Annotated in this window: 236 protein-coding genes, 8 tRNA genes and 2 pseudogenes (1 of these 246 only partly in view); 179 read left to right on the top strand and 67 right to left on the bottom strand. The window is 69.6% G+C overall.

The features are described 5' to 3' along the window. Nucleotides 1-261: 261 nt before the first annotated feature. From BLQ91_RS00005 to BLQ91_RS00015, 3 genes are all read right to left on the bottom strand, one after another. The gene (locus tag BLQ91_RS00005; protein ID WP_245732894.1) at nt 262-819 is read right to left on the bottom strand and encodes an NUDIX domain-containing protein; all 558 of its coding nucleotides are present in this window, start codon (nt 817-819) and stop codon (nt 262-264) included. A gap of 7 nt (nt 820-826) precedes the next feature. Further along, entirely contained in the window at nt 827-2,164 is a 1,338-nt protein-coding gene (locus BLQ91_RS00010; RefSeq protein ID WP_143022464.1) for an NsdA family TPR-like regulatory protein, read from the bottom strand. Nucleotides 2,165-2,368: 204 nt separating this feature from the next. After that, nucleotides 2,369-2,731, bottom strand: a complete 363-nt coding sequence (locus BLQ91_RS00015) for a GntR family transcriptional regulator (protein ID WP_090094525.1) — start codon at nt 2,729-2,731, stop codon at nt 2,369-2,371. Nucleotides 2,732-2,856: 125 nt separating this feature from the next. On the opposite strand from BLQ91_RS00015, the gene BLQ91_RS00020 reads away from it, so the two are divergent. The 14 genes from BLQ91_RS00020 (at nt 2,857) to BLQ91_RS00075 (ending at nt 11,147) form a co-directional block, all read left to right on the top strand. Further along, on the top strand, nt 2,857-3,222 hold the full coding sequence (locus BLQ91_RS00020) for a hypothetical protein (protein ID WP_090094526.1): 366 nt from the start codon (nt 2,857-2,859) through the stop codon (nt 3,220-3,222). 261 nt (nt 3,223-3,483) lie between these two features. Further along, nucleotides 3,484-3,801 carry a hypothetical protein gene (locus BLQ91_RS00025; protein ID WP_143022465.1) on the top strand — a complete coding sequence of 106 codons (318 nt, stop codon included), beginning with the start codon at nt 3,484-3,486 and terminating at the stop codon, nt 3,799-3,801. After that, entirely contained in the window at nt 3,791-4,186 is a 396-nt protein-coding gene (locus BLQ91_RS39990; RefSeq protein WP_143022466.1) for a hypothetical protein, read from the top strand. The genes BLQ91_RS00025 and BLQ91_RS39990 overlap by 11 nt, the downstream gene beginning before the upstream one ends. Nucleotides 4,187-4,189: 3 nt before the next feature. Next, nucleotides 4,190-4,456: a hypothetical protein gene (locus tag BLQ91_RS00030; protein WP_090094528.1), complete on the top strand. Its 267-nt coding sequence runs from the start codon at nt 4,190-4,192 to the stop codon at nt 4,454-4,456. Then, on the top strand, nt 4,456-4,671 hold the full coding sequence (locus tag BLQ91_RS00035; RefSeq protein ID WP_090095871.1) for a hypothetical protein: 216 nt from the start codon (nt 4,456-4,458) through the stop codon (nt 4,669-4,671). Before BLQ91_RS00030 ends, BLQ91_RS00035 begins: the two co-directional genes overlap by 1 nt. Before the next feature lie 95 nt (nt 4,672-4,766). Further along, nucleotides 4,767-6,134: a P-loop NTPase family protein gene (locus BLQ91_RS00040; protein ID WP_090094529.1), complete on the top strand. Its 1,368-nt coding sequence runs from the start codon at nt 4,767-4,769 to the stop codon at nt 6,132-6,134. A 50-nt stretch (nt 6,135-6,184) separates the two neighbouring features. Beyond that, nucleotides 6,185-6,670: a hypothetical protein gene (locus BLQ91_RS00045; RefSeq protein WP_090094530.1), complete on the top strand. Its 486-nt coding sequence runs from the start codon at nt 6,185-6,187 to the stop codon at nt 6,668-6,670. Beyond that, complete coding sequence (locus BLQ91_RS00050) at nt 6,667-6,999, top strand: WhiB family transcriptional regulator (RefSeq protein ID WP_218130134.1); 333 nt, start codon at nt 6,667-6,669, stop codon at nt 6,997-6,999. The genes BLQ91_RS00045 and BLQ91_RS00050 overlap by 4 nt, the downstream gene beginning before the upstream one ends. Before the next feature lie 2 nt (nt 7,000-7,001). Beyond that, on the top strand, nt 7,002-7,187 hold the full coding sequence (locus tag BLQ91_RS00055) for a hypothetical protein (RefSeq protein ID WP_090094532.1): 186 nt from the start codon (nt 7,002-7,004) through the stop codon (nt 7,185-7,187). Between the two features lie 38 nt (nt 7,188-7,225). Further along, nucleotides 7,226-8,056 carry a hypothetical protein gene (locus BLQ91_RS00060; RefSeq protein ID WP_245732895.1) on the top strand — a complete coding sequence of 277 codons (831 nt, stop codon included), beginning with the start codon at nt 7,226-7,228 and terminating at the stop codon, nt 8,054-8,056. An 18-nt stretch (nt 8,057-8,074) separates the two neighbouring features. Then, a complete protein-coding gene (locus BLQ91_RS39995; protein WP_143022467.1) occupies nt 8,075-8,347 on the top strand; it encodes a hypothetical protein in 273 nt (90 codons plus the stop codon). An 87-nt stretch (nt 8,348-8,434) separates the two neighbouring features. Beyond that, nucleotides 8,435-9,796, top strand: a complete 1,362-nt coding sequence (locus BLQ91_RS00065) for a replication initiator (RefSeq protein ID WP_090094533.1) — start codon at nt 8,435-8,437, stop codon at nt 9,794-9,796. Further along, nucleotides 9,793-9,969 carry a helix-turn-helix transcriptional regulator gene (locus tag BLQ91_RS00070; protein ID WP_090094534.1) on the top strand — a complete coding sequence of 59 codons (177 nt, stop codon included), beginning with the start codon at nt 9,793-9,795 and terminating at the stop codon, nt 9,967-9,969. Before BLQ91_RS00065 ends, BLQ91_RS00070 begins: the two co-directional genes overlap by 4 nt. Beyond that, nucleotides 9,969-11,147, top strand: a complete 1,179-nt coding sequence (locus tag BLQ91_RS00075; protein WP_090094535.1) for a tyrosine-type recombinase/integrase — start codon at nt 9,969-9,971, stop codon at nt 11,145-11,147. The genes BLQ91_RS00070 and BLQ91_RS00075 overlap by 1 nt, the downstream gene beginning before the upstream one ends. A 60-nt stretch (nt 11,148-11,207) precedes the next feature. On the opposite strand, the gene BLQ91_RS00080 is transcribed toward BLQ91_RS00075, so the two are convergent. Beyond that, nucleotides 11,208-11,283, bottom strand: a tRNA-Lys gene (locus BLQ91_RS00080). A 261-nt stretch (nt 11,284-11,544) separates the two neighbouring features. Here BLQ91_RS00080 and BLQ91_RS00085 point away from each other — a divergent pair. Then, complete coding sequence (locus BLQ91_RS00085) at nt 11,545-12,663, top strand: serine hydrolase domain-containing protein (protein ID WP_090094536.1); 1,119 nt, start codon at nt 11,545-11,547, stop codon at nt 12,661-12,663. After that, entirely contained in the window at nt 12,660-13,685 is a 1,026-nt protein-coding gene (locus BLQ91_RS00090) for a serine hydrolase domain-containing protein (RefSeq protein ID WP_176959507.1), read from the top strand. The genes BLQ91_RS00085 and BLQ91_RS00090 overlap by 4 nt, the downstream gene beginning before the upstream one ends. 5 nt (nt 13,686-13,690) lie before the next feature. Here BLQ91_RS00090 and BLQ91_RS00095 read toward each other — a convergent pair whose 3' ends face one another. Both BLQ91_RS00095 and BLQ91_RS00100 read right to left on the bottom strand, forming a co-directional pair. Next, on the bottom strand, nt 13,691-14,599 hold the full coding sequence (locus BLQ91_RS00095) for a CobW family GTP-binding protein (protein WP_090094538.1): 909 nt from the start codon (nt 14,597-14,599) through the stop codon (nt 13,691-13,693). Nucleotides 14,600-14,610: 11 nt separating this feature from the next. Further along, nucleotides 14,611-15,408 (bottom strand): LLM class F420-dependent oxidoreductase, encoded by a 798-nt coding sequence (locus BLQ91_RS00100; RefSeq protein ID WP_090094539.1) that lies wholly within the window; start codon nt 15,406-15,408, stop codon nt 14,611-14,613. A 91-nt stretch (nt 15,409-15,499) separates the two neighbouring features. On the opposite strand from BLQ91_RS00100, the gene BLQ91_RS00105 reads away from it, so the two are divergent. The 3 genes from BLQ91_RS00105 to BLQ91_RS00115 are packed head-to-tail and all read left to right on the top strand — an operon-like array spanning nt 15,500 to nt 22,387. Then, nucleotides 15,500-16,027 carry a hypothetical protein gene (locus tag BLQ91_RS00105; RefSeq protein ID WP_090095873.1) on the top strand — a complete coding sequence of 176 codons (528 nt, stop codon included), beginning with the start codon at nt 15,500-15,502 and terminating at the stop codon, nt 16,025-16,027. 1 nt (nt 16,028) lies between these two features. Then, nucleotides 16,029-17,954 (top strand): flotillin family protein, encoded by a 1,926-nt coding sequence (locus BLQ91_RS00110; protein WP_143022468.1) that lies wholly within the window; start codon nt 16,029-16,031, stop codon nt 17,952-17,954. Then, nucleotides 17,951-22,387, top strand: coding sequence for a DNA repair ATPase (locus BLQ91_RS00115; protein ID WP_090094540.1), 4,437 nt, complete (start codon nt 17,951-17,953; stop codon nt 22,385-22,387). Before BLQ91_RS00110 ends, BLQ91_RS00115 begins: the two co-directional genes overlap by 4 nt. Here the strand turns inward: BLQ91_RS00115 and BLQ91_RS40955 are convergent. Beyond that, nucleotides 22,384-22,899, bottom strand: coding sequence for a hypothetical protein (locus tag BLQ91_RS40955; protein WP_176959508.1), 516 nt, complete (start codon nt 22,897-22,899; stop codon nt 22,384-22,386). The two genes, BLQ91_RS00115 and BLQ91_RS40955, sit on opposite strands and share 4 nt — an antisense overlap. A gap of 85 nt (nt 22,900-22,984) precedes the next feature. Further along, entirely contained in the window at nt 22,985-23,431 is a 447-nt protein-coding gene (locus tag BLQ91_RS00125) for a PPOX class F420-dependent oxidoreductase (RefSeq protein WP_245732897.1), read from the bottom strand. Between BLQ91_RS00125 and BLQ91_RS00130 the strand changes: the two genes are divergently transcribed. Further along, a complete protein-coding gene (locus tag BLQ91_RS00130; protein ID WP_090095874.1) occupies nt 23,430-24,242 on the top strand; it encodes an oxygenase MpaB family protein in 813 nt (270 codons plus the stop codon). The two genes, BLQ91_RS00125 and BLQ91_RS00130, sit on opposite strands and share 2 nt — an antisense overlap. An 82-nt stretch (nt 24,243-24,324) precedes the next feature. Beyond that, nucleotides 24,325-25,140 carry a glutamate ABC transporter substrate-binding protein gene (locus BLQ91_RS00135; protein ID WP_090095875.1) on the top strand — a complete coding sequence of 272 codons (816 nt, stop codon included), beginning with the start codon at nt 24,325-24,327 and terminating at the stop codon, nt 25,138-25,140. Here the strand turns inward: BLQ91_RS00135 and BLQ91_RS00140 are convergent. Beyond that, a complete protein-coding gene (locus BLQ91_RS00140) occupies nt 25,137-26,309 on the bottom strand; it encodes a L,D-transpeptidase (RefSeq protein ID WP_245732899.1) in 1,173 nt (390 codons plus the stop codon). The genes BLQ91_RS00135 and BLQ91_RS00140 overlap by 4 nt on opposite strands. A gap of 324 nt (nt 26,310-26,633) precedes the next feature. Here BLQ91_RS00140 and BLQ91_RS00145 point away from each other — a divergent pair, with 324 nt between their 5' ends. Further along, nucleotides 26,634-26,837 (top strand): cold-shock protein, encoded by a 204-nt coding sequence (locus tag BLQ91_RS00145; RefSeq protein ID WP_030477903.1) that lies wholly within the window; start codon nt 26,634-26,636, stop codon nt 26,835-26,837. 94 nt (nt 26,838-26,931) lie between these two features. Here the strand turns inward: BLQ91_RS00145 and BLQ91_RS00150 are convergent, their stop codons facing one another. The 4 genes from BLQ91_RS00150 to BLQ91_RS00165 form a co-directional block, all read right to left on the bottom strand. Further along, complete coding sequence (locus BLQ91_RS00150; protein ID WP_090094543.1) at nt 26,932-27,234, bottom strand: hypothetical protein; 303 nt, start codon at nt 27,232-27,234, stop codon at nt 26,932-26,934. Between the two features lie 242 nt (nt 27,235-27,476). Continuing rightward, nucleotides 27,477-29,660 (bottom strand): heavy metal translocating P-type ATPase, encoded by a 2,184-nt coding sequence (locus BLQ91_RS00155; protein ID WP_090094544.1) that lies wholly within the window; start codon nt 29,658-29,660, stop codon nt 27,477-27,479. Continuing rightward, nucleotides 29,657-29,863, bottom strand: coding sequence for a heavy-metal-associated domain-containing protein (locus BLQ91_RS00160; RefSeq protein WP_090094545.1), 207 nt, complete (start codon nt 29,861-29,863; stop codon nt 29,657-29,659). The genes BLQ91_RS00155 and BLQ91_RS00160 overlap by 4 nt, the downstream gene beginning before the upstream one ends. Nucleotides 29,864-29,918: 55 nt before the next feature. Further along, nucleotides 29,919-30,182 (bottom strand): hypothetical protein, encoded by a 264-nt coding sequence (locus BLQ91_RS00165; protein ID WP_090094546.1) that lies wholly within the window; start codon nt 30,180-30,182, stop codon nt 29,919-29,921. Nucleotides 30,183-30,335: 153 nt separating this feature from the next. Here BLQ91_RS00165 and BLQ91_RS00170 point away from each other — a divergent pair, with 153 nt between their 5' ends. The 5 genes from BLQ91_RS00170 to BLQ91_RS00190 all read left to right on the top strand — a co-directional run bounded on the left by BLQ91_RS00170 (nt 30,336) and on the right by BLQ91_RS00190 (nt 31,758). Continuing rightward, nucleotides 30,336-30,581, top strand: coding sequence for a hypothetical protein (locus BLQ91_RS00170; protein ID WP_090095876.1), 246 nt, complete (start codon nt 30,336-30,338; stop codon nt 30,579-30,581). A gap of 125 nt (nt 30,582-30,706) precedes the next feature. Further along, a complete protein-coding gene (locus BLQ91_RS00175; protein WP_090094547.1) occupies nt 30,707-31,336 on the top strand; it encodes a ScbR family autoregulator-binding transcription factor in 630 nt (209 codons plus the stop codon). Between the two features lie 149 nt (nt 31,337-31,485). Next, nucleotides 31,486-31,558: transfer RNA gene (locus BLQ91_RS00180), tRNA-Glu, on the top strand. 38 nt (nt 31,559-31,596) lie between these two features. After that, a tRNA-Asp gene (locus tag BLQ91_RS00185) sits at nt 31,597-31,670 on the top strand. A 14-nt stretch (nt 31,671-31,684) separates the two neighbouring features. Further along, nucleotides 31,685-31,758 (top strand) — tRNA-Phe (locus BLQ91_RS00190). Between the two features lie 46 nt (nt 31,759-31,804). Here the strand turns inward: BLQ91_RS00190 and BLQ91_RS00195 are convergent. After that, nucleotides 31,805-32,515, bottom strand: coding sequence for a protein phosphatase 2C domain-containing protein (locus BLQ91_RS00195; RefSeq protein WP_245732901.1), 711 nt, complete (start codon nt 32,513-32,515; stop codon nt 31,805-31,807). Between the two features lie 61 nt (nt 32,516-32,576). Here BLQ91_RS00195 and BLQ91_RS00200 point away from each other — a divergent pair, with 61 nt between their 5' ends. Together BLQ91_RS00200 and BLQ91_RS00205 are read left to right on the top strand one after the other, a co-directional pair. Further along, nucleotides 32,577-32,786 carry a helix-turn-helix domain-containing protein gene (locus tag BLQ91_RS00200; protein ID WP_090094548.1) on the top strand — a complete coding sequence of 70 codons (210 nt, stop codon included), beginning with the start codon at nt 32,577-32,579 and terminating at the stop codon, nt 32,784-32,786. After that, nucleotides 32,783-33,310 carry a Clp protease N-terminal domain-containing protein gene (locus tag BLQ91_RS00205; RefSeq protein ID WP_245732903.1) on the top strand — a complete coding sequence of 176 codons (528 nt, stop codon included), beginning with the start codon at nt 32,783-32,785 and terminating at the stop codon, nt 33,308-33,310. The genes BLQ91_RS00200 and BLQ91_RS00205 overlap by 4 nt, the downstream gene beginning before the upstream one ends. On the opposite strand, the gene yczE is transcribed toward BLQ91_RS00205, so the two are convergent. Then, nucleotides 33,261-33,914: a membrane protein YczE gene (gene yczE / locus BLQ91_RS00210; RefSeq protein ID WP_090094549.1), complete on the bottom strand. Its 654-nt coding sequence runs from the start codon at nt 33,912-33,914 to the stop codon at nt 33,261-33,263. The genes BLQ91_RS00205 and yczE overlap by 50 nt on opposite strands. A gap of 61 nt (nt 33,915-33,975) precedes the next feature. On the opposite strand from yczE, the gene yczR reads away from it, so the two are divergent. Beyond that, on the top strand, nt 33,976-35,418 hold the full coding sequence (yczR, locus tag BLQ91_RS00215; protein WP_090094550.1) for a MocR-like transcription factor YczR: 1,443 nt from the start codon (nt 33,976-33,978) through the stop codon (nt 35,416-35,418). A gap of 296 nt (nt 35,419-35,714) precedes the next feature. Here the strand turns inward: yczR and BLQ91_RS00220 are convergent, their stop codons facing one another. The 5 genes from BLQ91_RS00220 to BLQ91_RS00240 form a co-directional block, all read right to left on the bottom strand. Continuing rightward, nucleotides 35,715-36,584, bottom strand: coding sequence for a hypothetical protein (locus tag BLQ91_RS00220; protein WP_090094551.1), 870 nt, complete (start codon nt 36,582-36,584; stop codon nt 35,715-35,717). A gap of 809 nt (nt 36,585-37,393) precedes the next feature. After that, nucleotides 37,394-39,643 carry a CHAT domain-containing protein gene (locus BLQ91_RS00225; RefSeq protein WP_090094552.1) on the bottom strand — a complete coding sequence of 750 codons (2,250 nt, stop codon included), beginning with the start codon at nt 39,641-39,643 and terminating at the stop codon, nt 37,394-37,396. Beyond that, nucleotides 39,640-39,999 (bottom strand): hypothetical protein, encoded by a 360-nt coding sequence (locus tag BLQ91_RS00230; protein ID WP_090094553.1) that lies wholly within the window; start codon nt 39,997-39,999, stop codon nt 39,640-39,642. The genes BLQ91_RS00225 and BLQ91_RS00230 overlap by 4 nt, the downstream gene beginning before the upstream one ends. Continuing rightward, a complete protein-coding gene (locus BLQ91_RS00235; protein WP_090094554.1) occupies nt 39,996-40,526 on the bottom strand; it encodes an RNA polymerase sigma factor in 531 nt (176 codons plus the stop codon). Before BLQ91_RS00235 ends, BLQ91_RS00230 begins: the two co-directional genes overlap by 4 nt. A gap of 96 nt (nt 40,527-40,622) precedes the next feature. Beyond that, nucleotides 40,623-41,786, bottom strand: a complete 1,164-nt coding sequence (locus BLQ91_RS00240) for a pyridoxal phosphate-dependent aminotransferase (protein WP_090094555.1) — start codon at nt 41,784-41,786, stop codon at nt 40,623-40,625. 80 nt (nt 41,787-41,866) lie between these two features. Between BLQ91_RS00240 and BLQ91_RS00245 the strand changes: the two genes are divergently transcribed. Beyond that, nucleotides 41,867-43,063: a DUF445 domain-containing protein gene (locus BLQ91_RS00245; RefSeq protein WP_090095879.1), complete on the top strand. Its 1,197-nt coding sequence runs from the start codon at nt 41,867-41,869 to the stop codon at nt 43,061-43,063. Here the strand turns inward: BLQ91_RS00245 and BLQ91_RS00250 are convergent. Beyond that, a complete protein-coding gene (locus BLQ91_RS00250) occupies nt 43,036-43,587 on the bottom strand; it encodes a CGNR zinc finger domain-containing protein (protein ID WP_090094556.1) in 552 nt (183 codons plus the stop codon). The two genes, BLQ91_RS00245 and BLQ91_RS00250, sit on opposite strands and share 28 nt — an antisense overlap. A gap of 19 nt (nt 43,588-43,606) precedes the next feature. On the opposite strand from BLQ91_RS00250, the gene BLQ91_RS00255 reads away from it, so the two are divergent. From BLQ91_RS00255 to BLQ91_RS00265, 3 genes are read left to right on the top strand one after another with little or no spacing between them, the layout of a single operon-like run. After that, a complete protein-coding gene (locus BLQ91_RS00255; RefSeq protein WP_090095880.1) occupies nt 43,607-44,131 on the top strand; it encodes a PadR family transcriptional regulator in 525 nt (174 codons plus the stop codon). Continuing rightward, on the top strand, nt 44,128-44,802 hold the full coding sequence (locus tag BLQ91_RS00260; protein ID WP_090094557.1) for an ABC transporter ATP-binding protein: 675 nt from the start codon (nt 44,128-44,130) through the stop codon (nt 44,800-44,802). Before BLQ91_RS00255 ends, BLQ91_RS00260 begins: the two co-directional genes overlap by 4 nt. Then, on the top strand, nt 44,799-47,036 hold the full coding sequence (locus BLQ91_RS00265; RefSeq protein ID WP_090094558.1) for an ABC transporter permease: 2,238 nt from the start codon (nt 44,799-44,801) through the stop codon (nt 47,034-47,036). Before BLQ91_RS00260 ends, BLQ91_RS00265 begins: the two co-directional genes overlap by 4 nt. Here BLQ91_RS00265 and BLQ91_RS00270 read toward each other — a convergent pair. Together BLQ91_RS00270 and BLQ91_RS00275 are read right to left on the bottom strand one after the other, a co-directional pair. Then, nucleotides 46,972-48,999 (bottom strand): NACHT domain-containing protein, encoded by a 2,028-nt coding sequence (locus tag BLQ91_RS00270; RefSeq protein ID WP_245732905.1) that lies wholly within the window; start codon nt 48,997-48,999, stop codon nt 46,972-46,974. The genes BLQ91_RS00265 and BLQ91_RS00270 overlap by 65 nt on opposite strands. A 72-nt stretch (nt 49,000-49,071) precedes the next feature. Next, nucleotides 49,072-50,139, bottom strand: a complete 1,068-nt coding sequence (locus BLQ91_RS00275) for a methyltransferase domain-containing protein (protein WP_090094559.1) — start codon at nt 50,137-50,139, stop codon at nt 49,072-49,074. A 117-nt stretch (nt 50,140-50,256) separates the two neighbouring features. Here BLQ91_RS00275 and BLQ91_RS00280 point away from each other — a divergent pair, with 117 nt between their 5' ends. The 5 genes from BLQ91_RS00280 to BLQ91_RS00300 all read left to right on the top strand — a co-directional run bounded on the left by BLQ91_RS00280 (nt 50,257) and on the right by BLQ91_RS00300 (nt 52,903). Beyond that, nucleotides 50,257-50,634, top strand: coding sequence for a helix-turn-helix domain-containing protein (locus BLQ91_RS00280; protein ID WP_176959509.1), 378 nt, complete (start codon nt 50,257-50,259; stop codon nt 50,632-50,634). A gap of 5 nt (nt 50,635-50,639) precedes the next feature. Then, nucleotides 50,640-51,293, top strand: a complete 654-nt coding sequence (locus BLQ91_RS00285) for a hypothetical protein (RefSeq protein WP_090094560.1) — start codon at nt 50,640-50,642, stop codon at nt 51,291-51,293. Nucleotides 51,294-51,395: 102 nt separating this feature from the next. Then, complete coding sequence (locus tag BLQ91_RS00290) at nt 51,396-51,689, top strand: DUF2516 family protein (RefSeq protein ID WP_090095882.1); 294 nt, start codon at nt 51,396-51,398, stop codon at nt 51,687-51,689. Continuing rightward, the gene (locus tag BLQ91_RS00295) at nt 51,686-52,342 is read left to right on the top strand and encodes an alpha/beta fold hydrolase (protein WP_176959510.1); all 657 of its coding nucleotides are present in this window, start codon (nt 51,686-51,688) and stop codon (nt 52,340-52,342) included. Before BLQ91_RS00290 ends, BLQ91_RS00295 begins: the two co-directional genes overlap by 4 nt. Before the next feature lie 9 nt (nt 52,343-52,351). Beyond that, nucleotides 52,352-52,903 (top strand): type 1 glutamine amidotransferase domain-containing protein, encoded by a 552-nt coding sequence (locus tag BLQ91_RS00300; RefSeq protein WP_090094561.1) that lies wholly within the window; start codon nt 52,352-52,354, stop codon nt 52,901-52,903. Between the two features lie 28 nt (nt 52,904-52,931). On the opposite strand, the gene BLQ91_RS00305 is transcribed toward BLQ91_RS00300, so the two are convergent. Then, complete coding sequence (locus BLQ91_RS00305) at nt 52,932-53,690, bottom strand: MerR family transcriptional regulator (RefSeq protein WP_090094562.1); 759 nt, start codon at nt 53,688-53,690, stop codon at nt 52,932-52,934. A gap of 93 nt (nt 53,691-53,783) precedes the next feature. Here BLQ91_RS00305 and BLQ91_RS00310 point away from each other — a divergent pair, with 93 nt between their 5' ends. Next, the gene (locus BLQ91_RS00310) at nt 53,784-54,344 is read left to right on the top strand and encodes a YbaK/EbsC family protein (RefSeq protein WP_090094563.1); all 561 of its coding nucleotides are present in this window, start codon (nt 53,784-53,786) and stop codon (nt 54,342-54,344) included. On the opposite strand, the gene BLQ91_RS00315 is transcribed toward BLQ91_RS00310, so the two are convergent. Continuing rightward, a complete protein-coding gene (locus tag BLQ91_RS00315; protein WP_090094564.1) occupies nt 54,321-55,388 on the bottom strand; it encodes an LOG family protein in 1,068 nt (355 codons plus the stop codon). The two genes, BLQ91_RS00310 and BLQ91_RS00315, sit on opposite strands and share 24 nt — an antisense overlap. Before the next feature lie 327 nt (nt 55,389-55,715). Between BLQ91_RS00315 and BLQ91_RS00320 the strand changes: the two genes are divergently transcribed. Beyond that, nucleotides 55,716-56,153 carry a hypothetical protein gene (locus tag BLQ91_RS00320; protein WP_090094565.1) on the top strand — a complete coding sequence of 146 codons (438 nt, stop codon included), beginning with the start codon at nt 55,716-55,718 and terminating at the stop codon, nt 56,151-56,153. After that, nucleotides 56,150-56,554: a hypothetical protein gene (locus BLQ91_RS00325; RefSeq protein WP_090094566.1), complete on the top strand. Its 405-nt coding sequence runs from the start codon at nt 56,150-56,152 to the stop codon at nt 56,552-56,554. Before BLQ91_RS00320 ends, BLQ91_RS00325 begins: the two co-directional genes overlap by 4 nt. Before the next feature lie 5 nt (nt 56,555-56,559). Here the strand turns inward: BLQ91_RS00325 and purU are convergent, their stop codons facing one another. The 4 genes from purU to BLQ91_RS00345 are packed head-to-tail and all read right to left on the bottom strand — an operon-like array spanning nt 56,560 to nt 59,457. Then, nucleotides 56,560-57,411, bottom strand: coding sequence for a formyltetrahydrofolate deformylase (purU, locus tag BLQ91_RS00330; protein WP_329788742.1), 852 nt, complete (start codon nt 57,409-57,411; stop codon nt 56,560-56,562). 37 nt (nt 57,412-57,448) lie between these two features. Continuing rightward, on the bottom strand, nt 57,449-58,174 hold the full coding sequence (locus BLQ91_RS00335; RefSeq protein WP_090094568.1) for a maleylpyruvate isomerase N-terminal domain-containing protein: 726 nt from the start codon (nt 58,172-58,174) through the stop codon (nt 57,449-57,451). Nucleotides 58,175-58,183: 9 nt separating this feature from the next. Next, nucleotides 58,184-58,990, bottom strand: a complete 807-nt coding sequence (locus BLQ91_RS00340) for an SAM-dependent methyltransferase (protein WP_090094569.1) — start codon at nt 58,988-58,990, stop codon at nt 58,184-58,186. Beyond that, entirely contained in the window at nt 58,969-59,457 is a 489-nt protein-coding gene (locus tag BLQ91_RS00345) for a DUF2505 domain-containing protein (RefSeq protein WP_176959511.1), read from the bottom strand. Before BLQ91_RS00345 ends, BLQ91_RS00340 begins: the two co-directional genes overlap by 22 nt. Here BLQ91_RS00345 and BLQ91_RS00350 point away from each other — a divergent pair. Together BLQ91_RS00350 and BLQ91_RS00355 are read left to right on the top strand one after the other, a co-directional pair. Continuing rightward, on the top strand, nt 59,444-60,556 hold the full coding sequence (locus BLQ91_RS00350) for a UDP-N-acetylmuramate dehydrogenase (RefSeq protein WP_090095884.1): 1,113 nt from the start codon (nt 59,444-59,446) through the stop codon (nt 60,554-60,556). The two genes, BLQ91_RS00345 and BLQ91_RS00350, sit on opposite strands and share 14 nt — an antisense overlap. 77 nt (nt 60,557-60,633) lie before the next feature. After that, nucleotides 60,634-61,647, top strand: a complete 1,014-nt coding sequence (locus BLQ91_RS00355; protein WP_090094571.1) for a chymotrypsin family serine protease — start codon at nt 60,634-60,636, stop codon at nt 61,645-61,647. On the opposite strand, the gene BLQ91_RS00360 is transcribed toward BLQ91_RS00355, so the two are convergent. After that, on the bottom strand, nt 61,601-62,332 hold the full coding sequence (locus BLQ91_RS00360; RefSeq protein ID WP_090094572.1) for an SDR family oxidoreductase: 732 nt from the start codon (nt 62,330-62,332) through the stop codon (nt 61,601-61,603). The two genes, BLQ91_RS00355 and BLQ91_RS00360, sit on opposite strands and share 47 nt — an antisense overlap. Nucleotides 62,333-62,424: 92 nt before the next feature. On the opposite strand from BLQ91_RS00360, the gene BLQ91_RS00365 reads away from it, so the two are divergent. The 19 genes from BLQ91_RS00365 to BLQ91_RS00455 all read left to right on the top strand — a co-directional run bounded on the left by BLQ91_RS00365 (nt 62,425) and on the right by BLQ91_RS00455 (nt 80,492). Beyond that, nucleotides 62,425-63,564 carry a L,D-transpeptidase gene (locus tag BLQ91_RS00365; protein ID WP_090095885.1) on the top strand — a complete coding sequence of 380 codons (1,140 nt, stop codon included), beginning with the start codon at nt 62,425-62,427 and terminating at the stop codon, nt 63,562-63,564. A gap of 58 nt (nt 63,565-63,622) precedes the next feature. Next, the gene (locus tag BLQ91_RS00370; protein ID WP_245732909.1) at nt 63,623-64,372 is read left to right on the top strand and encodes an alpha/beta fold hydrolase; all 750 of its coding nucleotides are present in this window, start codon (nt 63,623-63,625) and stop codon (nt 64,370-64,372) included. Beyond that, complete coding sequence (gene mshA, locus BLQ91_RS00375) at nt 64,369-65,616, top strand: D-inositol-3-phosphate glycosyltransferase (protein WP_090094573.1); 1,248 nt, start codon at nt 64,369-64,371, stop codon at nt 65,614-65,616. Before BLQ91_RS00370 ends, mshA begins: the two co-directional genes overlap by 4 nt. Continuing rightward, nucleotides 65,613-66,092 carry a type III secretion system chaperone family protein gene (locus BLQ91_RS00380; protein ID WP_090094574.1) on the top strand — a complete coding sequence of 160 codons (480 nt, stop codon included), beginning with the start codon at nt 65,613-65,615 and terminating at the stop codon, nt 66,090-66,092. Before mshA ends, BLQ91_RS00380 begins: the two co-directional genes overlap by 4 nt. A gap of 60 nt (nt 66,093-66,152) precedes the next feature. After that, nucleotides 66,153-66,998, top strand: coding sequence for a DUF4349 domain-containing protein (locus BLQ91_RS00385; protein WP_090094575.1), 846 nt, complete (start codon nt 66,153-66,155; stop codon nt 66,996-66,998). A gap of 399 nt (nt 66,999-67,397) precedes the next feature. Beyond that, complete coding sequence (locus BLQ91_RS00390) at nt 67,398-68,963, top strand: AMP-binding protein (protein WP_090094576.1); 1,566 nt, start codon at nt 67,398-67,400, stop codon at nt 68,961-68,963. A gap of 107 nt (nt 68,964-69,070) precedes the next feature. Next, nucleotides 69,071-69,817, top strand: a complete 747-nt coding sequence (locus tag BLQ91_RS00395; RefSeq protein WP_090094577.1) for a phosphoglyceromutase — start codon at nt 69,071-69,073, stop codon at nt 69,815-69,817. A 178-nt stretch (nt 69,818-69,995) separates the two neighbouring features. Beyond that, nucleotides 69,996-71,165: a sensor histidine kinase gene (locus BLQ91_RS00400; RefSeq protein WP_176959513.1), complete on the top strand. Its 1,170-nt coding sequence runs from the start codon at nt 69,996-69,998 to the stop codon at nt 71,163-71,165. Further along, nucleotides 71,162-71,842, top strand: coding sequence for a response regulator transcription factor (locus BLQ91_RS00405; protein WP_090094578.1), 681 nt, complete (start codon nt 71,162-71,164; stop codon nt 71,840-71,842). The genes BLQ91_RS00400 and BLQ91_RS00405 overlap by 4 nt, the downstream gene beginning before the upstream one ends. Before the next feature lie 27 nt (nt 71,843-71,869). Next, a complete protein-coding gene (locus tag BLQ91_RS00410; RefSeq protein WP_090094579.1) occupies nt 71,870-72,841 on the top strand; it encodes a Ppx/GppA family phosphatase in 972 nt (323 codons plus the stop codon). Then, entirely contained in the window at nt 72,841-74,097 is a 1,257-nt protein-coding gene (locus tag BLQ91_RS40960; RefSeq protein ID WP_176959514.1) for a hypothetical protein, read from the top strand. Before BLQ91_RS00410 ends, BLQ91_RS40960 begins: the two co-directional genes overlap by 1 nt. Beyond that, nucleotides 74,094-74,939, top strand: coding sequence for a sugar phosphate isomerase/epimerase family protein (locus BLQ91_RS00420; protein WP_090094580.1), 846 nt, complete (start codon nt 74,094-74,096; stop codon nt 74,937-74,939). Before BLQ91_RS40960 ends, BLQ91_RS00420 begins: the two co-directional genes overlap by 4 nt. A gap of 204 nt (nt 74,940-75,143) precedes the next feature. Continuing rightward, a complete protein-coding gene (locus BLQ91_RS00425; RefSeq protein WP_090094581.1) occupies nt 75,144-76,040 on the top strand; it encodes a proline dehydrogenase family protein in 897 nt (298 codons plus the stop codon). Then, nucleotides 76,037-76,819: a thioesterase family protein gene (locus BLQ91_RS00430; RefSeq protein ID WP_090094582.1), complete on the top strand. Its 783-nt coding sequence runs from the start codon at nt 76,037-76,039 to the stop codon at nt 76,817-76,819. Before BLQ91_RS00425 ends, BLQ91_RS00430 begins: the two co-directional genes overlap by 4 nt. A gap of 10 nt (nt 76,820-76,829) precedes the next feature. Further along, nucleotides 76,830-77,639, top strand: a complete 810-nt coding sequence (gene proC / locus BLQ91_RS00435) for a pyrroline-5-carboxylate reductase (protein ID WP_090094583.1) — start codon at nt 76,830-76,832, stop codon at nt 77,637-77,639. Between the two features lie 135 nt (nt 77,640-77,774). Further along, nucleotides 77,775-77,987 (top strand): helix-turn-helix domain-containing protein, encoded by a 213-nt coding sequence (locus BLQ91_RS00440; RefSeq protein WP_030477960.1) that lies wholly within the window; start codon nt 77,775-77,777, stop codon nt 77,985-77,987. A gap of 120 nt (nt 77,988-78,107) precedes the next feature. Continuing rightward, nucleotides 78,108-78,209 carry a 30S ribosomal protein bS22 gene (locus tag BLQ91_RS00445; protein ID WP_015105422.1) on the top strand — a complete coding sequence of 34 codons (102 nt, stop codon included), beginning with the start codon at nt 78,108-78,110 and terminating at the stop codon, nt 78,207-78,209. A 270-nt stretch (nt 78,210-78,479) separates the two neighbouring features. Then, nucleotides 78,480-79,517 carry an NAD-dependent epimerase/dehydratase family protein gene (locus BLQ91_RS00450; protein WP_090094584.1) on the top strand — a complete coding sequence of 346 codons (1,038 nt, stop codon included), beginning with the start codon at nt 78,480-78,482 and terminating at the stop codon, nt 79,515-79,517. A gap of 15 nt (nt 79,518-79,532) precedes the next feature. After that, entirely contained in the window at nt 79,533-80,492 is a 960-nt protein-coding gene (locus BLQ91_RS00455; RefSeq protein ID WP_090094585.1) for a lysophospholipid acyltransferase family protein, read from the top strand. Here BLQ91_RS00455 and BLQ91_RS00460 read toward each other — a convergent pair. Beyond that, complete coding sequence (locus tag BLQ91_RS00460) at nt 80,461-81,735, bottom strand: isocitrate lyase/PEP mutase family protein (RefSeq protein ID WP_090094586.1); 1,275 nt, start codon at nt 81,733-81,735, stop codon at nt 80,461-80,463. The genes BLQ91_RS00455 and BLQ91_RS00460 overlap by 32 nt on opposite strands. Before the next feature lie 65 nt (nt 81,736-81,800). Here BLQ91_RS00460 and BLQ91_RS00465 point away from each other — a divergent pair, with 65 nt between their 5' ends. Continuing rightward, nucleotides 81,801-82,463: an ArsR/SmtB family transcription factor gene (locus BLQ91_RS00465; RefSeq protein ID WP_090094587.1), complete on the top strand. Its 663-nt coding sequence runs from the start codon at nt 81,801-81,803 to the stop codon at nt 82,461-82,463. A gap of 7 nt (nt 82,464-82,470) precedes the next feature. On the opposite strand, the gene BLQ91_RS00470 is transcribed toward BLQ91_RS00465, so the two are convergent. From BLQ91_RS00470 to BLQ91_RS00480, 3 genes are all read right to left on the bottom strand, one after another. Next, on the bottom strand, nt 82,471-83,367 hold the full coding sequence (locus BLQ91_RS00470; RefSeq protein ID WP_090094588.1) for an HAD family hydrolase: 897 nt from the start codon (nt 83,365-83,367) through the stop codon (nt 82,471-82,473). Nucleotides 83,368-83,451: 84 nt separating this feature from the next. Beyond that, on the bottom strand, nt 83,452-84,444 hold the full coding sequence (locus BLQ91_RS00475) for a DUF5667 domain-containing protein (RefSeq protein ID WP_090094589.1): 993 nt from the start codon (nt 84,442-84,444) through the stop codon (nt 83,452-83,454). Between the two features lie 138 nt (nt 84,445-84,582). After that, nucleotides 84,583-85,203, bottom strand: a complete 621-nt coding sequence (locus tag BLQ91_RS00480; protein ID WP_090094590.1) for a sigma-70 family RNA polymerase sigma factor — start codon at nt 85,201-85,203, stop codon at nt 84,583-84,585. Between the two features lie 166 nt (nt 85,204-85,369). Here BLQ91_RS00480 and BLQ91_RS00485 point away from each other — a divergent pair, with 166 nt between their 5' ends. The 17 genes from BLQ91_RS00485 (at nt 85,370) to BLQ91_RS00565 (ending at nt 99,665) form a co-directional block, all read left to right on the top strand. Continuing rightward, nucleotides 85,370-86,845 carry an AMP-binding protein gene (locus tag BLQ91_RS00485; protein ID WP_090094591.1) on the top strand — a complete coding sequence of 492 codons (1,476 nt, stop codon included), beginning with the start codon at nt 85,370-85,372 and terminating at the stop codon, nt 86,843-86,845. A gap of 4 nt (nt 86,846-86,849) precedes the next feature. Continuing rightward, on the top strand, nt 86,850-87,086 hold the full coding sequence (locus BLQ91_RS00490; protein WP_090094592.1) for a glutaredoxin family protein: 237 nt from the start codon (nt 86,850-86,852) through the stop codon (nt 87,084-87,086). Nucleotides 87,087-87,153: 67 nt separating this feature from the next. Next, nucleotides 87,154-88,623 carry a molybdopterin-dependent oxidoreductase gene (locus BLQ91_RS00495; RefSeq protein ID WP_090094593.1) on the top strand — a complete coding sequence of 490 codons (1,470 nt, stop codon included), beginning with the start codon at nt 87,154-87,156 and terminating at the stop codon, nt 88,621-88,623. Between the two features lie 167 nt (nt 88,624-88,790). Beyond that, nucleotides 88,791-89,561: a redox-sensing transcriptional repressor Rex gene (locus BLQ91_RS00500; RefSeq protein ID WP_176959515.1), complete on the top strand. Its 771-nt coding sequence runs from the start codon at nt 88,791-88,793 to the stop codon at nt 89,559-89,561. A 37-nt stretch (nt 89,562-89,598) separates the two neighbouring features. Beyond that, the gene (locus BLQ91_RS00505) at nt 89,599-90,912 is read left to right on the top strand and encodes a glutamyl-tRNA reductase (RefSeq protein ID WP_090094595.1); all 1,314 of its coding nucleotides are present in this window, start codon (nt 89,599-89,601) and stop codon (nt 90,910-90,912) included. After that, nucleotides 90,909-91,844, top strand: coding sequence for a hydroxymethylbilane synthase (gene hemC / locus BLQ91_RS00510; protein ID WP_090094596.1), 936 nt, complete (start codon nt 90,909-90,911; stop codon nt 91,842-91,844). Before BLQ91_RS00505 ends, hemC begins: the two co-directional genes overlap by 4 nt. Nucleotides 91,845-91,862: 18 nt before the next feature. Beyond that, nucleotides 91,863-93,395 carry a bifunctional uroporphyrinogen-III C-methyltransferase/uroporphyrinogen-III synthase gene (locus tag BLQ91_RS00515; protein ID WP_090094597.1) on the top strand — a complete coding sequence of 511 codons (1,533 nt, stop codon included), beginning with the start codon at nt 91,863-91,865 and terminating at the stop codon, nt 93,393-93,395. Nucleotides 93,396-93,473: 78 nt separating this feature from the next. Then, a complete protein-coding gene (gene hemB, locus BLQ91_RS00520; protein WP_090094598.1) occupies nt 93,474-94,448 on the top strand; it encodes a porphobilinogen synthase in 975 nt (324 codons plus the stop codon). Next, the gene (locus BLQ91_RS00525; protein WP_090094599.1) at nt 94,433-94,942 is read left to right on the top strand and encodes a hypothetical protein; all 510 of its coding nucleotides are present in this window, start codon (nt 94,433-94,435) and stop codon (nt 94,940-94,942) included. Before hemB ends, BLQ91_RS00525 begins: the two co-directional genes overlap by 16 nt. 9 nt (nt 94,943-94,951) lie before the next feature. After that, nucleotides 94,952-95,395, top strand: a complete 444-nt coding sequence (locus tag BLQ91_RS00530; protein ID WP_090094600.1) for a hypothetical protein — start codon at nt 94,952-94,954, stop codon at nt 95,393-95,395. After that, entirely contained in the window at nt 95,392-95,793 is a 402-nt protein-coding gene (locus BLQ91_RS00535) for a hypothetical protein (RefSeq protein WP_090094601.1), read from the top strand. The genes BLQ91_RS00530 and BLQ91_RS00535 overlap by 4 nt, the downstream gene beginning before the upstream one ends. Further along, on the top strand, nt 95,790-96,404 hold the full coding sequence (locus tag BLQ91_RS00540; protein ID WP_090094602.1) for a hypothetical protein: 615 nt from the start codon (nt 95,790-95,792) through the stop codon (nt 96,402-96,404). The genes BLQ91_RS00535 and BLQ91_RS00540 overlap by 4 nt, the downstream gene beginning before the upstream one ends. Beyond that, on the top strand, nt 96,404-96,823 hold the full coding sequence (locus BLQ91_RS00545; RefSeq protein WP_090094603.1) for a hypothetical protein: 420 nt from the start codon (nt 96,404-96,406) through the stop codon (nt 96,821-96,823). The genes BLQ91_RS00540 and BLQ91_RS00545 overlap by 1 nt, the downstream gene beginning before the upstream one ends. A gap of 5 nt (nt 96,824-96,828) precedes the next feature. After that, entirely contained in the window at nt 96,829-97,179 is a 351-nt protein-coding gene (locus tag BLQ91_RS00550; RefSeq protein WP_143022471.1) for a hypothetical protein, read from the top strand. A 10-nt stretch (nt 97,180-97,189) separates the two neighbouring features. Then, entirely contained in the window at nt 97,190-98,485 is a 1,296-nt protein-coding gene (gene hemL / locus BLQ91_RS00555; protein ID WP_090094605.1) for a glutamate-1-semialdehyde 2,1-aminomutase, read from the top strand. Continuing rightward, the gene (locus BLQ91_RS00560) at nt 98,482-99,111 is read left to right on the top strand and encodes a histidine phosphatase family protein (protein ID WP_090094606.1); all 630 of its coding nucleotides are present in this window, start codon (nt 98,482-98,484) and stop codon (nt 99,109-99,111) included. The genes hemL and BLQ91_RS00560 overlap by 4 nt, the downstream gene beginning before the upstream one ends. Continuing rightward, nucleotides 99,108-99,665, top strand: coding sequence for a TlpA family protein disulfide reductase (locus BLQ91_RS00565; RefSeq protein ID WP_090094607.1), 558 nt, complete (start codon nt 99,108-99,110; stop codon nt 99,663-99,665). Before BLQ91_RS00560 ends, BLQ91_RS00565 begins: the two co-directional genes overlap by 4 nt. A gap of 237 nt (nt 99,666-99,902) precedes the next feature. On the opposite strand, the gene BLQ91_RS00570 is transcribed toward BLQ91_RS00565, so the two are convergent. Next, complete coding sequence (locus BLQ91_RS00570; RefSeq protein ID WP_090094608.1) at nt 99,903-100,892, bottom strand: M64 family metallopeptidase; 990 nt, start codon at nt 100,890-100,892, stop codon at nt 99,903-99,905. 130 nt (nt 100,893-101,022) lie between these two features. On the opposite strand from BLQ91_RS00570, the gene BLQ91_RS00575 reads away from it, so the two are divergent. From BLQ91_RS00575 to BLQ91_RS00590, 4 genes are all read left to right on the top strand, one after another. Beyond that, nucleotides 101,023-101,799 (top strand): cytochrome c biogenesis CcdA family protein, encoded by a 777-nt coding sequence (locus BLQ91_RS00575; RefSeq protein WP_176959516.1) that lies wholly within the window; start codon nt 101,023-101,025, stop codon nt 101,797-101,799. 41 nt (nt 101,800-101,840) lie between these two features. Continuing rightward, complete coding sequence (resB, locus tag BLQ91_RS00580; RefSeq protein WP_090095889.1) at nt 101,841-103,316, top strand: cytochrome c biogenesis protein ResB; 1,476 nt, start codon at nt 101,841-101,843, stop codon at nt 103,314-103,316. After that, complete coding sequence (gene ccsB, locus BLQ91_RS00585; protein WP_090094609.1) at nt 103,316-104,233, top strand: c-type cytochrome biogenesis protein CcsB; 918 nt, start codon at nt 103,316-103,318, stop codon at nt 104,231-104,233. Before resB ends, ccsB begins: the two co-directional genes overlap by 1 nt. Before the next feature lie 101 nt (nt 104,234-104,334). Further along, the gene (locus BLQ91_RS00590) at nt 104,335-105,645 is read left to right on the top strand and encodes a MinD/ParA family ATP-binding protein (protein ID WP_218130135.1); all 1,311 of its coding nucleotides are present in this window, start codon (nt 104,335-104,337) and stop codon (nt 105,643-105,645) included. Between the two features lie 57 nt (nt 105,646-105,702). Here the strand turns inward: BLQ91_RS00590 and BLQ91_RS40965 are convergent, their stop codons facing one another. Then, the gene (locus BLQ91_RS40965) at nt 105,703-105,870 is read right to left on the bottom strand and encodes a hypothetical protein (protein ID WP_090046371.1); all 168 of its coding nucleotides are present in this window, start codon (nt 105,868-105,870) and stop codon (nt 105,703-105,705) included. A 57-nt stretch (nt 105,871-105,927) separates the two neighbouring features. Next, on the bottom strand, nt 105,928-106,134 hold the full coding sequence (locus BLQ91_RS00600) for a BldC family transcriptional regulator (protein ID WP_089915625.1): 207 nt from the start codon (nt 106,132-106,134) through the stop codon (nt 105,928-105,930). A 162-nt stretch (nt 106,135-106,296) separates the two neighbouring features. On the opposite strand from BLQ91_RS00600, the gene BLQ91_RS00605 reads away from it, so the two are divergent. The 9 genes from BLQ91_RS00605 to BLQ91_RS00645 all read left to right on the top strand — a co-directional run bounded on the left by BLQ91_RS00605 (nt 106,297) and on the right by BLQ91_RS00645 (nt 113,789). Beyond that, nucleotides 106,297-106,779, top strand: coding sequence for an Lrp/AsnC family transcriptional regulator (locus BLQ91_RS00605; protein ID WP_090095890.1), 483 nt, complete (start codon nt 106,297-106,299; stop codon nt 106,777-106,779). Further along, complete coding sequence (locus tag BLQ91_RS00610; RefSeq protein ID WP_245732910.1) at nt 106,766-107,035, top strand: DUF4229 domain-containing protein; 270 nt, start codon at nt 106,766-106,768, stop codon at nt 107,033-107,035. The genes BLQ91_RS00605 and BLQ91_RS00610 overlap by 14 nt, the downstream gene beginning before the upstream one ends. A gap of 27 nt (nt 107,036-107,062) precedes the next feature. Further along, nucleotides 107,063-108,151 (top strand): L-cysteine desulfhydrase Cds1, encoded by a 1,089-nt coding sequence (gene cds1 / locus BLQ91_RS00615; RefSeq protein ID WP_090094612.1) that lies wholly within the window; start codon nt 107,063-107,065, stop codon nt 108,149-108,151. Nucleotides 108,152-108,215: 64 nt separating this feature from the next. Continuing rightward, nucleotides 108,216-108,512: a hypothetical protein gene (locus tag BLQ91_RS00620; RefSeq protein ID WP_143022472.1), complete on the top strand. Its 297-nt coding sequence runs from the start codon at nt 108,216-108,218 to the stop codon at nt 108,510-108,512. Then, complete coding sequence (locus BLQ91_RS00625; protein WP_090094614.1) at nt 108,509-111,535, top strand: hypothetical protein; 3,027 nt, start codon at nt 108,509-108,511, stop codon at nt 111,533-111,535. Before BLQ91_RS00620 ends, BLQ91_RS00625 begins: the two co-directional genes overlap by 4 nt. Next, entirely contained in the window at nt 111,535-111,954 is a 420-nt protein-coding gene (locus BLQ91_RS00630) for a hypothetical protein (protein ID WP_090094615.1), read from the top strand. The genes BLQ91_RS00625 and BLQ91_RS00630 overlap by 1 nt, the downstream gene beginning before the upstream one ends. Beyond that, complete coding sequence (locus BLQ91_RS00635) at nt 111,951-112,934, top strand: hypothetical protein (RefSeq protein ID WP_143022473.1); 984 nt, start codon at nt 111,951-111,953, stop codon at nt 112,932-112,934. Before BLQ91_RS00630 ends, BLQ91_RS00635 begins: the two co-directional genes overlap by 4 nt. A gap of 1 nt (nt 112,935) precedes the next feature. Continuing rightward, nucleotides 112,936-113,388, top strand: a complete 453-nt coding sequence (locus BLQ91_RS00640; RefSeq protein ID WP_090094617.1) for a hypothetical protein — start codon at nt 112,936-112,938, stop codon at nt 113,386-113,388. Then, on the top strand, nt 113,388-113,789 hold the full coding sequence (locus BLQ91_RS00645; RefSeq protein ID WP_090095891.1) for a hypothetical protein: 402 nt from the start codon (nt 113,388-113,390) through the stop codon (nt 113,787-113,789). Before BLQ91_RS00640 ends, BLQ91_RS00645 begins: the two co-directional genes overlap by 1 nt. Here BLQ91_RS00645 and BLQ91_RS00650 read toward each other — a convergent pair whose 3' ends face one another. From BLQ91_RS00650 to BLQ91_RS00665, 4 genes are all read right to left on the bottom strand, one after another. Continuing rightward, nucleotides 113,790-114,662, bottom strand: coding sequence for a 1,4-dihydroxy-2-naphthoate polyprenyltransferase (locus BLQ91_RS00650; RefSeq protein ID WP_090094618.1), 873 nt, complete (start codon nt 114,660-114,662; stop codon nt 113,790-113,792). Nucleotides 114,663-114,708: 46 nt separating this feature from the next. Further along, the gene (locus tag BLQ91_RS00655; protein ID WP_090094619.1) at nt 114,709-115,809 is read right to left on the bottom strand and encodes an SH3 domain-containing protein; all 1,101 of its coding nucleotides are present in this window, start codon (nt 115,807-115,809) and stop codon (nt 114,709-114,711) included. 76 nt (nt 115,810-115,885) lie between these two features. Further along, nucleotides 115,886-116,917 carry an o-succinylbenzoate--CoA ligase gene (gene menE / locus BLQ91_RS00660; RefSeq protein WP_090095892.1) on the bottom strand — a complete coding sequence of 344 codons (1,032 nt, stop codon included), beginning with the start codon at nt 116,915-116,917 and terminating at the stop codon, nt 115,886-115,888. A 27-nt stretch (nt 116,918-116,944) separates the two neighbouring features. Continuing rightward, entirely contained in the window at nt 116,945-117,847 is a 903-nt protein-coding gene (locus BLQ91_RS00665) for a 1,4-dihydroxy-2-naphthoyl-CoA synthase (RefSeq protein ID WP_425412398.1), read from the bottom strand. A 19-nt stretch (nt 117,848-117,866) separates the two neighbouring features. On the opposite strand from BLQ91_RS00665, the gene menD reads away from it, so the two are divergent. The 5 genes from menD to BLQ91_RS00690 all read left to right on the top strand — a co-directional run bounded on the left by menD (nt 117,867) and on the right by BLQ91_RS00690 (nt 122,855). Beyond that, nucleotides 117,867-119,441, top strand: coding sequence for a 2-succinyl-5-enolpyruvyl-6-hydroxy-3-cyclohexene-1-carboxylic-acid synthase (gene menD, locus BLQ91_RS00670; RefSeq protein WP_090094620.1), 1,575 nt, complete (start codon nt 117,867-117,869; stop codon nt 119,439-119,441). Nucleotides 119,442-119,495: 54 nt separating this feature from the next. After that, entirely contained in the window at nt 119,496-120,995 is a 1,500-nt protein-coding gene (locus BLQ91_RS00675) for a M1 family metallopeptidase (RefSeq protein WP_090094621.1), read from the top strand. Between the two features lie 42 nt (nt 120,996-121,037). Next, nucleotides 121,038-121,787 carry an SDR family NAD(P)-dependent oxidoreductase gene (locus BLQ91_RS00680; protein ID WP_090094622.1) on the top strand — a complete coding sequence of 250 codons (750 nt, stop codon included), beginning with the start codon at nt 121,038-121,040 and terminating at the stop codon, nt 121,785-121,787. 71 nt (nt 121,788-121,858) lie between these two features. Then, the gene (locus BLQ91_RS00685) at nt 121,859-122,707 is read left to right on the top strand and encodes a helix-turn-helix domain-containing protein (RefSeq protein WP_090094623.1); all 849 of its coding nucleotides are present in this window, start codon (nt 121,859-121,861) and stop codon (nt 122,705-122,707) included. Then, nucleotides 122,682-122,855, top strand: a complete 174-nt coding sequence (locus tag BLQ91_RS00690; protein WP_090094624.1) for a DUF397 domain-containing protein — start codon at nt 122,682-122,684, stop codon at nt 122,853-122,855. The genes BLQ91_RS00685 and BLQ91_RS00690 overlap by 26 nt, the downstream gene beginning before the upstream one ends. Here the strand turns inward: BLQ91_RS00690 and BLQ91_RS00695 are convergent. Further along, entirely contained in the window at nt 122,852-124,084 is a 1,233-nt protein-coding gene (locus BLQ91_RS00695; protein WP_090094625.1) for an isochorismate synthase, read from the bottom strand. The genes BLQ91_RS00690 and BLQ91_RS00695 overlap by 4 nt on opposite strands. 78 nt (nt 124,085-124,162) lie before the next feature. On the opposite strand from BLQ91_RS00695, the gene BLQ91_RS00700 reads away from it, so the two are divergent. The 8 genes from BLQ91_RS00700 to BLQ91_RS00735 all read left to right on the top strand — a co-directional run bounded on the left by BLQ91_RS00700 (nt 124,163) and on the right by BLQ91_RS00735 (nt 129,673). Then, the gene (locus BLQ91_RS00700) at nt 124,163-124,594 is read left to right on the top strand and encodes a DUF3592 domain-containing protein (protein WP_245732911.1); all 432 of its coding nucleotides are present in this window, start codon (nt 124,163-124,165) and stop codon (nt 124,592-124,594) included. Between the two features lie 9 nt (nt 124,595-124,603). After that, nucleotides 124,604-125,545, top strand: coding sequence for a 1,2-phenylacetyl-CoA epoxidase subunit PaaA (gene paaA, locus BLQ91_RS00705; RefSeq protein WP_090094627.1), 942 nt, complete (start codon nt 124,604-124,606; stop codon nt 125,543-125,545). After that, nucleotides 125,542-125,826 carry a 1,2-phenylacetyl-CoA epoxidase subunit PaaB gene (gene paaB, locus BLQ91_RS00710; protein ID WP_090094628.1) on the top strand — a complete coding sequence of 95 codons (285 nt, stop codon included), beginning with the start codon at nt 125,542-125,544 and terminating at the stop codon, nt 125,824-125,826. The genes paaA and paaB overlap by 4 nt, the downstream gene beginning before the upstream one ends. Nucleotides 125,827-125,890: 64 nt before the next feature. Continuing rightward, nucleotides 125,891-126,775, top strand: a complete 885-nt coding sequence (gene paaC / locus BLQ91_RS00715; RefSeq protein WP_090095893.1) for a 1,2-phenylacetyl-CoA epoxidase subunit PaaC — start codon at nt 125,891-125,893, stop codon at nt 126,773-126,775. Beyond that, nucleotides 126,772-127,263 (top strand): 1,2-phenylacetyl-CoA epoxidase subunit PaaD, encoded by a 492-nt coding sequence (gene paaD, locus BLQ91_RS00720; protein WP_090094629.1) that lies wholly within the window; start codon nt 126,772-126,774, stop codon nt 127,261-127,263. Before paaC ends, paaD begins: the two co-directional genes overlap by 4 nt. Before the next feature lies 1 nt (nt 127,264). Further along, nucleotides 127,265-128,320 carry a 1,2-phenylacetyl-CoA epoxidase subunit PaaE gene (gene paaE / locus BLQ91_RS00725; RefSeq protein ID WP_090094630.1) on the top strand — a complete coding sequence of 352 codons (1,056 nt, stop codon included), beginning with the start codon at nt 127,265-127,267 and terminating at the stop codon, nt 128,318-128,320. A 98-nt stretch (nt 128,321-128,418) separates the two neighbouring features. Continuing rightward, complete coding sequence (locus BLQ91_RS00730) at nt 128,419-128,925, top strand: PI-PLC domain-containing protein (protein WP_090094631.1); 507 nt, start codon at nt 128,419-128,421, stop codon at nt 128,923-128,925. 118 nt (nt 128,926-129,043) lie between these two features. Next, on the top strand, nt 129,044-129,673 hold the full coding sequence (locus tag BLQ91_RS00735; RefSeq protein ID WP_143022474.1) for a hypothetical protein: 630 nt from the start codon (nt 129,044-129,046) through the stop codon (nt 129,671-129,673). Here the strand turns inward: BLQ91_RS00735 and BLQ91_RS00740 are convergent. Beyond that, nucleotides 129,658-130,491 carry an inositol monophosphatase family protein gene (locus BLQ91_RS00740; protein ID WP_090094633.1) on the bottom strand — a complete coding sequence of 278 codons (834 nt, stop codon included), beginning with the start codon at nt 130,489-130,491 and terminating at the stop codon, nt 129,658-129,660. The two genes, BLQ91_RS00735 and BLQ91_RS00740, sit on opposite strands and share 16 nt — an antisense overlap. 159 nt (nt 130,492-130,650) lie before the next feature. Here BLQ91_RS00740 and BLQ91_RS00745 point away from each other — a divergent pair, with 159 nt between their 5' ends. The 20 genes and pseudogenes from BLQ91_RS00745 (at nt 130,651) to BLQ91_RS00840 (ending at nt 153,924) form a co-directional block, all read left to right on the top strand. Beyond that, nucleotides 130,651-131,709 carry a glycosyltransferase family 4 protein gene (locus BLQ91_RS00745; RefSeq protein ID WP_281199203.1) on the top strand — a complete coding sequence of 353 codons (1,059 nt, stop codon included), beginning with the start codon at nt 130,651-130,653 and terminating at the stop codon, nt 131,707-131,709. After that, nucleotides 131,706-132,809 carry a glycosyltransferase gene (locus BLQ91_RS00750; protein WP_090094634.1) on the top strand — a complete coding sequence of 368 codons (1,104 nt, stop codon included), beginning with the start codon at nt 131,706-131,708 and terminating at the stop codon, nt 132,807-132,809. The genes BLQ91_RS00745 and BLQ91_RS00750 overlap by 4 nt, the downstream gene beginning before the upstream one ends. Nucleotides 132,810-132,838: 29 nt before the next feature. Next, nucleotides 132,839-133,546, top strand: a complete 708-nt coding sequence (locus BLQ91_RS00755; protein ID WP_090094635.1) for a demethylmenaquinone methyltransferase — start codon at nt 132,839-132,841, stop codon at nt 133,544-133,546. Nucleotides 133,547-133,824: 278 nt separating this feature from the next. Beyond that, a pseudogene (locus BLQ91_RS44005) lies at nt 133,825-133,995 on the top strand (hypothetical protein); the annotation flags it as partial. Nucleotides 133,996-135,697: 1,702 nt separating this feature from the next. Then, entirely contained in the window at nt 135,698-136,963 is a 1,266-nt protein-coding gene (locus BLQ91_RS00765; protein ID WP_090094636.1) for a geranylgeranyl reductase family protein, read from the top strand. A gap of 267 nt (nt 136,964-137,230) precedes the next feature. After that, a complete protein-coding gene (locus BLQ91_RS00770) occupies nt 137,231-137,596 on the top strand; it encodes an NADH-quinone oxidoreductase subunit A (RefSeq protein ID WP_030478224.1) in 366 nt (121 codons plus the stop codon). A 7-nt stretch (nt 137,597-137,603) separates the two neighbouring features. After that, nucleotides 137,604-138,155: a NuoB/complex I 20 kDa subunit family protein gene (locus BLQ91_RS00775; protein WP_090094637.1), complete on the top strand. Its 552-nt coding sequence runs from the start codon at nt 137,604-137,606 to the stop codon at nt 138,153-138,155. After that, entirely contained in the window at nt 138,152-138,904 is a 753-nt protein-coding gene (locus BLQ91_RS00780; RefSeq protein WP_090094638.1) for an NADH-quinone oxidoreductase subunit C, read from the top strand. The genes BLQ91_RS00775 and BLQ91_RS00780 overlap by 4 nt, the downstream gene beginning before the upstream one ends. After that, nucleotides 138,901-140,343, top strand: coding sequence for an NADH-quinone oxidoreductase subunit D (locus BLQ91_RS00785; protein WP_090094639.1), 1,443 nt, complete (start codon nt 138,901-138,903; stop codon nt 140,341-140,343). The genes BLQ91_RS00780 and BLQ91_RS00785 overlap by 4 nt, the downstream gene beginning before the upstream one ends. Beyond that, nucleotides 140,340-141,059 carry an NADH-quinone oxidoreductase subunit NuoE gene (gene nuoE / locus BLQ91_RS00790; RefSeq protein ID WP_090094640.1) on the top strand — a complete coding sequence of 240 codons (720 nt, stop codon included), beginning with the start codon at nt 140,340-140,342 and terminating at the stop codon, nt 141,057-141,059. Before BLQ91_RS00785 ends, nuoE begins: the two co-directional genes overlap by 4 nt. Nucleotides 141,060-141,069: 10 nt before the next feature. Then, the gene (gene nuoF, locus BLQ91_RS00795) at nt 141,070-142,368 is read left to right on the top strand and encodes an NADH-quinone oxidoreductase subunit NuoF (protein ID WP_090094641.1); all 1,299 of its coding nucleotides are present in this window, start codon (nt 141,070-141,072) and stop codon (nt 142,366-142,368) included. Next, nucleotides 142,365-144,827 (top strand): NADH-quinone oxidoreductase subunit G, encoded by a 2,463-nt coding sequence (locus tag BLQ91_RS00800; protein WP_090094642.1) that lies wholly within the window; start codon nt 142,365-142,367, stop codon nt 144,825-144,827. Before nuoF ends, BLQ91_RS00800 begins: the two co-directional genes overlap by 4 nt. Nucleotides 144,828-144,850: 23 nt before the next feature. Continuing rightward, nucleotides 144,851-146,152: an NADH-quinone oxidoreductase subunit NuoH gene (nuoH, locus tag BLQ91_RS00805; protein WP_090095895.1), complete on the top strand. Its 1,302-nt coding sequence runs from the start codon at nt 144,851-144,853 to the stop codon at nt 146,150-146,152. A 2-nt stretch (nt 146,153-146,154) separates the two neighbouring features. Then, entirely contained in the window at nt 146,155-146,670 is a 516-nt protein-coding gene (gene nuoI / locus BLQ91_RS00810) for an NADH-quinone oxidoreductase subunit NuoI (RefSeq protein ID WP_090094643.1), read from the top strand. Continuing rightward, on the top strand, nt 146,667-147,515 hold the full coding sequence (locus BLQ91_RS00815; protein ID WP_245732913.1) for an NADH-quinone oxidoreductase subunit J: 849 nt from the start codon (nt 146,667-146,669) through the stop codon (nt 147,513-147,515). The genes nuoI and BLQ91_RS00815 overlap by 4 nt, the downstream gene beginning before the upstream one ends. After that, a complete protein-coding gene (gene nuoK, locus BLQ91_RS00820; RefSeq protein WP_030473209.1) occupies nt 147,512-147,811 on the top strand; it encodes an NADH-quinone oxidoreductase subunit NuoK in 300 nt (99 codons plus the stop codon). The genes BLQ91_RS00815 and nuoK overlap by 4 nt, the downstream gene beginning before the upstream one ends. Before the next feature lie 10 nt (nt 147,812-147,821). Then, the gene (gene nuoL, locus BLQ91_RS00825; protein ID WP_090094644.1) at nt 147,822-149,759 is read left to right on the top strand and encodes an NADH-quinone oxidoreductase subunit L; all 1,938 of its coding nucleotides are present in this window, start codon (nt 147,822-147,824) and stop codon (nt 149,757-149,759) included. Next, a complete protein-coding gene (locus BLQ91_RS00830; protein ID WP_090094645.1) occupies nt 149,756-151,324 on the top strand; it encodes an NADH-quinone oxidoreductase subunit M in 1,569 nt (522 codons plus the stop codon). Before nuoL ends, BLQ91_RS00830 begins: the two co-directional genes overlap by 4 nt. Nucleotide 151,325: 1 nt before the next feature. After that, a complete protein-coding gene (gene nuoN, locus BLQ91_RS00835) occupies nt 151,326-152,903 on the top strand; it encodes an NADH-quinone oxidoreductase subunit NuoN (RefSeq protein ID WP_090094646.1) in 1,578 nt (525 codons plus the stop codon). A gap of 55 nt (nt 152,904-152,958) precedes the next feature. Continuing rightward, on the top strand, nt 152,959-153,924 hold the full coding sequence (locus BLQ91_RS00840) for a polyprenyl synthetase family protein (RefSeq protein WP_245733207.1): 966 nt from the start codon (nt 152,959-152,961) through the stop codon (nt 153,922-153,924). Here BLQ91_RS00840 and rarD read toward each other — a convergent pair. Continuing rightward, entirely contained in the window at nt 153,921-154,850 is a 930-nt protein-coding gene (gene rarD / locus BLQ91_RS00845; RefSeq protein ID WP_245732920.1) for an EamA family transporter RarD, read from the bottom strand. The two genes, BLQ91_RS00840 and rarD, sit on opposite strands and share 4 nt — an antisense overlap. A 145-nt stretch (nt 154,851-154,995) precedes the next feature. Between rarD and BLQ91_RS00850 the strand changes: the two genes are divergently transcribed. Next, nucleotides 154,996-156,984, top strand: a complete 1,989-nt coding sequence (locus BLQ91_RS00850) for a sunset domain-containing protein (RefSeq protein ID WP_090094649.1) — start codon at nt 154,996-154,998, stop codon at nt 156,982-156,984. A gap of 64 nt (nt 156,985-157,048) precedes the next feature. Here the strand turns inward: BLQ91_RS00850 and BLQ91_RS00855 are convergent, their stop codons facing one another. The 4 genes from BLQ91_RS00855 to BLQ91_RS00870 all read right to left on the bottom strand — a co-directional run bounded on the left by BLQ91_RS00855 (nt 157,049) and on the right by BLQ91_RS00870 (nt 161,335). Beyond that, on the bottom strand, nt 157,049-158,098 hold the full coding sequence (locus tag BLQ91_RS00855) for a 2-oxoacid:ferredoxin oxidoreductase subunit beta (RefSeq protein ID WP_090094650.1): 1,050 nt from the start codon (nt 158,096-158,098) through the stop codon (nt 157,049-157,051). After that, a complete protein-coding gene (locus BLQ91_RS00860; protein WP_090094651.1) occupies nt 158,095-159,933 on the bottom strand; it encodes a 2-oxoacid:acceptor oxidoreductase subunit alpha in 1,839 nt (612 codons plus the stop codon). The genes BLQ91_RS00855 and BLQ91_RS00860 overlap by 4 nt, the downstream gene beginning before the upstream one ends. Nucleotides 159,934-160,144: 211 nt before the next feature. Beyond that, on the bottom strand, nt 160,145-160,885 hold the full coding sequence (locus BLQ91_RS00865; protein ID WP_090094652.1) for an enoyl-CoA hydratase: 741 nt from the start codon (nt 160,883-160,885) through the stop codon (nt 160,145-160,147). A gap of 9 nt (nt 160,886-160,894) precedes the next feature. Further along, nucleotides 160,895-161,335, bottom strand: coding sequence for an Lrp/AsnC family transcriptional regulator (locus tag BLQ91_RS00870; protein WP_090095897.1), 441 nt, complete (start codon nt 161,333-161,335; stop codon nt 160,895-160,897). A 75-nt stretch (nt 161,336-161,410) separates the two neighbouring features. On the opposite strand from BLQ91_RS00870, the gene ddaH reads away from it, so the two are divergent. Continuing rightward, nucleotides 161,411-162,295 (top strand): dimethylargininase, encoded by an 885-nt coding sequence (gene ddaH / locus BLQ91_RS00875; protein WP_090094653.1) that lies wholly within the window; start codon nt 161,411-161,413, stop codon nt 162,293-162,295. 771 nt (nt 162,296-163,066) lie between these two features. Here ddaH and BLQ91_RS00880 read toward each other — a convergent pair. Together BLQ91_RS00880 and BLQ91_RS00885 are read right to left on the bottom strand one after the other, a co-directional pair. Then, nucleotides 163,067-163,432, bottom strand: a complete 366-nt coding sequence (locus BLQ91_RS00880; protein WP_090094654.1) for a helix-turn-helix domain-containing protein — start codon at nt 163,430-163,432, stop codon at nt 163,067-163,069. Between the two features lie 836 nt (nt 163,433-164,268). Then, the gene (locus tag BLQ91_RS00885; protein WP_245732922.1) at nt 164,269-165,084 is read right to left on the bottom strand and encodes a GNAT family N-acetyltransferase; all 816 of its coding nucleotides are present in this window, start codon (nt 165,082-165,084) and stop codon (nt 164,269-164,271) included. 1,090 nt (nt 165,085-166,174) lie between these two features. Between BLQ91_RS00885 and BLQ91_RS43700 the strand changes: the two are divergent. After that, nucleotides 166,175-166,525: pseudogene (locus tag BLQ91_RS43700) on the top strand (transglycosylase SLT domain-containing protein); the annotation flags it as partial. A 151-nt stretch (nt 166,526-166,676) separates the two neighbouring features. Further along, complete coding sequence (locus BLQ91_RS40970) at nt 166,677-166,826, top strand: hypothetical protein (protein ID WP_176959518.1); 150 nt, start codon at nt 166,677-166,679, stop codon at nt 166,824-166,826. Nucleotides 166,827-167,077: 251 nt separating this feature from the next. On the opposite strand, the gene BLQ91_RS00895 is transcribed toward BLQ91_RS40970, so the two are convergent. Beyond that, complete coding sequence (locus tag BLQ91_RS00895) at nt 167,078-168,109, bottom strand: LysR family transcriptional regulator (RefSeq protein ID WP_090094655.1); 1,032 nt, start codon at nt 168,107-168,109, stop codon at nt 167,078-167,080. 225 nt (nt 168,110-168,334) lie between these two features. On the opposite strand from BLQ91_RS00895, the gene BLQ91_RS00900 reads away from it, so the two are divergent. The 4 genes from BLQ91_RS00900 to htpX are packed head-to-tail and all read left to right on the top strand — an operon-like array spanning nt 168,335 to nt 170,597. Beyond that, complete coding sequence (locus tag BLQ91_RS00900) at nt 168,335-168,745, top strand: NADH-quinone oxidoreductase subunit B (protein ID WP_090094656.1); 411 nt, start codon at nt 168,335-168,337, stop codon at nt 168,743-168,745. Beyond that, nucleotides 168,742-169,269 carry an NADH-quinone oxidoreductase subunit C gene (locus BLQ91_RS00905; RefSeq protein WP_090094657.1) on the top strand — a complete coding sequence of 176 codons (528 nt, stop codon included), beginning with the start codon at nt 168,742-168,744 and terminating at the stop codon, nt 169,267-169,269. Before BLQ91_RS00900 ends, BLQ91_RS00905 begins: the two co-directional genes overlap by 4 nt. Beyond that, nucleotides 169,266-169,718: a 4Fe-4S binding protein gene (locus BLQ91_RS00910; protein ID WP_090094658.1), complete on the top strand. Its 453-nt coding sequence runs from the start codon at nt 169,266-169,268 to the stop codon at nt 169,716-169,718. The genes BLQ91_RS00905 and BLQ91_RS00910 overlap by 4 nt, the downstream gene beginning before the upstream one ends. A gap of 18 nt (nt 169,719-169,736) precedes the next feature. After that, complete coding sequence (gene htpX / locus BLQ91_RS00915) at nt 169,737-170,597, top strand: zinc metalloprotease HtpX (RefSeq protein WP_090094659.1); 861 nt, start codon at nt 169,737-169,739, stop codon at nt 170,595-170,597. Here htpX and rfbA read toward each other — a convergent pair. Together rfbA and BLQ91_RS00925 are read right to left on the bottom strand one after the other, a co-directional pair. Then, the gene (gene rfbA / locus BLQ91_RS00920) at nt 170,594-171,466 is read right to left on the bottom strand and encodes a glucose-1-phosphate thymidylyltransferase RfbA (RefSeq protein ID WP_090094660.1); all 873 of its coding nucleotides are present in this window, start codon (nt 171,464-171,466) and stop codon (nt 170,594-170,596) included. The genes htpX and rfbA overlap by 4 nt on opposite strands. Then, complete coding sequence (locus BLQ91_RS00925) at nt 171,463-171,954, bottom strand: YajQ family cyclic di-GMP-binding protein (RefSeq protein WP_090094661.1); 492 nt, start codon at nt 171,952-171,954, stop codon at nt 171,463-171,465. Before BLQ91_RS00925 ends, rfbA begins: the two co-directional genes overlap by 4 nt. A 119-nt stretch (nt 171,955-172,073) precedes the next feature. Here BLQ91_RS00925 and BLQ91_RS00930 point away from each other — a divergent pair. Beyond that, nucleotides 172,074-172,154 (top strand) — tRNA-Tyr (locus BLQ91_RS00930). 96 nt (nt 172,155-172,250) lie between these two features. Here BLQ91_RS00930 and BLQ91_RS00935 read toward each other — a convergent pair. Continuing rightward, nucleotides 172,251-173,045 carry a MerR family transcriptional regulator gene (locus tag BLQ91_RS00935; protein WP_090094662.1) on the bottom strand — a complete coding sequence of 265 codons (795 nt, stop codon included), beginning with the start codon at nt 173,043-173,045 and terminating at the stop codon, nt 172,251-172,253. 78 nt (nt 173,046-173,123) lie between these two features. Here BLQ91_RS00935 and BLQ91_RS00940 point away from each other — a divergent pair, with 78 nt between their 5' ends. The 4 genes from BLQ91_RS00940 (at nt 173,124) to BLQ91_RS00955 (ending at nt 175,457) form a co-directional block, all read left to right on the top strand. Next, nucleotides 173,124-173,486, top strand: coding sequence for a nuclear transport factor 2 family protein (locus tag BLQ91_RS00940; protein ID WP_090094663.1), 363 nt, complete (start codon nt 173,124-173,126; stop codon nt 173,484-173,486). 37 nt (nt 173,487-173,523) lie between these two features. After that, nucleotides 173,524-174,312: an SDR family oxidoreductase gene (locus tag BLQ91_RS00945; protein WP_090094664.1), complete on the top strand. Its 789-nt coding sequence runs from the start codon at nt 173,524-173,526 to the stop codon at nt 174,310-174,312. A gap of 54 nt (nt 174,313-174,366) precedes the next feature. Further along, entirely contained in the window at nt 174,367-174,624 is a 258-nt protein-coding gene (locus BLQ91_RS41970; RefSeq protein ID WP_090094665.1) for a hypothetical protein, read from the top strand. Nucleotides 174,625-174,779: 155 nt separating this feature from the next. Continuing rightward, nucleotides 174,780-175,457: a protein phosphatase 2C domain-containing protein gene (locus BLQ91_RS00955; RefSeq protein ID WP_090094666.1), complete on the top strand. Its 678-nt coding sequence runs from the start codon at nt 174,780-174,782 to the stop codon at nt 175,455-175,457. Nucleotides 175,458-175,564: 107 nt separating this feature from the next. On the opposite strand, the gene BLQ91_RS00960 is transcribed toward BLQ91_RS00955, so the two are convergent. Then, on the bottom strand, nt 175,565-175,918 hold the full coding sequence (locus BLQ91_RS00960; protein WP_090094667.1) for a winged helix-turn-helix transcriptional regulator: 354 nt from the start codon (nt 175,916-175,918) through the stop codon (nt 175,565-175,567). 82 nt (nt 175,919-176,000) lie between these two features. On the opposite strand from BLQ91_RS00960, the gene BLQ91_RS00965 reads away from it, so the two are divergent. From BLQ91_RS00965 to BLQ91_RS00975, 3 genes are all read left to right on the top strand, one after another. Further along, nucleotides 176,001-176,825 (top strand): NAD(P)-dependent oxidoreductase, encoded by an 825-nt coding sequence (locus BLQ91_RS00965; protein WP_245732926.1) that lies wholly within the window; start codon nt 176,001-176,003, stop codon nt 176,823-176,825. Beyond that, nucleotides 176,822-177,556: an SDR family NAD(P)-dependent oxidoreductase gene (locus BLQ91_RS00970; RefSeq protein ID WP_090094668.1), complete on the top strand. Its 735-nt coding sequence runs from the start codon at nt 176,822-176,824 to the stop codon at nt 177,554-177,556. The genes BLQ91_RS00965 and BLQ91_RS00970 overlap by 4 nt, the downstream gene beginning before the upstream one ends. Before the next feature lie 85 nt (nt 177,557-177,641). Next, nucleotides 177,642-178,067 carry a carboxymuconolactone decarboxylase family protein gene (locus BLQ91_RS00975; RefSeq protein ID WP_090094669.1) on the top strand — a complete coding sequence of 142 codons (426 nt, stop codon included), beginning with the start codon at nt 177,642-177,644 and terminating at the stop codon, nt 178,065-178,067. Nucleotides 178,068-178,177: 110 nt separating this feature from the next. On the opposite strand, the gene BLQ91_RS00980 is transcribed toward BLQ91_RS00975, so the two are convergent. Then, nucleotides 178,178-178,387 carry a hypothetical protein gene (locus tag BLQ91_RS00980; RefSeq protein WP_245732927.1) on the bottom strand — a complete coding sequence of 70 codons (210 nt, stop codon included), beginning with the start codon at nt 178,385-178,387 and terminating at the stop codon, nt 178,178-178,180. 139 nt (nt 178,388-178,526) lie between these two features. Continuing rightward, nucleotides 178,527-179,345, bottom strand: coding sequence for a GNAT family N-acetyltransferase (locus tag BLQ91_RS00985; protein WP_176959519.1), 819 nt, complete (start codon nt 179,343-179,345; stop codon nt 178,527-178,529). 30 nt (nt 179,346-179,375) lie between these two features. Here BLQ91_RS00985 and BLQ91_RS00990 point away from each other — a divergent pair, with 30 nt between their 5' ends. The 12 genes from BLQ91_RS00990 (at nt 179,376) to rplA (ending at nt 187,386) form a co-directional block, all read left to right on the top strand. Then, nucleotides 179,376-180,128: a PhzF family phenazine biosynthesis protein gene (locus BLQ91_RS00990; protein ID WP_090094672.1), complete on the top strand. Its 753-nt coding sequence runs from the start codon at nt 179,376-179,378 to the stop codon at nt 180,126-180,128. Between the two features lie 160 nt (nt 180,129-180,288). Continuing rightward, entirely contained in the window at nt 180,289-182,895 is a 2,607-nt protein-coding gene (locus BLQ91_RS00995) for a putative bifunctional diguanylate cyclase/phosphodiesterase (RefSeq protein ID WP_090094673.1), read from the top strand. A 74-nt stretch (nt 182,896-182,969) separates the two neighbouring features. Then, nucleotides 182,970-183,045, top strand: a tRNA-Thr gene (locus BLQ91_RS01000). Nucleotides 183,046-183,088: 43 nt separating this feature from the next. After that, nucleotides 183,089-183,161: transfer RNA gene (locus BLQ91_RS01005), tRNA-Met, on the top strand. A 200-nt stretch (nt 183,162-183,361) separates the two neighbouring features. Continuing rightward, nucleotides 183,362-183,526 (top strand): 50S ribosomal protein L33, encoded by a 165-nt coding sequence (gene rpmG / locus BLQ91_RS01010; RefSeq protein ID WP_015105301.1) that lies wholly within the window; start codon nt 183,362-183,364, stop codon nt 183,524-183,526. Between the two features lie 92 nt (nt 183,527-183,618). Beyond that, on the top strand, nt 183,619-184,068 hold the full coding sequence (locus tag BLQ91_RS01015) for a MaoC family dehydratase N-terminal domain-containing protein (RefSeq protein ID WP_090094674.1): 450 nt from the start codon (nt 183,619-183,621) through the stop codon (nt 184,066-184,068). After that, nucleotides 184,065-184,472 (top strand): MaoC/PaaZ C-terminal domain-containing protein, encoded by a 408-nt coding sequence (locus BLQ91_RS01020; RefSeq protein WP_090094675.1) that lies wholly within the window; start codon nt 184,065-184,067, stop codon nt 184,470-184,472. The genes BLQ91_RS01015 and BLQ91_RS01020 overlap by 4 nt, the downstream gene beginning before the upstream one ends. A gap of 236 nt (nt 184,473-184,708) precedes the next feature. Beyond that, a tRNA-Trp gene (locus tag BLQ91_RS01025) sits at nt 184,709-184,781 on the top strand. 34 nt (nt 184,782-184,815) lie between these two features. After that, complete coding sequence (gene secE, locus BLQ91_RS01030) at nt 184,816-185,229, top strand: preprotein translocase subunit SecE (protein ID WP_176959520.1); 414 nt, start codon at nt 184,816-184,818, stop codon at nt 185,227-185,229. 40 nt (nt 185,230-185,269) lie between these two features. Beyond that, nucleotides 185,270-186,076: a transcription termination/antitermination protein NusG gene (gene nusG, locus BLQ91_RS01035; RefSeq protein WP_090094677.1), complete on the top strand. Its 807-nt coding sequence runs from the start codon at nt 185,270-185,272 to the stop codon at nt 186,074-186,076. An 85-nt stretch (nt 186,077-186,161) separates the two neighbouring features. Beyond that, nucleotides 186,162-186,596, top strand: coding sequence for a 50S ribosomal protein L11 (gene rplK, locus BLQ91_RS01040; protein WP_065915943.1), 435 nt, complete (start codon nt 186,162-186,164; stop codon nt 186,594-186,596). Between the two features lie 79 nt (nt 186,597-186,675). Continuing rightward, entirely contained in the window at nt 186,676-187,386 is a 711-nt protein-coding gene (gene rplA, locus BLQ91_RS01045; protein ID WP_090094678.1) for a 50S ribosomal protein L1, read from the top strand. Nucleotides 187,387-187,449: 63 nt separating this feature from the next. Here the strand turns inward: rplA and BLQ91_RS01050 are convergent, their stop codons facing one another. Further along, nucleotides 187,450-188,421, bottom strand: a complete 972-nt coding sequence (locus tag BLQ91_RS01050; RefSeq protein ID WP_090094679.1) for a GlxA family transcriptional regulator — start codon at nt 188,419-188,421, stop codon at nt 187,450-187,452. 84 nt (nt 188,422-188,505) lie between these two features. Here BLQ91_RS01050 and BLQ91_RS01055 point away from each other — a divergent pair, with 84 nt between their 5' ends. Then, a complete protein-coding gene (locus tag BLQ91_RS01055) occupies nt 188,506-189,387 on the top strand; it encodes an NAD(P)-dependent oxidoreductase (RefSeq protein ID WP_090094680.1) in 882 nt (293 codons plus the stop codon). Nucleotides 189,388-189,610: 223 nt separating this feature from the next. Here BLQ91_RS01055 and BLQ91_RS01060 read toward each other — a convergent pair whose 3' ends face one another. Then, on the bottom strand, nt 189,611-190,351 hold the full coding sequence (locus BLQ91_RS01060; protein ID WP_090094681.1) for a hypothetical protein: 741 nt from the start codon (nt 190,349-190,351) through the stop codon (nt 189,611-189,613). 245 nt (nt 190,352-190,596) lie between these two features. Here BLQ91_RS01060 and rplJ point away from each other — a divergent pair, with 245 nt between their 5' ends. The 15 genes from rplJ to BLQ91_RS01135 all read left to right on the top strand — a co-directional run bounded on the left by rplJ (nt 190,597) and on the right by BLQ91_RS01135 (nt 211,131). Next, complete coding sequence (rplJ, locus tag BLQ91_RS01065) at nt 190,597-191,151, top strand: 50S ribosomal protein L10 (RefSeq protein ID WP_090094682.1); 555 nt, start codon at nt 190,597-190,599, stop codon at nt 191,149-191,151. Between the two features lie 56 nt (nt 191,152-191,207). After that, entirely contained in the window at nt 191,208-191,597 is a 390-nt protein-coding gene (rplL, locus tag BLQ91_RS01070; RefSeq protein WP_090094683.1) for a 50S ribosomal protein L7/L12, read from the top strand. A 321-nt stretch (nt 191,598-191,918) separates the two neighbouring features. Further along, a complete protein-coding gene (locus BLQ91_RS01075) occupies nt 191,919-192,986 on the top strand; it encodes an ABC transporter ATP-binding protein (protein ID WP_090095900.1) in 1,068 nt (355 codons plus the stop codon). Then, a complete protein-coding gene (locus BLQ91_RS01080) occupies nt 192,983-193,765 on the top strand; it encodes an MlaE family ABC transporter permease (protein ID WP_090094684.1) in 783 nt (260 codons plus the stop codon). The genes BLQ91_RS01075 and BLQ91_RS01080 overlap by 4 nt, the downstream gene beginning before the upstream one ends. Further along, complete coding sequence (locus tag BLQ91_RS01085; RefSeq protein ID WP_090065886.1) at nt 193,765-194,574, top strand: MlaE family ABC transporter permease; 810 nt, start codon at nt 193,765-193,767, stop codon at nt 194,572-194,574. The genes BLQ91_RS01080 and BLQ91_RS01085 overlap by 1 nt, the downstream gene beginning before the upstream one ends. Next, nucleotides 194,571-195,893, top strand: coding sequence for an MCE family protein (locus BLQ91_RS01090; protein WP_342670600.1), 1,323 nt, complete (start codon nt 194,571-194,573; stop codon nt 195,891-195,893). Before BLQ91_RS01085 ends, BLQ91_RS01090 begins: the two co-directional genes overlap by 4 nt. Continuing rightward, entirely contained in the window at nt 195,890-196,921 is a 1,032-nt protein-coding gene (locus BLQ91_RS01095; protein WP_090094685.1) for an MCE family protein, read from the top strand. Before BLQ91_RS01090 ends, BLQ91_RS01095 begins: the two co-directional genes overlap by 4 nt. Beyond that, nucleotides 196,918-197,919 carry an MCE family protein gene (locus BLQ91_RS01100; protein WP_090095902.1) on the top strand — a complete coding sequence of 334 codons (1,002 nt, stop codon included), beginning with the start codon at nt 196,918-196,920 and terminating at the stop codon, nt 197,917-197,919. The genes BLQ91_RS01095 and BLQ91_RS01100 overlap by 4 nt, the downstream gene beginning before the upstream one ends. Continuing rightward, nucleotides 197,916-199,082 carry an MCE family protein gene (locus BLQ91_RS01105; protein WP_090094686.1) on the top strand — a complete coding sequence of 389 codons (1,167 nt, stop codon included), beginning with the start codon at nt 197,916-197,918 and terminating at the stop codon, nt 199,080-199,082. The genes BLQ91_RS01100 and BLQ91_RS01105 overlap by 4 nt, the downstream gene beginning before the upstream one ends. Before the next feature lie 41 nt (nt 199,083-199,123). After that, a complete protein-coding gene (locus BLQ91_RS01110) occupies nt 199,124-200,278 on the top strand; it encodes an MCE family protein (protein WP_245732929.1) in 1,155 nt (384 codons plus the stop codon). After that, nucleotides 200,275-201,504, top strand: coding sequence for an MCE family protein (locus BLQ91_RS01115; protein ID WP_090094688.1), 1,230 nt, complete (start codon nt 200,275-200,277; stop codon nt 201,502-201,504). The genes BLQ91_RS01110 and BLQ91_RS01115 overlap by 4 nt, the downstream gene beginning before the upstream one ends. Beyond that, nucleotides 201,504-202,019 (top strand): nuclear transport factor 2 family protein, encoded by a 516-nt coding sequence (locus BLQ91_RS01120; protein WP_090094689.1) that lies wholly within the window; start codon nt 201,504-201,506, stop codon nt 202,017-202,019. The genes BLQ91_RS01115 and BLQ91_RS01120 overlap by 1 nt, the downstream gene beginning before the upstream one ends. A gap of 86 nt (nt 202,020-202,105) precedes the next feature. After that, entirely contained in the window at nt 202,106-202,927 is an 822-nt protein-coding gene (locus BLQ91_RS01125) for a hypothetical protein (RefSeq protein ID WP_143022475.1), read from the top strand. Nucleotides 202,928-203,629: 702 nt separating this feature from the next. Then, nucleotides 203,630-207,115 carry a DNA-directed RNA polymerase subunit beta gene (gene rpoB / locus BLQ91_RS01130; protein WP_090095903.1) on the top strand — a complete coding sequence of 1,162 codons (3,486 nt, stop codon included), beginning with the start codon at nt 203,630-203,632 and terminating at the stop codon, nt 207,113-207,115. Between the two features lie 119 nt (nt 207,116-207,234). Further along, nucleotides 207,235-211,131, top strand: coding sequence for a DNA-directed RNA polymerase subunit beta' (locus tag BLQ91_RS01135; RefSeq protein WP_090094691.1), 3,897 nt, complete (start codon nt 207,235-207,237; stop codon nt 211,129-211,131). 92 nt (nt 211,132-211,223) lie between these two features. On the opposite strand, the gene BLQ91_RS01140 is transcribed toward BLQ91_RS01135, so the two are convergent. The 8 genes from BLQ91_RS01140 to BLQ91_RS01175 form a co-directional block, all read right to left on the bottom strand. Next, a complete protein-coding gene (locus tag BLQ91_RS01140; RefSeq protein ID WP_090094692.1) occupies nt 211,224-212,354 on the bottom strand; it encodes a DUF418 domain-containing protein in 1,131 nt (376 codons plus the stop codon). A gap of 71 nt (nt 212,355-212,425) precedes the next feature. After that, a complete protein-coding gene (locus BLQ91_RS01145; RefSeq protein ID WP_090094693.1) occupies nt 212,426-212,707 on the bottom strand; it encodes a DUF4287 domain-containing protein in 282 nt (93 codons plus the stop codon). 102 nt (nt 212,708-212,809) lie between these two features. Next, nucleotides 212,810-213,247, bottom strand: coding sequence for a hypothetical protein (locus BLQ91_RS01150; RefSeq protein ID WP_090094694.1), 438 nt, complete (start codon nt 213,245-213,247; stop codon nt 212,810-212,812). Beyond that, complete coding sequence (locus tag BLQ91_RS01155; protein ID WP_090094695.1) at nt 213,244-213,690, bottom strand: hypothetical protein; 447 nt, start codon at nt 213,688-213,690, stop codon at nt 213,244-213,246. Before BLQ91_RS01155 ends, BLQ91_RS01150 begins: the two co-directional genes overlap by 4 nt. Before the next feature lie 90 nt (nt 213,691-213,780). Then, a complete protein-coding gene (locus tag BLQ91_RS01160) occupies nt 213,781-214,086 on the bottom strand; it encodes a TFIIB-type zinc ribbon-containing protein (RefSeq protein WP_090094696.1) in 306 nt (101 codons plus the stop codon). A gap of 39 nt (nt 214,087-214,125) precedes the next feature. Next, a complete protein-coding gene (locus tag BLQ91_RS01165) occupies nt 214,126-214,950 on the bottom strand; it encodes a phosphotransferase family protein (protein WP_245732939.1) in 825 nt (274 codons plus the stop codon). Nucleotides 214,951-214,963: 13 nt separating this feature from the next. Continuing rightward, nucleotides 214,964-215,416, bottom strand: a complete 453-nt coding sequence (locus tag BLQ91_RS01170; RefSeq protein ID WP_090094697.1) for an LppU/SCO3897 family protein — start codon at nt 215,414-215,416, stop codon at nt 214,964-214,966. Continuing rightward, nucleotides 215,413-215,910 carry a hypothetical protein gene (locus tag BLQ91_RS01175; protein WP_090094698.1) on the bottom strand — a complete coding sequence of 166 codons (498 nt, stop codon included), beginning with the start codon at nt 215,908-215,910 and terminating at the stop codon, nt 215,413-215,415. The genes BLQ91_RS01170 and BLQ91_RS01175 overlap by 4 nt, the downstream gene beginning before the upstream one ends. Before the next feature lie 300 nt (nt 215,911-216,210). On the opposite strand from BLQ91_RS01175, the gene rpsL reads away from it, so the two are divergent. The 8 genes from rpsL to rplW all read left to right on the top strand — a co-directional run. Further along, nucleotides 216,211-216,585, top strand: coding sequence for a 30S ribosomal protein S12 (gene rpsL / locus BLQ91_RS01180; RefSeq protein ID WP_030473471.1), 375 nt, complete (start codon nt 216,211-216,213; stop codon nt 216,583-216,585). Between the two features lies 1 nt (nt 216,586). Further along, a complete protein-coding gene (rpsG, locus tag BLQ91_RS01185; RefSeq protein WP_065915967.1) occupies nt 216,587-217,057 on the top strand; it encodes a 30S ribosomal protein S7 in 471 nt (156 codons plus the stop codon). 78 nt (nt 217,058-217,135) lie between these two features. Then, complete coding sequence (fusA, locus tag BLQ91_RS01190; RefSeq protein WP_090094699.1) at nt 217,136-219,238, top strand: elongation factor G; 2,103 nt, start codon at nt 217,136-217,138, stop codon at nt 219,236-219,238. Nucleotides 219,239-219,383: 145 nt separating this feature from the next. After that, nucleotides 219,384-220,577: an elongation factor Tu gene (gene tuf / locus BLQ91_RS01195; protein WP_090094700.1), complete on the top strand. Its 1,194-nt coding sequence runs from the start codon at nt 219,384-219,386 to the stop codon at nt 220,575-220,577. A 589-nt stretch (nt 220,578-221,166) separates the two neighbouring features. Next, nucleotides 221,167-221,472, top strand: a complete 306-nt coding sequence (gene rpsJ, locus BLQ91_RS01200) for a 30S ribosomal protein S10 (RefSeq protein ID WP_003938093.1) — start codon at nt 221,167-221,169, stop codon at nt 221,470-221,472. Between the two features lie 27 nt (nt 221,473-221,499). Further along, nucleotides 221,500-222,150, top strand: coding sequence for a 50S ribosomal protein L3 (gene rplC, locus BLQ91_RS01205; protein ID WP_090094701.1), 651 nt, complete (start codon nt 221,500-221,502; stop codon nt 222,148-222,150). Further along, nucleotides 222,150-222,836, top strand: coding sequence for a 50S ribosomal protein L4 (rplD, locus tag BLQ91_RS01210; RefSeq protein ID WP_090094702.1), 687 nt, complete (start codon nt 222,150-222,152; stop codon nt 222,834-222,836). Before rplC ends, rplD begins: the two co-directional genes overlap by 1 nt. Further along, nucleotides 222,833-222,882, top strand: the 5' portion of a protein-coding gene (rplW, locus tag BLQ91_RS01215) for a 50S ribosomal protein L23 (protein WP_090046572.1). It continues 250 nt past the right edge of the window; the window shows 50 of its 300 coding nt (coding positions 1-50); the start codon lies at nt 222,833-222,835; its stop codon lies beyond the right edge, outside the window. Before rplD ends, rplW begins: the two co-directional genes overlap by 4 nt.

The following is a 222,882-nucleotide window of genomic DNA, read 5'->3' on the forward strand; positions in this document are numbered from 1 at the left end:
CCTCGCACCATTTTGGAGACCTGCCCGTCCGGCGAGGACATGTCTTGAAGTCTCCGCGGTTCCCTCCGGGGGCCGCTGGCCGTTCCGGTCCGACAACGGTCGACCGGCGCGCATGCCTCGCCCGCCGCGCTCGGACGCCGGAGGCGGCCTTGGGCGCGGCGGAGAAAAAGGCGCGTCGGTCTGCCGTTGTCGGATGGGTACCAACGGCCAGCGGCCCCCGGAGGGGGCCGCCTTGATGAAGAAAAGAAACTCTGAACACGCCTACAGTGCGTGGCCGAACTCCGCGTAGATCGTCGTGCCGGACTCTGCTGCGTTGACTGCCAGTTCGAGCCTGCGGTGCAACGATGGATGGATCCGGGGAGCGGCTTCGTCCAGAGATAGGAACCGAACTCCGGTCAGTTCGTCATCATGTGTCCTAGCTGCTGAGGCCTGCTCGTCGGTCAGCACACCACCGTCGAACACGAACTGGTGGCTGTCCCGCCACACGCCGTTGCGGGGAATCCAGTCGACTACGAGCAGACGGCCGACTGCGATGTCGGGGCCGATCTCCTCGACGACTTCCCTTTGGCATGCCGCTTTCGGCGACTCATTGGCGTCCGCGATGCCGCCCGGAATGTCGAGGAACGGCTTGTACATCGGGACTACGAACAGAACTTGGCCGCTCGTGTTCCTCACCAGGGCGCCACCGGCTGATCCCTTGGCTGGGATGCGGCTCGCGATGCCAGGGTTGAACTCAACCTCAGGCGGTCCTTCGAGCTCGACGTCGGCAGCGAAGATCTCTGCGTCAACGCAGGTGCTCGGGTGCGGGTTGGTCTTCAAGCTGGCCTCATTCCGACAGATCATCATTCACACGGGTCAAGAACGCTTGGATGGGCTGCGGGGCCGCTTGCTGCTGGAAGTCGTCTCGCAAGTCGCGAACTACCTTCGTGGAGCGCTTCGATCTGAGTCCTGCTGCGGTGTCTGCTGCGGTCATGGCGTAGGCACTCGCTTGCTCAGCGTCGCCCTCCAACATGGACAGCTTCGCGAGTTGGGCCGCACTGTAGACGATCCGCCTGGCTTGCCCATTGGCGTCCTGCGCAGCCCGCACAAGGTGCGGTCGTGCCTGTTCAGGCTTCCCGAGATCCAACCACGTTGCGCCAGCGAATGCGGCGAAGACCGTTTCGCCCCAATGAGATGCCCACTCAGGTGCTGACTCGGTGCTCTGCTGCGCGAAGAACTTTTCCGCGGCCAGAAGTGCGTGTGTCGTCGCCGGTTCGTCGCCGAGGGCGGCATAGGCGCGTGCTGCATGCATAGCTGCTTCGGTCTGTACTGCGGCGACGTGCGTCCCGGCATAGCTCTGACGGGCTGCTTCCGCCAAGCGTAGAGCTTCGCGTGGCCGGCCGAGGTACATCGCTTGGTGGCTCATTGTGCTGAGCACATACGAGCCGTAGGCGGGCGACTCGGCTTCCTTCGCGAGTCGGAGAGATTGGATGAAGTAGCGCTGCGCAAGGGCATGACGATCGGAGTCGTACGCCATGTACCCGATGACCTCGCACAGAACCGATGCGGCATGGAAGAGATCGCGACCCACGCTGGCGTTGTACGTTCCGCCGAGTCGCGGCACCACGTGGTCTTTGAAGTACTTCACGGCGAGATCTCGACTTTGATCACCGCCGAACGATCGGTCCATTCCGTCGAACATGACTGTCGTAGCAACGATCTCCGCGACGTCGCGAGGCGTGACACGGTCCGCTGTTGCCTCGTGATCTTTGCTGGGTGAGACGAACAGCCAGTCCAGGCACGCTGCGTAGAGTGCCTCTTCGGAGAAGTGTCCCGAGATCACGCCTGGGTGCTTTTGAGCGTCGAATCCAGCAAGGTTGCCGACTGTCACGAGGGTCTCGGCCAGTGAGGACGCGTATACAAGTCCTATGTCCGTCCGCGCCTGAGCAGCGGCCGTCGCGATCCCCAGCTCTTCGGCGGTCCTTGCGTAGAGGTCGCATAGCAAATCTCTGTAGGGAACCTGGGGCGTGTTGCGTCCGTGTTCCCACTCGCGGAAGTAGCGAATGATGCTGTCGCGAGTAGCAGTGACTGGGATGTTGCGCTTGTGTGCCAAGCTTTCTAGCTCGTCGGCGGCGCGTGGCCTGCTCCATCCGCGTCGCTCACGTTCCTCGCGTAGCTGGTTCATCTGGCCCCCTTCGCACCCGCGTCAATGGCGCGATTGTTTAGAGACGCTGCGTTGCTGGCAACGGTCGTATCCCTCCCTTATCCCCCTCCTCCCTCCTGCATCCGTATGCCATCCCCGGATCTCCCTGTCTGCCGGTCGTGACACGCGGTTGCATTGGTGCCGTCGCAAGAACTATCCGGCCGAGGAGGTCCAGTGCCAAGCAGGTCAGGTTCCATCGAAAGTCCTGCTCTCCACCCGCTCCAGCCGCTCAGCGAGTTCTTCAACCGAGCGGCGCAGCGTGAACAGCTCTGCCGCGAGTTGCTCCACGGTTGCTGGCGGAGTCGGCTCAGCGTCAGGGAGGACCTTGCTGACGAACACGCCGACGCCAGGCACGGTCTCTGCATAGCCGCCGTCAGTTAGTGCCCGGATCACTCGCTGCACTGTCGCCGTGGTGATTCCGTACTCGTCAGCCATCTCTCGAATCGTTGGCAGCTTCTGATCAGGTGGAAGTTTTCCCGCGCGGATCTTCTCGATGATCTTCGCGGCTACCTGCTGATACGGGTAGCTCCGCGCTGGTGACTGACTCATGTCAGCACTGTATCCACCGCGTGTGAACCCGTGCTAGCTCACTCAATCGGACGAACCCACTCCGTGCTAACCCGTGCTAGCTTAGTGGTAACACGAGATAGCACAAACTAACCCAGGAGACAGACATGGCACTGCGCAATATCCCCGTCGTTCTGGAGTCCTACCGGCTGATGATCACCGAGGCTCCGGTGATGAAGATGCGCAAGGACGAGAAGTCCGGCGAGATGGTGCCGGCAACCGACTACCAGGGCGTGCAGCAGTTCGTGGTTGCGCTGTTCGCGAAGCCCCGGCCGAACGCTGATGGCTACCAGGGCAAGGGTGAAGAGATCCGGGTGACGCTGTCGGCTGATCCTGGTGACGGGTTCGAGGAGGGCATGTACGTGTCCCTGATCTCGCCCACGGTTTCGTTCTGGTCCAACGATGCTGGTTCGGGTCTGTCGTTCAAGGCTGCGGGTCTTGCTCCGCAGGGTCAGGTCAGCGCGGCTGCCTGATCGTCCACTGTGCCCAGTTGCCCTGCCCGGTTAGGCCGGTCGCCCGTTTCGAGTCGGGCCAGGGTGCGGAAATCCACGTTTCGCCAGGGGATTGGCCTGCTGCCCGTTCGAGTCGGGCATAGGAATGCGTGATTACGTCCTTTGAGAATTCCACAGTGTGTTGAGCCATGCCAAAAACGCGCCGGTTTGTTCGGCGGTGTTAGGCCCGTGCAAAACGTTCCTGGCACCTGCCGTGCAGTCCGTGGGCGAAAGGATTGGATAGTGGCGAAGATCGATGGAGTTGTTCTGGTGGTCGATCGTGCGCGCGGCAGTCAGCCGTACGCGGTCACGGTCGATCTCCCTCGCGTGTACCGGCAGATTTCCGCAACGGAAATGGAAGGGCTGCCGCACTGGGAGCAACGGTTAGTGTTCGACCTTCTCGAACACGGTGAGCTTCAGCGCAGTTCCCAGGTCATGAGTCTGCGGTGCGGCGAGTACACGCGCAAGGTCGTTCGGATCGAGGCTCCTCGCCGTACGGATGTGCAGGTGAAGCCCGGTACGCAGACTCACGTGAAGGGATCGCAGAAGTATGTCCGCTGACCTGTTCGGAAACGAGGCCGAGGACGTTGCTGCTCCTGCGGTCGCCGCTCGGCCGGTGGTCAACGACCTGCGAACGGTGACGGAGGTTCTCAACCGTGCTGTGAGTGACTGCGGTTACGTGGTCGCGAGTACGTCGCGCACCGTTTTTCGTCGTGTCGACAAGGACAAGATTTCTCGGGTGCCCGCCTGGGAGGCGAACGCGGTTGTGCAGTTGGTCGATAACGGCCAGCTCGTGATCGGCGGTACTCACCAGCTGCGCTGCGGTGCTGTGCGTCAGCCGGTTCGTTCGGTGCTTGTACCGAAACCGACCCGGTTGATGTTGTCGCGGTGGAACGCGCTCAAGCCGCTTGGCAGTTCGAAGTCATCTGAGAAGAAGGGTGCATGAAGAATGGTGGTTCAGGCGTACAACGATCTCGCGATCAAGAAGTACGGCGAGTTCGTGAGTGCGATCAACTTCGCGACGGAGCAGCTCGCCCCGTTGGAGACGCTGATCAACCGCATGAAGCCGGGTAATGCGCTGCCCGGTGACTGGCGGGTGCCCAGGCCCGACGAGTTGCGCAAGGAGTTGGCCAAGGCCCGCAAGGACTTGGAGGACCTCAAGGCGCACGCGGTCAAGTACGAGATCGAGTTGAAGTCTCGTGAGTGGAGGGTCTGATGTCTCAGCAGCTCAACAACGCCCTGGAAGACGCGGGCAAGGCCATGTCCCAGCTCCGGATCGCGATCAAGGGGATTCCGGTCCGCCGGGAGGGGTTCAAGGGCCTGCATGACCAGTTCGCGCGGTCGGTGGCCACGTTGACCACGCACATGTCCTACGCCCGCGTGCTGCTCGACGAGGAAGCCGCTGAGCGTGGCAAGCGCTGGCGTCGCTAGCGAAGTCCAGTTCGTATCTGTTCTCCGGCAACGGCCGATCACCCCGCGCGGTGGTCGGCCGTTGTCGTTCTCTCCCAACACTTTCGGAGGTTTCGATGTCCAAGTGTTCCCGTGGTAAGTCCGCTCGTTCGCAGGGCGTGGAGTTCGCGGCGGTGGTGTGGGCGGTGCGTCACCCCGGCTCGGTCGCCGTTCCCTCGGCTCTGGTGGCGTCGCTGTCGCACCTCGGCCCCACCACGACCGGAATGGTGCTCGGTGGTGCTGCTGCGGGTCTGGGGGCCTGGTATCGGGCTCACCCCGACACCTTCGACACCTACGCGGCCCCGGTGCTGCGGGCGTGGCGTCGCCGCTGGGCGGGTGCCTATACCGGTCGTCGCTGGTCGGACCTGATGGGCTCGTGCGGGCTGACGCGGACACACCCACGTACCGGGCAGGTACTGGTGCCTCGGGTGGTTCGGGTGCGGTCGTGGTCGGCCTCGGTGGACACGGTGCGGGTGCGGCTGGTGCACGGCATGTCGTTCAAGGCGTTCGTGGACGCAACCGATGACCTGGCCGACACCCTGCGGGCCGAACGGGTCGCGGTCGAACGCTCGGCCCCCGGTGAGGTGGTGCTGATCGTCCAGCGTGACGAGCCGTTCGCCCACATCATCCCCTCCCCGGAACTCGCCGACGACGTGGCCGACGTTGACCCGATGTCGCTGTATATGGGGGAGGACGAGTTCGGACGCGAGTACCGCGAACCGCTGTACGGAACGCATTTCCTGCGCGCCGGTGAGACCGGTTCGGGTAAGAACTCGCTCCCGGCGCAACGCCTGCGGGCCGCTGCTCCGTTGATCCGGGCTGGCCTGGTCCGACCGTGGGTGATCGACCCGAAGATGCTGGAGTGGGGTTGGCTCAAGCCCATCCTTGCCGGCCGTTACGCCGACAACCCCGGTGACGGCTTGGAGCTGCTGAACGACTTCGTGACCAACATGGAGCGCAAGCAGAAGCGCATGCAACGCGCCAAGTTGCGCAAGGCTCCGGTGTCCGAGGAGTTCCCGATCGACTGGCTAATCTTTGACGAGATCGGCTACGCGATGGCCTATCAGTCGGACTACGCCCACGCGATCTGCGGTCAAACGGCGATCATCGCTTCGACCGGTCGCACCACGCATGACGTGATCGAGGCGCTTGTGCAGGAACCCACCAAGGACACCGTGCCGGTGCGTGAGCTGCTGCCGCACCGCGTGTGCCTGCGGGTCTCCAGCTCCAGCCACCCGGACATGGTCCTCGGTGACGGGATGCGGGCACGCGGCGCGACTGCCGACGAACTGCCGCAGGGTGAGGAGTTCGCCGGCATCGGGTTCGCCCGCGCTCCCAAGACTCGCCAGCCTCGGCGCGTGCGCATCGCCTACACCAGCGACGACCAGTGCTCGGAGCTGATGTCGTACCTGCGGGAGCCGACCACGCTCCGCGCCGTCTCCTGACGCCTCTCAGCCCGCTGTCTTCCTCGAACCTCACAGGAGGTCTGTTTGCCATGCCCGCCAATGACAACCGCTCACTGGACCGGATTCTGCGGACGGTGCGCGGACACATCCGCACCTACAACCTGACCCGCCCGGATCGCCTGGTCATCTCCACCGCATCCCGCTCGGTGCACGCCGAGTTCACCTCGGGCACGGTGGTGGACCGGTTCGCCGCTGTGCTGCTGTGGACGGCCACCCTGCACGGCGCCGAGTTCGGCCTGACCTACGGCGCTCGTGACGAGGTCCGTCTCGCCGCGACCGCTCGCACCGGCGCGGGCATCGGTATCGGCCTGGCCTGCTCGGGCTCGGTGTTCGAGCTGGGCGGCACCGTCGAGGAACACGACGGCCTCAACGGCTGGCAGCACCGCTTCGTCACCCTGCCCGGCCTGCCCACCCTCGCCGAAGCCCGTACCGATCTCACCTCCTATGACGAACTCGCGTGCCTCGTGGCGTCGGCCCGCTCGGTCAACCCGGCTCCCGCGGGGGTGGCGGCGTGAATCCTCACGACCACCCCGGCTACGTCGGCACTCGTGCCCTGATGATCGCTCTGTTCGGCCCCTCGGGCACTCCACCCGCCTGGCGCTCCGATGCCGTGTGCGCGGGGGAGGACACCGAACTGTTCTTCACCAGCGACACCACGGCGCAGGCCCTGGCTGTGTGCTCCGGCTGCCCGGTCATCGCCCAGTGCCGCGCCGACCACTTCGAGTGGGAGAACCGCACCCGCTCCCGCCGCTTCTACGCCTCCGGCGTCGTCGGCGGCACCACTGGATCCGAACGCAACCAGACCTACTACCCGCGTACCACCACCCGGAAGGAAGTCGCCTGATCATGAACGTCCAACTCGTCATCCCTGTCACCCGCAAGACCCCGGCTCGCGCGATCGGCCTCGGCCTGACCGTCCTGGCTGGCCTCGTCGTCATGTGGCTGCTCTTCGGCTGGCTCGGAACCGTCGTCCTGGCCGTCGAGCTGTTCCTGCTCGGACGCTTGCTCGTCAACGCCGCGCACGGCCGCTAGTCGTGTCCACACCAGACCCGCCCAAAGGAGGTGAACCCGTGAAGCTGTTTCAGCGCAACAAGAACACGACCGACGACCGGCCGGAACCGACTCGGGCCGTGCGCCGTCTGCGGCATCAGCTCGATGAGGCACACGACGTGCACGCGCTGGCCGGTGATCCGCTGCTGGCTGTCGTCAACGCCGACCGGCTGCGAGTCTCGATCAGCCGTTCGCTGTGGTGGTTCCTCGCGATCGGCCTCGGGTTCACCACCACCGGTGTGCACGACTTCCTCGCCGGAGACCTCCCCATCACAGACCCGCTGTGGTGGGGAGCCTGGCTGGTCGAACCCGCCCTGGCCGGAATCCTCATCACCGTCCTGCGGTGGGAGTCCGAGATGCTCGCACGGGGGCAGCGCGTCGACGACGGCCCCGTGGTCAAGCTCAAGCGGCTGCTCCTGGCCGCGACTCTGATCACCAACGTCTGGTCCTCCGTCGCCCCCTCGAAAGGCCCGGTCAGCGCGGGCAACGTGTTCCTCCACGTCGTCATCCCCGTCGTGGTGTTCCTGCTCGCTGAGGTCATGCCCATCGTTCAGCAACGCTGCATCGCCGTCCGGGAAGCGGCTATGCGGGAAGTCGCCCGACGTGACCAGGTCCGCAGCGACGAAGCTCCTGACTCACCGCCCGTGACCACGGCCCCGGCCCCGGCTCCTGCCGTGAGCAGCATCAGCCCTGATCCGCTCGCGGGCTTGAGGCTTCCCCCGCCGATGCGCGCCACCCTCACCGCCCGGATGGATGAACTCGGACGGCCTCTCACTGCTCCTGAGGTCTCCGAGCTTCTACGGCTCCCCGCCGACTTCGCCGCTCGCGTTGCCGGCCAACTCGCCGCCTGACCGGAAGGACACAGTGAGATGAGCTTGGAACTGAGCAAAGAGACCAGCCGTGGTGACCTGTGGTTGGGCGGCACGGTCACCTACCGCGTGACCCTCGATGGCGTCTGGGTCGGATGGGTTGGTGATGGTCGTCGCTGGCGAGGCTGGGGCTACGGCGGTCGCCGCTGGTGGGCCTGCTGGCGTCAGGACGGTGACACCGCCGCACGGTGGAGCTCCGAACTCGAACACGGCACCCGCATCGAAGCTCTCAACGCCCTTCGTAACCGCATCGGCACCCAACATCGTGCCTGACCACTGAGAGAACAGGCTCCCAAGGCCGGACAGGACTTCACCGTCATGTCCGGCTTTCCTTATGCGCCAACGAAAGGAGGTCCCGCGATGTTGCCTGGAAACCCTCACACCACCCTGGAAGACCGCATCGCCCGCAAGGTCGCCTCACCCGGCTACCGCGAATGGCGAGCCAAGGTCACCGCCACCAACGGCTGCACCGTACCCGTCCGCCTGTTCGGCGCATGGCAACTCCACGACGCCACCACCCGCAAGGTGCTCGCTCACCACGGCGGCGAGATCTTCGTACCCTGCGGCAACCGTCGCTCCGCCGTCTGCCCGACGTGCTCGGACCGCTACGCCGCCGACGCCTACCACCTCATGCACGCCGGACTCGCGGGCGGCTCCAAGGGCGTCCCGACCACCGTGACCGACAAGCCGCGGGCGTTCGCCACCCTCACCGCCCCCTCGTTCGGCGCTGTCCACAACCGCTCCACCACGGCCAGCGGCAAGACCCGCCCGTGTACGGGCTGCGGCGAGTACCACCACCAGGCAGACCCGCGCATCGGCACCGCCGTCAATCCTGACACCTACGACTACGAGGGCTCGGTGCTCTGGCAGGCCAATGCCGGCGCGCTCTGGCACCGCTTCCGCATCGCGCTCAACCGAGAGCTGGCCAACGCGGCAGGCATGAAGGCTCGGGAGTTCAGCGACCACGCGCGGCTGTCCTACGCCAAGGTGGCCGAGTACCAGCGGCGCGGCCTCGTGCACTTCCACGCCGTCGTCCGCGTTGACGGCCCTGACGGCCCCACAGACCGCACCCCGTCCTGGGTCACGAGCGAACTGCTCGACGCCTGCGTCAGGGCCGCTGCGGCCTCGGTGAAACTCACCGTTGCCCGACCGGATGGCGTTGCTCTCGATCTCCGTTGGGGCTCACAGGTCGATGTCCGCCCGATTCGCGCCAACCAGGCTCACGAGGTCGAAGACGACAACGGCTCGATCAGCGAGACCCGCCTCGCGGCCTACGTCGCCAAGTACGCCACGAAAACCACGGGCAAGACCGACGGCACCGACCGGCCGATCCGCTCTCAACTGTGCATCGACCACGCCAAGGTCAGCGACCACCACCGACGCATCATCCAAACCGCCTGGGACCTCGGCGGCCTTCCGCAGTACGAGGACCTCAAGCTGCGCCGCTGGGCACACATGCTCGGCTTCCGCGGCCACTTCCTCACCAAGTCCAAGCACTACAGCACCACCTTCAAATCCATCCGCAACGAACGCCGTGCCTTCCGGCAGGCCGAAGTCCTTGAACGCCTCGGTCTCGAAGCCGACTCGGTCCTCGTCATCAACGACTGGGCCTACCAGGGCAACGGCTACGACACCGACGCCGAACGCGAACTCGCCGCCGCACTGGCCGGCCGCATCCGCGACAACCGACGACGCAAGTACGAACAGGAGACACACCGATGAGCAAGCTGTGGACCATCAAGGACCTGTCCGAGTTCCTCGGCATCCCCGTCCAGACCATCTACCAGTGGCGTACGAAGAACTACGGCCCTCCTGGGAGAAGGGTCGGCAAGCACGTCCGGTACGACCCTGACGTGGTGATGGAGTGGTTCAAGGCCCAGCCTGGGGCCGCGTGATGGGCCGCCCACGCCTCCAGGTCGGGACGCACGGGAACATCCGCACGGAGCAGGCTGGGCCGAAGCGGTGGCGTGCTCGGTGCCGGTATCGCGACTTCGACGGCAAGGTCTACGAGGTCGAGCGGTATGGAACGAGCAAGGCGAACGCGATCGACCGGCTCAAGGCAGCCATCCGCGACTGGGTGACCCCGGTTGCCGGCGCGCTGGTGACCGGCTCGACGCGGTTCTCCGAGGTGGCTCGGATGTGGCTGACGGACCTTGAAGCGGACGCGGAGCGAGGTCTGCGGTCGTTCGGCTCGATCGACACCTACCGCAACCGGCTGGACAAGATCGTCCTACCGGCCGTGGGCGAGTTGAGCATTAACGAGGTCACCACGCCGACGCTCGACGCGCTCTGCAAGAAGGTGCGCGACGCGTCCAGCGCGAGTTCGGCCAAGACCGTGCGCAGCATCCTCGGCGGCGTCTGCGCACTGGCCGTCCGTCACGGCGCGCTGGAGATCAACCCGGTTCGCGAGGTCGGACCACTGGACAGCAAGCGAGCGAGGAACAAGCCCTCGCAGTCTCGGGCGCTCTCCGGGGAACAGGTGCTCGACCTGCTCGCCAAGCTCGACGCGGATGAGCGAGCGGTCCGGGATGACCTGCCTGACCTGGTCCGATTCTTCCTCGGCACGGGCGAACGGACCGGTGAAGCGCTGTGTGCTCACTGGTCTGACCTCGATGAACAGGCGAAAGTCATCAACATGTCCGGGAACGTCATCCGGGCTCGCGGGCGGGGCCGCATCGTGAACCGCGGCAAGACGGAGAACGCCGTGCGGCCGATTCCGCTCGCCGACTGGTGCGTGACGATGCTGGTTACGCGCAGGACCACGGCGGAGAACCTCGACGGGCCGATCTTCCCCAGCTCGACGGGCACGATCCGGGAGGCGACCAACGTCCGCAACCGGGCCTGGAAGCCGTTCACGGTCCGCGTGGGCTATGAGTGGGTGACATTCCGGACGTTCCGGCGGACGGTGGCGACGCTGCTCGATGAGGCAGGGTTGACTGCCCGGCAGATCGCCGACGTCCTCGGGCATGCTCGGCCGTCGATGACTCAAGATGTGTACATGGGCCGTCGTGCGCCTGGCCGCGCTGCTGCTGATGCGCTCGGCGCAGTGGTCGACGGTGATACGCATAAGTGAGGGGTAAGCGGGGGCTTTGATCTTGAAATGATCTGCCCCCGCTGCCTCTACCAGCGGGTTTGGTGGGCCGCCAGGGACTCGAACCCTGAACCCGAAGATTAAAAGTCTCCTGCTCTGCCAATTGAGCTAGCAGCCCTCGCCGACACAGCCTACCGATCTCCCCCTCCGCATGTCCTCCGGGTTGCCCACCTGGGGCGGACGGGCGCAGGCCCAGCCGACGGCGCTGCGCAGTGACTGGTCGGCACAGACCTCGTCCGGCACGGGCCACGACCACCGCGGAGCGACATCCGCGGGCCGGAGGTAGAGCCTGCTCCACCCCAAGGACGGAAGCGTGCGCGACTGCGCCGACACCCTGTCAGTTGGAAGTCTGTCCTCACCACGGCAAGGGGAGGCAGAGATGAAGAAGACGCTGGTAGGGGTTCTGGCAACGGCCATGCTGTTCACCGGGACGGCCATGGCCGCGCCGTCCGGCACGGTGCAGAAGCAGCTCGACGGGCTCACCAAGCAGCACGAGTTCCCGGCGGCGCTGGCCACGGTCACCGACGACGGCGGCAGGGCGACGCACTACGTGTCGGGCACGGCCGAGTTGGGCAAGCGGGTGCCGGTGCCGCGCAACGGGCAGGTGCGGGCCGGGTCGAACACCAAGGCGTTCGTGGCGGCGGTGGTCATGCAGCTCGTCGGGGAGGGCAAGGTCGAGCTCGACAAGCCGATCAACCACTACCTGCCGAAGGCGGTCAAGGACGATCGGATCACCGTCCGGCAGCTGCTCAACCACACCAGTGGTCTGGCGAACTACACGAACTACCTCGGCCTCGAGAAGTTCGAGGAGCTGCGGCACCGCTACTTCGAGCCGCGGGAGCTGCTCGACGTCGGCAACGCGCATCCCGTCACGAACGAGCCCGGTGCGAAGTTCAAGTACAGCAACACGAACTACGTGCTGCTCGGGCTGCTCATCCAGAAGACGACCGGGCGGCCGGTCGCGGAGCAGGTGGAGCAGCGGATCATCAAGAAGCTGAACCTCCGCGACACCTACTGGCCCGGTGTCGGTGACGAGACCATCAAGGGCAAGCACGCGCACGGGTACTCCAAGACGGGCAACGGCATCGAGGACGTCACCGAGCTCGACCCGAGCTGGGGCTGGGCCGCGGGGCAGATCATCTCCACGACCAAGGACCTCAACGCCTTCTACCGCGGGCTGCTGAAGGGTGATCTGCTGAAGAAGGCGCAGCTCGACGAGATGAAGAAGACCGTCGACACGGCCGGCGAGATGTGGCCGGGCGTCGAGTACGGGCTCGGGATCGCCAGTGCGCCGCTGTCCTGCGGTGGGCGCTCGTGGGGTCACGGTGGTGACATCCACGGTTACGAGACGCGCGGTGGTGTCACCGAGTCCGGCCGGGCGTTCTCCGTTGCCGTCACGGCGTTGCCGGGCACGTTCCAGGACACGCCCGAAGAGGCCAACGCGGCCCACGACGCCATGCTCGCCTCGGTCGACGCTGCCCTGTGCGGTGCCAAGTGATCGCTGCCGTTGCCGCCGTCACTGCGCTCTCCCTCCTCGTACCGCAGCAGCTCGACCAGATCGTCCGGGACGGCTCGCCGGGGGTTGAGGCCCACGTGCACGGCCGCGACCTCGCGAGGGGCAACGCGCCGCTCAACGGGCAGGTGCGGATCGGCAGCATCACCAAGTCGTTCGTGGCCGTCGCGACGCTGAAGCTGGTCGCGGAGAACAAGGTCTCGCTCGACGAGCCGGTCAACCGGTTCGTGCCGCACGTCGGGGACCGGCGCATCACCGTGCGCCAGGTCCTGCAGCACACCAGCGGCCTGCCGGACTACGTGATCCAGGTCGGCGTTCCGAAGATCGCGGACGTCCGCGACAGGTACTTCGCGCCGCACGAGCTGCTCGACGCCGCGCTCGCACAGCCGGTGAGCTTCCAGCCGGGCGAGAAGTACGGGTACAGCAACACGAACTACGTCGTGGCCGGTCTGCTGATCCAGAAGGTCACCGGACGCCCGGTCGGCGAGGCGCTCGACGGGGTGATCAGGAAGGCGGGCTTGAAGGACACCTACTGGCCGGGGCAGGGCGAGCAGCGCATCCGCGGCCGGCACGCCCAGGCCTTCGCGCTGAGCGACCTGCTCGACCCGAAGTCGAAGGTGGTCGACGCGACCGACATGGAGACGTCCGCCGCGTGGGCGTCCGGTGCGATGGTCTCCACGCCCCACGACGTCGCGAAGTTCTTCAGGGCCCTGCTCGGGGGCGAGCTGCTGCCGAAGGCGCAGCTCGACGAGATGCGCAAGACCGTTGCGGTGGACGAGAAGAGCGCCTACGGGCTCGGCTTGGAGAGCACCAAGCTGAGCTGTGGCGGGGTCTGGTGGGGCCACGGCGGCTCGATCCACGGGTGGGCGTCGCTGGGCGGGGCGACGGACGGCGGCAGGTCGGCCGCGATCACGCTCACCGCGTTGCCCGGCACGTTCGGCGACGACCCCGCGAAGAAGTTCCAACAGGTGTTCGACGTCATCGACACCGCGCTCTGCCGGAAGTAGCGACGTCAGCGGGCGTACCGGAGCACCCAGAGCATGTCCTGCTCGGTGACCGGTCCGTCCGCGACGCACGCCAGCAGCCAGTCCGTCAGCGACTCCGGATCGATGCCCGCCCCGATCAGCACCAGCTGCGTCGGGGCTTCGTCGACCGGCGTGAACGACACGTACGCGCCGACGGTGTGCAGAATGAAGGTGCCGAGGGGGAACCGCACGAAACCCTTGGCGCGGAACAGGCCTTCTGGCCGTGCGCTCAGGAAGTCCATGAACAGCTTGGGGTGCAGCGGCTCGTCGCACTCGAAGGACACGCTGTCGTACGAGGCGTGCGCGTGCGTCGAGTGGTCTTCCAGGTCGTCGAACGACAGCTGCCGCGGTCCCGTGTCCGGTGGCCGCACCTCGAACAGCAGCGCGGGGTCGATCTGCCCGTACGTGACGGGGAGCACCGGGGCCGAGCAGGGCAGCGACGGCAACGACGAGACCCGGTCGACCTTGTTCAGCACCACCAGGTCGGCCAGCGCGAGGTCGCGCTCGAGGTGCGGCACGGCGCCGAGCTCCACCGCGTCGACCACGTAGATCAGTCCGCCGTACGAGACACCGGGCGCCTGCAGCACCATCCGGACCATGGCGGCGGGCTCGGCGAGCCCGGACGCCTCGATCACGATGACGTCCAGGTCCGCCGTGGCCAGCTTCTCGAGCATCGAGTCGAGCTCGGAGCCGTCGACCGCGCAGCACAGGCAGCCGTTCGACAGCGTCACCATCGAGTCGACCTGCGCGGACACCGCGAACGCGTCGATGTTGATCCGCCCGAAGTCGTTCACCACGACGCCGATCCGCGTGCCGCCGGAGGTGCGCAGCAGGTGGTTGAGCAGGGTGGTCTTGCCGGAACCGAGGAAGCCGGCGAGCACGACTACGGGGATCACGACGTCCCAGGCTAGCCGGTGAACTCCGCGTTCCTCCGCAAGACCTCGTCCACCGTGCCGTCGAAGATCGGCGGGTAGATCACCAGCTCGTCGACGCCGAGGTCCTCGTACTCGCGGACCACCGCCGCGGTCAGCGGGACCTGCGCGGACACGCTGATCCGGAAGCCGTCGGGCCGCGCGGGGAACCGGGCGAGGTGGCCGCGGATCTCGTCGGGCGTGCCGATGCCGAACCACCCCTGCGCACGGGTGACGGCCCGCCGGAACGCCGACGGGCTGTGGCCGCCGACGACCACGCGCACGTTCGACGGCCGAGGGTGGGCGTCGACACCGGAGAACGACACGAACTGGCCGGAGAACGACGGCTCGGGCGCGTGCCAGAGCTGGTCCATCGCGTCCAGGTACTCGTCCGTCCGCTTGCCGCGATCGTCGAACGGCACCCCGACCGCCGCCATCTCCGGCTCGAGGTACCCGGCGCCGACGCCGAGCGTGAACCGGCCGCCGCTCAGCAGGTCGAGCGACGCCACCTGCTTCGCGAGCACCACCGGGTTGCGCTGGGGCAGGATCACGATGCCGGTCGCGAGCTCGATCGTGGACGTGACCGCCGCCACATAACCGAGGTGGGCCAGCGGGTCGACGATCACGGTGTCCGGTTCGGACGGTGACGGGTCGACGCGCGGTGACGGCAGCACCACGTGGTCCGACGCCCACCACGAGCGGTAGCCGAGCGACTCGGCCAGTCGGGCCAGTCGCCGCGTCTCGTCCGGTCGAGCCGTGTCACCGATGTTGAGCCCCTGCACCCCGATGTCCATGACCGGCGCAACGATCGATCTGCGTCGATCATTCCCGGCGATGCAACGGATTCGCGTTTTCGCGCATCAGAGTGGCGAAGAGGGGGTGGAGATGACCGAGTTCCTGGCTGCCGCGGTGGCGTTCCCGACGGTGCTGTTCAGCCTGCTGCTGCTGGTGGTGCTGGCGTACTGGCTCACGGTGGCGCTGGTGGGACTGGACTTCGACGCCCCGGTGCTCCCGATCTCGATCTCGTTGTTCGTCGTGATCACGTGGTTCGCCGCGCTGGTCGGCACGGTGCTCACGCCGGAGGGCTCGCTGCGCTACGCCGTCCTCGCCGCCGCGCTGCTCGTGGGCGCACTCCTCACCAAGATCGTGCTGATTCCGGTCAGGAACTGGACCAGGCCGGAGAAACCCGCGTCCCGCAACGACTTCGTCGGCCGCACGGCGGTCGTCCGGACGGCCAGGGTGACCGAGAACTACGGGCAGGCCGAGGTGACCGCCGACGACGGTGGCACGGCGGTCGTGCAGGTGCGAGCGGCGCAGAGCACCGAACTGAAGGCGGGCCAGACCGCGCTGATCTTCGACTACGACACCGAAGGCGAGTTCTTCTGGGTCGTGGACATCACCACAGGGGGCTGACATGGGTGCGATCTCGACGGGGTTGGTCGTGCTGATCGCCGTGATCGTCGTAGTAGTGGTCCTGGCGCTGATCACGCTGAGCAGGCTTTTCAAGAAGTGCGAGCAGGGCAAGGCGCTCATCGTCTCCAAGATGCGCAAGGTCGACGTGACCTTCACGGGCACGGTCGTCCTCCCGGTGCTGCACCGGTGCGAGACGATGGACATCTCGGTGAAGACCATCGAGATCCGCAGGGCCGGCAACGAGGGCCTGATCTGCAAGGACAACATCCGGGCGGACATCCGCATCACGTTCTTCGTGCGGGTCAACAAGACCGTCGAGGACGTCATCAAGGTCGCGCAGGCGATCGGCACCGAGCGCGCGAGCCACGAGCAGACGCTGCAGGAGCTGTTCAACGCCAAGTTCTCCGAGGCGCTCAAGACCGTCGGCAAGCAGCTCGACTTCGTCGACCTCTACACCCACCGCGACGAGTTCCGCGACCGGATCGTGCAGGTCATCGGCACCGACCTCAACGGCTACAGCCTCGAGGACGCGGCCATCGACTACCTGGAGCAGACGCCGCTCAAGCAGCTCGACCCGGCGAACATCCTGGACGCGCAGGGCATCCGCAAGATCACCGAGCTGACCGCGATCGAGCACGTCAAGACCAACGAGTTCACCCGCAACGAGGAGAAGGAGATCACGCGCCAGAACGTCAGCGCGCGTGAGGCGATCCTGGAACTCGAACGGCGCCAGGCCGACGCGGAGATCAAACAGCGCCGCGAGATCGAGACCGCCCGCGCCCAGCAGGAGGCCGAGACCCAGAAGGTGCAGGCCGAGGAACGCCTCAAGGCCAGCACCGCGTTCATCCGCACGGAGGAGCAGCTCGGCATCCAGGCCGAGAACAAGGCCCGTGAGATCGCCGTCGCCGAGAAGAACCGCGAGCGCGTGATCGCCGTCGAGACCGAGCGCATCGAGAAGGACCGCATGCTCGAGGTCATCGCCCGCGAACGCGAGACCGCGCTGCGCATGATCGAGAAGGACAAGGAGCTCGAGCACGAGCGCCGCGCGATCGCCGACCTGGTGCGCGAGCGGGTCGCCGTCGAGAAGACCGTGGCCGAGCAGGAGGAGAACATCAAGCGGCTGCGCGCGGTCGAGGAGGCCGAGCGCGAGCGCCAGCAGATCGTGATCCGCGCCGAGGCCGAGGCCCAGGAGTCGCTGGTCAAGGACATCAAGGCCGCCGAGGCCGCGGAACAGGCCGCGCAGCACAAGGCCCGCGAGGCCGTCGTGCTCGCCGAGTCGCGCCAGCAGGCCGCCGACCTCGACGCCCGGGCCAAGATCCGCCTCGCCGAGGGCACGCAGGCCGAGGCCGCCGCGAAGGGCCTCGCGGAGGCGCTGGTCAAGGAACGGGACGCCGTCGCGTCCGAGGCTTTCGGCCGTGCCGAGGCCGTGGTCGACCGCGAGAAGGCGCTCGCCGACGCCGAAGGCATCAAGGAACGCCTCAAGGGCGAGGCGGAAGGCCTGTCGCACAAGGCCGAGGCGATGGCCGCGCTCGACACCGCCACCCGCGAGCACGAGGAGTACCGCCTGCGGCTCGAAGCCGAGAAGGAGATCCGCCTCAAGGGCATCGACGTGCAGCGCCAGGTCGCCGAGGCCCAGGCGATGGTCCTCGCGGCCGGCCTGGAGAAGGCCGACATCGACATCGTCGGTGGCGACACGATGTTCTTCGACAAGATCGCCGCTTCCATCACCGCGGGCAAGCAGGTCGACAGCTTCGTCGGCAACTCCGACGTCGTGCAGGCGCTGGGCTCGAGGTGGATGGACGGGACGTCGAACTTCCCCGAGGACCTGACCAAGATCCTCAGCTCGTTCACCACGGGTGACGCGCAGAACATCGCCGCGGCGATCGCGCTGACCCAGATGGCCAAGAACAACGGCCAGAACGCATGACGGCAGCCAACCCTCCTGGGCTGGACGCCGGAACGTACGAGGTGTTGCGGGCCCGGCTGGCCGAACAGGCCGCCGGGCTCGCCCGCAGCACCGAGGCGCTGAACGACCAGCGCGTCGAGACGTTCGGCAGCACGGCCCTCGAGCTCGTCGCCACCGAACGCATCCGCACCGAGAACAACTGCGTGCCGCGCGACATCGTGGCGCTCGGCGACGTGATGCTGTTCGGCTACAACGTCTTCATGGGTCTCAAGCCCGAGACGGCGGTCGACGACGTCTTCGCGGTGCACGGCAGGGACTTCGCCACGGTCGAAGCGCCCTTCCTCCAGGACCCGAGGTTCCGCGACGACTTCGCCGAGCTGTACCGGTACTACCGCGAGACGCGGCTGCTCCAGCTGCGAATGGTCGAGTCCCGGTTGCTCGCGGTCTTCCAGACCGGCGCACGGCTCGAGGACATCCGCGTCCTGCGCTGGGACGTGAAGGTCGACGGCACCGTCACCTACGTCGACAACCGAGGCGACCGCGACCACGTCTTCCCGCCCGCGCACGACTTCACGTGGGTCGAGACGACCCGCGAGCAGCACGTGCTGGGCCGGCACCCGCACATCGCGATCGACGGCGAGGTCTTCGTCGAGACGGTCGGCGGCACGCTCACCGTCAAGGTGGAGAACAACACCGAGACCGGCGAGGGCGTCTACGAAGAGCCCGTCGACGAACCGCTGCAGAGCCTCGCGGACGCGGAGGTGCACTACGCCCGCGTCGGCCCGCTGATCCTGCTCAGGATCCTGCCGTACAAGGAGACCGCGCCCCGGCACCTGGTCTTCAACACCCGCACCAAAATCGTCACCCGGCTCGACGGCATCGGCCAGGCGTGCCAGCGGCTGCCGGAGGACCAGGGGATCATCTTCCCCGGCGGCTACTACCTCGTCACCGGCGCCGACAAGACGTTCGACGTCGACACCGACGAGCTGGAGTTCGAGCGGGTCGTCCGGTCCGCGAACGGGGAGGACGTCCTCTACGTCTTCCACGCCCGCCGCGAGGGCCGCAGCCTCCTGCTGCCCTACAACGTGATCCGCAAGGAAGTCGCGACGCCCATCACCTGCCACGGCTACTCGCTCTTCGCCGACGGCACGCTGGTCGTCTTCCGCGAGACGAGTTCGGAAGCCGTGCGCGTGCACCCGATGCAGGTGTGGCGCACGCCGTTCACGACCGTCGAGGTGCTGCCGGACCAGGCCGGCCCGCTCGCCCGCATCGGCAACGCCGAACTCGTCCGCGGCATCTCGGACTGCCTGTCCATCACCCGGATGAGCGCCGAGATGACGCCGAGCGCGGCGGTGTTCGAGGGGCTGATCGCCCTGTGCACCAGGGTGGTCGACAACGTCCACTGGCTCGACGAGCTGGGCCTCGAGCAGGGCGTCCTGGCCGTGCGCGCCACGGCCGAGCAGGTGCTGGACGAGTTCGAGGCCGTCCGCACGCTCACCGAGCACGCGGCCGGCCGGCTGCGCGCGACGTCCGAGGAGCTTGCGAGCCTGATCAGGCTCGCGAGGTCGGCCGCACCGCGCAGCGCCGACGAATGGGTGCGGCTGCTGGCCGACCTGAGGTCCGCCCAGGGCCGGCTGATCACGCTGAAGGACCTGCGGTACGTCGACCTCGGCGAGATCGACCGGCGCGAAGCCGAACTGGTCGAGGAGCTGGGCGCGTCCGCACGCCGAGCCGTCGCGTTCCTCAGCGGCGGGAACGCCTTCGCCCAGTACCACGAGGAGATCGACCGGATCGCCGCCGCGGAGCTGAAGACCGCCGCCGAGGCGAAGCCGCTGCGCGACCGGCTCGCGCGGCAGCAGGCCGGGCTGGAGGTGCTGACCGAGGTCGTCAGCACCCTGGACGCCGCCGACACGACGACGCGCACGCGGATCCTGGCGAGCATCGGCGAGGTGCTGGCCGCGGTCAACCGCGCACGAGCCACTGTGGACGGCCGGCGCGCGCAGCTCGCGAACGCCGAGGGCCGTGCCGAGTTCGCCGCGGAGTTCGCGCTGCTCGGGCAGGCCGTCACGGGGGCGCTCTCGGTCGCGGACACCCCGCAGCGCTGCGACGACCAGCTGGGCCGCCTGCTGCTGCAGCTCGAGAACCTGGAGTCGCGCTTCGGCGAGTTCGACGACTTCCTGGCCCAGGTCGGCGCCAAGCGCACGGACGTCTACGAGGCGTTCTCCGCCCGCAAGCAGACGTTGCTCGACGAACGGGCGCGGAAGGCCGACCGGCTCGTCCAGTCCGCGGAACGGGTGCTCGGCACGATCCGCCGCCGCGTCGGCAAGCTCACCTCGGCCGACGAGATCAACACGTACTTCGCGGGCGACCCGATGGTCGCCAAGGTCCGTTCGGTCGCCGAACAGCTGCGCGAACTCGGCGACATCCGGGCCGACGAGCTCGACGCGGGTCTGCGCGACGCCCGGCAAGAGGGAGGCCGGGCACTGCGCGACCGGGCCGATCTGTACGACGGCGCGTCGATCGTGCTCGGTCGTCACCGCTTCCCGGTGACGACCGAGCCGATGAACCTCACGCTGGTGCCGCGCGACGGCCGGCTGTTCTACGCGATCACCGGTACCGACTACCGCAGCGAGGTCACCGACCAGGAGTTCGCGAACACCAGGCCGTTCTGGGACCAGTTGCTGGTGAGCGAGACCCAGGACGTCTACCGCTCCGAACACCTCGCCGGCTGCCTGCTGGCCGAAGGCCGCACCGACGTGGTGAACGCGGCCGCCGAACGCTACGACGAGGGCTACGAGAAGGGCGTCCACGACCACGACGCCGAGAAGATCCTCGCTGCCCTGCGACGGCTCCACGCCGGCGCCGGTCTGCTGAGGTACCCGCCGGCCGTCCGTGCGGAAGCTCAGCTCTTCTGGGCGTCGCAACGGGAGGAGCACCGCGCGGTGTGGGCGCGCAAGGCCGAGTCGCTGGCCCGCGCCCGCGCGATCTTCGGCGGCACGCACGGCATCCCGGAGCTCTGCGGGCAGTTCGGCCTGCCGGACCTGGCCGCGGAGTACCTGTTCGAGGAACTCGCCTGCGAACCCGCCGGGTTCGTCACCAGCAAGGCCGCCAGGACGGTGATCGACAGGTTCCGCGCGGTCGTGACCGAGGAGCTCCACGACCGCGACCTGATCGAGGCGTGGCTGAGCGCGTTCCTCGGCGACGAGGACTGCCCCGAGTTCCCCGAGGTCGTCGCCGTCCTGCTCACCGACCTGCCGCGCTACGACTCCAGCGCGTCGCTCACCGAGACCGTCACCGGCCTGCTCGGCACGCACCCCCGCGTGCACGACCGGACGATGGAGGTCCGCCTGGACGAGGCCCTCACCAGGCTCAGGGCGTTCGCCACCGAGCAGGTGCCGGCTTTCCGGGCCTACCAGCGCAAGCGCGACGAGCTCCTGGCGGAGGAACGCCGTGTGCTCCGGCTCGACGACTACCGCCCGGCGGTGCTGAACACGTTCGTGCGCAACAGGTTGCTCAACGAGGTCTACCTGCCGCTGATCGGCGACAACCTCTCCAAGCAGCTGAACGACGGCACCGGCCTGCTCATGCTGATCTCCCCGCCCGGCTACGGCAAGACGACGCTCGTGGAGTACGTCGCGAACCGGCTGGGCATGGTGTTCGTCAAGGTCAACGGGCCTGCGCTGGGCACCGGCGTCACCTCGCTCGACCCGCGGGAGGCGCCGAATGCCACCGCACGCCAGGAGGTCGAGCGGATCAACTTCGCGCTCGCCCTCGGCAGCAACGTCCTGCTGCACCTCGACGACGTCCAGCACACCTCACCGGAGCTGCTGCAGAAGTTCATCTCGCTGTGCGACGCCCAGCGACGTGTGGACGGCGTCTGGGGCGGGGAGGCACGCACGTTCGACCTGCGGGGCAAGCGCTTCGCAGTGTCGATGGCGGGCAACCCGTACACGGAGACCGGTCGCGCTTTCCGGGTCCCCGACATGCTCGCGAACCGCGCGGACGTGTGGAACCTCGGCGACGTGCTGTCCGGCCGCGAGGCGCTCTTCGCGTTGAGCTACCTGGAGAACGCGTCCGGGGCGAACCCGACGCTGAACGGCGTCGACGTGGAACCGCTGGTGCGCCTGGTGAACGGCGAGAGCGTCACGCACGAGCACGAGACCGTCGAGCTGGAGCGGATGCTGTCGGTCGTGCGGAAGCTGCAACGCGTCCAGCAGGTGGTGCTGAAGGTCAACCAGGCGTACATCGCCTCGGCCGCGAACCCGTCGGAGCAGCCGTTCCTGCTGCAGGGCAGCTACCGCAACATGAACAGGATGGCCGCGCGGATCGTGCCGGCGATGAACGACGACGAGGTCGAGGCGCTGATCGACGACCACTACCTCGGCGAGGCGCAGCTGCTCGGCGGGCTCGCCGAGGCGAACCTCGCGAGGCTGCGGGAGCTGAAGGGCGCTTAGCGCTCGTCGCACTTGACGTCGAACCGGTCGAAGCGCCGGCCCCCGGGCCCGCGCACGTCGACCGGTTCGAGGTTGTGCTTCTCCAGCAGTTCGCAGAACTCCGCGGCGTCGAACGGCCACTCCAGGCACCGGTTGAAGTCGTCGTCCTCGAAGTACGCCGCGTCGCAGCGCAGCAGGTCGAAGACGTTCGGCGGCTTCGGCTTCGGCTTGCCGGGCCGTGGCGGAGGGGGAGGCGGAGGCTGACGCGGCTCGTGCCGGGGTGGCGGCGGGCTCGCCTCGCCGCGCGGCGGAGGCGGCGGGGGTGGAGGAGGGGGTGCGGGCTCGACCGCACCGATCGCGGAGACGGTGGTCGTGGCGGTCGCGGTGACGACCTGGGGCGGCAGCGGTGGCGGGGCGACCAGGCGGATGTCCACCGGCTTGTCCGCCGGTGCCGAGAGCACCGCCGCGATCAGGGCAGCGCCCATCACCACCACCGCGGCCGAGAAGCGGCCGCGGCGTCTGACACCAGTCATCGCTTCCGCTCCCCAGGGTTCGCCTGCCGGTCGCCGCCGTCCCCGTGGAATCGTTGCGCCCGCTAACGGTGTTACCGATTCATCGTCAACCGGTCTTGTTCGGGCCCGCGCTGGTCAGCGAGATGCGCAGGACGACCCGCTGCTCGCGCTCCATGGCGGCCCGGTAGCCGTTCCAGTCGGAGTGCTCGCCGGAGATCGTCCGGTAGTACTCGACCAGCAGGTCCATCGCCTCGGGCAGCTCGACCACGGTCGCGGTGCCGTTGATCTGGATCCAGCGGCCGAAGAAGCTGTCCGGCAGCACGCACAGCGACACCTGCGGGTTCTGCTGGACCTGCTTCGTCTTGTACGCCGTGGCTCGCGTGGAGACGAGCGCGTCGCCGTTGTCGTCCAGCGCGACGAGCACCGGTGACATCGACGGCGCCCCGTCCGGCTTCAGCGCGCAGAACACCGCTCGGTGCTGGCTGCGGAGCACTTCCCGTGCCTGGTCCAGGTCCATGGTCTTCATCCTGGCGAGGCGGGACGATGTCCGCATGCCCGATCCCAATTCCGTGAGCTGGCAGATGCACGCCGACCCGACGATGTGGATCGCCGGGATCGCGAGCCTCTACCTCCAGGCGCTGCACCCCAGGGCGGTCGCCGGTGTCGTGCAGAACTCGAACTTCCAGGCCGACCCGCTCGGCAGGCTCAAGCGCACCGCGGACTTCGTCGGACTCGGCGTCTACGGCACCGACGAGGAGATCGCCACCGCCTCGGCACGGGTCCGCGCCACGCACCGCAGCCTCCGCGGCGTCGTCGACGGCAGGTCGTTCCGCGTCGACGAACCCGAGCTGTTGTTGTGGGTGCATTGCTCGGAGGTTTACTGCTTCGAAACAGTTCTCAACCGGGCGGGGTACGGATTGTCGGACCGGCAGAAGGACCTTTACTACGCCGAGCAGCGATCCGCCGCGGCTTTGGTCGGATTGCACCCGGATGAAGTACCGGGAACGCGCCGCCAGATGGACGCGTACTTCGAGCGGATGCGTCCTGTTTTGGCACGAACGACCGATTCCGATGTGATCTACACCTTCTTGCACGGCCCACCGGTGCGGGGTTTCGTCCGGCACGGCCTCCCGCTCTACCGCGCCCTGGTGGGCCACCTGGCCTACTCCGTGCTGCCCGATTGGGCCCTGGAACTGCACGGCCGCAAGCCTTACGCGCATGCGGACCTGTGGCTCAAGATCATGCGCCGAGCTGCGCTTTTGGTGCCGGGCAGGATCAGGAGGCTCGCTCCTCCCGGTCATCTGAAGCGTGCGATCGAGCGGCACGGGAAGCATGTGACGCCGAGCAGGTCGAGGCTTCCGTAGTTGTCATACGTCACAGTTGATCATCGCCGCAGATCCGTAGCATTGCGCACGAATCCTGACCACCCCCGGAAGGCCTGTCGTGATCCGTCGTGCCGCGCTCCTGACTGCCGTTGCGGTGTTCGCCTCCGCCTGTGGGAGCGGAGACGCCAGCACAGTCATCGGACGTGCTGATTCCGGGAAGCTGACCATCGGCATCCGCTACGACCAGCCGGGCCTGAGCCAGCGGCGGCTCGACGGCCGCTACGTCGGCTTCGACGTGGACGTCGCCAAGTACGTGGCGAACGAGCTCGGGGTGAAGGACACCGACATCACCTTCAAGGAAGCCCGCGGTGCGGCCCGGGAGGCGATGCTGGAGAGCGGCGAGGCCGACCTGATCGTCGCCTCGTACTCCATCACCGACGCGCGCAAGGAGAAGGTCGCCTTCGCCGGCCCGTACTTCGAGACGGGCCAGGGCATGCTGGTGCGCTACACCGAAGCCGCCATCCAGGGGCCGGAGACCATGAACGGCCGCAAGCTGTGCTCGGTCAAGGGCTCCACGTCCGCGCAGAAGGTGAAGACGGACTTCGCGCAGAACGTGCAGATCGTCGAGTACGGCCAGTACTCCGACTGCGTGGTCGCGCTGATGGCGGGCAACGTCGACGCCGTCACGACCGACGAGGTCATCCTCGCCGGGTTCGCCGCGGAGAACCCCGAGCTGCTCAAGCTCGTCGGCGAGACGTTCTCCAAGGAGCGCTACGGCATCGGGGTTCCCAAGGGGGACGACGAGTCGCGCGACGCCGTCAACAAGGCCATCGAGAAGATGATTTCGAGCGGTGAGTGGAAGCGGGCCCTCGAACGCAACGTCGGTCCGTCGGGGTACGAGATCCCGCAGCCACCCACCATCACCGAGAAGTCCTAGGGCGTCGCGGCGGACTTGCTGGTCCAGGTCGCCCAGTCGATCGTCCACTCCCAGTAGTCGCCGGGAGCGACACCGCTCGGGTCGGCCGCGCCGAGCTGGATCGTCGAGCCGGTGACCTCGACCGGGTCACCGACCATCGTCAGGTCGTAGAAGGTCTTGGCGTTGGGGCCGGACAGGTTCGCGCACCCGTGCGACACGTTCTCCTTGCCCTGCTTGGCGACCGTGCCGGTGTTCTCGTGCACGAACTCGCCGTTCTGGGAGATCAGCACGGCCCAGGTGACCGGGATGTTCTCGTAGTCGAACGTCCTGTTGGTCATCAACCGCGAGGCTTCCTTCTGCTGCACCACGTGGATGCCGGAGCGGCTGACGGCGCGCGGGTCGTCCTCCATGCCGTAGGACGCCGGGAAGTCGTGCAGCAGCACGCCGTCGCGGTAGATCTCGAACCGCTTGGTCTGCGTGTTCGCCTTGGCCACCAGCGCGCGGTCCGCGATCTTGAACTGCGCGTGCACGTCGCTCTTGCCGAACGCGCCCCCGCCGAACGGCACGCCGTGGACGTTGACGTCGAGGAAGACCTCGGTGCCCGGCTTCCAGTACTCCTTCGGCCGCCAGTGCGCCTCGGTGTCGGACAGCCAGGCCCACGCGCCCTCGGTGGGCACGGAGGTCCTGACCGCCATGGCCTTCTGGACCGACGCCTTGTCAGCCACCGGCGCGCTGAAGGTCACCTTCAGCGGCATCGCGACGCCGTAGGTCTGGTTGTCGCCGACGTTCAGCTTCGCGCTGATCAGCTTGCTGGGCTTGACCGTGCGGAACGATCCGCTGACCGGCACCTCCGCGCCGTCCTGGCCCTTCGCCGAGCCGGACCACGTGTAGACCTTGTCGTAGCCCAGGTCTTCGGTGGCGACCCACCGGTCCGCGGTCAGCTCCCCCTTGACCACCCGGTTGTCCGCGCCCGTCAGTGCCACGGCGGTGAGCGAACCTCCCGTCACCGCGACCTGGAAAGGTCCAGCCGGGCTGATCCCCTCACCCGACGCCGGCGTGACGGTCAGCGCCGCCTTCCCCTTCTCCTGCTCGACCGGCGCGGTCGCCGACGAGGCACCCGGAGGTGCGTCAGGTGCGGCGCTGCAGGCGGTCATCCCCAGCAGCAAAGCCAAAACCAGTGGCCGGATCACGTGCTCTCCCCAAGATCCCCTCGAACAACGCAGAGAAGACGCGCAGGGGGTGGAACACGTTGCGTCGGACATTGCGATCACCCGCTCGGACCAGCGGCTTTACCCCTGTTGAAGCAGTGAACCGGCCAGTAATGACCAGTAGTGCTATGACCAATCACACGTTAGGCTGACCCGCGCAGGCCGTGGTTTCTGTGTTCGTGCTTCACACGCTCGCGGAACGACACGCGGGCGTGCGGTGCGCTCTCAGCGAGTCCGCCGAACGCCCCCGGGACGGCCGGGGTTGCACGGTGCAGCCCCAAGCTTTCCTGCGATGGAGGCAGGTTCATGGCACAGGGCACTGTCAAGTGGTTCAACTCCGAAAAGGGCTTCGGCTTCATCGCCCAGGACAACGGCGGCGCTGACGTCTTCGTCCACTACTCGGAGATCCAGGGTCAGGGCTTCCGCACCCTGGAGGAGAACCAGCGAGTGGAGTTCGAGGTCGGCCAGGGCACCAAGGGCCCGCAGGCCCAGAACGTCCGCGCGGTCTGATCAGCAAGACGCCGCAACTGCCGTACGTGAGAAGGACCCTCGACCGGGCTCGGTCGAGGGTCCTTCTTCGCTCCTGCTCGTGCACCGCGCCGGTCTATTGGCCGCGCTGACGCGCTTCCCACTCCAGGCGCTGCATGACCCACTCCGTGGCGAGCGCCTGCGGGGACGTCTGGCGCTCCGCGGCGAGCTCCTTGAGCTGTTCGTTGGCCATGAGCTGCAACCGCAGCTGGTACACCTGAGCGCTGCCGAAGCCCGACGCGGTGGTCTCGTTGTCCGCGTCCGGGGCCAGGGCCGCCAGGTAAGAGGTCAGCTCCTCGTCGGGCAGCGTCTCCGCCTGCGGTTCGTCCGCGGGGCGGTGACGGCCGGACTTGGAGCGTCCAAGGGATCCGATAGGCACCGGGACACGATAACGGCTCGGTCACGGAAGCAGAACACCTGTGAGCCGGGTCACCCCGAGGTGTGGACGAGACCCGTGCCGGAGTGACTCTCCGACTCGGGACCGAGACGCGGAGAGGCCCCCGCGCCAGGGGGAGGAACGCGGGGGCCGGAGGGGATCTCCACAGGCGCTGACCGGGGGTGTGTCAGCTTTTGGATTGTTGCACGCGCACGGTGCCTTGGGGAGAGTTCGCCCCGAAGTTCTTAGGCCACCGTTGACCGGAAACCCCGTAGTCGCAAGCTGTTGGTAACAACGAACACGCTGCTGAAGGCCATCGCGGCCCCCGCGATCATGGGGTTCAGCAGTCCCAGCGCCGCGAGCGGAAGTCCAGCGACGTTGTAGGCGAACGCCCAGAAGAGGTTCCCCTTGATGGTGCCCAAAGTCTTGCGGGACAACCGGATGGCGTCCGCCGCCACCCGCAGGTCGCCGCGCACCAGGGTCAGGTCGCTCGCCTCGATCGCCACGTCGGTCCCGGTTCCGACGGCCAGCCCCAGGTCAGCGGCCGCGAGCGCCGGGGCGTCGTTCACGCCGTCGCCGACCACGGCCACAACTCGGCCCTGTGCCTGGAGATTCCGGACCGCGGCGACCTTCTCGGCCGGCAGGACCTCGGCGATCACCTCGTCGATGCCCACCTCGGCTGCGACCTCGGCGGCCACCGCGGCGTTGTCGCCGGTCAGCAGGACCGGGCGCAGGCCCAGCTCACGCAGCGAGCGAATCGCCTGTGCGGACGTCGGTTTCACGACGTCGGACACGGCGATGATGCCGACAACCTTGTCATCAAAGGAAACCGCGACAACGGTTCGAGTTGTGTGTGCAACTGCGGCCTCGGTCAGCTCCCGGGGGAGGGAGACGTCCCGCACCCGGCCGACGCTGACACGCCGCCCCTCCACGACACCGCTGACGCCCACGCCGTCCGTGGAGACGAAGTCCGACACCGGCGGCAGGTCTCCGGCCTCGCGCACGACCGCCGCCGCGATCGGGTGCTCGGACGCGTTCTCGACGGCCGCCGCGAACCGCAGCACCTCGTCGCGCGCCAGGCCGTCCGCCGCAACGACGTCGACCAGCGTCAGCCGGCCCGTCGTCACCGTGCCGGTCTTGTCCAGCACGACCGTGTCGACCCGGCGCGTCGACTCCAGCACCTCAGGACCCTTCACGAGGATGCCGAGCTGGGCGCCGCGGCCGGTGCCCACGAGCAACGCCGTCGGCGTCGCGAGGCCGAGCGCGCACGGACACGCGATCACGAGCACGGCCACGGCGGTCGTCACCGCGAACTCCACGGGACGTCCGGCCAGCAGCCACGCGCCGAACGACGCCAGCGCGATCAGCACCACGACGGGGACGAAGACCGCGGAGACCCGGTCCGCCAGCCGCTGCACCTCGGCCTTGCCCGCCTGGGCCTGCTCGACCAGCCGGGCCATCCTGGCGAGCTGGGTGTCCGCGCCGACGGAGGTGGCCTCGACGACCAGCCGCCCGCCCGCGTTGACCGTCCCGCCGACCACGGAGTCGCCCGCGCGGACCTCGACCGGCACCGACTCCCCGGTGACCATCGAGCGGTCCACGGCCGAGCTGCCGTCGACCACTGCGCCGTCCGTGGCGATGCGCTCACCCGGACGGACCACGAACCGTTCGCCGGCCCGGAGGTGGCCGATCGGCACGCGGGTCTCCACACCGTCGCGCAGCACCGCCACGTCCTTGGCGCCGAGTGCGAGCAGCGCCCTCAGCGCCGCGCCCGCGCTGCGCTTCGACCGTGCTTCCAGCCAGCGGCCGAGCAGCAGGAACACGGTCACGCCGACCGCGACCTCGAGGTAGATGTCGCCGGAGGTGGTCGGGCGCGGCAGGAGGCTGAACTCGTGCCGCATGCCGATCGTCCCGGCCTCGCCGAACACCAACGCGTAGAGCGACCACAGGTACGAGACCGTGACGCCCATCGACACGAGGGTGTCCATGGTGCTGGCGCCGTGCCGTGCGTTGACGGCGGCCGCGCGGTGGAACGGCCAGCCGCACACCCACACGACAACGCTCGCCAACGCCAGCGACACCCATTGCCAGGTCGGGAACTGCCACGCCGGGACCATCGAGAACGCGATCACCGGCACGCCGAGCGCCGCGGCGAGGACGACCCTCAGCCGCAGCTCACCGGCCTCGTCCGCTTCGGGAGCCTCCGGCTGCGGCTCCTCGGCGTCGTAGCCCGCCGCCCGCACGGTCGACACGAGGTCGCCCACCTGCAGGGTTCCCGGGAACTGAACGCTGGCCCTCTCGGTCGCGTAGTTCACGGTGGCGGAGACGCCGTCGAGCTTGTTCAGCTTGCGCTCGACGCGGTTCGCACAGGAAGCGCACGTCATGCCGCTGATGCTGAGCTCGACGTGGCGAGGCTCGGTGGTGGTCATGCGACCTGGTACCCGGCCTCGGTCACGGCGGCGACGACCTCGTCGCGGGCGAGCTCGCGGTCGCTGGTGACGGTCACCGCGCCGGTCTCCAGGACGACGTCGACGCCCGTGACGCCGGCGACCTCGCCCAGCTCCTCGGTGACCGAGCTGACGCAGTGGCCGCAGGTCATGCCGGTGACGGTGTAGGTGGCAGTGACGGACATGAGAGCCCTTTCTCTGTACGGGGCTCCGAGTCTATACCCCCCTGGGGTAAAGGAGCTACTGAGGACTCTCGGGTTTGGGCTGGTCCAGGTTCTGGATGTCGCTCTCGATCTTGTTGACCAGTTCGTCGAGGCCCTCGAGCATCTTGTCGAGCTCCGCCATCCGGGATCCGAAGGCGGACTCGATGTCGGCTTCGATCGCGCTCACGTCGATGCCGCTGATCGCTTTGAGGATCTCCTCCTGGTCGACCTGCGGAGGAGCCGGCTGGGACGCGTTTTGGCCCTCTGGTTCGGGGGAAGGCTGCGGCGTGGGGTCGGTCATCGGTCCATCATCCCTTGTCGCTCCCCCACGAGGCAGCCGCCGCACCTGTACGGAAAGTGACGCTGGGTGTCGGTGGAATCACTCTGCGGGGGGCTGCGGCCGTTGTCCCAGGTCGCTTAGCCTCGCGCCAACCTCAAGTCGGGGAGGGTGCTCATGAGCGGGTCATTGGAAGTTCGGAAGTTCCTGTTCACGCAGGACGACGGCATGTCGCGGCAGGGCGGGCCGAGCGTGCCGGCCCAGCGCAGCGGAGAACCCTCGCGGATCTCCGACGAACAGGTCCACCGGGCGAGGCTCGCGGTCGCGCGGAGCGCCCTCGGCACCGAGGACTGCCGGATGCTGCTCGACATGCTGGGCCTCTCACCGGGCGAGGACGGCGCGACGCCTCCGGTGCAGCGGTGAGGTGATGGGTACGCGAATGCGGCCCTGACTCCAGGCGTGCACCCCCCGGAGCGCGCCTGCGGGACAGGGCCGCATCTCGAAACATACCCACGGGTCTCTTTAGCGGCAACGGCTAACCTGAGCCCATGCCCCAGCAGGACCGGGCGGTCGCGACGCGGGAGGCGATCCTCCACGCCGCCGCGGAGGAGTTCGACCGGCTCGGCTACGAGCGCACGTCGCTGACCGCCGTGCTCGCGCGCGCCGGGTTGACCAAGGGCGCCTTCTACTTCCACTTCTCCTCCAAAGAAGCGGTCGCGGACGCCCTCGTCGAGCGGCAGGGCGAGACGTGGGCCCGGATGCGGGAGTCGTGGCGCGAACGCGGCGCCGACCCGTTGAGCGCCCTGTGCGGGATGTTCGCCGAATCCGCCGACCGGATGTCCGCCGACGTCGTGCTGCGCGCCGGCGTCCGGCTCAACGCCGATCGCGAGGCCGGTTGTCCCGGCGTCCCCGGCACGCACGTCCTGTGGGAGAAGCTCGTCGCCGGGTACCTGTTCGAGGCGGCGGAACGGGGAGACCTCCGTGCGGGTGTCGATCCCGAGTCCGTCGCGCGGACGTTGTGCAGCGCGGCCCTCGGCTCGCGGTTGATCTCCTCGGCGACGACGGCGTGCGCGGACTTCCCCCAGCGGATCCGCGAAGTCCTGGGCCACGTGCTGCCCTGCGTCGCGTCTGGGGACTGGGAGTTGCCTGGATCACAAACTGCGTCCGAACCCGCGTGAACGGCCCGACAGGCCCTGAACAGGCGTTTGTTGATCTGGCCGATCCGGCCTCAGAGCAGGTTTGAGCAGGTCAGCGCATAAGTAGGACCCCCGTTTTGGAGGTGCGCGGACCTATGGCATATGCTTACGATGCTTCCAGAGACCAGCTAGTCCCCATCATCTAGCGGCCTAGGATCCCGCCCTTTCAAGGCGGTCGCGCGGGTTCGAATCCCGTTGGGGGCACGCAGTAAAATGCAGTACTGTACGATCTGCAAGAGCAAGGCCCAGTGGCGCAGTTGGTTAGCGCGTCGCCCTGTCACGGCGAAGGTCGCGGGTTCGAGTCCCGTCTGGGTCGCTTTCTTTTCTCATGGCCAGGTAGCTCAGTTGGTACGAGCGACCGCCTGAAAAGCGGTAGGTCGGCGGTTCGACCCCGCCCCTGGCCATCCTTCTTCGAAAGAAGCCCCGCAGAACTCTGCGGGGCTTCTTTCGTCATGCGGTGAAGCTGATTCGGGCGATCGCCTGGTCGTCGTGAGTTTTGAAGCGCGGCCATCGCTTGTGCTCCGAATCACCGCGCTCCGCTTCGCGGATTCGGTCCAGCACTTCGCCCAGCGGCATTTCCGCGAGGGCCTCCCACTCGAAGAGCCCGTACTCCGACACTCCACAGGAGACACCGTCTGTGAGGGCGATCACACTCGTGATCTTCGCGCGGGGCCAGGAGGCGGTCAGGGCCTGGTGTCCCGCCTCCGGATCTGCCTCCGCGACCCAGTAGCCGCCGGTCCTGTTCTTCCAGCGGAGGATGTCGGGGTCGGGCCGGAGGTCTTCGAGCCGCGTGTCCTCGAGCACCCGTGTGGACCGTCCGAACGCGACTACCGGGGTGTCGCACAGCACGAGCGCGTCGACGGTGTCGTCGTTCCAGCGCACGACCGCCGCGGTCGACGAAGGGGAGTCGTCGACGACGAGGCCGTGCTCCTCCACGAGGTTCGAGATGGCTCGGGAGAGGGTGTCGGTCAGCGGGTCGACGTCGTTGATCAGGCGGGCCAGCTCGTCGGCGAGCTTCGCCGCGTACCAACCCCCGTTGCGATCCGGCGGCCTCGTTCGCGACGTCACGCCGTCGAGGACGACGACGGCGTTGGGCAGGACCCTGATCCGGTCCTCGGTGACTCGTCCCGGAGCACCCTGCTCGGCGGTCTCGATCTTCACCAGCCCACCGTACGTGTCAACCTCGGTTGACGAATCGTGATTGTCAACGTACGTTGACAGCATGACAGAAGCGACGGATCTCGCCACAGCGGCTGGGGATCGCGACCCGAAGGTCGGGTTGCGGGCCGTCAGCGCGTTGCGGCGACTGCTGGAACACCTGGAGTCCGCCCAGGTCCGCAGTGCGCGGGCACAGGGGTGGTCGTGGCAGGACATCGCGGCGGAGCTCGGGGTCTCCCGCCAAGCGGTCCACAAGAAGCACGGGGGTCGATGATGATCGCGGAGCGGTTCACCAAGGAAGCCCGTGAGGCGGTCAAGGCCGCGGTGCGGGAGGCGGAGGAGGTGCACGCGGCCGAGGTCGGTGTGGAGCACCTGCTGCTCGCGCTGCTCGACGCGCCGGTGCTGGCCGGGTTCGACCTGCCGCGCGGCGAGCTGGAGGCGGCGTTCCGGGAGTACCGGCGCAAGGGCGGGCTGACCAAGGCCGACGCGGAAGCGTTGCGGGGACTGGGGATCGACGTCGACCGGGTGATCGACTCGGTCGAGCAGTCGCTCGGCAGGGGTGTGCTGCGGCCGGGTCCGCGCCGGCGGTGGTTCGGCATGCCGCTCGAACCGGACTTCAAGAAGGCGCTCGAGAACTCGTTGCGCGAGTCCCGCGACCTCGGCCACAACTACCTGGGCGTGGAGCACGTCTTGCTGGCCCTGCTGCAGGGCGGGGGAATCGTGGCCGAGGTGCTGAACGAGCGGGACGTCACGTACGCGGAGATCCGCAAGCGGGCCGTGAGCGCTCGCGCCAGGTGAGCGCGGGCAGGAACAGCTGCGCGAGCGGGCCGATGCCGAGCGCGTAGAGGACCGTGCCGATGCCGACCGTGCCGCCGAGCAGCCAGCCGGTGCCGAGCACGAGCACCTCGAGCGCGGTCCGCGTGAGGCGCAGGGAGAGGCCGGTGCGGCGGCAGAACCCGGTGACCAGGCCGTCGCGCGGGCCCGGTCCGAGCCGGGAGCCGACGTACGCGGCGAACGCCACGGCGTTGAGGACGATGCCCAGGGTCAGGAACACGATCCTGGGCAGGAGTCCCTCCGGTGCCGGCAGGATCGCGAGCGTCACGTCGACGCTGATCGCGATGAGCGCGACGTTCGCGATCGTGCCGACGCCGGGCTTCTGCCGGAGAGGGATCCACGCCAGGAGCACCAGCACACCGGTGATGGCGGTGATCAGGCCGAAGCTCAGACCGGTGAGTTTCGTGAGGCCCTCGTGCAGCACGTCCCACGGGTTCAGGCCGAGCGTCGCGCGGATCTGCAACGCCATGCTCGCGCCGTAGAGCCACAGCCCTGCGAAGAGCTGAGGGAGACGGCGGGCGGGTGAGATCCGGACGGAGACCTGGTGGAGTGCGGTCGTGGAGGCCATGTGGCCATGTTGCGCCTAGATTGGCCTGGTAATCCATAGCCAATTCGTCATAATTGGCTTCATGCTCCCACCAGGTGGACGTATATCCGGTGCCCGCCTCGCACGGCTGCTCGGTGAGTGGCGTCGCGGCGGGCCGAGGCAGTGCGTCGTGGACCTCGTCGCGGCGCTGAAACTGCTGGTCGCGGACGGACGGCTGCCGGTCGGGACGCGGTTGCCGTCCGAGCGCGAGCTGACCGAGGCGCTGCCCGTGAGCCGCACCACCATTTCCGCCGCCCTGGACCAGTTGCGGGCCGAAGGGGTCGTGGAGTCCCGGCGCGGGGCGGGGTCGTGGATCAACGGACCCGTCGGGTCCGGCGGTGGCGGCATCACCGGTGTCGCCGACGACGGGATGATCGACCTGTCCCGCGCCGCGCCTCCCGCGCTGCCGTCGGTGCGGCTGGCCATGGAGCTCGCGATGGGCCAGATGCCGGAGCACCTCGCGTCCCACGGCTACGACGAACGAGGGCTGCCGGTCCTGCGGCAGCGGATCGCCGACCGGTACACCGCCAGGGGCCTGCCGACCTCGCCCGACCAGGTCGTGGTGACCTCGGGCGCGCAGCACGCGTGGGCGCTGGTGCTGCGGCTCTTCGCCGGACCGGGTGACCGGGTGCTGGTGGAGCAGCCGAGCTACCCCAACGCGCTGGAGGCGGTGCGGGCGTCGTTCGGCGTCCCGGTGCCCGTGCCGATGCTGGCGGACGGCTGGGACGTCGACGGGTTCGAGGCGGCGTTGCGGCAGGCGGGCCCCCGGCTGGCCTACCTGATCCCGGACTTCCAGAACCCCACCGGACTGCGCATGTCGTCCGAGACGCGGGAGCAGCTCTCGGCCGTGCTGCGCAGGACGCGCACCCCCTCGGTCGTCGACGAGACCCTGGTCGAGCTCGCGCTGGACGACTCCCCGGCGCCGCCGCCGCTGGCCGCGTTCGGCGGCGACTCCGTGGTGACGCTGGGGTCCGCGAGCAAGTCGCACTGGGGTGGGCTGAGGATCGGCTGGATCAGGGCGTCCGCGGAGCTGGTGCACCGCCTGCTGTCGACGCGGGCCGCGATCGACCTGGGAACGCCGGTGTTCGAGCAGCTGGTGCTGGCCGCGTTGCTCGAGTCACCGGAAACGGTTCTGCGGCAACGGCGCGAGGAGGCGCGGGCGCAGCGGGACGTGGCGGTCGCTGCGTTGCGCGAGCATTGTCCACAGTGGAGCTTCGACGTGCCGGCCGGTGGGCTCGGCATCTGGTGCACGCTCGACGGGCCGCTCAGCACCCGTGTCGCGGTGGTCGCGCAGAACCACGGCCTGCGGCTCGTCCCCGGTCCCCGGTTCGCGGTGCACGGGGGGTGCGAGCAAATGCTCCGAGTGCCGTACACGCAGCCACCCGAAGTGCTGCGCGAGGCGATAGGTCGTTTGGGTGTAGTGGCTGCTTCCGTTGCCGGTGCGGGGTTTGCGGCGGGCGCCGACCTGTCGCTGCCCGTCGCGTGAGACACGTCGGCCCGGTCTCCCGCAGCGGTGGAGACCGGGCCGACGAACTTGCCAACGAGAGGCCTGCGGCGGGGAACGTCCCAGGGATTGACGTCCCCCGGCCGCAGGTTTCCCGTGTGGTCCGAGACTGCGGGGGCAGCGCGGCACTCGGACCAGACCCGACCTGCCAGGGCGCGGTTGGCAGGTCAGGAAGACTGGGGTTCCTTGCGTACAACGGGAATCAGCAGGAGGAGTTACTGGCGCGACGGAACTGAACGGTCACAAATCGCGCAGAGGGCAGACTTGTCCTGTCGGACTCAGTCGGGTGACGTGCTGGGGAGGCCGGGAACACTGCCCGGAGAGGTGCCGTCGCGGCGCTCCTCGACCGACCACGTGATGGGCGGGAAGAGCGAGTCGTGCGACGTCAGAACGGCCAGCACGCCGCGCGTGCCGCCGGAGTTGTCGGTGTGGCCGGACGACGCGGAGGCCGTGGCGACCACGGGTGCGGGCTGCGGCGTGGGCAGCGGCACGTCGGGTCCGGGGGTGGACCAGCTGAGGTCACTGGCCGGCGCGGGCTCCGCCCTCACGGGAGCGGGCGCCGGGAGATCGGGCAGCAGCGGCACGACCGTCTTCGTCACGACGGCGGGGACCGGAGGCGCCGGAGGGGCAGGTGGTGGTGGCAGCGCGGCGGCGAGCCTCGCGGCCTTCCTGGCGGCGCGGAGCTGGGCGTTGGCCTGGACCACCTCCGGCGGCGCCTCGTTGGAGATCGAACCCGACCGCACGGTGCCGTGCGAGCCGCCGCTGAAGTCGAGCACGGGGCCCGGGTCTTCCTCCCAGGGCTCGTCCTCGTCGGGCTTGGTGGCGACCGGCGGCACGAACCCGGCCGGCTGGTGCTTCTCGGCGACCGATGCGGCGAACGCCTTCACCCACGCGGCGGGATCTTCGGACAGCGCCGGGATCCCGGCCGGCGCAAAGGCCTCGGCCGGTGCGGAGGCTTCGAACGGGTGGAGCGACTCGACCTGTGGCGGGTACTCCGCCTGCGCGAGGGTCTCGACGATGATCTCGACGGCCGGCGGCTGCTCCGGCTCGGCGGACGCGGACGTCCCGCCCAGCAGCCAGGCGGCGGCGGACAGCCCGCCGAGCGCAGCGGCCCGCAGCAGCAGTGCACCAACTCCACCACTCGCCACAGGATCACCACCCGTCCACCGTGCAAGTCACCGCCAACGCCACAGCGCCGTCAGAGGTCGACGTACGGCTATGTCTAGCACCGGAGAGTCGCTTTGCGAACAAACTCGGCGGTATACACCCGGAAGGGCGGTCCTGTGCGGCTGTCCGTGTCGCCCTGATCAGGTACGCACACCGTCAGTGTCGTCATCGGATCGAGTGACTTCGCGCCTGGTCCCGTGTGGACCGCTCCGCGGCGCGGGATGGTGTCCGATGTGGACGCGCCCAATCAGGTGAACAGCCTCTCTGAGCTGGTCGATCACGCGTCGCGCGCGCTCGGCCACGTACTGGTGCACGACCCGGCGGGTCCGAACGAGTGCTTGCTCCGTTCGGGGGAGCTGGTCGTCCTGCCGACGGAGGCGCACACCGTGCGCAAGAGTTTGCGGGGCATCTATTCGCACGAGGAACTCGTCGCGGGTGCCGTCCGCATGTACCTGAAAGGGTCCGAACGGGACCGTGTCGCCGACATCGCCGTGGAGGTCGGCGCGAGCCCGAACCACGTCCACCTCTCGTGCCCCATCATGATCGGCACCTCCCGCCCGGTCGTCAGCGAGTGCCTGCCGGACCTGCTCGGTGAGGGCCCGGTCGCGTTGCTCGACACCTCTCTCAACGCCCCGCACGGCTCGTTGGTCGCCGGCGTGCTGCGGCACCACGGCGCCGCGGTGCACCCGTTCCCGGTGCTGACACCCACCGGCTTCGGCGACGACCTGACCCTCGCGGCCGCCCTGCGCGCCACCTGGGACCTGCCGGTCGTGCTGGTCGCGTCGGGCACCTACTCGTTCGACGACACGTGCCCGCCGGTGCTGGCCTCGTGCGGTGGCAACGTCGTCGCGGCGGCGGGCAACGGCGGCTCCGCGCGTCCGTGGTGGCCCGCCGCGCTGCCCGCGGTGACGGCGGTGGGCACCCCCGACGAGTTCTCCGGTCGCGGGCCGTGGGTGGACGTGGTCGTCCCGGGCGTCGACGTGCCCGCGACCGTGGGTTCGTCCCAGCTCCTCTGCACCGGCACGTCGTTCGCGGCCGCGCTGCACGCCGCCACCCTGGTCCCGGTGCCGTAGCAGCTGAACCCGAGGTGCGCGACGGCCCTGGCGGCGTCGGCCGGGTGGCCGATCCGGCGGTGCACCTCGGCCATGGCGGCACCGACCTGCGCGTCCGGCACCGGCAGGACGCTGGCGATCACCGCTCGGGTGCCGGCGTCGAGGAACGCGCGGGCCAGCCCCGACTCGCAGGCGGACAGGACGACGATCTCCGGCGGGTTCTCCAGCCGGGCGATGTCGTAGCCGTACAGCGGCCCGTCGGCGAGGTCGAGGTGGGAGAACAGCGGGTTGCGCGGGTGGACGTGGCCGTGGGCCGCGATGTGGGCGATGCCCGCGCCCTCCAGCCCGGCCAGCGCCGCCTCCACGGTGGACGCCGTGACCCTGCCGCCGTGCTCCCGCTGGAGTGCTTTCGCCTCGTCCCGCAGCTTCGGCCCGCTCACCCACACCCGGTGGCCGCCGAGGGGCGCCTCCGTCCGCCAGTGCCCCAGCGATGGCAGGACGTGGACCGTCCGGCCGAACGCCGCCCACGGCATGTTGTCGAGCACGCCGTCCGGGACCACGATGACCTCGTCGGCCTCCGGCAGCAGGTCGGTGGTGGTGGTGCGGCCCGCTCTCAGCGCCAGCCTGGCCGTGCTGACCTGCTCGGCGGCGTCCCGGATCTCGCGCATGCGGGCGCGGCCGTTGGCCAGGGTGACCGCTGTCATCCGTCCCTCGTGGACGATGAAGCTGACCAGCGGCAAGTCCGGAGCCACTGCGGCTGACCGTTTTTCGCGTTGGGCGCCGGCAAGGGTGAGCCTGCGGACATCTCGTTCCAAGGCTTCCAGCGGCAGGCCGAACGCTCTCGCCCGCCTCAGTTCCGTGAGCGCTTTCGCGAGTCCGGGTTCGTTGGGAGGCAAAGGGGTTGCGGCGCGGTGCTGCTCCGACCAGTGCAGGACCTCCCGTGCCGTGCGGGCGAGGCCGAGGGCGTGCCCGGTCAGTGCGCGACGGGGCCAGTCGCCGTGGTGCTCGTCGAGCAGCTTCAGCCCCGCCCGGCACGCCGCCAGCGCACCTCTCCGGTCCGATCTGCGGGCCTGGGCGAGCCACCCGAGCGCCCGCGTCTGCACCGGCCCGCGGAACCTGTGCGCCGCGACGGCGTCGAGCTTCCCGGCGGCCAGCATGAACTCCGGGTCCGAGCCGCCGAGTGCTCGAGCGGGTTCCGGATCCCCGTCGCGCAACGCGCACCGCGCGCTCAGCACCGCCAGCTCGGGCACGTGCCGCTTGCACCGCCGCAGCAGTTCGAGCGCGGGCGTCAGCACCCGGCGGGCCTCGGCGGTGAGCCCGGCCGCGAGGAGCGCCTCGGCCCGGTCGACGAGCGCCTCCGGCCTGCTCGCCGAGTCGAGTCCGGCTTTCGCGGCCTCCTCGTACCGGCGGAGCGCGAGCGGCAGGTCACCCGCGAGCATCGCGACGAACCCCCTGTTGTGCAGGCACATCGCCGCCCTCCCCGGCTCACCGATGGCGAGCAGCACCGTCTGCGCGGCGGCGAAGTCGGCCTCGGCCCTGGCGAGCTGCGTGGCGTTGCACCGGGCGATCCCGCGCCCGATCAACGCGTTGGCCAGCCAGCGTTCGTCGCCGTACCGGCGCAGCTCCCTCACGACCGCCGTGAGCTCGGCGACCGCCAGCCGCGGCTCGGCCGTCTGGCAGAGGTGCAGCCCGCGCAGGCACCGCGCCCTGGCCAGCTCGCCACCGCGGAGGTGGGGCGTCGCGAGGTCGAGGTGCCGCAGGCTCTGCTTGCGGCGGCCGCGGTCGAGGTCGATCCACGCCAGCGTGAGGTGGAACCGCGCCTCCCCGGTCAACCGCACCCCGCGCCGCGCGAACCGGGCGGCGACGTCGAGGTGACCGAGCTCGACGTGGGCGACGCTGAGGTCGTGCAGGGCATCGGCGCGCTGGGCCTTCGTGCCGCGCACCTCGGTCGCCGCGATGGTGGCCCGCGGGTCGGCGCTGGCGCTCACGCGACGAACCAGCCCGTCGTCAGCCCCAGCTCCGGCACGGTCACGCACACCGGCCCGGACCTGATGCCGGTGCGGAACCAGCCCTCGGCATCCGGCCTGAGCACCAGGACGGCTGCCGGCGAGTGGACCTCGACCGTGACGCCCCTGTCGTCCAGCACCCCGGTCAGGTGACCGGGGTCGACCTGCAGGTGCAGGCGGCCGCCACCGGCGTGGAAGACGAGCTGGCGGGAGGGGCCGCGGACCGGTTCGTCCACAGCCCGCATCGGGCGGAGGCCGGTCGGGCGCGGGGCCGGGACGGGTGGGGGCGTGTCGGAGCCGAACAGGTCGGCGAGCTCGTCGAGCAGCGGGTCCCTCATCGCAGGCCCTCCACCTTCCGCCGCAGCTCAGCGAGGCACCGGGAGCGCGTGGACCCAACGCTCCCCACCTTTATCCCCAGGGCGGCGGCAACCTGTGCATAACTCAGTTCGGGGCTGTGGGCGGCGATCCTCAGCAGCCGCTGGCACCGCTCGTTCAACGTCATCAGCGCGGACCACAGCCGCCGCTGCCGGTCGTTGGTGATGGCGACCTCGTCCGGTGCGGGCAGCGTCGACTCCGGTTCCCACAGGTCGTACGCCACCTCGCGGCCGCGGGTGCGCAGCACCGTGATGGAGTGGCGGGTGGCGGTACGGACCAGCCACGTGCCGAGGTGCTCGGGCCGCTGGATCCTGCTCAGGTGTTCTGCCAGGCAGAGCCACGTGCACTGATATACGTCGGCGGCGTCGGCATGGGCGAGGCGGAACGATCTGGGCACCGACCAGACGAGCCGGGAGTAGCGGTCGACCAAGGCGTCCCAGCCGCTGGTGCCCGCGTGCCAGGCGTGGAGAACCTCCGTGTTCGAGTCCATGCCGTTTGGAGTCGAACTCCGGTTCCGCGGCTCCACGCCTCACCCGAAAGTGATTTGTCCACAGTTGTGGACGAACTCATCCACAGTTGTGGACAACTACAGCTTGTGGAGACGCTCCACGGCATCGTCGATCACGGAGTCCTGCTTGCAGAACGCGAAGCGGATCAAGTGCTTCCAGTCGTCCGGGCGGTCCGTGAACACCTGGACCGGTACGGCCGCGACGCCGATGCGGGCGGGCAGGTCGCGGCAGAGCGCGAGGCCATCCGTGTAGCCCAACGGCCGTACGTCGGCGCAGATGAAGTACGTGCCCTCCGACGACCGCACTTCGAAACCGGCCGCACGCAACCCCTCGGCCAGACGCGCGCGCTTCGACGCCAACGAGTCCCGCAACTCGCCGACCCAGTCCAGTTCGGCGGTCAGGGCGTGGGCGACGGCGGGCTGGAACGGCGCCCCGCCCACGAAGGTCATGAACTGCTTGGCCGCGCGCACGGACGAGACCAGCTCGGCGGGTCCGCACACCCAGCCGATCTTCCAGCCCGTGCAGTTGAACGTCTTGCCGGCGCCGGAGATCGACAGCGTTCGCTGCGCCATGCCGGGCAGCGAGGCCAGCGGGATGTGGACGAGCCCGTCGAACACCAGGTGCTCGTAGACCTCGTCGGTGATCGCCAGCAGGTCGTGCTCGACGCACAACGCGGCGATCGCTTGGAGCTCCTCCAAGCGGAACACGGTGCCGGTCGGGTTGTGCGGCGAGTTGACGAGGACGGCCCGCGTCCGCGGCGTCACGGCCGCGCGCAGGGCGTCCACGTCCAGCGCCAGCCGCCCCGAGGCGTCCTCGCGCAGACCCACGGTCACGCGCGTCGCCCCGGCCATCGCCACGGACGCCGCGTACGAGTCGTAGTAGGGCTCGACGAGGATGACCTCGTCACCGGCCTCGACCAGCGCCAGCAACGACGCCGCGATCGCCTCGGTCGCGCCGACGGTCACCAGGACCTCGGTGTCCGGGTCGTACGAGAGCCCGTACCGCGAGCGGTGCGCGGCGACGGCACGGCGCAGCACCGGCATGCCCGGACCGGGCGGGTACTGGTTCACGCCCGACGCGATGGCCGACTGGGCCGCCGCGAGCATCGAGGCCGGACCGTCGGTGTCGGGGAAGCCCTGACCGAGGTTGACGGCGTCGTGCTGCACGGCCAGCGCCGTCATCTCCGCGAAGATGGTCGACGTGAACGGCTGCAACCGGGGAACTAGCGCTGGTACCCGCACAACGCAGGATCTTCACGGACAATGGACCCGTGGAGCAACTGACCGCCGCTGACCAGCAGAAGCGCACCGACCTGCGCAAGATGAAGCTCGTCGCGACGAGTTTCCTGATAGGCGCGACGGTCATCTTCTTCGGCACGCACCTGTTCGAGGGCGCCTGGGTGGGCTACGTCCGGGCCGCCGCGGAGGCCGGCATGGTCGGCGCGCTGGCGGACTGGTTCGCCGTCACCGCGCTGTTCCGCAGGCCGCTGGGCCTGCCGATCCCGCACACCGCGATCATCCCCGAGCGCAAGAACATGTTCGGCCAGACGCTCGGGGACTTCGTGGGCGTCAACTTCCTGAGCCCCGAGATCGTGCAGGACAAGCTGCGCCGGGCGGGCATCGCGCAGCGCGCCGGGGCGTGGGTCAAGCAGCCGGAGAACGCCGAGCGGATCACCACCGAGCTGTCGAACGTCCTCAAGGGCGCGATCACGGTCCTCAAGGACGAGGAGGTGCAGGCCGTCGTCGAGCACGCGATCGTGAAGCGCGTCACGGAGAAGCCGTGGGGGCCGCCGCTGGGCAAGCTGCTCAACCAGGTGCTCACGGACGGCGCGCACCACAAGCTCGTCGACCTCATGTGCGACCGCGCCTACGAGTGGGTGCGCGACAACTACGACAAGGTCAGCCTGATCGTCACGGACCGCGCGCCGACGTGGTCGCCGAGGTTCGTCGACGCGATGCTCGGCGACAAGGTCTACAACGAGCTGGTCAACTTCGCGTGGGCGGTGAAGACCGACGTCAACCACCCGATGCGGCTCGCCGTGGACCAGTTCATGATCGAGTTCTCGGCCGACATGCAGACCGACCCGTCGACGATGCAGAAGGCCGAGCAGGTCAAGCAGCAGGTCATCAACCACCCGGACGTGCAGAAGGTGATCAGCTCCGCCTGGGGCACGGCGAAGAAGATGCTCCTCGACGCCGCCGAGGACCCGTCGAGCGAGCTGCGCAAGCGGGTCACGCAGGGGCTGGTCACGCTCGGCACGAACCTGACCGACGACCCGGAGCTGCGCGCCAAGGTCGACGGCTGGCTGGAGCAGGCCGCCGGGTACGTGGTCGGCAACTACCGCGCGGAGATCACCACGCTGATCACGGACACCGTCGAGCGGTGGGACGCGGAGGAGACCTCGCGCAAGATCGAACTGCAGGTCGGCAGGGACCTGCAGTTCATCCGGATCAACGGCACCGTGGTCGGCGCGCTCGCCGGCCTGGTGATCTACACCGTGGCCAACCTGCTGTTCTGAGCCCGGGAGCGTTTTCGGAACGTGCGGGCCTTCTCGCGGTTCCCGCACACCTGCATCGAGCACCAGGTGCGCGAGCGGTTGCGCGAACGGTCGAAGAACGCCCGTTGGCAATCATCGGCTGGACAGATCTTGAAGCGTTCCCACGAACCCAGCACCGCGAGGCGGGCGGACGCGGCGAGCACCGCGCCCAGCGCGTCCGAGCTCGACAGCACCGGAACACCGTCGGTGAGCTCGATGTGGACGACGCCCGCTGCCGTCTTGGGGCCTGACGACCCCTCGATGGACGACCGCAGCGCCGCACGAGCCGCGCGCGCCTGCGCGATTTCACTGCTCCGCCCGAGGCCGCGCTCGGTCACCCACGCGCGCCAGGAGGCTTCACTGTCCAGTACGTGTCGAGTGTTCAGGAAGTCGAGCAGCAGCTCGACGTCGTGATCCCAGCCGACAGTCAGACCAGTCACCCCACCACTGTAGGCGTCACGGCGGTTGCGCGTCAGGACATCAAGGAATACACCTTGTGTATACATCGTGTGTATAGTGCTCGCCATGTCGATCGGACACGCACTGCTGGGGCTGCTGGAAGGCGGTCCACGGCATGGTTACGACCTCAAGCGCGCCTACGACGAGCGCTTCGGCCATGACCGGCCGCTGCACTACGGGCAGGTGTACTCGACCCTGTCGAGGCTGCTGAAGAACGGCTTCGTGAGCGAGGCCGGCGTGGAGGCGGGTGACGGTCCGGAGCGCAAGCGGTACGCGATCACGGACGCCGGGGTCACCGACGTGGAGCGCTGGCTCGGCACTCCCGAGAAGCCGGAGCCGTACCTCCAGAACACCCTGTACGCCAAGGTCGTGCTGGCTCTGCTGTCCGGGCGCAGTGCCACGGAGGTGCTCGACGCGCAACGGTCCGCGCACCTCGCGACGATGCGCGGCCTCACCAGGCGCAAGTCGGACGGCGACCTAGCCGACCAGCTCATCTGCGACTTCGCGCTCTTCCACCTCGAAGCCGACCTGCGGTGGCTCGAACTGACCGCGGCGCGCCTCGACGAACTCGCCGAGGAGATCGCGAAATGAGCCTGTTGGTCGCGCAGGACCTGCACAAGTCGTTCGGCAGGACACGCGCGCTCGAAGGCGCCGGCCTCACCATCCGCGCGGGCGAGATCGTCGCGGTGATGGGCCCGTCCGGCTCCGGCAAGTCCACCCTGCTGCACTGCCTCGCGGGCATCCTGCCGCCGGACTCCGGCACGGTGACCTACCGCGACCGCGAGCTGACCACGATGTCCGACAGCGCCCGCAGCGAGCTGCGCCGCACCGAGTTCGGGTTCGTCTTCCAGTTCGGCCAGCTCGTGCCGGAGCTGACCTGCCTGGAGAACGTCGCGCTGCCGCTGCGCCTGAGCGGGGTGAAGCGCAGGGACGCCGAACGGGCCGCGAGGGAGTGGATGGCCCGGCTCGAGGTCGACGCGGTCGCCGACCAGCGGCCCGGCGAGACCTCCGGTGGCCAGGGACAGCGCGTCGCGGTGGCCCGTGCGCTGGTCACCGGCCCGAAGGTGGTCTTCGCCGACGAACCGACCGGCGCGCTCGACTCGCTCAACGGCGAGCGGGTGATGCACCTGCTCACGACCGCGGCCAGGGAGACCGGCGCGGCGGTCGTGCTGGTCACGCACGAGCCGCGGGTCGCCGCGTACTCGGACCGCGAGGTCGTGGTGCGCGACGGCCGGTCGCGAGACGTGGAGTTCGTCAGGTGAACCGCGTCCTCAGCGACCTCGCACTGGGCGTCCGGCTGGCTGTCGGGGGCAGCCGGAAGTCCTGGGTGAGGCTCGCACTCCAGGGTGTGGGCATCGGGATGTGCGTGGCGGTGCTGCTGCTCGCCGCGTCCATCCCGACGGCGTTCGGCAACCGCGACCTGCGCGGGAACGGACGCGATGTCGTCAGCGAGGGCGCCGGGCCCGCGCCGCTGCTGCTGGAGCACGGCTCGATGCCGTTCCGCTCCCACCACATCAGCGGCGACTACGTGCGCGCACTCACGCCGGACGCACCCAAGCCGCCCGGTGTGCAGCGGTTGCCGGCCGACGGCGAGATCTTCGTGTCGCCTCGGCTCGCGGCGTTGCTGGCCAGTCCGGAAGGCGAGCTGCTGCGGCCCCGGTTCCCGCAGAAGATCATCGGAACGTTCGCGGAGGAAGGCCTGGACGGGCCTCAGGACCTGCGGTTCCTCGCCGGCGACGGGAAGATCGAGCCGAGCTCCGGCAACCGGGTCCACGCGTTCGGCAGGACGGGCCCCGGCGGCGGCCTGCCGCCGATCCTGTCGATGCTCAGCGTCGTCGGCGCGGTCGTGCTGCTGTTCCCGGTGCTGGTCTTCGTGGGCGTCGCGACCAGGCTCGCCGCGGCTCAGCGCGATCGCAGGCTGGCGGCGTTGCGGCTGGTCGGCGCGGGTGCGGTCCGGGTTCGGCTGATCGCGTCCGGTGAGGCGCTGGCCGGCGCGCTGGTGGGACTGGTGATCGGGTTCGGGCTGATGTTCGCCCTCCGGCCGTTCGCCGACGACATCCCGATCCCCGAGCTCGCGGTGTTCCCGGCCGATCTCACGCCGACGCTGCCGTTGACGCTCACCGTCGGCGTCGCGGTGCCGGTGCTGGCCGTGCTGACCTCGGTGTTCGCCATGCGCCGGACGATCATCGAACCGCTCGGCGTGGTGCGCGAGCAGAAGCCCGTGCGGCGCAGGCTGTGGTGGCGGGTCTTCCCGGCACTGGCGGGTGCGGCGCTGCTGGCGAGCCAGTTCGGCAAGGTCGACGAGACGTCGGAGCCCGCCCAGTGGCCGATCGTGGCCGGCGTGGTGCTGCTGATGTTCGCCATCCCGGTGTTGTTGCCGTGGCTGGTCGAACGGGTCGTCCACCGGATGCGCGGCGCCACGCCCGCGTTGCAGCTGGCGGTGCGCCGGCTGCAGCTCGACGCGGGCACGGCGGCGCGGGTCGTCGGCGGGGTGGCGGTGGTGCTCGCCGGCACCGTGACGCTGCAGATGACCCTCGCGGGCGTCGAGCACGAGGTGAAGGCCGACGAGGCGGCGGAGGCGAACTACCGCCACCTCGCCGTTTCGATGCACGAGGCCGTCGACGTCCCGGAGCTGACCGGCGTGCTGGCCAAGGCGCCGGGAGTGGTGAGCGTGCAGGAACTGACGCGCACTTATGGGACGTTGCCCAACAACGACTACGTCGCCATCGCAGTCGGGTCGTGTGCCGCGCTCGAGTCGATGGCGGAAGTCCCGGACTGCTCGGACGGCAAGGCTTTCATCGTGCCGTCCGAGAAGAGCCGTGACGACGCCGAGGCAGGCGACGTGCTCGGGATCGAGAAGAGCGACAGCCCTTGGACGGTGCCCAGGCTGGAGCCGTCGGCGGGGAGCCGCCCCGGCCTCTACCTCACCCCGGCCGCGGCCAGGGGCATGAGCCTCGCCGAGGCGACCACCGAGGTGCAGGCCGAGCTGGACACGGCGCTGCCGGACGCCGCGGAGCACGCGCGCAACGCCATCGCGTTCCACTCCTGGCGGGTGTACAGCTACTACGTCGGCCAGGACGACTCGGCCGAGATCGAGCAGGTGTTCTTCGCGGTGCGCAGGGCGCTGTACGCGGCCGCGCTGCTGACATTGTTGCTCGCAGGGGCGTCGCTGCTGGTCGTGGGCCTGGAGCAGGTGCGGGAACGCCGCCGTCCGCTCGCCGTCATGGCGGCGAGCGGCGTGCCGCGCGGCACCCTCGCCCGGTCGCTCGTGTGGCAGAACGCCATCCCGCTGGTGATTTCCACGGTGGTGTCGGTGGCCACCGGCATCCTGCTGGGCGTCCTGGTGACGCGGGTGTTCGACGGGGAGGTGGCCTACGACTGGACGGGTATCGGGATCGTCACCGGCATCTCGGTGGGCATGGTCGTGCTGGTCACCGCTCTGACTCTGCCTTCGCTGCGAAGGGCGACCGGAGCACTTGGCCTGCGGACCGAGTAGTCCGCGCCGTCGCCTCGTGCTCCGCCAGGCGGTCCTGCACCAGTCCGTGCCGGAACTGGTAGCAGGCCCCCGCCCGGCAGAGCACGCCGAGCTTGCGCGAGTCCTCGAAGAAGACCATGAGCTCCCAGGGCAGCTTCCCGCGCAGCGCCAGCCAGATCCGCGCGACGGTGAACCACCACCAGCGCAGGTGCAGCACGGCGAGCGCGAACCCGAGCATCAGCCCGGACGCGAGCCCCAGCCCGACCATGCCGGTCTGGGCGGGACCGAACACCAGCGCCGCCGCGGAACCGAACACCACGGCCAGCACGAGAGATCCCGTCCACACCGCGACCCGGTCGCGCGACATCGTCCACTGAGGACTGGAAGCCTGGGACAGCTCGGTCGCGCTCGACAGGGCGAACCGCAGCGCGATGGCCACGGCGAGACCCAGGCCGACGACGAGACCGGCGGACAGCCCGTACAGCGCACCGAACACGAGCCCCGCGGCGAGCCCGAGCACGCCGGGCACGAGCAGCAGGCTGCGCCAGATCCCCAGGCGCGGCTTGGCCTTGCGCTCCTGCGACGCCGTCAGGGCGGCCGCGCCGACACCGATGCCCGCGACCAGGCCGGTGATCGGGGCGAGCGACGGCGTGATCGAGTACGCCATCAGCCAGGCGACGCCGAACCCGCCGATCGCGCCCAGCACCAGCGCGCCGAGCACCGCGAGCCACGTGCTGCCGACCGAGCGGCGCAGCTCCCACCAGGCGAGCTCGCGGATGCCCCGCTCGCGCATCCCGTGGGCGAGGAACTCGAGGTACTTGCGGGCACGGTCGCGCGGCCAGACCTGCGTGGCCCTGGCGTGGTGCGCGAACGCCCTATTGCCGTACGCCCGCGACACCAGCTCGTCGCAGAGGTGGTCGGAGATCGCCCGCGCGTCGGGGAACCGGGCGCGGTCGAGCAGTTCGGTCGGCTCGGCCTCGCTGTCGGAGTAGACGATGCTGGCCAGCCACATCGTGAGCGGCGTGCACAGGGCGTCCGCGAGCCTGCCGTCCGGTTCCCCGCGCAGCTGGATGAACACCGGCTCCCAGCGGGCCGCGCCCCAGCTGTCGGCGCTCGCCCGCAGGTAGGCGGCGACCTCCTCCAGGTCGAGCGGGGCCAGCTCGACGACGTCCGCGCCGGGCAGCGGACCGGCCTGGTGCACGGCCTGGGCGTACTCGGCGCTGCGGCACGTCAGCACCAGCGGGCGGTTCGCGCCGAAGGCTTTCGAGATCCGTGCGAGCGCGTCCGCGCGGTGGTGCGCGGGGAGGTCGTCGAGGCCGTCCAGCACGGGCAGGACCAGGTGCTGCTCGACCAGCAGCTCACCCGCGTAGCTGCCGTACAGCTCGGTGTTGCGCAACGCCGGGTGGTCCTCGTAGAGCCTGCGCGTGAGCCACGTGCGGATGTCCTCGACCGCCGGGTTCCACGTCGACAGGGGCAGCAGCACGGGCACCATGCCGCCGTCGTAGCGGTCGAGCAGACCGCACGTCAGCAGCATCGCGACCGTCGTCTTGCCCGTGCCCGCCTCGCCGATGAACACCATGCGGCGGTTGACCTGCCGGGAGAACGCGCGCACCACGGCGTCGCTGCGTCCGGGTGGCGCGGCCGGCTCGTCGCTCACGTCCAGCTCCGGCGCGATCCAGTGCAGGTCGAGCACGTCCGGGTCGGTGAGGCCGCGCGAGTGCACCTCCTCGTTCCACTGCGCCTGCAGGCCGGTGGCGAGCGCCCGGCAGGCCGCGTCGAGGTGCTCGTCGGTGCTCAGCTCGGCGTTGTGCCTGCGGCGGACCCACGGGTCGAGCAGCGCCAGGAAGCCCAGGAACGCCACCGCGAGGACGGCCAGCCACAGGTCCGGGTTGATGCCGTGGTCGGTCACGAACAGTCCGGCCGCGGTGAGCAGCGCGGTCAGCACGCAGCCGGTCAGCAACGCCTGCTGACGGAATCGGGACATGCGTCGCATCATGACGCACCGCATCCGTGCGAAGTCGATTCAGTGACCCGTGTCGTGACGTTTGGTTGTTGATCACAGCCGCCACCTGAGGTCGCCCAGGGTGAGGAACTGGCCGTCGGGCGCGATGGCGACCCCGAAGTCGTGGCGGCGGGGTTCACCCAGGTCGTGCCACTCGGCGACGGCGTTCTCGGCGAGGTCCCACAGCCGGCGGGGACCGCCCTGGTCGACGTGCGAGCCGTGGTGGTGCACCCAGGAACCGTCCGGGTGGGCGAGCCGGTCCCGTCCGGCCGCCACGCCCGGCAGGGCCGTTCCCGCGAAGAACTCGAAGGGGCTGGACGGGTCCGCGACGGTCCGGAACCGCAGGGTGGTGGTGCGCCGGTCGAACGCGCCGGTTCCGGCGAGCGCCGGGAGCCGGGCGTGCGCGCGCAACGGCATGAACCGCCCGTCCTCGCCGAGCACGCGACCCTCGCCGGTGCCGTCGCCGTTCGACGTGATGCGCACGAGCCCGGCGCCGATCGGGCGGTGCAGCGTCGTGACCACCAGACCGCCGGGTCTCGTCTGCTCCAGCCAGGCGGGCGGCACGGTCGCGACGGAGCAGGTGGCCAGCAAGCGGTCGAACGGTGCCCGCCCCGGGTGGCCGAGCGCGCCGTCACCCGTCTCGCACGCCGGTTGGAAACCGTTGCGGTGCAGGCGTTCCCGCGCTCGCCGCGAGAGGTTCGGGTCCACGTCGACCGTCGTCACGTTCTCCGAATCCACCGCGTGGCACAGCAGAGCGGCGTTGTAGCCGGTGCCGGTGCCCACCTCGAGGACCCGGTGCCCCGGGCGGACGTCCAGCGCCTCCAGCATGATCGCCATGATCGTGGGCATGCTCGACGAGCACGTCGGTGTGCCACCGGTCACCGCGTCGTCGCCGTCGAACTGGGTGACCCAGACGCGGTCGGAGTAGACGAGCCCGAGCCAGTCCGGGTGCTCGGAGGTGACCGCCTCCCAGTCCCCGTCGGGCCGCCGGCGGTAGAAGCGCGGCAGGAACTCGTGCCGCGGCACCTCGCGGAAAGCCTTGAGCCACCTGGGTTCGTGCAGCACGCCGTCGCCGAGCAGCTGGTCCGCCAGCTCGGCGCGCAGGGCTCCGGCGTCGTCCATGTCGCCTCCACGGTAGCCCTGTGGCGGAGCACACGCAGCGCTTGCTAGCAGGGTGCTTGCAACTGCTAGCACTCCTCGCTAACGTGGTCGGTGGCACGAGGAACGGGAGCGGGAACAGTGGACAAGTCCATCGACAAAGCAGTCGCGGACCTCGGCCGCAACATCGGTGAGTACATCCGCGAGCAGCGCAACACCGCCAAGATCTCCTTGCGGGAGTTGGCGAAGCAGGCGGGTGTCTCCAACCCGTACCTGAGCCAGATCGAGCGAGGACTGCGCAAGCCCAGCGCGGAGATCCTGCAGCAGATCGCCAAGGGGCTGCGCATCTCGGCCGAGGCGCTCTACGTCGAGGCCGGGATCCTCCAGCAACGCGAAGGCGGTGCGCTGGCGGACGCCATCGTCGCCGCGACCGATCTGACCGAGCGGCAGAAGCAGGTGCTGCTCGACGTCTACGAATCTTTCAGGCGGGAGAACTCCGCCGAACGACAGGAGGACTGATCCCCATGCCGAAGCTCACCCAGGACGACGTTCGCAAGGGCGCCGAGCAGGCCGCCCACGCCGCACGCCAGGCGCTGCTCGCCGCGCTCGGAGCCGGTGACCTCGCCGCCAAGGCGGTCGTCGAGGCCCTCGGCAAGGCCAAGGAGCGCGCCGAGGAGGCCCGCACCCAGGGCGTCGACCTCCCGGCCGAGCTCAAGGACCTGCGCGAGAAGCTGCAGCCGGCCGAGCTCAAGAAGCTGGTCGACGTCTACACGGCCTCCGCGGTGAACCTGTACACCTACCTCGCCGACCAGGGCGAGCAGACGCTGGAGCAGATCAAGGCCCAGCCGCAGCTCAAGCAGGCCGTCGAGGCCGCGCAGAAGCGCGCCGGGACCGCCGCCGCCGACGCCAAGGTGATCGCGGACGACGTCCTCGGCAAGGTCACCCGCCGCACCCGTTCGGTCGGCGAGAAGGTCGCCCACGAGGTCGAGGACGCCGCCGAGAAGCTGGCCGAGGAGATCGTCGAGGTCGGTGGCGAGGCCGCGCACGAGGTCCGCACCACGACCCGCAAGGCCGCTGCCCGCACCGCGCCGCGCAAGCCGGCGACGACGGCTCGCACCACCACCACCACCGGCACCACCCCCGCCGCGAAGAAGGCCACGCCGGACACCACCAAGTGACGCGCTGAGGTCTCCCGGGAGGGGAGCAGTCCGAGAGGGCTGCTCCCCTCCCGTCGTACGTGCACGTAGTCTGGGTGCGTGTTCCAAATCCCGATCTTCAGCATCTGGTACCTCGACACCGTCGTGTACTTCGTGTTCGACCTCGGGTTCAGCATCCTGGGTCTGTTCGCGTTCTTCCACGCGCTGACCCAGCGCGTGGACGCCTACACGGCGGCCGAGCGCATGACCAAGCCCGCGTGGCTCGGCATCACCGGTGGCGGGACGGCGGCGCTGCTGCTGTTCGGACCGGGTGGTGTGGGGTCGATCTTCTGGCTGGCCGGTCTCGTCGCGGTGCTCGTGTACATGGTGGACGTGCGGCCGAAGCTGATCGAGGTCCAGCGCGGCCCCCGCTGGTGATCACGCACTCCTACGGCTCCGGCTCGCCGGTGACCCTGGTCGCCCACGGGCTCGGCGCCACCCCCGGTGAGGCGAGGATCCCCGCCTCCGGGTTGCCCGGAACCCGCGTCGTGGTGACGCTGCCGTCGCACGGCGACGCTCCGGACGCACCCGCCGGGTACTGGGACTACGGCCGGATCGCGGCCGATCTGGGCACCGTCGAGGCGGACCAGGCCGTCGGTGTCTCGCTGGGCGCCGGAGCTCTGGTGCGGCTGCTGTCCGCCGAGCCCGCCCGCTTCCGGCGGGTGGCCCTGCTCCTGCCCGCGGTGCTCGACCAGCCGCGGCCGCCGTTCACGGTGCGGCAGCTCGCGGACCTCACGGTCGGCCCGCCCGCCTACGTCGCCGAGCGGCGGCAGGCGTTGACGAGGCTGACCGCCGCGGCCGAGCAGCTGCCGGGCCAGGTGGCCGTGCCCGACGCTGCCGCGCTGGCGGCGGTGAAGGCTCCGGTGCTGGTCATCGGTGCCGTGGGTGACCCCCTGCACCCCGAGGACGTGGCCAAGGCGACAGCGGCGGCGTTCCCCGAGGGGGAGCTGTGGCTGATCGACTCGCCCTCGCCGATGATCTCGCACCGGGCCGCGGTCCGGCACAGGTTGGCCGCCTTCCTCGGCGGGTAGCCGAAGTGCATGGCTGAACAGAAGAAGATCGCGTTCCTGGTCGGCACGGAAGGCATCGAGCAGGTCGAGCTCACCGATCCGTGGACGCACGTCGAGAAGGCCGGCGGAGTGCCGCGGCTGCTCGCGCCGAAGCTCGGTGAGGTCCGCGGGTTCAACCACCTCACGCCGGCGGACTCGTTCCCCGTCGACACGGCCTACGCCGACGCCTCGGCGGAGGACTACGACGGCGCGGTGATTCCCGGCGGTGTCGCGAACGCCGACTTCCTGCGCATGGACGCCGACGCCGTCGCACTGGTGAAGGCGCTGGTCGCCGCGGGCAAGCCGATCGCGTCGATCTGCCACGGGCCGTGGCTGCTGGTCGAGGCGGACGTGGTGCGCGGCAAGATGCTCACCTCGTTCCCGAGCCTGCGGACCGACATCCGCAACGCGGGCGGTGACTGGGAGGACCAGGAGGTCCGCGTCTGCGACATGAACGGGTGGACGCTCGTGACGTCCCGCAACCCCGACGACCTGCCGGCGTTCAACCGGGAGGCCCTCAAGGCGTTCGGCCTGGCCGAGTAGCCGGGATCTGCAGCTCCCGGCGGTCTCGCTAGAGGCGCGTGTCGGCGTAGTGCGCCATCGCGTCACGCGTCCACTCGGCCATGTTGCCGCCGCCCTCGACCTCGAAGTTGACCCGGAACTCGTCCGAGTCGACGTAGAGGTCGCCGAGGCCCTTGTAGGACTCCCGGTCGGGCGTCCAGCTCAGGCAGATCCAGCGGTAGTGGCGGTCGACCAGCTCCTGCGTCCGCGGGGCGTCGACCGCCTCGCCCGCCGTGTAGAGCTCACCGAGCCCACGCGCGATGTCCTGCCACTCGGCCATGAACCGGTCCGCGTCGGCGCGCGTCCAGCCCTTCATCTTCTCCTTGCTGTCGTCGATGTGCTGCCGGGCACCTTCCCCGTAGCGCTCGACGAGCTCGGCCTCGTGACGCTCCTGCTTCTTCGCGTCGAAGCCGTCGAACAGCTCTTCCAGCTTCACCTCGTCCCCTCCTTCCAGTTCCGCGATGGTCCGCGCGACGGTGTCGGCGAGCCGGTCCAGCCGCTCCCTCTCGTCCCGCAGCCACCGGTGGTGGTTGCGCAGGACGGTCAGCTGGTCCGTGCCGTTCAACATCTCCGCCACCACGTCGAGGCCCAGGCCCAGGTCGCGCAGCAGCAGGATCTGCTGCAGGCGGTGCACCTGCTCCTTCTCGTAGTAGCGGTAACCGTTGTCGCCGATCCAGGCCGGCGGCAGCAGGCCGATCGAGTCGTAGTGCCGCAGCGTCCTGGACGTCACCTTCGACATCCGGGCCACCTGGGCGATCGACCAGGCCATCGGTTCCCCCTTCGCGCTCTGGGATCGACGGTAGGGGTTGACGCGGCGTCAAGGTCAAACGCGAGTTCGGCCGGGGTTCGCGGAGCAGCGACAATGAGCACCGTGTGGACTATCGCTGGTTCGTTGGATCCCGTCCCGGTCCTCTCGCGCCTCGACCTGGTTGCCGAACCGGTCGCGGCCGCGCTGAAGGCGCTGGACGGTGCTGATCGCGTCGCCGTGGCGGAGATCGACCCCGCGCTCGCCGACACCGCCGAGTTCTGCGCGCACTACGGCTCGCCCCTGGCCGCCTCGGCGAACTGCGTCGTCGTCGCCGGCAAGCGCGGTGACGTGGTCCGTTACGCGGCCTGCATGGTGCTCGCGACCATGCGCGCGGACGTGAACGGTGTCATCCGCAAGCGGCTCGACGCGCGCAAGGCGTCGTTCGCGCCGATGGACGAGGCCGTGGCGTTGACCGGCATGGAGTACGGCGGCATCACGCCCATCGGCGTGCCCGCGGACTGGCCGGTCCTCGTCTCGCCCGAGGTCGCCGCCGCCCCCGAGCTGATCGTGGGCAGCGGCATCCGCGGGAGCAAGGTCCTGATCCCCGGCGACGTGCTGGTGAAGCTCGCCGGAGCCGAGGTCCTCCCGGAGCTAGCCCGCGTACTTGAGCAGTAGCTCGACCGCCTCGTCGACGTCGTCCGTCACGAGGATCCACTGCTCGGCCTCCCGGCCCGCCGCGAGCTTCGTCACGAGCGGCGCGGCCGGGACCTCGTCGGTCCAGAAGTGCTCGCCCAGGAAGATCATGGGCGCGGCGGGACCGACGCTGCCGTAGTAGTTCTGGGTGAAGTCCTGGAAGACCTCCTGGACCGTGCCCGCCCTGCCCGGCGTGTAGACGATGCCGCCGGTCGCGACCGTGAGCAGGCCCTCCTCGCGCACGGAGTTCGCGAAGTACTTCGCGTGCAGCTCGCAGGCCGGGTTGGGCGGCTCGTGGCCGTAGAACCAGGTCGGGATGCCGATCGTGCGCGGGCGGTCGAAGCTGCGGATCTCCGGGAACGCCGCCAGCCAGCGGCCGATCGACTCGTCGTCGCCGCCGAACGACGGCGCCCGCGCGATGGCGTCGAGGACGTCGGTGTCCACCTCGCCCAGCCGCACGCCCAGCGGGACGGCCTCCATCGCGCCCGGTCCGCCGCCGGTCAGCACGGTGAAGCCCGCGCCGCCCAGGGCGGCGCCGAGCTCCACGGCACCGCGGTAGCCGTCCGAGCCGCGGGCCAGCGCGTGGCCGCCCATGACCGCGACCGGGGAGCCCGTCAGCGTCTCGTCGAGGGCCTCGGTGATCGAGTGGTCGTGCAGGCGTTCGGCCAGCGCGTGCAGCGGGTCGGGGTGGTGGCCCTGCTGCTTGCTGTGCCGGTAGATCACCGCGTCCGGGGTGTCGGCGTACGACTTCGGGTTCGCCGGGTCGAAGCCCGCGAACAGCTCCGCCGGGGTGTAGAGCGACGAGCGGTAGACGTCGTAGGGCAGGTCCGGGATCACCGGGAAGATCAACGCTCCGGCGGCTTCCGCCCGGCGCTGCATGGTCTCGCTGAGGGTGCAGCCGAGCAGGAGCGCGCCGTCGAGCGGCACGCGCACGTCCTCACGGGTGAGGTCCAGCCCGATGATGACGGCTTTGCGCAGGTCAGGGGCTGCCCGCAGCTGGTCGAGGTCGGTGATTTCGATCCGCACGGCGAAAGCCTATGCCCCGGGCGAACCGCCGTGCCCCCGAATCCGGACGTGGTGGTGGGAACCCGGGTCCGCTCGACCCCCTGACGAGAGGCCGCGGGCCTTGCCGCCGCCTGCGCGCCGCCGCCGGCAAGGCCCACGCGACAGGCCGGGGCCTGCTGCTGGGCGTCGAAGCGCCCGACCACCGGGCCACCGACGTGGTCACCGCCGAACTGCTCCGCGCCTGCGTGGCTGGTCGAGGCGGTGCAGCGGGCAGCCTCAAAGCTCTGACGACGGCCCGGTCGGCCTCGCCGCGACGAGGCCGGCGGGGCCCGCCCTAGGATCTGCCGGGTGGGTAAGTCCGTGCTCCTCCTCTTTCCGCTGCTCGCCGCGCTGTCCGGCTGCGGCGCGCTCGAAGGCTTCGACCCGGAGCTCAACGCCGTCGGCAAGCAGGTCGTCTCCGACTGGAAGCAGCGCCCGGAGACCGCCGCTGCGCAGTTCGAGTACACCCACGGCCTCGACGCCGACGACAGACTGGTCTTCCAGGTGATGCTGCGGGCGGACCGGATCTCCGACCAGGTCGTGGACGAGTTCGTGCAGATCGCCCGCCGCGACTGCTGGCGCGGCACCTGGAAGTCCTGCTCCGCCCGCTACGTCGTCTACTCGACCGACGACCCGCCCTACGGCGACAGGCGCGACTCGGGCAAGCCGGTCCGCGAGGGCGACGTCGACCTGCCATCGGACCTGGAGCTCGTCTTCGGCCCGCGCCCGGAGAGGTCGAAGCCGTGAGGCGCGTGCTGCTCGTCCCGCTCGCCCTGCTCCTCGCCGCGTGCGGAACCTCGGACTCCACGGTCGAAAGCCTCGCCGACCGCATCGAAGCCGACCTCAACGCCGAGGACGGCGTCTCCGAGGTGGTCGTCCAGCACCGCGCGGACCTCGACCACGAGCAACGCCTCACCGTCACCGCGACCGTGCGCGACGGGGGCACGGCCGATCGCGCGCTGGAGATCGTGAAGCGCGACTACTGGACGGGCACGGGCCGCACCGTCGACTTCCGGGTGCGGTTCGCCGACGAGACCGGGGTCGAGCTGCGCAAGTCCGACGTCCGGTTCGAGCTCGGGGACGTGGTGGAGATGGAGCGCCGGTACGGGCCCCGGTCGGAGGCGGGCGAGCTCGACCCGGGCCGCTAGCGGCGCTAGAAGATCACCGTCTGGTTGCCGTGCACCAGCACCCGGTCCTCCAGGTGCCACCGCAACCCGCGCGCCAGCACCACCTTCTCGATGTCACGCCCCTTGCGCACCATGTCGGCCACCGAGTCGCCGTGGTGCACGCGCAGCACGTCCTGCTCGATGATCGGTCCGGCGTCCAGGTCGGCGGTCACGTAGTGGCAGGTGGCGCCCACGAGCTTCACGCCCCGGCGGTGCGCCTGGTGGTACGGGCGGGCGCCGATGAACGACGGCAGGAAGCTGTGGTGGATGTTGATCGTGCGGCCGGACCAGGCGGCGCAGAGTTCCGGCGGCAGGATCTGCATGAAGCGGGCCAGCACCACGGCGTGCGGGTCGTGCTTCTCCACCAAAAGCCGCAGTTGTGCGAACGCCGCCTGCTTGCCCTCGGGGTCGTTGACCGGGAACGGCACGTGGTGGAACGGGATGCCGTGCGCGCGGGTGATGTCGCCGAGCTCCGGGTGGTTGCCGATGACGGCGGAGACCTCGACGTCGAGCTCACCGGTCGCGACGCGGGCCAGCAGGTCGTAGAGGCAGTGGCCTTCCTTCGAGACGAGGATGACCACGCGCTTGCGGGCGCCCGTGTCGGTCACCGTCCACGTCGACTGCGCGCCCAGGGACGCCGCCACGTCGGCGAAGCGGGCGCGCAGGTCGTCCACGCCGAACGGCAGGGAGTCCGCGCGGACCTCCTGGCGCGTGAAGAACCAGCCCGTCTCCGGGTCGGTGTGGTACGCGGCCTCGACGATCCAGCCGCCGTGCTCCGCGAGGAACGACGAGATCCTCGCGATGATGCCGGTGCGGTCCGGGCAGCCGAAGGTGATCACATAGCGACGCTCAGGCGATGACACGCCGCAGAAGTATTCACGGCCTCGGCAGACCCGCCAACAGCGACTCGTCTCCGGTCACGATCGCGTGGCTCGGACGGCCGTAGACGAAGCGGTAGATCGCGTCGGCGGTGCCCGCGAGGGTGGCGTCCTCCTCGAAGGCCGAGTCCCGCGGGGCGGCGACGACCAGCGGCTCGCCCTCGGTCAGCCGGAGCTCCCAGGTGCGGCCCGCGTCGGCGGCGTGCACCAGGAGCCTGCCGGTGGCCGTGACGGGGAAGCCCAGCTCGATGCGGCGGCCCACCAGGACGGTGAGGTACTCGTCGACGCCGTCCGCGGCGAACTCCGGGTCGAACACCAGCGGCGGCAGCTCCTGACCGGTCGCGAGGTCGGCGTCCAGGCGGTGGATGGACGTCTCGTGCGCCTGCCGGCGGGCCCAGAAGCCGGCGAGCCCCGATCCCTGGAACGTCCACGCGGGACGGTCGGCGGGCACCTCGCGCAGGCGGTCGACGAGCAGCGAGAACCCGTTGTCCCACCACGAGAACACGTCGTCGAAGTCCTGCGGGGACTGCGGCCACCCGGGCCTGCTGCCGGCGGGGCCGGTGACGACGGCCTCCGCCGCCCAGGTGTGCACCTCGGCGATGTGCCGCACGAGGTCCAGCACCGTCCACTCGGGACATGACGGGACCGGGGCGTCCGGACCCGCCTTCAGGGCGGAGGAACGCAACGACGAAGTCTGGCTCTCGATCTGCGCGACGAAGTCCACCGAACCACCCTAGGGCGCGACGGCGGCCCAATCGAGCGTGATTTCGCCGAGCCGCCAACGGCGGCGGTCGTCCAGCACCGGCCAGCCGCGCTCGGCCAGCAGCCGCGCCGACTCGACCCACCGGGCCCGCGGCCCGAACGGCGCGAACGGCGCCGCCGTCGCCCAGCAGGCGTCCAGCTCGGCCAGCAGGGCGTGCACGCGCTCGCCCGGCACGTTCTTGTGGATCAACGCCTTGGGCAGCCGCTCGGCCAGGTCCGACGGCACCTCGATCCCGGACGGCTTGCACGCCAGCGTGAACCGCAGGGGCCCCTCGGCCGACAACGTCACCCACGTGCAGCGACGACCGATCTCGTCGCACGTGCCCTCGACGACCAGGCCGCCGGGAGCCATGCGCGACAGCATCGTGTCCCACGCCTCGAACGACTGCTCCTCGGTGTACTGGCGCAGCACGTTGAACGCGCGCAGCAGCACCGGACGGGCGCCGGCCAGTTCGAAGCCGCCGCGCCGGAAGTCGAGCCACGGCGGGTCGGCCACGGCCTTGCCCGCCTCCACCCGGTCGGCGTCGATCTCCAGCCCGAGCACGCGCACGTCGGGACGCACCGCCCGCAGCCGGGAGGCCATCTCGACGGTGGTGATCGGCGTCGCGCCGTAGCCGAGGTCGACCACGAGCGGGTCGGCGGCGTCGCGGAGGAAACCGGCGAGCGTGCCGGTCGTCCAGCGGTCGACCCGGCGCAGGCGGTTCGGGTTCGTCGTGCCGCGCGTCGGCAGGCCGAGCGCACGGGCCCGGCCGGCCGCTAGCCGCGGTTTGCGAGCCATTCCGACGTGAACTCGCTCTCCTTGTCGAGCAGCACGGCGACCTGCTCCGCGATCAGCTTCTCGAGCTTGCCGCCCAGCAGCGGGATGCCCACCTTGACCTCTCCCGTGAGGGTGGTCTTCGAGCCGGAGCCGTTGTCGAGCACGGTGAACGAGCCCTCCAGGCGGCCGGGCACGCTGCCCACGGCCACCTCGACCGTGCCGGCGCCCGCGGCCCACGTCTCCGTGCGCTGGATCACCAGGTCGCCGCCCAGCGCGGCCTTGACCGCCGACGGCAGGTGCTCGGCCGGCACACCCTGCTTGAGCTGGTACGACGTCTTCCCGCCGGTGCTCGAGAACGTCACGAGCTCGGCGTTCGCGCCCCCGATCGCGGCCAGCCGGTCGCGCAGATGGGTCTCGTCGACCATCGCGCCGAAGACCTTCTCCGCCGAATGGGGTGAGGTGGTGTGGTGCTCGATGCGGCGTGCCATGTCGCGGAGGCTACCGTTGACGTCCGTGACCACCACGCAGTCCGCACCTCTGGCCGAGCGCACCACGCTCCGACTCGGTGGGCCGGCCGCGCGGTTCGTCCACGCCACGACCGCCTCTGAGCTGGTCGAAGCCGTGCGAACAGCCGACGCCGCCACCGGCGAGAAGGTCCTCGTGCTCGGCGGCGGGTCGAACCTCGTGATCTCCGACGACGGCTTCGACGGCACGGTCGTGCACGTCGCCACCAAGGGCTTCCGGCTCGACCCGCTTGGCGGCGGCATCGTCCAGTTCACCGTCGAGGCGGGCGAGGAGTGGGACTCGGTCGTCGCCGAGGCGGTCGCGCAGGGCCTCGGCGGCCTCGAGTGCCTGTCGGGCATCCCCGGCCTCAACGGCGCCACGCCCGTGCAGAACGTCGGCGCGTACGGCGTCGAGATCTCCCAGGTGCTTCAGTCGGTCGACCTGCTGGACCGCCGCAGCGGCAAGGTGCACCAGGTGCCCGCCGCGAAGCTCGGTCTCGCCTACCGCACCAGTGTGCTCAAGGGCACGGACAACGCCGTCGTGCTGCGCACCCGGTTCTCGCTCACCTCGGGGGGCATGTCCGCGCCGATCCGGTACAGCGAGCTCGCGCGCGTCCTCGGTGTGGCGCAGGGTGATCGCGTCCCGGCGGACGAGGCCCGCAAGGCCGTGCTGGAGCTGCGCCGCGGCAAGGGCATGGTGCTCGACCCCGCCGACCACGACACGTGGAGCGCCGGCTCGTTCTTCACGAACCCGATCATCGACGACGCGACGTTCACGAGCGTGCTCATCCGCATCTCCGACCGCCTCGGCGCCGACGTGAACGTGCCGGTCTACCCGGCGGGCCACGGCCGGAAGAAGCTCTCCGCGGCGTGGCTGATCGAACGCGCGGGCTTCCACAAGGGCCACCAGGGCCCCGGCGGCCGGGTGTCGTTGTCCGGCAAGCACACGCTGGCCCTCACCAACCGCGGTGGCGCCTCGACCGAGGACCTGCTCGACCTGGCGCGCGAGGTGCGCGACGGCGTGCGGGCGGCGTTCGGCGTCGAGCTGCACCCCGAACCGGTCTTCGTGGGCGTGCGGTTGTAGGTCTGTTCGAGTGACGCTATGTGACCAACCGCTACCCGGCGTGTTTCATTGAGGTAGAGGAAGTGCGGGAGGTCGCTATGAGCTACCTCGACGAAAACGCGCGCGAGGTCATCAGGCCGGTCAAGCGCATGGTCGAAGACGAGTTCCTGAGCCGTCCGGGCGTGATCGGCGTCGACATCGGCGAGAAGGTCACCGGCGGGCGCCCGACCGGCAAGGCCGCGATCGTGGTGTACGTGTGCGCCAAGGGGCCCGAGCACCCGCGGCAGATCCCGGTCGAGGTCGCCGGCGTGCTGACCGACGTGGTCGCCGAGTCGATCGTGCTGCACCGGGCGAGGGCCGTGCGCTATTCGGACGAGCAACCCGTCGCGGGGGAACGGCACGCGGTGTTGCGCGGCGGGATCGGGATCGGCCCCGCGCGGGCGTTCCGGATCGTGCCGCCCGACGTGCCGAAGGCGTGCGACTACGTGATCGCCGGCACGCTCGGCGCGTTCGCCGTCACGCGTGAGGAGCCGCGCAGGGTGTTGGGGCTCACCACGTTCCACGTCGGCTGCGTCGACGACTCGTGGGCGGTGGGCGACGAGTTCGTGCACCCGTCCAGGGTGGACGGTGGCGTGCCGGGAGCCGACGAGGTCGCCGTGCTGGACCGGGCGGCGCTCGCGGGCGCCGTGTCGGCGGCGGGGCTGCGGATGGGCGGCAGGCCGTTCCGCGCGGAGGTGCTGGAGATCGGGGCGGTCACCGGCAGCGCGCGGGCGGAGATCGGTTCGTCCGTGCGCAAACGCGGCCGCACCACCGGGCTCACGTACGGCGTGGTCGAGTCGACCGAGGCGACGATCCGGCTCGACTTCGGCGACGGCATCGGCGTCCGGACGCTGCGCGACCAGATCCGCGTGCACTCGGCGGAACGCTTCGGCGACCACGGCGACAGCGGCGCCGTGCTGGTCGACGCCGACAACCGCGTCGTGGGCCTGTACGTCGCCGGTTCGGGCTCGACGGGGTTCGCGAACCCCGTCGAGCCCGTCCTGCGTCAGCTCGACGTCGAGCTGCTCACTCCCGGTGTGCCCGAGTCGCGGAGGCCTGGGCCCGCGGCTTGAGCACGATCGTGTCGAGGTTCACGTGCGAGGGCCGGGTGACGGCGAACGAGATGACGTCCGCCACGTCGTCGGCCGTCAGCGGTGTGAGGCCCTCGTAGACCTTCGCCGCGCGCTCGGTGTCGCCGCCGAACCTGTTGGCGGAGAAGTCGGTCTCGACCATGCCCGGCTGGATCTCGGTGACGCGCACGGGCTGCCCGAGCAGTTCGCCGCGCAGCGTGCGGTGCAACGCCGACTGCGCGTGCTTGGCGCTCGTGTAGCCCGAGCCGTTGTCGTAGGCCTCGAACGCCGCGATGGACGTCACGGACACGATGTGCCCGTCCCCGGACGCGATCAGCTTCGGGAGGAAGGCCTTCGTCACCAGCAGGGTGCCGAGGACGTTCGCCTCCCACATCCAGCGCCACTCGCCGGGGTCGCCCCCGGCGACGGTCGAGAGGCCACGGGCGCCGCCGGCGTTGTTCACGAGCACCCGCGCCTCGGGTACCCGCTCCGCGAAGGCGGTGACGGAGGCCTCGTCGGTGACGTCCAGCTCGAGGGCCGTCCCGTCGATTTCCTTCGCGATGACGTGGAGGAGCTCCAGACGACGTGCGCCGAGCACGACGTGGAACCCCTCCGCGGCCAACCGCCGCGCGGTGGCCTCTCCGATGCCCGCGCTGGCTCCGGTCACTACTGCGACAGGTCGATTCACGATCTCGATCGTAGGCGGCCGACATGCGTGTGACCGACGTCACCCGCACCACCCGGTCGTGTCGGACGTCCTGCTTGTGGGAGGTCGAAACCGTGAAGAGAACACTTGCCGCGCTGGTCGCCGGTCTGGCGCTGCTGACCGGCTGCTCGGGTGTCGAGGCAGGGTCGCCCAAGGCGGACAGCTCGCTGCCGTCCGCGAAGGTCACCCTGTCACCGGTCGACGGAACCAAGGACGTGCAGGTCACGAGTCCCGTTCAGGTGACCGTGGTCGACGGCGAGATCGAGTCCGTGGCGCTGAAGTCGCCGGAGGGCAAAGAGGTCAAGGGCACGCTCACCCAGGACAGGACGGGCTGGACGACCGCCGAGCCGCTCGGCTACGGCAAGTCGTACAGCTACTCCGGCAAGGTCGTCGGCAGCGACGGCAAGCCGGTCGAGCTCAAGGGCTCGTTCACCACCGTGGCGCCCGGCTCCCAGACCCGCGCGACCCTCTGGCCGAGCGACAACCAGATCGTCGGCGTCGCGGCGCCGATCATGGTCAAGTTCGAGGCGCCGGTCCAGGACAAGGCGACCGTCGAGAAGGCGCTCAAGGTCACCAACTCGGCGAACGTGCAGGGCTCGTGGGCGTGGCTGAACGCCCAGGAGGTCCACTACCGGCCGGAGAAGTACTGGCCGGCGAACACCACCGTCAAGGTCGAGGCGAAGCTCTACGGCGTCAGCTACGGCGGCGGCGCGTTCGGCAAGGCCGACGTGACCAGCGACTTCACCATCGGCCGCAACCAGGTCGTGAAGATCGACAACCCGACGCACCGGCTCAAGGTGTTCCGCGACGGCCAGCAGGTCGCCGACTACCCGGCGTCGTTCGGCAAGGACGCCGACCCGGAGCTCACGACGCCGAACGGCACGTTCGTCGTCATGTCGAAGCACGACTCGTTCTCGTTCGACAACCCGCGCTACGGCTACACCAACGTCGTGAAGAAGTGGGCCGTGCGGTTCTCCAACCACGGCGAGTTCATCCACGAGAACAACGACAACGCGGCGAACATCGGCAGCAACAACACCTCGCACGGCTGCGCGAACCTGCTGGAGGCCGACGCGAAGGCGTACCACGACTCCGCGCTCGTCGGTGACCCGGTCGAGGTGACCGGCTCGATCACCACGCTGCCGCCGCAGTTCGACTGGTACGACTGGCAGCTCACCTGGGACCAGTGGAAGGCGAAGTCCGCCGTCAAGTAGGACCGGCGGGAATGCGTCCCCCGACCAGGTCGTTCGCACGGGTGTGCAGCTGACACACGTGACGGCGGCCGGCGGGGGACGACTGGCCGTCCGTGAATCAGGTCCGGCCGGGGCGCCGCCGGTGGTGCTGATCCACGGCTGGGCGCAGACCGGAGCCGTCTGGGACCTCCCCGGCTTCCACGCCCACGCCGTCGACCTGCGAGGACACGGCGAGTCTGACGACTTCGGCGACTACCGCGACTCCGCGCGGTGGGCCGCCGACCTGAAGGCCGTGCTCGACCACACGGGGCCCGCCACCGTCGTCGGCTGGTCCTACGGCGGTCTCGTGATCGCCGACTACCTCCGCTTCCACGGCACGGCGAACGTCCACGCGCTCGTGTTCGTGAGCGCCATCACCGAGATCGGCCGCGGTCGCCCCGGAGGTGAGACCGGCCCCGTGATGCGGGCCGCGTTGCCCGGCGCGATCACCGACGACGCCGTGATGGCGGAGTTCTGCCAGGCCATGGCCCCTGTCCTGCCCTCTGGGACGGTCGGCGAACTCACAGCCGCCGCGACCTCCGTCAGCCCTAGGGTGCGGGGAGAGCTGTTCCGCAGGGATGTGGGCAGCGCCGACGTGTTGAAGGCAGTCGACGTGCCGACGCTGGTCGTGCACGGAACTCAAGACGAGGTGGTCGCCCCTGCCGCCGCCGAGTACTCCGCCGCCCTGATCCCCGGAGCCGAGTTGAGCCTGTACCCCGACACCGCGCACGCGCCCTTCCTGGAGCGGCCCGAGCGGTTCTCCGCCGATCTCCTGCGAGTCGCCCGATGAAGCGCGTGGCGGTGCTCTCGGTGCACACCTCGCCGCTCGAGCAGCCGGGCACGGGGGACGCGGGCGGGATGAACGTCTACATCGTGCAAACGGCCACCCGGATGGCCCGGCGCGGGGTCGAGGTGGAGATCTTCACCCGTGCCACGTCCTCGGAGTTGCCGCCGGTCGCGGAGCTGGCGCCCGGCGTGCGCGTCCGGCACGTCGCCGCGGGGCCGTTCGAGGGCCTGGGCAAGGAGGAGCTGCCCGGTCAGCTCTGCGCGTTCACGGCAGGCGTCCTGCGCGCCGAGGCCCGGCACGAGCCCGGCTACTACGACGCGATCCACTCGCACTACTGGCTGTCGGGGCAGGTCGGCTGGCTGGCGCGCGAACGGTGGGGCGTGCCGCTGGTGCACACCGCGCACACGCTGGCGAAGGTGAAGAACCTGGCGCTGGCCGAGGGCGACGCGCCGGAGCCCCGGATGCGGGTGATCGGCGAGGAGCAGGTGGTCGGCGAGTCGGACCGGCTCGTGGCCAACACCGACATCGAGGCGAGCGAGCTGGTCAAGCTCTACGACGCGGAGCCGTCCAAGGTCGCCGTCGTGCCTCCCGGGGTGGACCTCGACAGGTTCACGCCCGGTGACCGGGGGGAGGCCCGGCGGTCGCTCGGCATCCCGCGGGACGCGGTCGTGCTGGCGTTCGTCGGCCGGATCCAGCCGTTGAAGGCCCCTGACGTGCTGCTGCGCGCCGCCGCGGAGATGCTGGTGCGCGATCCCGGACTGCGGTCGCGGCTGGTCGTGCTGATCGTCGGCGGGCCGTCGGGCAGCGGCACGGAACGGCCGAAGGCGCTGGAGGAGCTGGCCGGGCAGCTCCAGATCACGGACGTGGTGCGCTTCCTGCCGCCGCAGCCGGGGCCCGCGCTCGCGCAGGTCTACCGGGCGGCGGACCTGGTGGCCGTGCCGAGCCACAACGAGTCGTTCGGGCTGGTCGCGCTGGAAGCCCAGGCCTGCGGGACGCCCGTGGTCGCGGCGGCGGTCGGCGGGCTGCCGGTCGCGGTCGACGACGGGGTGTCCGGGATCCTCGTGGACGGGCACGAGCCGGTGGAGTGGGCCGCGGCGATCAGCGGGCTCGCGCTGCCGCGGCGGGAGCACCTGGCGGGCAACGCCGTGGGACATGCGCGGCGCTTCTCCTGGGACCGGACGACTGACGCACTGCTGGCGGGGTACCAAGAGGCGGCAGACGTGTTCCGCCGGGAGGTTTTCGCTTGAGCGTCGACAGTGTGATCAAGGAGTTCCTGGACGAACGGGAGCTGACCTACGACCGGCGCGAGCCGGGCAAGTTCTTCGTGACGCTGCCGGGCACCAAGAAGCTGCAGACCAACGTGTGGCTGGTCGAGACCGGGCACGCCCTGGTCGTCGAGGCGTTCGTGTGCCGGCGGCCCGACCAGTCGTTCGAGGACGTCTACCGCTTCCTGCTGCGCCGCAACGCCCGGCTGTACGGGGTGCACTACACGATCGACAGCGAGGGTGACATCTACCTCGTCGGCAGGGTCGGCAAGCACGCCGTGACCTCCCACGAGCTGGACCGCCTGCTCGGCCAGGTGCTGGAGGCGGCGGACGGCGACTTCAACCCGCTGCTCGAGATCGGGTTCGCCGACGCGATCCGCCGGGAGTGGGCGTGGCGGGTGTCGCGCGGCGAGTCGCTCGCGAACCTGGCCGCGTTCCAACATCTCGTTTCGGAGTAGCGGGCAACTCGTTTCGGCCTACGCGGCAACCCCCGTTCCCGCCGGAGCCGTCCGAAGGGCATGCGTAGACCAGGGCTGTGGGTGGGAATCGCGTTGCTGGCCCTTGCTTCGGCGGGGTGCGGGAGCGGCTCGAGCGGGGGTGGGACCTCGGCCAAGGACGCCGCGGCCCCACCGCAGGCGGCGCAGAACGCTGCGCCCCGGCAGGAGAACGCGCCGGCCGTGCAGCCGGTGCAGCAGCAAGAACGCCAGCTGGTGCGCACGGCGGACGTCGACCTCCGGGCCGACGACGTGCTGAAGGCCATCGGTCAGGTCAAGGACCGCGCACGGGCGGCGGGCGGGTTCGCGGGGCAGGAGAACTCGACCAAGAAGTCCGGGTCGGTGACCGTGCGGGTGCCGTCGGCGGAGCTGGACGAACTCGTCCAGGATCTCGCGAACGTGGGGGAAGTCACCCGCAGCGAGGTGCGCAGCCAGGACGTCACCGACCAGCTGGTCGACGTCGAGTCGCGGATCGCGACGCAGAAGGCGAGCGTCGAGCGGCTCCGCGCGCTGTTCGAGCGGGCCGGGTCGACGTCGGAGGTCGCCCAGGTCGAGAGCGAGCTGACCAAGCGGCAGGCCGAGCTCGAGTCCATGCAGCGGCGCAGCGAGTCCCTCAAGGGCCAGGTCGCCATGGCGACGCTCACCGTGGACGTCGCGACCACGCCGATCGCCCCGCCGGAGGAGGAGAAGGTCGGCTTCCTCGGAGCGCTGGCCGGGGGCTGGGACGCGTTGGTCGCGGTCACGGGCGTGGTGCTGATCGGCATCGGCGCGGTGCTGCCGTTCCTGGTGGCGCTCGGAGTGCCCGCGGCTGCCGTCGTCTACCTGATGCGGCGGCGCAAGCGCGTCACTCGAACGAGCGAGGCAGCGTGATCAAGTCCTACTGAAAGTGTGCCTTTGTGATGCGCGGAACGGCTCGGGAGAGAGGGGGAGTCGCATCGAGCCGTCCCGCGTCAAAGGTCCCCGCTGCAGTGGATCCGTGGACGGGGGGAGCCTGCGGATCCCAAGCGGGCCACGCGATTCGACGGGGGGAGACGAACCGCGCAAGGTGCCTCGCGCTCGTCGATCGAGCGTGGGAGCCGACTCGCGGAGGCGGTATCAACTTCTCAGATACATCCTTGCGATCACAAGTGCTTGTATTACTCCATTCGAGTGTATTTAGCGGCGCAAAGTAACGCATCTGCAGCGATGCATCAGTCCTTGACCAGTCCAGTGGGCTGGCTCACGATGACCCCACAGGCTGGGTGTTCAGCGAGTGAATGAGGTCGCCGCATGGTCTTTCGCAGTCCGTTCCCCGATGTCGAGATCCCCGACGTGTCGCTGCACCAGCTGTTGTTCGGCGACATCGCCGACCGGGCGGACAGGGTTGCGCTCATCGACGGCATGTCCGGCGCGACGCTGACCTACGGGCAGCTCGCCGGTGCCGTCGACCGCCTGGCGGCCGCGCTGGCCGCCCGAGGTATCGGCAAAGGTGATGTCGTCGGCATCCTGAGCCCGAACACGCCGTACTACGCCGTCGTCTTCCACGGCATCCTGCGGGCGGGCGCCACGGCCACCACGATCAACGCGCTCTACACGCCCGACGAGGTCGCGCACCAGCTGCACGACGCGGGCGCGAAGATGCTGTTCACGGTCTCGGTGCTGCTGCCGAACGCCGCTGGAGGAGCCGCGAAGGCGGGCGTGACCGACGTGGTCGTGCTCGACGGCGCCGAGGGCTACCCGTCGCTGCCCGAGCTGCTGGCGAACACGCACCCGGTGCCCGAGGTGTCCATCGACCCCGCCAACGACATCGCGGTGCTGCCGTACTCGTCCGGCACGACCGCGTTGCCCAAGGGCGTGATGCTGACGCACCGCAACCTGGTCGCGAACCTCGTGCAGTGCGAACCGATCCTGTCCGACGTGGGCCCGCACACGCGGATCCTCGCCGTGCTGCCGTTCTTCCACATCTACGGCATGCAGGTCCTGATGAACAACGGCCTCTACATCGGCGGCGTGGTCGTGACGCTGCCGAAGTTCGATCTGCCGGAGTTCCTGAGGGTCATCGCCGAGCACAGGACCGACCGCGTCTACATCGCCCCGCCGGTCGCCGTCGCCCTGGCGAAGCACCCGATCGTCGACAACTACGACCTGTCCCCGATGAAGCTGCTCTTCTCGGGCGCGGCCCCGCTCGACGAGGACCTGGCCGACGCCGTGAAGAAGCGCATCGGCTGCAAGGTCTCGCAGGGCTACGGCATGACCGAGATGTCGCCGGTCAGCCACGCCATCCCGGACGGCCGCGAGGACATCTCGATCGGCACCGTCGGCGTGATCATCCCGAACCTGGAGTGCCGCCTGGTCGACCCGGCCACCGGCCAGGACGTCGGTTCCGGCGAGCGCGGCGAGCTGTGGTGCAAGGGCCCGAACATCATGAAGGGCTACCTGAACAACCCGGAGGCCACCGCCGCGACCATCGACGACGAGGGCTGGCTGCACACCGGCGACGTGGCCGTGATCGACGCCGACGGCATCGTCTCGATCGTCGACCGCGTCAAGGAGCTGATCAAGTACAAGGGCTACCAGGTCCCGCCGGCCGAGCTGGAGGCCGTCCTGCTGACGCACGAGGAGATCGCCGACGCGGCGGTCATCGGCGTGCGCGACGCGGACGGCGAGGAGATCCCGAAGGCGTTCGTGGTCCGGCAGGAGGACTCGACCCTGGACGCCGACGCCGTCATGGCGTTCGTGGCCTCGCAGGTCGCGCCGCACAAGAAGGTGCGCGTGGTGGAGTTCATCGAGGCGATCCCGAAGTCGGCGGCGGGCAAGATCCTGCGCAAGGACCTCAGGGCACGCGAACAGGCCTGATCCGTTCGGTGCACGCCCCCGGCGGGACCACCGCCGGGGGCGTTCGCCGTGGGGCACGACGACCTGCCGGGGTACGCCGGGAGGGGCGGCATGGCAGGCTAACCGGCATGTCTGTCGGAACCTTGGTGCTGCTCCGCCACGGCGAGAGCACGTGGAACGCGGAGAACCTGTTCACCGGCTGGGTGGACGTTCCCCTGTCGGAGAAGGGCGAGAAGGAGGCCCGTCGCGGCGGTCAGCTGCTGCGCGAGGCGGGTGTGCTGCCGGAGGTCCTGCACACCAGCCTGATGCGCCGGGCGATCATGACCGCGAACCTGGCGCTCGACGCCGCCGACCGGCACTGGATCCCGGTCCGCCGCGACTGGCGCCTGAACGAGCGCCACTACGGCGCGTTGCAGGGCAAGAACAAGAAGCAGACGCTGGAGGAGTTCGGCGAGGAGCAGTTCATGCTCTGGCGCCGCTCCTACGACACCCCGCCGCCGCCCATCGAGCCCGGCAGCGAGTTCAGCCAGGACACCGACCCGCGCTACGCGGGCCTCGGCCCCGACCTGCCGCTGACCGAGTGCCTGCTCGACGTCGTGAAGCGCATGCTCCCGTACTGGGACGAGGCGATCGTGCCGGACCTGCGCACGGGCAAGACGGTTCTCGTGGCCGCGCACGGCAACTCGCTGCGCGCGCTCGTGAAGCACCTCGACGGCATCTCCGACGAGGCCATCGCGGGGCTCAACATCCCCACGGGCATCCCGCTGCGCTACGACCTCGACGAGGACCTCAAGCCGATCAAGCCGGGCGGCGAGTACCTCGACCCGGACGCGGCGAAGGACGCCATCGCGGCGGTCGCGAACCAGGGTCGATAACCGCGTTCCGAGAAAGGCGCACCCGGACGCCGGGTGCGCCTTTCCGCGTCTTAGGACACGGTTGGGTGAACAAGGTCTGACCAGGCGCGGAACAACCGTCCACTGAGGTGTCGCGGGTATCACGGTTCACGCTTCCGCACTAGGCCAGGACACCTCTGAGCTGCTTACCATTCGCCTCGTGACCACAACGGGTTACCTCGCTGTGTCGATCGGCCTCGCGCTCATCGGCGCGATGGCCGCTTTCCTCGTCGGCCGGTTCACCGCACCAAGGCGACCCGGGAAGCCGGAAGGCCTCACGGTCGCCGACCTGATCCAGCAGATCGTCCACGACTCCCACGACGGCATCGTGGTGCTCAACCACTTCGGCGACGTGGTGCTGCACAACCCCCGTGCCGAAGAGCTCGGGATCGTCCGCAACAACCGCGTCGACGACCGTGCGCGCAAGGCCGCCGAAGGCGTCCGCAACAGCAACGAGGTCGTGTACGTCGACCTCTCGCCGCTGGAAGGCCGTTCGGGACGGCAGCCGGAGGCCGTGCACGCCGAGGTCCGCCTGCTCATCGAGGACTTCACGGTCGTGGACGCCACGGACGAGTCGGAGTCGGTGCGGCTGGAGAAGACCCGGCGCGACTTCGTGGCGAACGTCAGCCACGAGCTGAAGACCCCCGTCGGCGCGTTGGCGCTGCTCGCGGAGGCCGTGCTGGACGCGAGCGACGACCAGGACGAGGTCCGCCGGTTCAGCGCGAAGATCATGCAGGAGGCCACGCGCCTCGGCACGCTCGTCACCGAGCTGATCGCGCTGTCGCGGCTGCAGGGCGCGGAGAAGCTGCCGGAGCTGTCCGACACCGAGATCGACGTCGTGGTCAACGAGGCCCTGTCGCGCTCGAAGCTCGCCGCCGAGTCGGCCAACATCACCATCACCACCGACGAGCCGAGCGGGTTCATCGTGCCGGGCGACCGGTCGTTGCTGGTCACGGCGCTGACGAACCTGCTGGACAACGCCGTCGCCTACTCGCCGCCCGGCAGCCCCGTGAGCGTCAGCCGCCGGCTGGTGGACGGGTACGTCGAGATCGCCGTGACCGACCGCGGCATCGGCATCGCCGAGGACCAGCAGATCCGCGTCTTCGAGCGCTTCTACCGCGTCGACAAGGCCCGTTCGCGCGCCACCGGGGGCACCGGGCTGGGGCTCGCGATCGTCAAGCACGTCGCCGCCAACCACGGCGGTGAGGTGAAGCTGTGGAGCCTGCCAGGAACGGGTTCCACCTTCACGCTGCGGATTCCCGCCGCGGCGACCGAACCGAACCCGACTCTCGTGCCGACTGGCACGGGTGAGCCAGGAGGAGAGCTGTGACCAGGGTGCTCATCGTGGAGGACGAGGAGTCCTTCGCCGATCCGCTCGCCTTCCTGCTGCGCAAGGAGGGGTTCACCGCGGCGCTCGCCGCCACCGGCCAGGAGGCGCTCGAGGAGTTCGACCGCAACGGCGCCGACATCGTGCTGCTCGACCTGATGCTGCCCGGCATGAGCGGCACGGACGTCTGCAAGCAGCTGCGCCAGCGCTCCGCCGTCCCCGTGATCATGGTGACGGCGCGCGACAGCGAGATCGACAAGGTCGTCGGCCTGGAGCTGGGCGCGGACGACTACGTCACCAAGCCCTACTCGGCCCGCGAGCTCATCGCCCGCATCCGCGCGGTGCTGCGCCGCGGCGGTGAGTCCGAGGACCTGCTGCCGCAGATCCTCGAGGCCGGCCCGGTGCGGATGGACGTGGAACGCCACGTCGTCACCGCAGGCGGCCAGGACATCAGCCTCCCGCTCAAGGAGTTCGACCTCCTGGAGTACCTGCTGCGCAACGTCGGCCGCGTCCTGACCAGGGGCCAGCTGATCGACCGCGTGTGGGGAGCGGACTACGTGGGGGATACGAAAACGCTGGACGTGCACGTCAAGAGGCTGCGCTCGAAGATCGAACCGGACCCGTCGGCACCGCGGCACCTGGTGACCGTGAGGGGTCTGGGTTACAAGTTCGAGTCCTGACGGACACGACCAGGTACCGTTTCCGGCGTGCGCCTGGGCGTTCTCGACGTGGGTTCCAACACCGTCCACCTCTTGGTGGTGGACGCGCATCGTGGTGCCCACCCCATCCCCATGACGTCCGAGAAGACGATCCTTCGTCTCGCCGAGCAGTTGGACGGCTCCGGTCAGCTATCCAAAGCGGGTGCTGACCAGCTCGTCCGTGCCGTGGCCGCCGCGAAGGCGTCGGCCAAGCGGTCCGGCTGCGAGGACCTGATGGCGTTCGCGACCTCGGCGGTGCGCGAGGCGGGCAACTCCGCCGAGGTGCTCGACCGGGTGCGCACCGAGACCGGGGTCGACCTCAAGGTCCTGTCCGGCGAGGACGAGGCGAAGTACACCTTCCTCGCGGTCCGCCGCTGGTACGGCTGGTCCGCGGGCAAGTTGCTCTGCCTCGACATCGGCGGCGGCTCGCTCGAGCTCGCCGTCGGTCGGGACGAGAACCCCGACCTGGCCTTCTCCGTGCCGCTCGGCGCGGGCAGGCTCACCAGGACCAGGTTCCGCAAGGACCCGCCCCGGCGCTCGGAGGTCCGCGAGACCACCGACTGGCTCGCCGAGCAGCTCGCGCCCGTGGCGCGGAAGCTCAAACGCGCGGGTGAACCCGATCGAGTGGTTGCGACCTCGAAAACCTTCCGAACGCTGGCGCGGCTCACCGGGGCCGCGCCATCGTCTGCCGGTCCCAGGGCGCGCCGGGTGCTCACCGACGCGGGCCTGCGGCAGCTGATCGCGTTCATTTCCCGGATGTCGGCCGGCGACCTCGCCGAGCTGGAAGGCGTGAGCACCTCGCGCGCCCACCAGCTCCTGGCGGGCGCGCTGGTCGCGGAGGCAACGATGCGAGCCCTGTCACTCACGCAGCTGGAGATTTGCCCGTGGGCGCTCCGGGAGGGTGTCATCCTCCGGCGGCTGGACCACACTGATGGGACGGACCAGAACGATGCTGGCCTGACCGGGGCACGGTGGAGTTGATGAGTCGAGAGAGCGGATCCGACCAGACGCAGCGCACGGTCGCTGAGCTGCTCGCCCAGTACGGGGGCAGCGCGGAGAGCGCGCCACGTCGGCGACGCCGCCGGTCTGCGGACGAAGAGGACGACGTCCAGCAGCCGGAGACCGCACCCCAGACGATCATCGAGCGGGTCCTGTCCGACAGCGGCCGGCTGATGGCGATCCGCGACGACGCCGTCGCACCGACCGGCCGTCGCGCCGCACCCGAACCGACGGCGCCCGCCGCCCCGCCGGTCGTCGACCGCACCGCGTACCCGCCGAAACCGCAGGCCGCGCCGCAGCCCTCGCAGCAACTGCCGGTGCCGCCGGCGCAGCCGCCGCAGGTCCGCAGACCGGCCCCGCCGCAGCCCGCCCCGCCCGCGCCCCAGCCCGCGGCACCGGTGCCACCGCCCCCGGCGGCCACCGAGCAGACCCGGCAGGTGCCGCAGGTCCGCGACCAGCCGTCGCGCTCGGACATGCCGCGCCCGGACGCGGGCCGCCTCGAGGCGCGGCTCGACCAGGGCCCCGCGTCGCGGACGGACATCACCAGGCCGCAGCCGGTGCCGCCGTCCGTGCAGGTGCCGGTCCCCGGCCCGCCGCGCGAGGCGATGACCGAGCAGCTCCCGCGCATCCCGGCGAAGGCGCCCGTGGACAAGATCGCCGCGCTCGAGACCGAGTCCGTGCTGATCGTGCCGCCCGCCCCGCCGAAGCTGCCGGAGCCGTTGCCGGGCAACCAGCCCGACGCCTGGTTCGGCGACGACGACGACCCGAACGTCCACACCGACCTGTCGATGGCGCCGATGGAGTCGACCGCGGCGCACCCCGGCCCGTACGTGGACGACGACTCGCAGGAGTACGCCGCCTACCGCGCCGAGGACGACCACCTCGCCGACGACGACGCCGAGGACGACGACGAGGGTCCCGCCGGGCTCGACGACGCCGGTGAGGCGGAGGAGCTCGCCGAAGCCGAACCGCGGTCGGCCGGCAAGGAGTGGCTGGTCATGATCGGCCAGCTCGCCGTCGGCGTGCTCGGCGGCGCCGGTCTGTGGCTCGCCTTCAACTACCTGTGGCGCTCGCTTCCCGCCGCCGCACTCGTGGTGGCGCTTTTCGTTACCGTGGGCCTGGTGTTGCTGGTGCGAAAGATCCGCCGAGCGGACGATCTGCAGACCACCGTCCTGGCCGTGCTCGTCGGCCTCATCGTGACAGTCTCACCAGCGGCGATGCTGCTGGTGAAGAGTTGACCGCCCGCGTCCCGGTCGGGCTCTCCACGGCGTCGGTCTACCCGCAGCCCGCCGGAGCGGCGTTCGACATCGCGTCCGAACTGGGCTACGACGGCGTCGAGCTGATGGTGTGGGCCGACCCGGTGTCGCAGGACATCCGCGCGGTCGACCGCCTGTCGTCCCGGACGGGCATGCCGGTGCTCGCCGTGCACGCGCCCTGCCTGCTGATCTCGCAGCGCGTGTGGTCACCGGACCCGGCCGAGCGCCTGCGCCGGGCTGTTTCGGCGGCGGCGGACCTGGGGGCGCCGACCGTGGTCCTGCACCCGCCGTTCCGGTGGCAGCGCAAGTACGCGGACGGCTTCGCCGAGCTGGTCTCGTCGCTGGAGGACGAGAGCGGCATCGCGATCGCCGTGGAGAACATGTTCCCGGTGAAGCGACCCCTGGGCCGCGGTCGCTCGGTGGAGATGAACGCCTTCAAGCCGTCGGTCGACCCGACCGACGTGGGACACCGCAACTACACGCTCGACCTGTCGCACTCCGCCGCGGCCCACATGGACGCCCTGGAGCTGGCGAAGCGGATGGGGGACGGGCTGCGGCACGTCCACCTCGCCGACGGCTCCGGTGCGCCGAAGGACGAGCACATGGTGCCGGGACGCGGGACCCAGCCCTGTGCGGAGCTCTGCGAGATGCTGGCGCGGGGCGGGTTCGACGGGCAGGTCGTGCTGGAGGTCAACACCCGGCGGGCCGGGTCCGTGGACGCTCGGCGGGAGATGCTGGCCGAGTCGTTGTTGTTCGCCCGGCTGCACCTGGACTGGGCTGCCGAGGGTGGGGCCGGGAAGGCCCGGCCCGGGATTTCCCGCTGACGCGCGAGTCGCCGGTCGGCCTGCGTTGGCTGCGGTTCCAGCGGGGGGTTGCGCCGGCGCGGTCGGGTCGCCTTGCGAGGGTGGTTCTCCAGGTCGGGACGAAGCCCGGCGGCGTCGGGTTCATCCGGCTCGCTGCGCGTCGTCCCGCCAGGCGAAGTGAGTCCCCGCCGCCGGTAAGTCGACTGGCGAGTTAGGGTTCGTGGTGTGGACCCGCTGCGAGCGTTGATCATGGCCGCGTCTCGCAACGAGACGGTTCGGCACCTCGTCGCCAACGCGCCCATCAGTCGTGACGTCGTGAAGCGGTTCGTGGCTGGTGAGAGCACGAAGGACGCTGTCGAGGTCGTGCGGGGTCTTGGGCTGCCGGTGACGCTGGACTACCTCGGTGAGGACACCACGGACAAGGCGCAGGCCGAGAAGACCGTTCAGGCGTACCTGGAGCTTCTCGACGCCCTGCACGCCGCCGGGTTGGCCGGGGACGCGGAGGTGAGCGTCAAGTTGTCCGCGGTCGGGCAGTCGCTCGACGAGGCCCTCGCGCTGACGAACGCCTCCCGGATCTGCGCCGCCGCCGAGCAGTGCGGGACGACCGTCACGCTCGACATGGAGGACCACACCACCACCGACTCGACGTTGCGGGTGCTGCGCGAACTGCGGCGCACCTGGCCGTGGGTGGGGGCGGTGCTGCAGACGTACCTGCACCGGACGCTCGACGACTGCCGGGAGCTGTCCGGGGCCGGGAGCAGGGTCAGGCTGGTCAAGGGCGCCTACGCGGAGCCTCCCGAGGTGGCGGTCCAGGACCCGCACGAGGTCGACCTGAACTACGTGCGGTGCGCGAACGTCCTGCTGGCGGGCGAGGGGTACCCGATGTTCGCCACGCACGACCCGAGGCTGGTCGAGATCATCGGCGAGCGGGCCCGCTGGTACGGCAAAACGGACTTCGAGTACCAGATGCTGTACGGCATCCGGCCCGAGGAGCAGAAGCGTCTCGGCACCCGCGTTTATGTCCCCTACGGCGAGCAGTGGTACGGATATCTCATGCGGCGACTTGCGGAACGGCCTGCCAACGTGACTTTCTTCCTGCGGTCGCTGGCCAGCCGCTCATGACCTTCTCCAAGTTCAGCGCGGTCCGGTCTCTCGGTGACGGAACGTTCACCGCGTCCCTGCCCGCCGAGTGGACCGTCGGCCCCAAGCCCCACGGCGGGTTCCTGCTGGCGGTGATGACGCGTGCGGCCGCCCAGGTGGTCGATGCGGAGCCGTTGGCCGTGTCCGCGCAGTTCCTGCGGGCTCCCGAGGTGGGGCCGGTGCTCGTCCGCACCGACGTGCGCAAGGCGGGGCGGACGGCGACGGTCATCGCGGTGTCGCTGGAGCAGCGCGGGCAGGTGTGCGTCGAGGCGTCGGTGACGACCGGGCGCATCCCCGAGCACCGGGCCGACTACGTGAACCTGCCGGCGATGCCCGCCGCGCCGCCGGCCGGTGCGGTGGAGCTGGGCACGTTCCCGACCGGCGGTGCCTACAAGGTGGGCTCCCTCTGCGACCTGCGGGTGGACCGGGAGTCGGCGTCGTTCCTCGACCGGCGCACGGACGGGCCGCTGACGTTCAAGCTGTGGGCGCGGCCGGTCGACGAGCAGCCGGACCCGTACTTCGCGCTGGTCGCCGGGGACCTGTCGATGCCGGTGACGTTCAACCTCGGGCGCTTCGGGTGGTCGCCGACGGTGCAGCTGACGGCGCTGCTGCGCGCGCGGCCCGCGCCGGGGTGGCTGCGCATCCACGTCAGCTGCCAGGCGGTGCACGGGCAGTGGTTCGACGAGGACGCCACGGTCATCGACTCGGCCGGGCGGCTGGTGTGCCAGGCACGGCAGCTGGCGCTGTCACCCGCTGTGTGAGACTTGACCGATGACGAAGATCGCGGTGCTCGGCGCGGGCAAGATCGGTGAGGCGCTGCTGTCCGGGCTCCTGCAGGGCGGCCGCGCGGCCGCCGATCTGATGTTCACGGAGAAGCACGAGTCCCGGGCCCGGTCGCTGACCGAGCAGTACGGGTTCGAGGCCGTCACGGTCGCGGGCGCGGCCGCCCGGGCCGACGTGCTGGTCGTGGCGGTCAAGCCGCAGGACATCGAGCCGCTGCTCACCGAACTGTCGCCGGTGCTGCGTCCGGGAACGCTCATCGTGTCGTTGTGCGCGGGTCTGCCGACGGCCCTGTACGAGCGCAGGCTGCCCGCGGGCACGCCGGTGGTGCGGGTCATGCCGAACACGCCGATGGTCGTCGGTGAGGCGATGAGCGCGGTCTCCGGCGGGTCCAACGCGACGGCCGAGCACCTCAAGGTCGTCGAGGAGCTGCTGTCGACCGTGGGCAAGGTCGCGGTGGTGCCGGAGTCGCAGCAGGACGCGGTGACGGCGCTGTCGGGGTCCGGTCCCGCGTACTTCTTCTTCCTGGTCGAGGCGATGATCGACGCCGGCATCCTGCTCGGCATCCCGCGTGACCTGGCCTCCCAGCTCATCATCCAGTCGGCGGTGGGCGCCGCGACGATGCTCGCCGAGGGCACGAGCCACCCGGTGATCCTGCGCGAGGCCGTCACGTCGCCCGCCGGCACGACCATCATGGCGATCCGCGAGCTCGAGAAGCACGGCGTCCGGGCGGCCCTGCTCGCGGCCATCGAGAGCGCCCGCGACCGGTCCGTCGAGCTGGGTCGGCAGCACGAGGACTGACCGAAGTGAGGCCCGGCGCCACTTGGCCGTCGCAGGAGCCACACCAGTCCCGCTACTCTCAGGGCAGCACGTGCGTGTCGAACCGTCGGTGGGGAAGACCGACGGCACGACACGTGTCGAAGGATGCGGTGATGTATGCCTGCGAAGGAGAACGAACGAACAGGTCTCGCTCAGGTGCAGTTCCTGACCGTGGCTGAAGTGGCCTCGATGATGCGGGTCTCCAAGATGACCGTGTACCGCCTGGTGCACTCCGGCGAGCTGCCCGCGGTGCGGGTCGGCAAGTCGTTCCGGGTGCCCGAGAAGGCGGTCCACGCCTACCTGGAGAACGCGTACTTCGACGCTGGCTGAAGGCCGGTGAACCCCGCCGGGTAGACTGGTAGGCCGATCGTGCTTACCGGCGCGCCGTGCTTGACACGGCCAAGGCTGGGGCGCGCCAGTCAAAGCAACGTCTAGAGCGAAGGAACCCGCATGGGCTCGGTCATCAAGAAGCGCCGCAAGCGCATGTCGAAGAAGAAGCACCGCAAGCTGCTGCGCAAGACCAGGGTCCAGCGCAGGAAGCGCGGCAAGTAAGCCCGCGTGCGCTCTGCCGCCGCCGGCCTCCTCTCGGAGGAGACCGGCGGCGGTTGCGTTTCTCCGGCCCCACCCCCTGATCGGGTGTTTGCGCCGATCCGGATGTCACCGCGTGGGACGGGGCGGCACACCGCGGGAACTGGGCCGCCGTTCGGGTGATTGGCCTGTGAGCCCGCGTGACCTGCGTCAAGACGGCGTTCCGGCCCCCTCCGGTTTCCGATCCGGTCTGTAGCATCGACCAATCGCACCGCCCTTCGTGCTTGGAGTCGCATGACGCCCAAGGTCGTCCTCGTCACCGGAGTCAGCCGCTTCCTCGGCGGCCACCTCGCCGCGCGCTTCGCCGCGAACCCGGACGTCGAGCGCGTGCTCGGCGTGGACACCGAGCCGCCGCCGCGCGACCTGCTGCGCCGGATGGGCAGGGCGGAGTTCGTGCGGGCCGACATCCGCAACCCGCTGATCGCGAAGGTCATCTCCACCGCGAACGTGGACACGGTCGTCCACGCCTCCGTCACCGCCAACCCGGCCGGGCCCACCGGTCGCACGGTGATGAAGGAGATGAACGTCATCGGCACCATGCAACTGCTGGCCGCGTGCCAGAAGTCGCCCAAGGTGCGCAAGCTCGTCGTGAAGTCCACCAGCGCCGTCTACGGCTCCAGCAGCCGCGACCCGGCGGTGTTCACCGAGGACATGAGCCCGAAGGACCTGCCGTCGTCCGGCTACGCCAAGGACGCGGTGGAGGTCGAGGGGTACGTGCGCGGGTTCGGCCGCCGCAGGCCGGACGTGAACGTCACCACGCTGCGCTTCACGAACTTCATCGGGCCGCGCATCGACACGGTGCTGACCCGCTACTTCGCCCTCCCGGTCGTGCCCACGGTGCTGGGCTACGACGCCCGCGTGCAGCTGCTGCACTCCGAGGACGCCCTGGCGGTCCTGGAGCGCGCGACGATGCACGACCTGCCCGGTGTCTACAACGTGGGCGGCGACGGCGTGCTGCTGCTGTCGCAGGCGATCCGCCGGGCGGGCAGGCTGAACCTGCCGGTGCCCAGCTCCGCCGTGCCCACGGTCGGCGGCTTCTTCCGGAGCGCCCGGCTCGTCGACTTCTCGCCCGACCAGATGAGGTTCCTCAACTGGGGGCGCGTGGTCGACACGACCCTGCTGAAGAAGGAGTTCGGGTTCACGCCGCGGTGGACCACCCAGCAGGCGTTCGACGACTACGTGAACGGGCGGGGCCTGAAGCCGCTCGTCGACCCGGAGACGGTTGCGGCCGCGGAACGGGGAATCCTCGACGTGGCCGCCCGTTTCCGCTGATCTTGCTTTGAGGAGATGAACGCAGTGGCAGGAGCACGCGTTATCCCGCTGCACGACCCGGAACGCGACGCCGCGCGCAGAGCGCGCCACGTCGAGGTGGTTCCCGAACCGGAGCAGCAGCAGTCCGCGACACCGGACTGGGAACGCAGGCTGACCGACCTGCTGGCGTTCGCGCGCAGGCGGCTCGCGGGCGACTACGAGGTCGACGAGTTCGGCTTCGACCGCGACCTCACCGAGAACGTGCTGATGCCGCCGCTGAAGCCGCTGTACGAGAAGTGGTTCCGCGTCGAGACGATCGGCCTGAACAACGTCCCGATGGCGGGCGGCGCGCTGATCGTGGCGAACCACTCCGGCACGGTGCCGCTCGACGCCCTGATGACCGCGTACGGCATCGCGTCCGAGCACCCGGCGCACCGGCCCCTGCGCGGCCTCGGCGCGGACCTGGTGTTCCGCACGCCGGTGCTCGGCGCCCTGGCCCGCAAGGGCGGCCAGACGCTCGCCTGCAACGCCGACGCCGAGCGCCTGCTGTCGTCCGGTGAGCTCGTCGGCGTGTGGCCGGAGGGCTTCAAGGGCATCGGCAAGCCGTTCAAGGACCGCTACAAGCTGCAGCGCTTCGGCCGCGGCGGCTTCGTGTCGGCGGCGCTCAAGACCGGCGTGCCGATCATCCCGGTCTCGATCGTCGGGGCCGAGGAGATCTACCCGATGATCGGCGACATCAAGGCGCTGGCGAGGCTGCTGGGCTTCCCGTACTTCCCGGTGACGCCGTTCTTCCCGCTGCTCGGGCCGCTGGGCGCCATCCCGCTGCCGTCGAAGTGGTACATCGAGTTCGGCGAGCCGATCCGCACCGACGTCTTCGGCGAGAACGCGGCCGACGACCCGATGCTGGTGTTCAACCTCACCGACCAGGTGCGCGAGACGATCCAGCAGACCCTGTACCGGCTGCTCACCCAGCGTCGGAACGTGTTCCTCGGCTGATCAGGTCCTGCACCTCGGCGTAGCCGAACGCCTGCGGCGCGGGTGCGCCGTCGCGAACTGCCCGCGCGGTCGCGACGGTGTGGTGCAGGGCTGCCCGGAACAGCAGTGATCCGGTGCTGATCCGCTTCACGCCGAGATCGCCGAGCTCCTTCGGCGTGCGCTGCTGGGCCAGCACGTTCAGCGGGGCCAGCGCGGCGAGCCTCTCGATGTCGCGCGGGTCGGTCAGGCCCGCGACGAAGATGCCGTCAGCGCCGGCGTCGACATAGCGGCGTGCGCGCTCCTCGGTCTCGTTCAGGGCGATGCCGAGCCAGTGGGTGTCGATGCGGGCGTTGAGGAAGACGCCCGGTGCGCGTTCTTTGACGGCTGAGATGAGCTGCGCCTGCTCCTGCGGGGTGGCGAGGCCGTGCGGGCGGCCGTCCTCCAGGTTCACGCCCGCGACGCCCAGGCTCGCGACGAGGTCGGCGACCTCGTCCGGTGGCGCGCCGAAACCCGACTCCAGATCCGCGGTGACGGGGAACGGCAGGTCCGCGAGCAGCCGCGCGAGCGCGACGGTCTGATCTCCCGCGAGCCCCGCCCCGTCCTCGATCCCGTGGGCGGCGGCGACGCCGAGGCTCGTGGTGCCGACCGCCCGGAAGCCGGCGGCGTGCAGGGCGACGGCGGAGGAGTGGTCCCAGGCGTTGGGGAGGACCAGCGGTTCCGCCTGGTGGTGCAGGGCCCTGAACGCCATGTTCTTGGCGATCCGGGTGGCCAGGCGCCGTCCGGGGCAGGCGTGCGGGCCGTGGCCGAACGGGTGGTGCGCGAGGCTGACCTCGACGACGCCCCGGGGCGTCTGCCTGCGCGTGACCGGCACCGGCGGCGCGGGGTCGCCGGTGCGCAGGCGGTCGGCGAGGGCGTGCGTGGCGGCCCACGCCTGGACGAGCAGCACGATCCGGGCCGCCGCCTCCTCGCCGTGGGAACCGGCCAGGCGTTCGACGGCGGCGTCGGCCGCCGCGGTGATCGGCTCGTGGGGCTGGTAGCTCGGGGCGATCGCGGCGATGTCGTCCAGCGAACCCGGCAGGCCGAGCGCGGCGGCGAGCTCGTCGAGGGTGGTGACGTGGACGCCGTCCAGCAGCCGCTCGGTCAGAGCACGTCGGCGGACGTGCTCGGCGCCGTTGCTGAACCTGACCGCGGACGACCTGAGCCAGGCCACCCCGGCGTCTCCTGGCGGCACCGGCGGGACCGGCAGCAGCAGCTCTTCGCTCATGCCGACGACGCTAGGGGCTGGACGGTTCGGCGCCGGCCGAAGTGTTCCGGTCGCAGAATGGGCCCGTGGAAGGACTCGCCGGGGTGGCCGGACTGCTCGCGGACTCGACCCGTGCCGCCATGTGCTGGGCACTGCTGGACGGGAGGGCCTGGACGTCGCGTGAGCTGGCCCTGCACGCGGGGGTGGCGGCCTCGACCGTCAGCGAGCACCTGACCCGGCTGGTCGAGGGCGGTCTGCTGGTCGAGCACCGGCAGGGACGCCATCGGTACGTGGCGCTGGCCGGGCCGCACGTCGCCGAGCTGCTGGAGGCGATGGCGGCGTTCGGGCCGCGGGTGCCGCCCCGCGGGTTGCGGGCGGCCGCGGTGTCGGAGGCGATGGCGCGGGGGCGGACCTGCTACGACCACCTCGCCGGTCGGCTCGGGGTTGCGCTGAGGAGCGGGCTGGGAGACCTCGGCGTGGTCTCCGCTGACCTCGCCATCACCGAGCCGGGTGAGGTCTGGCTGGAGAAGCTCGGCTTCGACCCGGGCGAGCGCCGACGCAGCCGTGCCTGCCTCGACTGGACTGAGCGCGTTCCGCACCTCGCCGGTGCCGCCGGGGCGTTCCTCTGCGCGATGTTCTTCGAACGCGGTTGGATCCGCCGGATCGGCACGTCGAGGGCCGTCGTGCTCACCACGGAGGGGGAGCAGGGGTGGCGGGCGCTCGGCCTGCCGGGTGTGCCGGCCGCATGAGCTGCCGCTACTTCACGCGGCGGCGGTACGCCAGGGTTGCCGCCACGGCGCCTGCCACCACCCCGGCGCCCAGCACCGACGGGACGCCGATCTTGGCCGCCTTGCGGCCCGTGCGGAAGTCGCGGATCTCCCAGCCCTTGCGGCGGGAGACCTCGCGGAGTTGCGAGTCCGGGTTGACGGCCACCGCCGTGCCCACGACGGAGAGCATCGGGACGTCGTTCGACGAGTCCGAGTAGGCGGTGCAGCGGCGCAGGTCGAGGCCTTCCTTGGCGGCCAGGGAGCGGACTGCCTGGGCCTTGGCCTTGCCGTGCAGGAGGTCGCCGACCAGGCGGCCCGTGTAGATGCCGTTCTCCGATTCGGAGACCGTGCCCAGGGCGCCGGTCAGGCCGAGGCGGCGGGCGATGATCTGGGCGAGCTCCACCGGGGTGGCGGTCACCAGCCAGACGCGTTGGCCCGCGTCGAGGTGCATCTGGGCCAGGGCTTGCGTGCCCTTCCAGATGCGGTCGGCCATCAGTTCGTCGTAGATCTCCTCGCCGAGCGAGACGAGCTCGCCGACGCTGCGGCCCGAGACGAACGACAGCGCCTGTTCGCGGGAGGCCTTGACGGACTCCGGGTCCTCCCGGCCGCCCACCCGGAACTTCAGCTGCTGCCAGATGAAGCCTGCCAGGTCGGAGGTGGAGAAGTACTTGCGCGCGGCGAGGCCCCGGGCGAAGTGGAAGATCGAGGCGCCCATCATCATCGTGTTGTCCACGTCGAAGAAGGCCGCGGCGGTCAGGTCAGGCGGGACCGTCAGGGACGCTTCGAGCTCCGGCGCCATCGCGGCGGCCTGGATCGCCGCGTCTGCCGATGCCTCGCCGGCTAGTTCGGCCAGCCGGTCGCTCTCCACGTCACGCTTGCCTGCCATGTCACAAGCCTAGCGATCAGCCCGGCGAACCTGCTCAGAGCTGGTCCAGAACGACTCGGGCGCGTCGTGACCGGTGTGCGGTGCTCAGCCGAAGCTGATCCCCGGCAGCAGCGGCAGCGAGATGCTCGGCAGGGGCAGCGGGAGCGGGATCGTGATCTCCGGCTTGGTGGTCGACGGCCCGGGGGTGCTGCCCGGCTTCGAGGTGGGGGCGGCCGAGGTGCCGGGTGCCACCGACTGCGTGGGCTCCGGCGACGGGTTCGCCGAGCCGGGCGGCACGGGCCGGCCCGCGGTGGGGGGCGCTGCCGAGGACGGCCTGCTGCTCGGTGACGTGCTCGGGTCGGTGACGACCGAGCCGCACGCGTCCTTGGCAGGCAGCGGGCCCAGCGTGTCCGAGGAACCGCTCGTCACGGCGGCGCAGCCGGTTCGTGCGGCCAGGTCGTGGGCTCGCTGGGCGATGCTCGCCAGCAGCCACATCGTCGTGTCGGCGTGCGCGCCCGCGTCGCCGGACAGGCGGGGGCGCAGGGTGCCGAGCTTCTCGTACTGGCCGAGCGCCCAGTCGCGGAGCGCGGGCAGCGCGGTCCTGTCGGAGGTCGTGGCCCAGGTGGTGAGCTGGCGGGAGCCCTCGACGGCGTCGGCTTCGAGGTCGGTGAGGGCCGTGAGCTGCGCGGACTCCTCCGACGAGCGGTCGGCCAGGGTTTCCATCTCGGTCACCCGGGAGGCGGCGAACTCCAGGTGCTTGAGGGCTCGGTCCTGCTCGTCGAAGGTCAGGCCGAGCGAGGCGCCTTCGGTGGTGCGCTTCACGCCGTAGAGCGGGTCTCCCGGGAGCGCGTCACGGCTGAGCAGCACGCTCATGCCGGTGAGCGACAACAGCAAGCACAGGACCGCGGCCGCTGCGACTGCCAGTCGTGCGCGCGCTCCCATCCGTCTTACCGAGGCGCCGGCCAGCGGTTTCCCGGGGGGCGGCGCGGTGAGGACGCGCTGCTTCATGCGTTCGCGCGTCTCGGCGTCCGGGCCGACGTCCATCTTCCTGAGCAGCTCGACGATCGCCAGGTCCTCGGCGAGGTCGTCGTTGCCCACCGGCTGAGGGCCGCCTTCAACCGCACGAGCGAAGCGCTCGTGCTCTGCCTGCCGCCACCGCGGTGTTCTTCCCTTGCCGTCCATCTCAGCCCGAGTAACGAAGTTGATCTGCTTTGGGTTACGCGTCTGCGATCGCGATCACCGCAACCACGACGGGAGGATCTGCGCGAGCCGCCTCACGGCCCGGTGTTGCAACGCCTTCACGGCGCCCTCGTTGCGGTCCATGAGCTGCGCGACCTCGGACACCGACTTGCCCTCGATGAACCTCAGCACGATGCACTCGCGCTGGTCGTCACCCAGCTGTGAGACGCACCGGAGCAGCTCCGCGTTGGTCGCCTCGGTCATGACCTCCTGCTCCGGGCCGCTCGTCTCCTCGCGGTTGTCCTGGAGCTCGGCGGTGGTGACCTCGAGCCGGTAGCGGCTCGACTTCACGTGGTCGAACACGATGTTGCGGGCGATCGTCACGAACCACGCCCCGACGTCGCGGCCCTGGTAGCTGACCGAACCGATGCTCCGCAGCGCGCGCAGGAACGTCTCGCTGGTCACGTCCTCGGCGAACGCGCGGTCGCCGCCCACTCGGAAGAGGACATAGCGGAACACCATGTCGACGTACTTGTCGTACAGCACTCCGAACGCCCCGGTGTCACCCTCCTGGGCGGCCTTGACGAGCTGCCACGGCTCGTCGGCGGCGTTGTCGTGCTGACCTCCCGTCATGGTCCGGGTGGTCCTGATCGTGTTCGGTCGTGCCCGCGCGGTCATCGGCTCGCGGCACCTCCACAGAGTCGCCGTGGCGGCAGCATACGTGTTGTTACTCCGTAGTAGGTAGCGGACGGGGTGGCGGTGGGGAGACGCACGAACCGCGGCTTCATGACGCCCGTCACGCGTGGAACACTGCCCCAAGCGTTCAGTTGTTCATGAGGAGGCCGTGGTGACTTCCGCTCGCAATCTCTCAGATCTGGTCCGTGCCTCGGCACAGCGGGGACCCAACCACGTCGCACTGGTCGACGTCGCGAGCGGAAAGAGCCTCACGTGGGAAACCATCGACTCCGCGACCGATGCTTTCGCCCGCCATCTGGCTGATTCAGGACTCCAACCGGGCGATCGTGTGGCGGTACGGCTCCCCACGGGCCCCAAGTTCGTGGTCGCGGTGTTCGGGGTTCTGCGCGCGGGCGGCGTCGTGGTGCCCACCGGCCCCGGCAACCCACCGCGCGAGCTCCAGCGGATCCTCGCCGACTCGGGCGCCCGGTTACTGGTCGGCGACGGGGAGGGTTCCGGCGCGCACGTCCTCGACCTCCCGGACGTCACGGCCACCGCGGAGCCGTTCGAGGCCGTCGGCGGCGGCGAGGACCTGGCGGTGCTCGGCTACACCTCGGGCACGTCCGGCGTGCCGCGCGGCGCGATGCTGTCGCACCGGGCGCTGCTGGCGAACGTCTCGCAGTGCGCCTCCCTGCGCCCCGCCCCCGTCACGGCGGGCGACAGGGTGCTGCTCGCGCTGCCGTTGTTCCACGTCTACGGCCTCGGCCCCGGCCTGCTGCAGGTGGCGGGCGCCGGCGCGACGGCGGTCCTGCTGGAGCGCTTCGAGCCGTCCACCGCGCTGGACGTCATCGAGGAGCACCGCGTCACGACGATGGTCGGCGTGCCGCCCATGTACCGGGCGCTGCTCGCGCACCCGGTCGAGGTGCTGCGGGAGAAGCTCGCGACCGTCCGCCTGTTCACCTCCGGCGCGGCACCGCTGCCCGCGAGTGTCATCGCCGAGATGCGCGGCGTGATCGGCATCCCGGTCTACGAGGGCTACGGCCTGACCGAGACCGGTCCCGTGCTCACGTCGACGCTGGTCGGCGGCGTGCCGAAGCCGGGCTCGGTGGGCCGGGCGCTGCCGGGCGTCGAGATCCGGCTGGTCGACACGGACGGCTCGGTGCTCGACATCGACGAGGACGAGCCCGGCACGGGCCTGGTGTCCGCGAAGGGCGACAACCTCTTCAGCGGCTACTGGCCCGACGGCGCGCACGGCCCGGACTCCTCCGGCTGGTTCCGCACGGGCGACGTCGGCTTCATCGACGCCGACGGCGACCTGCACCTGGTCGACCGCGCCGGCGACCTGATCATCGTCAACGGCTTCAACGTCTACCCGCACGAGGTCGAGCGGGTCCTCTGCGAGATGGCGCAGGTCCAGGAGGCCGCGGCCGTCGGCGTGCCGGACGAGAAGACCGGCGAGTCCGTGAAGGTCGTGCTCGTGCTGCGCGACGGCCAGGAGCTGGCGCCGGACGACGTCGTGGCCCACTGCGCCGCGCGGCTCGCCAAGTTCAAGGTGCCGACGAAGGTCGAGTTCGCCCCGGCCCTGCCGCACTCGCCGACCGGCAAGCTGGCCCGCGCCGCGCTCCGCAGGCCCCTGGGAGCATGAGGGCATGACCCACCACGTGACGTTGATGAGCCGGGTGTCGTGCCACGCCTGCGAGGAGGCGGCGGCCGAGATCGAGCGGATCTGCGCCGACACGGGCGCCACCTGGTCCGTCGAGGACGTCGACTCCGACCCGGAGCTGCGGGCCGAGTACGGCGACCGGGTGCCGGTGTTCCTCGTGGACGGCGCCGAGCACGGGTACTGGGAGGTGGAGGAGGACCGCCTGCGGGCGGCCCTCGCCTGAGTCCGGGTGGTTACCGAGCCCTTACGGCTCACGCGAACCAGGGCCCGCTGGGTGTCGAATTGACGGTATGAAGCCCGCCAAGGCCGCCCTGACCGGACTGCTCGCCCTCCTCGCCGCGCTCGCGGCCGGGCACCTGGTGGCGGCGTTCGTGGGCCTGAGCGCCTCGCCCTACCTGGCGGTGGGCAACGCGTTCATCGACCTCACGCCGTCGTGGTTGAAGGACTTCGCCGTCAGCACGTTCGGCACGGCGGACAAGCTGGTGCTGCTCACCGGCATGGCGGTCGTCCTGGCCGGCATCGGGGCCGGGGCCGGGCTGGCCAGCAGGAACAGCCCCGCGTCGGGATCGCTGGTGGCCGTCCTGCTCGGGTTCGTCGGGGTGGTCGCGGTCGCCACGAGGCCCGACGTCGGCGCGCTCGCCGTCCTGGCACCGGTCGCCGGCACGGCCGCCGGCGTCTACGTGTTCCGCCACCTGCACAAGGAGGCGCGGGAGAGCGCGAGCAGGCGCGACTTCCTGATCACGGCGGGGCTCGCGGTCACCGCGGGGGTCGTGGGGCAGGTCTTCGGCAGCCGGACCGACGTCGAGGGCAGCAGGCGGGCCGTCGGCGACCTCACGCCGGAGGTCAAGGCGCCCGAGATCCCGGTCGGCGCCGACTTCGTGCGGGACGGCACGCCGAGCTTCATCACGAGCAGCGAGGACTTCTACCGGATCGACACCGCGCTGAGCGTGCCCCGGATCCGGGCCGAGGAGTGGGCGCTGCGGGTGCACGGGATGGTCGAGCGGCCGATGGTGCTCACGTTCGAGGAGATCCGGAGCAGGGACCTCGTCGAGGAGACCGTCACGCTGACCTGCGTCTCCAACGAGGTGGGCGGCCCGTACATCTCCACGGCGAACTTCGTCGGCGTCCGGATCGGCGACGTGCTGCGCGAGGCCGGGGTGAAGGCCGGCGCCGACCAGCTGTTCAGCACCAGCGACGACGGCTTCACGGCCGGCAGCCCGCTCGACCACGTCCTGGAGCACGGGCTGATCGCGATCGGCATGAACGGTCAGCCGCTGCCCGCCGAGCACGGCTTCCCGGCGCGGCTCGTCGTGCCGGGCCTCTACGGCTACGTCTCCGCCACGAAGTGGGTCACCGACCTCAAGGTCACGACGTTCGCCCAGGACCAGGGCTACTGGATCCCGCGCGGCTGGGCGACGCGGGCGCCGATCAAGGCGTCCTCCCGCATCGACCGGCCCGCGCGCAACGGCGAGGTGAGGGGCAGGACGGTCATCGCCGGCACGGCCTGGGCCCAGCCCAGGGGAGTGGCGAAGGTCGAGGTCAGGATCGACGGCGGGCCGTGGCGGGAGGCGCAGCTCGGCGCCGACGTCAGCGACACCACCTGGCGGATGTGGCGCGTCGAGCTGGACCTGCGGCCGGGCAGCCACACGGCCGAGTGCCGGGCCACCGACAAGTCCGGGCTCACCCAGGACCAGGCGCGCCTCGACCCCGTTCCCGACGGTGCGACGGGATGGCACTCGGTCACCTTCACCGTCGAGTAGGCGCTCACCCCGTGGTGATCGTGGACGACGGAAGTGCTGGTCACGCCCTGTGACCGGGGCCCTCGGCGCCGATCATCGACTTTGTGCATCCGTTCACAAGCGGTACGGTGTGCACATCACCAACGCCGCGGATCCCTGCGGTGGAGCACACCCGGAGGTCGGAGAGCGTGGCATCACAGCGGGGCGAAGGTGAGACGACCACCACCCCTGCGGAGCCTGCCGACAGGGAGCGCGCTCGTGCGATCCCCGAGGCGGCCGTGGCCCGGCTCGCCGTGTACCTCCGCGTGCTGTCCGGCATGGCCGACCAGGGCGTCACGGCGGTCTCCAGCGAGGAGCTGAGCCAGGCCGCGGGCGTCAACGCGGCGAAGCTCCGCAAGGACCTGAGCTACATCGGCAGCTACGGCACGAGGGGCGTCGGGTACGACGTCGAGGTCCTCGTGAGCCACATCGAGCGCATCCTCGGCCTCACCAGGAACCACTCGGTGGCCGTCGTCGGCATCGGTAACCTTGGTCACGCTCTCGCGAACTACGGCGGGTTCCCCGGCCGGGGCTTCCCGGTCACCGCTCTCTTCGACGTGGACGCCGATCTCGTCGGAATCCCTGTTGGGGGCATCCCCGTCAACCACATCGACGACATCACCGCCGTCTGCCTCGAGCGCGAGGTGTCGATCGGCGTCATCGCGACGCCGCCGCCCGCCGCTCAGTCGGTTTGCGACCGTTTGGTATCTGCGGGCGTGCAGTGCATTCTGAACTTCGCACCAGTTGTCCTCCAGGTTCCAGACAACGTCGAGGTGCGCAAGGTTGACTTGGCGGTCGAGATGCAGATCCTGTCGTTCCACGTCGCTCGACGTGCGGACGAGGCTGCCAGCGTCTCAGCAGGGATCGGCCCGGCAGGCAACAACGGACTCGGTGTGGACGGGATGGTGATTCGCCCGTGAGCGTGAGCCAGACGGCTCCGGCAGACGTGGTGAGTGCATGAGCGTGCTAGCAGTCGGGCTTTCGCACCGCACCGCCCCCGTCCCGGTCCTGGAACGCGTCACCGTGGCAGAGCCGGACCTGCCCAAGGTCCTCGGCCAGCTCCTCGCCGCCCCGAGCGTCTCCGAGGCGATGGTCGTGTCGACCTGCAACAGGGTCGAGGTCTACGCCGTCGTCGAGTCGTTCCACGGCGGCATGTCCGAGGTCGTCGACGTCCTCGCGCAGCACGCCCAGATCGAGCCCCAGGCGCTCTACGAGCACTTCTACGTGCACTACGCCGCCGCTGCCGTCGAGCACCTGTTCTCCGTCGCGGCCGGCCTCGACTCGATGGTCGTCGGCGAGTCCCAGATCCTCGGCCAGCTGCGCGGCGCGTACGCGGCGGCGGACGAGGCGGGCACCGTCGGCAGGACCGTCCACGAGCTCACCCAGAACGCCCTGCGCGTCGGCAAGCGCGTGCACGCCGAGACCGGCATCGACCACGCGGGCGCGTCGGTCGTGTCCGAGGCCCTCGCCGACGCCGAGACCGAGCTGGGCACCCTCGTCGGCAAGCGGGCGCTGCTCGTCGGCGCCGGCGCCATGGGCGGGCTCGCCGCCGCGCACCTGCGCCGCGCGGGCATCGGCGAGGTCGTCATCGCGAACCGGACGCAGGCCAACGGTGTGCGTCTCGCCACGTCGCTCAAGGCCGAGGGCGTGCCCTCGACGGCCGTCGACCTCACCGCGCTGCCCGTCGAGATCGACCTCGCGGACATCGTCTTCGCGTGCACCGGCTCGGTCGGCACGACCGTCCGCGCCGACATGATCGGCAAGCGCTCGCGACCGCTGGTCGTGTGCGACCTGGGCCTGCCCAAGGACGTCGACCCGGCCGCCGCCGAGCTGCCGAACGTTCGTGTGGTGGACCTGGAAACGCTGCAGCGGCGCCTCTCCGACGCCCCTGCCGGCCAGGACGCCCGCCTGGCGGCCCGGCTGGTCGCCGACGAGGTGAAGGCCTACCTCGCGGGGCAGCGCTCCGCCGAGGTCACGCCGACCGTCACGGCTCTGCGCAAGCGGGCGGCCGAGGTGGTCGACGCCGAGCTGCTCCGCCTCGACTCGCGACTCCCCGAACTGGACGCCGCGACACGCGGTGAATTGGCCAAGACGGTGCGCCGCGTTGTAGACAAGCTCCTGCACACGCCGACCGTCAGGGTGAAGGAGCTCGCCTCCGCCCCTGGTGGCACCGGCTACGCGGAGGCTCTCCGCGAGCTCTTCGGGCTCGACCCCCAGACGCCTGGGGTTGTCAGTCAGACCAAGTCTTCTGTGGATGGTGAAACGCGGTGACCCGCACCCTACGGATGGGTACCCGAGGCAGCGCCCTGGCGCTGGCGCAGACGGGTACCGTCGCCGAGGCACTCAGGGCCGCCGGCGCCCAGGTCGAGATCGTCGTCGTCAAGACGCCGGGCGACCTCTCCGACGCGCCGATCGCGCAGATCGGCATCGGTGTCTTCACGTCGGCTCTCCGCGACGCGCTCGCGAACGGTGAGATCGACATCGCCGTCCACTCCTACAAGGACCTCCCGACCGCGCCGGACCCCCGTCTCGTGCTCGCGGCCGTACCCCAGCGCGAGGACCCGCGCGACGCCCTCGTGGCGCGCGACGGCCTCACGCTCGGTGAGCTGCCGCCGGGGTCCACCGTGGGCACGGGTTCCCCGCGCCGCGCCGCCCAGCTGGAGGCGTTGGGCCTCGGGCTGAACATCCTCCCGTTGCGCGGCAACGTGGACACGCGCATCGGCAAGGTCCGCAGCGGAGAGCTCGACGCCGTGGTGCTGGCCCGTGCCGGCATCGCGCGCCTGGGCCGCGTCGACGAGATCACCGAGACGCTGGAGCCCATCCAGATGCTTCCCGCGCCCGCACAGGGCGCGTTGGCAGTCGAGTGCCGGGTCGACGACGTCGACGCCGAGCACCTGATCCAGTCCACTTTGGACGATTCGGCCAGCCGGGCCGCTGTGACCGCCGAGCGCGCCATGCTGGCCGCGCTCGAGGCGGGCTGCAGCGCGCCGGTCGGCGCGCTGGCCGATGTGGTGGAAGACCTCGACGACGAGGGCAAGGTCGTGTACCGACTTTCCCTGCGCGGGGTCGCAGCGACGCCGGAGAACGATCTCCTCCGCGCGTCCGCCACCGGTGACTTGACCGAAGCTGAGGGACTCGGCCGGGCGCTGGCCGCCGAGTTGCTCGACCTCGGGGCCGCGGTTCTCAGCGGTCCAGAGGCGTAATCGATGGGGAGTGCCCTGATGACCCGCGCACGCAAGACCCCCGGACGCATCGCCTTCGTGGGCTCCGGCCCCGGCGACACCGGGCTGCTCACGGTCCGGGCCCACGACTTGCTCACCAGGGCTGAACTCGTGGTCACCGACCCGGACGTCCCCGCGGACGTCCTCGCGACCGTGGCCGAGGGAGTCGAGGTCCGCCCCGCTGTCGGCGAGTCCGCCGACGTGGCCAAGGACCTGGTGAACGAGGCGAAGAACGGCGCCACGGTCGTCCGCCTCGTCGCGGGTGACCCGCTGACGCTCGACTCGGTCGTCAAGGAGGCGCAGGCCGTCGCGAAGTCGACGATCCCGTTCGACGTCGTTCCCGGCGTGCCCTCGGGCACTGCGGTCCCGGCGTACGCGGGCGTCGCGCTCGGTGGTGTGCACACCGAGGTCGACGTGCGCGCGGTGACGGACTGGGCGGGCCTCGCGGCCTCGCCCGGCACGCTCGTGCTGCACGCGACCGGCTCGCACCTCGCCGAGGCCGCGTCGAACCTGGTCGAGAACGGCCTCGCGCCGCAGACCCCGGTCGCCGTGACCGCCGAGGGCACCGGCTTCCAGCAGCGCACCGTCGACACCACGCTGGCCGCCGTCGCGGCCGACGCCGGTGAGATGGGCGGCCCGCTGGTCGTCACGGTCGGCGCTGCCGCCGCCGCGCGCTCGAAGCTCTCCTGGTGGGAGTCGCGGGCGCTGTACGGCTGGCGGGTGCTGGTCCCGAGGACCAAGGAGCAGGCCGGCGCGATGAGCGAGCGCCTGCACTCGCACGGCGCGATCGCCGTCGAGGTGCCGACGATCTCCGTCGAGCCGCCCCGCAGCCCCGCGCAGATGGAGCGCTCGGTCAAGGGTCTCGTCGACGGCCGCTACCAGTGGGTCGTCTTCACCTCGACCAACGCCGTGCGCGCCGTGTGGGAGAAGTTCCGCGAGTTCGGCCTGGACGCCCGCGCGTTCTCCGGCGTGAAGATCGCCTGCGTCGGCGAGGCCACGGCCGCGAAGGTGCGCTCGTTCGGCATCATCCCCGAGCTCGTGCCGTCCGGTGAGCAGTCGTCCGAGGGCTTGTTGAACGACTTCCCGCCCTACGACGACATCCTGGACCCGGTCGACCGCGTGCTGCTGCCGCGGGCCGACATCGCCACCGAGACGCTGGCCGCGGGCCTGCGCGAGCGTGGCTGGGAGATCGACGACGTGACGGCGTACCGCACCGTGCGTGCGGCCCCGCCGCCCGCCGACACCCGCGAGATGATCAAGTCCGGGGGCTTCGACGCGGTGTGCTTCACCTCGTCGTCGACCGTGCGGAACCTGGTCGGCATCGCGGGCAAGCCGCACGCCCGCACGCTCGTCGCGTGCATCGGCCCGCAGACCGCCGAGACGGCGCGGGAGTTCGGCCTCCGGGTCGACGTGCAGCCCGAGGAGGCGAACGTGCCCGCGCTGGTCGACGCGCTGGCCGCCCACGCCGCCCGGTTGCGCGCCGAGGGAGCGCTGCCTCCGCCGCGCAAGACCAAGCGCCTGCGCAGGAGCTAGAACACACTGAAGCCGTCGGGGCCACTCAAGATCCTTTGGGTGGCCCCTTCGACTCTCTCGAAGTCAGGGAGTCTCCCGATGTACCCACTTCACCGGCCGAGGCGTCTGCGCACGACGCCCGCCATGCGCCGCCTGGTGTCCGAGACCGAGGTGCGCCCCCGTCAGCTCGTGCTGCCGATGTTCGTCAAGGAAGGCCTGGCGGAGCCGGCCGCGATCAGCAGCATGCCGGGTGTTCTGCAGCACACGCGCGACTCGCTGCGCAAGGCCGCGGTCGAGGCCGTGCAGGCGGGCGTCGGCGGCATCATGCTGTTCGGCGTCCCTGCCGAGCGCGACGCCGTCGGGTCCGCCGGCACCGACCCGGACGGCGTCCTCAACGTCGCGCTGAACGACCTGCGCGCGGAGCTGGGCGACAGCACCGTCCTCATGTCGGACTGCTGCCTGGACGAGTTCACCGACCACGGCCACTGCGGCGTGCTCGCCGCCGACGGCACCGTCGACAACGACGCCACCCTGCAGGCCTACGGCGAGCTGGCCGTGGCCCAGGCACGCGCCGGCGCCCACGTCGTCGGCCCCAGCGGCATGATGGACGGCCAGACCGCCTTCATCCGCAACGCCCTGGACGCCGCGGGCTTCACCGGCACCGGCATCCTCGCGTACGCGGTGAAGTACGCCTCGGCGTTCTACGGCCCGTTCCGCGACGCCGTCGAGTCGCAGCTCGCGGGCGACCGCAAGACCTACCAGCAGGACCCCGCGAACGCCCGCGAGGCGATCCGCGAGGTGCAGCTGGACCTCGCCGAGGGCGCGGACATGGTCATGGTCAAGCCCGCCCTGCTGTACCTGGACGTGCTGCGCGCGGTCGCCGAGGTCTCGGACGTTCCCGTTGCGGCGTACCAGATCTCCGGTGAGTACGCGATGATCGAGGCCGCCGCCGCCCACGGCTGGATCGACCGGGAGCGCTCGATCCTGGAGACGCTCACGTCCATCCGCCGCGCCGGTGCGGACATCGTGCTCACCTACTGGGCCGTGGAAGCCGCCCGGTGGCTGGACCGGTAGACAGCCCCGTCCCGAAGCTGGTCGACGTCGCGCGCTGGCTGTGGATCGCCGGCGCGTGCGTCGGCATGACGCGGTTCGTCGTGGAGCTCTTCGACCGCGAGACCCTCGTCGCCGAAGCACGCCGCCAGAACCCCGCGCTGGGCCAGGACCAGGTCGACGCCGCCGTCGACCGCAGTGTCCTCTTCGGACTCGTCATTGCGGCCGCGTTCCTGTTCGCGTACACGCGACTGGCCACCAGGATGGCGCACGGCCGCAACTGGGCCAGGGTCGTGCTGACGGTCCTCGGCGTCGCGTCCGTCGCTTTCGGACTGTTCCGGCTCGTGGCGTGGGTCAGCGGGGTCGCGGCGTCCGTGGGCGTGGAGATGCGGCCGCTCGACCTGGCCGTCACGGTGGTCACCACGGTGCTCGAAACAACGGCGGTCGTGCTGATGTACCGGGTGCCGGGCCACTTCCGCGAACGTGCCGCGGTGGACAGCGCCTTCCCGCGCACCTAGGTTTCGACCGTGAAGTCACCGAAGGAACCGGGCACCCCCGGCGCGATCACCGCGGGCTACTGGCTCGTCGTCGCCGGCTCCGCCCTCGGCGTGCTGTCCGCGTTGTACATGGCCTTCAACACCGACCTGCTGGTCGACGCCGCCGTCAGGGCGAACAGGGACCCGAAGATCACGCGGGACATGCTCGTCTCGAGCACGACCGTCGTGGTCGTCGTCTCGCTGGTGGTCACGGTCGTGCTGGCCGGGCTCGCGGTGTGGTTCGCGGGCAAGGTGCGGTCCGGGCTGAAGAAGAGCCGCACCGGCCTGATGATCACGCTGCTGATCGGGCTGTTCTTCCAGATGATCACGAACGTGCTCGGCGTCGTGACCGCCCTGGTCGCCGTGTCCGGACTGGTGCTCTTCTACTTCCGGCAGTCGAGCGACCACCTCACCGAACGCGAGCAGGCCGCGTGAAGGAGGACGTTCCCCGGCCGGTCCGCATCGCGGTCGGCCTCTGGCTCGCGAACGCGGTCTTCGTCGTGTTCACCACGGCGGGGCTGTGGTTCCAGCGCGGTGAGGTCCAGCGGCTGACGAACTGGACGTCCGGGCAGGTCACGAGCTTCCTCACGACGTTGTCGGTCGTCGCGCTGGTCTTCGTCGCCGCCTACGTGTGGCTCACGAGGCTCTTCCTCAAGCGCAAGAACTGGCCGCGGATCGTGTTGTCGTTCATCGCGGTCCTGCACATGATCTGGATCCTGTTCCTCGGCGTCAGCGCGTCCAACCTGGTCACGTTGTTGCTCATCTGCGCCGCAATCGTCTTCACGTGGCAGGCGCGTACGGCACAGTGGCTGGCGGAGGTGCGTGAGCAGTGACCCAACCGCACGACCCGTGGGCGAACCCGGGCGACGACGTCCAGTGGCAGAACCCGGCGGGCGCCTACCCGGTGACCCCGCAGCCCGGCGGGCAGTACCAGGTGAGCCACGTCGGGCAGGAGAGCTTCTCGATGGCGCCGCTGCCGCCGGTGCAGCCCTACGAGATGGCCCCGCCGAGGCCCGCCACGATCACCGCGGCGGCGTGGACCTGGATCGCGGGCGCCGTGCTGTCCGTGGCCGTGCTGCCGGTGATGCTGCTCACCAACGCCGACTTCTTCGTCAACGGCGACAGGGTGCTCTCCGAGGAGGACCGCGAGGCCGGCGAGCTCGGGCTGCGGGTGATGGCGGCGTTGTTCGGCTTCGCCATGCTCGTCGCCGCCGCGCCGTACGTCGCGTTCGCCATCGTGCTGCGCAACGGTCAGAACTGGGCGCGGATCCTGCTCTCCATCCTCGCCGTGCTCGGGGTCCTGTCGATGATGGCCATCACGTTCATCGCGGTGGGCGGGGAGGTGTGGCAGCCGACGGTGACGATGACCATCGTGACGATGGGGCTGACCGTCGCCGCCCTCGTGCTGCAGTTCCTGCCCGCGTCGAACAGGTACGTGCGCTAGTGCTCTACCGCGAGCCGGGCAGCAGCTGGTGGCCGTTGCTGTGGGGGCCGGCGTTCGCGGTGGCCGGGTACCTCGTCGAGCTCGTCACCGGTCCGGCGTCCGTGGCCCTGTGGACCATCGTGGGCCTCGGGCTGACGCTCGGCGCGGTGCTGTGGGTCTACGGCCGGGTGAAGACCGGCAGCGTCGTGCTGACGGCCGAGGAGGCCCAGTTCGGGCGCGAGAAGATGCCGGTCGCAATGATCGAGGCCTGCTCGGACGTGGGCGCGCCGGCCGGTGCGCGGGTGCTCGGCGGCGGGTGGTCGGTGCCCAAGGGGACGACCGCCGTACCGCTGCGGCTGCGCGACGGCGCGGTGGTGCTGGGCTGGGCGCGTGATCCGGAAGCCTTCCTCGCGGCGCTGCGCCGGGTCGTGAGAAGGTGAGCGGCGTGACAGAGGCCGTGACCGAGCCGGAGACCGTCGTGGAGGAGCCCGAAGAGGCGCCGCCGGCCGGCCCGGGCCTGCACCAGCCCAAGCGGTGGCTCATCGCCGCCGGCGAGGTCGTCGCGATCGTCCTGCTGGTCGTCGCCGCCGTGTGGTGCTGGAACCGCGGTGTCGTGCGCCTCGAGTACCCGGGCGACGGCGGCGCGTCGTTGACCTCCACGCGCCTGTACGGCAACTGGCTGGGCACCGCCGCCGCCGCGGTGACGCTGGCCGTGGTCCTCGCCCTCGACGCCGTGCGGCAGGGCCTGCTGGCCGTGCGCACCCGGCCGCAGAAAGCCGCCGACTTCGACATGTGAGACTGGGATCGTGACTGCGAGTCGATCCCAGGCCCTGTTCGAGCGCGCGTCGACGCTGACCCCCGGCGGGGTCAACTCTCCGGTGCGGGCGTTCCACTCCGTCGGAGGCACTCCGCGCTTCATGGTGCGCGGCGAGGGCCCGCACCTGTGGGACGCGGACGGCAACCGGTACGTCGACCTGGTGGCCTCGTGGGGCCCGATGATCCTCGGGCACGCCCACCCGGCCGTGGTCGAGGCGGTGCAGAAGGCGGCCTCCTCCGGGCTGTCGTTCGGCACGCCGACCGAGGGGGAGATCGACCTCGCGGCCGAGATCGTCGACCGCGTCGAACCGGTCCGGCAGGTCCGCCTGGTCAACTCGGGCACCGAGGCCACGATGAGCGCGATCCGCCTGGCCCGCGGCTTCACCGAGCGCCGCAAGGTCGTCAAGTTCGCCGGCTGCTACCACGGCCACGTCGACGCGCTGCTCGCCCAGGCGGGCTCCGGCGTCGCGACGCTCGGGCTGCCCTCGTCGCCGGGCGTCACGGGCGCGCAGGCCGAGGACACGATCGTGCTGCCGTACAACGACATCGAGGCCGTGCGGGCGGCGTTCGCCGAGAACCCCGGCGAGATCGCCTGCGTCATCACCGAGGCCGCGGCGGGCAACATGGGCGCCGTCGCGCCGGGTGCCGACTTCAACCAGGGCCTGCGCGACCTGTGCGACGCCGACGGCGCGCTCCTCGTCATGGACGAGGTCATGACGGGCTTCCGCGTCTCGCGCGCCGGCTGGTACGGCCTCGAGCGCGTGCGCGGCGACCTCTACACGTTCGGCAAGGTCATGTCCGGCGGCCTGCCCGCGGCGGCGTTCGGCGGCCGCGCGGACGTCATGGCGCGGCTGGCGCCCTCCGGCCCCGTCTACCAGGCCGGAACGCTGTCCGGGAACCCCGTGGCGGTCGCCGCCGGCCTGGCCACGCTGCGCGCGGCCGACGACGACGTCTACGCGGCCCTGAACCGCAACGCGACCCGCCTGGGCGCGCTCTTCACCGCCTCGCTGACCGAAGCGGGCGTCGAGCACCGCGTGCAGTTCGCCGGGAACATGGTGAGCGTGTTCTTCGGTTCCGCGGAGGTGAAGGACTACGCGGGCGCCCAGGCGTGCGAGACGTGGCGCTTCCCGCCGTTCTTCCACGCCCTGCTCGAACGAGGCGTCTACGCCCCGCCCTCGGCCTTCGAGGCGTGGTTCGTGAACGCCGCCATGGGTGAAGAGGAGTTCGCCGTGATCGCCGACGCACTGCCGCACGCGGCCCGCGCCGCCAAGGAGGCCCGCCAGTGAGCCGCACCACCGTCCACCTGCTCCGCCACGGCGAGGTGCACAACCCGACCGGCATCCTCTACGGCCGCATCCCCGGCTTCAAGCTGTCCGAGCGCGGCCAGAAGCAGGCGCTGACCGTCGCCGAACACCTGGCGGACCACGACATCGTGCACGTCGTCGCGTCGCCTTTGGACCGTGCACAGCAGACCGCCGCCCCCATCGCCGACTCGCACCGGCTGGAGCTCGCGACGGACGAGCGGCTGATCGAGGCCGACAACCAGTTCGAGGGGCTGAAGGTGGCCGTGGGGGACGGTGCACTGCGTTCCCCCCAGCACTGGCCGAAGCTCGTGAACCCGTTCCGGCCGTCGTGGGGCGAGCCGTACATCGAGATCGCCCACCGCATGCTGGGGGCCGTGCAGAAGGCCCGGTCGCTGGCTGAGGGGCATGAGGCCGTGTGCATCTCCCACCAGCTGCCGATCTGGACCGTGCGCCGGTTCCTGGAGGGCAAGCGGATGTGGCACGACCCGCGCCGGCGCGAGTGCTCGCTGGCTTCTCTGACCTCGCTCGTCTTCGAGGGCGAGCAGCTGGTCCGGATCGCCTACACCGAGCCCGTCGGGGCCACCAACCCCAGGATGACCGGGGCATGAAGCGCCTCCTGGTCCTGCTGTTGCTGCTGGCGGGGTGCGCCACCGGCAAGGACGTCGCTCAGATCGGCGCCGGCGAGTTCTACCTCGTGGCGCCCGGCGGGCAGGTGGAGCTCCGGTACGCGGCCGGTGAGCGGAAGCCGCTGACGGGGCTCGAGGGGGAGTCCCTGATGGAGGACGGCCGGACCGTCCGGCTGTCCGACTTCGCCGGGAAACCCGTCGTCATCAACATCTGGGGTGCCTGGTGCGGACCCTGCCGCACCGAGGCGCCGGAAATGCAGAAGATCTTCGACTCCGGGACCCAGGTGCTCGGGGTCGACGTCAAGGAGACGTCGAAGGCCCAGCCCCGGGACTTCATGCGGGACCGGTCGCTGACCTACCCGTCCATCTACGATGCTTCTTCTCGCAGCTTCGTGAACGTGTTCCGGGGATTGCCCGCCAATGCCGTTCCTTCCACCTTCGTGGTGGACGAGGAGCATCGGGTGGCTGCTGTTTTCCTGGTGCCTGTTCTGGCTTCTGATTTGCAGAGCGTTGTGGACGAGTTGGCTCGGGAATGATCTTGTCGGACCCGTTGAGCAGGTTGTGTCGCGAGGGGTCCTGAGAGTGGGGGGACGCCTGCGTCAGCCAGCGTTTCCGCTGGCTGTGGCGTTTCTTCGGTGTTGTGCGCGGCCTGGTTGCGTTCGCCTGTCGCGTCCTTGGGTGGGTGGTGGCGGGGGCCAGCGAAAGCCAAGAGCAAGAACGGCTCGGCTTCGCCTTCGCGCTGGAGCTTCGGCCTCGCGTCTGCGGCCGGCTGGCTAAGGCGCGGGGGGTGCTGCCACCGGCTCGTTCAGCGACGGGATCTTCGCCTTGAACGCCTTGACCATCGCGTCGCGGCCGATCGAGTTGAACTGCTTGCCCAGGGTTCGCATGATCGAGTTCGCGGTGGGGCGGTACAGGCCGTTCTTGTAGTACCTCGCACCCTCGACCGGGGCGATCACGCCGCCGTCCGGCGAGGGCTGGCCCAGGTACTCGCCCCACTTGGCGCCGGTCGGGTCCTTCGTCACGTTGAACTCGCGTGGTTCGGTGCCGGTGTAGGTGGCGTAGGGGTAGTCGTACTCGTCGGCCAGGCCGCCGATCGAGTGGCCCAGTTCGTGGATCGCGATCTGGCCCGCCGAGGCGTTCGAGCCTGCGGCGGTGGCCACCGAGCCGCCTGCTCCGCCGTACTTCGCGGTGTTGCCGAGTGCGATGACCTGGTCTGCCTGCGGGGCGAGGGCCGCGTACTCCTTGGCCTTGGTCTCGTTGACGCAGAGGAGGCGTTCTGTGGTGGCGTCCCGGCCCTGGCACCAGAAGCCCATGTCGAGGGCGGTGTCCTTCGCGATGCCCCTGGTCGGGTCGTGGTCCACGCCGGACTCGTTCGAGACGACGTTGACCTGCCAGACGTTGAAGTACGCCTTGTAGGTGGTGAAGGGTTCCACCGCGGAGAGCTCGTCCCACTTGCTCTGCACGTTCGCCGTGTAGGTGGCGAGGTCGTCGGCCGTGTAGCCGTCGCCCACGAAGACCAGGTCGAAGGCGTCGGACGAGTCGCGGTCGCCGAAGACCTTCGTGACTTCCGCCGTCGCGAGGGCTCGGAAGCCCGCTGACTCCTCCGCCGGTGCCTTCGGAGTTCGGACCTGCGTGATCGAGCCGTCTTCGCCGAAGACCTCGCGCCATTCCATCGCCGGGGCGGCGCCACCGGCCGGTACCTGCGCGAACAGGGCCAGCGCGGTAACGGTCAGCGCTGGGAGGAGCAGCCGCGAACGATGCATGTGTTGACGCTAAGCAACCGTGATGTCACCCACAAGCTGCAATTGTCGGTACTTTTGGCCCAAGCCTTGTGTCGGGTCAAAACCGACACCGGTGGTCGCGTGATCTGGGCAACTACCTACTCTGAGGTGTGTGAACCCCACCGATCTGGCGATTTCCGGACCGTTGCTGCTGGCGACCGGGGTTGCTCTGCTCGCTGGCTTCATCTCGTTCGCGTCGCCGTGCGTGGTGCCGCTCGTGCCCGGTTACCTGGCGTACCTGGCCGGGCTGGTCGGGGCCGAGGCGCCTCGGGTCGAGGCCGACGAGCCCGCGAAGGCCGGGCGGTTGCGGGTGGCCGGGGCCTCGCTGTTGTTCGTGGGCGGGTTCACGGTGGTCTTCGTGCTGGCCTCGATGACGATCCTCGGTGCCACGGACGCGTTGCTGCTCAACGCTGATCTGTTCCAACGCATCGGTGGGGTCGTCACGATCCTGATGGGGCTCGTGTTCATCGGGCTGGTGCCGGCGCTGCAGAAGGACGTGCGGTTCCACGCGAAGCCCAGGAGCGGGCTGGTCGGGGCGCCGTTGCTCGGGGCCGTGTTCGCGCTCGGGTGGACGCCGTGCGTCGGGCCGACGCTCGCCGGGGTGATGGCCGTGGCGCGCAGCACCGAGGTCGGGTCGTCGACGGTGCGCGGGGCCGTGCTCGTGCTCGCGTACTGCCTGGGGCTCGGGTTGCCGTTCGTGGTGCTCGCGCTCGGGGCCCGGTGGGCGCTGGGGGTCACGAAGTGGCTGCGCACGCACGCCCGGCAGGTGCAGATCTTCGGCGGTGTGCTGCTGATCCTGGTCGGGATCGCGCTGGTCACCGGGCTCTGGGGTGAGTTCGTCGGGTGGCTGCGCTACTCGTTCGTCGACGTCGTGGAGTTGCCGCTCTAGTGATCGCCTTCCTGCGCAACACGTGGCGCGGCCTCACCTCGATGAGGACCGCGCTGACGCTGCTGTTCCTGCTCGCGCTCGCGGCGATGCCCGGTGCGCTGCTGCCGCAGTTGTCGCTCAACGCGGCCAAGGTCGACGAGTACGTCGCTCAAAGGGGCTGGTGGGGCGAGCTGCTCCTGAAGCTCGGGTTCTTCGAGGTCTACGCGACGCCGTGGTTCGCCGCGATCTACCTGCTGCTGTTCACCTCCCTCGTCGGGTGTCTGCTGCCCCGCACGTGGGAGTACTTCAAGCAGATGCGCTCGAAGCCGGTGCTGACACCGCGCAACCTCTCGCGCATGCCGCACCACGCGCAGGCCGAGCTCGACATCACGCCGGACGAGGCCGTCGAGCGCGCGGAGAAGGCCCTGCGCGGCTGGCGGATGGACTCCGGCGAGGGCGCGGTCAGCGCCGAACGCGGGTTCCTGCGCGAGACCGGCAACCTGGTCTTCCACTTCGCGCTGCTGGGCCTGCTGGTGTCGTTCGCGCTGGGCAAGATGTTCAGCTACGAGGGCCAGGTCATCGTCCAGGCGGACGGCGGCCAGTTCTGCAACGGCGGCATCTTCAACTACGACTCGTTCCGGCCGGGCCTGCGGGTCGACGGCACGGACCTCACGCCGTTCTGCGTCGAGATCGGCGAGTTCTCCGCGGAGTACCTCGACAACGGCCAGCCCGTCGGCTTCCAGGCCGACATCCGCTACCAGTCGGGCCAGGACCTCGCCGCGAACACCTGGAAGCCCTACACGCTGCAGGTCAACCACCCGCTGCGCACCGACGGCGACCGCGTCTACCTGCTCGGCCACGGCTACACGCCGACGTTCACGGTGACGTTCCCCAACGGCGAGAAGCGGACGCAGGGCATCCAGTGGCTGCCGGCCGACCAGCTCACGCTGGCCTCCGAGGGCGCCACGAAGTTCGACCCGCCGGGCATCACGGACTCCGAGACGCGGCGCAAGAACCAGATCGCGGTGACGGGGCTGCTGGCGCCGACGCCGCTGCTGCACGGCGGCATCCTGACCTCGAAGTACCCGGCGCTGAACAACCCGATGGTCGCCGTCGACGTGTACCGCGGTGATCTCGGGGTGGACGACGGACGTGGCCAGTCGATCTTCTCGATCGACGGGAAGATGGTCGAGCAGGGCCGGTTGCAGAAGGTCGCGCGCAAGAACCTCGCGCTGGGCGAGGAGATCGCGCTCGACGACGGCACCAAGGTGCGCTTCGACTCCGTGAACGACTGGGTGTCGCTGCAGGTCTCGCACGACCCGACCCAGGGGTACGTGCTGGTGTTCGCCATCCTGATCATCCTCGGCCTGGGGGTCTCGCTGACCGTCAAGCGCCGCAGGGTGTGGGTGCGTGCGACCCGTTTGGAGGACGGGCGTACTTTGGTCGAGGTCGGCGGGCTCGCCCGTACTGACCAGGCAGGATACGGTGAGGAGTTCACGCGCCTCGCCCGCGCGGTCTTGAACGAGGAGAAGTCCTGATGCCGGTCAACGAGACACTCGCGACCTACAGCGACTGGCTGTACCGCAGCGCGTTGGGCGTCTACCTGTTCGCGGTCCTGCTCTACGCGGTCGAGCAGGCTTTCTCCCGTGCGCCGCGCAAGTCCGAGGCGCTGGTCGGAGCCGGTGCGCCGAGCGTCCTCACCGACGAGCCGAAGAGTGAGCTGACCAGGGCCGAACGCATCGGTCGCATGGGCGCCGCGATGACGGTTCTCGGCGCGTTGCTGCACCTCGGGTCGTTGGTCATGCGCGGTTTGTCGGCCGGGCGCGCGCCCTGGGGCAACATGTACGAGTACATGTCGCTGCTGTGCCTCGCGGCCGTGGCGACGTGGATCGTGCTGATGGTCAAGTTCTCGATCCGCCGGCTCGGCGTGTTCGTGCTGCCCCCGATCCTGGTCCTGCTGTTCCTCGGCGGCACCGTCCTCTACGCCGAGTCGGCGCCGGTCCAGCCCGCGCTGCGGTCGTACTGGCTGGTGATCCACGTCTCGGTGATCTCGATCTCGTCCGGCATCCTGCTGATCCCGGGCGTCACGTCGATCCTCTACCTGCTCAAGGACCGCCGGACCGACCGCTTCCCGAAGCTCCCGTCCGCCGACGTGCTCGACCGCATGTCGTACCGGACGACGGTGCTCGCTTTCCCGCTGTTCACCGCGGGCATCATCTGCGGCGCGATCTGGGCGGAAGCGGCATGGGGCCGGTTCTGGGGCTGGGACCCCAAGGAGACGGTGGCGTTCGTCTCGTGGGTGGTCTACGCGGCGTATCTGCACGCGCGTGCGACGGCCGGTTGGCGTGGCCGCGGGGCCGCTTGGATCAACGTCGCGGGCTTCGCGGTGAACGTCTTCAACCTGTTCTTCATCAACTTGGTCGCGACCGGGTTGCATTCCTACGCCGGTCTCTGACGAGTTAACCCCCACGTCGATGGAACCGCTGGTGGTTGCGTACCGTCGCAACCCGGGGGTCGGGGAAGTCCTGGTCCCCTTGCTCAGGGAGGGCCACAGCGGTGACATGGCAACCACCGGGTGAGGAACAGGGCTCCGGCCCGCAGTACGTCGACCCCCAGGCGGCGGCCTACCTCGACCCGCAGCAATCCGGCCCGCAGCACGTCAGCGGCGGCCAATCCGGCCCGTACCACGTGGGCGGCAACCCCTCCGGCCCGTACCAGGTGCCGGGCGGTGCCTCCGGTCCCTACCAGGTGCCCGGCGCCGCGTCGGGTTCGTACCCGGTGCCCGGTTCGCAGTCGGGCAGCTACCAGGTGGGCGGCGGCCAGTCGGGTGCTCATCCGGTCGGTGGCGGCCCGTCGGGCCCGCACAGCACGGGGCCGAACACGGCGCAGTACGGGCAGTTCGCCGGCTCGCAGTACCCGAACAACTTCCCGCAGCAGCAGTACCGCTCGCAGGCGCAGGAAGTGTCGTCGCAGCAGCTGATCAAGAAGGAGAAGCGCCCGCCGACGTCGGGCTGGCGCAAGACCCTGCACACGGTCACCGGTGGCGCCATCAACCTCGGCGAGAGCCCTGCCGACGTGCGCCGCCGCGAGCTGATCGCACGGATCAACCAGCCGCTGCGCGGGTGCTACAAGATCGCGATGCTGTCGCTCAAGGGTGGTGTCGGCAAGACCACGACGACCACGACGCTGGGCTCGACGTTCTCGTCGCTGCGCGGCGACCGGGTGATCGCCGTCGACGCGAACCCCGACCGCGGCACGCTGGCGCTGAAGATCCCGCGGGAGACCACGGCGACCGTGCGCCACCTTCTGCGCGACGCACCGCGGATCACGAAGTACAGCGACGTGCGCGCGTACACCTCGCAGTCGCCCGCGCGCCTCGAGGTGCTGGCGTCCGAGCAGGACCCGGCGGTGTCGGAGGCGTTCAGCGAAGAGGACTACCGGCGCACGGTGGCGTTGCTGGAGCACTTCTACAACATCGTGCTGACCGACTGCGGCACCGGACTGATGCACTCGGCGATGAAGGGCGTGCTGGACGAGGCGGACTCGCTGGTCCTGGTGTCGTCCGGCTCCGTCGACGGCGCGCAGACCTCGGCCGCGACACTCGACTGGCTGGAGGCGCACGGCTACCGCGACCTGGTCGCGAAGTCCGTGTGCGTGATCAACTCGGTGCGCCCGAAGTCGGGCAAGGTCGACATCGACAAGCTTGCCGCGCACTTCCAGCAGCGGTGCCGTGCCGTGGTCCGCCTGCCGTTCGACGCCCACCTCGAGGAGGGCGCCGAGATCGCGCTGGACCAGCTCGCACCGGAGACCCGGCTCGCGTTGCTGGAACTCGCCGCGGTGGTCGCGGACGACTTCCCGCACTCCTGAGGCGGGTACGTCTGACAGTGGCGGAAAGGGGTCCTGCGATCAGGGCCCCTTTTCCGTTCACTCCTCGCGCTTGCGCTGCTCGTCGAGCTTGCGCAGGAACTCCGGGTCGTCGTCGGGTGCGATCACCTTGCGGCCTGGGGTGTACTCCGAGTGCTGCGGGGCGAACGCTCGCCACACGAGCACAGCCACGGTGAGCGCACCGATCACCGCCAGCAGGTAGATCATCGTGTCGCCACCTCCCTTTGCCACGAGGTTACCCGCGGCACAGGAGTTACTACGGTTTCAATGGCGAACGGGTTCAGTCGCCTCGGTCGTCAGCTCCGAGAGGAGCTGCTTCACCTCGGTCTCACGGAACCTGCGATGTCCTCCAGGGGTGCGGATCGAGCCGATGCGACCTGCGGTGGCCCATCGGGTCACGGTCTTCGGGTCGACCCGGAACAGATTGGCGACTTCCCCAGGCGTCAAGAGCCGCTCGGTGGCTGCAGTCACTCGTCCTCCTCAGATCAGACGTTCCGGTCTGATCGTGGCATCTGACCCATCAGGTACTCGAACGCTTGTTGTTTGGTAAAGAGGTAGTAAGGGACGCAGAGGGCGAACCGGACACGCGAGGTCCGCTGTGTGCCCGGACACGTGGGGCATAGGGTGTCGCGGGTGGATGCTCTTGATCGGCAGATCATCGCCGCGCTGCGCGCCAACGGACGGGCCACGTACGCCGATCTCGGCAGGCAGGTCGGCCTGTCCGCGTCCGCCGTGCACGAGCGGGTCGGCAAGCTCGAGTCCAGCGGCGTGATCGTCGGCTACCACGCCGTCGTGGACCCCAGCGCGGTCGGCTTGGGCGTGACGGCGCTGATCGGGATCCACCCCACCGACATCGCGGACGACAACGAGGTCGCCGTCGCCCTCGGGGAGCTGCACGAGGTCGAGTCCTGCTACCGGGTGGCGGGCGACGAGTCGTTCATCGTCAAGGTCAGGGTGGCGACCGTCGACGACCTGGAGCGCTCGCTCGGCCGTCTGCGGCGCATCCCCGGGGTGGCCCGCACCCGCACGACCGTGGTGCTCTCCACGCGGTTCGAGGGACGCCCGAACACCGGAGACGAGGAAGGCGACGTAACCTGGACGGGTGCTCGCTCGTGATGTGACGCTCTACGTCCTCGCACGCCTCGGCCTCGTCGCGGTGGTGACCGGCGCGCTGCTGTTGTTCAAGGTTCCTTTGCTCCCCGCGCTGGCCGTCGGGGTCGTCGTGGCGCTGCCGGCGTCGTTGTTCCTCTTCAAGGGGTTGCGCCAGCGGGTCGCGGTGGGCCTGAACGAACACCAGGCGGCGCGCAGGGCCGAGCGGGACAAGCTGCGGTCCGAACTGCGCGGTGACGAAGGTCCTGTCACCCAGGCATAGGACGTCTGCCCGGTTATCGTGCGGGCTGTGAGTACCTCCGTTGACCGCGTTTGCAGCAGGACCAGGCACTGGGTGTGCGAGGCCGTCGGGATCATCGAGGCGGACGCGAACCGCAGCGCCGACACGCACCTGCTGCGCTACCCGCTTCCGCTCGAATGGGGCATCGACCTCTACCTGAAGGACGAGTCGACGCACCCCACGGGCTCGTTGAAGCACCGGCTCGCGCGGTCGTTGTTCCTCTACGCCATCTGCAACGGCTGGATCACCGGCGGCACCCCCGTGATCGAGGCGTCGTCCGGGTCGACGGCGGTCTCCGAGGCGTACTTCGCGCGGCTGCTGGGGCTGCCGTTCATCGCCGTCATGCCCCGCTCGACCTCGGCCGAGAAGGTCGCGCTGATCGAACGCCAGGGCGGGAAGTGCCACTTCATCGACGAGCCGTCGGCGCTCTACGACGAGTCGCGGCGGCTGGCGGCCGAGCTCGGCGGTCACTTCATGGACCAGTTCACCCACGCCGAGCGGGCCACGGACTGGCGGGGCAACAACAACATCGCCGAGTCCATCTTCGAGCAGATGAGGCTGGAGCCCTCGCCCGAGCCCGACTGGATCGTCGTGGGCGCGGGCACGGGCGGCACGTCGGCCACCATCGGCCGGTACGTCCACTACCAGAAGCTGAACACCCGGCTGGCCGTCGTCGACCCGGAGCACTCGGTGTTCTTCGAGGCCTGGCGCGACGGCAACCGCGACCTGGTGGCCACGCGCGGCTCCGGCATCGAGGGCATCGGGCGGCCGCGGGTGGAGCCGTCGTTCATCGGCGAGGTGATCGACCGGATGATCAAGGTGCCGGACGCGTCGTCGGTCGCGACGATCCGGTACGTGGAGGACCGGCTCGGACGGCGCGTCGGCGGCTCCACCGGCACGAACCTCTGGGGAGCGTTCCAGATCGTCGCCGAGATGCGCCAGTCCCGTACGCGCGGAAGCGTGGTCACGCTGCTGTGCGACGGCGGTGAGCGTTACGCGAACACCTATTACGACGACACATGGGTAGCCGCTCAGGGCATGCACCTCGACCCGTGCCTGGAACGGCTGGACAACTTCCACCGCACGGGGAACTGGTGACGAGAGCTGTGCGTCACAGCGTGACCTGAGCTTCTGAGTCCGCAGGGGGAACGCTGTGTCGTCGATGTACACCGACGCGGCCGAGTTGCGCGCGTACGCCGAGTACCTGCGCACCGAGGCCCAAGAGTTCGAGACGATCCGCAAGTACGTCCACGCCACGGCCTGCGACAAGGCGGGCTTCACCGGTCTGCTGACGTTGCTGCAGCCGGGCGTGGACGTCGTGCGCGCGTTGTTCGACGAGACGCTCGACTTCGGCAAGTCGAAGCTCGAGGGCACGGCTTCCGCGGTGGACGCGACGGCGAAGACCTACGAGGACCTCGACCGGGCTCAGCGGGCGATCTTCGAGGGGATCCTCAAGTGACCACCGCGAGCTACCAGTCCGTGCGCCCGGTCGCGGCCTCCCTCAAGCAGCCCGAGGTCGACCGGGCGTCGCTCAACGACGTCCTGCAGGAGCAGGGCTGGGGCGTCCAGGCCGTCAACTGGGTGTTCGAGGCGGTGACCGGCGAGAGCCTGGTCGCCACGATCATCACGCCGATCACCGGCGACTGGTCGAAGATCCGCGCCGACGGCGACGCGTGGCGCATGGTCGGCAACGCCATGAACGACGTCTCGTACAACCTCACCGACGCGGTGGGCAAGGTGCGCGACCACTGGGACGGCGACGCGGCCCGTGCCCACGAGAAGTACATCGCGCTCGGCTGGAAGGCCGGCCTGCTCGCGGAGATGGGCGTCGCCCAGCTGATCGCGAAGGGCTTCGACACCGTCGCGTCCGGGGCCGAGGCGCTCGGCAAGCAGGCCGCGCGCCTGCTCGACTACCTCGTCAACAAGCTGCTCGAGGCCGCCGCCACCGTCTGGATCCCGGTCGGCGGTTGGATCAAGGCCGCCGAGATGGTCTGGAACGCGTACCAGATCTACCGGCGCGTCATGGACATCATCGAGACGGTCCAGAAGCTTATCGCCGACGTGAAGGCGCTCTTCGACGCCGTCGGCCGCGTCTTCTCCGCGATCGGCAAGCTGAAGGACGCCGACTCCCTCGCCGAGGCCATGAACGCCACCCAGGAGGTGGCCGAGGCCGGGCGCGACGTCCGCAACTCGATCAACGACATCCGCGACGACATGACGGCCATCAAGGACTCCGCGACCGAGATCGTGGACCGCGGCCAGGACATCGGCACGAAGGTCCGCGAGGTCACCGCACCCCCCGGCGCCTCCGACGCCGAGGGCACCAAGCCCGCCGCCGTCTCGTCCGCCGCTCCCGGTGGCGCGCCCGTCGCGCCGCCGCCCGCCGTGCAGGGCGGCTCGGACGCTCCGGCCACCCACGCCGCCGCTGCCGGCGGTCCCGCCGTCGCCGCGCCGCCGTCGACGGGCGGTGGTTCCGGCGGGGCACCCGTCGGTGCCGGTGGGCACGGCGGCTCGGGTGGCGGTCCGGTGAGCGGCCCGCCGACCGCGCGTCCCGGCACTGCCACCCACGTGGCCGGTGCCGCTCCCGCGGCGGCCCCGCCCACGTCGTCGCACCAGACGCCGATGGCCGGCGCGATGCCGATGGGCGCCCCGATGGCGCCCGGCGCCGGTGGTGGCGACCAGACGAGGAGCTCCGGTTCGCGTCCGGGCGCGGGCGGAGTGCCGGCGTTCCCGAGCGCGGGCGCGCCCAGGCCGACCGGCCTGCCGACGCCTCCCGGACAGGGCTCCGGCCTGCCGACGCCGCCGGGAATCCCCGCCCAGGGGAGCTCGCCCGCCGGCACGCGTCCCGGCGGCCTGCCCACGCCGCCGTCCGGTCCCCCGAACCCGGGCAGCCAGTCCGGCGCGCACCCGTCGGGCACCGGTGGCACGCATCCCACCCCGCCGAACCCCGGCTCGCACCCGGCCCCCGGTTCGGGTCTGCCCACGCCGCCGAACTCCGGTGGGCACCAGGCCCCCGGTACGGGCAGCGGCCTGCCGACGCCGCCGAACTCGGGCTCGCACCCGTCGCCCGGCTCGCACCCGGCCCCCGGTTCGGGTCTGCCCACGCCGCCGAACTCCGGTGGGCACCAGGCCCCCGGTACGGGCAGCGGCCTGCCGACGCCGCCGAACTCGGGCTCGCACCCGTCGCCCGGCTCCGGCCTGCCCACGCCTCCCGACCACCCGAGCGCGAGCTCCGGAACGGCGACCGCCCCGGCCCCGAGCACGGGCGGCGGTCTGCCCTCGCCTCCCGGACACCCGAGCCCGAGCACGGACCACTCGGCCCCGTCCGGCACCACGCCGCACGACAACGGCACCAAGCCCCACGACACGACGCCGTCCGACGGTGGCACGCGCCCGCACGACCCGACCCCGGCCGACCAGTCGGGTCCGCGTCCGCACGACACCGACACCAAGACCCACGACGGCGACCCCAAGCCGCACGACACCGACACCCGTCCCGACGACGGCAAGCCCCACGACACCGGCACCAGCGGTGCCGAGGACGCGAAGCCGCACGACCCCACCCCGGCCACCGACCCGACCCCGCCGGCCGACCGCGACCCCGACACCAGGCCGTCCGACGAGGCCACCACGGGCAACAACGGCGACGGCGACGGGAGCGGCACCCCGCCGCCCGCCGGCCCCGACCTCAAGGGCCACTTCGACGCGGCGGCGATGGCCGCGCAGGGCCAGGGCTACCAGCACCAGCTGGAGCAGATCCTGCCCAACCAGGCCGACCGCGACCGCTACGTCGAGCTGAGCCAGAAGCTGTCCACCGACCTCAGCGCGGACGAGGCCCAGCACGTCGCCGACGTCCGCAACCAGATCAAGGTCGACACCGGCGACATCGTCACCAAGGCGCTCAGCCCGAGCGCGGTCAGCACCTACCTGCCCGACCAGCCGCACGCCCCGGGCAGCAAGGGGGAGACCTGGCAGAACCAGATGGCGGGCTCCGTCGCCCGCGGCCAGGACGTGGTCGACGTCAACACCCCGCAGGGCCTGCGGGACGGCCTCGCCCTCGACGACAAGGGCAAGGGCTGGACGCCGATCCCCGAGGGCGCGCCGTCGGCGATGCAGCTGCGGTACGAGCTGACCGACCAGAACGCCGGCGCGCACAACGTGCCGTTCGGCGGGCCGAAGATGGACACGCCGGACTTCACGCAGCCCGGGCCGTACCCGGAGGGCCACTACCAGTCGCCGCAGGAGAAGGCGCACTACGAGGCGTCGCAGAAGCAGATGGCGGCGGCCGGTGGCAGCGCGAAGGTCTACGACGGCTACGACCCGTTCACCGGTACGGGCTCCACGATGGGCGGCATGCCGGAGTGGCGCGTCGACGCCGGCACACCGTTGCCCGATCGTGCCGAGATCTGGCAGGTGAACGACGACGGCTCTGAGAAACTGCACGCCGTGTACGACCGCAAGTTCGGCTGGACGAAGCTCTGATGACCCAGTACTCCCAGGAGATGGCCGAGTACCGGGGCGAGGTGTACTTCGCCGGCGCCGAGGACGCCGACCACGTCTGGATCCGCAAGGTCCCGGGCGTGGCGTACGTCCACGCCGAGGGCTTCCAGACGTACGGCAACCGCGAGTTCAAGACGGTCGCGGTCACCGAGCTCGACGCCTGGTACCGCGAGACCTGCACGGCGACGTGGCGCGGGCAGCCGTTCAACGTCGTCGTCGTCCACGACGGCAAGGCCGAGGCGGGGTACGCGGGCGGCGAGTACGGCTGGGCGGCGGACAACGGCCTCGAAGGTGACCAGTACAACGGCTACCGGGCCACGCTCGACGTCGGCGAGCTCGCGGACGTGCAGGTCGACCGCACCGACTTCCTGGCGCGGTGGAAGGAGAAGAACCCGGGATGAGCACCCCTCAGGCCGTGCGCAAGGCGGCCGGCATCGGGCCGGAGACGATCCTGCAGAAGATCGTCCACCCGGCGATAGCGCAGCTCTACCTGGGCAACGTCGTCGTGACGGGCAAGTTCGAGCCGCACCGCGCGGCCGGGTTCGTGACGCGCGGGCAGGACTTCCCGCAGGGCACGTCCGAGCAGTTCGCCGAGGCGTTCGGCGTCGACAAGGTCGCGGACTGGCCGCGGGGAACCCAGTACCTGCTGCGCTTCCTGGCGCACACCGCGGAGCTGTTCGACACGAGCTTCGGCGGCCCGACGCTCGAGGGCGCGCGGAAGATGGGCACCTCGCGCGTCTACCCGGCCCCGTTCACCGGCACCGGGTACACGCCGAGCGCGAACCCGATCCCCGAGTACGTCATGGAGCTCGCCGAGCTCCCGGCGGGCACGGAGCTGTGGCGCTTCGAACCGGACGGCACCGGCCGCAGCGTCGGCAAGTACCTGAACCGCCAGGTCGGCTGGATCCCCACGGGTGACGTCGGTTTCGGGCCCGCGAGGTTCTGGCAGGCACCCGTCCCGCACCGGCCCACCGTCCGCCGTGGACTGATCGGCCGGTACCGCGGCCAGGACTTCGACGTCGACTTCGGACCGGCGCCCGGTTCCGTCCTGCTGCACCCGCTCGCCGGGCAGCCCGCGCCGCAGGACTTCACCGTCGAGCACGGCGCCGCGTTCCTCGAGGTGCCCGACGCGCTCGTCGAGGACCTCCAGCTGGCCCGCACGGTCTGCACGTACCGGGGCGCGGAGTTCGAGATCGTCGGTGTGCTGGGCGACCAGGCCGTGCTGCACTTCCTCGGCGAGAACCACGAGGTCGCCCAGGAGCTCGGCTTGTCCGAAGTGGACTTCCGGCAGTGGCGCACGGTCGCGCGGCGCGACGAGGTGAGCGACATCCGCGGGGACGCGAGGCCGGTCCAGCGGGGTCTCTTCGCGAGGGAGAACTGAGATGACCACGCCGAACGACAGCTGGAAGTCGCCGGAGCTGCGCGCCGCCGAGGCGCAGGTCGACGCGCGCTTCAAGGAGGCGCAGGACCTCGCGAACCGCCTCAAGGACACGCCGCTGCCGCCCGTGCCGCCGGTCGACTACAAGGCGATCGCGCAGCAGGTCGAGCGGGCCGCGCAGGAACGCGACGCGCCCGAGCAGCTCAAGGCGTTGAAGCGCAAGGTCGACGCGGGCGAGTTCACGTGGGAGGACGTCGTCTCCGGCAAGGCGGCGCAGGACCCCGACGTGCAGGCCATGCAGCAGGAGAACGTCAGGAAGATGAAGCAGGCGTTCCAGATGCTGCAGGAGGGCCTGACGCCGGAAGAGATCATGAACGCCCAGGACCCGCGCAGGAACCGCGGCGGTGACGACGGCGACGAGAACGCGCCCGACATCTTCGCGGAGGACAAGTGGTGATGACGGCCTGGCGGACACCGGACATCCTCGCGGCGGAGGACTTCCTCACGAACGCCGTCGCCGAGGCGGACCGCGCGATGCGGACCGCCCAGCAGGGTCTCAGGGGCAGGGAACCGTCCACTGAGGACATCCGCAGGGTGATGCAGTTCGCGAAGTCCAGCGAGGCCTCACCGGCGATGCGGCAGCTCGCGGACCGCATCGCGCGGGGCGCCGGGCTGAGCTGGCGTCAGGTGCTCACCGGCGAGGCGGGCCACGACCCGCTGGTGCGCCAGGCGCTCGAAGCCGACCGGGCCCGGCTCGACGAGCTGATCAAGGGCGAGACCGCCCCTCCGCCGCCTCCCCGCAGGCCCGCGCGCACCGACGACGACGAGCCCGTGCAGTTCACCGAGGACGCCTGGTGATCAGTCCAGGACGAGGGCGACGCTGACCAGCACGGCCCAGGCCAGCATGGCGATCCCGGTGAACTGCAGCACCGGGATCAGGTCCTTGCCACCGCGCCCGGCGGCCACCCGGCGCACGGCGGGCAGCAGGATCGGCGCCGCGAGGAACCCGAGCAGCGCGTACGGCACCCGCACGACCATGCCCAGCGCGATCAGGAACGGCACCACGACCAGCGCCAGGTAGAGGCGGCGGGTGTCCTTGTCGCCCAGCACCACGGCCACCGTGCGCTTGCCCGACACGGCGTCCGTCGGGATGTCGCGCAGGTTGTTGGCCACCAGCACCGCGGCTGAGATCGCTCCCATCGCGATGGACGCCCCGATGCCGATGCCGGTGATCTCACCGGTCTGCACGTACAGCGTGCCCAGCACCGCGGCCGGGCCGAAGAAGAGGAACACCGCGATCTCGCCGAGGCCCGCGTAGCCGTACGGACGCTTGCCGCCCGTGTAGAACCACGCCCCGAGAACGCACACGGCACCGAACGCGAGCAGCCACCAGTAGCCGGACAACGCCACCAGCGCGAGCCCGGCCACCGCGCCGAGACCGAGCGAGATGAACGCGGCCAGCCGCACCTTCGCGGGCTCGGCCGCACCCGAGCCGGTCAGGCGGAACGGTCCCACCCGGTTGTCGTCCGTGCCGCGGATGCCGTCCGAGTAGTCGTTGGCGTAGTTCACACCGATCTGGAACGCCACCGACACGACCAGCGCGAGCACGGTGTAGAGCGCGTTGAACTCGTCGATGTGGTGCGCCGCGGCCGCGCCCACGACCACGGGCGCGATCGAGTTCGGCAGCGTGCGCGGGCGGGTCCCCTGGACCCACTGGACGACTGAGGCCATGCCTCCATCCTCCGTCATGGTCGCTGAGGACCCGCCAACGGGCCTATCAGCAGGTGGTGGCGCCGGAGACGCCCGCCACGTAGGCCTTCGCGACGTGCTTGCCGGACGCGATGCGGTACCAGACGTTCGACGTGCCCTGCGTGCCCGACACGGACTCACCGGTGAGCTGGCAGGTCACCCTGACCTGGGCGTGGTTCGCGGCCAGACCGACCTGCGTGCTGGAGGAGTTCGCCGCACTGCGGACGTTCACGGTGCCGTTGGCCGCCGCCGTGCGGACCGTCCCCACAGGACCGGACCCGGTCCACAGGTACGTGACGGTCACCCACGCGTTGTTGGTCAGCTTCAGGCCGTCCCAGAACGTGCCGTCGGCGAGGTCGATGCCCGCCGGGTTCGCGACCTCGCGCCCGAACTGGTCCTTGCCGCCGTTGTAGTTGTTCTCGTACGCGGCCTGGGCCTGCGGCTTGCCCTGCGGCAGGTCCTTCCACATCTCCCGGGTCGCGGACGGGTTCCAGTAGTCGTCCTTGGTGTTCCACGGGCCGACGTCCCACACCGGCGCCCACTCGCAGCGGCCGTTCGACGCGCACACCTGCACGCTGTAGTTGCCGGAGTTCCTGGCCGCCAGGCCACGCCGCGACGGCAGCGCGACGAAGTGGTCGCGCGACCGGATCACGTGCCCGTTCGCCGTCGTGCCGCCGACGAGGCCTTCGCGCGTCGCGTAGACCCGGTACGAACGTCCCGCCGCCGCGGCGGTGATGTCGTCCGCGGACGGTCCGGCCGGCACCTGCCTCGCCGAGAGCTGGACCCTCTTCGCCTTGCCACTGCTGAGAACCAGGCGCGTCTCGACCGTGGACGTGGTCACCGGCAACGTGGCCGGCGCCTCCAGCCACTCGGTCCACTGACCGTCCGGGCGCAGGCCGCGCACGTCGACCACGCCGTCGCCGGTCACCACCGCCGTGACCGCGTTGGCGGGCCGGGCGAGTCTGTGCGAGCCGAGCTCGACCAGGCCCAGCCGCGGGGATCCGCCCCACGAGGCGGAACGGCCGCTGACGTCCGCGGTCCACTCGTTCGACGCGGGAGCCGCCTGAGCGGGAGACGCGAGCCCGGCCACCAACGCGGCGCCGGTGACCAGCGGTAACAGGTAGCGCATGAGAAACCCCCATCGCTGATGCGCGCGGCGAGGTGCCGGGCGCTTCGCGGCGAGGGTTGTCCTCAGCGGTAAAGGTTCACCTAAAGGCGGCGGCCACCGCGGCCCGGTCGACCTTGCCCGGCCCGCGCAACGGCAGCTCGGACACGAACCGCACGAGCTTCGGCGCCGCCGCCCGGCCCACGGCCTCGGTGACGACGGCCTTGAGCTCGTCGGCCGACGGCTGGATGCCGCGCGCGACGACGGCGGCGGCCACGGCCTGGCCCCACTCGTCGTCCGGCACGCCGACGACGCATGCCTCCAGCACGCCCTCGACGGTCGCCAGAGCCCGCTCCACCAGCACCGGGGGCACCTTCTCGCCGCCGGTGACGATCACGTCGTCCGCGCGTCCCAGCACCTCCAGCCGCCCGTCGCGCAGCCGCCCGAGGTCACCGGTGCGGAACCACTCGCCGAACGGCTCCGCGCTGCCGCGGTACCCGAGCGCCAGCACCGGCCCGCTGATCTCGATCAGGTCGTCGGTGCGCAACAAGACGCCGCGCAACGGGGAGCCGTCGTACACGCACCCGCCGGCGGTCTCGCTCATGCCGTACGTCGTGACGACCCGCACGCCCAGAGCGCGCGCCTGCTCCAGCAGCTTCGGCGGGGTCGCGGCCCCGCCGATCAGCACGCCGTCGAACTGCCGCAGCGCCTCGAGCCCCGGCCCCTCGCCCACGACGAGCCGGGACAGCTGCGTGGGCACCAGCGCGGTGTAGTGGCGGCCCGGCCGGCCCAGCACCGGCCGCGCGGCCTGCGCGAACCCCATGGCGCGGAAGCCGCCGGCGAGGTCGAGCACACCGGGCGTGGTGCCCGCCACGATCGACCGCACCAGCACCTGCGCCCCGGCGATGTGGTTCGTGGGCAGCGCCAGCAGCCACGTGCCGGGGCCGCCCAGGCGTTCGTGCGTCGCCTCCGCGGACGTGGTCAGCGCGTCCGCGTCGAGCAGCACGGTCTTCGGCTCGCCCGTGGAGCCGGAGGTCGGCACGCCGAGCACGGCGCGCTTCTCCCAGCCGTCGAGCGGTCCGTCCACCAGCGGGTCGCCGCCCCGCAGCGCCGCACGCAGTTCGTCGAGCATGGCCACCTGCCCAGGAGGAGTGCGGGCTCAGAAGTAGTACGGGTAGTTCGACCAGTCGGGGTCGCGCTTCTCCAGGAAGCTGTCGCGGCCCTCGACGGCCTCGTCGGTCATGTACGCGAGGCGGGTCGTCTCACCGGCGAACAGCTGCTGGCCCACCAGGCCGTCGTCGATCAGGTTGAACGCGTACTTGAGCATCCGCTGCGCCGTCGGCGACTTGCCGTTGATCTCCCGCGCCCACTGCAGCGCCGTGGTCTCCAGCTCGGCGTGCGGCACGACCTCGTTGACCGCGCCCATCTTGTACATGTCCTCGGCGGAGTACGTGCGGCCGAGGAAGAAGATCTCGCGGGCGAACTTCTGCCCGACCTGCCGAGCGAGGTACGCCGATCCGTAGCCGCCGTCGAACGAGCCGACGTCCGCGTCGGTCTGCTTGAACTTCGCGTGCTCGGCGCTCGCGATCGTGAGGTCGCACACCACGTGCAGGCTGTGCCCGCCACCGGCCGCCCAGCCGGGCACGACGGCGATGACGACCTTCGGCATGAACCGGATCAGCCGCTGGCACTCCAGGATGTGCAACCGCCCCGCGCGCGCCGGGTCCACGGTCTCCGCCGTCTCACCGGAGGCGTACTGGTACCCGCTGCGACCGCGGATCCGCTGGTCACCGCCACTGCAGAAGGCCCAGCCGCCGTCCTTGGGACTCGGGCCGTTGCCGGTCAGCAGCACGCAGCCGACGTCGGAGGACATCCGCGCGTGGTCGAGCGCCCGGTACAGCTCGTCCACCGTGTGCGGCCGGAACGCGTTGCGCACCTCGGGCCGGTTGAACGCGATGCGGACGGTGCCCTGGTCGAGCGCCCGGTGGTAGGTGATGTCGGTGAAGTCGAAGCCCTCAATCGGCTTCCACAGCGACGGGTCGAAGAGCTCCTGGTCTGCCACGGTCTGAGACTCTAGGCGCATGAATCCGTCCACGGCGCAGGCGAGGGTGATCGTCGACGAACTGGTCCGCAACGGCGTCCGGCACGCCGTGCTGAGCCCCGGTTCGCGCAACGCCCCGTTGTCGTTCGCCCTGCACCAGGCAGAACAGAACGGCCTGCTCACGCTGCACGTGCGCATTGACGAGCGCAGCGCGGGGTTCCTCGCGCTCGGTCTCGCCAAGACGGGCACCCCGGCCGTGGTCACCTGCACGAGTGGCACCGCCGTGGCGAACCTCCACCCGTCCGTGATCGAGGCGCAGCTCACGGGTGTGCCGTTGATCGCCCTGACGGCCGACCGCCCGGTCGACCTCTACCGCACCGGCGCGAGCCAGACGATCGACCAGTACGACGTGCTCGGCCTCCCGACGCTGCACATGCCCGAGGGCGCGGACGAGGCCACCACCCGCTCGCTGGTCTGCCGCGCGATCGCCGCGGACGGCCCGTCGCACGTCAACGTGCCGTTCCGCCCGCCGCTGACGCCTGCCGACGACGCCTGGCCCTCGTCGGACCGCGCCGGGGCGTGGACGGAGACGGACCGCGCGTTCACCGTCGAGACCCGGCCGTCCTCCCTGCCCGCGCGCACGCTGGTGCTGCTCGGTGACGACCGCCCCGAGCGGCTGCGGGAGGCCTCGCGCCTCGGCTGGCCGGTGATCGCCGAGCCGACCGCGCCCGGAGGCCTGCGCCACGGGTCGTTGCTGCTCAACGCGGGCCTGCCGGAGCACCTGCGGCCCGAGGCGGTGCTGGTCGTGGGCCGCGTGACGCTCTCGCGCGGTCAGCAGTCGTTGCTGAGGGACACGCCGGTCGTGCACGCCGTGGGCGACCAGGCGCAGTGGCCGGACGTGCCGTTCACGGCCTCGCGCGCGTCGACCTGGCTGCCCGAGCCCGCCGCGCTCGACGACGAGTGGACGCGGGCGTGGCAGGTCGCGGTGAAGAGCGTCAGCGCGGCCGTCGACGACCTGCTGGACGCCGAGCCGTGGCCGACGGGCCTGCACGTCGCGCGTGACCTGGTGCAGGCCGTGCCGTCGGGGTCGCTGCTGTTCGTGGGCTCGTCCAACCCGATCCGCGACGTCGACTTCGCGGCCGAACGGCGCCCGGACGTGGTGGTGCACGCCAACCGGGGTGCCGCGGGCATCGACGGGAGCGTGTCCACGGCGATCGGGCTGGCGTTGCGGCACGACGGGCCGTCGTTCGCGCTGATGGGCGACCTGACGTTCCTGCACGACAGCAACGGCCTGCTCGCCGACCACCGGCCGGACCTCACGATCGTCGTGCTGAACGACGACGGAGGCGGGATCTTCTCCCTGCTGGAACAGGGCTCGTCCGAGCACGCGGTGAGTTTCGAGCGCGTTTTCGGCACCCCGCACGGGACCGACCTGAGCGCTTTGTGCGCGGGCTACCGGATCCCGCACTCCACAGTGGACGGACGGGAGGAGTTCCGCGGCGCGATCGCGCAGCCGGAGGGCCTCCGGGTGGTCGAGGTGCGGGCGGAACGCGACGACCTGCGCTCGTTGCACCGACGTCTCAAGGCGGCTGTGTCAACCGTTTTCAGCAGATAGGAAACATACGTAAGTCGGTAGGCGGCCCAGGGTGGTCTGGATAGCGTCCGCCGCATGGCGATCAGATCCAAGGCAACGGCCGCGGTGGCGTCCGCGGCCGCGATGACGCTCTTCGCGGGGACGGCCCTGGCGGCGTCCCCCGGTGCTCCCGGAGCCGGCGACCCGTACTTCCCGTTCTACGGCAACGGCGGGTACGACGTCTCCCACTACGACATCAGGCTCAACTACACCCCGACCGGCGACCAGCTCTCGGGCACGACGACGATCCTGGCGAAGGCCACCCAGGACCTCACCCAGTTCAACCTGGACTTCCTGCTCAAGGTGAAGTCTGTCCGGGTCAACAACGCGCCGGCGTCGTTCGTCTCGGACGGCGGCGAGCTCACGCTCACCCCGCGCGGCGGCGTGCGCAAGGGCCAGGACCTCACGATCGTCGTCACCTACGCGGACAGCCCGTCGACCGTGAAGGACCGCAACGGCTTCACGGCGTGGACGAAGACCGCCGACGGCGCCCTCGCCATCGGCGAGCCGGAGATCGCCTCCTGGTGGTTCCCGTCCAACGACCACCCGACCGACAAGGCCACCTTCGACGTCAACGTCGCCGTCCCGAACGGCGTCGAGGCGATCTCGAACGGCACCTTCCTCGGCACCACCCGCCAGATCAACGGCTACACCCGCTGGAACTGGCGCAGCGCCAAGCCGCAGGCGACCTACCTGACGTTCCTCACCATCGGCCAGTTCGAGGTCCGCCAGTCGACCGCGCCGAACGGCCAGCCGGTCGTGAACGCCTACTCGGACCGCCTCGGCGCCAACGCCGACCCCGCGCGCGCCAGCGTCGAGCGCACGCCCGAGGTCACCGAGTTCCTGGCGGACAACTTCGGCCCGTACCCGTTCGAAGCGCAGGGCGGCGTCGTCACGCCGGACCTCGGCTACGCGCTCGAGAACCAGACCCGCTCCACCTACGACGACGGCTTCTTCCGCCGTGGCGCCAACACCTACGTCGTGGCGCACGAGATCGCGCACCAGTGGTTCGGCGACTCCGTGTCGGTGCACCACTGGCGCGACATCTGGCTGAACGAGGGCTTCGCCTCCTACGCGGAGTTCCTGTGGTCCGAGCACGTCGGTGAGGGCACCGCCCAGGAGAACGCCGACTTCGTCTACGACTCGTACCCGGCGGACAGCGAGTTCTGGAACGTCCTGCCCGGCGACCCCGGCTCCTCCAACGTGTTCCACGGGGCCGTCTACGACCGCGGCGCCCTGGCCGTGCACGCGCTGCGCGTCGCCGTGGGTGACGAGAAGTTCTTCGAGATCCTGCGCACCTGGGTCGCCGAGAAGAAGTACTCGGACGCGACGATCGAGCAGTTCACCGCACTCGCGGAGCGGGTCTCGGGTCAGCAGCTGGACCAGCTCTTCCAGACCTGGCTGTTCACGAAGGGCAAGCCCGCGGAGGCACCCGGCCGCGCGGCCGACGCGTCGAGGTCGCTCTCCGTCGCGGCCGAGCCGAAGTCGCGCGCCAAGATCCAGCTGACGCACGAGCTGCTGGACGCGCACAGGTAAACCCGGTGGCGTTCCGGACCCGGTGACGAGCACGATCGAACCATGACCCCTCGTGTCGCGCTCGTCACCGGCGCCGGTTCCGGAATCGGCGCCGGAACGGCGAAAGCCCTTGCCGCCCAAGGCCACCACGTCGCCGTCGTGGACGTGTCCGACCGTGCCCGCGCCGTGGCCGAGCAGATCACGTCGTCCGGCGGGACGGCGTTGCCCGTGCTCGCCGACATCAGCGACCCCGACGCCGTGACCAGCGCCGTGGCCGAGGTGGCGGCGCGGCTCGGCCCGGTCGGCATCCTGGTCAACAACGCCGGCTTCGCGAGGGACAACATGGTCCTCGACATGCCGCTGTCCGACTGGGACGCCGTGGTGAACACCCACCTGCGCGGCGCGTTCCTGATGCTCAAGGCCACGGCACCGGCCATGCGCGAAGCGGGGTGGGGCCGCGTCGTGAACATCTCCAGCATCTCCGCCCTCGTCGACAGCGACCGCGCCAACTACGTCGCCGCCAAGGCGGGCGTCGAGGGCTTCACCCGGGCCACCGCCCTCGACCTCGCCCCGTTCGGCATCACCGTGAACGCCATCGGCCCCGGCGTCATCGTCACGGAGATGACCAAGGTCTCCGCGGCCCGCGCGGGCCGCACCCTCGACGAACACGTCGAGGTGCAGCGCAACTCGATCCCACGGGGCCGCGTGGGCACACCGCACGACATCGCCCGCGCCGTCCTGTTCTTCACCGCCGAGGACGCCGACTACGTGACGGGCCAGGTCATCTACGTCAGCGGAGGCCCCCACGGCTGACCCCGGGGCGTCCGTTTTCACCCGAACGAGCCCGTATCGTGGAACAGGTCCAAGTCATAACGTCGGGGGCTATGGCACCAAGCACCCCCTCCACCGCGTACAGCCGCGACCTGGGCGACGAACTGCGGCGGTTGCGCGAGACCTGCACGAACCTCAAAGGCCACGAGGTGGCCGCGCGCCTCGGCTGGGACCCGAGCAAGGTCTCGACGATCGAGCGCGGCAAGGCGCGGCCGAGCGAGATCGACCTCGTGCAGTTCCTGACGATGTGCGGCAAGGACCTCGACTTCTTCGAGGACTTCAAACGGCGCTACCGCAACGCGTTCGAGGAGTACATCGTTCAGGTCCCCGACAACGTGCGCACGCTCGCGATGGCCGAGTCCACGGCCCAAACGATGCTCAACTACGACACGCTCACGGTGCCCGGTTTGCTGCAAACCGAGCTGTACGCGGAGGCGTTGTTCCGGGCGGCCGGAATCGCCGTCGAGGAGCGGATTCCCGCGCTCGTGCGGTCGCGCATGGAACGTCAGGCGGTCCTGCGCCGCCACGACCGGCCGGACTGCCTCTTCTACATCCACGAGTTGGCTCTGCGCCAGCAGGTTGGCGACGCCCAGGTCATGGAGGACCAGTACCTCCAATTGCTGTTCAACGCGCACATCGTCCGGGTCGTGCCGGAGAACATGATCGTCAACTCGGCCGGCGTGCGTTTGTGGGAGTACGAGAAGGCGATGCCGATCGCCTACACCGAGACCGACCTGACGCAAGTGTTCGTGCAGGACCGAGGAGCTATCGCGCGGACGCGGCTGATCTTCAACCGCTTGGCTGAAGTCGCTTTGGATGAGGAACAATCGCGGAGGAAGCTGGCGGAGTACGTCAGCCCTCTGCGAGAGGATCTCGATGGCCGAGGATCGCGTTTGGCATAAGAGCACCTACAGCAACGGCACGCCGGAAGGTGATTGCGTCGAGGTGTCGCTCCAGCACGACGCGCATGTCCGCGACTCGAAGAACGCAGCCGGAGAGGTGCTGACGTTCAGCACCTCGGCCTGGCGCGTGTTCGTCGACCTGGTCTAAAGCCCTTCGAGGGCCTCACGCATGGGCCGCATCTTGGCGTGCGCCTCCTGCACCTCGATGTCCGGATCGGAGTCGGCCACCAGCCCGCACCCCGCGAACAACCGCGCCGTCGACCCGGAGATCTGCGCGCACCGCAGCGCGATCCCGAGCTCGCCGTCGCCGTTGCCGTCGATCCACCCGACGGGCCCGGCGTACCGCCCGCGGTCCATCCCCTCCAACTGCGCGATCAACTGGGTCGCGTCCAGCCGGGGCGTTCCGCCGACGGCGGCGGTCGGGTGCACCGCGGAACCGAGGTGCAGCAACGATGTCGGCGACTCCAGGGTGCCGATGACGTCCGACGACAGGTGCGAGACGTTCGGCAGCCGCAGAACGGACGGTCCCTCGACGGACATGGTCGTGCAAAAAGGGCGCAACGTCTCCGCGAGAGAGGTGATCGCGTAGTCGTGCTCTTCGAGGTTCTTCTCCGACGACATCAACGCCGCGGCGAGCTCCTCGTCCGAAACGCCGTCGTGCGGCCAGGTGGTGCCGGCCAGCACCCGTGAGTCGACCACGGAACCGGTCCGCCTTAACAACAACTCGGGCGTGGCGCCCACGAGGCCGTCCACGGCGTAGGCCCAGCACTCGGGGTACCGGCGCGCGAGCCCCTGCAGCACGAAGCGCTGGTCCAGACGGCGGTCGGTCGTGGCGATGAGGTCGTGCGCGAGCACGACCTTGTCCAGTTCACCGGACCGCATTCGCCGAACGGCCGACCGCACTGCCTCGCGGTACTGCGTGACCGGCAGCTGACCGTTCGAGTAGCGGACGGCGGAAGGCCGCGAGAGAGATGCGACCAGGGGCGCGGGGTCCGAGGCGCCGATGGTGGTGATCCACTGCTCGCCGTTGCGGCGGCCGACGACGACCTCGGGGACGATCAGCACCGAGTCGCCGGGGTCGTCGGCGAAGGCCATCGAGACGAACGCCACAGGTCCGCTGCCCGGCACGCCCAGCGGGTCGTCGACGTCGAGGTGTGACACGAACTCCTGCCACCACCTGTCCGCCTGCGCGAACCGGTCGGGGCCGCTGACCTCGAACCGAGCGGCCTCGCCCCAGCCGACCAGGCCGGAACCGTCGCGCACCCAGGCGAGCGCGCGCTCCGGGTCCGGCAGCAGTCCGAGCAGGTCGCCTGCGGTGTCGCGCCTGGACCGGACGCGGATTCGCTGCCGAGCTCTCGATGTCGGTGCAGAGGTCACAGTCCGACTGTATGGACCTCAACCTGAAAGTGCGGCACCCGCCCGGCTCTAGACTTCTCAGTTGTGGTGGAGGACGCAGTGACCAAGACGCCCCGCGGTGTTCGCGTCCGCCGTGCGGTCTGCCGGGTTTTGTTCGTCGTCGGAGGTGTGATCACGCTCGTCTGCGTGCTGCTGCCCATCGCGTGCTGGCGCGACGACGTGGCCATCGAGCGGTCGATGGGGCAGGCGGTCGCGCAGGTCGACTCCGTCACCTTCAACAGAACTGTTGTGCGCTACGCCACACCGGACGGGCGTGTGATCATCCCGTCCCAGGGAGTCCTGTACCCGCAGGGGCTCAACGTCGGGGACAACGTGCGCGTCGAGTACGACCAGACGAACCCGGAGCTCACCCGCGTGGCCGGCCGGACGGCCGTGCTCAGCCTGCTCCCCGTCGGAACCTTCCTCGTGTCCGTCTGGATCGTCATCGCCGCGGTTGTGACAGTTCTACGCAGAATCGGCACTCAGGTGTAACATCGGGGTATGGCGGATGACCTGGAGCTGCGTTTCGAGCGCACCGTGCAGGCCGAAGCGCGCATCGAGCCGCGCGACTGGATGCCCGACGGCTACCGCAAGACCCTGATCAGGCAGATCGCCCAGCACGCGCACTCCGAGATCATCGGGATGCAGCCGGAGGGCAACTGGATCAGCCGCGCGCCCTCGCTGCGGCGCAAGGCGATCCTGCTGGCGAAGGTGCAGGACGAGGCCGGTCACGGCTTGTACCTGTACTCGGCGACGGAGACGCTCGGCGCCGACCGCGAGGACCTGACGACCAAGCTCATCGAGGGCCGCCAGAAGTACTCCTCGATCTTCAACTACCCGACGCTCACGTTCGCCGACGTCGGTGTCATCGGCTGGCTGGTCGACGGTGCCGCGATCTGCAACCAGGTGCCGCTGTGCCGCACGTCCTACGGGCCGTACGCGCGCGCGATGATCCGCATCTGCAAGGAAGAGTCGTTCCACCAGCGTCAGGGCTACGAGCTGCTCATGACGATGATGCGCGGCACCCAGCAGCAGCGCGACATGGTGCAGGACTCGGTGAACCGCTGGTGGTGGCCGGCGCTGATGATGTTCGGCCCGCCGGACGCGGAGTCCACGAACACCGAGCAGTCGATGGCGTGGCGGATCAAGCGCGACACCAACGACGAGCTGCGGCAGAAGTTCGTGAACATGAGCGTGCCGCAGGCCGAGGCGCTCGGCGTGACGTTCCCCGACCCCGAGCTCAAGTGGAACGAAGAGCGCGGGCAGTACGACTTCGGCTCGCCCGACTGGGACGAGTTCTGGCAGGTCGTCAAGGGTGGCGGCGTCTGCAACGAGCAGCGCGTCGCCCACCGCCGCAAGGCGCACGAGGACGGCGCGTGGGTCCGCGAAGCCGCGGCCGCCCACGCCGCCAAGCACGCCCCGTCGAAGGAAGGTGCCGCGTGAGCACGACTTGGCCCCTGTGGGAAGTGTTCGTGCGCGGCAAGCGCGGCCTGAACCACGTGCACGTCGGTTCGCTGCACGCGCCGGACGCCGAGATGGCGCTGCGCAACGCCCGTGACGTCTACACGCGCCGCAACGAGGGCGTGTCGATCTGGGTCGTGCCCGCCACGGAGATCACGGCCTCCTCGCCGGACGAGAAGGACCCGTTCTTCGCGCCGTCCGGGGACAAGGTCTACCGGCACCCGACGTTCTACGCGATTCCCGAGGACGTGCCGCACCTATGAAACTCGGGTGCGGGTGTCCCGCAAAACACAGTGACAACGCCTCACCCCGCGAATGGGTGGCCTGATGAGCTTCGACAACGCCTACGAGTCCCTGCTGGGTGGTGAGGACGCGCACTGGGCGTTCGGAACGGGCTTCTCCGAGGCCCTGTCCGGCGTCGACCGCGAGTTCCCGGCCGGTGTCGACCGCGACGCCCTCGCCTCGTACTGCCTGATGCTCGGCGACGACGCGCTGATCTTCTCGCAGCGGCTCGCGGAGTGGTGCTCGCGCGCCCCCGAGCTCGAAGAGGACATCGCGCTCGCCAACATCGCGCTGGACCTGCTCGGTCAGGCCAGGATGCTGCTCACGCGCGCTGGTGAGGTCCTCGGCAAGACCGAGGACGAGCTGGCGTACCTGCGTGACGAACGCGAGTTCCGCAACGTGCACCTCGCCGAGATCGACTGCGGTCCCGGCCCCGGCGGCGACTTCGCGGCGACCATCGCGCGCCTGCTGGTGTTCTCGTCGTGGCGTCTCGCGCTCTTCTCGCGGTTGCGCGGCTCAGCCGACCCGGTGCTCGCCGCCATCGCGGAGAAGGGCCTGAAGGAGCTGGCGTACCACCGCGACCACGCGGCCCAGTGGACCGTCCGCCTCGGCGACGGCACCGACGAGTCGCACCGCCGCATGCAGGCGGGCCTGGAGCGCGTTTGGCCGTTCGTGGACGAGCTGTTCGCGACGCACCCCGTCGAGGCGCGCTTGAGCGGTGTCGCCGTCGACCCGGCGTCGCTGCGGTCCGAAGTGGACGGTGTGCTGGAGGCGGTGCTCTCCGCCGCGGGCCTGACGCGTCCCGCCGACACGAAGGCCGCCCGCGTCGCGGGCATGGCGGGTCGCGACGGCGTGCACACCGAGGTCATGGGCTACCTGCTCGCCGAGATGCAGCACCTGCACCGTTCGCTGCCCGGAGCGGTCTGGTGACGACGGCGCTGGAGGTCGCGTCGGCCGTGCGGGACCCGGAGCTCCCGGTCCTCACGCTGGCGGACCTCGGCGTGCTCCGCGACGTGTCCGAAGTGGACGGTCGCGTCGTCGTCACCATCACCCCGACCTACTCGGGCTGTCCCGCGATCGACGAGATGGGCGCCGACCTGCGCCGGTCGTTGCTCGGCGCGGGGTTCTCCGAGGTCGAGGTGCGCCTGTCGCTGTCCCCGGCCTGGACCACGGACTGGATCAGCGCCGAGGGCCGGTCGAAGCTGTCCGCGGCGGGGATCGCCCCGCCGTCCCGCATCGGCCCGTCCGTCGCCGGCCCGGTCCCGCTGAACCTGGTCCCGCCGTCCCGCCAGGTCGCCTGCCCGCAGTGCGGCTCGCCGAACACCTCGGAGATTTCGCGGTTCGGCTCCACGGCGTGCAAGGCCCTGCGCCGCTGCAACGCCTGCTCCGAACCGTTCGAGCACGTCAAGGAGATCTGAGTTGTCGTCCAAGACCGGAAAACGCGCGGCTGCCTTCCACAAGCTCACCGTCGCCCGCGTCGACCGCCTCTGCGACGACGCCGTGGCCGTCACCTTCGACGTGCCCGGCGACCTGGCGGACGAGTTCGCCTTCACCGCGGGCCAGTACCTGACCCTGCGCCGGGGCGACGAACGCCGCTCGTACTCGATCTGCGCCCCGGCCGGCGCCGCCCCGCGCATCGGCGTCCGCCGCGTCGACGGCGGCCAGTTCTCGACGTGGCTCGTGGACCGCTTGGTCCCGGGCGACGTGGTCGAGGTCCTGCCGCCGCTGGGCAGGTTCACGCCGTCCGGCACCGGCACCCACCACGGCCTGGTCGTCGCCGGCTCGGGCATCACCCCGGCCCTGTCGATCGCCGCCACGGTCCTCGCCACCGGCGCCCGCGTGACCCTGCTGTACGGCAACCGCAGCACCAACACGGTGATGTTCGCCGACGAGCTCGCCGACCTGAAGGACCGCTACCCGGCGACGTTCCAGCTGATCCACGTCCTGTCCCGCGAACCGCGCGACGTGGAGCTCTTCACCGGCCGCCTGACCGCCGAGAAGCTGACAGCGCTGTTCGGCAGCGTCGTCCCGTTCGACGCCATCGACGAATGGTGGCTCTGCGGCCCGTACGAGATGGTCCAGGACGCCACAGCCGTGCTGCGTGATCGCGGCGTAGCTCCCGAACGCGTGCACCACGAGCTCTTCTACGTCGACGAGCCCCCACCCCCTCCCCGCCGCGCGGAAGCCGTGGTCGACGCCGCCGCCTCCGTCACGGTCGTCCTCGACGGCAGGTCGACGACCCTGCCGCTCCCGGCCGACGAACCGATCCTGGACGCCGCCCAGCGCGTGCGCGCCGACCTGCCGTTCGCCTGCAAGGGCGGTGTGTGCGGTACGTGCCGTGCGCTGGTCACGGAGGGCACGGTCGAGATGCGGCGCAACTACGCGCTCGACGAGTCCGAGGTGGCCGCCGGGTTCGTGCTCACCTGCCAGGCGGTGCCGACCAGCGAGTGCGTGACGGTCGACTTCGACGCCTGAACAGAGTAGTCCGTTGCTCCTTTGGGGCCATGTGGTTCATGTGGCATGGGTTTTTGGACGAATCGCGTCGCGGCACGACCTATTTGATCGTCGCTGTCGTGGTGCGACCGCGTGAACTGGACATGCTCCGCTCGTCCCTGCGACGGCTCGTGAGGCCCGGTCAGCGCCGTGTCCACTTCAAGAAGGAGAGCGACCCGCGCAGGCGAGAACTCGTTTCGCGGTTGCGTGAGCTGGGCGTCCGAGCGGCGGTGTGGACGGTGCGCGACTCCGATGACATCCGGGCACGCGGGCTCTGCCTGTCGGCCGCCGCGACCTGGCTCCAGGAACTCGGTGTCACCCGGCTGGCGATCGAAAGCTGCGCGCACCAGGACGTGCGTGACAGGCAGACGCTGGCCGCCGTGCTGGCGAAGGTGGACGAGCCGTTCACCTACGAGCACCTGCGGCCTGCGGAAAACCCTGTCCTGTGGGTGAGCGACGCTCTCGCCTGGTGCTTTGGAGCGGGAGGTGACTGGCGGCAACGCGTGCAGCCGATGCTCGACGCGGTGGTCAGGCTCGACCAGTGCCCGGAAAGCGCGAAACCCGGCAACCGACCGTCCGGACGGTGAACCGGGTCCACTTCCGGCTCCTATTGGAACCGGCAAGAAGAACTACAGCAGCAACAGGATGCAATCCGTGGACCAGATGGTCCACGAACGGTCGAAGAACATGGCACGATCACGTGGCATGGGGGTTGTGGCCCGTTCAGCGCTCTGGGGTGCCGGCATCGGCACCCTGCTGATGGGCGCGCTCACGCTGGCGATCGACCTGGCCGTGCCGAACACGAGCGGCAAGCCGCCCGCGTCCGCCCTGGTCACGTTCGTCGCGATCCTGATGGTCGCCCTGCTGTTCGGCGGCGTCCCCGGCACGGTCATCGGCACCGGTGTCGGTTTCCTGCGCCGCTCGGTGCAGCGCCCGCGCGCCGCTCCGCGCCCGATGCACCCGCCGATCCCGCAGCAGCCCTACGACATGTGGTCCGACCTGGTCGAACGCTGTGCCGAGTCGACGCGCCGGGTGGCGGCCGCGGTGCAGACCGTGCCGAACTCGCCCGCCAAGGAGTGGCTGCGGCGGATCAGCGAGCAGCTGGCCGGGGAGCTCGACGACGTGCGCGGCATCGCGCAGCTCGGGCGGGCGCTGGGTGCGGTCGACCGGCAGCACCCCGTCTACCAGCGGTTGCTCAAGGCCACGCACGACTTCCACCAGTTCGAGAACGAGGTCGGGCGCGTCGCCCTGCAGATGTTCGACCACCCCGAGCTGGACGAGGCGCGCACGCACCTCGAGTTCCTGGAGAAGCAGCTGCCTCAGCTGTCGGCCTGAAGCGCCGACTGCCACCAGGCGAGCACCTCGTCGGCCGCGTCCGGGGCCGCCACCAGTAAGCCGTCCACGGGCAGTTGAGCACCCTCGCCTCGTCTGTCGAGCACGACCGCACCTGACTCCACGGCCAGTGACACTGCACCGGCGACGTCCCACTCGTGGTAGCCGTGCAGCACGGCTGCGGCCACGTGACCCAGCGCCACTTGTGCGACGGCGAGGCACTTCGAGCCGAGGACGCGCACGCCCGTGCCGGCTATCGCGGCCGTGGAGATGAATTCACCCATGCCCTGCCACGGACCGGTACGCGTCATCTCGGTGCACACGACAAGAGAGTCGCCTTGGCGTTCGGCGAGGCGGACGGGGGTGCCGTTCGCGCGCATGCCACGGCCGCGCGCGGCGGCGTAGATCTGCGAGCGGTACGGGTCGGCGACGACGCCGACGACGGGACCCCAGCGGTCCACCAGGGCGAGGCTGTAGGCGCACCACGGCATGCCCGCCGTGTAGTTCGCGGTGCCGTCCACGGGGTCGACGACCCAGCGGAACTCCGAGTCGCCGGGGACGTCGGCGTCGGTGTTCTCGCAGAACACGGGGATCGAGGGGAATTCCGCCGTGAGCACGCGGCGGGTGTGGCGTTCCAGGGTGTGGTCGGTGTCGGTGACCCAGTCGAACGGGGACTCGCCGGAGTCCGGGCGCACGCCGCGGCCGGCGGTGGCCATGATGACGTCCGAGGCGTCGTTCGCCAGGCGACCGGCCACCTCCAGCGCGATGGACACCAGGCCGGGGTCTACCGGGTGCGCGGGACGGGACGACAAGACGGTCATGCTGGCCTAGTCTCACCGCGTCGTGTGTCCGGGAACCGAAGCGCAGATGACGAACCGACGATCACCTGGCCACGACGTGAGGTGTTCTGCCCGCGGCAAATCCCGCGTCACGCGGACTTCATGCGGGCACCTCAGGGTGTCGGTGTGCGAGTAGCGATCGTGACCGAGAGCTTCCTGCCCCAGGTGAACGGCGTCACCAACTCCGTGCTCCGCGTGCTGGAGCACCTGCGCCGCGGCGGCCACCAGGCGCTCGTCGTGGCACCCGGCGCCGGCGAGGACTCCCACCACGGCACGCCCGTCGTCAGGGTCCCCTCCGTCGACGTGCCGCTGGTGACCAGTTTCCCCATCGGCGTGCCGGGCCCGAGAGTGCTGCACGCCCTCGCCGGCTTCCGGCCCGACGTCGTGCACCTCGCGTCGCCGTTCGTGCTGGGCGCGTACGGCCTCAGGGCCGCGCGCAAGCTCGACGTGCCGACCGTGGCCGTCTACCAGACCGACGTGGCCGGGTTCGCGGGCAACTACGGCCTCGGCCTCACCAAGCGCGCCGCGTGGCGGTGGACCAAGCGCCTGCACACCCTCGCCGACCGCACCCTGGCACCGTCCAGCTCGGCCGTCGAGGCGCTGGAGCGGCACGGCGTGCCGCGGGTGCACCGCTGGGGCCGCGGCGTCGACGTCGACCTCTTCCACCCGCGGCCGAGGCACAACGACGAGCTGACCATCGGCTACGTCGGCCGCCTGGCCCCGGAGAAGCAGGTCCACCGGCTCAAGGAGCTCCACGGGCTGCCCGGCGTGAAGCTGCGGATCGTCGGCGACGGCCCGGACCGCGAGCAGCTGGAGGAGGACATGCCGGACGCCGAGTTCCTGGGCTTCCGCACCGGCCAGGAGCTGGCGGAGGCCTACGCGTCGTTGGACGTCTTCATCCACACCGGCCCGCACGAGACGTTCTGCCAGGCCGTCCAGGAAGCCCTGGCCACCGGTCTGCCGGTGCTGGCCCCGAACGCGGGCGGCCCGCGCGACCTGGTGCGCCACGGCCGCACGGGGTACCTGTTCGAGGACGACATCGTCCGGTACGTGGACCTGCTGCGCGACCCGCTGCTGCGCAAGCGGTTCGGCGTCGCCGCCCGCAGGTCGGTGCTCACCCGCACGTGGCCCGCGGTGTGCGAGCAGCTGATGGGCCACTACGCGGCGGTCATGGGACTCACCCACCAGGCGGCCGCTTGAGGATCGTCCAGCTCGCCAACTTCTACGGACCGAAGTCCGGCGGCCTCCGCACGGCGCTGCACCACCTCGGCACCGGCTACGCGCAGCTGGGCCACGAGGTGGTGCTGGTCGTGCCGGGTGCCCGCCACGCGGACGAGGAGCTCCCCGGCGGCGTCCGGCGCATCACCCTGCCCGCGGTCAAGATCCCGTGCACGGGCGGCTACCGCGTGGTCGACCCGTGGCGGGTGAAGACGCTGGTCGACCACCTCCGCCCGGACCGCCTGGAGGTCTCCGACCGCCTGACCCTGCGCGGCATGGGGGCGTGGGCGGGCGAACGGGACATCCCGAACGTGGTCATCTCCCACGAACGCCTGGACCGCCTGCTCCGGTTCGTCCTCCCCGAACCCCGGGCCGTCGCGGTCGCGGACTGGGCGAACCGCCGCATGGCGGCCTCCTACGACACCGTGGTCTGCACGACGGGCTTCGCACGGGAGGAGTTCGACCGCATCGGCGCCACGAACGTCACCCGGGTCCCGCTCGGAGTGGACCTGGACACGTTCACGCCGACCCGCCACTCCGCGAGCCTGCGGCGAGACCTGTTGCAGGGCAGCGAGAACCTGCTGATCCACTGTGGACGGCTGTCGCCGGAGAAGCACGTCGAACGCTCCGTCGACACCCTCGCCGAGCTCCACGAACAGGGCCACTCCGCCCGCCTCGTGATCGCCGGCGACGGCCCCCGGCGCGCCGCCCTGGAGAAGCGCGCGGCCGGTCTGCCGGTGACGTTCCTGGGCTTCGTGAAGTCCCGTTCGGACGTGGCGACCCTCCTCGCCTCGGCCGACCTCTCCCTGGCGCCGGGCCCGCACGAGACGTTCGGCCTGGCCGCCCTGGAGGCCCTGGCCAGCGGCACGCCGGTGGTCGTCAGCAGGAGCAGCGCCCTGAAGGAGATCGTCCAGCCCTCGTGCGGCGCCGCCGTCCCCGACCACGCCGCGGCCTTCGCGACGGCGGCCCGGCACCTGTTGGCGACGGGCTCGCGGGAGGCCGCGAGGGCCCGCGCCGAGCAGTACCCGTGGCACACCGCCGTCACCGGCATGCTCACCGCCCTGGAGGTGCCCTGGAGATGATCTCGGCGACCCTGACCTAGTCTGGGAGCATGTCGCGAGCCGGCCTGGACAAGAACCCCCGCGAGGTAGCCGAGATGTTCGACGGCGTGGCCAAGGGCTACGACCGCACGAACTCGGTCATGACGCTGGGCTTCGACCGCCGCTGGCGGGAGTGGAGCAGGCGGGTCCTCGACGCCCGCCCCGGCGAGAGGGTCCTCGACCTCGCCGCGGGCACCGCCGTCTCCACCGTCGAGTACGCCGCCTCGGGCGCCTGGTGCGTGGCGGCGGACTTCTCCGTGGGCATGCTCGCCTCGGGCTCCCACCGCCGAGTCCCGAAGGTGGCCGCGGACGCCCTCCGCCTGCCCTTCAAGGACGAGTCCTTCGACGCCGTCACCGTCTCGTTCGGCATCCGCAACTTCAACGACACCGTCGCGGCCCTGCGCGAGATGGCCCGCGTGACGAAGCCGGGCGGCCGCATGGTCATCTGCGAGGTCTCCACCCCGGTGTGGAGGCCGTTCCGCTTCGTCTACATGCGCTACCTGCTCAAACTCCTCCCCCTCATCGCGAGGTTCGTGTCCTCGAACCCGGTCGCCTACTCCTACCTGGCCGAATCCATGGCCAGCTGGCCGGACCAGCGCGCGCTGGGCGAGCTCATCTCGCAGGCGGGCTGGGAGGACGTGGCCTGGTTCAACCTGACCGGCGGCATGGTGGCGCTGCACCGCGCCACGAAGCCGAAGGTCACCCGGAACGACGGCTGATCTGACCGCCGGACCACGTCACACTGGGTCGTGTGCACACGAACGACCTCGGTGAGAACCACGGCAACGCCGTGCAGGCGGCGTACGTCGCGCACCTGTCCGTGGGCGCGGTACCGGACCGGCCGGCGGTTCCGAGGCAGCTGCCGTTCGCCTCACCCGGCTTCGTCGGCCGCACCGGGCACCTGGCTGTCCTCGACCGGCTGACCACCGCGCTCGACACCGGCATCACCGTGCTCGCCGCCGTGGTCGGCACCGCGGGGGTGGGCAAGACGTCCCTGGTGCTCAGGTGGGCGCGGGAGGCCCAGCGGCACTTCCCCGACGGCACCCTGTACGTGAACCTGCGCGGCTACGGGCCCGGCGGACCGGTCGCCTCCGGCGACGTCCTGGCCGACTTCCTCGTCGCTCTCGGGATCCCGCCGGAACGGGTCCCGCCGCGCCAGGAGGCCCGCGCCGCGCTGTACCGGTCGCTGCTGGCCGACCGGCGCGTGCTGGTCGTGCTCGACAACGCCAACGGCGCCGGGCAGCTGCGCCCGCTGCTGCCCGCCGGCCCCGGCTGCGTGGTGGTGACGAGCCGGTCCGACCTGGTGGGGCTGGAGATCGGCGAGGGAGCGGTGCGCATCCCGTTGCCGCTGCTCAGCGACGAGGAGGCGCGGGAGCTGGTCGGCGCGGTGCTGAAGCGTCCGGCCGAGACCGCCGCCGTCGCCGAACTGGTCGACGCGTGCGCACGGCTGCCGCTGGCGCTGCGGATCGCGGCGGGGCGCGTCGCCACCACCCCGCACCTCACGGTCGCGCAGCTCGTGGCGGAACTGCGGGCGCAGCGGTGGGAGGTGCTGAGCGTCCCGGACGACGAGCAGCAGGCGGTGCGCACCGTGTTCGACTGGTCCTACCGGCGGCTGCGGCCGGAGGAGGCGCTGCTGTTCCGGCGGATCGGGCTGCTGCCGGTGGAGAGCTTCGGCGTGCTCACCTCCGCCGTGCTGTGCGACGTCGAACCGCACACCGCGCGCACGCTGCTGGCCGGCCTCGCCGCCCAGCACCTGGTCGAACCGGCCGGCGAGGACCGGTACACCTGCCACGACCTGCTCCGGGCGTACGCCGCGGACCTCGCCGAGCGGGACGAGGACCGGGACGAGGCGGTGCACCGGCTGCTCGACTGGGTCGCCCACCACGCCAGGAAGGCGTTCCTGACGCTCTTCCCAGACCGCGCCGATCTGCACGCGGGTGCTCGGGTGGCCACCGGCACCCGGCTGGAGCAGCACTTCGGCAGCACGGAGGACGCCTGGGCCTGGGCGGACGCCGAGTTCGGCAACGCCACCGCGTACGTGCGGGCCGCGGAGCGCCACGGCCTGCCGGGGATCGCGGTGCTGCTCGCCGACATCACGTGCGCGTACCTGGCACTCCTCGGCCGGTTCGACGAGGCGCTGGAGGTGTGCGGCATCGGTGTGCGCGCCGCCGCGGTGCTCGGCGACAAACGGGCGGAGTGCCTGGTGGCGTTGAGTTTCGGGCACATGCTGAGCACGGTCGGCGACTGGTCGCGCGCCGCCGAGGTCTACCGCGCCACCCTCGCGACCGCCCGCGAGCTCGGCGACGCGGAACTGGTCGCGGAGGCGCTGGTCCACCTGGGCTGGCTCGACCTCGAGACCGGACGGCACGCCGAGGCGCTGCCGCACCTCGCGGGAGCGCTCGCCGCCGATCCCAGCGGCGGCCGGATGCGCAGCTTCATCGAGTTCTGCCTCAGCGGGGCGCACGCGGGTCTCGGTGATCACGAACAAGCGCTCGCGCACGCGGAACGGAGCCTCCGCCTGCTCGGCGACACGGACAGCCACCGGAGCTTCGCGTGGCAGGCGATGGCACGGGCGAGGCAGGTCGCGGGAGCCCACGCCGAAGCCGTCGAGCTGTGCGAACGGGCGCTGGCCCGCGAGGACCACCACGACAACCCCCGCAACCACGCGCTGCGGCTCGACACCCTCGGCGAGTCCCTGCGGCACCTCGGCGACACCGCGCGGGCGCTGGAGTGCTGGCGGAAGCGCTGCGGGTGCTGGAGGAACGCGGCGACCACCGCGCGCCCGACCTGCGGCGGCGACTGGCGGCGCTGGTCTCAGCGGACTCCGGTTAGAGTCGCGGAGGAGTCACGGCACACGTTAGGGAGTCTGGATGAGCAGGCGCGGGATCAACGAGGACGCCGACGTCATCGTGGTGGGCGCGGGACCCGCGGGCTCGACCGCGGCGACCTACCTGGCCAGGGCGGGCCTCGACGTCCTCCTGCTGGAGAAGAGCACCTTCCCCAGGGAGAAGGTCTGCGGCGACGGCCTGACCCCCCGGGGCGTCAAGCAGCTCATCGACCTGGGCATCGACACCCGCGAAAGCAACGGCTGGCTGCACAACAAGGGTCTGCGCGTGGTCGGCGGCGGCGTCACGATGGAGCTCGACTGGCCGGACCTGGCGACCTTCCCGAACTACGGCGTGGTCCGCCCGCGCATGGACTTCGACGAGATGCTCGCGAACGCCGCGAAGGCTGCCGGCGCGCGCATGCACGAGCACACGACCGTCACGAAGGCCATCGTCGAGAACGGCCGGGTCGTGGGTGTGGAGGGCAAGCAGGGGCCGGAGAGGAACCCGGTCACCTACCGGGCCCCGATCGTCGTGGGCTGCGACGGGGTGAGCGCCAGGCTCGCCCTCTCCGTCGGCCTGCAGAAGGACGACGCCAAGCCCATGGGCGTCGCGGTCCGCCGGTACTACAACAGCCCGCGCACCAAGGACGACTACCTCGAGTCGCACCTCGAGCTGTGGGCGCCGGACGGCCAGCTGCTGCCCGGCTACGGCTGGATCTTCGGCATGGGCGACGGCAGCGTGAACGTCGGCCTGGGCATCCTCAGCACCTCGAAGGCCTACGGCACCACCGACTACCGCCAGCTCCTGCGCAGCTGGCTCGACGCGACGCCGGAGGAGTGGGGCTTCCGCGAGGAGAACGCGACGAGCCGCATCGGTGGCGCCGCGCTGCCGATGGGTCTCAACCGCAAGCCGCACTACCGGGCCGGGCTCGTGCTCGTCGGCGACGCCGGCGGCATGGTCAACCCGTTCAACGGCGAGGGCATCGGCTACGCCATGGAGTCGGCCAAGATCGCGAGCGAGTCGATCGTCCAGGCCCTCGCGCGGACCGGCGTCAACCGTGAACGGGCGCTGCACGGCTACCCGGTCCGGATCGAGGAGGCGCTCGGCAGTTACTACCGGCTCGGGAACGTCTTCTCGAAGCTCATCGGCAACCCGGCGATCATGCGGACCGCAACGAAGTACGGAATGCCGCGGAAACGCCTGATGAAACTCGTGCTCAAGCTCCTGGCGGGCCTCTACGACCCCAAGGACGGCGACGCAATGGACAAGCTGATCGTGGCCGCGACGAAGCTCGCGCCGACTGCTTGAATTACTCCGAATAGGTGACGGCACCGGCTCAATACGAGCCGGTGCCGTTTCGTATGTTGCCCCCACGTTAAACCCCCAGGTCAGACCCTGTGACCTAGGTCATTTACAGGCGTTCTACACTGGCGATCGAGCTTGTGAATCGCTTCACAACAGTGTGATCAAGCTTGTGAACTGTTTCACAAGCGTTTGTTAGGTCTGCCTAACAAACGACTGGCGGATCTACACCCTTAGGGTGCGCCTCGACACGCGAGGAAAGGACGACGGAGCGTGCTTGACCCTTACCTCCCCCTCGTATTGATGTTCGCGCTTGCCGGGGCGTTCGCACTGTTCTCGGTGACCGCAGCTCCCTACATCGGACCCCGCCGCTACAACAAGGCGAAGCTCGACGCGTACGAGTGCGGCATCGAGCCGAGCCCGCAGCCCGTCGTGGGCGGAGGGCGCATGCCCGTCGCCTACTACCTGACGGCGATGCTGTTCATCCTGTTCGACATCGAAATGGTCTTCCTCTACCCGTTCGCCGTGGCCGCCGACAAGCTCGGCCTGTTCGGGCTGGTGGAGATCGTCCTGTTCGTCGCCACGGTCGGCTTCGCGTACGTCTACGTGTGGCGTCGCGGCGGCCTCGACTGGAACTGAGGAAGTCATGGGTCTCGAGGAGAAGCTCCCGAACGGCATCCTGCTGGTCAGCGTCGAGAAGCTGGTCAACTGGACCCGCAAGTCCTCGCTCTGGCCTGCCACCTTCGGCCTGGCCTGCTGCGCCATCGAGATGATGACGACGGGTGGTCCGCGCTACGACCTCGCCCGCTTCGGCATGGAGGTCTTCCGCGCCTCACCGCGCCAGGCGGACCTGATGATCGTCGCGGGTCGCGTGACCAACAAGATGGCGCCGGTCCTGCGGCAGATCTACGACCAGATGCCCGAGCCGCGCTGGGTGCTGGCCATGGGCGTGTGCGCCAGCAGCGGCGGCATGTTCAACAACTACGCGGTGGTGCAGGGCGTCGACCACGTCGTGCCCGTCGACATGTACCTGCCGGGCTGCCCGCCGCGGCCGGAGATGCTGATGGACGCGATCCTCAAGATCCACGCCAAGATCATGGACGAGCCGCTGGGCGCCGTGCGCGCCAAGGCGCTCGCCGACTCGGGCCACCGCACCGATCTCATCCCGTCGTCCGAGCGTTTTGCGAGGAAGAAGTGACCGAGCCAGGGGGCGAGCACTCCAGCGTCAACAACCGCGCGGGAGAAGACCTCGAGAAGACCAACCCGGACGAGGCGAAGGCCAAGGCGCCGATCCTCGCGGGCAAGGAGCGCCAGGGCCTGTTCGGCGTCACCGGCTCCGGTGACACGTCCGGCTTCGGCGGCCTGCGCCTGCCCGCCCACGTGGCCGCTCCGTCCGAGCGCCCGTTCGGCGGCTGGTTCGACGAGGTCGCGGACGAGCTGTTCGCCGCCATCGCCGACAAGGGCCTGCCCGCCGACACGGTGCAGCAGGTGACGGTCGACCGCGGCGAGATCACCTTCTACCTCAGGCCGGAGACGCTGCTGGAGGTGGCGCGCATCTGCCGCGACACCCCGGCGCTGCGCTTCGAGCTCTGCAGCTCGGTGTCCGGTGTGGACTACGGCGCCGACGTGCCGCAGCGCCTGCACTCGGTCACGCACCTGACGTCGATGACGTACCGCCGCCGCATCCGGCTGGAGGTCGCGGTCGACGTCGAGCACCCGCACGTGCCGAGCCTCGTCGAGGTCTACCCGACGGCGGACTGGCAGGAGCGCGAGACCTGGGACATGTTCGGGATCATCTACGACGGTCACCCCGGACTGACCCGCATCCTCATGCCGGACGACTGGGACGGCCACCCCCAGCGCAAGGACTACCCGCTGGGCGGCATCCCGGTGGAGTACAAGGGCGCGGAGATCCCTCCGCCGGACCAGAGGCGGTCCTACTCATGACCGAGCGACTTTCCGACGTCACCACCGGGACCAACACCAGCGCGACCGGTAGCGACAGCACGGACGACGTCAAGACCCGCACCGAGGCCCCGCAGGTCGCGGACTCCGTGGGGACCAACGGGACCACCGAGGCCCCCGAGGTCGCGGACTCCCGCAAGACCACCGAGGGCACCGTCTACACGGTGACCGGCGGCGACTGGGACGAGGTCCTCGCGGACGCGGTCCACGACGAGCGCATCGTCATGAACCTCGGCCCGCAGCACCCCTCGACCCACGGCGTGCTCCGCCTGGTGCTGGAGCTCGAGGGCGAGACGGTCACCCACGCCCGCAGCGTGATCGGCTACCTGCACACCGGTATCGAGAAGAACGTCGAGTACCGGAACTGGGTCCAGGGCGTCACGTTCGTCACGCGCACCGACTACCTCGCGCCGCTGCACCACGAGGCCGCGTACTGCATGGCCGTCGAGAAGCTGCTCGGCGTCACGGTGCCGGACAAGGCGCAGGCGATCCGCGTGCTGCTGATGGAGATCAACCGCATCAGCTCGCACCTCGTCGCGCTCGCCACCGGAGGCATGGAGCTCGGTGCCCTCACCGGCATGACCTCCGGCTTCCGCGAGCGCGAAGAGGCCCTACACCTGCTGGAGCACCTCACCGGCCTGCGGATGAACCACGCGTTCATCCGGCCAGGCGGCCTCGCGCAGGACCTGCCGTCCGACGCGGTCGAGAAGATCACCGCGTTCGTCAAGGTCATGGAAAAGCGGCTGCCGGACTACGACAAGCTGCTCACCGGTCAGCCGATCTGGCGCAACCGCCTCGCGGGCGTGGGCTACCTGCCCGTCGACGCGTGCCTCGCGCTCGGCATCACCGGCCCGATCCTGCGCTCCGCCGGCCTCGCCTGGGACCTGCGCAAGATCGAGCCGTACAGCGGCTACGAGAACTACAGCTTCGACGTGCCCACCTCGAACGCGGCGGACTGCTTCGCGCGGTACCTGCTGCGCCTCGAGGAGATGCACCAGTCGCTGAAGATCATCAAGCAGGTCGTGAAGAGCCTGCCGACCGGTCCGGTGATGGTCGAAGACGCGAAGATCGCGTGGCCCGCGCAGCTCACGATCGGCAGCGACGGCATGGGCAACTCGCTCGAGCACGTCCGCAAGATCATGGGCCAGTCCATGGAGTCCCTGATCCACCACTTCAAGCTGGTGACCGAGGGCTTCAAGGTTCCGCCGGGCCAGGTGTACGTGCCGGTCGAGTCGCCGCGCGGCGAGCTGGGCTACCACGTCGTCTCCGACGGCGGCTCGAGGCCGATGCGCGTGCACCTCCGCGAACCGAGCTTCGTGAACCTCCAGTCGATGCCCGCGATGTGCGAGGGCGGCATGGTCGCCGATGTGATCGCCGCCGTCGCCTCGATCGACCCGGTGATGGGTGGTTGTGACCGATGACTCAGGCCCCAGAGAACACGGTGTTCGACCAGGCTGCTGTGGACAGGGCGCAGGCGATCATCGCCCGCTACCCGCAGGCCCGCAGTGCGCTGCTCCCGATGCTGCACCTCGTGCAGTCGGTCGAGGGCTACGTCTCCCAGGACGGCATCCGGTTCTGCGCCGGGCAGCTCGACCTGAGCGAGGCCGAGGTCAGCGCGGTCGCGACGTTCTACACGATGTACAAGCGCCGCCCGTGCGGTGAGCACCTCGTGAGCGTCTGCACGAACACGCTGTGCGCGGCGCTGGGCGGCGACGAGATCTACTCGACGCTCAAGAGCCACCTCGGCGTGGGCCACGAGGAGACCGCGGGCGAGCCGGGCACGCCGGGCTCGATCACGCTGGAGCACGCCGAGTGCCTCGCCGCGTGCGACCTCGGCCCGGTGCTGCAGGTGAACTACGAGTTCTACGACAACCAGACGCCCGAGAAGGCGCTGGGACTCGTGCAGGCGTTGCAGGCGGGGGAGAAGCCCGACCCCACCCGTGGCGCTCCGCTCACCGACTTCAAGCAGGCCGAGCTGCAGCTCGCCGGGTTCTTCGAGGGCCGCGACGCGGACCTCGACGGCCCGTCGGCGGCTCCGGAGTCGCTGCGCGGCGCGAAGATCGCCCAGGAACGCGGCTGGGACGCGCCGGCCATGCCGGACAACGCCGAGTTCCCGGCCCTGCCGGAAAAGAAGTAGGGGGCACAAGATGGTCGACCCGCTGACTCCCGTCCTCACCAAGCGCTGGACCGAGCCCCGGTCCTGGACGATCGAGACCTACGAGCGCACCGGTGGCTACACCGCCCTGCCCAAGGCGCTGAAGGCCCACCCGGACCAGCTCATCCAGCAGTGCAAGGACTCCGGGCTGCGCGGCCGCGGCGGCGCGGGGTTCCCCACCGGCATGAAGTGGGGCTTCATCCCGCAGGGCGACGGCAAGCCGCACTACCTCGTCATCAACGCCGACGAGGGCGAGCCGGGGACCTGCAAGGACATCCCCACGATGATGGCGGACCCGCACTCGCTGATCGAGGGCGTGATCATCACGTCGTACGCGATCCGTGCGAACTTCGCGGCGATCTACGTCCGCGGCGAGGTCCTGCACTGCATCCGCCGCCTCAACGCGGCGGTGCGCGAGGCGTACGCCAAGGGCTACCTGGGCAAGGACATCCTCGGCAGCGGGTTCGACCTGGACGTCGTCGTCCACGCGGGCGCCGGCGCGTACATCTGCGGCGAGGAGACCGCGCTGCTCGACTCGCTGGAGGGCCGTCGCGGCCAGCCGCGGCTCAAGCCGCCGTTCCCCGCGACCTCGGGTCTCTACGCGTCGCCCACCGTGGTGAACAACGTCGAGACGATCGCGTCGGTTCCTTTCATCGTCAACGGTGGCGCCGACTGGTTCCGCGCGATGGGCCGCGACCGGTCGCCCGGTCCGAAGATCTACTCGCTGTCCGGCCACGTGACGAGCCCCGGCCAGTACGAGGCGCCGATGGGCACGACCCTGCGGCAGCTGCTCGACATGGCCGGTGGCATGAAGGACGGCATCCCGCTGAAGTTCTGGACGCCGGGTGGCTCGTCCACCCCGCTGTTCACGGCGGAGCACCTCGACGTGCCGCTGGACTTCGAGGGCGCGGCCGAGGCGGGCTCGATGCTCGGCACGACCGCGATCCAGATCTTCAACGAGACCGTGTCCGTGCCGTGGGCCGTCATGAAGTGGACGGAGTTCTACAAGCACGAGTCGTGCGGCAAGTGCACGCCGTGCCGCGAGGGCACGTACTGGCTCGTGCAGATCCTGCAGCGGATGGTGGCGGGCAACGGCACGGCGAGCGACATCGACACGTTGCTCGACGTCTGCGACAACATCCTCGGCCGTTCCTTCTGCGCGCTCGGTGACGGTGCCGTCAGCCCGATCACCAGTGGCATCAAGTACTTCAAGGACGAGTTCCTGGCCCTGTGCCACGAGAACTCCTCCAAAATCGGGGCTAGCACTGTCCTGGCTGGAGCGAACGCATGACCATCGCGCCTGACAAGCCCAACGCAACCGAGCTCGTCGTGCCCGAGGGCCACGTCAAGCTCGTCATCGACGGTGTGGAGGTGGTCGCTCCCAAGGGAGAGCTGCTGATCCGCACCGCCGAGCGCCTCGGCACGGTCATCCCGCGCTTCTGCGACCACCCGCTGCTGGAGCCCGCGGGCGCCTGCCGCCAGTGCCTCGTCGAGGTCGAGATGGGCGGCCGGCCGATGCCGAAGCCGCAGGCCTCCTGCACGATGACGGTCGCGGACGGCATGGTCGTGAAGACCCAGCTGACCTCGCCGGTCGCGGACAAGGCCCAGCAGGGTGTGATGGAGCTGCTGCTCATCAACCACCCGCTGGACTGCCCGGTCTGCGACAAGGGCGGTGAGTGCCCGCTGCAGAACCAGGCGATCGCCCACGGCCGCAGCGACTCCCGCTTCCACGAGCGCAAGCGCACGTTCCCGAAGCCGATCAACATCTCCACGCAGGTGCTGCTCGACCGCGAACGCTGCGTGCTCTGCCAGCGCTGCACCCGGTTCTCCGCGCAGATCGCCGGCGACCCGTTCATCGAGCTGCTGGAGCGCGGTGCGCTGCAGCAGATCGGCACGGCGCCGGAGAAGCCGTTCCAGTCGTACTTCTCCGGCAACACCATCCAGATCTGCCCGGTCGGTGCCCTCACCAGCGCCGCCTACCGGTTCCGCGCCCGTCCGTTCGACCTCGTGTCGACGCCGAGCGTCTGCGAGCACTGCTCCTCCGGGTGCGCCGAGCGCACCGACTGGCGGCGCGGCAAGGTGCAGCGCAAGCTCGCCGGCGACGACCCGCAGGTCAACGAGGAGTGGATCTGCGACAAGGGCCGGTTCGCCTTCCGCTACGCCACGACGGCCGACCGCATCAAGCGGCCGCTGGTGCGCGACCGGGAGACCGGTGAGCTGCGCGAGTCGTCCTGGACCGAGGCGCTGCAGGTCGCGGCGGCCGGTCTGACGGCGGCCCGCGAGGCGAACGGCGTCGGCGTGCTGACCGGTGGCCGGCTGACCGTCGAGGACGCCTACGCGTACTCGAAGTTCGCCCGGATCGCGTTGCACACCAACGACATCGACTTCCGCGCCCGGCCGCACAGCGCCGAGGAGCTGGAGTTCCTGTCCGGCACCACGGTGTTCACCAACCCGGACAACGGCGTCACCTTCGGGGGCATCGAGTCCGCACCGGCCGCGCTGCTGGTCGCGTTCGAGCCGGAGGAAGAGGCGCCGATCGTCTTCCTGCGCCTGCGCAAGGCAGCCCGCAAGGGCACCAAGGTCTTCCACCTCGGCCAGTTCACGACCCCGGCCGTGGAGAAGACGCTCGGCACGCTGCTCGCCTGCGTGCCCGGTGCCGAGGCGAACGCGATCAACGCGCTGCCGGACCACGCGGCCGACGTCGTCGAGCTGCTGTCCAAGCCCGGTGCGGTGATCCTCGTCGGCGAACGCGCCGCGGTGGTCCCCGGCACGTTCACCGCGGTCGCCCGGCTGGCCGAGCGCACCGGTGCCAGGGTCGCGTGGATCCCGCGCCGCGCCGGTGAGCGCGGTGCGCTCGCGGTCGGTGCCACGCCGAACCTGCTGCCCGGTGGCCGTCACGTCGCGAACGCCGCGGCGCGCCTGGAGGTCGAGCGCACCTGGGGCGTCGAGGAGGGCTCGCTGCCCGCGACGCCCGGCCGCGACACCACCGGCATCCTCGAGGCCGCCGCGAGCGGTGAGCTGTCCGGCCTGGTGGTGGGCGGCGTCGACCCGTTCGACCTGCCCGACCCCGCGCTGGCCGAGAAGGCCCTGGCGGGAGCCGGTTTCATCGTGAGCCTGGAGCTGCGGCCGAGCGCGGTCACCGCGCACGCGGACGTCGTGCTCCCGATCGCCCCGGCGGTCGAGAAGGCGGGCAGCTACCTCAACTGGGAGGGCCGCCGCCGCGAGTTCGGCACCACGCTCGAGGGCACCGGTTCGCTGCCGGACTGCCGCGTGCTCGACACCCTCGCGGTGGAGATGGACGCGGACCTGTTCACGCAGACGCCCGCCGCCTCGGCCGCCGACCTGGCCCGCCTCGGCGAGGGAGCCGTCACCGGCTCCTCGCTGAACGTCGCCGCGCCGCTGGTGTCCCCGGCCGGTCCCGGCAAGGCCGTGCTCGCCACGTGGCACCGCCTGATCGGCAACGGTTCGCTGCAGGTCGACGAGCCGCACCTCGCCGGCACGGCCCGCCCTGTCGTCGCGAAGGTCGCGAAGACCACCGCGGCGCAGTTCGGCCTGGAGACCGGTGGCCACGTGACGGTCTCCACGGAGCGCGGTGCGATCACGCTCCCGGTCGAGACCGACGACCTGCCCGAGGGCGTCATCTGGCTGCCCACCAACTCGGGTGACGTGACCGTCCGTGCCACGCTCGGCGCGGGTCACGGCTCGATCGTCTCCGTCAGCGGTGGATCTTCTCTTGGGGTGAAGTCATGACCCAGCAGTTCGTCGCAGCGGAGATCGGCGAGACCGCCAAGCTCCTCGCGGACGACCCGATCTGGCTGATCCTGGTCAAGGTCGTCGCGATCTTCGCGTTCCTCGTGGTCATGACGCTGTTCATGATCAACTGGGAGCGCAAGGTCGTCGCCCGGATGCAGCACCGCCCCGGCCCCAACCGGGTCGGCCCGAACGGCTGGCTGCAGTCGCTCGCGGACGGTCTGAAGCTCGCGTTCAAGGAAGACATCCGTCCGGTCCTCGCGGACAAGTGGGTGTTCTTCCTCGCGCCGGTGATCTCCTGCATCCCCGCGTTCCTCGCGTTCTCGGTGATCCCGCTCGCGGGCGAGGTCAACCTGTTCGGCGAGCAGACCGCGCTGCAGCTCGTCGACCTCCCGGTCGGCGTGCTCGTGGTGCTCGCCTGCTCCTCGATCGGCGTCTACGGCATCGTGCTGTCCGGCTGGGCCTCCGGCTCGCCGTACCCGCTGCTGGGCGCGCTGCGGTCGGCCGCGCAGGTGATCTCCTACGAGATCGCGATGGGCCTGTCGATCGTCGCGGTGATCATGTTCACCGGCTCGATGTCGACCGGTGACATCGTCGGCGCGCAGGCGTCCACCGTGCTCGGGTTCGCGCCCGGCTGGTTCGGCCTGCTGCTCTTCCCCAGCTTCGCGATCTACGTCGTGTCGATGGTCGGCGAGACCAACCGCGCCCCGTTCGACCTCCCCGAGGCCGAGTCGGAGCTCGTCGGTGGCTTCCACACGGAGTACAGCTCGCTGAAGTTCGCGCTGTTCTTCCTCGCCGAGTACGTGAACATGGTGACCGTCTCGGCGCTCGCGACGACGCTCTTCCTCGGCGGCTACCACGCCCCGTGGAGCGGCGACTTCATGAACACCGGCTGGTGGGGCCTGCTCTGGTTCATCATCAAGACGCTGGCCTTCCTGTTCCTGTTCATCTGGCTGCGCGGCACGCTTCCCCGCATGCGCTACGACCAGTTCATGCGCCTGGGCTGGAAGGTGCTGGTCCCGACCAGCCTCGTCTGGATCATGGCCGTCGCGGTCATCCGCACCGGTGCGATCCAGCAGCTCTCCACGGCACAGCGGCTCATCGCGCTGGGCGTGGTCGTCGGCCTCGTGCTGCTGGTCTCGTTCCTGCTGCCGGACAAGAAGGTCCAGGACTCCAAGGGCGTTCCGCTCGCGGGTTCGGGCTTCCCCGTCCCGCCGCTCGACCTCGCGGTCCCCAAGTCAGCGCCCAAGCGCAAGGTCAAGGTTGCCACCATCCCTGCCGACGACACCGCGAAGGCAGTCACCACCGGTAAGGAGGCTGAGTAGGGATGTTCGAGTCCCTGAAAGGCTTCGGCGTCACCTTCGGCACCATGTTCAAGAAGGTGGTGACGGAGGAGTACCCCGAGGTCAAGAAGGTGACCGCGCCGCGGTTCCACGGTCGTCACCAGCTGAACCGGCACCCGGACGGGCTGGAGAAGTGCGTCGGCTGCGAGCTGTGCGCGTGGGCCTGCCCCGCGGACGCGATCTTCGTCGAGGGTGGCGACAACACCGAGGAGGCGCGCTACTCACCCGGTGAGCGCTTCGGTGCCGACTACCAGATCAACTACCTGCGCTGCATCGGCTGCGGCCTGTGCATCGAGGCCTGCCCGACCCGTTCGCTCACGATGACGAACGAGTACGAGCTGGCCGACGACAACCGCCAGGACCTGATCTTCACGAAGGAGGACCTGCTCGCCCCGCTGCTGCCCGGCATGGAGCAGCCGCCGCACCCGATGCGGCTCGGCGAGAACGAGCAGGACTACTACGTGAACGGTCCGCGGCTCGCCAAGGAGGCCCAGCAGTGAGCCTCCTCGCGTTCCTCGCCCAGCAGCCGGAACCGGTGCAGCGCGCGGTCGACACCGTCACCACCGGCGAGGCGATCTCGTTCTGGGTGCTCGGCCCGCTCGCGCTGGCCGGCGCGCTCGGCATGCTCTTCGCGCGCAACGCGGTGCACTCCGCGCTGTGGCTCGTCGTGACGATGCTCAGCCTCGGTGTGCTCTACATGGTCCAGCAGGCGCCGTTCCTCGGCTTCGTGCAGATCATCGTCTACACCGGCGCGATCATGATGCTGTTCCTGTTCGTGCTCATGATGGTCGGCCGCGACAGCTCGGACTCCGTGGTCGAGGTCATCCGCGGGCAACGGCTCGCGGCCGCGTTGCTCGGCATCGGCTTCGCCGTGCTGATGGTCGCCTCGATCGCCCGCGCGCTCACCTCGGTGCAGTCCGCCGGCCTGGCCGAGGCGAACACCACCAACGGCGGCAACGTCGGCAACATCGGCACGAAGCTCTTCACGGAGTACCTCTTCGCGTTCGAGCTCACCTCGGCGCTGCTGATCACCGCCGCCCTCGGCGCGATGATCCTGGCGTTCGTCGGCCGCGACGGGAAGCCCGCCAAGAAGACGCAGAAGGAACTCGTCGAGGAGCGCTTCCAGGAGGGCAAGCGGGTCGGGTCCATTCCCGGCCCGGGTGTCTTCGCCACCGCGAACTCGGTGGCCACCCCCGCCCTGCTGCCCGACGGCAGCGTCGCGGAGGAGTCGCTGTTCGACGTCATCGAGGCGACCGACAGGTCCGCCCTCTCGGACGACGTCTCCGAGGTCGCGGGCACCGGTCACCAGCCGGACTCGCACGCGCTCAAGGGAAGTGAGTCGTGACTCCCACGTACTACCTGCTGCTGTCGGCACTGCTGTTCAGCATCGGCGCCGTCGGTGTCCTGGTGCGGCGCAACGCCATCGTGGTCTTCATGTGCGTCGAGCTCATGCTCAACGCGGTCAACCTGAGCCTCGTGACGTTCGCGCGGATCAACGGCTCGCTCGACGGTCAGGTGATGGCGTTCTTCGTGATGGTCGTCGCCGCGGCGGAGGTCGTCGTCGGCCTCGCGATCATCATGTCCATCTTCCGGACGCGTCGCTCGGCCTCGGTCGACGACTCGAACCTGCTGAAGTACTGAGGGGTCACCGGTGACGGAACCTGTTGTCGCCAGCGGGGTCGCGAGCTTCGCCTGGTTGCTGTTGGCGCTGCCCGCGTTCGGCGCGGCGGTGCTGTTGGTCAGTGGTCGGCGCGCGGACAGGTGGGGCCACCTGCTCGGCAGCGCCACGCTGCTGGCGTCGTTCGGCTACGCGCTCGCGCTGTTCTTCTCGACGCTCGGTGTGTCGAACCCCGAGGAACGGGTGCAGAACCTGCACCTGTTCAACTGGATCGACGTCAACGCGCTGACCGTCGAGTTCGGACTGCGGCTCGACCCGCTGTCGCTCACGTTCGTGCTGCTGATCACCGGTGTGGGCTCGCTGATCCACATCTACTCGATCGGCTACATGGCGCACGAGGAGGGCAGGCGCAAGTTCTTCGCCTACCTCAACCTCTTCGTCTCGGCGATGCTCCTGCTGGTGCTGGGCAACGGTTTCGTGACCCTGTACTTCGGCTGGGAGGGCGTCGGTCTCGCCTCGTACCTGCTGATCGGCTGGTACCAGTACAAGCCGGAAGCGGCATCGGCGGCCAAGAAGGCCTTCCTGATGAACCGCGTCGGTGACCTGGGCCTCGCGATCGCGATCTTCCTGATGTTCAACCGCCTCGGCAGCACGCAGTACACCGAGGTCTTCGCGCGGGTGAGCGAGTTCTCCTCCGCCGAGGTCCTCGCGATCACGCTGCTGCTGCTCCTGGGCGCCTGCGGCAAGTCGGGCCAGTTCCCGCTCCAGGCCTGGTTGCCGGACGCGATGGCCGGCCCGACCCCGGTGTCCGCCCTGATCCACGCGGCGACGATGGTCACCGCGGGCGTGTACCTGATCGCCCGCTCGAACCCGCTCTACAACCTGAGCGCGGACGGCCGCCTGGTCGTGATGATCATCGGTGGCGTCACGCTGCTGATCGGCTGCGTCATCGGTTGCGCCTACGACGACTTCAAGAAGGTCCTGGCGTACTCGACGGTCTCGCAGATCGGCTACATGATCCTCGCGGTGGGCCTCGGCCCGATCGGGTACGCGCTCGGCATCATGCACCTGCTGACGCACGGCTTCTTCAAGGCCGGGCTCTTCCTCGGTGCCGGTTCGGTCATGCACGGCATGAACGACGAGGGCAACATCCGCCGGATGGGCGGGCTCTACAAGTTCCTGCCGATCACCTTCGTCACGTGGACGCTCGGTTACCTCGCGCTGATCGGCATCCCGCCGTTCGCGGGCTACTTCTCGAAGGACGCCATCATCGCGGCGGCGTTCGGCGCGGAGGGCTGGCGCGGGTACGTCTTCGGCGGTGTCGCGCTGCTCGGTGCCGCGCTGACCGCGTTCTACATGACGCGCCTGCTGATCCTGGTCTTCCTGGGCAAGCCCCGCTGGAAGGACCTGAAGGCGGAGAACGGCAAGGACTACCACCCGCACGAGTCCCCGCTGTCGATGACCGTTCCGATGATCATCCTCGCGGTCGGCTCCGTCGCCGGTGGCTGGTTCCTCTCCTCCGGTGGCCGTCTCGCCGGGTGGCTCGAGCCCTCGCTGGGCGAACTGCAGGAGTCGCACGGCGTGCTGTCGCACGGCATGGTCGGGATCCTGACCGTCGCCCTGTCGCTCGTCGGCGCCGGCCTCGCGTTCCTGCTCTTCGGCCGCGGCAAGCAGCCGGTCGAGCGGCCGGAGCGGGTGTCGTTCCCGGTGCGCGCGGCCCGTGCGGACCTCTACGGCAACGCACTGAACGAGGCCCTCTTCGCGCGGCCGGGCACCTGGCTCACGCGCGCGCTGGTGTACCTCGACCTCAAGGGCGTCGACGGTGTGGTCAACGGCACCGCGGCGCTGCTCGGCGGTAGCTCCGGCCGGTTGCGCAGGCTGCAGACCGGGTTCGTCCGCTCCTACGCACTGTCCATGCTGCTGGGCTCGATCTTCGTGCTCGGGGCGCTCCTGGTGGTGAGGTTCTCGTGAGCTGGGTTCTGATCGCACTCATGGTGGTGCCGCTCGTCGGCGCACTGGTGGTGGCGTTCCTGCGCAAGAACGACCGCACGGCCAAGCTCGCCGCACTGGCGATCTCGCTCGTGGAGCTCGTGCTCGCCGTTCTGCTGTGGACCGCCTACGACCCGGACGGCGAGCGCATCCAGCTCGCCTCGGGCGTCGACTGGATCCCGGCGTTCGGCGTGCGGCTGTCGTTCGGCATCGACGGCATCGCGCTGGTGATGATCGCGGTCATCGCGCTGCTGATCCCGCTGGTGATCGGCGCGGGCTGGGCGGAGAAGCTGCCCGCCGGCCGTTCGCAGGGCGGCTACCTCGCGCTGATCCTCGTGCAGGAGGCCGTGACGGTCGCGGTGTTCGCCGCCACCGACGTCTTCCTGTTCTACGTGCTGTTCGAGGTCATGCTCATCCCGATGTACTTCCTGATCGGCGGCTACGGCGGCGCGCGCAGGCAGTACGCGGCGGTCAAGTTCTTCCTGTACTCGTTCCTCGGCGGCCTGATCATGCTGGCCTCCGCGATCGGCGCCTACGCGATGGCGTCGGACGAGCTGGGCAAGGGCACGTTCGACTGGGCGACGCTCGTGACCGTGGTCCGCGACGCCGACTCGACGACGCAGACCTGGCTGTTCCTCGGCTTCTTCCTCGCGTTCGCGATCAAGGCGCCGCTCGTGCCGTTCCACACCTGGCTGCCCGACGCGGCCGCCGAGGCGCCCATCGGCGTCACGGTGATCGTCGTCGGCATCCTCGACAAGGTCGGCACGTTCGGCATGCTGCGCTACCTGCTGCCGATGTTCCCGGAGGCGTCGAAGAACCTGGCGCCGTTCGTGCTCGTGCTCGCGGTGGCCGGTGTCCTCTACGGATCGCTGCTCGCCACGGGCCAGCGGGACATGAAGCGGTTCCTGGCCTACGTCTCGATCGCGCACTTCGGCTTCATCGCGCTCGGCATCTTCTCGTTCACGTCGCAGGCCGGCGTGGGCTCGGTGTCGTACATGCTCAACCACTCGATCTCGACCGGCATGCTGATCCTGGTGATCGGCATGGTGATCGCGCGCGGTGGTTCGTCGCAGATCTCCGACTACGGCGGCATGTCGAAGGTGGCGCCGCTGCTCGCCGGCATGCTGCTGCTCTCCGGTCTGACCACCCTGTCGCTGCCGGGCACGAACTCGTTCGTCTCGGAGTTCCTGGTGCTGATCGGCTCTTTCCCGACGCAGCCGGTGTTCACGATCATCGCAACGGTCGGCATGGTGCTCGCGGCGCTCTACGTGCTGTGGCTCTACCAGCGGATCATGACCGGCCCGCTGCGCGGCGACGCCCTCATCGGCGCCGCGGCCGGTCCGGGCGCCGTCGGCGACCCGGAGCGCAAGACCGCCATCGGCGACCTCACCAAGCGCGAGATCGCCGTGCTGGCACCGCTCGTTGTCATCGTGCTGGCACTCGGGTTCTACCCGCAGCCGGTGCTCGACGTCATCACCCCGACTGTCGGGGCGACGCTGACCGAGGTCGGCGTGACCGACCCGGTCACCGTGCAGGAAGGCAAGTGACGTGAACCTTCTCGTCGCTCAGGCGCAGACGATCGAGGCGCCGGAGATCGATTACGGCGCCATCGCGCCGCTGCTGGTCGTGCTCGGTGCCGCGTGCATCAGCGTGCTGCTGGAAGCGTTGCTGCCCAAGCACCAGCGCTGGGCCGTGCAGCTCGTCCTGACGCTCGTCACGCTGGTCGGCGCGACCGGTGCGCTGATCCTCTACGCGACGTCGGAGCGTCCCGAGCAGGGCGTGGCGACGCTGGCGGGCGCGATCGCGGTCGACTCGCCGTCGCTCTTCCTGTGGGCCACGCTGCTGGTGCTCGGGTTCGGCTCGGTGCTGCTGATGGCCGACCGCTCGGTGGAGCCGGGCGGTGCGTTCGTGGCGCAGGCCGCGATCCGCCCCGGCACGATCCAGGACCGCGCGCAGGCGACGAAGACCGGCATGCAGACCGAGATCTTCCCGCTCACGCTGTTCGCGCTCGGCGGCATGATGACGTTCGTCGCCTCGAACGACCTGCTGACGATGTTCATCGCGCTGGAAGTCCTGTCGCTGCCGCTGTACCTGCTGTGCGGCCTGGCTCGCCGCCGCCGCCTGCTCTCGCAGGAAGCGGCCGTGAAGTACTTCCTGCTCGGCGCGTTCGCCTCCGCGTTCTTCCTCTACGGCGTGGCTCTGCTGTACGGCTACGCGGGTTCGGTGAAGCTCTCGGCCATCGCGACCGCCGCGGGCGGCACGGACCGCTCCGACACGCTGCTGTTCGCGGGCTTCGGCCTGCTGGTGGTGGGTCTGCTGTTCAAGGCGGCCGTCGGTCCGTTCCACGCCTGGACCCCGGACGTGTACCAGGGCGCTCCGACGCCGGTGACGGCGTTCATGGCGGCCTGCACCAAGGTCGCCGCGTTCGGCGGCATCCTGCGCGTGCTCACGGTGGCGTTCGAGAACACGCAGTGGGAGTGGCGCGGCGTGCTCTACGGCGTCGCGGTCGTGTCGATGGTGATCGGCGCGGTCCTGGGTCTCACCCAGACCGACGTGAAGCGCATGATCGCGTACTCCTCCGTGGCGCACGCGGGCTTCCTGCTGATCGGCTCGATCGCGCTGACCCCCGAGGGCGACGCCCCCGGTGTGAGCGCGACCATGTTCTACCTGCTGGCGTACGGCTTCACCACGATCGCCGCGTTCGGCATCGTGTCGCTGGTCCGCAACTCGGACGGCGAGGCGACGCACCTGTCGCAGTGGGCGGGTCTCGCCAAGCGGTCGCCGATCGTGGCGGGCGTCTTCACGTTCCTGCTGCTGGCCCTGGCCGGCATCCCGCTGACGTCCGGCTTCATCGGCAAGTTCGTCGTGTTCAGCGCGGCGATCGACGCCGGTCTGACGCCGCTCGTGGTGATCGCCCTCGTGGCCTCGGCCGTGGCGGCGTTCTTCTACCTGCGGGTGATCGTGCTGATGTACTTCAGCGACCCGGCCCCGGACGGCCCGACCGTCACGGTGCCCGGCGCGTTCACCACGATCGCGATCACGCTGGGCGCCGTCGTGACCTTGGTGCTCGGTCTGTGGCCCACCTTCGTGCTCGATTGGGCGGGTACCGGCACCTTCCTCAGCTAGGTGTACGTAGTCTGCTGGTGTGACCAGTAGCGAGCATGAGGGACCGGGGTTCGCGTTGGTGGACCCCGTGCTCACCGAGGTAGTCCAGGACGGCCTGGCCGAGGTGGAGCGCAACCTGCACGACGTCGTGCAGAGCGAGTTCCACCCGGTCACGGAAACCTCGCTTCACCTTGTGGAGGCGGGCGGGAAGCGGATCCGCCCGCTCTTCACACTGCTCGCATCGCAGTTCGGCGCCGACTGGGACCGGGACAAGGTCATCAAGGCCGCCACTGTGGTCGAGCTCACCCACCTCGCGACGCTCTACCACGACGACGTCATGGACGAGGCGACCATGCGGCGCGGAGCGGTCTCCGCGAACGTCAAGTGGGACAACAGCATCGCGATCCTGACGGGCGACTTCCTGTTCGCCCACGCGTCCCGGCTGACCGCCGACCTGGGGACGGACGCGGCGCGGATCATCGCGGAGACGTTCTCGGTCCTCGTGACCGGCCAGATGCGCGAGACCGTCGGCCCGCAGCCCGGCGAGGACCCGATCTCCCACTACCTCAAGGTGATCGAGGAGAAGACCGGCGTCCTGATCGCCACCGCGGCGCTGTTCGGCGGCATGTTCTCCGACGCGACCGACGAGCAGACGGACGCCCTGCGCCGGTACGCCGAGGTGATCGGGGCCGCGTTCCAGATCTCGGACGACGTGATCGACATCGCTTCCCCGTCCGCCGAGTCCGGCAAGACGCCGGGCACCGACCTGCGCGAGGGCGTGAAGACGCTGCCGATGCTCCACTCGCTCGCCGACCCGTCCGAGACGCGCCTGCACGAGCTGCTGGCGGGACCGATCACCGACGACGCGCTGGTGGACGAGGCCCTCGAGCTGCTGCGGAAGTCCTCGGGCATGGACAAGGCCCGCGAGACCCTCGACGACTACGCGGACCGGGCCCGCACGGAGCTGGGCAAGCTGCCGCCGTGCGCCGCCCGGGACGCGTTGGAGGAACTCGCGACGTATGTGGTGGAACGCACGCGCTAGGTCCGGCTGGCCGGCGCGAGCGCCTGCTTGCGCCGGTTCCGCACCGCGTCGACGGTGAAGATCGTCAGGGCCAGCCACACCAGGCCGAACCCGATCCACCGGCTGGCCGGCATCGGTTCGTGCACGACGAACACGCCCCACGCGAACTGCAGGACCGGCGCGATGTACTGCAGCATCCCCATGGTGCTCAGCGGGATCAGCCGGGCACCCGCGCCGAACGCCAGCAACGGGATCACCGTCACGATGCCGGTGCTGACGAGGAGCAGGGCGTGGCCGGTGCCGGCCGCGGCGAACGTGTTCGCGGTGCCGAGCGTGAGCAGGTAGATCAACGCGATCGGCGCGACGACGGCGTTCTCGGCGGTGAGGCTGGAGATCGCGTCCAGCGGGACCTTCTTCTTCAGCAGGCCGTAGATGCCGAACGAGCAGGCCAGCACCAGCGAGATCACCGGCAGCCGGCCGTAGTCGATGGTGAGCACGATCACAGCGATCACGGCCACGGTGATGGCCGCGACCTGAGTGATGCGCAATCGTTCCTTGAGGAAGATCATGCCCAGTGCCACGCTCACCAACGGGTTGATGAAGTAGCCGAGTGCGGCCTCGACGACATGATGGCTGTTCACGGCGTAGATGTACGTTCCCCAGTTGACCGTGATCAGAACGGCCGCTGCGGTGACGATGAGCCAGCCCTGTCCTGACAGGTCGAGCAGAGGACGCCACCGCCGGAGCACCACGACGACGATGGCTAGCACGACGAACGACCAGACGATCCGGTGTGCGAGCACCTCGACCGGCTGGGCGGGTACGAGGAGTGGCCAGTACGCCGGGAACAGACCCCAGAGGACGTAGGCGATTACGCCGTAGGTGACCCCTCGCCCCTGGGTGTGAACTTCTGGCGAAGTGCTGGCAGAGGTTGTCAGAGGGGGCACAAAATCCCACTCTACGCTGGGCTTTCCGCCCGTCATTTGCGCTGAACGGCGTAGTGGCGGAGCATCATCAAAGGCACTGTAGTTTGGCCATGCTCACCCTTCCGAGTGAGTGAGGTCGGAGTGTGGTCGTAGAAGGGGCTTACCCGTGAACATCTTCGGGCAGGTCTGGCTGTGGAGCCTGCTGTCCTTCGTTGCGGGAGCGCTGGTCACCTGGCTGGTGTACGTACGCCCCGCGCGCAAGCAGATCGCCGACCTCAATGATCAACTTGTCGACGCCCGCCGGTCGTCCGCGCCCGTCGCGGCGCCGGCCCCGGTCGACGACTTCGTGATCGACGAGTGGGCCGACACGCCGCCGCGGTCGCTGAGCGACGAGGTGCCGGCACCCCCGGTGCCCGCTCCCGTGCCCGCGCCCGCGCCGTACGTGGAGCCGCCCGCCTACTTCGGCGAGCCCGTCGCGGCGCCCGCACCGCCACCCGTCGTCGAGGAGCCCGCTCCCGTCGTCGAGGAGCGCCGCGACCAGCCGGAGGAGCCCGAGGAGCACGACGAGCCCTCCGCCCCGGTCCGCCAGTACCTGGAGCCCGACGAGGCGCAGCGCCGCTTCGAGGAGCAGCTGGCCGAGCAGAAGGCGCTGGCCGACACCGAGGACGACGACCGCCCGCGGTCGCTGTTCGAGCGCCTCGCGTCCGAGGACGTGCCCGCCGAGACCCCGGCCGAGCAGACGACTGTCCTGTCGCAGTCCGGCCTCGAGGCCGCGGACTTCGACGACGAGCCGGAGCTCCCGGCCGAGCAGACCTCGTACGTGCCCACGGTCCCTCCGGTCGCCGAGCCCGGTGCCCCGGCGGCGCAGCCGACCGCCGGTCCCGAGGTCGAGCAGACCGACGACTTCGTCTACCAGCCTCGCGAGGTGTGGGCGCAGGACGAGCCCGAGACGTACCTCGACGAGGCCGCCGAGCAGGAGGACGAGCCCGCGCCGACGCGCTCCGAGCAGACGACGTTCATCGCCGTCGAGGAGAGCAGCTGGCCCGACGACGACCTCACCGGCGAGTACCCCGGCCTGCGCGACGAGATCTCCGGCCAGCTGGACGGCTTCACCGAGCCGGAGTCCGAGGCCGAGGTCCCGCCGGAGGAGCCTGCCGAGCAGACCGGTTTGATCGAGCCGATCGACCACGACGCCCCGCAGGTGCGCAACGGCGTCTTCGAGTCGACGCCGGCCGAGGAGCCGCAGCCGGAGGCCGAGCCCGAGCCGGCTCGCACCCTGCGCGAGGAGCCGGTCCACCAGGAGCCGGTCCATCGGGAACCGGTCTACGAGGAGTTCGTCGAACCCGAGTACACCGGCTCGTTCACCCAGCCGTTCGTGGCCCCGGGGGCCCCCGCTCCCGCGCCGTTCTCGGCGTTCGAGCCGCGCGTGGAGACCGACGAGGCCCCGGAACGCACACCGCGTGCCGTGGGCGCGGCCTTCTCGCACAACGCGGAGGCCCCCGAGGCCCCCGCGGCACCGGTGGCCGACCGCCCGCGCTCGCTCTTCGAGCCGCTCCTGGACGCCGATGAGCCGCTGCCGCCTCTCGGCCAGACCCGCGCGCTCCCGGACACGTCGAACGACCAGCCGTTCGTCCCGAAGTTCGTGCCGAGCGACGAGCCCCTGCTCGCCGCCCCGCCGGAGCCCGAACCCGAGCCGGTGCACCTGCCCCAGCGCCACACCGAGGCGGGCCTGCCCATCCGCGAGGCCAGGCGCGCGACCCCGCAACGCCAGCAGAGCTTCCCGGCGTTCGCGGCGTTCGAGTCCCCGAAGCAGGAGGCCCCCAAGCCCGCTCCCGCACTCCCGGCGCGTCCCCGCCCGGTCGGCTTCTCGCCGTCCACCGGCGGCCGCCCGAACGGTGCCCCGGCAGGCGGCGGCACGTCACCGGCCCGCTTCCAGCAGCCGGAGGGCTTCAACCCGCGTTCGCCGTTCGGTCCGGGCTCGGTGCTGCCGAAGTCGGACGGCATGGCGCCGGCCGCGGACTTCGCCGTGAAGGCCACGCTGACCGGGCGTCGTTACTACTCCGAGGGGTCCGCGAACTTCGTGGAGACGCGGGCCGACGTGTGGTTCCGCACGGAGGCCGACGCGGAGAAGGCCGGGTTCCGCCCGGCACCCTGATCCCCGAGGCACAGCGAAAAGGCCCCCACCGCGTTCGGTGGGGGCCTTTTCCGTCGATCCGCGGTCAGCCGACCACGGTCCAGGTGTCCTTGCCGTGCAGCAGCTTGCCGAGATCCGCGGCCTTCAAGGCCTTGGCCTCGCCGACCTGCGCCCGCACCCCGTCGTCGTACGTCGTGCGGTTCGCCCGCCGGAACACACCGGTGACGGTGTGCGTGAGGTCCTGCGTCGACAACCGCGACAGCGCGAACGACAGGTTCAGGTCCGACGCGTCGTGCACCACGACGTCGCTCGCGTCCACGTCCGCGGACTTGGCGACCGCGAGCCCGAAGCCCTCGCGCACCACGCAGTACTCGCCCTCGCGGCCGAAGCGGATCGGCTCGCCGTCGACGACGTTGATGATCCGCCGCTGCGCCTCGTCCGCGTCCTTCAGCACGTCGAACGCGCCGTCGTTGAAGATCGGGCAGTTCTGGTAGATCTCGACGAGCGCCGACCCGCGGTGCTCGGCCGCCTGGCGCAGCACCGAGGTCAGACCGGCCTTGTCCGAGTCGAGCGCCCGGCCGACGAAGGAGGCCTCCGCGCCCAGCGCCAGCGACACCGGGTTGAACGGGTGGTCGAGCGACCCGAGCGGGGTCGACTTGGTGACCTTGCCCTCCTCGGAGGTGGGCGAGTACTGGCCCTTGGTGAGGCCGTAGATCCTGTTGTTGAACAGCAGGATCTTGAGGTTCACGTTGCGCCGCAACGTGTGGATCAGGTGGTTGCCGCCGATCGACAGCGCGTCGCCGTCACCGGTCACCACCCACACGCTCAGGTCCGGCCGCGCCACGGCGAGACCCGTGGCGATGGCCGGCGCACGGCCGTGGATGGAGTGCATGCCGTAGGTGTTCATGTAGTACGGGAACCGGGACGAACACCCGATGCCCGACACGAACACGATGTTCTCCCGCTTGAGACCCAGCGACGGCAGGAACGACTGCATGGTGTTGAGCACGATGTAGTCGCCGCAGCCGGGGCACCAGCGGACTTCCTGGTCGGACTTGTAGTCCCTGGCCGTCTGCTTCTCGTCGGTGGTGGGCACCCCGGTCAGGCCGGGGATTCCGAGGTCGATCGCGGTCACGCCGACACCCCCTTGATCACGTCAGCGAGCACGTCCTGCAACTCCTCCGCCTTGAAGGGCAGGCCCTGGACCTTCGTGTACGACACGGCGTCCACCAGGTACTTCGCCCTCAACAGCAACGCCAGCTGCCCGAGGTTCATTTCCGGCACGACCACCTTGTCGTAGCTGCGGAGCACCTCGCCCAGGTTCTTCGGGAACGGGTTGAGGTGCCGCAGGTGCGCGTGCGCGACCGGCAGGCCCAGCTTGCGGACCCGGCGGGCCGCCGCGCCGATCGGGCCGTACGACGAACCCCAGCCCACGACGAGCACGCGGGCGTTGCCGTCCGGGTCCTCGACCTCGACGTCCGGCACCTCGATGCCGTCGATCTTGGCCTGCCGCAGGCGGACCATCTTGTCGTGGTTCTCGGGGTCGTACGAGATGTTGCCGGTGACGTCCTGCTTCTCCAGGCCACCGATGCGGTGCTGCAGGCCCGGGGTGCCCGGCACGGCCCACGGGCGGGCCAGCGTCTCCGGGTCGCGGGAGTACGGCTGGAAGTTCTCCGGGTCGGTCGCGAACTCGACGGTGAGGTCGGGCAGCGAGTCGACGTCCGGGATCAGCCACGGCTCGGAGCCGTTCGCCACCGCGCCGTCGGACAGGAACAGCACCGGCGTGCGGTACTTCAGCGCGATCCGGCACGCGTCGACCACGGCGTCGAAGCAGTCCGAGGGGGACCGCGGCGCCACGACCGGCACCGGCGACTCGCCGTTGCGGCCGAACATCGCCTGCAGCAGGTCGGCCTGCTCGGTCTTCGTCGGCAGACCGGTGGACGGGCCACCGCGCTGCACGTCGATCACGAGCAGCGGCAGCTCGGTCATCACGGCGAGGCCGATGGTCTCGGACTTCAGCGCGATGCCGGGGCCGGACGTCGACGTCACGCCGAGCGCGCCGCCGTAGGACGCGCCGAGGGCGATGCCGATGCCCGCGATCTCGTCCTCGGCCTGCACCGTGGTGATGTCGAAGTTCTTGTGCTTGCTGAGCTCGTGCAGGATGTCCGACGCCGGCGTGATCGGATACGTGCCGAGCACGACGGGCAGCTTCGACAGCTGCGCGGCCGCGACGATGCCGTACGCCGTCGCCGTGTTGCCGGTGATCTGGCGGTAGGTGCCGACGTTGAGCTTCGCGGGCGCCACCTCGTAGGTGACGGCGAAGGCCTCGGTCGTCTCGCCGTAGTTCCAGCCGGCGCGGAACGCGAGGACGTTGGCCTCGGCGATGTCGGGCTTCTTCGCGAACTTCTCGCGCAGGAACCGTTCCGTGCCCTCGGTCGGCCGGTGGTACATCCACGAGAGCAGCCCGAGCGCGAACATGTTCTTCGCGCGCTCGGCGTCCTTCTTGCCGAGGCCGGTCTCCTCGAGGGCGCCGATGGTCAGCGTCGCCATGGCGATCTTGTGGACCTGGAACCGCTCGAGCGAGTCGTCCTCGAGCGGGTTCGAGTCGTAGCCGACCTTCGTCAGGTTCCGCTTCGAGAACTCGTCGGTGTTGACGATGAGGATGCCGCCGTCCGGCAGTTCGCCCACGTTCGCCTTGAGCGCGGCCGGGTTCATCGCGACGAGGACGTCGGGACGGTCGCCGGGCGTCAGGATGTCGTAGTCGGCGAAGTGCAGCTGGAACGACGACACACCGGGCAGGGTCCCCTGTGGTGCGCGGATCTCGGCGGGGAAGTTGGGCTGCGTGGCGAGGTCGTTGCCGAACGCCGCCGCTTCCGACGTGAACCGGTCTCCGGTGAGCTGCATACCGTCACCGGAGTCGCCGGCGAAGCGGATCACGACGCGATCCAGCTTGCGGGTCTCAGTGCTCATTCCTACGCCGATACCTCTCTCCAAGGGTGGCTGTGCCCCACCGCGAGGGTAGCCGCCAGGACCGCCTGTGAGACGGGCCGTGTACCACTAGGCGAGACGAACTGTCCCATCTGCCGCACCGGGTCCCCGACTTGACGGTAAGCACAGCACTACCAGCGGATACCCGAATGCGGCAGACGTCACCCTCGATACCTGTTACCCAAGGTAACACCTAGCGCCCGCTGATCCGAGCCTTCATCGCGGCAAGCCTGGCAGCGAATTCTGGAGTGTCGATCGAAGTCACCTGTGGCCGCAGCTCCGTCTCGACGGCGTGCCCGTGGTCCTGCATCGCATCGGTCAGCCGCATCGTCGCCTTGATGGTCCGGACGAGTCCGGCCGGAGCGTCGGCGGCGGCCCGCGCCATCTCCCGAGCCGCTGCCAGCGGGTCCTCGGCCCTGGAGTGGGCGAGCCCGACGCGCACCGCCTCGTCGGCGTCGAGGATCTGCCCGAACAACGTCATGGCCGTCGCGGTCTGCCTGTTCGTGATCCTCTGCAGCATCCAGGTCATGCCCCCGCCGGGGTGGATGCCGAGCTGCAGGAACCGCGCGTCGAACCGCGCCTTCGGCCCCGCGATCCGCACGTCGGCGGCCAGCGCGAGGTTGAGCCCGGCGCCGACCGCCGCGCCGTTGACCGCGGCGATCGTCGGGATGCTGGCCTCGGCCACCGCGAGGAAGCCCCGGTAGATCTGCTTGAGGCCCTCGTCCTTGGAGTTGCCGAGCTGCGTGAGGTCCGCGCCGGCGCAGAACGCGGGCGGCGCACCCGTGACGATCAGCGCGTTGGCTTCCTGCTCGGCCTGCTTGACCTTGTCGTGCAGCTCCTGCGACAGGTCGATCGTCAGTGCGTTGCGCCGGTCCGGATCGTTGATCGTGATGACGGCGACGGAGTCGTGGTGCTCCAGGAGAACCTCAGCCATGCCCGCACCCTAGGGTGCGGGCGGCCGGTCCAGGAGCCGGGACAGCACGACCGTGGACACGGTCCGGTCGATGATCTCGACGGCCCGCAACCGTTCCAGCGCCGTCTCGAGGTGGTGGATGTCCGCCGCGCGCAGGTGCACGATCGCGTCCGCCGCGCCCGACACCGTGTAGGCCGCTCTGACCTCGGCCATCGGCTCCAGCCGGTGCTGGATGTCGTGCGGTGCCACGTTCCCCTTGCAGTGCACCTCGACGAAGGCCTCGGTGCCCCACCCGAGCGCCTCCGGGTCCACCACGGCCGTGAAGCCGCGCAGAACCCCGGTGTCCAGCAGTTTGTCCACCCGCCGCTTGACCGCGGGAGCACTCAGGCCCACCACCTTGCCGATCTCCGCGTAGCTGGAGCGCGCGTTCGCCATCAGGCACGAAATGATTCGCTGGTCGATACTGTCCACACGCAACATACTGCCCTAATCAACGCAATGTCGCGGCGTTGTTCGATGGTCCAACGGCCCTTTACATTTCGATCCATGACCGTCTCCATCTCCGGGCCCGGCGAGCCGATCACGCTCGACATCGCAACGCCCCTCGTGCCGACGCGCGTGCCGACCACCCGTCGGTACCTGATGTGCCCGCCGACGTACTTCACGGTGGAGTACGCCATCAACCCGTGGATGGACCCCACCCAGCCCACCAGCACGACGCTGGCCCTGGAGCAGTGGACGGCCCTGAAGGAGACCTACGAGCGCCTCGGCCACGACGTCGAGGTCATCGACCCCGTCCCCGGCCTGCCCGACATGGTGTTCTCGGCCAACAGCGGCACCGTGATCGACGGCCGAGTCCTCGGCTCCCGCTTCCGCGCCTCCCAGCGCTCGGCCGAAGCCGACCACTTCCGCCGCTGGTTCCTCGGCGCGGGCTACAAGTCCGTGGTCATGCCCACCGCCGTCAACGAGGCCGAGGGCGACTTCACCTGGACCGGCTCCCTGCTGCTGGCTGGCACCGGCTTCCGCACCGACCCGCACGCGCACTCCGAGGCCCAGGAGGTCCTGGGCGTCCCGGTCGTCTCGCTGCAGCTGGTCGACCCGCGCTTCTACCACCTCGACGTGGCCCTGTTCATGCTCGACGACCAGTCCGCCTCACCGCTGGTCGCCTACTACCCGGAGGCGTTCTCGCCGGGCTCGCAGCAGGTCCTGAAGCGCCTGTTCCCGGACGCCGTGATCGCCAACGACGACGACGCCGTCTGCCTGGGCCTGAACGCGGTGTCCGACGGCAAGCACGTCGTCATGCCCGTCGAGGCCGTGCACCTGGCGGAGCAGGTGGCGCGGCGCGGGTTCGAGCCCGTGTTCGTGGACATCTCGGAGTTGCGCAAGTCGGGCGGCGGCCCGAAGTGCTGCACGATGGAACTGCGCGGCTAGACCTCGCCCACGCAGTGCCGTTCCGCTGTTCCTGCGTGAAGGGCTGATTTACCGGTTGACCTGGTCCGATGCTGCCAACGACGTCAACGTCGGCAGGTAACCGTCTGTCGCTGACTGCGGTCTTCTGCGGCTGTCCCTGGAACATGTGTGGAACAAGAAGAGCCCCCGGCGAGGTCATCGCCGGGGGCTCTCTCAGTTCGTGTACCTGCGTCAACGCCTTCAGGTTGAGCTGGCGGCTTGTCGGTCCGACCGCGGTGCAGAAGATGAGCCGCCTCGATCTCACTCAACTCTGCCAGAGCGTGCTCACCGTCCACTCGTAGAGGAGCGTCGTACTCGATCAGCCATTTGAGCGCTTGCTCGAACGTGATGCGTTCAACCGGCAGGTAGCGGTCAAAGTCCGGCGGAAGGTGCATGTGCGGGCCTCTTTCGGGGCTCCGGCCGGCGGAATGCCAGCGCAAGCGCCACAGGTCGTGTCCGCGGGGCATTGGTCGCCTGGACTTTGGTCACAAGTCGCTCTTGATGTGGTTCTGCAGGCTCACGCTCGTCTCGGATGCGATGCGTCGTGTCGTGCTGCCGAGCACGCCAGCGCAGATCGTTTTCATCCCTGACGAACCGGACCGAGCAAAGCTCAGGCTGATGTTCGCAGTGGCCGATCGGCGACTGCGGAAAGCATGGTCGAGGCGCGCAGTAGGGCGATGTCGTCCCACAACAGTGGGATCCGGGACGTCGACGCGCTCGCTCACCGCTTCGACGTCCCGCTTCTCAAAGAGGTCACACGCCCTGCAACGGCAAGTGCGGCTCGTCGGACGCGGTCTTGGCGTTGAGTGCTCGAGCTTCCTCGAGCTGGTCTTCCAGGGTGACGATGCGGCAAGCGGCATCCAGTCCCGTGCCCTGGTCCACCAGAGCACGGACGCGGGCGGCCAGCCGGAGTTGGTGGCGGGAGTACCGGCGGTGTCCGCCGGCTGAGCGCTGCGGCTCGATGAGTTTCGCCTCGTCGAGGCTGCGCAGGAAGTTCGCCGACGTGTTGAGCAGTTCCACGGCCCGGCCCATCGTGTAGGCGGGGTAGTGCTCGTCGTCGAACTTCTCGGCTGTTGTCTGCGGTTCGTTGTCCGCTGTTCCGATCGTGTCTGGGGTCATCGCGCCTCCGCATCACGAGGGGCCCCGGTGCGTAGCACCGGGGCCCCAGGGTTGTTGGGTTTCACTTCCACCTAGCCGACCGTGAGATCGGCTCTCTCTGTCCGCATGACCTCTGTGAAAGCGGGCGTTGCGGGGATCGCGTGTGCGTAACCGAAGACCACCTACCAATCTGATGGAACTGCGGTACCCGCTCGGCGGAGTTCAGCCGAAGACGGGCGATCCGATGGTGTGCAACCCTTCCCTTCTCCTCTGATTACTACTTTTTCTCACGTGGGCTGTCGGCGCCGGGCCTCATGCACGTGCCGGCTTCACTTCCACCGACTGCCCTCGGCCACCTGCCAGGACCCCTTTCACTGATTGGCCCCGGCACATCTGACCGTCTTGCACTTGCACCTTCAACTGCGTCTTGCACTTACAACTACAACTTGCGACTTCAACTGCGTTTTACACTTGCACTTCGACTTCAACTGCGTCTTGCGCTTACAACTGCAACTTGCACTTGATGAAACGGCTGCCGGTTCCGGGGTCTTGCGTACTACATCCGGTCTTGCGCACCGACTGCCCTTGGTCGTCCGGCTCGGAGCCCTCGAACTGCGGCTCTGGCCCGACTGACCGACTTGCACTTGCTCACGGGTAGTTCGTCATCTCCCGTGCCATCTATCTCTCTTCCAACGAGGAGAAGACTACACACAGCCAACGCCGATTGTCTACCTCCGCCACCATAGATTTGCTCGTTCGGGTGACATAGGTGTCCTCACCTGCGGATCTTCGTGGATCCGGTCTCGTCGGGCGCGGTCCAGCCGGTCTCCTGGCGGCTCAGATCTCCAACGCCCGCTTCACATACCGCTTCGTCGCCGTGAACCTGGCCTTCTCGGAGATCCGGGACGCCCGTGCGCGTTCGCCGAGTCCACGGTCAGCAGTGCGCGGTCGTAGCCCTGCTCGGAGACGGTGTGCAGGGCATGAGCGATCAGTGCGCTCGCGACGCCGCGGTCGCGGTGTGAAGGGAGCGTTCCGATCACCATGAAGTGCGCGTCGTGGATGCCGGTGGTTTCCGTGTCGGCCTCCCAGTCCATGGTCGCCAGCACGCCCACCGCGGTCCCGGCGTCTCGCAGCAAGAAACTTGCCGAGGCCGGAACGTCTGGTTGGTGACCTTGTTCTTCCAGAGTTCGACGGGCATCGCACCGCGCCCCAGTTGTCCCGGTACGCCGCGTTCCGCACGGACCGGAACTCCTCGTCGTTCTTCGGCGACCACGGCTCGATCCGCGGATCGGCGGAAGCCGGAACGTCGGAAAGGCCGTGCTCCAGCGCTGGTGGTGGCGGACCGGCTTGAACCCCACGGCCTGCACGAGCTCGGCGATGCGGTCGGGGCGGAAGACGTCGATGGCGAGCTCCAACGCCGGGTGGTGCAGGGCGTGCAGCACCTTGGCCGCGTCGATCCCGGCCCGCACGAGCCGCGTGCCGATGCCTCGGCGGCGGTAAGCCGGGTGCACGCCGCCGTCGAGGGAGACGCGGTGGACCTCTGAGGCGGTCGGGTGGTGCTGGATCTTCGTGTAACCGACCGCGACGTCGCCGCCGAAGGCCGCGAGGCTGGCTCGTTCGAGGTCCGCGCAGGGGTCGTCGAGCTCTTCCGGGTCGTCGTCAACGAGGTGCACCCACGCCGGCCGGATGTGGCGATCGCGTTCAACGGCAGTCCTGGCGACAGTTCGGACCGGGTGCTCGAGGCCCTCCGGCAGCGTCGCGACCGCTGGGACAACAGCCGGGGCGGAGCAGCCCGGCGCGGTTCGCGCGTCCACCACCTCGCGAACGCGAAGCCTTCAGCGAGCTTGGAGCACAGCCTCCGAGTGTCCCTCGGCGTGATCACCCACCTGAGGCCCCAAGTGAAGTGAACCGCCCGCGCGCTTCCTCCGTACCCCTCGTCAGACTCGGAGAACGCTGGCCGGCGATCAGGTCTTCGCAGGTCAGCACCGCGCATTCCGACAAGGTCGCGAGGCACGAACCGAACTGACGGACAGCGTCGCCAGTTCGTCGGGAGGCAACGATGAACTCACGCAGGACACACACGGCTAGCTAACTGTCCGTTAGCAACGCAGGGTCCAACTGATCAGAAACGTGACGAGAGTCACCCCGCAGGCTCTCGGGCTTGCCTGTGCTCGTGACGCGAGGTTACGTTCTCGCCCGCCGATAACGGTTTGGTCACCGGCAGGACAAGGAACCGCAGTCAGTGGGTCCGAGGTCCGGCCCGGAATCCCCCGCCAGGAGAGTCCGGTGGCCAAGCTCCCCGACGCAGGAGGCTTCCCCTTGGCCCGGCACAGCAAGGCCGATGGCCGAACCGTGTACACGGTCGTGCCCAGAGCAGCAGTGAAACCCGGTGCGCACCGAGTCGAGGACGACAAGGTCCCGCTCGCCCACCGCGTGAGCGCCATCGTCGTCGCGGCGGGTGTCGCCGCCGGCACCGCCGCCATCGCCAACGCCGCGACCAGCGGCACGGCCACCGACCTCGCCGCGGGTGCGGCCGAGCTGGGCGCTCTCCCCGACCAGCAGGTCAAGACCATCCAGACGGTGCACGACGTCAACCCGGGCAACCAGGTCGGTCGTCTCCTGCAGTTCCAGCAGATGTACGCGCAGCAGACCTTCGAGCAGGCCACCAAGGTCGCCGCCGACGCGCACGCCCAGCGCGAAGCGGCCGCCAAGGCCGAGGCCGAGCGTCAGGTCGAGATGCGCAAGCCCGCGAAGCAGCGCGAGGTCGAGGGCTGGATCAAGGAAGCCATCAAGGTCCTGCAGGCCAACGGCACCAACATCGACAACGGCTCCATGGACGAGATCTACACGATCATCATGAAGGAGTCGAACGGCAACCCCAACGCCGTGAACAACTGGGACTCCAACGCGATGCGCGGCACGCCGTCGAAGGGCCTGATGCAGTGCATCGACCCGACGTTCCGCGCCTACAAGCTGCCCGGATACGACAACATCCTGGCGCCGGTGGACAACATCATCGCGGGCGTTCGCTACACCTACGCGCGCTACGGCGGCTTCCACAACCACCCCGGTCTGGTCTCCATGAACCTGGGTGGCGGGTACCTGGGGTACTGAGGGAGCTGCACGACGCGCCGTGTCGGGGTGCGTGGGACGTATCGACGGGCAATGCTGTCAATCAGGTTCACCCACAAGAATGGCGGCCCTAGCGGGCGCACGCCCGGTAGTGCTCCCATCGAACGCGATCCCCGAACGCAGGGAGTGGCCGATGAACGAGCAACAGGCACGCGAGAACGAGCTGGAGAAGATCCGCTCGGAGGCGACGGGCTGGCTGGCCAAGATGGCTCAAGCGCAGCACCGTCCCCAAGTCGAGCAACGCAGGCCTGAGCACGACGCCATGACACCCGCGAAGAAGTAGGCAGCACGCAGCGGAAGCGCCCCGGTCACGACCGGGGCGCTTCCGCGTTCTCGGGGCAACAAACGCCTCGGTGGGGCCGGTGTTCCTGAGGGTGACGTCGGTTAGCCCGTTCGAGACCTCAGACCGCGAGGCAGAGCCACTCCCGGTGGCGTTTCCGGGCCCTGAGATCCACTCAGGACGGCCGAGGCGCGGGGAACCGGGTCGGGAGGCCCGGGAGGGCTCAAGAGAGAGCCGGTGGCCGCACCGATCGCTCACACGGCCGGAGCCTCCCGTTCGAACGCGGTCCACAGCAGCTTCAACGGGTGGTCCGCGGGGTGCTTGGCGAGTGCGTCGGTGCGGGCGAACACGCCGACCAGCCGTTCGAGCGAGTCGTCGGCGAGCTGCACCACGCGCAGACCGCTGCCCTCGCGCAGTTCGTTGTTCGCCGCCACCACCCCCAGGCCGGACGTCACGATCATCGCGCCCTTGACCAGGTTGGAGCGCAGCAGGGAGATGCCGTACTGGATCTCGTCGATCTCGGCGGCGATGTCGAGGCCCTGCCGGTAGTCGGGGCCGAACCAGCCGCGCAGGAACTCGGCGATCAGCCCGGCGCCGGGCACGACCAGCGGCACCGACCGCAGCGCCGGCACGCGCACCTTGTCCCCGACGACGGTCTCCGGCAGGTTCGTCAGCAGCGCGAGCCCACCCCGGCGCCACTCGATCACCTCGAACTCGGGGCGCTCCCAACCCGCCCCGGCCCTCGTGACGACGCTGCCGCACACGAGGTCGACCTCCTGCGTCTCCAGCTTGGTCCAGATGTCCTTGGTGCGGATGTGCACGACCTTGAGGTCGACGTCGCGCTCCTGGAACTCGTCCTCGACGTGGTGCCACGCCTTCGCGAGCGTGTCGAGCATGTACCGCGTGGTTCCCACGGTGACGGTCGTGCCGAGCTTGCGGCGGCACTCGTGAATTCCGTCGAGCCACTCCGCGAGCGTGTCCCGCGCCAATTCGACGAGCGACTCACCGGTCGGCGTGAACAGCACGTCCTTTCCGCGTCCCTGCTTCACCACGAGCGCTTCGCCGCACAGTTCCAGGAAGTTCCTGTTCAACGTGTCGAGCTGCTTCTGCACGCTCGACTGCTCGCGTCCCAGCGCCCGCGCCGCCCGCAGCGCCGAACGGGTCTCGTGCACCGTCAGCAGTGTCCTGAGCTGGTCCATCGTGGTGTCCAGCAGGGCTCCGGGCATGTTCAACAGGCGGTGCAGCGTGGTACTTGTGGGGAGCACCAACTGGGACGAGCCGGACATCGAGACCCTCTCTGGTGTTCTGTCGATCAGTTGAACTGAACTTGACCGCATTTCGCCGACAAATATTCTGCAGATCCTGTCGGCAAATCCCTGGACACTTATCGCGCGGTGTACAAAACTATCCGCGGCGACCACGCGTGGGAGCCGATTCCGGGGGGAATCATTGGGGGGTGGGGGTCCGCCAGGCGCGAGCCGGCGGGCCCCCAAGTACTACTCTCAGCCGTTGTGACGGCTTCCGCTCGCCTGGACTGGGGCACCACCTACCAGGTCACCGTTCTCGAACTCGGACTCGCCTGCTGCGGGGTCGAAGTGATGGCGGCTCTCGACCGCCTTCCCGACCTCGGTGTCACGCCGGTGGACGGCGCGGGCGAGGCGCACGTCCTCGTCGTCTCCGGCACCGTCACCGACGTCATGTTGCCCGCTGTCCTCCGCAGTTTCGAGGCCATGCCCGAACCCCGTTACGTCATCTCCGTGGGCGCCTGCAGCAACACGGGCGGCCCGTACTGGGATTCCTACAGCGTCACCAAGGGCATCGACCAGGCCCTCCCCGTCCACGTCGCCGTTCCCGGCTGCCCGCCGCGCCCCGAAGCGCTGCTCGAAGGCCTCAAGGCGCTGCACCGGCTGGTGAACGCATGACCACCCCGAAGACCGCTTTCGGCCAGACGATCCACCACGTGGAGCTCGCCGGCTGGAGCGCGACAGCCGCGGCGCACCACGCCGAGGGCTTCGTGATGTTCGACTGGCTCGGCGTCGAGGACGCGGGCCGTCCCGGTGCCGTCGGCCAGCGTCACGCCGTGTTCCTGCACGTGATCGACCCGCGAACGCGCGAGGGCGTGATGCTGCGCACCGAGATCGGCCCCGGCGAGGCGCTGCCGAGCGTCGCCCACCTCTGGAAGGGCGCGCACTGGCACGAGCGCGAGGCCGCCGAGATGTTCGGCATCACCGTCGGCGGCGCGCCCGAGCACCTGCTGCTGCCGGACAGCTTCCAGGGCCACCCGCTGCGCAAGGACTTCGTGCTCGCCTCCCGCGTCGTGCGCCCGTGGCCCGGCCGCCTGGAGCCGGGCGAGGACACCACCAGCGCGCCGAGCCGCCGCCGCACCGCACCGCCAGGAGTGCCGGACCCGTCATGGGGCCCGCGCCGTGAAGAGGAGCAGTCGTGACGAACCTTCCACCGCGCACGAGAGGCGTCATCGCGCTGCTGGAGGCCAACTGCACGGTCTGCATGATCTGCGCGCGCGAATGTCCTGACTGGTGCATCCACATCACCAGCCACACCGAGGTCGAGCAGCAGCCCGGCAGCGCCCGCCCGCGCAGCCGCAACGTCCTCGACCGGTTCGCGATCGACTACGGCCAATGTCTCTACTGCGGCATCTGCGTCGAGGTCTGCCCGTTCGACGCCCTGCACTGGGCGCCGGAGTTCGGCTACCCGGGAACCGGCTCGGTCGAGGGCGACGGTGCCGTGGCGGAACTGGTCCACGAACGGGACGTGCTCGCCACGTGGGTCGAGAAGGTGCCGCCGCCACCACCGCTCGACGCGGCCGCGGAAGCCGCGCCGGAGACGGCGACAGGAACTGGCAGGCGGCCTGGTTCGTTGAGAGGTAGGACGTAAGGACCCGGAGGCGCAACCGTGCACAAGCACTTCAACGGGTTGAAGACGGCCGTGCTGCTCGGCGGGATGAGCGCGCTGATCGTGCTGGTCAGCAGCTTGTTCGGGCGAACGGCACTGGTCATCGGCCTGGTGCTGGCCTTGGGCGTGAACGCCTACGCGTACTTCAACTCGGACAAGCTCGCGCTGCGGGCGATGCGGGCGCGGCCCGTGTCGCAGGTGGAGCAGCCCGTGCTCTTCGCGATCGTGCGGGAACTGTCGCAGAAAGCCCGCCAGCCCATGCCCAGGCTGTACCTGAGCCCGACGGTGGCCCCCAACGCGTTCGCGACGGGCCGCAACCCGCGCAACGCCGCCGTGTGCTGCACCACGGGCATTCTCGACCTGCTCGACGAACGCGAACTGCGCGCCGTGCTCGGCCACGAGCTCGCGCACGTCTACAACCGCGACATCCTGATCAGCTGCGTGGCCGGCGCGCTGGCCGGCGTGATCACGATGCTCGCGAACCTGGCCCTGTTCGCCGGGATCTTCGGCGGCAGCGACGACGACGAGGGCCCCGGCCCGCTCGGCCTGCTGCTGATCGCGTTGCTCGGCCCGGTCGCGGCCACCGTCGTGCGCCTGGCCGTGAGCCGTTCCCGCGAGTTCCAGGCCGACCAGGCCGGCGCCGAGCTCACCGGCGACCCGCTGGCGCTGGCCTCGGCGCTGCGCAAGATCGAGCAGGGGACGCGGGCGGCGCCGCTCGCACCGGAGCCGGAGGTGGTGTCGCAGAGCCACCTGATGATCGCGAACCCGTTCCGCTCCGGGGAGCAGTTCGCGAAGTGGTTCTCGACCCACCCGCCGATCGCCGACCGCATCCGCAGGCTCGAGGAGATGGCCCGGCGCTAGCGGACCGCCTGCGCCACGGCCATGAGGTACTCGCCGTACCCGGACTTGCCGAGCTTCGCGCCGAGCGCGTAGCACTCCTGCGCGGAGATGAAGCCCATGCGCAGTGCGATCTCCTCGGGACACGCGATGCGCACTCCGGTCCGGTGCTCCAGCACCTGCACGAACTGCGCGGCCTCGAGCATCGAGTCGTGCGTGCCGGTGTCGAGCCACGCGAAGCCGCGGCTGAGGTCGACCAGGTGCGCACGACCCTCGCGCAGGTACGCGAGGTTGACGTCGGTGATCTCCAGCTCGCCGCGCGGCGAAGGCTTGAGGCCGCGCGCGATGTCCACGACGCCGTTGTCGTAGAAGTAGAGCCCGGTGATCGCCCGGTTCGACTTCGGCTGCTTCGGCTTCTCCTCGATGGACAGCAGCTTCCCGGTCGCGTCGACCTCGCCCACGCCGTACCGCTCGGGGTCCTTCACCTGGTACCCGAACAGCACGCACCCGTCCAAAGTGGACGCGTGGTGCTGCAGCGTCGTGGAGAAGCCCTGGCCGTAGAAGATGTTGTCGCCCAGCACCAGCGCCACGTCGTCGTCCCCGACGAAGCCGGCGCCGATGACGAACGCCTCCGCGAGCCCGTTCGGCGCGGCCTGCTCCGCGTACTCGAACGACATGCCCCACTGCGACCCGTCGCCGAGCAACCGCCGGAACAGCGGTAAGTCGACCGGCGTGGAGATGATCAGCACTTCCCGGATGCCGGCCAGCATGAGCACCGACAGCGGGTAGTAGATCATCGGCTTGTCGTACACCGGCAGCAGCTGCTTGGAGACGGCCTGCGTGATCGGGTGCAGGCGCGTCCCGCTGCCACCGGCGAGGACGATTCCCTTCACCGGTAGTTGGTGAACTGGAGGGCGATGCCGAAGTCGGAGCCCTTGAGCAGCGCGATGACCTCCTGCAGGTGGTCCTTCTTCTTGCCCGACACCCGCAGCTGGTCGCCCTGGATCTGCGCCTGGACGCCCTTGGGCGCCTCCTCGCGGATCTTCTTGGCGATCTCCTTGGCCTTCTCGGAAGTGATGCCCTGCACGAGGTTCCCCGTGACCTTGAACACCTTTCCGGTCACAGCAGGCTCGCCCACCTCGAACGCCTTCATCGAGATGTTGCGCTTGACCAGCTTCTCCTGGAAGACGTCGATCGCCGCCTTGCAGCGCTCCTCGGTCTCCGAGGTGAAGGTGATCGCCTCCTCGCCGGCCCAGGCCACTGTGGTGCCGGTCCCGCGGAAGTCGAAGCGGGTGCTCAGCTCCTTGGCCGCCTGGTTGAGCGCGTTGTCGACCTCCTGCCGGTCCACCTTGCTCACCACGTCGAACGACGGGTCCGCCACGACTTCACTCCTCCACGATCTCGGGGTCACAGCCAGCGTCGATGCTACTGGGGTACCCCGATTTGGGGCCTCCCGAAGGGGTTATGTATTGTTCTGCCCGCACCGTTACGACGGTGTGGGGCGGGTTGCCCGAGCGGCCAATGGGAGCGGACTGTAAATCCGTCGCGAAAGCTACAGAGGTTCGAATCCTCTACCCGCCACAGCAAAAGGTCCCTGTGACCAGCGCGAGCTGAGTCACAGGGACCTTTCTGTCGTGTGCGGTCGATTCCGGCGTTCTCCGACTCCGCATTGACCGCTCACGTCACGCGGAAGACCGGCCAGCCGATCTCGGTGCGCCACTCGGCGGGATCGCTCGAGTCACGAGGGCCGACGACGTAGACCTCCCGCACCGGCCCGGCCACCGACATCGCGTTCTCCACCACCCAGGTCCCCAGTGCGCCGTACGTGACCTCGATGCCGTCGTGCTCGCCGACGTGGGTGGTGACGGCCAGTTCCGCGGCCGGAAGAGTCGCGGGGTGCACGCGTCCGGTGCGAGGTGGCGTAGCGGTCGGCAGGTAGACGAGCGCGTGACCGCGCTCCTGTTCGAAGAGGGCGTTGTCGTAGTTGCCGCCCGGTGGTCCGGTCACGGCGGTGCCGACGGCCGCCTCCAACTCGGCCATCGCGCCCGCGTACCAGGTCGTGATGTCGTGGCTTGCGACCACGGCCTCCACCGCCGCGACGGTCCGGGCCGGCTCCGCGCGCAGCTCGACGTCGATCGGCGCGGGGTCGGGCCGGAGCAGGCGCCGCAACGACACGACCGCGGCCCGCGTGCGGTCGAGCACGTCTTCGAGGCGTTGCAGGTGGTCCGCGACCAGGCTCGCCCGGACGTCGGGGTCGGGGGTCCGCAGGATTCGCTGCACGTCGGCGAGCGGGACGTCGAGCTCGCGGAGCCGGTGGATCACCTGCGCGGTCGGGATCTGGTCGACGCCGTAGTAGCGGTAACCGGAGCTCTCGTCCACCACGGCGGGTTCCAGCAGGGCCGCCTCGTGGTACCGACGCAGGGTCCGCACGCTCAGGTGGGTCAGGCGCGAGAACTCCCCGATGGTCAACATCCGTTCATTGTGGACTCTCTCCCAGGGGGAGAGTCCACGGCTTGACCCTCCCGCGCCGTGAGGCCGCACGGTGGGCTCATGACACAGCACACCGACCTCCCGTCCGATCTGCTCCCGGCCACCGTGCGCGAGTTCGTCGCCGCCCACGTCGTCCACGACGCCGACACCGCCTCGTCGTTCCTCACCGAGGACGTGGTGGTCGTCGACCAGGACGAGACCTTCCGCGGCCAGGAGGAGGTCCGCGCGTTCCTGCGGGACGCCGGGTCCGAGTTCGAGTACACGACCGAGCAGATCGGTGCCCGCCGCGTCGACGACGCCCACTGGGTGGTGACCGTGCGGCTGGAGGGCACCTTCCCGGGTGGAGTCGCCGAGCTCGACTACCGGTTCGCGCTGCGGGACGACCTCGTCGCCGAACTCGTCATCGCCAACCACACGGCCTGACCGAACCGTGCCACACCGATCCTCAGTGGAGAAACAAATGTCTAGTTCACACCGCGATCGTCTCGACGGTCGCCGGGCACTGGTCACGGGCGGTTCGAAGGGCTCGGGCGAAGCCGTCGCGAAGAGGCTGCGGGAGATGGGCGCCGACGTCTACGTGACGGCGCGAACGATGCCCGACGGGTACGAGCACCCGGACCGGTTCATCGAAGCGGACCTGATGACGGTCGAAGGCACCGGCGCGGTGGCCGCTCGGATCGCTGAGGCCGGCGGCGCACTGGACATCCTGGTGCACGTCGTCGGGGGTGCGTCGACGCCTGCCGGTGGGTTCGCGGTCATCACCGACGACCAGTGGCTCACGGAGCTGAACCTCAACTTCCTCGGAGCGGTGCGGCTCGACCGCGCTCTTCTCCCGGCGATGGTCGAGTCCGGGGCGGGCGTGGTGCTGCACTTCACCTCCATCCAGCGTGAACTGCCCCAGTACGACGCGTCCCTGGCCTACGCGGCAGCGAAGGCCGCTCTGCGCACGTACAGCAAGGGACTCGCCAACGAGCTCGCGCCGCGCGGCGTGCGGGTCAACGCGATCAGCCCCGGCGGGATCGAGACCGAGGCCTACGAGAGGTTCGTGGACCGGATCGCCGAGGGCAACGGACTCACGCGTGAGGCGGCCAAGCAGACCATCTACGACTCCCTGGGAGGCGTGCCCCTGGGGCGGTTCGCGAAGACCGAGGAGATCGCGGACCTGGTCGGGTTCCTGGTCTCGGACCGCGCCTCGGCCATCGTGGGCGCCGAGTACGTGATCGACGGCGGGACCGTTCCGACCGTCTGAGCCAGGAGCCGGTTCCGGGCGGAGCCACTCACGAGCAACCAGCATGGAGAACACATGACCACGCAAGTCGCGGACCGGTCCTCCGCCCAGTCGGTCGGGCCGCCACCACCCTTCGACCCGGAGCTCGCTCCCGTCGTCGAGGTGCTGACCAGCCTGCGGCCCCCCGACGCCTACCGCGCGGACAACATCGTCGAGATGCGCGAGCCCGTCCCCGGTCGTGGTTCCTCATGCCGTGAGCTCGCAGGACGCCATCGCGGCTCGAGCGGCATGGCCGCGCCGTCAACTGGGGCGTGTTTCCCGGTGAGGCGCTGAGCCGGGCGCGTGACCCGTGATCAAGTGCCGGTTCGGGACCGGATCGCGGAACCGTGCCGGTAGGCTCCGCAGGACCAGGGCAACCGATGGGCCTCTGACCGACAAGGTCAGAGGCCCATCGTCGTACATCGGCTGTTGTTGCAGAGGGGGACGCTGTGCGCACGCAGATGGCAACGGAGGCGGGACGGACGACCGCGCCGAGCGAGGACCGGGCGCTCGTCGGGCCGAACCTGCTCGCCGTGCTCGACGGCGTGACGGCCAAGCCGGAGACCGGCTGCGAGCACGGCGTCGGCTGGTTCGCCGACCAGCTCTCCGCGGAGATCCTGCGCTTCGCCCACCTCGACCCGTCCGCGGCGCTCACCGAGGCCGTCCGGCAGGCCGCTGAGCTGCACTCCGGCACGTGCGACCTCGAGCACCCGGACTCGCCGAGCGTGGCGATCGCGGTGGTGCGGATCAAGGACGACGTGCTGCGGTACCTGGTGCTCGGCGACGCCACGGTGGTGGTCGACGGCCAGCGCGAGCTGCTCGTGGTGAGCGACACGCGGTCCCGGCGCACGGCCGGTCCCCGGGTCGCCGACGTCGAGCACGCGCTCACGGGTGAGGTGCCGCTGCGGGACGTGCGGAGGGTCGCGATCCTGTCCGACGGGGCGGCGCGGGCCGTGGACCTGTTCAACCTCTTCGACTGGCGTCAGGCGCTCGAGTTGATGGCGGCCAACGGGCCGGACGACCTCATCCGCAAAATGCGCGCTGTCGAAAAGGAAGACGCGAAGGCCGTGGAATGGCCGCGCGAGAAGATCTCCGACGACGCCACTGTCGTGTACTTCGACCGGTGACCCTCCGCGGCGCGGCCCGGCGGTCGGTAGCCCAGGCCCGTCCGGATGCGGCTCGCCGACGCCGAGGGGGAGATCCCGGAGTGGGCGGAACCACTGCCGCGCAAGGCTTAGTGCCGAGGCGCCGGCTCCACCCCACGACGGCGCGCGATCGCCCGCATGTTCTCCTCGCCCCAGTCGCCCAACGGCAGCAAGGCCTCGTTCAGCCGCACGCCGAGTGACGTCAGCGAGTACTCGACGCGCGGCGGGACCTCGTGGAACACCTCGCGGTGCACGATCTCGTCCGCCTCCATCTCGCGCAGCACCTGGATGAGCATCTTCTCGCTGATACCGGACACGGACCGCCGCAGCTCGCCCGTGCGCATCGGGCCGTGGTGCAGCGCCCAGAGGATCAGGGCCTTCCAGCGGCCGCCGATGACGTCGATCGCCGCGTCGAGTCCGCAGGCGTAACTTCGTGGCTTCATCAGGATCCTTACCAAAAGGTGAGTACCTGACAAAATAGTAGGTACTTGTCGAGAAGTCAGTGCCGGAACGAGCATTTCCGGCATGGGGACCAAGAAGACCGTGAGCGTGCTCGGCCTGGGACGGATGGGTGGCGCGCTCGCCAGAGCCCTCGTCGACAAGGGCTACGAGGTGACCGTGTGGAACCGGTCCGAGGACAAGCCGACGCCTCCGAACACCACGCGTGTCAGCACGCCGGAAGAGGCGTTCAAGAGCGACGTCGTCATCACGTGCCTGTCCACGTACGAAGCTCAGCAACCGTTGCTCACCAACGACATCAAGACGCTCGTCAACCTGACGTCCGGCACGCCGGAGCAGGCCAGGAACACCGCTCAGTGGGCCGAGTCCAACGGCGTCGAGTACGTGGACGGCGTGATCATGGCGGTGCCGCAGCAGATCGGCACGCCGCAGGCGCGGATCCTGTTCAGCGGCAACGAGAACCACTACGTGCTCGACGCGTTCGGCGAGCCGGTGCACGTGGGGGAGGACGCCGGACTGGCCGCGCTGTACGACCTGGCGCTCCTCGGACTCATGTGGGCCGCGTTCGGCGGCTACCTGCAGGCGGTCGCGTTGATGGGCAGCGCGGGCATCGCGCCCGAGAGGTTCACGCCGATGGCCGTGAGCTGGCTGAACGAGATGACCACCCTCCTGCCCGAGATGGGCGAGGAGACGCAGAGCAGGCAGTACGAGACCGAGGTGTCCGCACTGGACATCAACGTGGCCGGGCTGCGGATGCTCACCGAGGCCGGCCGGGAGCAGGGGCTCGACACCACCCTCCCGCAGGCCCTGCACGACCTGTTCGAACGCGCCCAGCGCAACGGCCACGGCGCACACAGCATCGCGAGTGTCATCGAGGAGATCCGGAAGTGAAGTACCTGGGCAAGAAGGCCGTCGTGACGGGCGGCACGCACGGCATGGGCCGTGCGACCGTGGAGATGCTCGTCGAGAACGGCGTCGACGTCGTGCTGACCGGCCGCACCGCGGAGCGGGCCGAGGGGCTCAAGGCCCACGCGGTCGCCTCCGACGCGACGGACCTCGGCGACATCGCCAGGCTCAGGTCCGAGGTGGCGCACCGGTTCCAGGACATCGACCTGCTGTTCGTCAACGTCGGCTTCTCCACCCTGACGCCGTTCGACCAGGCGAGCGAGGCCGACTACGACCGCACGTTCGACGTGAACACCAAGGGCGCGTTCTTCACCGCCCAGCACCTGGCGCCGCTGGTCAAGGAGGGCGGCTCGATCGTGTTCACGACGAGCGTCGCCACGGTTCTCGGCTCGCCGGGCCTGAGCGTCTACGCGGGGGCGAAGGCGGCGGTGCGGGCGTTCGCGCGAGGGCTCGCGGCCGAGCTGGCGCCGCGGAACGTCCGGGTCAACGTCGTCAGCCCCGGTTTCATCGACACGCCGTCGATGGGCGTCTCGGGTGTGCCGCGGGAGGTGCTCGAGCAGTTCAAGGAGGAGGGCGACCGCATCACGCCGCTCAAGCGCCACGGCACGATGGACGAGGTGGCGAGCGCCGTGCTGTTCCTCGCCTTCGAGGCCACCTTCACGACCGGTGCCGAGCTCGCGGTCGACGGCGGTCTCGGCCAGGGGGTCAGCGCGTAGGAAGATTTTCCGGAGAACCTGTCACACCTCCGTCGCCCGCCGGGTCGAGAGGGTGGAAGACGAAGAGACGACAGGGAGAACGAGGATGAGGATCGCCAACCCGATCATGTCCGTGCCCGGCGCGATGAAGGCACTGCTGGACCTGTCCGAGGCCGCGGCCGCCACGGGTCTCGACGGGAACTACGTGGAGCTGATCTGCCTGCGCGTCAGCATCATGAACGGCTGCGGCACGTGCATCGACTACCACACCAAGCTGCTGCGCAAGGCGAACGTGGCGGACGAGAAGGTCTACGCCGTCGCGGGGTGGCGGGACGTGCCGTACTACACCGACGCCGAGAAGGCCGGATTCGCTCTCGCGGAGCAGATCACGCGCGTGCACGTGAGCGACGACGTCTGGGACGAGGCGGCGAAGCACTACTCCGACGAACAACTCGCGGGTCTCGTGATCGCGATCGGCGCCATCAACTTCTGGAACCGGATGAACGTCGCAACCGGGCAGAAGGTCGCCTGAGAAAAGCGAGGCCGGCGCGCAAGAGCTTCCTCTCTCTTGCGTGCCGGCCTCAGCGCGCAGCATACCTCATGTCGAACAAATGTTCGATCATCAGGTGATCGGCGCGCCGGTCACCTGGCGGCGAGTGCCGCCCGGCCGTCGTCGGTCAGTTCCGCACCGACGCGCAGGCCGAAGCTCGTCGGCCGCGACGGTCGCAGCAGTCCCGCGTGCACGAGGTCGTGCGTCGCCATCTGGTCGCAGCAGGGGAGTCCGTCGACGTAGAGCTCGGGCTCTACGCCGCCTGTCACCTCGGCACGTCCTGCGGCGACAGCCCGCAGCATCGCCCTCGCTCTTCCGCTGAGTTCCATCTCGGCCCCCCAGGAGTGGTGTCCGAATCGCTTACCTCTTTGTCGAATTAGAGGCCGGATTCGTTCCACAAGTACGGGTTCGTCGGCTTCTTCCCTTGTGCGAACGGCTGGATCATGTCTCATTAGGCCGTTCGAGGAGCGCAGACACGCCGGGGGACGAGCGCAGCGCGGGGCGGCGGACCCACACCGTCCACCGGGGGCGGTAGCCGTGCGAGTACCAGAACGGCGTCGAGCACGGGTTCGGCAGGGCGTGGTGGAGCAGGGTCGACGCCACTCCGGCGCGGTCGAGGACGTCGTGCGCGTGTGCCGTTAGGACACTCCCGGCACCTGTGCCCCGTGCGTCCGGCCGAACACCCAGGTGCGCCAAGTACGCGAACGGCCGTGCGGAGGCGAACCGCTCCATCCACCCCGCGTGCTCCGGCATGTCGACGTAGAGCATGCCGACGGGCGTGTCGCCGTGGAGCGCGAGCCACATCGCCTCGTGGTCGCGGTCGAGCACATCGGCGAGCGCGGTCCTCAGGTGCTCCGCGGTGTTCGCGCGTTCGGTCACCATGCCGAACGCGGAGTCGTACCGGACCGTGTGCAGGTTCAGCTCGACCGCCACGTCCAGGTCGGCCCTCGTCGCCGGCCGCAGGCGCACCTCGGCCGGCCGCGGCGGCACCGGCGTCCCCGCGCGGCGCTCGGCGATCACGGTGAGCGGGGCGAAGCCGTGGCGGACCAGGGACGGGGCGGCGGCGACCTCGTGGCTCGGCACCGTCACGAGCGCGGCGGTGTCGGGGTCGTCGAGGCCCGTCAGCCGGGCCTCCCACTCGTCGAGCAACGCGGGCAGGTCGCAGCCCGGCTGCCAGGTCAGCCTGTGCGTGCGCAACGGTCCCCACGTCGCCGCCAAGGAGTCCGGACCGGTTTCGGTGAAGGAGAAGATCTCGGTCACGCCCCATCTGAGCATGGCAGGGTCGGCCGTGTGGAGATCTTCGTCGTGGATTCGTTCACCAGCAGGCCCTTCGCGGGCAACCCCGCCGGGGTCGTCCTCCTGACCGAGCCGCGCGACGACGCCTGGATGCAGCGGGTCGCCGCCGAGATGAAGCACGCCGAGACCGCGTTCGTCACCCCGGACAACCACCTCCGCTGGTTCACGCCGGAGGTCGAGGTGGACCTCTGCGGGCACGCCACGCTCGCCACCGCGTACGTGCTGGGCGGGGACCAGGAGTTCACCACGCGTAGCGGGGTGCTCACATGCGCAAACGACGATGGATGGGTGCGGATGGACTTCCCGGCGGACCCCCCAGAGTTGACTGACCCGCCAATCGGTCTAGCGGAAGCGCTGCCACATGCGACGATCAAGTCCGTGGCGCGCGGGCGCTTCGACTTCCTGGTGGAGCTGGAGAGCGCCGCGGAAGTCCGCTCCGTGCGACCCGACGTCCAAGGACTGGCACAAATCCAGTCACGCGGAGTGATCGTGACGGCCGTCGGCGACGGGGAGGCGGACATCGTCAGCCGGTGCTTCTACCCGGCCGTCGGCGTACCGGAGGACCCCGTCACCGGTTCGGCCCACTGCACGCTTGCGTCCTATTGGGTGCCTCGGCTCCAGCGCGCTGACCTGCTCGCAGAGCAGGCGTCGCCGCGCGGGGGCTTCGTCAGGGCGACCCTCGGCCAAGATCGCGTGCTGCTCGCGGGGCAGGCCGTGACGGTGCTCCGGGGACGCCTGAACGTCTAATCACGTCTGGGTGAATCGATGTCACCAAACGTGCTCGACCTGCCATTTCGTACCCCGAGAGGGGTACATTGGTGCCCCTGGAGGGGTCCTGATCGCGAAGTGCGGGACCCCTCAGTCACGCCCAGAGGTTCCCCCACAACCAGGCCGACGAGGAGGCTGGATGTCCGACCGAGCGTCGGCCCCCGTGTCGAACTCGGCCGCCTGGTCGGCCAAGTCGACCAACCGCGCGTTCAGCGCGTTCGCCGTCACCCTCCTGGTGGCCGGCGTCGTCTGCGCGGGCATGGTCGCGGCGTGGCTCCCGGAGAAGGAGAACACCTCCCTCTTCTGGATCGGCCCCCTGCTCGTCGTCGGCTTCCTGCTGGCGGAACAGCTCGCGATCAACGTCGACGTCCGCAGCGGCGTCGCGTGGACGATCTCCTTCACCGAGATCCCGCTGGTCCTGGGCCTGCTCGTCGCCCCGTTCGAGATAGTGCTCGCCGCGCACGTGGTCGCGGGCGTGGGCACGTTGCTCGGCAGGCGGATCCTCGACCGCGCCGTCTACAACGCGGGCCTGATGTTCATGGAGATCTCCGTGGCCTTCGCGGCCGCAGAGGCGGTGAACCGGATGATCGGCGCCGGTGGCCCGTTCTGGGCGGGCGCCTTCGTCGGCACGATCACCGTGCCGCTCCTCGCGAGCGTGCTCGGCCTCTGCGCGTTGCGCCTCATGGGCAAGTCGATGCGCGTGGGCAACAGCGTCCGTCTCGTGCTGCAGACGCTCGTCGTGGCGCTGCTGAACACCTCGGCCGGCCTCGTCGGCTTCCAGATCGTCTCCACCACCGAGTGGGGCGGCGTCCTCATCTTCCTGGTGCTCGCGGGCATCGTGGCCACCTACCTCGCCTACTCCGGGCTCCTGCGCGAGCAGCGCGACCTGGAGGCGTTGAGCGAGGTCAGCCTGCGCGTCGCGAGGTCGGGACAGCACGGCACCGGCCCCCGCCAGCCCGACGACGACCTCACGACGGGCGTCGAAGAGGACGAGTGGCAGCTCATCGCGGAACGCATCCGCGAGCAGCTCAACGCCAACAGGGTCGTGCTGCGCCTGCGCACCGACCCGCAGGAAGCCATGATCACCCTCGTCGCCGGCGAACCGCTGCCGGAGGAGATGACGGCGACGGACCCCCGTGCCGTGCGCGAGGACCCCGTTCTCCAGCTGCCCGGCACGCACGTCCGCTACTACCGCGTGGCCGACGCGACCGAGGACATCACCGAGGCCCTGCTGCGCCGCGACGCCCAGGAGGCGCTCGTCGTCCCGTTGCGCGGCGCCACCCAGCTGCTCGGCGCCGTCGAGGCCCACGACCGGCTGTCCCGCTGGCGCGGGTTCGGCAAGGCGGACATCCAGCTGCTGCGGACCCTGGCCTCGCACCTCGCGACGGCCGTCGACAACCGCCGCCTGCTCGCCAGGCTGCGCCACGACGCCTACCACGACCCGCTGACCGGCCTGCTGAACCGGCCGGGCTTCCGCGAGGCCTGCGCCGAGCCGTTGCGCGAGTCGCGCGGCGGAGTGGTGCTGCGCATAGACCTCGACATCCTCTCGACCGTGTCCGACGCGCTGGGCCAGGCCTGGGGCAACCGGATGGTGGTCGCGGCAGGACGCCGGCTGCGCGACGCCCTCGGCGCCGACGTGCCGCTCGCCCGCCTGGAGGGTGGCGCGTTCGCCGCCTACCTCGACGACGACCGCGCCGCCACGGTCCGCGAGACCGCCGAACGCCTGCGCGCCGGGCTGTCCGTGCCGTACCCGGTCGACCGGCTCACCGTCGAGGCCTCCGCGGTCGTCGGCTACGCGTCGAAGGCGGACTCCGAGACCGAGGACCCGGACCCCGACGTGTTGCTGCAGCGCGCGGACGTCGCCGTGCGCGCAACGTCCGAGGGCACGCCGGTGAAGGCCTACGCGCCGTCGATGGGCCACCTGTTCCTGCGCCGCTTCCAGCTCGTCACGCAGTTCCGCCAGGCCGTCGAGACCGGCCAGATCTCGGTGCACTACCAGCCGAAGGTCGCCCTGCCGTCACGTCAGGTCGTGGGCGCGGAGGCCCTGGTGCGCTGGACGCACCCGGAGTTCGGCCGCGTCGACCCGGACGAGTTCGTGCCGGCCGTCGAGGCCACCGGGCTCGTGGACGTGCTGACCGACTTCGTGATGGACCGGGCGCTGGAACGCGTGCGCCGCTGGCTCGACCGCGGCCTGCGCATGTCCATCGCGGTCAACCTCTCGGTCCGCACGCTGGGCGACGAGGACTTCCCGAACCGCGTCGAGGCCGCTCTGCGTCGCCACGACGTGCCGTCGGGACTGCTGACCTTCGAGCTCACCGAGTCGGGCGTCATGGCCGATCCCGAACGCGCCCTGCCGGTGCTGCGGCGCCTGCACGCGATCGGCGTCGTGCTGGCCGTCGACGACTTCGGCACCGGCTACTCGTCCCTGGCGTACCTGAGGCAGCTGCCGGTCGACGAGGTGAAGATCGACAAGTCGTTCGTGCTCGGGATGGGCACGGACCTCGGCGACATGGCCGTGGTCCGGTCGATCGTGGAGCTCGGCCACTCGCTCGGTTTGGTCGTGGTGGCCGAGGGCGTGGAAGACGACGCCGCTCGCGACCAGTTGGTCGGCATGGGCTGCGATGTCGCGCAGGGGTACCTGATCTCCCGGCCGCTGTCCGAGGACCGCTTCGAGGCCTGGCTGCGGGCGCGAACGGTCCAGGTCAGGGGTGCTCGGGATGAGACGGTGCTCACGCTGGTGCACTAAAGGCACCCCCGGATTTCGTTCTCGGTGGACGCGTGTTGTAGAGTTCTCCTCGCTCGGCAAGAACGAAAGAGCAAGCCCCTTTAGCTCAGTCGGCAGAGCGTCTCCATGGTAAGGAGAAGGTCTACGGTTCGATTCCGTAAAGGGGCTCCACGACTCGGCCGCAGTGCAGTGCGCTGCGGCTTCAGTTGTGTAAAGCGGTGTAGCTCAGTTGGTAGAGCAAGCGGCTCATAATCGCTGTGTCGCCGGTTCAAGTCCGGCCACCGCTACGTGAGTGGGTGAGGTGTGCTGGCGGAGAGCGCCAGCCGTCCTCACTCCGCCATGATTTTGGGGGCCGAGCCCCCATGCCCCCGGTACGCAGGTTCACCGGGAAGCATTGCCAGGGCAGCGTCTTGTTGCCCGCCCCGCCAGACGGTAAGCCCGGACTGGGTCCTACGGGGTCTCGTGTGCTCTCAGGAAGGCAAGGACCGTGGCTGCAACCGACGTACGCCCGAAGATCACCCTCGCGTGCGAGGAGTGCAAGCACCGGAACTACATCACCAGGAAGAACCGGCGCAACGACCCGGACCGCCTGGAGATCAAGAAGTTCTGCCCGAACTGCAAGACGCACCGCGCGCACAAGGAAACCCGCTGAGCGCGTAACAGCCTTCGACGAAGCCCGTCCCGCACGCCGGGGGCGGGCTTCGTCGTTTCTGTGGCGTTCGAGGAGCCCTATAGGCTGCTCAGGTGCCTCTCGACCCCGCTTTCACCGGACGTAGTTATCCGCCGTCGCAGCCGTACGACGTGAGCCGCGAGAAGATCCGCGAGTTCGCCGACGCGATCGGCGCGACCAGCCCGGCCTACCGCGACGCCGAAGCCGCGAAGGCGCTGGGGCACAGGGACGTCATCGCCCCGCCGACGTTCGCGATCGTCGTGTCGATGAAGACGAACGAGACGGTCATGTTCGACCCGGAGCTGCGGCTCGACTACAGCCGCGTCGTGCACGGCGACCAGAACTTCACCCACCACCGGCCCATCACCGCGGGCGACCAGCTCGTCTGCGTGGCGCACATCGACTCCATCACGTCCCGCATGGGCAACGACATGGTGACCGTGCGGACCGAGATCAGCACGGTCGACGGCGAGCTCGTCGCCACCGCCAAGTCGATGCTCGTCGTGAGGGGACAGGACGCATGACCGTCGAAGTGGGCACCGAGCTGCCGGCGCTGTCCGTGCGCCTCACGCGAGCCGACCTGGTGCGCTACGCGGGCGCCTCGCTGGACTTCAACCCCATCCACTGGAACGAGAAGACCGCGAAGGACGTCGGCCTCCCCGACGTCATCGCGCACGGCATGCTGACGATGGCCGTGGCGTCGCGGATCGTCGCCGAGTGGATCGGCGACCCCGGCGCGATCGTCGAGTACGGCTGCCGCTTCGGCCGGCCCGTCGTCGTGCCGAACGACGGAGAGGGCGCGCTGGTCGAGGTCACCGCGAAGGTCACCAAGGACTTCGAGGACGGAACTGTGAAGGTCAACATCAACGCGGCTTTTGACGGCAAGTCGGTGTTGACGGGCGCCTTCGCCCGCGTGCGCGTCGCGTGAACTTGTGATCAAGAACACCACCGGGTCACCCGGTCCGGTGGTGTTTGCCGTGCTCACGGGATGTCCGGACCCGCACGCGCCCTCAGTTGCACGACCCTGATTCGTGTTCTCGGCCGACGTGTGGGTAGGCTGTGCGACAGGCCGCTCGGCAGGTGATTGAGCGGTCTGGTTGGAATGGACGGGGCAGCCTCCCGTACACTTCCTGCTTGGCCAGGGGTTCCCGATCGGGAACCCGAAGGGGTGTAGCTCAACTGGCAGAGCAGCGGTCTCCAAAACCGCAGGTTGCAGGTTCAAGTCCTGTCGCCCCTGCTGTCGAAGCGTCATGGGTGGAGTGGAGGACGGCATGAGCGAGGGCCGCGAGCAGGACCAGCCGGAGGAGCGCGAAGGCGCTGTCCGGCCGTCCACTGCTGCGGCGCGACGTGAACGTCGTGCCTCCTCTCGCCCGGCCGCCCGCAAGGACGGCAGCAGCGCTGAGTCGAAGAAGAGCGTCCTCAAGGCCGACACCTCGGACGAGGACGTGAAGAAGGGTCGCCCGACCAAGACCCGTGAAGGGCTGGAGAAGCGTCCCTCGTTGATCGGGCGGATCTTCCGCTACATCCGCGAGGTCGTCAGCGAACTCCGCAAGGTGATCTGGCCGACGCGCAAGCAGTTGGTCACCTACACCGGCGTCGTGCTGGTGTTCGTGGTCTTCATGGTGGCGCTGGTGTGGGCTCTCGACCTCGGCTTCGGCGCGGCTGTTTTCGAGCTGTTCGGCTGAGCCGGACAGCTGCCGCTGCAACCAGGAAGCGAGATCCACAGTGAGCTCCGACAACGGCGTTGACGCCCAGGAGAAGACCGACCTCACCGACGACGAGGTGTCCGAGGACACCACCGCCGACGAGACGGTCGAGTCGGAGGCTGTGGACTCCGAGGACGTCGAAGACGCCGACGTCGAGGACTCGTCCGAAGAGGACGTGGACGTTCTCGCGATCGACGAGACCCCGATCGACGAAGAGGTCGCCGACCCCGCCGAAGAGCTGCGTCAGGCCCTGCGCCGCGCGCCCGGCGACTGGTACGTCGTGCACTCCTACGCCGGTTACGAGAACAAGGTCAAGGCGAACCTCGAGACTCGTATCCACACCCTCGACATGGAGGACTACATCTTCCAGGTCGAGGTGCCGACCGAAGAGGTCACCGAGATCAAGAACGGCCAGCGCAAGCTGGTGCAGCGCAAGGTGCTGCCCGGCTACATCCTGGTCCGCATGGAGCTCACCGACGCGTCCTGGAGCGCCGTCCGCAACACGCCGGGCGTCACCGGGTTCGTCGGAGCCACCTCGAAGCCCTCGCCCCTCACGATCGACGAGGTGCTGAAGTTCCTGCTCCCGCAGCAGGAGCAGAAGCCGGCCGAGGGCAAGAAGGCCGCCTCCACCAGCGCACCGAAGCCGACCATCGAGGTCGACTTCGAGGTCGGCGAGTCGGTCACCGTCATGGACGGCCCGTTCGCCACGCTGCCCGCCACGATCAGCGAGGTCAACGCGGACGGCCAGAAGCTGAAGGTCCTGGTGTCGATCTTCGGCCGGGAGACGCCGGTCGAGCTGTCGTTCAGCCAGGTCTCCAAGATCTGAGCGGTCTCCCTCCGGGACGACCGATCGGCCACGCTGCGGCTGGCAGGGCCGCGCGCGGACACCGCAATAACAGGAAGTACGGACAATGCCACCCAAGAAGAAGAAGCTGTCAGCGATCATCAAGCTGCAGATCAAGGCTGGTGCCGCCAACCCGGCGCCGCCCGTTGGTCCCGCGCTGGGTCAGCACGGCGTCAACATCATGGAGTTCTGCAAGGCCTACAACGCCGCGACCGAGTCGCAGCGCGGTCAGGTCGTGCCGGTCGAGATCTCCGTGTACGAAGACCGCTCGTTCGACTTCAAGCTCAAGACCCCGCCGGCCGCGCGACTCATCCTCGCCGCCGCGGGTGTCGACAAGGGCAGCGGCGAGCCGCACCGCGTCAAGGTCGCCAAGGTGACCATGGAGCAGGTGCGTCAGATCGCGCAGACCAAGATGGTCGACCTGAACGCGAACGACATCGACCAGGCCGCGAAGATCATCGCCGGCACCGCCCGTTCCATGGGCATCACGGTCGAAGGCTGACCACACCCTCTTTGAGCAAGCGTGGGAGAGCCGAGCGCGGCTCATTCACCACGAACTGATCCACGGTAAGGACAGAGTCATGAAGCGCAGCAAGGCCTACAAGGCCGCCGCCGAGCTGGTGGACCGGGAGCGGCTGTACTCGCCGCTGGAGGCCGCCAAGCTCGCCAAGGAAACGTCCAAGGTGAAGCTGGACGCGACCGTCGAGGTCGCGATTCGCCTCGGCGTCGACCCCCGCAAGGCCGACCAGATGGTCCGCGGCACCGTGAACCTGCCGCACGGTACGGGCAAGACCGCCCGCGTGATCGTCTTCGCGACCGGTGACAAGGCCGCCGAGGCCGAGGCCGCCGGTGCGGACGCGGTCGGCTCCGAGGACCTGATCGAGCGCATCCAGGGTGGCTGGCTCGACTTCGACGCCGCGATCGCGACCCCCGACCAGATGGCGAAGGTCGGCCGCATCGCCCGCATCCTCGGCCCGCGTGGCCTGATGCCGAACCCCAAGACCGGCACCGTGACCCCCGAGGTCACCAAGGCCGTCAACGACATCAAGGGCGGAAAGATCAACTTCCGCGTTGACAAGCAGGCCAACCTGCACTTCGTCATCGGCAAGGTGTCGTTCGACTCCGAGAAGCTGGTCGAGAACTACGCGGCCGCGCTGGACGAGGTGCTCCGCGCCAAGCCGTCCGCGGCCAAGGGCCGGTACGTCAAGAAGGTCACCGTCTCCACGACGATGGGCCCTGGCATCCCGGTCGACCCGAACCGCACCCGCAACCTGCTGGTGGACGAGGCCTGAGCCTCTCCGGTTCGAGCTTGACCCCGTGAAAGGCCCCCGGTTCGCCGGGGGCCTTTTCGCTGTTCAGCGCCGGAACGCCTGCCGGTGGTCGCTGGGGGACCTCCCCACCTGCTTCAGGAAGTGGTGGCGCAGGTTGTTGGCCGTGCCGATGCCGCTCAGCGCCGCGATCTTCTCCATCGGCAGGTCGGTCGACTCCAGCAGGACCTGCGCCCTGGTGATGCGTTCGCCCAGCAGCCACTGCAGCGGCGTCGTGCCGGTGGTGGCGTGGAGCCTGCGGTAGAACGTCCGGGGGCTCATCCCCGCCTTGCGGGCGAGGTCCTCGATCGTCAGCGGCTCGTCGAGGCGGGCGCGGGCCCAGTCGAGCACCGGCGCCAGGCCGTGGGCGTCACTGGTGGGGACGGACAGGTCGACGAACTGCCCGAGGTGACCGGGGCGGTGTCCCGGCACGACCATCCGGCGGGCCAACTGGTTCGCGACGTGGGCGCCGAGGTCGCGGCGGACGAGGTGCAGGCACACGTCGAGACCCGCGGACATGCCCGCGCTGGTCAGCACGTCACCCTCGTCGACGTAGAGCTGGGAGTCGTCGACGTGGATCTTCGGATAGCGCTCGGCCAGCAGTGCCGTGTGCATCCAGTGCGCGGTGGCCCTCTTGCCGTCCAGCAGGCCGGCCTCGGCCAGGGCGTACGCGCCGACGCACGCCGACACGATCCGTGCGCCGTTGTCGTGAGCCGCGCGCAAGGCCGCGACCAGGTCGGGCGGTACTGGCGCGTTGTCCTCGATTACCTCGTCCGGCACCCACGACACGATGACGGTGTCCGCGCGCACGGTGTCCTCAAGCCCGTGCGTGCTGTGCAGGGTGAAGCTCGGAGTGGTAGTGCCGGTGCGGTTTCCGGTGCCGCACAACCACAACTCGTACCAGGGGTCGGCGAGATCGGGCTGGGGCGTGCCGAAGACGGCGGCGGGGATGCCCAGTTCGTAGAGGTCGGCGACGCCGAAGTCGCCGGGGACGATCAGGGCGACGGAACCAGCGCTCATGCCCGCCAGCCTATGGCAGGAATTTGGTGAAAGGGGTCATTCCGGTCACTGGTCGAGGTGATCACCTCTGGCGAAGCTGGAGCCATGACATCTGAAGCGATCACCGTGCTGGGACTGGGCAATCTGGGACGCGCGCTGGCCGAGGCGTTCCTGCGGGGCGGGCACTCGGTCACCGTGTGGAACCGTTCCGCCGCAAAGGCTTCCGAGCTCGCGGTGGGCGGAGCGGTGGTGGCGCCGACGGTCGCCGAGGCGGTGGCGTCCGCCGACCTCGTGGTCGTCGCCGTGCTCGACCACCCGGCGGCGCGGGAGGTGCTGCGCGGGGCGGACGTGCGTGGGCGGGCGCTGGTGAACGTCACCTCCGGCACCCCGGAGGAGGCGCGCGAGATGGCCCGCTGGGCGGCGGAGCAGGGGGCCGAGTACCTGCACGGCGCCGTGTACGCCGTGCCGCAGACGATCGGCACCGCCGAGTCGTCCATCAACTACAGCGGTTCCTCCGCGGTGCCCGCCCGGTGGCGGGAAGTGTTGGGGCTGCTGGGAAAGGTCACGTTGCTCGGGGACGACGCCGGACGCGCGTCCGGGTACGACGTGGCGATCCTGTCCGCGATGTACGGGTTGCTCGGCGGCTTCCTGCACGCGGCGGCGCTGGCCCGGTCGGGCGGGATCAGGGTCGCCGAGCTCACGCCGGTGTTGCTGTCGTGGCTGGCTGATCTGCAGCCCGCGCTGGTCACGTTCGCCGACGAGATCGACAGCGGGAGCTACGCCGCGGGGGAGTCGAGCCTCGCGATGAACCAGACGGGACTGGGCATGCTCCTGCGGGCCGCGCGAGCGCAGGGCGTTCCGTTCGCCGCGCTCGAGTCGGTCAAGGAGCTGGTCGACCGGCAGGTCGCCGAGGGGCACGGCACGGACAGCTTCGCCCGTGCCGTCGAGTCTTTCGAGGCGTCACAACGGTTCGCGGGCCGCGAGTAGGAACACCGGCGGCGCGGCGAGACCGCCGCGGGATTCGTGACGTGCTTCAACGCGCGGTCCGTCTTCGAACGGCAGCGCGTGGCGTGCCCGCAGCCCGGGTCCAGGACGCCCCGACCGGGCCTCGGGTCGAGCAGGTCGAGCAGCTGCCGCTCGTAGTCGCCCGCGACCGCGGCGACGGTGTTCCCGCACGCGACCTTGTCAGGGCTGGGCACCCCCGGTGCGATCAACCACAGGTGCTGGGGTTCCAGTCGGTGATGACCCAGCCGGCGTTGACCTTCTCGACGACGAACGAGCCGAGCCGCGGGCCGCCCTCGACGGTCAGGGCGCAGGAGTCGATGGTGACCTCGGTGGAGGTCGGGGTTTTCAGCATGTCCGGCGGGAACATGACCTGCTGGTACCTGTCGACGCTGGTCACCTGGGCCTTCAGCGTCTTGACCGCCGCCGCGCAATCGCTTGCGCCGTAGGCGTTCGCGAACTTCTGGCGGGTGTCGTCGCGCAGGAACAGCGTGCAGGCGCGGGTCGTGTCCGCGAACGAGACGTGCTTGTAGAACATGCCGACCGTGCCCTGCAGACCCGCCGGAGCCGAGAGGCCCTGGGCGGGGCCGGTGACGCCGCCGCTGTCCTGGGCGATGTCGCCGGGGTCGTCGACGCCGAAGAAGTGGTTGTAGGCCCACATCGCCGAGAAGACGACGAGCAGGAAGAACAGCGCGCGCCAGAAGATGCGGCTGCCGAGCACGACGAGCCACCAGCGCTTGCCGCCGGGCTGCTGCGGGACCTGCGGTGCCTGGCCCGTCGCCTCCTGGTAGCGCTGGAACTCCTGGAAGCGCTGGAACTCCTGGAACTGCCGCAGCTGCTCCGGGTCGATCTGCGGCGCGGGGTGCTGCGGCACGGGTTGCTGCGGCATCGGGGGCTGCGGCGTGGGCGGCTGGCGGGGCGCGAGGTCCTTGCCGGGCTCGTCGGTCACACGTCACATCATGCCGATTTGGTCCACCGCTACACAGTCGAGTACTGTTTTCGATGGTTCTACCGAAGACCGCAGGTTGTCTCCGCAAGGAGAACGAAGGCCCCGTTGCAACACGGGCGGCCCGCGCAGGGAGGACGAGGCAAAGCTTTGTGTGACGCCCCGTGCTGCTTGTGCGCGTGGGCGTTTTTGTTGTTTCGGGACCTTCTCCAGTCTGTGGTCTAACCCAGCCCAGAGAGGAGGCGATCATGGCGAAGCCCAGCAAGGTTACGGCGGTCGCTGAGCTCGCGGACCAGTTCCGCAGCAGCTCGGCAGCGGTTGTCACCGAGTACCGTGGCCTCTCCATGGCGCAGCTCACCACGCTGCGTCGCGCTCTCGGCGCGGGCACCAAGTACACCGTCGCGAAGAACACGCTGGTCAAGCTGGCCGCTGCGGACGCCGGCGTCGAGGGCCTCGAGGCCTTCCTGTCCGGTCCGACCGCCATCGCGTTCGTCGAGGGCGAGCCCGTCGACGCCGCCAAGGCGATCCGCGACTTCGCGAAGGACAACAAGGCCCTGGTCATCAAGGGCGGCTACATGGATGGCCGCCCGCTCTCGGTCGACGAGGTCACCGCTATCGCGGACCTCGAAAGCCGTGAGGTGCTGCTCGCGAAGCTCGCGGGCGCGATGAAGGGCAACCTGGCCAAGGCCGCGGGTCTGTTCAACGCCCCGGCTTCCCAGGTCGCTCGCCTGGCTGCTGCCCTGCAGGAGAAGAAGGCCGCCGCGGCTCCCGCCGCCGAGGCCGACGCTCCCGCCGAAAGCTGATCACCCGAAGACACGCCCGGCGCTTTCGCGCGGGAGATTAGAAAGGACCGCCGATCATGGCGAAGCTCAGCACCGAAGAGCTGCTCGACGCTTTCAAGGAGATGACCCTCCTGGAGCTGTCCGAGTTCGTGAAGCAGTTCGAGGAGACCTTCGAGGTCACCGCCGCGGCGCCCGTCGCCGTTGCCGCCGCTGCCGGCCCCGCCGGTGGCGCTGCTGCCGAGGTCGAGGAGCAGACGGACTTCAACGTCGTCCTCGAGTCGGCCGGCGACAAGAAGATCCAGGTCATCAAGGTCGTCCGCGAGGTCGTCTCCGGCCTGGGTCTGAAGGAGGCCAAGGAGCTCGTCGAGTCCGCTCCGAAGGCGATCCTCGAGGGCGTGGCCAAGGACGTCGCCGACGCCGCCAAGGAGAAGCTCGAGGCTGCCGGCGCCAAGATCACCCTCAAGTGATCTGAGGCCCCTGCGGGGGCCTGCGCTCTGCCTTGCAGTGCCTGAACGGGCGTGCACCCTTCAACGGGGGTGCACGCCCGTTTTCGTTGTTCCGCGCCGGTTTCGCCAGCGATGTGTTCGTAGTCACGCCGGTCTCGAAATTCCGGGTCGTCAGGCGGCGAACCCGGGTTCGGTGGTCGTTTTGCGAGGTCACGCTGCGTGCTGTTATCCGACCGCAACCGCCGTTAACCCAACTGGTGAGTAACCTGCCGCGAACGAACTCGTTGCCCCAGTGTGACGCCGATCGCCTCGGTGTCGTCGGGCGTGTGCGGAGGTGCGTGGATGGGTGTCGAGGTGGTCGTCGAGGGTCTGACCAAGTCCTTCGGCAAGCAGACCATCTGGCAGGACGTCACGCTCACGTTGCCGCCGGGTGAGGTCAGCGTGATGCTCGGGCCGTCGGGTACGGGCAAGAGCGTGTTCCTGAAGTCGTTGGTCGGGTTGCTCAAGCCCGAGCAGGGCAGGATCGTCATCAACGGCACGGACCTCGTGCGGTGCTCCGAGCACAGGTTGTACGAGATCCGGAAGATGTTCGGCGTCCTGTTCCAGGACGGCGCGTTGTTCGGGTCGATGAACCTGTACGACAACATCGCCTTCCCGTTGCGCGAGCACACCCGCAAGACCGAGGCCGAGGTCCGGCGGATCGTCCTCGAGAAGATGGAGATGGTCGGTCTCGTCGGTGCGGAGAAGAAGCTCCCCGGTGAGATCTCCGGCGGTATGCGCAAGAGGGCCGGTCTCGCCCGTGCGCTGGTGCTCGACCCCGAGATCATCCTGTGCGACGAGCCGGACTCCGGGTTGGACCCCGTCCGGACCGCCTACCTCAGCCAGTTGCTGATCGACCTCAACGCGCAGATCGACGCGACGATCCTGATCGTCACGCACAACATCAACATCGCTCGGACCGTGCCGGACAACCTCGGGATGCTGTTCCGGCGGGAACTCGTCATGTTCGGGCCGCGTGAGGTGCTGCTGACCAGCGACGAGCCCGTGGTCGAGCAGTTCCTCAACGGCCGGCGGCTCGGGCCCATCGGCATGTCCGAGGAGAAGGACCAGGCCACGATGGCCGCCGAGCAGGCCCATGCCGACGCCGGGCACTCGGACGGGTCGCCGGACGAGGACATGCGGGGTGTCGTGCCGCAGCTGGAGCCGACGCCAGGACTGCCCTACCGGGATGCGGTGCGGCGGCGGAAGGACCGGGTCATGTCGATCATCCACCAGCTGCCGTTCGAAGCCCAGCAGGGGATCATCGCGAGCCTGACGAGCGAGGAGCAGGCGCGGTACGGCGTGCACGTCGGAACGCCCGTCGCCGCTCCCGCACCCTCCCCCTGGCCTCGGCACGGTGGTGTGCTGTGAGCACCCAGACCTTTCCCGGGGCCGGCGCCCTGCGGGAGACCGGCAAGCTGTGCCAGCTCGGGATCGACGTCGTGCGGACGTCGTTCCGGCGGCCCTTCCAGCTGCGCGAGTTCATCCAGCAGAGCTGGTTCATCGTCAGCGTGACGGTGTTGCCGACGGCGCTCGTGTCGATCCCGTTCGGTGCGGTCATCGCGCTGCAGCTCGGGTCGCTGACGCGGCAGATCGGTGCTCAGTCGTTCACGGGTGCGGCGAGCGTGCTGGCGATCATCCAGCAGGCCAGTCCGATCGTGACGGCGCTGCTCATCGCGGGTGCGGGTGGCAGTGCCATCTGCGCGGACCTCGGGTCGCGGAAGATCCGCGAGGAGATCGACGCGATGGAGGTGCTCGGCGTCAGCCCGATCCACCGGCTCGTGGTGCCGCGGGTGCTGGCGGCGATGCTGGTGTCCGTGCTGCTCAACGGCATGGTCAGCGTCGTCGGTGTGCTCGGCGGCTACTTCTTCAACGTGATCATGCAGGACGGCACGCCCGGCGCGTACCTCGCGAGCTTCTCCGCGCTGGCGCAGCTGCCCGACCTGTGGATCAGCGAGCTCAAGGCGCTGATCTTCGGGTTCATCGCGGGCATCGTCGCCGCCTATCGGGGCCTGAACCCGGCCGGTGGGCCGAAGGGCGTCGGGGACGCGGTCAACCAGGCCGTGGTCATCACGTTCCTGCTGCTGTTCTTCGTCAACTTCGTCCTCACCACGATCTACCTGCAGGTCGTGCCCGCGAAGGGGAGCTGATGGCGAACAAGGTGCTGTCCACCCTGGACGGGTTCGGCGACCAGCTGTCGTTCTACATCAAGGCGCTGGCCTGGACGCCCCGCGCGCTCAAGCGGTACTCCAAGGAGACGCTGCGGCTGCTGGCCGAGGTCAGCTTCGGCAGCGGTGCGCTCGCGGTCATCGGCGGCACGATCGGCGTGATGGTCGGGCTGAGCGTGTTCACCGGAACCGTCGTCGGCCTGCAGGGCTTCACGGCCCTCAACCAGATCGGCACGTCCGCGTTCGCCGGCTTCGTGTCCGCCTACTTCAACACCCGCGAGATCGCGCCGCTGGTCGCGGGACTGGCGTTGAGCGCCACGGTCGGGTCCGGCTTCACGGCCCAGCTCGGCGCGATGCGGATCTCCGAGGAGATCGACGCGCTGGAGGTCATGGGCATCCCCAGCCTGCCGTTCCTCGTGACCACGCGGATCATCGCGGGCTTCGTCGCGATCATCCCGCTCTACGTGATCGGCCTGCTGACGAGCTACCTGGCGGCGAGAACGATCACCGTCGAGTTCTACGGGCAGTCGGCCGGCACGTACGACCACTACTTCAACCTGTTCCTGCCGCCGATCGACGTGCTCTGGTCGTTCGGCAAGGTGCTGGTCTTCGCGGTCGTGATCATCATGACCCACTGCTACTACGGCTACCGCGCGTCCGGTGGCCCCGCCGGTGTCGGTGTCGCGGTCGGCCGCGCGGTGCGGACCGCGATCGTCACGACGGCGCTGCTCGACTTCTTCCTGAGCCTCGCGATCTGGGGCGCGACGACGACGGTGAGGATCGCGGGATGATGCCGAAGAAGGGGTCGCAGCGCGTTCTGGGCATCGCCTTCCTCCTCGCGATCGCCATGTTCCTGTCGCTCACGGTGGCGCTCTACAAGGACGTCTTCAGCGACTACGTCAAGGTCACGCTCAAGACCGACCGCATCGGCAACCAGTTGCAGACCGCGAGCGACGTCAAGGTGCGCGGGCTGATCGTCGGCTCGGTCAAGGCCGTGCGCACCAGCGGTGACGGCGCCGAGCTGGAGCTCGCGCTGCTGCCGGACAAGGTGGAGCAGATCCCCGCCAACGTGAGCGCGCGGCTGCTGCCCAAGACGTTGTTCGGCGAGCGGTACGTGAACCTCGTGCTGCCGCGGCAGAAAGGCGCGGCCATCACGGAGGGCGCGGTCATCGAGCAGGACCGCACCAGCAGCGCGATCGAACTCGAACGCGTGCTGGACAACCTGATGCCGGTGCTGCAGGCGATCCAGCCGGAGAAGCTCGCCACCACCCTCACCGCGTTGTCGCAGGCGCTCGACGGCCGCGGCAAGCCGCTCGGCGAGACGCTGGTGTCGCTCGACTCCTACCTCGGCGAGCTCAACCCGCAGCTGCCCGCGTTGAAGGAGAACATCTCCCGGCTCGCGGACGTCTCGAACGTCTACGCGGACGCCGCGCCGGACCTGCTGCAGGCGCTCAACGACATGACCACGACGACCAAGACCGTCGTCGAGCAGCGCGACAACCTGCTGTCGCTCTACGGCACGCTGACCACGACGTCGCAGGACCTCACGAGCTTCGTCACGGTCAACAAGAACAACATCATCAACCTCGCCGGCACGAGCCGCCCGACGCTCGAGCTGCTCGCGAAGTACGCGCCCGAGTACCCCTGCCTGCTCAAGGGCCTCGCTGAGTTCGAACCGATCATCAGCAAGGCGTTCGGCCAGGGCACCAACGAGCCCGGTCTGCACATCACGCTGGAGATCACGCAGAACCGCGGCAAGTACCGGCCGAACCTCGACGAGCCCGAGTACCGCGACAAGCGCGGACCCCGCTGCTACGACCTGGTCCCGAGGCCGGACCCCTTCCCGCAGTACCCGCCGGACGGGCCGGTGCAGGACGGCTCCAGCTCACCGCCGCCCGCCCGCGTCGCGAACGACGGGGTCCTGCCGCCCGGCTCGACCATCCCGTCGTCCGCCCAGGACGCCGTCAACCTCGCCAACTCGCCGGAGGAGGCGCGGCTGGTCGCGGCGCTGTTCGGACCCCGCGTGGGCGTCGAGCCGCAGGACATGCCGGGCTGGTCGAGCCTGCTGCTGGGACCGCTGGTCCGAGGAGCGGAGGTGACGGTCAAGTGAAGGGCGTGCTCGCACCGCTGCTCAAGTTGATCACCTTCGCGCTGGTCACGATCCTCGCCACGACGCTGCTCGCGGTGACCATCGCCAACGTGAGCCTCGGCGCCGCCACGGGCTACAAGGCGCAGTTCACCGACGTCACGGCGTTGAACGAGGGTGACGACGTCCGCATCGCCGGCGTCCGCGTCGGCCAGGTCGACGAGATCAGGGTCGTCGACCGCAAGACCGCCGAGGTGGCGTTCTCGATCGACGGCGACCGCGAGCTGCCGGAGTCGGTGACGGCGACGATCAAGTACCGCAACCTGGTGGGGCAGCGGTACATCGCGCTGGAGTCCGGCACGGGCGACACCAGCGCCGTGCTGCCCGAGGGCGGCACCATCCCGCTGGACCGCACGAAGCCGGCGCTGGACCTCACGGTGCTGTTCAACGGCTTCAAGCCGCTCTTCCAGGCGCTGTCGCCGGAGGACGTGAACAAGCTGTCGTTCGAGATCATCCAGGTGCTGCAGGGAGAAGGCAGCACGATCGACAGCCTGCTGCAGCACACGGCGTCGCTGACCAGCACCCTCGCGGGCAAGGACAAGGTGATCGGCGAGGTCGTCGACAACCTCAACACCGCCCTCGAGACCGTGAACTCGCGCGACGAGGACTTCACCAACCTCGTCGTCACGTTGCAGGCGCTGGTGTCCGGCCTCGCGCAGGACCGCCAGCCGATCGGTGACGCGATCACCGCGCTCGGCGACCTGACCCAGGCCACCTCCGGGCTGCTGGAGCAGGGGCGCGAGCCGTTGCGCAACGACATCGCGCAGCTCGGCATCGTCTCGAAGACGCTGGGGGACAGCGAGGCCGTGGTCGACGGCATGCTGCAGCGCCTGCCGAACAAGCTGGAGACGATCACGCGGACCGCGACCTACGGCTCGTGGTTCAACTTCTACCTGTGCGAGGCCAGTGGCCAGGTCGCCGTGCCGCCGGTCATCAGCAACCCGATCCCGATCACGGCGCTGCCGGTGACACAGCAGAGGTGCCGCCGATGAAGACCACCAACCCGATCAGGACCGGCGCGATCAGCCTGACGTTGATCGCCCTGGTGCTGCTGGCCGCGTTCTACTCCGACGACCTGCCGATCGTCGGCGGCGGCACGAGCTACGCCGCGGACTTCAGCGAGGCCGCGGGACTGGTGCCCGGCAACGAGGTGCGCGTCGCCGGCGTGAAGGTCGGCAAGGTCACCAAGGTCAAGCTCCACGGCGACAGGGTGCGGGTGACGTTCAAGGTCAAGGACGCCTGGGTGGGCGACCGGACGACCGCGATGATCCGCATCAAGACGTTGCTGGGCCAGAAGTTCGTGGCGCTGGACCCGCAGGGCAGCCAGCCGCTGTCGCCGGGCACCCCGATCCCGAAGGAACGCACGCTCGCGCCGTACGACGTGAACGAGGCGTTCAACGGGCTCGCGACGACGGTCGGCCAGATCGACACCAAGCAGCTCGCGGACAGCTTCACGGTCCTGTCCGACACCTTCAGGAACTCGCCGGAGCACGTCCGCGGCGCGCTGGACGGCCTGTCCGCGCTGTCGAAGACGATCTCCTCGCGCGACGAGCAGCTCGCGAAGCTCCTGGACAACACCCGGCAGCTGACCAAGACGCTCGCCGACCGCAACGCGGAGTTCGAGAAGCTGCTGTCGGACGGCAACCTGCTGCTCGGCGAACTGCGCAAGCGCCGTGAGGCGATCAGCGCGCTGCTGACCGGCACGCGCGACCTGTCCCGCGAGCTCGGCGGTCTGGTGCAGGACAACCAGAACCAGCTCAAGCCGGCCCTGGAGCAGCTCGGCCGGGTCACCGGGGTGCTGGAGCGCAACCAGGAGAACCTCGACCGCAGCCTCGCGCTGATGGCGCCGTTCTACCGGGTGTTCGCGAACACCCTGGGCAACGGTCGCTGGTTCGACACCTACATCTGCGGTCTGCTGCCGCCCTCGGTGAACCTCGGCGTCGTCGGGTTCAACGAGGAAGGCTGCCTGCCTCCGGGGGTGCGGCGATGACGGACGTGGCACAGAGCAGGGCCGGGCGCTTCATCGCGATCGCGTGCGTGCTCGCACTGGTCGTGACGGCGGCGCTCTGGTGGGTCTTCGCCGGCCTGAACGGGCGGAGGGTCACCGCGCACTTCGCGGCGGCCGTCGGCGTCTACCCCGGCGGTGACGTGCGGGTGCTCGGCGTGAAGGTCGGCACGATCGACGAGGTCACGCCCGAGGGCAGGACCGTGAAGGTCGTGTTCACGCTCGACCGCGACGTGCGGGTGCCCGAGACCGCGCAGGCCGTCGTGGTCTCGCCGAGCGTGGTCAGCGACCGGTACGTGCAGCTCGCGCCCGCCTACACCGGTGGCCCCGCGCTGGGTGACGACGCCGTGATCCCGCGCGAGCGCACCGCGACGCCGGTCGAGCTGGACGAGCTGTACTCGTCGCTCGACAAGCTAACGACCGCGTTGGGACCCAACGGAGCGAACGCCGACGGGGCGCTGGCCGACCTGCTGAACTCGGCGGCGAAGAACCTCGAGGGCAACGGCCAGGCGCTCAACGACACGCTGAAGAACCTGGGCCAGGCCACGCGCACGCTGTCGGGGTCCAAGGAGGACCTGTTCGCGACCGTGGACAACCTGCAGAAGTTCACCGCGATGCTGGCGGCGAACGACAGCCAGGTGCGGGACTTCAACAAGCAGCTCGCCGAGGTGTCGAAGATGCTCGCCGACGAACGCGGCGACCTCGGTGCCGCGCTCTCGGAGCTCGCCACCGCGCTGGGACAGGTGCAGGGGTTCGTCAAGGACAACCGCGAGGTGCTCAAGTCCAACGTGGACAAGCTCGCGACGATCACGCAGGTGCTCGTGAACCAGCGGGCGGCGCTGGCCGAGACGCTCGACGTCGCCCCGCTGGCCCTGGGCAACCTGCAGAACTCCTACAACGCGGCGTCCGGCACGCTCGACACCCGCGCGAACATCAACGAGCTGAACCAGCCGCCGATCGTGCTGGTCTGCAAGCTCGTGCAGCAGGCGACGCCGAACAACGTGCCACCCGTGCTCGCGCAGACGTGCAAGCAGCTGGAGCCGTTGCTGACCGGCGCGGTTCCGCTGAAGTCGCCGGCCGAGGTGCTGGGCGACCTGAACGCGGGCAGGCTGCCGCTGCCCCTGCCGCTCGCGGGGGTGCCCCAATGAGGTCAGGTGCAGTGAGGTCGGGTGCGGTGAGGTCAGGTGCGGTGAGGAAGTCACTGGCGGGACTGACCGCGGTGCTGCTGGTCTCGGGCTGCGGCTCCGGCGGCTTCGACGGCGTCTACACCATGCCGCTGCCCGGCGGCGCCGACGTCGGCGACCACCCGTACCGCGTCAAGGCGCGGTTCCAGGACGTGCTCGACCTCGTGCCGCAGGCCGGCGTGAAGGTCAACGACGTGCCGGTGGGGCGCGTGGAGAAGATCGACCTGGGCTCCGACGGCTGGACCGCCGAGGTGACCATGCTGGTCAACGGCGACGTGCGGCTGCCGGCCAACGCGTTCGCGAAGCTGCGCCAGTCCGCACTGCTCGGCGAGAAGTTCGTGGAGCTCGGCAAGCCCTCCGACGCGACCGGCACGCTGGCGGACAACGCGGTGATCCCGTTGTCGAAGACCAACCGCAACCCCGAGGTCGAAGAGGTCTTCGGCGCGTTGTCGATGCTGCTCAACGGCGGTGGTGTCGCGCAGCTGCAGAACATCACCAAGGAGCTCAACGCGGCGATGGAGGGCAACGAGCAGGAGATCCGCTCGTTGCTGGGCAACCTCAACACGTTCGTCGGGGAGCTCGACAAGCACAAGGCGGAGATCGTGCGCGCGCTCGACTCGATGAACCGGCTCGCCGGGACGCTGGCCCAGCAGCGCGAGAAGATCGCCGTCGCGCTGACCGACCTGGAGCCCGGCCTGCGCGTGCTGGCGGAACAGCGCACCCAGCTCGTGACGTTGCTGAAGTCCCTGGACACCCTCTCCGACGTCGCCACGGACACCGTGAACCGCAGCCGTGACGACGTCGTGGCGGACCTGAAGGCGTTGCAGCCGACGCTGACGAAGCTCGCCGAGTCGGGGCAGAACCTGCCGAAGTCGCTCGAGCTGCTGCTGACCTACCCGTTCCCGGACGAGGCGCTCGACGGCATCAAGGGCGACTACACCAACGCGTTCATCGACCTCGACCTGAACCTCGGGACGGTCGTCGACAACCTGGGCCGGTCGCGGCAGTCGCCGGTCGACTCGCTGCTGCCGACACCGGGCACGCCGTTGCCGCTGCCGAACATCCCGCTGCCGAACATCCCGCTGCCGAACCCCGGGCAACCGACCGGGTCCGGGCTGGGCGACCTGCTCGGCGGTCTGCTGGGAGGGGGTCGCAAGTGATCCTGCGGTCGACGAAGCTCAAGATCGGCGCGTTCGTGCTGGTCGCATTGCTGGGCATCTCGTACGTCAGCGCGACGTACGTGGGCCTGTTCAAGTCGGCGTCGACGGTCGTGACGATGCAGCTCGCCGACTCCGGCGGCATCTTCACCAACGCCGAGGTCACCTACCGCGGCGTCACGATCGGCCGGGTCGGGCAGCTGCGGCTGACCTCCGACGGCATCGAGGTCGACCTGGAGCTCGACGCGGACGCCCCGCGCGTGCCGGCCGCGACCGAGGCCGTCGTGGCCAACCGGTCCGCCGTCGGTGAGCAGTACGTGGACTTGCGGCCGAAGTCGGACGAGGGCCCGTTCCTGCAGGCAGGGTCGGTCATCCCGCGCTCGGCGACCAAGACGCCGCCGCCGGTCGACGGGCTGCTGTCCAACCTGGACGCGTTCGCGTCGTCGGTGCCCACGGACTCGTTGAAGACCGTGGTCGACGAGCTGCACACGGCGTTCAACGGGACCGGTGGCGACCTCCAGCTGCTGATCGACAACACCGCCGCGTTCACGGCCGCCGCGCGCGAGCACCTGCCGCAGACCACGAAGCTGCTCGCGGACGGGCGGATCGTGCTCGGCACGCAGGCCGCCGCCGGTGGCGCCATCCGGTCGTTCAGCGGCGACCTGCGGCTGCTCGCCGAGCAGCTCAAGGCCTCCGACGGCGACCTGCGGCGGCTCATCGTCGCCGTGCCGCCCGCGTCCGAGCAGGTGTCGGCGTTGCTGAAGGAGAGCGGGCCGAACCTCGGGGTGGTCTTCGCGAACCTGCTGACCACGTCGAACATCCTCGTGACCAGGCGCGACGGTCTGGAGCAGATCGCCGTGACGTACCCGATCGCCGTCGGTGGCGGTTTCACCGTGGCGCCGGGCGACGGGACGGCCCACTTCGGGCTCGCGCTGAACGTCTTCGACCCGATGCCGTGCACGGTCGGGTACGAGGGCACGACCATCCGCACGGGTGACGACACGTCCGCCGCGCCGCTGAACACGCAGGCCTACTGCGCTCTGGCGCGCGGGTCGGCGACGTCGGTGCGAGGCTCGCAGAACGCGCCGTACGGAGGAACGCCGACGACACCGGTGGGCAACGCGACGACGCAGCCCGGTCAGGAGCCGGCCGGGCAGCAGGCGGTGCCCGAGGCGCCGCTGCTGACGTCGCTGGGCCAGCTGCTCGGTTTGCCAGAGGAGAAGAAGTAGTGCGGATCTTCACCGCCAGAACGGTCCTGGGTGTCGCCGCGGTGCTGGCGGTGCTGGCGTTCGGCTTCGCGGCGTACGCGGGCGTGGCCTGGTACTCGGCGTCGCACTCGTCGGAGTCGTCGTTCGCCGCGACGCGCGACGAGGCCCTGCGCTCCGGCCAGGTCGGCATCACGAACTTCCTGACGCTCGACTACCGGAAGGTCGACGAGGACCTGCAGCGCTGGCTCAGCTCGTCGACCGGCGACCTGCGCGCCGAGATCGACAAGGACAAGGACTCGCGCAAGAAGCAGCTGGTCGACGCCAAGTCCGTGACGACGTCGAAGGTGCTCGACGCCGCGATCACCGAGCTGGACGACCGCGCGGGCAGCGCCTCGATGATCGCCGTCGTCGAGAGCACCGTGACGCCCGACGGCGGCCAGAAGGTCACCAAGATCAACCGGTACCTGACCGAGCTCACCCGCACCGAGGACGGCTGGAAGCTGAGCCGGCTGGGCCCGCTGCGGGCCGGCGTCTGATCCGGCCAGAGTTGATTGGACGAGTGCACGTGCCCCCATCCCGCCGCCGCCCCATCCCCACGCCGCCCGCAGGAGGCCGCCCGAAGGTGGCCGGTCTGAACCGGCGTCCTGCCGCCTCCCCGGCCGAGCCCGCCGAGTCCGTTGAGCCGGCTGAGCCCGTGCCCGCCGCTCCGGCCGCGGTCGAGGAGCCGGTCGAGGAGTCGGAGCTCAAGGCGCCGGCGCCGGTCGAGTGGGAGCCGGCGGTGAAGAAGCCGTCGGGCAAGAAGGCCGCGGCGGCGGACAGGGCCGCTGCTGACGAGCCTGCCGCTGCCGAGGCCGTGGACGAGCCCGCTCAGAAGCCCGCCGCGGCCGAGAAGGCCGACGAGCCGCCGACCGCGAGGACCGGCTGGCTGCTCCCGGTGTCGCTGCTGGTGGTGGCGGTGCTGCTGGGCGGTCTGGGCACGTTCTTCCTGGTGAAGTCGCGTGCGGTGGCCTACGACTCGGCCCTGGTCGACTCGGCCACCACCTCGGCCGTGAACGGCCAGGTCCGCGAGGTCGTCGAGAAGTCGTTCTCGTACAACTTCGCCGACGTCGAGGCCACCGAGAAGGCCGCGAAGGAACTGCTCACCGGCAAGGCCCTGTGCCAGTACAACGCCGTCTTCGGCCCGGTGAAGGAAGTCGCGCCGCAGCAAAAGCTCGTCGTGACCGTCCGAGTGGTCTCCTCGGCCGTGTCGTCCCTCAAGGACGGCCGCGCCGCCGTCCTCGTCTTCGCCGACCAGGTCACCACCCGCACGACCGACAACCAGACCGGCGGCGGCACGGCCATGCTCCGCGTGAGCGCCGTGGACGACGGCGGCCGCTGGAAGATCGACAACATGGAGATGTTCGGCGCGACGGCCGAGCAGACCCGCCAGCTCCAGGGCTGCTGACGGGTCTGCCGCGGACCTGCCGCCCGGAGGCTCTGGCAGGCTTCGGAGCGCGTCGACCGGGCCTGCCTCCTGCGCCCGTCCGCCCGCGAGCCGACCGCGCGGGGCCGCGCCACGCGCCATTGGGACCCTCCGGAGTGACGCGGGCCGCCCTGACCACCCCGCCGCGGTGCCGCCGGCCGCGAGCCCCGGCACGACCCCTTCCAAGATCGTTTGGCCCGGCCCCGCTCCGGGTACCTGATCTCCGCCCGCTAAGGTCAACTCTCCGCGAGGTCGCCTCAGGAGCCCCGGAAGCACCGAACCGACGTCCTCCGCCAGCCCCGACACACGTGATCTCGGTCACACGAATTCTCGTGGCGCTCTGTGAGACCGCTTGAAGCCCGTCAACTTCCCACCAAACCGGCCGCACGCGTGTTTGTGCAGGTCAGTTGGACGAATGGGCGTGAGCGCCGCTCCATCCAGAGGGTGGATCGGTCCGCAACATCTTGACTGCGCGCTCATGCAGGGTCACTCTGTCGGTGAGCAAGAGGAGGGTCCTTCCAGGTGCCTCTCGACAGTCGCCGTGCGCGTGGCTAGACTGCCCCTTTGCGCTGCCCATTTTCCGCTTGCCCTTCGCCGAGAGCGTGGATTAGTCGGGCATCGCCGCACCCTTGACAGCCGTGCTAGTTCGCTCTAGCCAGCTATTTGTCCCTGGAAGGACGCATCTTGGCGATCTCTCGCGCGACCAAGGCCACTGCTGCGACCAACTCCACGTCGGGGATCCCTGGAGCGCCGAAGCGAGTCTCCTTCGCGAAGATTCACGAGCCGCTTTCGACGCCCAACCTGCTTGACCTGCAGATCCAGTCCTTCGAATGGCTCACCGGTGACGAGGCGTGGTTCCAGCGCCGCGTCGACGCCGGTGACGAGACCCCGACGGGCGGCCTCGAAGAGGTCCTCAACGAGATCTCGCCGATCGAGGACTTCTCCGGCTCCATGTCACTGTCCTTCTCCGACCCGCGCTTCGACGAGGTCAAGGCCTCGACCGAGGAGTGCAAGGACAAGGACATGACGTACGCGGCACCTCTGTTCGTCACGGCCGAGTTCACCAACCACACCACTGGCGAGATCAAGAGCCAGACGGTGTTCATGGGTGACTTCCCGATGATGACGAACAAGGGCACGTTCATCATCAACGGCACCGAGCGCGTGGTGGTTTCCCAGCTCGTGCGTTCGCCCGGTGTGTACTACGACACCGCGGTCGACAAGACGACCGACAAGGACGTCTTCAGCGTCAAGATCATCCCGTCCCGGGGTGCTTGGCTGGAGTTCGACGTCGACAAGCGCGACACCGTCGGTGTCCGCATCGACCGGAAGCGTCGCCAGCCGGTGACGGTGCTGTTGAAGGCTCTGGGCTGGAGCACGGAGCAGATCCGCGAGCGGTTCGCGTTCAGCGAGACGTTGCTGACCACGCTCGAGAAGGACCACACCGCGGGTACCGACGAGGCGTTGCTCGACATCTACCGCAAGCTGCGTCCGGGCGAGCCGCCCACGAAGGAGTCCGCGCAGGCCCTGCTGGAGAACCTGTTCTTCAAGGACAAGCGCTACGACCTGGCGAAGGTTGGCCGCTACAAGGTCAACAAGAAGCTGGGCCTGGACACCGACATCAACACCGGTGTGCTGACCGAGGACGACATCGTCACGACGATCGAGTACCTCGTCCGCCTGCACGCCGGTGAGACGATGATGGACGGCGCCAACGGCACCGAGGTTCCCGTCGAGGTCGACGACATCGACCACTTCGGCAACCGCCGTCTGCGCACGGTCGGCGAGCTGATCCAGAACCAGATCCGCGTCGGCCTGTCCCGCATGGAGCGCGTCGTCCGCGAGCGCATGACCACGCAGGACGTCGAGGCCATCACGCCGCAGACCCTGATCAACATCCGTCCCGTCGTGGCGGCGATCAAGGAGTTCTTCGGCACCTCGCAGCTGTCGCAGTTCATGGACCAGACCAACCCGCTCGCGGGTCTGACCCACAAGCGCCGCCTGTCGGCGCTGGGTCCCGGTGGTCTGTCCCGTGAGCGGGCCGGCATGGAGGTCCGCGACGTCCACCCGTCGCACTACGGCCGCATGTGCCCGATCGAGACGCCGGAAGGCCCGAACATCGGCCTGATCGGTTCGCTCTCGTCCTACGCGCGGGTCAACCCGTTCGGCTTCATCGAGACGCCGTACCGCAAGGTCGTCGACGGCCGGGTCACCGACCAGATCGACTACCTGACCGCGGACGAGGAAGACCGCTTCGTCAAGGCGCAGGCGAACTCGCCGACCGACGACGAGGGCAACTTCACCGACGACCGCGTCCTGGTCCGCAAGAAGGGCGGCGAGGTCGAGTTCATCGACCCGACCGACGTCGACTACATGGACGTCTCGCCGCGCCAGATGGTGTCGGCCGCGACGGCCATGATCCCGTTCCTCGAGCACGACGACGCGAACCGCGCCCTGATGGGTGCGAACATGCAGCGCCAGGCCGTGCCGCTGCTCCGCTCCGAGTCGCCGCTCGTCGGCACCGGCATGGAGCTGCGCGCCGCCGTCGACGCCGGTGACGTCGTCGTCGCGAAGAAGACGGGTGTCGTCGAGGAGGTCTCCGCCGACTACATCACCGTCATGGCCGACGACGGTGCGCGCAACACCTACGCGCTGCACAAGTTCCGCCGCTCGAACCAGGGCACCTGCATCAACCAGAAGCCCATCGTCAACGAGGGCGACCGGGTCGAGGTGGGCCAGGTCCTGGCCGACGGGCCGTGCACCGAGAACGGTGAGATGGCGCTCGGCAAGAACTTGCTCGTGGCGATCATGCCGTGGGAAGGCCACAACTACGAGGACGCGATCATCCTGTCGCAGCGCCTCGTGCAGGACGACGTTCTCACCTCGATCCACATCGAGGAGCACGAGATCGACGCCCGCGACACGAAGCTCGGCGCCGAGGAGATCACCCGGGACATCCCGAACGTCTCCGAGGAGGTCCTGGCCGACCTCGACGAGCGCGGCATCATCCGCATCGGTGCCGAGGTGCAGCCGGGCGACATCCTCGTCGGCAAGGTCACGCCCAAGGGCGAGACCGAGCTGACGCCGGAGGAGCGCCTGCTCCGCGCGATCTTCGGTGAGAAGGCGCGCGAGGTGCGCGACACCTCGCTGAAGGTGCCGCACGGCGAGTACGGCAAGGTCATCGGCATCCGCGTCTTCTCGCGCGAGGACGACGACGAGCTGCCTCCGGGCGTCAACGAGCTCGTCCGCGTCTACGTGGCCCAGAAGCGCAAGATCCAGGACGGTGACAAGCTCGCCGGCCGCCACGGCAACAAGGGCGTCATCGGCAAGATCCTCCCCGCGGAGGACATGCCGTTCCTCGAGGACGGCACGCCGGTCGACATCATCCTGAACACCCACGGTGTGCCGCGTCGTATGAACATCGGCCAGGTGCTGGAGACCCACCTCGGGTGGATCGCCAAGCAGGGCTGGAGCGTCAACGGCGACCCGGACTGGGCGAAGAACCTGCCGGAAGAGCTGTACGACGTCGAGCCCGGCACCAAGACCGCGACCCCCGTCTTCGACGGCGCCAAGGAAGAGGAGATCACGGGCCTGCTCGGCTCGACGATCCCGAACCGCGACGGCGAGCGGATGGTCAAGGAGAACGGCAAGGCGCAGCTCTTCGACGGTCGCTCCGGCGAGCCGTACCCGTTCCCCGTGTCGGTCGGCTACATGTACATCCTGAAGCTGCTGCACCTGGTGGACGACAAGATCCACGCGCGTTCGACCGGCCCGTACTCGATGATCACGCAGCAGCCGCTGGGTGGTAAGGCGCAGTTCGGTGGTCAGCGCTTCGGTGAGATGGAGTGCTGGGCGATGCAGGCGTACGGCGCCGCATACACCCTGCAGGAACTGCTCACCATCAAGTCCGATGACGTGCTCGGCCGCGTGAAGGTCTACGAGGCCATCGTCAAGGGCGAGAACATCCCGGAACCCGGTATCCCGGAGTCCTTCAAGGTGCTGCTCAAGGAGCTGCAGTCGCTCTGCCTCAACGTCGAGGTCCTGTCTTCGGACGGTGCCGCGATCGAGATGCGCGACGGCGACGACGAGGACCTGGAGCGCGCGGCCGCGAACCTCGGCATCAACCTGTCGAGGTCCGAGTCGCCCTCCGTGGACGACGTCGTCAACTAGTCACCTCGCCGGCCAGGGAGCGCAACGCCTCCCGTCCCGAAAGGGATTCCAGGTAGCGCTCCCTGGCCTTCCCGACCAGCTCCTTTTGCCACCGATCTAAAAAGGGGAAGAGAGTAGACGTGCTCGACGTCAACTTCTTCGATGAGCTCCGCATCGGTCTCGCGACCGCGGACGACATCCGCCAGTGGTCTTTTGGCGAGGTCAAGAAGCCCGAGACCATCAACTACCGCACGCTCAAGCCCGAGAAGGACGGCTTGTTCTGCGAAAAGATCTTCGGTCCCACCCGGGACTGGGAGTGCTACTGCGGCAAGTACAAGCGCGTGCGCTTCAAGGGCATCATCTGTGAGCGCTGCGGCGTCGAGGTGACCCGCGCGAAGGTGCGTCGTGAGCGCATGGGCCACATCGAGCTCGCCGCTCCGGTCACGCACATCTGGTACTTCAAGGGCGTCCCCAGCCGGTTGGGCTACCTGCTCGACCTGGCTCCCAAGGACCTCGAGAAGATCATCTACTTCGCCGCCTACGTCATCGTGGGCGTGAACGCGGAGCTGCGCCACAACGACCTGCCGACGCTCGAGAGCGAGATGCAGGTCGAGCGCAAGCGCGTCGAGAACCGCCGCGACGCCGACGTGGAGGCCCGCGCCCAGAAGCTCGAGGCCGACCTGGCCGAGCTCGAGGCCGAGGGCGCCAAGTCCGACGTGCGCCGCAAGGTCAAGGAGGGCGGCGAGCGTGAGATGCGCCAGCTCCGCGACCGCGCCCAGCGCGAGCTGGACCGCCTCGACGAGATCTGGTCCACCTTCACCAAGCTCGAGCGCGCCCAGCTGATCGCGGACGAGCTGCTCTACCGCGAGCTGTACGACCGCTACGGCGACTACTTCACCGGTGCCATGGGCGCGGAGGCCATCCAGAAGCTCCTGGGTGACTACGACGTCGACGCCGAGGCCGACATCCTGCGCGAGACGATCCGCAGCGGCAAGGGCCAGAAGAAGCTGCGTGCGCTCAAGCGCCTCAAGGTCGTTGCCGCCTTCCAGGCGACCCGCAACAACCCGCAGGGCATGGTGCTGGACTGCGTCCCGGTCATCCCGCCGGACCTGCGCCCGATGGTGCAGCTCGACGGTGGCCGCTTCGCGACGTCCGACCTGAACGACCTGTACCGCCGCGTCATCAACCGCAACAACCGCCTCAAGCGACTGATCGACCTCGGCGCGCCCGAGATCATCGTCAACAACGAGAAGCGGATGCTGCAGGAGGCCGTCGACGCGCTGTTCGACAACGGCCGCCGCGGCCGTCCGGTCACCGGACCGGGCAACCGCCCGCTGAAGTCGCTGTCCGACCTGCTGAAGGGCAAGCAGGGCCGGTTCCGCCAGAACCTGCTCGGCAAGCGCGTCGACTACTCCGGCCGTTCGGTCATCGTGGTCGGCCCGCAGCTCAAGCTGCACCAGTGCGGTCTGCCCAAGCAGATGGCCCTGGAGCTGTTCAAGCCGTTCGTGATGAAGCGGCTCGTGGACCTCAACCACGCGCAGAACATCAAGTCCGCCAAGCGGATGGTCGAGCGTGCGCGCCCGGCCGTGTGGGACGTGCTGGAAGAGGTCATCACCGAGCACCCGGTGCTGCTCAACCGCGCACCCACGCTGCACCGCCTCGGCATCCAGGCCTTCGAGCCGCAGCTGGTCGAGGGCAAGGCCATCCAGCTGCACCCGCTGGTCTGCGAGGCGTTCAACGCCGACTTCGACGGTGACCAGATGGCGGTCCACCTGCCGCTGTCCGCCGAGGCGCAGGCCGAGGCCCGCGTCCTGATGCTGTCGTCGAACAACATCCTGTCCCCGGCGTCCGGCAAGCCGCTGGCCATGCCGCGTCTGGACATGGTGACGGGCCTGTACCACCTGACCCGTCACAAGCCCGGCGACATCGGCGAGGGCCACTCGTACTCGTCGCCTGCCGAGGCCCTGATGGCGTTCGACCGCAAGGTCCTGGGCCTGCAGTCGATGGTGAAGATCCGCGTCTCCGACAAGAACCCGCCCAAGGGCCAGGAGCCCGAGGGCTGGGAGCCCGGTCAGCCGTGGCTCGCGGAGACCACGCTGGGTCGCGTGCTGTTCAACGAGATCCTGCCGCAGGACTACGCCTTCATCAACGAGGTCATGCCCAAGAAGCGGCAGGCCATCATCATCAACGACCTGGCCGAGCGGTACCCGATGGTCACCGTCGCCCGGACGCTGGACAAGCTGAAGGACGCCGGCTTCCACTGGGCCACCCGCTCCGGTGTCACGGTCGCGATCTCGGACGTCCTCGTGCCCGCGGCGAAGCAGGACATCCTCGAGGAGCACGAGCGCCTCGCGGACGCCGTCGAGAAGCGCTACCAGCGCGGTCAGCTCTCCCACGAGGAGCGCAACTCCGAGCTGGTCAAGGTGTGGACCAAGGCCACCGAGCAGGTCCACGAGATCATGGAAGACAACTTCCCCGAGGACAACTCGATCCGCGTCATCGTGCAGTCCGGCGCCGCCGGCAACATGACGCAGGTCCGTTCGCTCGCGGGTATGCGTGGTCTCGTGACCAACCCGAAGGGTGAGTACATCCCGCGCCCGATCAAGAACTCGTTCCGCGAGGGCTTGTCGGTGCTCGAGTACTTCATCGCGACGCACGGTGCCCGCAAGGGTCTGGCCGACACCGCGCTGCGCACCGCCGACTCGGGTTACCTGACCCGTCGTCTGGTGGACGTCTCGCAGGACGTCATCATCCGCGAGGTCGACTGCGGCACCACGCGTGGCGTGAACATGACCGTCGGCGAGCAGCTGGGCGACAAGGTCGGCCTGCACGAGTTCGCGCAGACGTCGGTCTACGCCCGCACGGTCGCGGACGACATCCACGACGCCCAGGGCAACCTGGTGCTGAACCGCGGTGACGACCTCGGCGACCCGGCTCTGCAGTCGCTGGTCGAGGCCGGCATCCTGCGGGTCAAGGTCCGCTCGGTCCTGACCTGCGAGTCCGCGGTCGGTGTGTGCGCGTCCTGCTACGGCCGCTCGATGGCCACCGGCCAGCTGGTCGACGTCGGCGAGGCCGTCGGCATCGTCGCCGCCCAGTCGATCGGTGAGCCGGGTACGCAGCTGACGATGCGCACCTTCCACCAGGGTGGTGTGGCCGGTGACGACATCACGACCGGTCTGCCGCGTGTCCAGGAGCTCTTCGAGGCCCGCGTCCCGAAGGGCAAGGCGCCGATCGCCGACGTCGACGGCCGCGTCCGCATCGAGGACGGCGACCGCTTCTGGAAGATCACGCTGATCCCGGACGACGGTTCCGAGGAGATCGTGTTCGAGAAGCTGTCGAAGCGTCAGCGTCTCGCCAACACGGCCACCGGCCCGCTGCAGGACGGCGACCACGTGGCCGTCGGCCAGCAGCTGCTGGAAGGTACTCCGGACCCGCACGAGGTCCTGCGCGTCATGGGCCCGCGCGAGGCCCAGCTGCACCTGGTGCAGGAAGTGCAGAAGGTGTACCGCGCCCAGGGTGTGGCGATCCACGACAAGCACATCGAGGTCATCGTCCGGCAGATGCTCCGCCGGGTCACGATCATCGACTCGGGTGCGACGGAGTTCCTCCCGGGCTCGCTGGTCGAGCGCGCGGACTTCGAGTCGGGCAACCGCGCCGTCGTCGCCGAGGGTGGCGAGCCGGCAGCCGGCCGTCCGGTGCTGATGGGTATCACGAAGGCCTCGCTGGCGACCGACTCGTGGCTCTCCGCCGCGTCGTTCCAGGAGACCACGCGTGTGCTGACCGACGCCGCCATCAACGGGCGTTCGGACAAGCTGATCGGTCTGAAGGAGAACGTCATCATCGGTAAGTTGATCCCGGCAGGTACGGGCATCAACCGCTACCGCAACATCCAGGTCCAGCCGACCGAGGAGGCGCGTGCCGCTGCGTACGCGATCCCCTCGTACGACGACGGGTACTACACCCCGGACGTCTTCGGCACGGGCACGGGTGCCGCGGTGCCGCTGGACGACTACGACTTCGGTCGCGACTACCGCTAGTCGGTGGTGTTGGAACGGCCCCCGGAGCCTCGCGCTCCGGGGGCCGTTCCCGTTCTCGGCGGTGGGTGGGGCCTGCGCGGCAGGGACCTGGGCTACCTGGACTGCTGGGCCAGCACGGGAGCCGGTGGGAGCGGAGGACGTGCCCCGGGCTTCTTCTTGCGCCGCCCGTACGTCAGGAACCGCAGCAGCACCTCCAGCGGCCCGCGGATGCCCGCGAGGTGCATGCCGAGCGACAGCACGACGGTCGCGAGCCAGGTGAGCAGACCGACGAGCGAGGCTTCCGCGACGCCGATCCGGTAGCCGAGGCCGCCGATCGTGAACACCAGCGTCCACGACACGGACTGCAGGACGTAGTTGGTCAGCGAGCGCTCACCGGTCGCGGCGATCGCCACCATCAGCAGGTTCGGCTTCTTCACGCGGGCCGAGATCCAGCCCATCAGCGCTGCGTAGCCGAGGCCGCCGGGCAGGACGCTGACGGTGTGCAGGACGACGAGCGGCATCGGCACGCCCGGCAGCACCTGCGCGACGGTCAGGGCGAGCGGCAGGCTGCCGACGATCATGAAGCCGATACCGCCGATCGCCACGTTCCGCAGGAACCGCACGTGCCGGTCCGGCTCCATGAGCATCTTGTGCCGTGCGGCCCACATGCCCAGCACCACGGGCACCAGCACCGCCGCGGGCCACGCCACCGAGTGCAACGCCCAGGTGGCGATCCCTTCGGGGAACACCCCGTCGACCTTGATGACGCGGAACGCCGACAGCACGACGTAGGCCAGGTACACGACCATCCACCCGCCGGCGAGCGCGAGCAGCGACCGGTCGCGCCACACCATCGTGCCGACCAGGACCAGCCCGAGCAGGCCGTAGGTGCCGAGGATGTCCGCCTCGAACAGGAAGTGCGCGTGCAGGCCGCCGAGCACGATCATCCAGAAGCAGCGCTTGACGACGGTCCAACGCGCTGCGGGCCACGTGGGCTGCCGACCCGCCAGCTGGACCAGCCCGTAGCCGAACAACGCCGCGAACAGCGGCAACGGCTGTCCGTCGACGAAGACCATCTGCACGCCGGCGACCGCGAGGTCGAGCGAGTCGCCGTCCGTCGGGTAGTTGCGGTGAGTGGTCGGATGCCCCCGGATGAACTGATGCGCGTGGGAGAGCGCGATCAGCATCAACATCAAGCCGCGTGCCAGGTCAGGCGCCAGCGACCGCTTGCTCACCGTGTTCATCCGAGTCCCCAGGGTCAACAGCACCCATCGAGGTGCTGACCTGGGAATATACGTGACAGAAGCTTCACGTTTCAGCGGTTTGCGAGGCCGTCCAGGCGAAGTGTGGCGGAGTCGTCTCGGTGGCTACCGGTGGTGCCGACGTGCTTCGCGCTGATCTCCGGTCCGTTCTTCAGGACGTGGAACAACGCCATTCCGTGACCGCGGCCCAGGTCGTGGTCCGTCTTCAGCCACTCCAGGAAGACGCCCGCCTTGGTCGTGGCGTCGTAGCCCCGCTCGGCGGCCGCGGCCAGCAGTTCGGCAGGGGTCTTGCCGGTCTTCTTCTCCGCACCGTCGAGGTAGGCCTGGAAGGACATCGTGGTCTCCGTTCGTCTGGTGGAGCCGAGCCTAGGACAACTACCTTTGTCTTGACAAGAAAATTTGTCGGTAAAGCTTGAGGGGTGCGGAGGTGGGCCGGGCTAGCGGCGGCGGGCGCGGGCCAGTGCGCGGGCGCGGATGACGAGGTCGTCCACCAGGTGCTCGTCGACCAACGGCGGCACGCCGCTCTCGTCGGTGCAGCAGCGGGGCTTGGTGCGCTTCTCCGACAGCCGGGGTCGCACGCCGGCCATCTCGTACAGCGCCTCGTAGAGGTCGACCCCCGGGTCGTCGTCGTGCGGGCCCACCAGGAGCACCCACACGACGTCGGGGGAGGGGAAGGCGACGACCACGCGGTCGGCGCCGCGCAGGTGCTTCACGCACAGGCGCGGCAGGGGTTCCGGGCCCGTGACGCGGTAGCCGAGAGCGGCGCAGCCGGAATGGGCCAGTTCGTCGAGGAAGCGTTCGTAGGCCAAGCGGGCACGGCCGCGCAGGCCGTTGGCCTGGGCGTGGGCGGTGTGGGTCTCTGCTACCTGGATCAAGCTGTGCGGACCACGCGTCCCTTGCCGTTGCGCATCTCGTCGAGGGAGGTGGCGAGGTCGGACCTGTCGAGCAGGGACTGGTCGCTGAGACGGCGGTGGACCTCGTCGATGAGGCCGCGGGTCTTGCCGGCGCGGCGGAGGTCGGCGACGAGGTGCAGGACCTCGTGCAAACGCACGGTGTCGAGCAGCATGCGCGGTTCTCGGCTGTGGATGGCCAGCACGCCTTCGCGGGCCCAGGCCTTCACGGTCTTCTCGGTGAGGTCGAGGAGCTCGCCCGCCACCACGGGACGTACCGGTGGGGCCTGGCGGAGGGTCTTGGCCACCACGCCGTCGAGGCGGCGGCGGCGTTCGTCGTCTTCGGAGAGGGATGAGGCTACGGCCTCGATCTCCTCGATCGTGTCGAAGAGATCGCGGATCTGGGCGGCCTCGGTCGCTACGGACATGGCTGCACCTCCCTTTGACTACCGATTATCCACCTGTTTTTCGGTAGTCGTCAACGGCCCCGGAGCAGACGCCCGGGGCCGTCGCGCAGATCAGGAGGAGAAGAACAGGCCGCCGAGGCCGCGGTGCTTGCGGTGGCCGTAGCCGTAGCCCGCGTGGCCGCCGTGGTGGTGGTGGACCTGCTGCGGTGCGGCACCCCAGGCGGGCTGGGCCGGCGCCGGGTAGGCAGCGGGCGGCGGGGCGACGGGCGGCGGAGCCTGCATCTGGGCCTCGAGGCGCGTGATCGACTCGAGCTCGCCGTAGTCGAGGAAGACCCCGCGGCAGCCGTCGCACTGCTCGATGTGGACGCCCATGCGGTCGAACGTGCGCATGTTCGCATGACACTTGGGACACTGCATCGTGGTGAGCCTCCTGCGGTGGGACCGGACAAAACGATATTAGCCGCGGTCACTGCTCCCGTACGTCGTGATGATCCGACGACAGGCCTCAACCAGCGGTTCCACTGCCTGCAGCCCGGACATGAGCGCCCGGGCCGCCATTTGCACAACGTACGCCTGGGCCGGGATGTTGAGCGCTTCCCACTCGGATGTCGGCAGCGCCACACCCCCCGTTTCGCGGTAGGCGTTCAGGAACCGCGCCCACAGGTCGGCGGGCAGGACCCCGGCCGCGAACAACGCCGCAGGTCGGGCCAGGTCCCAGACCGGATCCCCGACTCCCAGGTCGTCCACGTCGATGAGCCGCCAGGCACCCCGGTGCACGAGCTGCCCGAGGTGCCAGTCGCCGTGGATGAGGGCCTTCGCCGACATGTCGAGGGGCGGCAGCACCTCGAACGCCCTCAGCACCACATCGGCGTGCGGCAACTCCGGCGGCAACGCCTTGATAGCGCGCACGATCCGTTCCGGCGCACCGGCCACGGGACCCTGCGCGGGCAACGCGTGCAACTTCGCCAGCAGTGCCGCACTTTCCTCCCAGGGCGCGGCATCGGGATCCGCCTGGCTCACCGGCGTCCCGTACGGCCACACCGTCACGGGCCGGTCGTCCACGAACTGCAACGGCATCAGCGGCGGCAGCACCAGTTCCGGGTGCGCCGCCGCGATGTCCAGCCGCTGCCGCAGCGCCTCGACGTCGGTGTCCGCGGGCAGCGCCTTGACCACCACGTCGCCGACGCGCACCACCACGACGTCGCCGCGGTCGCCGCCGAGCACCTCCGGGTCGGCGGGGGAGCCGGTCAGCGAGGCCATTGCCGCGATCAGGTCGTCCACGCGCGCAAGTCAATCAGGTCCTGCTGATGCAGATCGTCCTCACCGGCTGCGTGTACGTCTTCGAGTCGTCGCCCGCGCACAACGCCCGGTCGGACTTCCCGTCCACGACCTTCGTGACCTTGCGGGTCCCCGCGCCGCATTTCACTCGTTCGAAGTACTGGTTGACCGCTTTCAGGCAGTCACCTTCCTTCACGTTGAGCACGTAGCAGAGACGCGTGTTGCCGTTCTTCTTCGACCTGCCCGACGACTCCGTCAGGTAGTCGCCGGTGGGACACATCGTGCGCCGCTCACGGGAGGAGACGCGGTACACGGCCTCCTGCGACGAACAGTCGACCTCGGCCATGTTGACGCTCGTGTCGTTCAGGTCGATCTGCTTGGCGCACTCACCGACGCCGGCCTGCTCCGCACAGCCCGCACACCCGGTCGCGGCCAGCACCAGGGCGGCGACCAGCACCGCGGACTTCACGCCTTCTCCAGGCAGACCGTCATCGCGGGGTCGGGGTAGACGCGGGCCTCGCGGTCGCCGCACAGCGCCCGGTCGTGGGCGCGGGCCACCTTGAACACCCTCTGCGCACCGCTGGTGCCGCACGCGACGCGCTCGTGGAAGGCGTCGCCCCGCTTGAAGCAGTCGCCCTCCGCCGCGTTGAGGACGAAGCAGAAGTACTTCCTGCCGCCGCTCTTGCCCGCTGCCCGCTCGGAGCGCGCGAGGTAGTCGCCCTCGGGGCACCCGCGCTTCCGATCGAGGCGCACGAGCCGGTAGGCCGCCTCCCGCGCTGTGCAGTTCGTCTCATCCATGTCGAACCCGCCCTCCGACTCGGCGACCGGCTCGGCGCAGTCACCGACCTCCGGTTCCGACAGCTGCTCGGGGATGAAGATGATCGCCGGAACGATCAGCACCAGGCTGAAGAACGTCACGACACCACGCATGTACCACTTCTCGAAGCCGCTCGCCTGCGACAAGGTCGTTCCCCCCGCAACGTGTTGATCAAGCGCACCATGTCTACTGCAGGCGGCGCTGCGGTACCCCCGTTTTGACCCAGGTAGACGTGGGCGGGTATCTTTGCTACTCGTGCCCGACCCATGTCGGGCCGCTCCGCGTGCCCGTGAGGCCGCGGTGTCCTCCACTCGCAGGGGCAGTTGAACTGTTGCCTGCGGACCTGGGGAGAGGGCGACACGCCCGACCTCGGGTGCAGAGAGGGAACAAGAAACACGAGGGTGAACCGCGAGGGAATCCCGCAAGACGGAAGAAGCAGCCGGCGAATGCCAACGATCCAGCAGCTGGTCCGCAAGGGCCGCCAGGACAAGGTGGCGAAGCAGAAGACGGCGGCCCTCAAGGGCTCGCCGCAGCGGCGCGGTGTGTGCACCCGCGTTTACACCACCACCCCCAAGAAGCCGAACTCCGCACTGCGCAAGGTCGCTCGCGTGAAGCTGACCAGCGGTATCGAGGTCACGGCGTACATCCCCGGTGAGGGTCACAACCTCCAGGAGCACTCGATGGTGCTCGTGCGCGGTGGTCGTGTGAAGGACCTCCCGGGTGTTCGTTACAAGATCATCCGTGGCTCTCTCGACACCCAGGGTGTCAAGAACCGCAAGCAGGCTCGCAGCCGTTACGGCGCGAAGAAGGAGAAGAGCTGAGATGCCCCGCAAGGGACCGGCCCCCAAGCGGCCGCTGATCTCCGACCCGGTCTACAGCTCGCCGCTGGTGACCCAGCTCATCAACAAGGTGCTGGTCGACGGCAAGCGCTCGGTGGCCGAGAAGATCGTCTACGAAGCGCTCGAGGGTGCACGCGAGAAGACCGGCACCGACCCGGTCGTCACGCTGAAGCGCGCGCTCGACAACGTCAAGCCGGCCCTCGAGGTCAAGAGCCGCCGCGTCGGTGGCGCGACCTACCAGGTCCCGGTCGAGGTCAAGCCCGGCCGCTCCACCACGCTGGCGCTGCGCTGGCTGATCACCTTCTCCCGGCAGCGCCGTGAGAAGACCATGGTCGAGCGTCTGATGAACGAGCTGCTCGATGCGAGCAACGGTCTCGGTGCGAGCGTCAAGCGCCGTGAGGACACGCACAAGATGGCCGAGTCCAACAAGGCCTTCGCCCACTACCGCTGGTGATGTGACGCCCGGTTCCGCGAGGAACCGGGCTCTCCCGGCCCTAGTGAGCTCACCAAGCTCAAGACAGGGGAAAGACCCGTGGCACAGGACGTGCTCACTGATCTTGCCAAGGTCCGCAACATCGGGATCATGGCCCACATCGACGCGGGCAAGACCACGACGACTGAGCGGATCCTCTTCTACACGGGGATCAGCTACAAGATCGGCGAGGTTCACGACGGCGCTGCCGTGATGGACTGGATGGAGCAGGAGCAGGAGCGCGGCATCACGATCACGTCGGCCGCGACGACCTGCTACTGGAAGAACCACCAGATCAACCTGATCGACACGCCCGGCCACGTCGACTTCACCGTCGAGGTCGAGCGCAACCTGCGCGTCCTCGACGGCGCCGTTGCCGTCTTCGACGGCAAGGAGGGCGTCGAGCCGCAGTCCGAGCAGGTCTGGCGGCAGGCGACCAAGTACGACGTCCCGCGCATCTGCTTCGTCAACAAGATGGACAAGCTCGGCGCGGACTTCTACTTCACCATCCGCACCATCTCCGAGCGCCTGGGCGCCAAGCCCCTCCCGATCCAGATCCCGATCGGTGCCGAGAGCGACTTCATCGGCGTCGTCGACCTGATCGAGATGCGCGCGCTCACGTGGCGTGGCGAGGTCCAGAAGGGCGAGGACTACGCGATCGAGGAGATCCCCGCGGATCTCGTCGAGCGTGCGCAGGAGTTCCGCGAGCAGCTCCTCGAGGCCGTCGCCGAGACCGACGACGAGCTCACCGAGAAGTACTTCGAGCAGGGCGACCTGTCCGTCGAGGAGATCAAGGCCGGCCTCCGCAAGATCGTTGCCGAGGGCACCGCCTACCCGATCCTCTGCGGCTCCGCGTTCAAGAACAAGGGCGTCCAGCCCATGCTCGACGCGGTGATCGACTTCCTGCCGTCGCCGCTGGACCTCCCGCCGGTCGAGGGCACGCTGCAGGACGGCGAGACCGTCGTGTCGCGCAAGGCCTCCTCCGAGGAGCCCTTCTCGGCGCTGGCGTTCAAGATCGCCGTGCACCCGTTCTTCGGCAAGCTGACCTACATCCGGGTCTACTCGGGCAAGGTCGCCTCCGGCACCCAGGTCGTCAACGCGACCAAGGACCGCAAGGAGCGCATCGGGAAGATCTTCCAGATGCACGCCAACAAGGAGAACCCGGTCACCGAGGCCATCGCCGGTCACATCTACGCCGTGATCGGTCTGAAGGACACGACGACCGGTGAGACCCTCGCCGACCCGGCGAACCCCATCGTCCTCGAGTCGATGACGTTCCCCGAGCCGGTCATCCAGGTCGCCATCGAGCCCAAGACGAAGGCCGACCAGGAGAAGCTGGGCACCGCGATCCAGAAGCTGGCCGAGGAGGACCCGACGTTCCGGGTCAACCTCGACCAGGAGACGGGCCAGACCATCATCGCCGGCATGGGCGAGCTCCACCTGGACATCCTGGTGGACCGCATGCGCCGCGAGTTCAAGGTCGAGGCCAACATCGGCAAGCCTCAGGTGGCGTACCGGGAGACCATCCGCAAGGCGGTGGAGAAGTACTCCTACACCCACAAGAAGCAGACCGGTGGCTCCGGCCAGTTCGCGAAGGTGCTCGTCACCGTCGAGCCGCTGGAGAAGAAGGAAGACGGCGCGCTCTACGAGTTCGTCAACGCCGTCACCGGTGGCCGCATCCCCCGCGAGTACATCCCGTCGGTCGACGCGGGTGCGCAGGACGCGCTGCAGTACGGCGTGCTGGCGGGCTACCCGCTGGTCGGCGTGAAGGTGACGCTGCTCGACGGCGCCTACCACGAGGTCGACTCCTCGGAAATGGCGTTCAAGATCGCTGGTTCGATGGCCCTCAAGGAAGCCGCCCGTCAGGCGTCTCCCGCGATCCTCGAGCCGCTGATGGCCGTCGAGGTCACGACGCCCGAGGACTACATGGGCGACGTGATCGGCGACCTGAACTCCCGCCGTGGCCAGATCCAGGCCATGGAGGAGCGTAGCGGTATCCGTGTCGTCAAGGCGCTGGTCCCGCTGTCGGAAATGTTCGGGTACGTGGGTGACCTGCGGTCCAAGACCCAGGGTCGCGCCAACTACTCGATGGTGTTCGACTCCTACGCAGAGGTTCCCGCGAACGTCTCGAAGGAGATCATCGCGAAGGCGACTGGGGAATAGCCCCACACCGGAGCACCGCAGTTCCACCGCGGGCTCTCCGGGGTTGATTCCCTGGGGTCCGCTACTTTTTGACCCTGACGTGTAAGTCCGGCCGGCCGCCACCTAGCCGGCCGGACCAGCAAAATAAGTCCAGGAGGACAATCCAGTGGCGAAGGCGAAGTTCGAGCGGACGAAGCCGCACGTCAACATCGGCACCATCGGTCACATCGACCATGGCAAGACCACGCTGACCGCGGCGATCTCCAAGGTTCTGCACGACGCGTACCCCGATGTGAACGCTTCGTTCGCGTTCGACCAGATCGACAAGGCGCCGGAAGAGAAGCAGCGCGGCATCACGATCTCGATCGCGCACATCGAGTACCAGACGGAGAACCGTCACTACGCGCACGTCGACTGCCCCGGGCACGCCGACTACATCAAGAACATGATCACCGGTGCGGCGCAGATGGACGGCGCCATCCTGGTGGTCGCGGCGACCGACGGCCCGATGCCGCAGACGAAGGAGCACGTCCTCCTGGCCCGCCAGGTCGGCGTCCCCTACATCGTCGTCGCGCTGAACAAGGCCGACATGGTCGACGACGAGGAGATCCTGGAGCTCGTCGAGCTCGAGGTCCGCGAGCTGCTCTCCGAGTACGAGTTCCCGGGCGACGACCTGCCGGTCGTGCGCGTTTCGGCGCTGAAGGCGCTGGAGGGTGACGAGACCTGGGGCAAGTCCGTTCTCGAGCTCATGAACGCCGTCGACACGGCGATCCCGGAGCCCGAGCGCGAGACCGACAAGCCGTTCCTCATGCCCGTCGAGGACGTCTTCACGATCACCGGCCGCGGCACCGTCGTGACCGGTCGTATCGAGCGCGGCATCATCAACGTGAACTCCGAGATCGAGATCGTCGGCATCAAGGAGCAGTCGAAGAAGACGACTGTCACCTCGATCGAGATGTTCAAGAAGTTCCTCGACGAGGGTCGCGCCGGTGACAACGCCGCGCTGCTGCTCCGCGGCATCAAGCGCGAGGAGGTGGAGCGCGGCATGGTCATCGTCAAGCCGGGCACCACGACCCCGCACACCGAGTTCGAGGCGCAGGTCTACATCCTGTCCAAGGACGAGGGTGGCCGCCACACGCCGTTCTTCAACAACTACCGTCCGCAGTTCTACTTCCGCACGACGGACGTGACCGGCGTTGTGACGCTGCCCGAGGGCACCGAGATGGTCATGCCGGGTGACACCACCGGTATGTCGGTCAAGCTGATCCAGCCGATCGCCATGGACGAGGGCCTCCGCTTCGCGATCCGCGAGGGTGGCCGCACCGTCGGCGCCGGCTCGGTCACCAAGATCATCAAGTGACCTAGCTCGACCCAGTTCGGCGACAGGCCGGGCCAGCGGACCCCGTTGGCCCGGTCTTCGTCGTTTCTTCGGGCGAACTGTGCGGCAGCTCACGCCGGGCAGTTCGCCGGGAACCGGGGAACGAGTACGCGTCGGCGAATCCCTTGCCGGACAATGGAACCGGCGCCGCCGTCGCTCCACGCACGACGGACGGGGCAGCTCGCCGGTCAAGATCCGGACGTGATCTGGGACCAAGTCGCCCACCCCGATTTGGAGTGCCTCACGACCGTGTGGCATTCTTTACGGGTTGCTCGACGAAGGCCGGGTCGCATCCGTGCGTGCTCGAACCCTTCGACCGAGCGTCCGCGCCCTGTTAGTGAACGCCTCCTTGCGGAGATGGGCATCAGGGTGCATGGGCTGTGGTAGGCCCAATCCCACCGGGGAGACCTTGCGTGGGACCGGTATGCGCACCGGGCGCGACACGCCCGACCGCGTGGACCGGGCACCATGACACTTCAACAGGGGCGGAGCGCGCCAAGAGGCTGTAACAGGCCTCATCCGAGGCACCGCACCGCAGCGGTTACGAGAAGCAGAGGAACGGCAAGCCATCATGGCGGGACAAAAGATCCGCATCCGGCTCAAGGCCTACGACCACGAGGCGATCGACGCGTCTGCGCGCAAGATCGTTGAGACCGTGACGCGCACCGGCGCTCGGGTTGTCGGGCCCGTGCCGCTGCCCACTGAGAAGAACGTGTACTGCGTCATCCGCTCGCCGCACAAGTACAAGGACTCGCGCGAGCACTTCGAGATGCGCACGCACAAGCGGCTGATCGACATCCTCGACCCGACGCCGAAGACGGTGGACGCGCTCATGCGCATCGACCTGCCGGCCAGCGTCGACGTCAACATCCAGTAAGCGTTGGGCGCGGAGAGTAACGGACCAATGTCTGACAGGCAGATGAAGGGCATCCTGGGCACCAAGCTCGGCATGACTCAGGTCTTCGACGAGAACAACCGGGTCGTCCCGGTGACCGTCGTCAGGGCTGAGCCCAATGTCGTGACCCAGGTTCGCACCGAGGAGAAGGACGGCTACACCGCCGTCCAGCTGGCGGCCGGCGCGATTGACCCGCGCAAGGTCAACAAGCCCGTCGCGGGCCACTTCGCCAAGGCCGGGGTCACGCCCCGTCGCCACCTGGTGGAGCTGCGCACGGCGGACGCCGGCGAGTACACGGTCGGCCAGGAGATCACCGCTGAGGTGTTCGAGGCCGGCGCTGTTGTCGACATCACCGGCACCAGCAAGGGCAAGGGCACCGCGGGTGTCATGAAGCGCCACAACTTCCGGGGCCTCGGCTCCAGCCACGGCACCCAGCGCAAGCACCGCTCGCCGGGTTCCATCGGTGGCTGCGCCACTCCGGGTCGCGTCTTCAAGGGTCTGCGCATGGCCGGCCGCATGGGCCACGAGCGCGTCACGACCCAGAACCTGAAGGTGCACAAGATCGACGCCGAGAACGGCCTGCTGCTCATCAAGGGCGCTGTTCCCGGCCCCAAGGGTGGTCTGGTGTTCGTCCGGACTGCCGCGAAGGGTGGTGCCTGATGTCGACGGTTGAGATCCGTACGCCGGACGGTGCGTCCGCCGGCACGGTCGAGCTCCCCTCGGCTGTCTTCGACGCGCAGGCGAACGTCGCGCTGCTGCACCAGGTCGTGGTGGCCCAGCAGGCCGCCGCTCGCCAGGGCACGCACTCGACGAAGACCCGCGGCGAGGTCTCCGGTGGTGGCAAGAAGCCGTACCGCCAGAAGGGCACCGGTCGCGCCCGCCAGGGTTCGACGCGTGCTCCGCAGTTCGCCGGCGGTGGCGTCGTCCACGGCCCGCAGCCGCGTGACTACTCGCAGCGGACGCCCAAGAAGATGAAGGCCGCCGCTCTGCGTGGCGCCCTCTCCGACCGGGCCCGCGCCAACCAGGTGCACGTCGTGTCCGGCCTGGTGGACGGGGACACCCCGTCGACCAAGACCGCGCGCAAGGTCCTGGAGTCGGTCACCCAGGCCCGTCGCGTTCTCGTGGTGCTCAACCGCACCGACGAGGTCGCGTGGGTCAGCGTGCGCAACCTGCCGCACGTGCACGTGATCGCGCCCGACCAGCTCAACACCTACGACGTGCTCGTCAACGACGACGTGGTGTTCACCAAGGACTCGCTCGACGTGTTCCTCGCCAGCAAGGCCCAGTCGGGTTCTGGCTCGGCCGAGGCCACGGCGACCGTGGTGGACGAGGAGGCCTCGAAGTGATCCCCGACCACAGGGACGTCCTGCTCGCGCCCGTGATCTCCGAGAA

The organism is Lentzea jiangxiensis, from assembly GCF_900104175.1.
GTDB classification, from domain to species: domain Bacteria; phylum Actinomycetota; class Actinomycetes; order Mycobacteriales; family Pseudonocardiaceae; genus Lentzea; species Lentzea jiangxiensis.

Coding starts and splice junctions, on each gene's coding strand:
- BLQ91_RS00010 (WP_143022464.1), bottom strand. CDS start 2,164: ATGAACCAGCTACGCGAGGAACGTGAGCGACGCGGATGGAGCAGGCCA.
- BLQ91_RS00015 (WP_090094525.1), bottom strand. CDS start 2,731: ATGAGTCAGTCACCAGCGCGGAGCTACCCGTATCAGCAGGTAGCCGCG.
- BLQ91_RS00020 (WP_090094526.1), top strand. CDS start 2,857: ATGGCACTGCGCAATATCCCCGTCGTTCTGGAGTCCTACCGGCTGATG.
- BLQ91_RS39990 (WP_143022466.1), top strand. CDS start 3,791: ATGTCCGCTGACCTGTTCGGAAACGAGGCCGAGGACGTTGCTGCTCCT.
- BLQ91_RS00030 (WP_090094528.1), top strand. CDS start 4,190: ATGGTGGTTCAGGCGTACAACGATCTCGCGATCAAGAAGTACGGCGAG.
- BLQ91_RS00035 (WP_090095871.1), top strand. CDS start 4,456: ATGTCTCAGCAGCTCAACAACGCCCTGGAAGACGCGGGCAAGGCCATG.
- BLQ91_RS00040 (WP_090094529.1), top strand. CDS start 4,767: ATGTCCAAGTGTTCCCGTGGTAAGTCCGCTCGTTCGCAGGGCGTGGAG.
- BLQ91_RS00045 (WP_090094530.1), top strand. CDS start 6,185: ATGCCCGCCAATGACAACCGCTCACTGGACCGGATTCTGCGGACGGTG.
- BLQ91_RS00055 (WP_090094532.1), top strand. CDS start 7,002: ATGAACGTCCAACTCGTCATCCCTGTCACCCGCAAGACCCCGGCTCGC.
- BLQ91_RS39995 (WP_143022467.1), top strand. CDS start 8,075: ATGAGCTTGGAACTGAGCAAAGAGACCAGCCGTGGTGACCTGTGGTTG.
- BLQ91_RS00065 (WP_090094533.1), top strand. CDS start 8,435: ATGTTGCCTGGAAACCCTCACACCACCCTGGAAGACCGCATCGCCCGC.
- BLQ91_RS00070 (WP_090094534.1), top strand. CDS start 9,793: ATGAGCAAGCTGTGGACCATCAAGGACCTGTCCGAGTTCCTCGGCATC.
- BLQ91_RS00075 (WP_090094535.1), top strand. CDS start 9,969: ATGGGCCGCCCACGCCTCCAGGTCGGGACGCACGGGAACATCCGCACG.
- BLQ91_RS00085 (WP_090094536.1), top strand. CDS start 11,545: ATGAAGAAGACGCTGGTAGGGGTTCTGGCAACGGCCATGCTGTTCACC.
- BLQ91_RS00100 (WP_090094539.1), bottom strand. CDS start 15,408: ATGGACATCGGGGTGCAGGGGCTCAACATCGGTGACACGGCTCGACCG.
- BLQ91_RS00105 (WP_090095873.1), top strand. CDS start 15,500: ATGACCGAGTTCCTGGCTGCCGCGGTGGCGTTCCCGACGGTGCTGTTC.
- BLQ91_RS00110 (WP_143022468.1), top strand. CDS start 16,029: ATGGGTGCGATCTCGACGGGGTTGGTCGTGCTGATCGCCGTGATCGTC.
- BLQ91_RS00115 (WP_090094540.1), top strand. CDS start 17,951: ATGACGGCAGCCAACCCTCCTGGGCTGGACGCCGGAACGTACGAGGTG.
- BLQ91_RS40955 (WP_176959508.1), bottom strand. CDS start 22,899: ATGACTGGTGTCAGACGCCGCGGCCGCTTCTCGGCCGCGGTGGTGGTG.
- BLQ91_RS00130 (WP_090095874.1), top strand. CDS start 23,430: ATGCCCGATCCCAATTCCGTGAGCTGGCAGATGCACGCCGACCCGACG.
- BLQ91_RS00125 (WP_245732897.1), bottom strand. CDS start 23,431: ATGCGGACATCGTCCCGCCTCGCCAGGATGAAGACCATGGACCTGGAC.
- BLQ91_RS00145 (WP_030477903.1), top strand. CDS start 26,634: ATGGCACAGGGCACTGTCAAGTGGTTCAACTCCGAAAAGGGCTTCGGC.
- BLQ91_RS00155 (WP_090094544.1), bottom strand. CDS start 29,660: ATGACCACCACCGAGCCTCGCCACGTCGAGCTCAGCATCAGCGGCATG.
- BLQ91_RS00160 (WP_090094545.1), bottom strand. CDS start 29,863: ATGTCCGTCACTGCCACCTACACCGTCACCGGCATGACCTGCGGCCAC.
- BLQ91_RS00165 (WP_090094546.1), bottom strand. CDS start 30,182: ATGACCGACCCCACGCCGCAGCCTTCCCCCGAACCAGAGGGCCAAAAC.
- BLQ91_RS00170 (WP_090095876.1), top strand. CDS start 30,336: ATGAGCGGGTCATTGGAAGTTCGGAAGTTCCTGTTCACGCAGGACGAC.
- BLQ91_RS00175 (WP_090094547.1), top strand. CDS start 30,707: ATGCCCCAGCAGGACCGGGCGGTCGCGACGCGGGAGGCGATCCTCCAC.
- BLQ91_RS00200 (WP_090094548.1), top strand. CDS start 32,577: ATGACAGAAGCGACGGATCTCGCCACAGCGGCTGGGGATCGCGACCCG.
- BLQ91_RS00205 (WP_245732903.1), top strand. CDS start 32,783: ATGATGATCGCGGAGCGGTTCACCAAGGAAGCCCGTGAGGCGGTCAAG.
- yczE (WP_090094549.1), bottom strand. CDS start 33,914: ATGGCCTCCACGACCGCACTCCACCAGGTCTCCGTCCGGATCTCACCC.
- yczR (WP_090094550.1), top strand. CDS start 33,976: ATGCTCCCACCAGGTGGACGTATATCCGGTGCCCGCCTCGCACGGCTG.
- BLQ91_RS00230 (WP_090094553.1), bottom strand. CDS start 39,999: ATGAGGGACCCGCTGCTCGACGAGCTCGCCGACCTGTTCGGCTCCGAC.
- BLQ91_RS00235 (WP_090094554.1), bottom strand. CDS start 40,526: ATGGACTCGAACACGGAGGTTCTCCACGCCTGGCACGCGGGCACCAGC.
- BLQ91_RS00245 (WP_090095879.1), top strand. CDS start 41,867: ATGAAGCTCGTCGCGACGAGTTTCCTGATAGGCGCGACGGTCATCTTC.
- BLQ91_RS00250 (WP_090094556.1), bottom strand. CDS start 43,587: ATGTATACACAAGGTGTATTCCTTGATGTCCTGACGCGCAACCGCCGT.
- BLQ91_RS00255 (WP_090095880.1), top strand. CDS start 43,607: ATGTCGATCGGACACGCACTGCTGGGGCTGCTGGAAGGCGGTCCACGG.
- BLQ91_RS00260 (WP_090094557.1), top strand. CDS start 44,128: ATGAGCCTGTTGGTCGCGCAGGACCTGCACAAGTCGTTCGGCAGGACA.
- BLQ91_RS00270 (WP_245732905.1), bottom strand. CDS start 48,999: ATGTCCCGATTCCGTCAGCAGGCGTTGCTGACCGGCTGCGTGCTGACC.
- BLQ91_RS00275 (WP_090094559.1), bottom strand. CDS start 50,139: ATGGACGACGCCGGAGCCCTGCGCGCCGAGCTGGCGGACCAGCTGCTC.
- BLQ91_RS00285 (WP_090094560.1), top strand. CDS start 50,640: ATGCCGAAGCTCACCCAGGACGACGTTCGCAAGGGCGCCGAGCAGGCC.
- BLQ91_RS00300 (WP_090094561.1), top strand. CDS start 52,352: ATGGCTGAACAGAAGAAGATCGCGTTCCTGGTCGGCACGGAAGGCATC.
- BLQ91_RS00305 (WP_090094562.1), bottom strand. CDS start 53,690: ATGGCCTGGTCGATCGCCCAGGTGGCCCGGATGTCGAAGGTGACGTCC.
- BLQ91_RS00310 (WP_090094563.1), top strand. CDS start 53,784: ATGAGCACCGTGTGGACTATCGCTGGTTCGTTGGATCCCGTCCCGGTC.
- BLQ91_RS00340 (WP_090094569.1), bottom strand. CDS start 58,990: ATGGCTCGCAAACCGCGGCTAGCGGCCGGCCGGGCCCGTGCGCTCGGC.
- BLQ91_RS00350 (WP_090095884.1), top strand. CDS start 59,444: ATGCGGCGTGCCATGTCGCGGAGGCTACCGTTGACGTCCGTGACCACC.
- BLQ91_RS00345 (WP_176959511.1), bottom strand. CDS start 59,457: ATGGCACGCCGCATCGAGCACCACACCACCTCACCCCATTCGGCGGAG.
- BLQ91_RS00355 (WP_090094571.1), top strand. CDS start 60,634: ATGAGCTACCTCGACGAAAACGCGCGCGAGGTCATCAGGCCGGTCAAG.
- mshA (WP_090094573.1), top strand. CDS start 64,369: ATGAAGCGCGTGGCGGTGCTCTCGGTGCACACCTCGCCGCTCGAGCAG.
- BLQ91_RS00385 (WP_090094575.1), top strand. CDS start 66,153: ATGCGTAGACCAGGGCTGTGGGTGGGAATCGCGTTGCTGGCCCTTGCT.
- BLQ91_RS00390 (WP_090094576.1), top strand. CDS start 67,398: ATGGTCTTTCGCAGTCCGTTCCCCGATGTCGAGATCCCCGACGTGTCG.
- BLQ91_RS00395 (WP_090094577.1), top strand. CDS start 69,071: ATGTCTGTCGGAACCTTGGTGCTGCTCCGCCACGGCGAGAGCACGTGG.
- BLQ91_RS40960 (WP_176959514.1), top strand. CDS start 72,841: ATGAGTCGAGAGAGCGGATCCGACCAGACGCAGCGCACGGTCGCTGAG.
- BLQ91_RS00430 (WP_090094582.1), top strand. CDS start 76,037: ATGACCTTCTCCAAGTTCAGCGCGGTCCGGTCTCTCGGTGACGGAACG.
- proC (WP_090094583.1), top strand. CDS start 76,830: ATGACGAAGATCGCGGTGCTCGGCGCGGGCAAGATCGGTGAGGCGCTG.
- BLQ91_RS00440 (WP_030477960.1), top strand. CDS start 77,775: ATGCCTGCGAAGGAGAACGAACGAACAGGTCTCGCTCAGGTGCAGTTC.
- BLQ91_RS00445 (WP_015105422.1), top strand. CDS start 78,108: ATGGGCTCGGTCATCAAGAAGCGCCGCAAGCGCATGTCGAAGAAGAAG.
- BLQ91_RS00450 (WP_090094584.1), top strand. CDS start 78,480: ATGACGCCCAAGGTCGTCCTCGTCACCGGAGTCAGCCGCTTCCTCGGC.
- BLQ91_RS00455 (WP_090094585.1), top strand. CDS start 79,533: ATGAACGCAGTGGCAGGAGCACGCGTTATCCCGCTGCACGACCCGGAA.
- BLQ91_RS00460 (WP_090094586.1), bottom strand. CDS start 81,735: ATGAGCGAAGAGCTGCTGCTGCCGGTCCCGCCGGTGCCGCCAGGAGAC.
- BLQ91_RS00470 (WP_090094588.1), bottom strand. CDS start 83,367: ATGGCAGGCAAGCGTGACGTGGAGAGCGACCGGCTGGCCGAACTAGCC.
- BLQ91_RS00480 (WP_090094590.1), bottom strand. CDS start 85,203: ATGACCGCGCGGGCACGACCGAACACGATCAGGACCACCCGGACCATG.
- BLQ91_RS00490 (WP_090094592.1), top strand. CDS start 86,850: ATGACCCACCACGTGACGTTGATGAGCCGGGTGTCGTGCCACGCCTGC.
- BLQ91_RS00495 (WP_090094593.1), top strand. CDS start 87,154: ATGAAGCCCGCCAAGGCCGCCCTGACCGGACTGCTCGCCCTCCTCGCC.
- BLQ91_RS00505 (WP_090094595.1), top strand. CDS start 89,599: ATGAGCGTGCTAGCAGTCGGGCTTTCGCACCGCACCGCCCCCGTCCCG.
- BLQ91_RS00515 (WP_090094597.1), top strand. CDS start 91,863: ATGACCCGCGCACGCAAGACCCCCGGACGCATCGCCTTCGTGGGCTCC.
- hemB (WP_090094598.1), top strand. CDS start 93,474: ATGTACCCACTTCACCGGCCGAGGCGTCTGCGCACGACGCCCGCCATG.
- BLQ91_RS00565 (WP_090094607.1), top strand. CDS start 99,108: ATGAAGCGCCTCCTGGTCCTGCTGTTGCTGCTGGCGGGGTGCGCCACC.
- BLQ91_RS00570 (WP_090094608.1), bottom strand. CDS start 100,892: ATGCATCGTTCGCGGCTGCTCCTCCCAGCGCTGACCGTTACCGCGCTG.
- resB (WP_090095889.1), top strand. CDS start 101,841: ATGAGGACCGCGCTGACGCTGCTGTTCCTGCTCGCGCTCGCGGCGATG.
- ccsB (WP_090094609.1), top strand. CDS start 103,316: ATGCCGGTCAACGAGACACTCGCGACCTACAGCGACTGGCTGTACCGC.
- BLQ91_RS40965 (WP_090046371.1), bottom strand. CDS start 105,870: ATGATCTACCTGCTGGCGGTGATCGGTGCGCTCACCGTGGCTGTGCTC.
- BLQ91_RS00620 (WP_143022472.1), top strand. CDS start 108,216: ATGTACACCGACGCGGCCGAGTTGCGCGCGTACGCCGAGTACCTGCGC.
- BLQ91_RS00630 (WP_090094615.1), top strand. CDS start 111,535: ATGACCCAGTACTCCCAGGAGATGGCCGAGTACCGGGGCGAGGTGTAC.
- BLQ91_RS00635 (WP_143022473.1), top strand. CDS start 111,951: ATGAGCACCCCTCAGGCCGTGCGCAAGGCGGCCGGCATCGGGCCGGAG.
- BLQ91_RS00640 (WP_090094617.1), top strand. CDS start 112,936: ATGACCACGCCGAACGACAGCTGGAAGTCGCCGGAGCTGCGCGCCGCC.
- BLQ91_RS00645 (WP_090095891.1), top strand. CDS start 113,388: ATGACGGCCTGGCGGACACCGGACATCCTCGCGGCGGAGGACTTCCTC.
- BLQ91_RS00650 (WP_090094618.1), bottom strand. CDS start 114,662: ATGGCCTCAGTCGTCCAGTGGGTCCAGGGGACCCGCCCGCGCACGCTG.
- BLQ91_RS00655 (WP_090094619.1), bottom strand. CDS start 115,809: ATGCGCTACCTGTTACCGCTGGTCACCGGCGCCGCGTTGGTGGCCGGG.
- menE (WP_090095892.1), bottom strand. CDS start 116,917: ATGCTCGACGAACTGCGTGCGGCGCTGCGGGGCGGCGACCCGCTGGTG.
- menD (WP_090094620.1), top strand. CDS start 117,867: ATGAATCCGTCCACGGCGCAGGCGAGGGTGATCGTCGACGAACTGGTC.
- BLQ91_RS00675 (WP_090094621.1), top strand. CDS start 119,496: ATGGCGATCAGATCCAAGGCAACGGCCGCGGTGGCGTCCGCGGCCGCG.
- BLQ91_RS00680 (WP_090094622.1), top strand. CDS start 121,038: ATGACCCCTCGTGTCGCGCTCGTCACCGGCGCCGGTTCCGGAATCGGC.
- BLQ91_RS00685 (WP_090094623.1), top strand. CDS start 121,859: ATGGCACCAAGCACCCCCTCCACCGCGTACAGCCGCGACCTGGGCGAC.
- BLQ91_RS00690 (WP_090094624.1), top strand. CDS start 122,682: ATGGCCGAGGATCGCGTTTGGCATAAGAGCACCTACAGCAACGGCACG.
- paaA (WP_090094627.1), top strand. CDS start 124,604: ATGGCGGATGACCTGGAGCTGCGTTTCGAGCGCACCGTGCAGGCCGAA.
- paaC (WP_090095893.1), top strand. CDS start 125,891: ATGAGCTTCGACAACGCCTACGAGTCCCTGCTGGGTGGTGAGGACGCG.
- BLQ91_RS00735 (WP_143022474.1), top strand. CDS start 129,044: ATGGGGGTTGTGGCCCGTTCAGCGCTCTGGGGTGCCGGCATCGGCACC.
- BLQ91_RS00740 (WP_090094633.1), bottom strand. CDS start 130,491: ATGACCGTCTTGTCGTCCCGTCCCGCGCACCCGGTAGACCCCGGCCTG.
- BLQ91_RS00755 (WP_090094635.1), top strand. CDS start 132,839: ATGTCGCGAGCCGGCCTGGACAAGAACCCCCGCGAGGTAGCCGAGATG.
- BLQ91_RS00765 (WP_090094636.1), top strand. CDS start 135,698: ATGAGCAGGCGCGGGATCAACGAGGACGCCGACGTCATCGTGGTGGGC.
- BLQ91_RS00775 (WP_090094637.1), top strand. CDS start 137,604: ATGGGTCTCGAGGAGAAGCTCCCGAACGGCATCCTGCTGGTCAGCGTC.
- BLQ91_RS00785 (WP_090094639.1), top strand. CDS start 138,901: ATGACCGAGCGACTTTCCGACGTCACCACCGGGACCAACACCAGCGCG.
- nuoE (WP_090094640.1), top strand. CDS start 140,340: ATGACTCAGGCCCCAGAGAACACGGTGTTCGACCAGGCTGCTGTGGAC.
- nuoF (WP_090094641.1), top strand. CDS start 141,070: ATGGTCGACCCGCTGACTCCCGTCCTCACCAAGCGCTGGACCGAGCCC.
- BLQ91_RS00800 (WP_090094642.1), top strand. CDS start 142,365: ATGACCATCGCGCCTGACAAGCCCAACGCAACCGAGCTCGTCGTGCCC.
- nuoI (WP_090094643.1), top strand. CDS start 146,155: ATGTTCGAGTCCCTGAAAGGCTTCGGCGTCACCTTCGGCACCATGTTC.
- BLQ91_RS00860 (WP_090094651.1), bottom strand. CDS start 159,933: ATGAGCACTGAGACCCGCAAGCTGGATCGCGTCGTGATCCGCTTCGCC.
- BLQ91_RS00865 (WP_090094652.1), bottom strand. CDS start 160,885: ATGGCTGAGGTTCTCCTGGAGCACCACGACTCCGTCGCCGTCATCACG.
- ddaH (WP_090094653.1), top strand. CDS start 161,411: ATGACCGTCTCCATCTCCGGGCCCGGCGAGCCGATCACGCTCGACATC.
- BLQ91_RS00880 (WP_090094654.1), bottom strand. CDS start 163,432: ATGACCCCAGACACGATCGGAACAGCGGACAACGAACCGCAGACAACA.
- BLQ91_RS40970 (WP_176959518.1), top strand. CDS start 166,677: ATGAACGAGCAACAGGCACGCGAGAACGAGCTGGAGAAGATCCGCTCG.
- BLQ91_RS00895 (WP_090094655.1), bottom strand. CDS start 168,109: ATGTCCGGCTCGTCCCAGTTGGTGCTCCCCACAAGTACCACGCTGCAC.
- BLQ91_RS00905 (WP_090094657.1), top strand. CDS start 168,742: ATGACCACCCCGAAGACCGCTTTCGGCCAGACGATCCACCACGTGGAG.
- BLQ91_RS00935 (WP_090094662.1), bottom strand. CDS start 173,045: ATGTTGACCATCGGGGAGTTCTCGCGCCTGACCCACCTGAGCGTGCGG.
- BLQ91_RS00940 (WP_090094663.1), top strand. CDS start 173,124: ATGACACAGCACACCGACCTCCCGTCCGATCTGCTCCCGGCCACCGTG.
- BLQ91_RS00945 (WP_090094664.1), top strand. CDS start 173,524: ATGTCTAGTTCACACCGCGATCGTCTCGACGGTCGCCGGGCACTGGTC.
- BLQ91_RS41970 (WP_090094665.1), top strand. CDS start 174,367: ATGACCACGCAAGTCGCGGACCGGTCCTCCGCCCAGTCGGTCGGGCCG.
- BLQ91_RS00960 (WP_090094667.1), bottom strand. CDS start 175,918: ATGAAGCCACGAAGTTACGCCTGCGGACTCGACGCGGCGATCGACGTC.
- BLQ91_RS00965 (WP_245732926.1), top strand. CDS start 176,001: ATGGGGACCAAGAAGACCGTGAGCGTGCTCGGCCTGGGACGGATGGGT.
- BLQ91_RS00975 (WP_090094669.1), top strand. CDS start 177,642: ATGAGGATCGCCAACCCGATCATGTCCGTGCCCGGCGCGATGAAGGCA.
- BLQ91_RS00980 (WP_245732927.1), bottom strand. CDS start 178,387: ATGCTGCGGGCTGTCGCCGCAGGACGTGCCGAGGTGACAGGCGGCGTA.
- BLQ91_RS00995 (WP_090094673.1), top strand. CDS start 180,289: ATGTCCGACCGAGCGTCGGCCCCCGTGTCGAACTCGGCCGCCTGGTCG.
- BLQ91_RS01020 (WP_090094675.1), top strand. CDS start 184,065: ATGACCGTCGAAGTGGGCACCGAGCTGCCGGCGCTGTCCGTGCGCCTC.
- secE (WP_176959520.1), top strand. CDS start 184,816: ATGAGCGAGGGCCGCGAGCAGGACCAGCCGGAGGAGCGCGAAGGCGCT.
- rplK (WP_065915943.1), top strand. CDS start 186,162: ATGCCACCCAAGAAGAAGAAGCTGTCAGCGATCATCAAGCTGCAGATC.
- rplA (WP_090094678.1), top strand. CDS start 186,676: ATGAAGCGCAGCAAGGCCTACAAGGCCGCCGCCGAGCTGGTGGACCGG.
- BLQ91_RS01050 (WP_090094679.1), bottom strand. CDS start 188,421: ATGAGCGCTGGTTCCGTCGCCCTGATCGTCCCCGGCGACTTCGGCGTC.
- BLQ91_RS01055 (WP_090094680.1), top strand. CDS start 188,506: ATGACATCTGAAGCGATCACCGTGCTGGGACTGGGCAATCTGGGACGC.
- rplJ (WP_090094682.1), top strand. CDS start 190,597: ATGGCGAAGCCCAGCAAGGTTACGGCGGTCGCTGAGCTCGCGGACCAG.
- rplL (WP_090094683.1), top strand. CDS start 191,208: ATGGCGAAGCTCAGCACCGAAGAGCTGCTCGACGCTTTCAAGGAGATG.
- BLQ91_RS01075 (WP_090095900.1), top strand. CDS start 191,919: ATGGGTGTCGAGGTGGTCGTCGAGGGTCTGACCAAGTCCTTCGGCAAG.
- BLQ91_RS01085 (WP_090065886.1), top strand. CDS start 193,765: ATGGCGAACAAGGTGCTGTCCACCCTGGACGGGTTCGGCGACCAGCTG.
- BLQ91_RS01090 (WP_342670600.1), top strand. CDS start 194,571: ATGATGCCGAAGAAGGGGTCGCAGCGCGTTCTGGGCATCGCCTTCCTC.
- BLQ91_RS01100 (WP_090095902.1), top strand. CDS start 196,918: ATGAAGACCACCAACCCGATCAGGACCGGCGCGATCAGCCTGACGTTG.
- BLQ91_RS01105 (WP_090094686.1), top strand. CDS start 197,916: ATGACGGACGTGGCACAGAGCAGGGCCGGGCGCTTCATCGCGATCGCG.
- BLQ91_RS01140 (WP_090094692.1), bottom strand. CDS start 212,354: ATGAACACGGTGAGCAAGCGGTCGCTGGCGCCTGACCTGGCACGCGGC.
- BLQ91_RS01145 (WP_090094693.1), bottom strand. CDS start 212,707: ATGTCCTTCCAGGCCTACCTCGACGGTGCGGAGAAGAAGACCGGCAAG.
- BLQ91_RS01155 (WP_090094695.1), bottom strand. CDS start 213,690: ATGTCCGTAGCGACCGAGGCCGCCCAGATCCGCGATCTCTTCGACACG.
- BLQ91_RS01160 (WP_090094696.1), bottom strand. CDS start 214,086: ATGCAGTGTCCCAAGTGTCATGCGAACATGCGCACGTTCGACCGCATG.
- rpsL (WP_030473471.1), top strand. CDS start 216,211: ATGCCAACGATCCAGCAGCTGGTCCGCAAGGGCCGCCAGGACAAGGTG.
- rpsG (WP_065915967.1), top strand. CDS start 216,587: ATGCCCCGCAAGGGACCGGCCCCCAAGCGGCCGCTGATCTCCGACCCG.
- rpsJ (WP_003938093.1), top strand. CDS start 221,167: ATGGCGGGACAAAAGATCCGCATCCGGCTCAAGGCCTACGACCACGAG.
- rplC (WP_090094701.1), top strand. CDS start 221,500: ATGTCTGACAGGCAGATGAAGGGCATCCTGGGCACCAAGCTCGGCATG.
- rplD (WP_090094702.1), top strand. CDS start 222,150: ATGTCGACGGTTGAGATCCGTACGCCGGACGGTGCGTCCGCCGGCACG.